Raw genomic sequence first — 224451 nt, 5'->3', positions numbered from 1 at the left:
TGCTGATCAACGTCGGCACGCTGTACCCGACGCGGCTGGCCGCGATGCGGCTGGCGGTCGACGCGGCGAACGCCGCCGGCACGCCGTGGACGCTGGACCCGGTGGCCGTCGGCGTGCTCGACTACCGCACCGACGCCTGCCGCGAACTGATCGCCAAGCGGCCGACCGCCATTCGCGGCAACGCCTCGGAGATCCTGGCGCTGGCCGGCTTCGGCGGCGCCGGGCGCGGGGTGGACAGCACCATCGGCTCGCAGAACGCCGTCACCGCCGCCAAGCAACTGGCGCGCGACACCGGCGCCATCGTCGCCGTCACCGGTGAGACCGACTACATCACCGACGGCGACACCACCTGGGCCACGCCGTGGGGCCACCCGATGCTGACCCGCGTGGTCGGCACCGGCTGCGCGCTGTCGGCGCTGGTGGCCGCCTTCACCGCCCACGCACCCAACCGCCTGCACGCGGTAGCCGCCGCCTGCGCGGTGATGGGCATCTGCGGCGAGCGCGCCGAGGCGGCCAGCGACGGCCCCGGCTCGTTCGCCTTCGCCCTGCTCGACGCGCTGTACCTGCTCGACCCCAACAAGCTGCGGGAGCTGGACCTGTGAAGCCCCAATTCGACCTTTCGCTGTACCTGGTGCTGGACCCGGACCTGTGCGGCGGCGCGCAGGGCATGATCGACACCGCCCGCGCCGCGGCCGCCAACGGCGCGACCATGGTGCAGCTGCGCGCGCCCAACTGGAAGAAGCGCCAGTGGCTGGAGACCGCCACCGTATTGAAAGCGGTGCTGGCACCGCTGGGCGTACCGCTGATCATCAACGACCAGATCGACGTGGCGCTGGCGATGCAGGCCGACGGCGTGCACATCGGCCAGGCCGACCTGCCGCCGGATGCCGCGCGCCGCCTGCTCGGAGCCGGCAGGATCATCGGCCTGTCGGCGTCCAACGCCGCGCAACTGGCCGACGCGCCGCTCGGGCTGATCGACTACCTGGGCGTCGGCCCGGTCCATCCCACCGGCACCAAGGCCGACGCCTCGCCGGTGATCGGCCTCGACCTGTTCGGCGACCTGATGGCCGCCAAGCCGCTGCCGGTGGTCGCCATCGGCGGCATCAAGGCCGGCAACGCCGCCCCGGTGATCGCGGCGGGCGCCGACGGCGTCGCCGTGGTCTCGGCGATCTGCGGCCAGCCGGACATCCCCACCGCCACCCGCGCGCTGCGCCGGGAAATCGACGGAGCCCGCGCATGATCCCCCACGCCCTGACCATCGCCGGCTCGGACTCGGGCGGCGGCGCCGGCATCCAGGCCGACCTCAAGACCTTCTCCGCGCTGGGCGCCTACGGCATGAGCGTGCTGACCGCGCTCACCGCGCAGAACACCCGGGGCGTGACGGCGGTGCACCCGGTGCCGCCCGAATTCGTCGCGGCGCAGCTCGACGCGGTGTTCGCCGACATCCGCGTGGACGCGGTCAAGCTGGGCATGCTGGCCAACGCCGACATCGCGCTGGCGGTGGCCGACGGTCTGGCGCGGCATCGCCCGCAGCACGTGGTGCTCGATACCGTGATGATCGCCAAGGGCGGGCACCCGCTGCTGGCGCCCGAAGCGGTGGCGGCGATCCGCGACGCGCTGTTGCCGCAGGCGTCGCTGATCACCCCCAACCTGCCCGAAGCCGCCGCGCTGCTCGGCTGCGACGTGGCCACCGACGAAACCGCCATGCGCGAACAGGGCCGCGCGCTGCTGGAGGCCGGCGCCAAGGCCGTGCTGATGAAGGGCGGTCACCTGGGCGGCGACGAAAGCCCGGACTGGCTGATCACCCCGCAAGGCGAAACCCGCTTCGCCGGCCTGCGTCTGCCCACCCGCAACACCCACGGCACCGGCTGCACGCTGTCCGCCGCGCTGGCCGCCCTGCGCCCGCGCCACGACGACTGGCCAGCGACGGTCGCCGCCGCACGCGACTACCTGCTGGCCGCCCTGGCCGCCGCCGACCAGCTACAGATCGGCCACGGCATCGGCCCGGTGCATCACTTCCACGCGTGGTGGTGAGAGGTTAACCCCGCTAAACCCCAAATCTTGAAACACAGAGGGCACAGAGAACACGGAGTTTCACAGAGAAAACCGAAAAACAGAGGGAAAGAAGAAAGGCGCTGCGCGCATCTTCTGCGTAGATGAAGCCACCATGAATGACGCTGGTTTGCTTCTCTCTGTTTGTTTGGTTTCCTCCGTGGCGCTCTGTGTTCTCTGTGCCCTCTGTGTTTCAAGATTTGGGGTTTAGCGGGTTTTACTCCTCTCGCCGCGAGCGCCTGACCAGACTGGCCGCCATCGCGGCCAGCAGGCCGACGCCGGCCAGCAGCAGGCCCCACAGCGCCCAGCGGCGCCAGTCGCCGCCGGCCGCCACGGCGGTGGCCGAGGCCGTTTGCCGCGCGGCGTCGGCGGGGGCGAGGTCCGCCTTGGCGCTGCCCATCGCCGCCAGCCTGGCATCGTCGTAGCCGGGCACCAAGGTCGTCAGCGGCAATGCCGCCGATTGCGCGTTGGCCTTGCCCAGCGCCAGGCGGTACGGCGGGGTGCCGCGCGCCAGGAACACCAGTTCCATCGCCGGCAGCGCCACCCGCACCGCGGGCGCCTGCGCGCCCAGGCCCGCGCCGCGCTGGTCCGGCGCCAGCTTGAGTTCGTTCACCTTCTGCCCCGGCAGCACGATCTCTTCCAGCCGGATTTCCTCCTTGCCCGCCGGTACCCGCGTCAGCACACCGGCCATCAGCCACTGCCACGGCGCGTGATCGTTCAGGCGGCCCGACACCGTCACCGGCGCCACCGTGTTGGGCTGGTCCAGCGACACCCGCATCGCGGTCAGCGGCAACGCCAGCGGCAGGCGGTACAGGTACTCGCCATCCTTGCCGACGCGGCCGGACAGCGGCCCGGACCAGCTCAGCGTGGCGCCGCCGCCCTGGCTGCGGGTGCCGTCGAGCCGCGCGGTGCGTAGCTCGGGCGCCTGCTGCGGCGACAGCCATTGCAGCCGCAGATAGCGTGCCGGCGCGTCGGGCAGCTCGACCTCGGGCTGGTCGATATGCTCGCCGTTGAAGCTGAAGCGCGCGATCTGCCCGCTGCCCAGCGGGCGCCAGTCGTTCAGGTCGTCGCTGGTGTCGATGGCGAAGCGCTGGAAGCCTTCGTCCGCCTCGCCCCAGCTCAGGGTCAGCCGGCGCGGCCGGTCCTTGCCCGCGCCCAGGTCGAGCAGCCAGCCGCGCAACACCGGCTCGCCGCTGCCCGCCGGCGCGGCCGGCACTTCGACGATGGTGCCTTCGCTGTTGCGCAGGACCCGCAGCGCGCCACTGGTGGTGGTTTCGCCCGCGGGGCCGCGCAGCGGGAACAGCTTGGCGCCGATCTCCTGCTGGCTGCGGGTGGCGGGCGCGGTGGCTTCGCGCAGCGCGTAGGGCACGGCCTGGCCCTGGGCGTCGAACACCCGCAGGTCGCGCAGGTCGGCATGGCGCGCGGCCAGGCGGGCGTCGAACGGCAGTGTCAGCCGGTACCACGGCCCCTGGCCGGACAACGCGAGCGGCGCGCGCACGGCGTAGTCGTCGGGCCCGTCGGCGGCCGGCGCGGCGGCGGCCCACAGCACGGTGCCCAGGCACAACAGGCGGACAACAACGGATCGACCCAGCGACATCATGGTTGCTCCGGTTCGGGCACGGCCGGCGCACGGCGCGGCGGCAGCGGCGAGAAATAGCCGACGATCAGCAGCAGCACGCCGACGCCGATGAACGACACGATGCGCTCCAGCCCGCCGCGGTTGCCCAGCTCGACGAAGAACAGCTTGACCACCACCACGCCGATCAACGCGGCGCCGACCATCCACAGCTCGCGATCGACGCGGCGATGGCCGAACACCATCAGCGCCAGCGCGCACAGCGTCCAGACGATGGACCAGCCGGCCTGCACCTGCATCGAGCCCAGCAGGGCGACCTGCTCGAACGGCACGCCGCTCCAGTGATGCACGGTGCGGCACACCGCCTGGGTCAGCAACAGCAGCACCGACGCGCCGGCCACCGCCAGCAACGCGCGCCGCCACACCGGCCGGGGCGCCGCCTGCGACGCCAGCGCGTAGTCGGCCCAGCGATAGGTGGCGGCCAGCGCGATCAGCGCGCCCAGCTCCAGCGGGTTGAGCAGCGGCAGGTAGGGCAACGGCGCGGCCGCGCCGTCGCTGAACAGGTTGGCCAGCCAGAACCATAACAGCGTCAGCGCCGCCACCGGCAGGGCGGCCTCGATGCGGTAGGTGGCCGGATACGCGGCCACCGGCCACGGCAGGCGGCGGGTGCCGGCCATCAGCGCCAGGAAGGCGCTCGGCACCAGCATCCAGCCCAGCCAGCGCCAGGCGTTGTCGTGCTCGGCCAGCAGTGCGAGCAGCATGCGCAGCTCCTGCGCCGCCACCCACAGCAGCAGCCAGCAGCCGACCAGATGGCCGACGCGCACCAGCCGCGCGGGCAGCAGGTCGTCCAGCCGGCGCAACGCGGTCCAATGCGCCAGCGCCAGCGCCGGCCAGGCCAGCCAGCCCCAGTCGGCCAACGGCAGGTAGTCGCCCGCCTCCAGGCCGAGCAGCAATACCGGCAGGCCGAGCACCGGCAGGGCCACGCAGACCAGCGCCAGCGCATGCCAGCGTTCGCGCCGCGCCAGCCATTGCCACGCCAGCACGCTGAACGCGGCCACCGCCAGCAGCAGGTGATCGCGCAGCGCCGGCTCGACGAAGCGCACGACCTCGCCCAGCGCGGTCAGCGCCCACCAGCCCACACCCCAGTACAGCAGCACGGTGGCCAGCGGTTGCAGCGTGGCCGCACCCAGCGGCGCGGCCTCTTCGCGCACCGCCGCGCGATGCAGGCGCCAGGCACCGACCAGCGCCGCCAGCGACAGCACCGCCGGGGTCCAGAAGCCGGCATGCGCCAGCGGGGCGAGCGCGGGGTCGGCCGGGCCGAACAACGCCGGGCCCAGCAGCAGGAAGCTCAAGCCGCCCACCCCCTGCAACACCAGCCCGAACACGAAGCCGACGCGCTGGCGCAGCCCCAGGCACAGCCAGGCGATCAACAGGCCGCTGCCGCCCCATACCGCGCTGGCAACGCGCCACGGCAGCACGAACAGCACGGCGAGATTGATCAGCACCAATCCGGCCAGCAGCACCACGCTCAGGCCGGTCAGCAGCGCCTTGTCGGCGCGCACCTTGTCGTCGCGCGCGGCGCAGACCATGCCGCCGATCAGCGCCAGCCCGACCAGCGACGCGGTCAGCAGATCGCGCCAGCCGTCGCCCAGCCCGGCGCCGCTGCCCAGGCCGGCGCCGTCCAGGTTGAGCAGGAACAGCGCGCCGCCCAGCAACTGCACCGCGAAGGCGCAGCCGAGGAAGGTGCGCGAGCCCAGCCGCAGGCCGGCGAACACCGTCGCCAGCCCGGCCAGCGCCCAGGCGATGGCGGTGCCGGTCACGCCCAGGCACAGCGCGGCGATCAGGTAGACGAAACCCAGCCCCAGCCCGGCCAGCCACGGCTGCACGCCGGGCTCCCAGTCGGCCAGCGCGTCGCGCTGGCGTCGCGCCTGCCACCAGCCGAACAGCAGTGCGACGCCCAGCATCAATGCCCCCAGCGGCGCCCCGTCCAGCACGGTATCGGTGCCGCTGCGCAGGTCGCCGAGGAAGGCCAGCATCGCGCCCAGTTGCAACAGCAGGGCGAAGCCGCGCGCCACCGGGCGGCGTTGTCGCAGGCCCAGCCAGTAGATGCCGGCGCCTTCCACCGCCCAGGCGGCCGAGGTCCAGCGCGCGTCCAGGCCCAGCGGGATCGCCAGGCTGGCGAACACCACGCCCAGCGCCAGGCAGGCTTCCATCAGCAGCAGCACGCGGCGGCCGCTGAGCAGTCGCGCCAGTCCCAGGTAGATCAGCCCCAGCGCCAGCGCGCTGAAGGCGGCGCCGAATTCCAGGTGGCGGATCACCGCGTATTGCAGGCCGAAGCCGATCAGCGGGGTGCCGAACAGCACCGTGCCGTCCAGGTAGTCGCCCTGGCGCAGCGACCAGTGCAGCAGCGCCTGGCGGTCGCCCTCGGCGGGCGCGTCGCCGGCCTCGCGCAGCTTGCGCCGGGCGAACAGCAGGCCGATGGCCAGGTACATCAGGAAGAACAGGATCAGGAACGGCTCGGTGCTGGCGAACAGTTCCGGGCGGTAGCCGCGAAGGCCCCAGGCGAAGCCGATGCCGAAGGTGCCAACGAAGCCGATCAGGTTGAGCACGCGCCACGCCTTGAACCAGGCGATGGCGAAGATGCCGGCGTTGAGCAGCGCAAAGTAGCTGAACAACGCCACGTGGTTGCCGCCGCCGGTGGACGCCAGGATCGGCGTGGCGAAGCCGCCCAGCGCGGCGGCGGCGGCCATGCCGCGCGCGTCCTGCAATACCGCGAGCACGGCGGCGAACACCGACACCAGCACCAGCAGCACGAAGCCGGCGCTGGCCGGGATCAGGATCGCGCCATCGTTCAGTTCGGGATAGAGCTTGATGCCGGCGAACACCGTGAGATACAGCACCGCGACGCCGGTGCCTTGCAGGATCAGCGCGTAGCCGGCGCGGCGCCCGCGCAGCCACCAGCCCAGGCCCAGCAGCGCCAGCGCGGCTGCGGCGGTGCCCAGGTACGGCGCCTGCGGCGGCATCACCATGCCTTCGGTGGCGTAGCGCAGCAGGAAGGCCAGACCGAGGAACAACAGCACCACGCCGATGCGCAGCACGGTGTTGCCGCCCAGCAGCCAGTCGCGCGCGGCGTTGTAGGCGCGCTCGAAGATGTCCGGTTGCGCGGGAACGCGCGGCACGACCGGCGCGGCGGGTTTGGCGGCGGGTGCAGAAATGGATGGCTTGGCTTCGGCCGGTGCGGATTCGGCGGCGGAGACTTCGCTGGCCGCGGCGTCGATCTCGATCGGCTCGACGGCCAATGGCGTGGTGGCTTCGGCCTCGACCGACGGGGCGATCTCCAGCAACGCCGGTTCGGACGTCTCGGGCTGCGCAACTTCGGCGGGCGCCGACCCGGGCAGGTCCAGCGCCGCCTGGAGCGCTTCGTTGGAGAGCGCGGCGGCTGGCGTGGGCGCGACCTGGCGTTCGGCCGGCGCGGGTTCGGCGACCTCAGCCGCCGCGTCGGCCAGCGGAACCGGCTCCGCGAGCGTCTCGTCAGCCGCCGCCGGGGCCGGGGCGCCGCTGGCATGGCGCTCTAGCGTCAGCACCCGCTGGTGCATCACCCCGGTGCCGTGATCGAAGCGCTTGATGAACGCCTCCAGATCGCGCTGGAGCCGGCGCTGCGCCTCCTGCACCCGTCCGGCGATGATCGCCAGCGCGATGCCGAGGCCGACCACCGCGCCCATGGCGCTGTCGCCGATCGCTGAGCCGAACAACGCGCCGAGCAATAGCCCGCCAATGACCAGTATCCATTCCATCGCACCGCCCCCCTGCCCTGTTCTTGCTGACCGGCGCCGCGCGCCCGTCGCCACGCTTCGCCGTGGTCTTGCGGCTTACCCAAATACCTGTTTGGTTTCGCGTAAGCAATTGATGTCGACGCAGTGTATAGGCAGTGGGGGAAAGGGGGCAAACCGCGGTGGGGGAGGTGTCGGGTGGAAACCCAAACCCTAAATCTTGAAACACAGAGGGCACAGAGAACACGGAGTCCCACGGAGAAAAGCAGAAGAAAGAGCGAAGCGGAATCGGCATGGGGCGCGGCGACAAATATCCAGATGGCGGGCGAGCACCATGCCTTGCTCGTCCTTTCGCCTTTCTCTGTGAATCTCCGTGTTCTCTGTGCTCTCTGTGTTTCAAGATTTAGGGTTACCAATGCAGGCGTTACCCACAGCAGCCGAGCGATATTTGCATATCGCCATAAGATTTTTGGCTTTATAACGGTTAGCGCTAATATCCGACGTTCCGCCAGGCTTCTACAATCGCGCGATCGTCAGGGAAGTCGTCTGCCTTCGCGCGCACGAACAGGCGCTTACAGCAGGCTCCCCCCGCCATCGGCCATACTGCGGACCAATAAAAGCAATATCCACAAGAGCGCGTCGTGATTCGTTTCCAGAATATCCACAAGTCGTACCTGGTCGCCGGCAAGGATGTGCCGGCGCTGGCGGGCATCGACTTCGAGATCGCCGCCGGCGAGGTGTTCGGCATCATCGGCCATTCCGGCGCCGGCAAATCCACGCTGGTGCGCCTGATCAACCTGCTGGAGCGCCCCACCCAGGGCCAGGTGCTGATCGACGGCCGCGACATCACCGCGCTGCCCGATGCCGGCCTGCGCGACCTGCGCCGCGGCATCGGCATGATCTTCCAGCACTTCAACCTGCTGTCGTCCAAGACCGTGGCCGAGAACGTGGCGTTTCCGCTGAAGCTGGCGGGCCTGCGCGACGCGCCCGCGATCAAGGCGCGGGTGGCGGCGCTGCTGGCCCGCGTCGGCCTCACCGAGCACGCCGACAAGTATCCGGCGCAGCTGTCGGGCGGGCAGAAGCAGCGGGTGGGCATCGCCCGCGCGCTGGCGACCGAGCCTTCCATCCTGCTGTGCGACGAGGCCACCAGCGCGCTCGACCCGCAGACCACCCGCTCGGTGCTGCGGCTCTTGGCCGAGATCAACCGCGAGCTGGGGCTGACCATCGTCATCATCACCCACGAGATGGACGTGGTGCGCACCGTGTGCGACCGCGTGGCGGTGCTGGACGCCGGGCGCGTGGTGGAGCTGGGCCCGGTGGCCGAGGTGTTCCTGCATCCGCAGCACCCGACCACCCGCCGCTTCGTGCTGGAGGCCGAGCACGTGGACGAGGGCGAGCAGGTGGACGACTACGCCCACGTGCCCGGCCGCGTGGTGCGGCTGACCTTCAAGGGCGATGCCACCTACGCGCCGGTGCTGGGCGACGTGGCGCGTAACACCGGCATCGATTTCAGCATCCTGGCCGGCCGCATCGACCGCATCAAGGAGAGCCCCTACGGGCAGCTCACGGTGGCATTCACCGGCGACGGCGTGGATGCCGCGCTGCAACAACTGGCCGCGCGCCGGATCACGGTGGAGGTGCTGCGCCCATGAACCAACTGTTCGTCAACATCGATTGGGCGGAAATCTGGACCGCCACGCTGGATACGCTGGCCATGCTGGGCGGCTCGCTGCTGTTCACCGTGCTGCTGGGCCTGCCGCTGGGCGTGCTGCTGTTCCTCACCGCGCGCCGCCAGATGCTGGAGCAGCCGCTGCTGTTCGGCGTGCTGTCGTTCGTCGCCAACGTGGTGCGCTCGATCCCGTTCGTGATCCTGATCATCCTGATGATCCCGGTCACGGTGCTGATCACCGGCACCTCGCTGGGCGTGGCCGGCGCCATTCCCACCCTGGTGGTCGGCGCCACGCCGTTCTTCGCCCGGCTGGTGGAGACCGCGCTGCGCGAAGTGGATCGCGGCATCGTCGAGGCCACCCAGGCGATGGGTGCCAGCACCCGCCAGATCGTGCTGCACGCGCTGTTGCCCGAGGCGCTGCCCGGCATCGTCGCCGCCGTCACCGTCACCGCGATCACGCTGGTGTCGTATACCGCCATGAGCGGCGTCATCGGCGGCGGCGGCCTGGGCGACCTGGCGATCCGCTACGGCTACCAGCGTTACCAGACTGACGTGATGATCGTGACCGTGGTGCTGCTGGTGGTGCTGGTGCAGGGTTTGCAGATGCTGGGCGACCGGCTGGTGGTGCACTTTTCGCGGAAATGACGCATGGCCCGACTCGCCTTCCGATGTAGTTCCGCCAGCGCCACGGCGCTGGCCTGAAGTATCCATTCGCGCCGCCGGGCCAACCCCGAACGGCCGCATCCTCCCCTCCCAAAAGGAACATCCAATGAAGAAACTGCTCGCACTCGTCGCCGCGTTCGCGGCCCTGTCGGCCCACGCCGCCGACAAGCTGACCGTGGCCGCCACCGCCGTGCCGCACGCCGAAATCCTGGAATTCGTGAAGCCGCAGCTCGCCAAGCAGGGCGTCGAGTTGGACGTGAAGGTGTTCACCGACTACGTGCAGCCGAACGTGCAGGTGGCCGAGAAGCGCCTGGACGCCAACTTCTTCCAGCACAAGCCCTACCTCGATGAATTCAACAAGGGCAAGGGCACCAACCTGGTGGTGGTCACCGGCGTGCACGTCGAGCCGTTCGGCGCCTACTCGACCAAGATCAAGAAGCTGGCCGACCTGCCGAAGGGCGCCACCGTGGCGATCCCGAACGACCCCACCAACGGTGGCCGCGCGCTGCTGCTGCTGGACAAGGCCGGCGTGATCAAGCTGAAGGACAACAAGAACATCCTGGCCACGGTGAAGGACATCGCCGGCAACCCCAAGCAGCTGAAGATCAAGGAACTGGAAGCCGCCACCCTGCCGCGCGTGCTGAACCAGGTGGACCTGGCGCTGATCAACACCAACTACGCGCTGGAAGCCAAGCTGAACCCGTCCAAGGACGCGCTGGCCATCGAAGGCAAGCAGTCGCCCTACGTGAACATCCTGGTGGCCCGCCCGGACAACAAGAACAGCCCGGCCATGAAGAAGCTGGCCGCCGCGCTGCACAGCCCGGAAGTGAAGCAGTTCCTGGAACAGAAGTACCAGGGCGCGGTGGTGCCGGCGTTCTGATCGCCTGATCGCATCGACGCCCCGCAACAGGCCGCCTCGCGCGGCCTGTTTTCGTTCCGGGCGCGGCATTTTCACGCGCGACGCGGGCCGGGGCGTGCCGACAATGACGGATCGACCGAGCGGAGCCACCCATGTCCTGTCGCCCCCTGTTCATCCTGGCCGCGCTTGCGGCATCCGGCCTGAGCTGCGCCGCGCCGCCCGCGCCCGCCGAGGCATTGCCCGGCCGCTGGCTGAGCGAAACCTGCGCCGCCGTGCCGCCCCGCGCCGCGCCCGACGGCCCGGCCTGGGCACGCAACGAACTGCGCTTCACCGCCCCCGACCGCCTCGACGCCAGCGTGCATCACTACCGCGACGCCGCCTGCACCCAGCCACAGGGCGATCCGCTGCCGGCGGCGGCGCTGCGTTACCTCCAGCGCAGCAATGTGATCTTCCACGTGCAGGGCGATATCGGCGGCCAACCGCTCGACCGTCAGCTGGCCTATCGCATCGACGGCGACCGGCTGTGCCTGTCGGGCGCGGTGGCGCTCAAGGGCTACGCGCTGGGCATCCTGCAATCGGGCGCCACCGAGGTGGAGACGGACAGCTGCCTGCGGCGCCAGCCGGACTGACACTCGCGGCAACGGCCGGGCTTTGGCATAGTGCGTCCTTTGCCCCTGGGTCGCCCGCCATGCCCGTCCTGCTGCTCGCCGTGGTCGCCATCGCACTGGTCGTGTCCGGCATCTCGCCCACCGACCGCCTGACCTGGCTGATGGAAGTGCTGCCGGTGCTGATCGCGGCGCCGCTGCTGATCGCCACCCGCCGCAGTTTTCCGCTCACCTCGCTGCTGTACCTGCTGATCGCCGCGCACGCGCTGATCCTGATCTACGGCGGCGCCTACACCTACGCCCACGTACCGCTCGGTTTCTGGATGGAGGACTGGTTCGGGCTGAGCCGCAATCCCTACGACAAGATCGGCCACTTCGCCCAGGGCTTCGTGCCGGCGCTGGTGGCGCGCGAGATCCTGCTGCGCGGGCGCTACCTCAACCCGCGCCACCGCCTGATGGCGGGCTTTCTCTCCGGCTGCGTGGCGATGGCGGTGTCGGCGGTGTACGAGCTGATCGAATGGGGCGCGGCGGTGATCATGGGCCAGGGCGCGGACGAATTCCTCGGCACCCAGGGCTACGAGTGGGACACCCAGTCCGACATGGGCTTCGCCCTGCTGGGCGCGCTGGTGGCGCTGACACTGCTGTCGCGCTGGCACGACCGGCAGATGGCGCGGCTGGCGGTGAAGCCGGTGTAATGGGCGAAGGCCGGGCACATTGAGAACCCCCACACCTTGAACCACAGAGAACAGTGAGAACACGGAGTTACACAGAGAACCCCAAAGCAGTTTCGGGTGTTTCGGGGTACGGTTTTCTCAGTGACCCCTCTGTGTTCTCTGTGTCCTCTGTGGTTCAAGACGTGGGGTTTCGGCTCCCAGCCTACGGCCGATCCAGCGCGTGTTCGACCAGGGTTTCCAGCGACAGGTGTTCCAGGATGGCTTCGTGGGTGGCCGCCAGCAGGATCGGCGGGGCCTTGCCTTCCAGCAGCGCTTCGATCCAGCGTCCGGCGCAGACACACCAGTGATCGCCCGGCCTGAGGCCGGGAAAGCCCCAGTCGGGGCGCGGGGTGCTGAGGTCGTTGCCGCGCTCGGCGGAGAACGCCAGGAACTCCTCGGTCATCTGCGCGCAGACCGTGTGCTGCCCCGCGTCGCCCTGGCATTCGGCGCAGAAGCCGGTGCGCTCGTAGCCGGTGAGCGGGTCGAAATTGCACGGGAACAGCGGCAGGCCCAGCACGCTCAACTGCACGATTTCATCCATGACGCTCTCCTTCCCGTGACGGCGTTCACAGTATGGACAGACATCCCGGCGCTTGCTGGCCGGCAATGGCGCCGAGCGCATCGACCGGGGTCGGCAGGCGGTTTCCCCGCAGGCTCAGAAGCCGCCTTCCAGGCGCATGCCGTCGTAGCCGACCTCGACGCCGGGTGGCAGGCGTTCGCTCAGGGCGTGGTATTCCAGTTCGTGCGTCATGTGGATCAGCACGGTGCGGCGCGCGCCGATGCGCCGCGCCATCGCCAGCGACTGTTCCACGCTCAGGTGCGTGGGGTGCTCGCGCTCGCGCAGGCAGTCCAGCAGCAGCACGTCCAGCTGCTCCAGCAGGGCGAAGCTGGATTCGGGTATCTCGGACACGTCGGTCAGGTACGCCACCTTGCCGACGCGGAATCCCAGCACCGGCCACTTGCCATGCAGCAGCGGGATCGGCTGCACCCGCACCCCGCCGGCGAGGAAGGACTCGTGCTCCACCTCGTGCAGCGTCAGCACCGGCTTGTCCCAGTATTCGTTGGGACTGAGCAGGGTGTAGGTGAAGCGGCTCTTGATGTGTTCCAGCGTGAGCTGGTTGCCGTACACCGGCAGCGCGCCCTTTTGCAGCCAGCACCAGGCGCGCAGGTCGTCGATGCCATGGATATGGTCGGCGTGCGGATGGGTGTACAGCACCGCGTCCAGCCGCAGCAACTGCTCGCGCAATGCCTGCTGGCGCAGGTCGGGCCCGGTGTCGATCAGCAGGTTGACGTTGCCCACGCCGAACACCGCCGAAGTCCGGGTGCGGGTGTTGCGCGGGTCGCGTGAGGTGCAGGTGGGGCAGGTGCAGCCCAGCGCCGGGGTGCCGCCGCTGGAACCGACACCCAGCAGCGTGACGGTCACCCGTTCCGGCGCGGGCGGGCGGCTCATGGCACGGCCCGCCGGAACAGCTTGAAGAAGTTGTCGGTGGTAGTGGCCGCCACTTCGGCCACCGGCACGCCCTTGAGGTCGGCGATGTGCTCGGCCACGTGCTTCACCCACGCCGGCTGGTTGGTCTTGCCGCGGAACGGCACCGGCGCCAGATACGGCGAGTCGGTTTCGATCAGCATGCGCTCCAGCGGCACGCGCCGCGCCACTTCCTTCAGTTCCTCGGCCTTCTTGAAGGTGACGATGCCGGAGAACGAGATATAGAACCCCAGTTCCATCGCCGCCTGCGCCACCTCCCAGCTTTCGGTGAAGCAGTGCATCACCCCGCCGACCTCGGCCGCGCCCTCTTCCTGGAGGATGCGGATGGTGTCCTCGCTGGCGGCGCGGGTGTGGATGATCAGCGGCAGGCCGGTCTGGCGCGCCGCGCGGATATGCACGCGGAAGCGCTCGCGCTGCCAGCCCAGGTCGCCCTGCAAGCGGTAGTAGTCGAGCCCCGTCTCGCCGATGGCGACCACCCTGGGGCGCTGCGCCAGCTCGACCAGGCCGGCGACGGTGGGTTCCTCCACATCCTCGTAGTCGGGGTGGACGCCCACCGAGGCGAAGAGATTGTCGTGCGCCTCGGCCAGCGCCATCACGCTCGGCCACTCGGGCAGGTTCACCGACACACACAGCGCATGCGTCACCCGATTCTCGGCCATCGCGGCCAGCAGCTCGTCGATACGCTCGGCGAGTTCGGGGAAATTGATGTGGCAGTGGGAGTCTACGAACATGGCGTGAGGCGGTGAGGGGGGAGAAAGAGATAGAGCGGGAAGGGAGAAGGGGGAAGAGGGAAGGGTAAAGTCCAAAGCGTCGTGGCTGTGGCTGTTGCTTTTACCCTTCTCCCTTCCCTCTTCCCCCTTCCCGGTGCGCAAAGCGCACCTCACATCGTATGCGTGGTCCGGCTGCTTTGCAGATAGCCGCCCAGCAGGGCTTCGATCTTGTTGCGGGCCTGGGCGCCGGCTTCGTTGCTGGAGAAGCGCACGCCGATGCCCTGCTGGTGGTTGTTGTGCGCGCCCTGCGGCGTCACCCAGACCACATGGCCGGAGACGGCGATCTTGGCCGGGTCGTCCAGCAGCGACAGCAGCATGAATACCTCGTCGCCCAGCCGGTACGGCTTGGAGGTGGGAATGAAGATGCCGCCGCCGGTCACGAACGGCATGTAGGAGGCGTACAGCGCCGCCTTTTCCTTGATGTTGAGCGAAAGAACGCCCGGCCGGCTGGCCTGCTTCGGTGCTTCCATCTAGCGCCCCTTGCGGAATGCCGCCACGTAGTCGTTGAGGAGGGTTTCGTACACCAGCCGCAGGTTCAGCGGGTGATGCGCCAAACGCTGGGCCTCCAGCAGGCGCTCGGCGTACTTCAGCAGTTGCGGCGCCCGCACGGACAACCGGGTCAGGTCGTCCTTGCAGTCGGGATAGTACCGGACAACGCCGGCCAACCCCATGCTGACCAGATCGTAGACCCATTTCTGGAGCCAGGCGATGACCAGCGCGGCGTCCAGCTTGGATTTCTCCAGCTCGCCCGCCACCGCCAGCACGTCCAACGCGCCAGGATTGGCCAGGTGCTCCAGCAGCGCGCGGCGGGTGCCCAGCCAGTCGGCGCCGGCATCCTCCAGCGCCGCCAGCGGCGCGCCGCCGCTGTGGTGCAGGTGCAGTTCGGGATCGACCACGCCGTGCTGCGCCAGCCAGGCGGCCGCGGCGCGATGCTCGGGCATCGGCAGCGGAAAGATGCGGCAGCGGCTGCGGATGGTGGGCAACAGGCGCCGCCAGTGGTGCGCCACCAGGATGAACTGGGCGCCGGCCGGCGGCTCCTCCAGCGTCTTGAGCAGCGCGTTGGCGGCAGCCAGGTTCAGGCTTTCGGCCGGATAGACCACGGTGACGCGCGCGCCGCCGCGATGCGAGGTCAGGTTGACGAAGTCGTTCAGCTCGCGCACGTCGTCCACGCCGATGGTGGGAAAACGCCGCTTGGCCTTGGTGCCCTCCTCTTCCTCGTCGGCGTCGTCGCCGGGCGCCAGCACGCGGTAGTCAGGATGGTTGCCGGCGGCGAACCAGCGACAGCTCTCGCAGACGCCGCACGGCTCGCTGGTCTTGCCCGGCGCCTCGCACAGGAACCAGGCGGCCAGCCGTTCGGCGAAGCGGCGCTTGCCGATGCCGGCCTCGCCGGTGAGCAGCAACGCGTGCGGCATGCGCGCGGTGCCGGCGAGCAGCGCATCCCAGGTGGTCTGCTGCCAGGGGTAGAGCGTCAGGCCGTTCATGCCGCCAGCCCCAGCCAGTCGGGCAATTGCCGCGCCAGCGCCGCCTGGATCTGTTCCGGCGTGCCGCGGCCGTCGATCACGCGGATGCGTTGCGGTGCGCTGGCGGCGCGCGCCAGGTAGGCGTCGCGCACCCGCGCGTGGAAATCGGCGGCCTCGCGCTCGAAGCGATCCAGCTCGCGCCCTTGCGCCAGACGCGCGGCGGAGACTTCCGGCGGCACGTCGAACAGCAGGGTGAGATCGGGCTCGACGCGCGCGGCGCCGCTGCCCTGCACCCAGTCCTCCAGCGCCGCCACCTTGGCCGGCGCCAGCCCGCGCCCGCCGCCCTGGTAGGCGAAGCTGGCGTCGGTGAAGCGGTCGCACAGCACCCAGTCGCCGCGCGCCAGCGCCGGCTCGATCACGGCGGCCAGATGCTCGCGCCGCGCGGCGAACATCAGCAGCGCTTCGGTCTCCAGGTGCATCGGCTCGGCCAGCAGCCACTCGCGCAGCCGCTCGCCCAGCGGCGTGCCGCCCGGCTCGCGGGTCTGCACCAGCCGCACGCCGCGCGCGGTCAGCCATTGCGCCAGCCACGCCAGCTGGGTGCTCTTGCCGGCGCCGTCGACGCCTTCGACGCTGATGAAGCGGCCGCGGGCTTGGGTCATGGGAATGACTTCACGCCAGCCGGCCACGGATGCTGGCGGCGATGCCCGCGCCGTCCAGCCCGCATTCGACCAGCAGTTGCTTCTGTTCGCCGTGCTCCACGTAGCTGTCGGGCAGGCCGAGCTGCAACACCGGTTTGGCGATGCCGGCGGCGGCCAGCGCCTCCAGCACGGCGCTGCCGGCACCGCCCATGATGGCGTTCTCCTCGACCGTGACCAGCAGGTCGTGGCCGGCGGCCAGTTGTGCGATCAGCGCGGTGTCCAGCGGCTTGACGAAGCGCATGTTGGCGACGGTGGCATCCAGCGCCTCGCCGGCCTGCAACGCGGCCTCCAGCAGGGTGCCGAAGGCCAGGATCGCCACCTTGGCGCCCTGGCGGCGAATCTCGCCGCGCCCCCACGGCACGCCGGTCATCTCGGCCTCGACCGCCACGCCGGGGCCGGTGCCGCGCGGGTAGCGCACCGCGGCCGGGCCGGGGTGCTGATAAGCGCTGTACAGCATCTGGCGGCATTCGTTCTCGTCGGCCGGCGCCAGCACCGCCATATTGGGCACGCAGCGCAGGTACGACAGGTCGAACGAGCCGGCGTGGGTGGGGCCGTCGGCGCCGACCAGCCCGGCGCGGTCGATGGCGAAGGTGACGTCCAGGTTCTGCAATGCCACGTCGTGGATCAACTGGTCGTAGCCGCGTTGCAGGAAGGTGGAGTAGATCGCCACCACCGGCTTGAGCCCTTCGCAGGCCAGACCGCCGGCGAAGGTGACGGCGTGCTGCTCGGCGATGCCGACGTCGAAATAGCGCTCGGGGAATTCCTGCTCGAAGCGCACCAGCCCCGAGCCCTCGCGCATAGCGGGGGTGATGCCGACCAGCTTGTCGTCCAGCCGCGCCATGTCGCACAGCCAGTCGCCGAACACCTGGGTGTAGTTGATCTTGCCGCCGCCCTTGCCGCCGGCCATGCCGTTCTCCGGCGTGAACGGGGTGACGGCGTGGTACTTCACCGGGTCGTCCACCGCCAGCTTGTAGCCCTGGCCCTTCTTGGTCACCACGTGCAGGAACTGCGGCCCGCGCAGCTGCTTGATGTTGTTCAGCGTGGTGAGCAGGGTGTCGAGGTCGTGGCCGTCGATGGGGCCGATGTAGTTGAAGCCCAGCTCCTCGAACAGCGTGGCCGGCGAGAAGAAGCCCTTGACGTGCTCCTCGCCCTTTTTCGCCAGCTCGCGCAGCGGCGGCACCGCGCCGAGCACCTTGCCCGAGGCATTGCGGAAGCCGTTGTAGAACTTGCCCGACAGCAGCCGCGCCAGGTAGTTGTTGAAGGCGCCGACGTTGGGCGAGATCGACATCTCGTTGTCGTTGAGGATCACCAGCAGGTCCACGTCGCGGTGGCCGGCGTTGAACAGCGCCTCCACCGCCTGGCCGGCGGTCATGGCGCCGTCGCCGATCACGGCGATGGCGCGGCGCTCCTCGCCCTTGAGCTTGGCCGCCTCGGCGAAGCCCAGCGCGGCGCCGATCGAGGTGCTGGAGTGGCCGACGCCGAAGGTGTCGTACTCGCTTTCCTCGCGCTTGGGGAACCCGGCCAGCCCGCCCTGCTTGCGCATGGTGTGCATCAGCTGGCGGCGGCCGGTGAGGATTTTGTGCGGATAGCTCTGGTGGCCCACATCCCACACCAGCCGGTCGTGCGGGGTGTCGAACACGTAGTGCAGCGCCACGGTGAGTTCCACCGCGCCCAGGTTGGACGCGAAGTGGCCGCCGGTGCTGCTGATCGAGTCGAGCAGGAAGGCGCGCAGTTCGGCGGTCAGTTGCGGCAGCGCACGGCGCTCCAGGCGGCGCAGGTCCGCGGGACAGGTGATGGTGTCGAGAAGCGACGTCATGGTGGATGGGCCCGTGCTTGGCGCGGTGAGTGTCTCGGTCCGGGGGCGGCTGCGCCGCCCCGCGGCATCAATGGTTGCGGGCGACGATGTAGTCGGCCAGTTCGACCAGCCGCCTGGCGCGCTCGCCGAACGGCGCCAGCGCCTCGCGTGCCTCGGCCTGCAATTCGGCGGCCTTCTGCCTGGCGCCGGCCAGGCCCAGCAACGCGACGTAGGTGGGCTTGTTGTTGGCGGCGTCCTTGCCGGCGGTCTTGCCCAGCGTGGCGGTGTCGGCTTCCTCGTCGAGGATGTCGTCCACCACCTGGAACGCCAGGCCCATGCACTTGGCGAAGCGGTCGACCCGTTCCAGCTCGGCGTCCGGCAGCGCCCGGCCGCAGTGCGCGCCCAGCAGCACCGCGGCGCGGATCAGCGCGCCGGTCTTGAGGATGTGCATCATCTCCAGCGCCGGCAGCGACAGGGTATGGCCGACGCTGTAGAGGTCGATGCCCTGGCCGCCGCACATGCCGTTGCTGCCGGCGGCGCGGGCCAGGATGCCCACCATCTTCATCTGCACCGCCGGATCGTCGGCCAGCACATGCTGCGACAGCACCTCGAAGGCGGCGGTCTGCAAGGCGTCGCCCGCCAGCAGCGCGGTGGCCTCGTCGTATTGCACGTGCACCGTCGGCTTGCCCCGGCGCAGCACGTCGTTGTCCATCGGCGGCATGTCGTCGTGCACCAGCGAATAGGCGTGGATCAGCTCGACCGCGGCGCCGGCGAAGGCCAGCCGGCGCGGCTCGGCCCCGGTCAGTTCGCCGGCGGCGAAGGCCAGCAACGGCCGCACCCGCTTGCCGCCATCGAGCACGGCGTAGCGCATGGCGTCGTGCAGCCGGGCCGGCAGGTGATTGGCCGGCGGCAGCACGGCGGACAGGGTTTCCTCGGTACGCGCCTGGACGTCGCGCATCCAGGCCTGGAAGTCGCTCATTGGGCCTCCGGGGTGAACGGCTTGAGTTCGCCGGCTTCCAGAATCTTGAGCTGCTGCTCGGCGTCGGCCAGCTTGGCCTCGCAGTAGCGCAGCAGTTCCTGGCCTCGGCGATAGGCGTTGAGGGAGGCTTCCAAAGGCAGGTTGCCCGATTCGAGTTCGCCGATCAGCGTTTCGAGTTCGGCAAAGCCGGCCTCGAAGGACTCGGGCTGTTTGGCTGCTTTCGACATGACGGGGGGACGACGGGAGGGCTGGTGAATCGGGGGAAAATAACGGAAAGCCCGGCGCGGCGTCAAACCGCGCCGGCGGCCCGGCGCGCCGCCCACCGGGCGCGATGCGCGATCTGCCCGCGACGGCTTGCCGGGCAACACCGTGCACCCGGCGCGCCGTCGCGAACGGGCGCTCAGAATTCCTGCAAGGTCGGGTAGAAGCTGGAGTAGTCGTTGTCCCAGCGGAAGTTGGTGAACGACACGGTGCACGAAACATCCAGCCCTTCGACGAAATGCCAGCAACCCACCGGCAGGAACAGGATTTCGCCGGGGTTGAGCGTGCATTCCAGCACCTGGGCGTCGCGCATCGCCGGAAAGCGTGTGTAGTCCACCTCGCGCCCGTCCACGTGGGTAAAGCAGTGCGAATGGTTGTAGACGCTGGCGATCTCGCACGACGGCATCAGCAGCAGGCGCTTGCGGCCGATCACCTGTGCCATGAAGTTGTTGGTCAGGTCGTGGTGGAATGGCGTGATGGTGCCCGCCGGCCCCAGCCACAGGAAGCCCTGCGCGCCGCGGCTGCCGTCCAGGTAGGCCGGCACCTGCACGATGTCGTCCCATAGCTCGGTCAACGCGCGGCGGTTGAGCGAATCGTTGGTGGCGGTCATGTAGAAGTCGTTGGTACGCCCGGCATCGCGCACCAGATCGACGAACTCGCCGAACTTCATCACCCGCTTGTGGGCGATCTTGTTCAGTTCGTAGTACGGATCGCCATTGCGGCCGAACTGCACCTCGACTTCGCGCGCCGCCCAGTAGCTGCGGAAGTAGTCCAGGTTCCATTTCCGCATCGCCGGCCAGTCGTCCATCATCCCGGTGATGATCACCGGGCGCGCCGCGCTGTAGTAATGCTCGAAGAACTCTTCGGTGGACAGGCGCTCGCGGCGCGGCACTTCGCTGCCACGCTGACGGTTCAGCTTGCGCTGGCAGGCCAGCACCCAGTCGCGCTTGGCCAGCCGGTTCTTCAACCGCTGCGCGCCGGCCAGATACGGGCTCGACAGCGCGCGCTCCACCTCCTGGCGCGCATCGGCCGTGGAAAAGCCGTTGTCGACCAGCACGCCGAACAGCTGGTGCGGATCGTTGCCGAGCAACAGGTTCTCGGCCAGCCAGCGCCGCCAGTCGTCGGTCATGGTCTGCGAGGCGATCGCCTCCGCCACGGATTGGTTCATTTCGCTCCTCCAGGGGTTGTCTTATCGGCGCCGTCAGCGACGCTCTGGTATTGCGCGATTCTGCGCGCCCACCTCGGCCGCAACAAGACCGGCAGGCGGCCCTGGCCGGCGAGTCGGCGGATCACCGGCCTGCCGTTCATCCTCCCATCCAGAGGCATGGCCCCACCCGACGGCAGCGCCCAACCCGGCTCACAATGGCTTGCGGGTGCGCGCCGCGCCCGCCGTTGGTCGGGCGTTCCGACAGCGCGGCGCCAAGGGCCGGATCGCGGCCCCGTTGGGCAAGCAGCATGAATACCAATGGCTTTCTCCTGCTCGCGACCGCGACTAGGATGAGGCAAGGACTTTCGAGGATCACGGCATGAGCAATCTGGTAGGCGCGGTCTGCAACGGCCCGGCGGCCGATGCGCTACGCAAGGCGGTCGAGCGCCTGGGCGCCGACGGCTACAGCGAAGCCAGCTGGCTGGCGATGAGCGGTGGCGAGATCAGCGGCGCGCGCGAACCGTTCCGTATCGCCGCCCTGGCGACGCGCTGGGCGGAGCTGGAGGCCCAGTGCGTGATCCTGCGCCTGGATTGGCAAGCCAGCCGCGACAACGGCGATGCGCCGCCGGATCAGCAGATCGCCGTGCAGTTCCGGGGCGCCATCGCCAATATCGGTCCGGTGATCGACCACCTGCTGGTGCAGGGGCTGTCCCCCAGCGACCGCCGGCCGGCTTCGGTGTTCGCCGCGTTGCTGCGCTGGCACCTCACCCTGCAACCCGACCTGCTGCGCGCGGTGCACGCGGCGGTGCACGAGCTGAAGGGCGTGTTCAGCTGCGCGGTGATGTCGCGCGCCCACCCGCAACAGGTGATCTGTGCCACCCAGCACGCGCAGATGCTGCTGGCCACCACCCCGCACGGCACGCTGTTCGCCGATCAGGTGACACCGTTGCAGGCACTGGCCGCCGAATTCGTGCGGCTGGAGCACGGCGACGTGGCCCGCCTGACGCCCGACCGCATCGAGGTCATCGATATCCGCGCCATCCAGGCCCATCGCGCGCCCGAGCAGATCCGCCCCGACGCGCTGGTGCCCGATTTCTTCCAGCACTACATGGAGAAGGAGATCCGCGAGCAGCCGATCATCCTGGCCGACACCCTGGGCCGCCACGGCCTGACACCCGACCTGGCCGCCATGCTGGGCGAAGAGGCCGCGCGCCTGCTGCCGTCGGTGGAATCGGTGGTGCTGATCGGCGTGGGCAGCAGCGGCCACGCCGCGCTTACCGCGCGCTACTGGATCGAGGCGCTTACCGGCCTGCCCACCGCGGTGGAGACCGCCAGCGAATATCGCTTCCGCGAAGCGGCGATGCCGCGCCGGGCGCTGGTGGTCGGCATCTCGCAATCGGGCGAGACGCTCGACACCCTGGCCGCCATCGCCCAGGCGCAGAAGCTGGGCGCCCAGTACACGCTGGCGATCAGCAACGTGGCCGACAGCTCGCTGATGCGCACCACCCACTTCCAGTACTGCACCGAGGCCGGCCCCGAGATCGGCGTCACCTCGACCAAGAGCTTCACCACGCAGTTGCTGGCGCTCTATCAACTGGCGCTGGGCCTGTCGCGCGCGCTGGGCTTCCTCACCAACGCCGAGGCCGCCACCATCGAGGGCGAACTGGCGCAATTGCCCGAGTCGGTGAACGACGTGCTGCGGCTGGAGCCGCAATTCGCCCAGTGGGCGCACCGGCTGATCGATCACCCGCTGCTGCTGTGCACCGCGCGCCATATGCTCTATCCGATCGCGATGGAGGCCGCGCACAAGTTCCAGGAGGTCGCCTACCTGCACGCCGAAGGTTATCCCGGCGGCGAACTCAAGCACGGCCCGCTGGCGCTGGTGGACCGCGACCTGCCGGTGATCGCCTGCATGCCGTGGAACCGCCACGCCGAGAAGCTGCTGACCAACCTCCAGGAAGTGCGGGCGCGGCGCGGCGAACTGTTCGTGTTGTCCGACGCCGCGCTGGCGGCCGGCGAGCGCTTCAACGCCATCCGCATGCCGGCTGGCCTGCGCGGCCTGAACCCGGTGCTGTACGCGGTGGCGATGCAGATGCTGGCCTACCGCGCCGCGCTCAACCTCGGCACCGAGATCGACGCGCCGCGCAACCTGACCAAGACGGCGATCAACGAATAACCACGCCCGGGAGATCAGGCCGGCCCCACCGACCCGGCACAGCGGCCCCGCCGCACACGGCATCGAGACAACACTTAGCACGACCCCGCCCGCCGTTTTTTTTTCAGCCACGTTCAGAGCGGCTGACAAAACCCAGCGCAGCGGTCCTGGCAAGAAGCGCGAAACGCCGACAGTACGTGTAGCGCGGCAAGTGAAGCCCGGCGCCCCCGCGCAACACCGCCAGCAGGCCCTTGCCGGCCACATTAAGCCCCTCGCCCACGCCTCAGGGCGAGTCCATCGACCGGGTCATCCTGCCCCGGTCTTTTTTTGCCCGATGCCCGCGTCCTTGTCACGCCACGGTAACGGCGCCTTCATATCATCGCCGGCTTATATACCACCCTGCCCGGAAGTCAGCATGAGGATTGCCGCCCAACTCAAGCTGGTCAGCGTACTGACCGTGCTCGCCCTGCTGGTCCTGGGCGGCTGGGTGGGGTGGACCATCCACCGGGTGGCGGTGGATTTCGGCGACAACCGCGCCACCCAGCAGGCGCTGGCCGCGCTGTCAGACATGCGCAGCCAGATGCTGGTGCTGTCGCGGCTGGACCCGCTGGCCCCGGACGCCCGCCAGCGCGTCGCCGCCGCCGGGCGCCTGGTCGGCGAACGCGCCGCCACCGCGCGCGGCGAACTGGGCGGCGCCTTCGCCCCGCTGGATGCCGCGCTCGACACCCACTGGCGCAATTACCTGAAGCAGCTGGACAGCGCGGTGACGATCTCCGCCGACAGCCCCGCCGACGCGCTCAACATCCCGGAACAGATCTACCGCAACGACCTGGTGCCCACCCTGGCCGCGCTGGACCGGGTGGCCGGCGCAGCGCAGCAGGCATCGCGCGGGGCCGCCGCCGCCATCGACGCCCGCATCGCCGGCTTGGCCGCCACCACCCTGCTGCCGCTGACACTGGCGGCGCTGCTGATCGTCGCCAGCCAGTGGCAACTGGCGCGCAAGCTGCGCGCCCGCCTGGGCGCGATGGGCCAGGCCGCCACCCGCCTCACCGCCGGCGATCTCACCGGACGGATGCACGAGCACCCGGACGAGATCGGCGCGCTGGCGCAGGCGCTGAACCGCTTCCTGGATCGGCTGTGCGCCACCCTGGCCCAGGCGCAGGAGGCCGCGCGCACCGCCCGCGAGGACGCCGGCCACGTCGCCGGGCTGGCCGACGACACCCACCACGAAGCCTCCCGCCAGACCGGACATCTCCAGGACATCGCCGCCAGCGGCGCGGCATTGCGCGAATCGGTGAGCGCCATCGGCGAACGCGCCGCCAGCGCCGCCGACGTCGCGGCCGAAACCCTGGGCGCGGTGGATCAGGCGCGCGCCGCTGGCGACGGCACCCTGGCGCGGCTGGCCGCGTTGGCCAGCGAATTCGACGACACCGCGCAGGCCATGCACCAGCTGGACGACGCCATCGGCCGCACCGTCGAAGTGGCCGGAGTGATCGCGGGCATCGCCAAGCAGACCAACCTGCTGGCACTGAACGCCGCCATCGAAGCCTCGCGCGCCGGCGAATCCGGGCGCGGCTTCGCCGTGGTCGCCGACGAAGTGCGCCGGCTGTCGCTGTCCACCGCCGAAGCCACCGCCGACATCCACCAGATCATGGACACCGTGCGCGAGCGCTCGCGCCGCACCCTCGCCGCCATGCGCGACGCCGGGCGCCATGTCGGCGAATGCCACGGCGACGGCCATACCGTGACCGCAGCGCTGGCCCGCATCGGCGACGCCGCCGGCCAGGTGAGCCGGATGATGGACGCCATCGCCGGCGCGGTGGAGGAACAGGGCCGCGCCAGCGAAGCGATGAGCGAGCGGCTGGTCGGCATCGGCGACGGCGCGCAGCACAGCATGCGCCGCACCGAAGCCATGCGCGAGGAGATGGCCGGCCTCACCGTGGTGGCCAACCGGCTGGACGAGCAACTGGCCGGCCTGCGCTTCAGCGCCTGACCGGGCGTCGCCGACCAACGTCACAAGCCATTGTTTTATCGGGAAATCGACTAGAAAAAGCAGGCCACCTGGCATCCCTACAACGCTTTAAGCCACTGTCCTACAGCGATGACCCGCGCGCTTGGCAACAATGGGCCCATTGCTTCAGGAGATCCCGTCATGTTGCCCCTGGACCTGCCCGACTTCACCCTGATCCCGCCCGCCAAGCCCGGCCTGCCGCCGCGTTGCGTCATCGTGCCGATGTGGCCGGACGACGACGACGCCCAACTGCCCCCGCCCCCGCCGACGCTGCACTGAGCCCATGAACGCGCGACCGTTGGGCCTGCTGCTGCTCGGCACCGCCTGGCTGGCATTGGCCGCCTGCGGCAGTGGCGGTGATGGCGACAGCGGGCCGACGCCCCCGCCGACCTCGACCCCCACGCCCGCCCCCACGCCGCCAGCCGCCAGCGTCGCGGTGCCGGTCGAAGTGCCGCCGTTGCTCGCCGCCGCGCCATTCGACGTCGCCCGCCAAGTGACGGTGCCGCCCGGCTTCGGACTGCGCGTGGTCGCCCGCATCGACGGCGCCCGCTTCATGGCCGAAGCGCCCAACGGCGACCTGCTGGTGTCGCAGCCCGACAGCGGCCGCATCTGGCGGGTGACGCCCGACGGCGCGACCAACGTCTACGCCACCGGCCTGCATCGCGGTCACGACCTGGTGTTCCACGAAGTGGGCAACACGCAATACCTGTACATCGGCGAGACCGACCGCATCAGCCGCACCGAATACGTCGATGGCGACGCCACCTCCCGCGCGCGCGGCGCCATCATCACCAACCTGCCCGACGCCTCGCTGCCCGAACTGAACGGCGCCTACGGCCACGCGCTGAAGAACATCGCCTTCGCCGGCAGCACGCTGTTCGTCTCCATCGCCTCCGCCAGCAACGCCGACCCCGCCGACATCCTGGCCACGCCCAAGCGCGGCGCCATCTACGCCTTCGACGAAAACGGCGGTGGCATGCGCCTGTATGCCCAGGGCCTGCGCAACGCCGAGGGCCTGGCGATCCACCCGGTGACCGGCGAGCTGTGGGCCGCGGTCAACCACCGCGACAACGTGCGCTATCCGCTGAAGGACGGCCGTTTTCCGTACAAGGCCCTCGATCCCGCCTACTACAACGACAACCCGCCGGAACCATTCACCCGCGTGCGCGACGGCGGCAACTACGGCTGGCCCTATTGCAACCCCACCGCCGACGCCGGCCCGGACAACCTGCCGTACTACCTGGACGTGGAGAACAACGAAGACCAGCAGGTGCTGGACTGCGGCGGCCTCGACCGCGTCAGCAAAGCCCTGCCCGCGCATTCCGCGCCGCTGGGGATGAGCTTCTGGACCGGCGGCAACGTGCCCGACACCTGGCGCAACGGCGCGGTGATCGGCCTGCACGGCTGCTGGAACTGCACCGTACCGCGCGGCTACAAGGTGGTCTACCTGCCGCCGCGCGCCGACAACGGCTTCGGCGATCCGCAGGACCTGGTGACCGGCTTCCTGGCCGATCCCGCCGACATCGCCAGCCGCTGGGGCCGCCCGGTGGACGTCATCCCCAACCGGGCGGGGAATCTCTACATTTCCGACGACCATGCGGGGGCGGTTTATGAGTTGTATCGGAAGTGAGGTGGGGGCGCGGCGGGGGCTCCTTGGGGTTTTGCCTGCGGCGGCTGGCTGACTGATGCCCTGCGCGGTGAAGCCGGGGGTTTCAATGTCAACTTCAACTGCAACACCTGAAACGCCTAGCGCCTGCGGCGCGGTTGATTGACGCCCTTCGCGACCGGGCGGGCCGGTTCATTTCTTTTGCTTCTCCAAAAGAAACGAACCAAAGAAAAGGAGCCCCGCGTCTGCGCCCCTCCGGGGTTCCCTGCGTCGGTCGCGAGCCTAAGGTCTCGCTCCACTCCTCGGCGCCACGTAACGGGAGGAACCCCCGTTGGGTGCGACGGGAAGTGGGAAAAAGCAAACACCCGCTTGTACTTTTGGGTCGGCAAAAGGCTCGTGCGCGTCTGCTGGCCGTCGCACGCGTAACCCCTCGCCTTCAAGGCGAGGGGCCGGGGGAGTGGATGGTCTGCCCGGGGCCCCTCAGCAGCGCCGAGCAGAGGACAAGCGGGGCGGGAATTCGGCGAGGACTGTCTGAGGGCGCGCAGCGACCGAGTTCCGCAGCCGCCGCCCCGATTGTCCGGCGCGAGGGAATCCCGGCAACGCCGGGACGCGTATGCGGGGCGGCCTTTTCTTTGGTTCGTTTCTTTTGGCCGCGCAAAAGAAATGAACCCGCCCGCACGGCGGTAGAGGGCGTCAAACATCCGCGCCGCAGGCGCTAGGCGGTTAAAAGCAGTTGCAGTTGCAGTTGCAACCACAACCACATCCCCCTCACTCGAACCGCATCGACAAATCCACCGCCACCACATCCTTCGTCAACTTCCCCACCGAAATCCGATCCACCCCGGTTTCGGCAATCGCCCGCAACGTCACAAAATCCACCCCGCCCGACGCCTCCAGCAGCGCCCGCCCCGCGGTGCGTGCCACGGCAGCGCGCAGGTCGTCGAGGCTGAAGTTGTCGAGCAGCACCGACGGCGCGCCGGCGGCCAGGGCCTGGTCCAGTTCGTCCAGCGATTCCACCTCCACCTGCAACGTGACGTGCGACGGCGCCAGCGCGCGGGCGGCGGCCAGGGTGGCGGCGATGCCGCCGCCGGCCAGCAGGTGGTTCTCCTTGATCAGGATGCCGTCCCACAACCCGATGCGCTGGTTGGCGCCGCCGCCCACCGTCACCGCGTACTTCTGCGCACGGCGCAGGCCGGGCAGGGTTTTGCGGGTATCGTGGACCACCGCGCGGGTGCCGGCCACGGCGTCGGCATAGCGACGGGTGCAGGTGGCCACCGCGGACAGCAATTGCAGAAAGTTGAGCGCGCTGCGCTCCGCCGTCAGCAGGCTGCGCGCCGGGCCGTCGATCTCGCACAACAGCGCGCCAGCCACCACCCGTTCGCCCTCGGCGACGCGCCAGCTCACGCGGCAGGCCGGGTCCACCTGGCGGAACACCTCGTCGAACCAGGGCTGCCCGCAGATCACCGCCTCCTCACGCGCGATCACCGTGGCGCGGCCGGCCTGGCCGGCGGGCACCAGTTGCGCAGTCCAATCCATCTCGCCCACATCCTCCGCCAGCGCGGCGGCGACATTGGCGGCGATCTGGTAGGCGTGCGGCAAGGTGGACATGGCGTGGACTCCTCGGAAAAGGCAGCAGTTTAAGGGGTGGGAAGGGGGAAGCGGGAAGGGCAACGGCGTAACTTCCAAATCTTGAAACACAGAGAGCACAGAGAACACGGAGATTCACAGAGAAAACCACCAACAGTGAGTGGCGAATTGGCATTCCCCATCGTGCTCGATCAAGTAAGAAAACGAGCAAGGCCGCCTTTCGCCTTCTCCGGTTTTCTCCGTGCTCTCTGTGCTCTCTGTGTTTCAAGATTTGGGGTTTGGGGTTTGGGGTTTGGGGTTTGGGGTGGTTTTACGCTGTTGCCCTTCCCCTTCCCGAACAAACCTTCAAGGCAGCCGTAGCGGGGCGATGGCGTCGGCCAGGGTCTGGCGGATGCGGGCCAGGGCTTCGGGGGTGTCGCCTTCGGCGCGCAGGGTCAGCACCGGGGTGGTGTTGGAGGCGCGGATCAGGCCGAAGCCGTCCGGATACTCGATGCGCAGGCCGTCGATGACCAGCACCTCGGCGCCCGGGAAGGCGGCCTGGGCGGCGATGCGCGCCACCAGCGCGGCACCGGGTTCGTCGATGGGGATCTGGATTTCGGGCGTGGCCGCGCCGCGCGGCAGCGCCGCCAGCGCGCGGTCCAGGTCGAGGCCGGCGCCCAGCAGCGCCAGCAGGCGCGCGCCGGCGTACAGCGCGTCGTCCACCCGCCAGCCGCGGAAGGCGAAATGGCCGGACAGCTCGCCCGCGAGCAAGGCGCCGCTGGCCGCCAGTTCGCGCTTCATGTGCACGTGGCCGGTGGGAATGGTGCGGGTGCGGCCACCGGCGAGGGCGACGGCGCGCGCCACCACCCGGCTGGATTTGACGTCTTGCAGGATCAGGCCGGGTTCATGCGCCAGCGCGGCCTGGGCGAACAGCGCCAGCAGGCAGTCGCCGGGCACCACGGCGCCCTGACGGGTGACCACGCCGAGACGGTCGCCGTCGCCGTCGAACGCCAGCCCGACCTCGGCGTTGCTGGCCGCCACCCTGGCGCGCAGGTCGGCGAGGTTGGCTTCGTCCTGCGGATCGGGATGGTGATGTGGGAAGCGGCCGTCCACGTCGCAGTACAACGCCTCGACCCGGTGTCCCAGCGCGCGGTACAGCACCGGGACCACCGCGCCGGGTACGCCGTTGCCGCAATCGACCACCACCCGCAGCGGGCGTGGCTGCGGCACGTCGGCGGCGACGGCGGCGAGGTATTCGGGAGCGATGTCGTGCGCGGCCAGCGCGCCGGCGCCGTGCGCCAGGTCGTCGCGTTCGATGCGGTCGGCCAACGCCTGCAATGCGGTGCCGCCGACCGCCTCGCCGCCGATCATGATCTTGATGCCGTTGTAGTCGGGTGGGTTGTGGCTGCCGGTGACCACCGCGCCGCAACCTTGCGCGTGGCGGTTGGCGCCGAAGTACAGCAGCGGGGTGGCGGCCAAGCCCAGGTCGAGCACGTCGATGCCGCTGGCCAGCAGGCCGTCGCACAACGCCGCGGTCAGCGCGGGACTGCTGAGGCGACCGTCGCGCGCGATGGCGAAGCGATGGTGGCCGGCTGCGCGCGCCAGGGTGCCGGCGGCGTGGCCGATCCAGCGCGCCGCGTCGGGCGTCAGGCGATCGACGGTGGACCGGACGTCGTAGGCCTTGAACAGCGCGCGGTCGATGCGGGGCATGTCAGAGCCTGTTCAAAATCTTTTCACGACAGCGTTCGGGGCAGTGCCGGTGTGCGGCAAGGCGCAGGACGCGCGGCGGTATGAATACCGTGAGCGGCGTGCAACGCAGCAGCGCGCCGGCAATGCCCCGAACCCGAAGGGCCGGGCCGCGCTAGGCCGGGCCGGAAAAAGGTCATCCACTGCGTTGTGCTCCTTGGTAATAACTCGTTATTGCCGGCGTCGCACGCCTGGTGCCTGACCTTTTTCCGGCTCGGCGCTGCCGCGAAAAGATCTTGAACAGGCTCTCAGGCCCGCTCAGTGGCGCAGCGGGGCGTGATGCATGAAGAAGCGCACCAGCACGTTGGGCAGCCAGTCCAGCTTCCCCGGCGGCGGACCGGAGACAAAGCCGACGTGGCCGCCCTCCTTGGGCCGCAGCAGGGTGACGCTGGGCGAGACGTCGTCCTCGCCGGGCAGGCTGGCGGCCGGCACGAACGGGTCGTTCAGCGCGTGCACCATCAGGGTGGGCACGGCGATGTTCTTCAGGTGCGGCTTGCTGCTGGCCTCGCGCCAGTAGTGATCGACGCTGTGAAAGCCGTGCAGCGGCGCGGTGACCAGGTCGTCGAACTCGCGCAGGGTCATGGCACGGCCGACCTTGGCGCGGTCGATGAACGGGTTGTTGGTGAGCTTGAGCTTTTCCAGGGTCTTGCGCCGCAGAGTGCGCAGGAACTCGCGGGTGTACAAGTGGCGGTTGACGCCGGTGTCGAGCGCGGCGCCGGAAGCGGCGAGGTCCACCGGGGCGCAGACGGCGGCGGCGGCGGAGATCACCAGCGCGGCGCGACTGCCGCTTTCGCCCAGCCACTTGAGCAGTGCGTTGCCGCCCAGCGAGACGCCCACGGCGTAGATCGGCACGTCGGGGAAGCGCTGGCGCAGCCGGGTCAGCACCCAGTCGATCTCCTTGGAGTCGCCGGCGTGGTAAGCGCGCGGCAGGCGGTTGATCACGTTGCCGCAGGTGCGGAAGTGCGGCACCACGCCGCGCCAGCCGCGCGGGTAGGCGTACTGGAACAGCGCGCGCGCGTAGTGGCTGCCCGAGCCGCCCTCCAGGCCGTGGAACAGCACCACGATGGGCGTGCCGGCGCGGCCGTCCACCCAGTCGACCACGATGGTGTCCAGATCCGGCGTGACCCAGCCTTCGCGGCGGTAACGCAGCGCGCGGCGCCACATGAACAGCGCGGGATAGATGGTCTGGGCATGACCGCCCGGCAACCAGGCGGGGGCCCGGTACGGCGGCAGGTCGAGTCGGTGTTCGCGGTGCATCGCGCGATGGTAAGGCAGCGGCACGGAATACGCACGCAGGCGATTCCCGCATCCGGCGGGCGTTGGGGGCGGGAATCCCGCATCTTGCCGCGGCCGGGCGCGGACGCCATAGTGACGGGCCGCCCGCCCTGCTCCGCGCGGCTTCCCGGAACCCGTCCCGCCCATGTCCCGCCCCACCGTCTCCGCGCTCTACCGTTATCCGCTCAAATCCGCCCACGGCCACCCGCTGGCCGCGGCCCTGCTCGGCCGCGCCGGCCTGCCGGACGATCGCGCCTGGATGATCGCCAACGCCGACGGCCGCTTCGTCACTGGCCGCGAGCTGCCGCAACTGGTGCGGATCCAGGCCACGGTGGACGACACCGCGCTGACCCTGGCCGCGCCCGGCCTGCCGACACTGACCGTGCCGCGCGCGACGTTCACCGCGTCGCATCCGGCCCACGTGTGGGGCAGCGACTTCCCGGCGTGGCACGGCAGCGCCGAGGCCGATGCGTGGATCTCCGAATTCACCGGGCAACCGCTGCGCCTGCTGTATACCGGCGAGACGCAACGGCGGGTGAAACGCCATCCCGACGAGCCGCTGGGCTTCGCCGACGGCTATCCACTGCTGCTGATCGGTGACGCCTCGCTGGCGCAGTTGTCCGAATGGGCGGGACAGCCGCTGGAGATGGCGCGCTTCCGCCCGAACCTGACCATCGCCGGCGCCGACGCCTTCGCCGAGGACGGCTGGCAGCGTCTGCGCGTCGGCGGCGCAGTGATCCGCCTGACCAAGCCCTGCGTGCGCTGCGCCTTCACCACCGTCGACCCCGACACCGGCGACAAGCACGCCCGCCAGGAGCCGCTGCGCACGCTGGCGCGCCATCGCAAGCATCCCGACGGGGTGATCTTCGGCATGAACGCCATTGTGGAAACGGCGGGGCCGGTGGCGGTGGGGGATGCGGTGGAAGTGCTGGAATAGGGCAATTTTCTTCCCGCTCCGGTGGCTGCGGATCTTTCCGGACCTCTTCGCTACCGGCCTGCCACTCAAGCGCCAGCGGATGGCCATGCCGCTGTCCTCCCTCCCCCACCCCACGTTATGATCGCAACGATTCAACAAGGGGGAATGTCATGGCTCTGGTGATCTTCCTGGCGCTGGTCGCCGTGGTCGCGGTCTACCTGATCTCGCTGTACAACAACCTGGTGTCGCTCAAGCATGGAGTGGCGCGGGCGTGGTCCAACATCGACGTGCTGATGAAGCAGCGCCACGACGAGCTGCCCAAGCTGATCGAGGCCTGCAAGCAGTACATGCGCTTCGAGAGCGATACGCTGGAGCGGGTGATGCAGGCGCGCTCGCAGGTGGCGTCGGCGCGCGAAAGCCGCAACATCCCGGCGCTGGGCACGGCCGAGACGGCGTTGCGCGCGGGGCTGGGCCAGTTGTTCGCCACGGTGGAGGCGTATCCGGAGCTATCCACCAACGAGCACTTCCAGCATCTGATCTCGCGCATCACCGAGTTGGAGGACAGCATCGCCGACCGCCGCGAGACCTACAACGACACCGTCAACCTGAACAACGTGCGCATCGAGCAGTTCCCCGACGTGGTGGTGGCGCGCGCCTTCGGCTTCGGCGCGGCGCGGCCGCTGCACTTCAAGGAAGCCGAGAAGAGCGACGTGGATGTGAAGCAACTGTTCTCCTGAGTCGCGCCGCTTGGATTATTTCTTCACCCCGTTCAGTTCCTGGCTGCTGGGGCTGCGCCGCAACTGGTTCGACTGGTTGCCGGTGGCGGCCATCGCCGGGTTGCTCGGCCATGCCTGGCTCGGCCGCACGGTCGATGGCTGGCAGTGGAGCCTGGGCCTGGCCACCGCCTTCGCGCTGCTGGGCTGGTATTGCAATCTGCGCCAGCAGCAGGCGGTGCAGAACACGCCGCTCAGCCGGGTCGGCAGCACCAGCCAGGGCTACGCGCGGCTGCGGGGGCAGGCGCGGCCGCTGGACGGCGAGCCGCTGGTGTCGCCGTTCGGCACCCGCTGCGTGTGGTACCACTGCGTCGAGGCGGAAGTGGACCGCTCGCCGCAGGGCAGCCGCACCCGCGTGCTGCTCGACGTGGTCAGCGAGCACAGCTTCCTGCTCGACGACGGCAGCGGCGCCTGCCTGATCGATCCCACTGACGCCGCCATGCGCGTCGGCGAGCCCAGCGTCACCTGGTACCAGGATCTGCGCCGCACCGAGTGGTGGATCTTCCCCGGCCAGGAGGTCGAGGCGCTGGGCGAGTTCGCCACCCTGCGCGCCGACCGTTCCGCGCCGATGCAGCGGGCGCGCGTCTCCGACAAGCTGGCCACCTGGAAACAGGACCGCGCCACGCTGCTGCGCCAGTTCGACCGCGACGGCAACGGCGAGATCGACCCGGAGGAATGGGAACAGGCGCGGGCCGCCGCCGAGCGCGAGGTGCTGCGCGATACCATCGCCACCGCCAACCGCGACAGCGCCGACGTGCTGCGCAAGCCGCGCCAGCGGCGCCCCTACCTGATCTCCACCGAAGACCTGGACGACTACGCCCGCCGGCGCCGCTGGTATGCGCGCGGCTATCTGCTGGCGGTGCTGCTGTTGCTGCACGCCATGTGGTGGATCGATCGTCGACCGGCGCTGGTGACCGACCACCTCGAACCGCCGGTGCTGTTGCAGCACACCGACGATTTGCAGCAGGCCGACGATTGATCCGGGAGGGCACCGCCCTCCCCCGCGCTCAACGCGGATAACTGTCCAGCAACCCCGCTTCCGTCGCCACCAACGGCGCATGCCCGTGATCCATGCCGGGGAACACCTGTTCGGCCACCGGCACGCCCTTGGCGCCGATCAGCGCGGCGAACACCGCGGTGTCGGACAGATACGGCTCGCCCTCGTCCACCCCCATGCTGAAAAAGGCGCGCTGCACCCCGGCGAAGTCGGCGGCCAGCGCCAATTGCGCGCGCGTCACCAGCGAGTTGTCGTCGTACCACAGCGACGGGCTGTTGATCAGGTAGCGCCCGAAGGTGTTGCCGCCCGCCACCAGCGCATAGCTGGCGAACAGGCCGCTCATCGACGTGCCGTGCAGCCCGCGCGCGGCGGCATCGCTCAGGTAGCGCGTTTCGATGCGCGGGATCAGCTCGTCGCGCAGGAAGGCCAGGAACGCCGGGCCGCCACCGGAAATGCGCAATTCCGGATCGTCGTTGCCCAGGTAGGCTTCCTCCAACGGCCAGTAGGTGGGGCTGAAATCGCGCGAGCGGCGCGCCTCGCAGGCGAAGTCGCTGTCGGGGCAGGCAATGCCGACCACGATCAGCGGCACGACGCGGCCGGCGTCGCGCAACGCCTGGTACTGGGCAGTGACCAATGCCCCGATCAGCGACCAATCCAGCACGTACAGCACCGGGTACGCGGTATCCGGCTGGAAGCCCGGCGGCAGGCTGACATGGATGCGATAGGCGGCGCTGAGCGTGTCGCCCTTGAACGCCAGCGGCCGCACCCGCTGCGAGGTCATGGTGAAGGCGTAGTCGGCAAGGTAGTCGCACGGCCCGACATCGCGCCATACCTCGCGGCCGGCGGCCGGCTGCGGGTCGTGGCCCTGGGTCCACCAGTTGGCGAGGTAATTGCGACCGTGACGGCTGACCACCGCATTGCCCGCATAGGCGCGATCCGCGCGCCACACATCGCCGCACGCCAGCGGCGGCTGCGCCGGATCGAGCACCAGCCACGGCTGCCCACTGCCCAGCCCGCCCACGTGCGACGCCGGATCCTGCCCCTGCGTCCACCACTGCGCCCGGTAATCGACCCCGGCCACCGTCACCGTATCCCCCGCCCGATAGACCTGATCGCCCCGCCAATCCGGCGCGGCCTGCGCCACCCCGCCAGCCAGCAAGCCCAACGCCAACCACCAGATGCTTCGAATCATGACGACTCCTCGTTGTTATGAGCGCGAATGCGCACGCGAATCATGCGATACGCATAACCGCCCCTCGCGCCAAGCCGGATCGAAGGCAGCGGAACGCGGACTTGCGGTGGTGGGCAGCGTGGAAAACCAAATCTGTAGACACGGAGCACAGCGAGAACACAGAGCACACAGAGGAAAAACGGATCAGAAGTCAGCAACCCAAAGCCCCCGCCGCCAAAAGCACACCAAGCCCCCAACATCCGAGCAAAGCGAAGGACTCACCCCCACAAACCAAGCACCACAGCCCCCAACATCCGAGCAAAGCGAAGGACTCACCCCCACAAACCAAGCACCAAAGCCCCCAACATCCGAGCAAAGCGAAGGACTCACCACTACAAACCAAGCACAACAGCCCCCTAGCATCCGAGCGAAGCGAAGGACCCACCACCGCAAACAGAAAAATCAACGAGCGCCAGCGAGGCTCCCTCGCGGCGGCGAGGGCGGGGGGAGTGGAATCAAGCAAGGGAGAGCCGACCCGACTCGCATCCCACCGCCCTGCCGCGTCCGGCTCCGCCGGACGCTTGCCGCCCTCCGTCCCCCCACCGCCGTAAACCCAAACCCGGCTCTCCGCAACCGCGGACAACTTTGCCCCGCCCCGCCATCGCATGATGCAGGGCGACGGGCCCCGGCCCCCTTCCGATCGACCCGAGACGAGGTTCGTATGCGACGACTTACCCTTTCCCTGCTGTTGGGCGCGCTCGGCGCGCTGTCCCCGCTGACCCAGGCCGCCCCCGGCGCGGTGCAATGGCAGATCGATACCGGCGCGCCGGTGCGCGCGGCGCCGGTACTGGCCGGCGATCTGCTGATCGTCGGCAACTTCGCCGGCAAGCTGGAGGCGCTGGAATGGCCCAGCCGCAAACCGCGCTGGCAACTGATGCTGCAAGGCGCGCTCAGCAGCCAGCCGACGCTGGCCGGCGACAAGCTCTACGTGCAGACCAACCGCAACGTCTACGCGCTGTCGGCCAAGGACGGCCGCATCCTGTGGCAGCGCGACCTGGGCGACCAGGGCGACTGGCGCGGCTTCCGCCTGTGGGACACCTTCCAGGGCAGCCCGCTGCTGCACGGCAACCAGTTGCTGGTGGGCTTCGGCGACCATCTGTATTCGCTGTCGCCCGCCGACGGCAAGACGCGCTGGCGGCACGAGACGCGCTACCGGCTGATGGCCACGCCCACCGTGGCGGGCGATCGCGTCCTGATCGCCGACGGCGACGGCGAACTGGCCGCGCTGGCGCTGGCCACCGGCAAGCCGCTGTGGCGCCAGCAACCGAGCCGCGACACCGTGCAATCGCGCATCGCGGTATGGCAGGGCCTGGGCATCTACGGCAGCCGCGACGCGGCGGTGCATGCGTTCTCGCTGGCCGACGGCAAGGAGGCCTGGCGCGCCAGCCATGGCACCTCATGGGTGGTCGGCTCGGCGCTGGTGCGCGACAACGTGGCCTACATCGGCTCGTCCGACGGCATGTTCTTCCAGGCGCTGGACGCGGCCAGCGGGCGCGAGCTGTGGCGGGTGGATACCGGCCAGAACGCCTTCACCGCGCCGGTCTTCGCCAACGGTCAGTTGCTGCTGACCACCGGCGACGCCTACCAGCTCGACCGCCCGGGACGGGTGACCGCCGTGGGGCTGGACGGCAAGCGACGCTGGCAGGCCGAGCTGCCCGCCGGCCTGTTCGGCCAGCCCGCCGTGGTCGGCGACACCCTGGTGGTCGGCGCCGAGAACGGCCGGCTGTACGGCGTGTCGCTGCGCTGAAGGTGGAGGCCCCATAGAATATCTGGCGACGCAGATAGGTTTTGAGAGGAGGGGCCTCGATTGAACAGCAAACCGATCAAGCATTACGGGGATTTTGTTGCGGCACTGCTGGATGCGGGATTTTCAATGGGCGGCGGCAACGATGAAGGAATCCACGCTGTCGTCACGTGGAACTGGAACGAGCAGCCGCCCTATGAAACACCCGTGCGCTGGCACACGGGCGACCCCGAAACCGATCCGTGGGAATGGCGTATCCGTGTTCTCGACGAGCGCACGGATATTGCCTACGCCAAACTGTTTTTCAAGAAAAGCGGCTACATCACCCGGGAATGGGCCCCCTACTTCCTTGCCGTTCGCCGGGCCAATACGACGTTCGACGAAGACTATGCAAACGGCACCATCAGTCACCATGCCAAAAGAATCCATCAGGCGGTGATCGAACACGATGCACTGCCGCTGCATGCCATCAAGCAGCTGGCCGGTTTCGGAAAAGAGGAAAAGTCGATATTCGAGCGGGCCTTGAATGAATTGCAGATGAAAATGTATCTGACCATGTGCGGCCGCCAGCAGAAGGTCTCCAGGGCCGGGGAGGAGTTCGGATGGTCGTCAACGGTGTTCTGCACCACTGAGCGCTTTTGGGGCGAAGCGGTATTTGCCGAGGCTTCGAATTACGACAAGCAGGAGGCCATTCAGAAGATAACGGAGCGTGTCCGGATGCTGAATGCGAATGCGGATCCGAAAAAGCTCTCAAGATTCATCAAGGGCTGATTGCAAAAAGGCCGAGAAAACACAGAGAAAACCGGAAGAGAATTCGATTTCCCTTCTTTTGGGTTTCTCCGTGTTCTCTGTGCCCTCCCCGCTCTCCGTGTCCCCGGATTTGTCTTTGCCGCTGCCCCCGAAAGGGCCGCGTTCCTGCAATCAACCGCTCACGGATTCACGATCGGTTTCATCTGGATGGCGAACGGCCAGCCCTGCACTTCGTCGGTGCCGATCTGCCAGTCGAAGGCGCCACGGATGGTCGGGTAGGCGGCCTTGATCTGGTTCCAGGTCGATACCGCCTGGTCGATGCGCATGTAGTTGGTGGCGTCGTTGATGCCGAAGCCCACCACCACGTGGCTCGCCCCCAGCAGCGCCACCCACTCGCCCACGTTGTTCACCACGTAGCTCGGCTCGGCCAGGTTGGGACCGTCGTAATACTGCGGCGCGCAGTAGTCGATGGCGTTGGCGATCACCATGTCGCGGCAGAAGGTCTTGTCGCGGGCGTTCCACGGCGCGGGCGGCGCACTGATGATGAAGTTGGGATAGCGCCGCTTCAGCTCCTGGCTGATCCAGATCATCTCGGCGGTGTCGGGCTGCTGGTCGGCCTCGAAGGTGTTCCAGTCCATGCCGTCGAAGCCGCCCAGCTGGTCGTAGATCGCCGCGATGCTGTTGACGAAGTTCTGCGACTTCTCGCGGGTGGGGAAGCTCATGCCGTTGCCGGCGCCGCCCACCGACAGGATGATGCGCCGCCCCTGCACCGTGCGGGCATACGCGATGTCCGCCTTCAGGTTGGTCGCCGCGCCACGGCCGTCGCCCGGGGTGTTCCACACCACCGCGCCGGTGGTGCCCGGCGAGCCGCCGACCGGGGTGGCGGCGAACAGGTAGATCAGGTTGTAGTTGGGATGCACGTCGCGGATGCGGATCTGCGAGCCCGGCCAGTACGGCCAGTAGCCGCCGAGAATCCTGGCCGGCAAACCGGTGCCGGGCGTGGGCGTCGGCGTCGGCGTCGGTTGCGGGGTCGGCGTGGGTGTGGGCGTGGGGCCGCCGCTGCATCCGACCGGCTCCCAGTAATAGGTGCTGATGGTGGGGATGGTGGCGTCGCTGCCGTTGGTGCCCACCGCCTTCACCCGGTAGTACGCGCCGTTGTATTGCACCACCGTGCCCAGCGGGTAATTCACCCCGCTCTGCCACACCACGTAGCTGCACGAGCCGGACGGCGTCGGCGTGGGGGTCGGCTGCGGCGTGGGCACCGGTGTCGGCGTACCGCTGCAGGTGGTCGGCGTCCAGTAATAGGTGCTGATGGTGGGAATGGTGGCGTCGCTGCCGTTGGCGCCCACCGCCTTCACCTGGTAGTACGCGCCGTTGTATTGCACCACCGTGCCCAGCGGGTAGTTCACCCCGCTCTGCCATACCACGTAGCTGCAGGTGCCAGCGGGTGTCGGGGTCGGCTGCGGCACCGGCGTGGCGGTCGGGCGCGGCGTCGGCGTGGGCGTCGGTACGGGAGTGGGCACCGGCGTCGGAGTCGGCGTGGCGCCGCTGGACGGGCCCAGGTCGCGCCACAGGGTGTTGGTCACCGCCGGCGTCCAGCCCGCGCCGACATAGGCGGTGTGGGTGATCAGGGCCTGGTAGTCGTGGCCCTGGTAGCTGACGTAACTGCCGGCGACGTAGGTGTTGCCTTCGGCCCAGGCGGGGTACGCCGCGCTGGCGTAGGCGGCGCTCACCGCCAGGATCGCGGCACCCAGCGCGTGGATACGGTTTGTGCGCATGTCTCATCCATCCTTTGATCGAGTCGTTATCGCCGGGCGGTACGTCGGATCACTCTCCGCACCCGGCGTGGCACGGCGGAACGCGCCACGCTGCACAGGCTACGGCGCCTTCGTCCACGACCCCATGTCTGGATGCCACGAAGCAATTTGTCCGAATCACGCAAATCAGCCAACATCCGGCATCGCCGGGGTTGCGACCACGACGAACGGCCGGTTTCAGCCGTCGATCGTCACCTTGTCGCCCGCCTCGCGGCGCCCGTGCACGGCTCGGCCGCCGTCTGGCACATCCGCTTGTCCGATCCGCGCATCGCCGGCCCCTCGGGGACCCCGGTTCAGGCAGTGCCAGGCGTACGTGACAGTCCGGTGCACCCGTCCACCCTGGCTGACAAGCCGCCCCGCTGCGAAAGCGCTGTCCGCCACCGCTGGCGCCGGCGGTTTTCCGGGGCACGGCGCAGGCCGCCGCTGCGCGCCGCCCGGCGGCGGCACCGGGCCATGACCCCAGAAAAAACAGGGTTTTGCGTGCCCGCGGGCGCGATGCGACGCGGCTTCGACAGCCGCCGGTTATCGCGTAACGAGCACCATCCATCCGCCGTGCCACGGCAAACCGTGGCCCGGCCGGAACCTACTGATGCTGACAACTAGCCGGAATGGTATCCTGCGCACTTCCTGACAATATCTTTGCAATTTCATGGATTTCGCGCAGCTGCTCGCCTCCTTCGCCTCCGCCTTCACCCAGGAACGCAGGCTGGTCACGCTACACCTGGGGGACGGCGACGCCTGGAGCCAGCAACTGCTGCCGCAAGCCGTGTCCGGCGAAGAGGCGCTGTCGCAGCCCTATCGCTACGTGGTGGAGTGCGTGGCCAGCGATGCCGGCCTGGAACTGAAGCGGCTGCTCGGCCTGCCGGCGCAGCTGGGCATCCTCACCGCCGACGGTGGCGAGGTGACGCGCTGTGGCGTGGTCACCCGCGCGCAGGCACTGCCGTCCGACGGCGGCTTCGCCCGCTACGGCCTCACCATCGAGCCGCCGCTGGCGCTGCTGCGCCACCACCGCAGCAGCCGGGTGTGGCAGGACCTGACGGCGCCGGAGATCGTCAAGGCCATCGTCGAGGAACAACAGGCGGCCAACCCGGTGTTCGCCGCCGCGTTTGCCCTGCGGCTGGACCTGTCCCGCGACTACCCGGCGCGTTCCTACTGCCTGCAATACCGCGAGACCAGCCTGGCCTTCGTGCAACGGCTGCTGGCCGAGGAAGGCATCGCCTACCGTTTCGAGCACGAGCCGGGCGACACGCCGCGGGTGACGCTGGTGGCGTTCGACGATCCGTACTCGCTGCCGCAGGCGACGCACGGCCGCGTGCGTTTCCATCGCGCCGACGCCACCGAGGCCGAGGACAGCGTCACCGACTGGACCAGCGCGCGCCGCGTTGGGCCGGAGGCCGTGGCGCTCGCCAGCTTCGACTACAAGCCGGTGGTCACCCGCCACACGCAGCAGCAATCCGCCACCGACCAGGGCAATGGCGGCGGCCAGGCCGAAGCGGGCCTGGAGGACTACGACGCGCAGACGCTGTACTACGCCGCCGATCCCGAGCAGCTCGACCGCTACACCCTGCTGCGCCAGCAGGCGCACGACCTGGCCAAAAAGGCGTTCCAGGGCGGCGGCACGGTGCGCGGGCTGAAGGTCGGCGAGTGGTTCCAGCTGGCCGATCATCCGCTGCACGACAGCGACGCGCCCGAGCAGCGCGAGTTCGTCGCCAGCCGGCTGCGCTTCGCCGCGCGCAACAACCTGCCCGGCGACCTGTTGCAGGCGCTGGGCATCAAGGAAGCCGAGCGCCCGTTCGACGTCGAGTTCGAGGCACAGCGGCGCGGGATCGCGTTGGTGCCGGACTACGCCAGCCAGCAGCGCCCCACCGCACCGGGCGCGCAGACCGCCACCGTGGTCGGCCCGCGCAACGGCGACGCCGCGGCGGACGAGGTGCACACCGACCAGCACGGCCGGATCAAGGTGCAGTTCCACTGGCAACGCGCGCAGGAGCATCCCGAGTTCGGCGCCAACCTGGACGACAAGTCGTCGTGCTGGCTGCGCGTCGCCCATCCCAGCGCCGGTGCCGGCTGGGGCCACCAGTTCATCCCGCGCGTCGGCCAGGAGGTGCTGGTCGATTTCATCGAGGGCGACATCGACCGACCGCTGGTGGTCGGCGTGCTCTACAACGGCAGCCATCCGCCGCCCGACTTCTCCGGCGCCGGCACGCTGCCCGCCAACAAGACGCTGTCGGGCATTAAGACCAAGGAACACCAGGGCGGCCAGTACGGCGAACTGCTGTTCGACGACACCCAGAACGAGGTGCGCACCAAGCTCAGTTCGGAGCACGGCAAGACCCAGCTCAACCAGGGCTACCTGGCGCACCCGCGCGCCAACGGCAAGGCCGAGCCGCGCGGCGAAGGCTTCGAGTTGCGCAGCGACCGCGCCGGGGCGATCCGCGCCGCGCAGGGCCTGTTGCTCAGCACCGAGGCCAAGCCCGGCGCCAGCGGCGCCCAGCTCGACCGCGAGCAGGCGCTGGCGCAGTTGCAGGCGGCGCAACAACTGGCGCAGACGCTGGGCGACACCGCCAGCGGCCAGTTGGCCGACACCGTCGAGACCGGGCCGGACGGCATCGCCGAGGACAACGCCAGACAGGGCAAGCGCCAGCGCGGCAACCTGGCGCACCTCAACGGCGCGCTGGAAGCCTGGACCGCCGGCAGCAACGCCGACCGCGACGGCAAGGGCGGCGAGCAGCCCGGCCGCCAGCCGATCCTGGTCGCCAGCGCACCGGCCGGCATCGGCCTGACCACGCCCAACGAGCTGGTGCTGTCCAGCGGCGGCAACCTGGATACCGTCAGCCAGCGCGACACCCAGCAGACCACTGCGCGACGCTGGATCCACAACGCCGGCAGCAAGATCAGCCTGTTCGTGCAGGGCGTGGCGGACAAGGTCAACCTCAAGCTGATCGCCGCCAAGGGCCACGCCAGGCTGCATGCGCTGTCGGGCGACGTGGAGATCGTCGGCGACAAAAACCTGCGCATCTACGCCAACAAGGAAAAGCTGGAAGCGGTGGCCAAGCAGGAACTGCTGCTGACCTGCGGCGGCGCCTATATCCGCCTCGCCGGCGGCAACATCGAGATCCACGCCCCCGGTGCGGAAAGCTTCAAGGCCGCCAGCTTCAGCTTCACCGGCCCCACCTCGCTGAGCAAGGTGGCGCCGCCCGCGCCGCCGCCCAAGGAGCGCTACCACGAGCAGTTCGTGGTCACCGACAAGCACACCGGGCTGCCGCTGGTGCACACCCCGTACCGCGTCGAGACGGCAGACGGCCAGGTGTTCCACGGTGTGACCGACGGCGAAGGCAGGACCACCCGCATCCATACCCCCGACGCGCGACAACTGAAGCTCTACCTGGACTGACCCGATGGCCTATCAACGTTCCGACATGATCGGCGGCGGCGGCGCCGTCGCCACCGCCGACCCGTCCAGCCAGCCGATCAAGGATGGCGCCACCAACCCGCGCCCGGATTCGGTGGTCGCCACCCAGGCCGAGCAGGTGCTGCTGTTCCTGCGCCCCGAGACCGGCGAAGTCATCGGCGTGCCGCCGCAGGATTCGGCCGAGCTGCGGTTGCACTACCACCGCTGGAGCGAGCTGATCCGCGATTACCACAACGCCAACGCGCTGTTGTTCGATTGCGAGAACCGCCTGCAGATCCTGTCGGCGGCCAAGGCCAACAAGGAAACGATCCCGCCCGGCATCGAGGAAGAAGCGCAGAAGTGGTGGGACGTGGCGGTGAAGTGGCGCGACGAGACCAACGAGAAGCTGCGCGAAGAGATGAAGCCGCTGGCCAGCACGGCCGGCAGCGGCAAGAAGCTGGTCGAGCTGATCCCGCTGATGAGCAAGGAGGGCGACAAGCCCTACGCCACCACCACCAAGAACGAAGGCCCGAAGATCGACGGCACCAAGGCCAAGCAATCGTGGGGCTTCGCCAGCGGCGCGGGGTTGAAGGACCACTACAAGTACCCGAAGGACCTGCCGGAAAAACTGGTGTACGTGCGCTCGGACCGCCTCAAGGAAGGCTGGCCCAAGTTCAAGGACGCCGAGACGGTGAAGTGGGCCGACGTCTACAAGAAGGACGCCAACGGCAAGCGCAAGCTGGACGAGACCAAGCTCAAGCAATACGTGCGCGAGCAGGGCAAGAAGATCCAGCTCAGGAGCTCGGACTTCGTCAAGCTGGACTTCCAGAAAAGCGACAGCATCCTGGGCGACTGGGGCCGCAAGTGGAACGCCGACCACACGGTGAAGCACACCGCCAGCACCACCGTCGGCGGGGTGCAGGTGGCCGACATCGACCTGACCGCGCAGGCGGCGCTGATGCGCTACATGTACGGCGGCAGCGTCAGCGGCACCTTCGATCCGTTCAAGGCCGGCGTGGCGTTCAAGGCCGAGGGCAAGGCGGAGATCGCGCTGGCCGAGGCCAAGGCGTCGGCCGACCTGTACCTGCCGGCGCGCGACGGCATCCTGATGTGCCTGTACGACCTGCGCGGCACCGAATTCCCGCTCGGCGCGATCCGCCTGCAGGTGTCGGCCGCGCTGTCGGGCGTGGTCGGCGCCAGCGTCGCCGCCGAGGTGTCGCTGTCGGTGGAGATGAAGGACAAGGAACTGCCCAAGGTGAAGGGCAAGCCGGGCAGGCGCAGGAACGGGCGCGCCAAGAAGATGGACGTGGGCAGCGCCGCGTCGACCGACGTCGGCGGCGTCACCGCCGAGCTGAACGCCTTCGCCGGCGCCAAGGCCGACATCGAGCTGAAGGGCGCGCTGCAATGGCGCAACCCCGAGACCCAGGACAAGGATTTCAAGGACCTGGCCAGCGTGGCGCCCAGCGTCGGCGGCATGGCCGGCATCGGCGCCTCGGCCAAGTTCGTCGCGCAGTACGAAGACGGCCTGTTCCGCATCCAGGCCCATGCCAGCCTGTGCGTCGGCCTGGGCGCGGAAGGGACGATCTCGCTGGAAGTGAACCCGTTGCAGGTCGGCTCGTTCGTGCTGTGGTTCAACTACCAGCTCTACCACGCCAACTATTCCAACGTGAAGATCATCGGCGAGACGGCGTTCGATGCCATGCGCGACATGAGCTTCCTCGCCATCCAGGCCGGCAAGGAGATCGGCGACTACATTGGGCAAGTACAAGAAGACTTGAGTACGCAAATTGCGCAAATCAGTGCGGCCCTTGCCAGGGCACAGGCGCGTCAGCGCCTGGCCGAACGCATCCTCGCCACCCCGTTCGCGCTGAAGTATTCGTCGCCGGAAACGCGCGGCATGCTGATCTACCAGTTGTCGCGCCACGGTGCGGCCGACGCGGCGGTCACCGGCGGCGGCGTGGGCGACAGCTACCTCGCCACCCAGCGCCGCGCCATCCTGCACGTGCTGCGTCAGGCGCAGACCAAGGCCGGCATCGACAACATCATCCAGCACATCGACCGGCAAGGCGCCAAGGGCGACTTCGACCGCAAGCTGGCCAGCCTGAAGGATTTCTTCAAGCTGGAGATGGTGGGCAACGTCGACGTGCCCTTCATCGAAAGCCATTACGACGACCAGTTCCGCGAGCACTACGAAAGCCTGCCGGGCAAGGGCCTGGGCGACGGCAAGCTGGCGCAGGCGGGCGGCGACTTCGGCGGCTGGTACGACCACGTCTACGCCAGCCTGAAGGACGAGCCCACGCGCGGACTGCCGATGGTGCCCAACGACAGCGTGCAGTATGCGATGCAGCGCCAGTGGCAGGACGACCACCCGCTGTACGCGGCGCGCGGCGGCGACGCGTATTACGTGTAGCGCGCGGCGGAGCTTGTTCCGTCGAGATGAAAACGGGGCCGCTGGCCCCGTTTCGCTATCGCTTCACGCCCGGCAGCGGCCGGTCGCTGTTGACCACGCAGCGCAGGCCGTAGGAGATCATTACCCCCGGGACCAGCTTCGTGGCATCGTCGAAATCCGGCCTGCGCAGCAGCGGATCGCGTGCCCGGCGATATGCGCTGATCCCGGAAAACCCGGTGTCTTCGCTCACCGGCCAGGCACGCACCACCTTCTTGTCGCCGCTGGCCGGCCCCTTGGGATCGACCTTGGGCGAATGGGCGTAGTAGTCGGCCGCGTACCAGTCCAGCGTCCATTCCTGGCCATCGTGCGCCATGTCGTACAGGCCCAGCGGCGTCGGCGGGAACAACCCCACCGGATAGGGCCGGGAATCCATCACGAATCTGCTTTCGTCCTCGACCAGCGGGCTGAGCAGCTTCATATGCTCGCTCGACCCCGGCACGTTGCGGCCATGGTCGATGTCCCCATTGTCGGTGGGAAAGACGAAGCGTTGACCACGGCTGCGCGCGGCGTACTCCCACTGCGCCTCGGTCGGCAGGTCGAACGGCAGCCCGGTCTGCTGGCCCAGCCACTGGCAGTAGTCGCGCGCGCGTTGCCAGACGGCGCCGGCCGGCAGCAGCGGATGGCGATGGTTGCGCTCGAACTCGCTGTCGGCGGTGCGCGGGGTGCGGCTGGCGTCGGTATAGGTATCGAACTCGGCGTAGGTGGTCTTGTAGCGGCTGATGTAGAAGCCGGTGAGCTGCACCGTGTGCACCGGGCGGCTGTCGGCCTTGGCGATGTAGGGGCCCCAGTCGCCCATCTCGAAGCTACCGCCCTCGACGAACACCAGGTCGGCCACCGCCTTGCGCTTCAGCGCTGCCAGCCGTTGCGGCAGCGGCCCCTCGGCCACCGCCTTCAGGCTGGCGGCCAGCTCCGGCGATTGCGCCAGCTTGGGCAGCGCCGCCAGCGCCTCGCCCTTGACCAGCGGGCTGGTGGACGGCGTGGGCGGCGGGGTCACGGGGGTGACCGCCGCCACGGCGGCCAGCGGCAGGCAGGTGCTCAGGCCCAGGATCAGCAAGTTTTTTTTCATCGGCGCGGTCCATCCTCGGTCGGGTGCCCGAGTCTACCATCGGCCCCTGCCGCACCGGCTCACAGCCGGGCCACCGTCCCGGCTGCGGTGCCCGAAGGCGGCGGAGCCTCATTCAAAAATTCAGAACATCACCGACACATCTCTTCGATTTCTTTAGACACAGCCTGCGGTTACGATAAGAACAAGTTTCAATAACAGGAGATCACCATGCGTACCCTTGCCCTTCCCGTCGTCCAACGCAGCCGCGAGATCGAGCGCGTGGTCAATGGCATGCCCACCAGCGATGGCGCGGGCGTCAAGCTCACCCGCGTGCTGACGCACGACCTGCAACGCCGGCTCGATCCGTTCCTGATGCTGGATGCGTTCAAGAGCGACCAGGCGGACGACTATATCGCCGGCTTCCCGGATCACCCGCACCGCGGCTTCGAGACCGTGACCTACATGCTGGCCGGCCGCATGCGCCACCGCGACAACGCCGGCAACGAGGGCCTGTTGCAGAACGGCGGCGTGCAATGGATGACCACCGGGCGCGGCATCGTGCACAGTGAGCTGCCGGAGCAGGAGGACGGCCTGATGGAAGGCTTCCAGCTGTGGGTGAACCTGCCGGGCCGCAACAAGATGACCGAGCCGGGCTATCGCGACATCCCGGCCGAACAGATTCCCGAGTTCGCACTCGACGGCGGCGGCGCGCTGAAGCTGATCGCCGGTCAGCTGGGCGATGCCGAAGGCGCCGTCACCCGGCCGGACACCGAGCCGCTGTACCTCGACCTGGCGATTCCCGCCGGTGGCGAGTACCGCGTGGCGATCCCGGCGGGGCACAACGCCTTCGTCTACGTCTACCGCGGCGCGCTCACCGTCGGCGAGCTCGACCGTCCGCTGCGGGTGCAGCAGATGGGCGTGCTCGGCAACGAGGGCGACGGCGTGTGGCTGAAGAGCGACGTCGACACCCGGTTGATCCTGGTATCCGGCAAGCCGCTGAACGAACCGATCGCGCAATGGGGCCCGTTCGTGATGAACACCCGCGAAGAAGTGCAACAGGCGGTCTATGACTTCAATGCCGGGCTGTTTTGATTTGCCGGCTTTTTAGCCCCACACCTTGAACCACGGAGAACGGTGAGAGCACAGAGGTACACAGAGAAAACCGGCAGGCTGGTCGGGTTTTCTCTGTGAAACTCCGTGTTCTCTCTGCCCTCTGTGGTTCAAGGTTTAGGGTTTCACAACCCCAGCCCCCAAGGACTCCTTCATGACTGCCAGCCCCTTTCTCCGTATCAACGGCCGCGACGAGATTGTCGGGGCGAATCTGCCGGTGCGGCGCAGCCTGCCGCACCGCGAGCGCCGGGCCATCGGGCCGTTCGTGTTCTTCGACCACATGGGCCCGGCGCGGCTGGGGCCGGGCGAAGGGGTGGATGTGCCGCCGCACCCGCACATCGGGCTGGCGACGGTGACGTTTTTGTTCGACGGCGAGCTGATGCATCGCGACAGCCTGGGCTCCGAACTCACCATCACGCCGGGCGACATCAACCTGATGACCGCCGGCCACGGCATCGTCCACAGCGAGCGCAGCCCGGCGCAACGCGACGGCGAGCGCGGCATCCACGGCTTGCAGACCTGGCTGGCGTTGCCGGTGCCGGTGGAGGACGGCGTCTCCGACTTCCGCCACTATCCGGCCGCCACGCTGCCGGTGGTGCAGCGTGACGGCGCGACGGTGCGGGTGCTGATCGGCGAGCTGTACGGCCAGGTTTCGCCGGTGGCGGTCGCCAGCCCCACGCTCTACGCCGTGGTCGATCTGCCCGCCGGCGCCACGTTGACGCTGCCGGCCGACTACGCCGAGCGCGGCGTCTACCCGGTGGATGGATCGCTGACGCTGGACGGCGAGCCCTTCGCCGCCCGCGAACTGGCGGTGTTGCCCGAGGGCGCGGTGGTCACCGCGCGCGCCGACGCGCCGGTGCGCTTCGCCCTGTTCGGCGGCGCGCCGCTGGATGGTCCGCGCGCCATGTGGTGGAACTTCGTCGCCAGCGAACGCGCGCTGATCGAGCGCGCCGCCGAGGACTGGGAAGCCGGACGGCGCTTCGGGGACGTGCCCAACGAAACCGAACGGCTGCCGTTGCCGGCGACGCGGTTGCGGCAGGGGTAGATAGGTTGAAACCCCAAATCTTGAACCACAGAGAACACAGAGAACACAGAGGGGTCACAGAGAAAACCAGGCCGGGCGAAAGCCGCCGAGTCAAAGCTTCGTTGTTGGCCTTCTCTGTGTATCTCCGTGCTCTCTGTGTTCTCTGTGGTTCAAGATTTGGGGTTCCCCAAACCATCGCAGGTAAAATGGCGCGATTCCTTTGTCCGGCAGCGCCATGCACACCTTTCTCTGGCACGACTACGAAACCTTCGGCGTGGTACCGCGCCGCGACCGTCCCGCCCAGTTCGCTGCGATCCGCACCGATCACGAACTGAACGAAATCGGCCAGCCGCTGGAGCTGTTCTGCCAGCCGACGCCCGACTGGCTGCCCGATCCGCAATCGTGCCTGATCACCGGCATCACGCCGCAGGCGGCGTTGGCGCGTGGCGTTCCGGAATACCAGTTCGCGCAGCAACTGCTGGCCGAGTTCTCGCAACCGGGCACCGTCGGGGTGGGCTACAACTCGATCCGCTTCGACGACGAGGTCACGCGCTTCCTGTTCTGGCGCAATCTGCTCGACCCCTATGCCCGCGAGTGGCAGAACGACTGCGGTCGCTGGGATCTGCTCGACACGGTGCGCACGGCGTTCGCGCTGCGCCCGGAAGGCATCGAGTGGCCGTTGAACGACGAAGGCAAGCACAGCTTCCGCCTGGAACACCTGAGCGCGGCCAACGGGCTGGCGCACGAGGCCGCGCACGACGCGGTGTCGGACGTGCGTGCCACCATCGCGCTGGCGCGACTGATCCGCACGCGCCAGCCGCGCCTGTTCGATTTCTGCCTGAGCCTGCGCAGGAAGGAAAAGGTGCAGGCCGAGATCGGCACCACGCCGCGCCCGCTGCTGCACGTGTCGGGCATGTTCGGGGTGGAACGCGGCTGCATTGCGCTGGTGTGGCCGCTGGGCTGGCATCCGCAGAACAAGAACGAACTGATCGTGTGGGATCTGGCCGCCGACCCGGCCGAACTGTTCGACCTGGATGCCGCCACCATCCGCCAGCGCATGTTCACCCGCGGCGCCGAACTGCCGGAGGGCGTGACGCGGCTGCCGGTGAAGACCATCCACATCAACAAGTCGCCGATCGTGATCGGCAACCTGAAGACGCTGCCGCCGGAGCGCGCCGCGCACTGGGGCATCGATGTCGAGACCGCCCTGCGCCACGCCGCGGCGTTGCAGGCCGGGCCGGATCTGGCCGGGCTGTGGCGCGAGGTGTACCAGCGCGAACCGTTCGGGCCGTGCGACGTGGACGAAGACCTGTACGGCGGTTTTCTCTCCAACAACGACCGGCGCACGCTGGCAAGGCTGGCCACGCTGGACGGCCCGGCCCTGGCGCGCGAGCGCCCCAGCTTCGACGATGGCCGGCTGGAGGAGCTGACCTTCCGCTACCGCGCGCGCAACTTCCCGGCGTCGCTGTCGGAGGAGGAAGGCGAGCGCTGGGCGCAGCTGCGCGCGGCGCGCCTGTTCGAGGGCCGCGACGGCTATCTGTCGCTGGAGGCGTACTGCGAGCGCATCGACGAACTGGCCGAGACCGCCGACGCGCGCGCCGAGGCGATCCTGGCCGAGCTGTACGAGTATGCCGACATGGTGACGCCCGACTACGGTTGACCGCCGATCTGGCCGCGTCGCCCATGAAAAAGCCGCCCCAAAGGGCGGCTTTTCGCTGGCTGAGGATCGCTCAGCCCAGCTTTTCCCACAAGGTGGCCAGCAACTGGTCGTCGGCGTCCTCGGTGTATTCCCAGAAGAACGCCCCCGCCAGGCCCTCGGCCTTGACGAAGTCGGCCTTCAGGCCGATGGACTGCACATCCTCGTAGCTGACGAACTGGTCGCCATCCACCAGCAGCCACGGCGCCTTGGCGTCGTCGTCCCAATGGCGCACCGCGCGGCCGTCGCCGGCGCGCAGCAGTGCGGCGATCTCGCTGTAGCTGTAGCCGCCATTGCTCTTGGGCGTGCCCGGTGCGCCCAGGCCGGCCGCGCCGACGCCCTTGAGGCTGCGGCCGTAGAAGGCGCAGCCCAGCACCAGCTTGTCGCGCGGCAGGCCGTTGTCGACGAACAGCTTCACCGACTTGGCACAGCTGTCGCCTTCCGGGTCGACCGGGGTGTTGTAGAGGTTGGTGTGATGGCCAGCGCGGGTGGCCCAGCCGTTGTAGAAGTCGTAGGTCATCAGGTTGACGAAGTCGCACAGGCGCGCCACTTCGGGCATCTCGACGCCGTCGAGGTAGTACTGGCCGGCGCCGGCGGCGATGGTCAGCAGGTAGCGCGCGCTGCCCTGGCGGCCTTCGGCGTCGGACAGCGCGTCCAGACGCTGGCGCAGTTCGGCCAGCATCAGGGTGAAGTTGCGCTTGTCCTCGGGGCGGGCCTTGATGCCGGCCATGTCGTTGGACGGGTATTCCCAATCCAGGTCGATGCCGTCGAGCCGGTATTCCTGCATGAAGGCGATGGCGGCCTTGGCGAAGCGCTCGCGGCTGCCGGCGTCCAGCGCGGCGTCGGAGAAACCGTCGGCGGCCCAGCCGCCGATCGAGATCAACAACTTGAGCTCGGGGTTGATCTCGCGCATGCGGTACAGGCGCGCGGCCTGCGGCGTCGGGTCGACCGGCAGATCATCGTCGCCCTTGAACCAGGCCACTTTTCCATCGCCGACGATGTTGGCAAAGGCGATGCAGAGATGGGTCAGCCGCTTGGCGTCGCGTTCGAGCGGCAGGTGCTCCCACTCTTTCCAGCCGGCAAAGTACGCGAGCAGGATCGGTTTGGACATCACAACTCCTTGTGGAAATACGGCGCGGCGGTCACAGCGCGGCGACGACGACCATCTCGACCCGGTAGCGCGGGTCGGCGAGGCGGGCCTCGACGGTGGCGCGCGCGGGGGTATGCCCCGGCACCACCCAGGTGGACCAGGCGTCGTTCATCGCGTCGTAATCGGACATATCGGCCAGGTAGATGGTGGCGGAGAGGATCTTCTGCTTTTCAGAGCCCACTTCGTTGAGCAGGCGCTCGATGGCAGCCAGGACCTCCTCGGTTTGCCCGCGGGCGTCCTTGTCGAGCGTTTCGGCGATCTGGCCGGCGAGATAGACCGTGTTGTTGTGCACGACGATCTCGGCCAGGCGGGGACCGATGTGATAACGCTGAATACTGGTGGACATGGCTTTGCTCCTCGGGTGGGCTCATCATAAGGCGAAGCCTGTAAGCTTGGCTTGGCCCAGATTGTGGCGAACCGCCGGTTTTCGGCCGGATGCGCCGCTGCCGTCATGATCGGCCGGGGGCGGGGAATGCGCAAACCGGCGACACACGGGTCGCGACAGCCGCGCCGCCACGCGGCGGGGCCGGGACAGGTGGCCCGCCATCGGCACGACCGCCCCGCCCTGCGACGTCGGCATGCCATTGCCGCCGCGCGCCGGCCGGCAACGAAAAAGCCGGGCATCAGCCCGGCTTTTCGATCGCCACGAAAGCGCTCAGTGCACGGCGGCCACCGAACGCAGGCGCAGCGAGAACTCCTGCAAGGCCTTGATGCCGCTGGCCTCGGCCCGCGCGCACCAATCCTGGAGATGCTTCACCAGCTCGGCGCGGGACAGCGACGAGCGCTCCCACAGCCGGGTGAGTTCCTGGCGCATCTGGTACACCTGCTCCAGGGTCTTGCTCTGCGCCAGCAACTGGTCGAGGTGCGGCTTTTCGCTGACCGGGGTGTCCTTGGCGTCCTGCTTGAGCCACAGCTTCATCTGGCGCGCCAGGTTGAATTCGGCATGCGGCAGCCGGGCGGAGCTACGCAGCTTGTCCAGCTCCTCGGACACGGTCAGCTTGAGCGAACGGGCGTAGTGCGCGGCCACGGCGTAGCGGTTGGCGATGATGGCGGCCAGCGCGTGTTCGTCGATCTCGGGCCGGACTTCGGCCGTCTTCATCTTGGGCGCCACGCGGCGCACCTTGGCCATGCGCAGGATTTCCATCGTGCGGATGTAGCCCCAGCCGATGTCGAACTCGAACCACTTGTACGAGAACTTGGCCGAGGTGCCGAAGGTGTGGTGGTTGTTGTGCAGTTCTTCGCCGCCGACGATGATGCCCCACGGCACCAGGTTGGTGGAGGCGTCCTCGCACTCGAAGTTGCGATAGCCCCAGTAGTGGCCGATGCCGTTGATCACGCCGGCGGCCCAGAACGGGATCCAGACCATCTGGATCGCCCAGATCCAGATGCCGTTGGCGCCGAACAGGCACAGGTTGATGATCATCATCAGCGTCGGGCCCATGGCGCTGTGCTTGCTGTAGACGTTGCGCTCCAGCCAGTCGTCGGGCGTGCCATGGCCGAACTTCTCCATGGTCTCGGCATTCCTGGATTCGGCACGGTACAGCTCGGCGCCCTCCCACATCACTTTCTTGATGCCCAGGATCTGCGGGCTGTGCGGGTCTTCCGCGGTTTCGCAACGCGCGTGGTGCTTGCGGTGGATGGCGGCCCACTGCTTGGTGACCATGCCGGTGGTCAGCCACAGCCAGAAACGGAAGAAGTGACTGGGAATCGGGCCCAGGTCGATTGCACGGTGCGCCTGGTGGCGGTGCAGGTAGATGGTGACGGACGCGATGGTGATGTGCGTCAACACCAGGGTGACGACGATGTAGCCCCACCACGGCAGGTCGATGGCGCCATTGAGCCAATTCATGCTTCGGATTCTCCGTAAATGCAAACTATTCGCGCGTCGCAAACTACCCAGGCATCGCACGCAGGGAGTTGATATTAATCAATATTTGCTTAACGCGCTCGGCGGGATGGATCGATGGTGATAATCCCAAGTTCCCGACGCTTGTCGGATGCGTGGCATGGCAAGCACTTTTCATCGCCGGAACAAGCCCCTACGCCGTGTGGGGCCATGCGGGAAGGCGTCTGCGGCACGCCCTGGAGCGGCCGGCGGGGCCCAGGAAGTGGCGACGCCGCCAGGAAGCTGGCGTTGGCCGCGTTCAGCCGGGTTGATCCGGGCCCAGACCCTGCAGGTTGCCGTCGCCCGCGACGCGCTCGTTGGGGCGGAAGTGCACCACGTCCAGCCGGTTGAACGGGATATTGATGCGATGCTCGCGGAATGCGAGCCACAGGCGTTCGTTGATCTGCGACTTCAGCGCCAGGGTGCCGTTCTCCGGATCCTTGACCCAGAAGCCCACCGACAGGTCGACGGCGCTGGCGCCGAAGTTCTCCAGGTAGGCACGCGGCGGCGGGTCCTGCACGATGCGCTCGATGTCGCGCGTGGCATCCACCAGCAGCTTCATCACCAGTTGCAGATCCGACTCGTAGGCCACCGAGATCGGCAGCTTGATCCACACGCTGCGATCGTTGTACGACTGGTTGACCACGGTGGAGGTGATCAGGGTTTCGTTCGGCACCAGCGATTCGGTACCGTCCGCCCCCTTGAGCACGACGTAGCGCGAAGTCAGGCCGGTAATGACGCCCTGGCGGGCGTCGATCTGGATCAGGTCGCCCAGCTTGACCGAGCGGTCGAGCAGGATGATGAAGCCCGATACGTAGTTGGACGCGATCTTCTGCAGGCCGAAACCCAGGCCCACGCCCAGCGCGCCGCCGAACACCGACAGCACGGTGGGGTCGATGCCCACCAGCGGCAGCGCCACGATCACCGCCAGCGTCACCAGGAAGGTGCGGGTGAGCTTGGCCAGCACCACGCGCAGGTTCATGTCCATCAGGCTGGCGCCCATCAGCCGCTGCTCGATCAGCCGCGACAGCCACATCGCCACCAGCAGTGTCAGCGCCACCGAGAACAGACCGTTGATCACGCCCAGCAGGCTGATGTTGATCTTGCCGATCTTGAAGCTGACGCTGTTGAGCGCCTCGACGATCTCGGGCAGCAGCCCGACCACGTGCAGCGCATACAGCGTCCAGATGATGCCGGCGATGTATTTCTCGCTGCGGATCAGCCATTGCGCATTGTTGAAGGTGCTGCGCAGCACGTAGACCAGCACGCGGATGTTCACCATCGCGGTGAACAGCACCACCGCGATGGCCAGCAGCTTGTGCGGCAGCGGATAGAACGGCGCCAGGATCAGCCCGCCCATCAGCAATCCCACCAGCGCCAGCAGCGGGAACACCACCCGCGCCAGCCCTTCGCTGCCCCATTTCCAGCGGCTGTGCCCGCTGTGCAGGCGCGGCTTGAGGTAATGGCTGCCGACCAGGGCTAGGCCGACCGCGATCACCAGCAAGCCGATCTGCCACAGCAGGTCGGGCCGGATCACGCCGTGTTCGCTCAGGTCGGAGAACAGCTCGACCAGCAGGTTTTCGCGTGGCGTCATCCCAGTGCGCGGATCTTCTGGAGGGTCTGGGTGGTGGAAGTCTGGTGCAGGAACGGAATGGAATGCACCTGCCCGCCCCAGCCCAGCACCTCGGCGCTGCCGACGATGCGCTCGATCGACCAGTCGCCGCCCTTGACCAGCACGTCCGGCCGGCACGCCAGGATCAGCGCGTGCGGGGTGTCGTCGTCGAACCAGGTCACCAGATCGACGCAGCCCAACGCCGCCATCACCGCCGCACGGTTTTCCATCGCGTTGATCGGGCGATCGTCACCCTTGCCCTGCCGCCGCACCGACGCATCGGTGTTGAGCGCCACCACCAGGCTGGCGCCCAGCGCCCGCGCCTGGCCCAGGTAGGTGACGTGGCCGCGGTGCAGGATGTCGAAGCAGCCGTTGGTGAACACCAGCGGGCGCGGCAGTTCAGCCACGCGCTGCGCCAGTTGCTCGGGCGGGCAGATCTTGCTTTCGAAGTCGGGCAATGGGTAGTTCATGGCGAGCCTGTCCATGATCCTTTCACGACAGCGTTCGGGGCAGTGCCGGCGTGCGGCAAGGCGCAGGACGCGCGGCGGTATGGATACCGTGAGCGGCGTGCAACGCAGCAGCGCGCCGGCAATGCCCCGAACCCGAAGGGCCGGGCCGCGCTAGGCCGGGCCGGAAAAAGGTCATCCACTGCGTTGTGCTCCTGGGTAATAACTCGTTATTGCCGGCGTCGCACGCCTGGTGCCTGACCTTTTTCCGGCCCGGCGCTGCCGCGAAAGGATCATGGACAGACTCCTAGACCATCAGTTGCTTGCGATAGCGGTTCAGGTCGCCGGTGGTTTCCAGCGCCACGTCGAACAGGCTGGACAGATTACGCAGGATACCGCCGACCACGCGCGCTTCCCACTCCTTGCCGAACTGGATCTGCTCGTCCAGCCAGCGCTCCAGCCATTCCGGATCCGGCAGGCGGCTCTGCACCGTATCGTTGGGATACAGATCCTTGTTCACGTGCAGGTTGGTCGGATGCAGCGGCTTGCCGGAGCGCGCGCTCGACGCCATCAGGAAGCCGATCTTGGCGAACGCCTGCTTGGCCTCGACGCCGCAGCGCTCGATGGCACGCTTCATGTACTTGAGATACGCGCCGCCGTGACGGGCCTCGTCGGTGGAAAGCGTCTTGTAGATCTGCTTGATCACCGGCTCGGTGTGCCACTCGGAAGCGCGGCGGTACCATTGGGTCAGCCGTACTTCGCCGCAAAAATGCAGCATCAGCGTCTCCAGCGGCGGGGCCGGGTCGAACTCGAAGCGCACGGCGTGCAGCTCCTCCTCGGTGGGACACAGCTCGGGACGGAAGCGACGCAGGTATTCCATCAGCACCAGCGAGTGCTTCTGTTCCTCGTAGAACCAGATCGACATGAAGGCCGAAAAATCCGAGTCGTCACGATTGTCGCGCAGGAACATCTCGGTGGCCGGCAACGCGGACCATTCGGTGATCGCGTTCATCTTGATCGTCATCGCCTGGTCGTCCGTCAGCAAGGCGGCGTCGAATTGGTCCCAGGGAATATCGTCGGCCATGTTCCAGCGCGCTTTTTCCAGGTCGGCGAACAATTGGGGATACAACATCGGCAGGCTCCTGCTTAGGGCAGTTATAAGATGGAATCGGGCAGATGAAAACGGTGAGCGTTTCGGCCCGGCGGTATTAGACCGCCTGCATTCCCCTGCGGCAAGCTGAATTCCGCACATGTCATGGAGATTTCATCATGGAGTTCCAGCTCTTTATCGTTGGTGACGAGATCCTGGAAGGACGGCGTCAGGACAAACACTTCGCCGCCATGTTGGCGCGGCTCGCCGACCGGGGCCATCGCCTGTCCGCCGCACACTACCTGCCCGACGACCGCGACGTGCTGACCGAGGCATTTCAACGCACGCTGGCCGATGAAGCACACGTGATCTCCTGCGGCGGCATCGGCGCCACGCCGGATGATCATACCCGTCAGGCACTGGCATCGGCCGCCAGCGTGGCGCTCGAATTGAACGACGAAGCCGCCGGTCTGATCGTCGCGCGGCATGGCGAGGCCGCGCACCCGCATCGCATCCGCATGGCCGAGTTCCCGCTGGGCGCGCACCTGATCCCCAATCCGGTGAACCAGGTGGCCGGATGCAGCTTCCGCCACCACCACCTGCTGCCCGGGTTTCCGGAAATGGCGTGGCCCATGCTGGAGTGGGTGCTCGACACCCACTATCAACCAGGCCAACGCGAGGTCCATCGTTCGATCCTGGTGCCCGACGCGCGCGAAGGCGACCTGATCGATGAGATGGAGCGCCTGGTGATGCGCTTTCCCGAGGTGCGCTTCTCCTGCCTGCCGTCGTTCGGCAACGAGCGCCACCCCGGCCCGCACCTCGAGTTCACACTCAGCGGCAGCCAACCCGACGCCGACGCGGCCTGCGATTACCTGTGCCGGGCACTGCTGGGGCGCGACTATCGCCCGCAACTCTAAGCGCGGCGGCTGGGCCGGACAAAACAAAAGCCCGCGAGTGGAACACATCGCGGGCCGGTTGCGGGCCGTGGGCGGCCCGGGTGGTCAATGACGCATCTGCTGGGCTTCGCGCCGGTTGATCACCCATTCGCCGCGCGCGGTCAATTCAAAGCCGCTGTCGCCACGCTGCGCCAGGCCATTGGCCTGCAACATGCAGTAGTGCATGTAGGATTCGGCGTCCGCCGGCTGATGCTTGCCGTGATGGATATTGCCCAGCGCGCGGAACAGCTCAGGCATGTGGTTCAGCATTTCATAGCGCATCTTCGTGCCCTCCTGGTTGGCAGCAACCCCTTTCGTGAAAATCAGGTTACACCCCGATACACGATGCCGATGTAGGACATTCGGAAGTGCTGGCGCCGGACAACGCCGCGTCCTGCGGCGCGGCCCGCCAGGCGGCGTCAGCGCTTGCGACAGTCGCGCGCCACCACGCCGTGGTCGTTGCGCAAGGTACTGGCCTCGGACGTGCCCTCCCAGGTGAGTTCGGGGTTACGCCACTCGAAACCGTCAGCGCGGGCTCGCTGTTGCAATGGGAACACCCGGTGCGGCGTGTAGAGGTAGATGGTCCGACCATCGATATTGGCGCGCACATGGAACTGCACGTCGTCGGCACAGATGTATTGCCCGGTCAGCCGCAGCGGATGCGGGTTGGTGGGCGCGGCAACGGCGGCGCCGGCAAGCAGCAGGAACAACAGCGGATGGCGCACGGTGTGCTCCCGGAAGGCGAGTTCGATCCTTATAGCATCGCCGCTGCCGGCACTGCGGCGGCGGGAATTTTTGGGATGCGCTCGACCTGCCCGCCAGGGGCGATCATCACTATCCGGCGTGCCATTTGCGCGCAGCGGCGAACAGGTGTGAGCGCGTGCCCCCGCTCATGCCCGGTCGAGAACGCGGCGCCAGGCCACGAGGTGCTCTGCTGTTTTTCCGGCACGGATAGACGATTGTTGGGCCGGCGGCCATGAAATGGAAAAAGGGTTGCAAGCAAATGCTTGCAACCCTTTTTACTGGTGGGCCCGCTGGGGCTCGAACCCAGGACCAAAGGATTATGAGTCCTCTGCTCTGACCGACTGAGCTACAGGCCCGGAAAAACGGGCCATTCTACTGTTCGTTGCTCACACTTTCCAGGAAGCTCTTCAGCCGCTCGGAGCGCGTCGGGTGGCGCAGCTTGCGCAGCGCCTTGGCTTCGATCTGGCGAATCCGCTCGCGGGTGACGTCGAACTGCTTGCCGACCTCTTCCAGCGTGTGGTCGGTGTTCATGTCGATCCCGAAGCGCATGCGCAACACCTTGGCCTCGCGCGGGGTGAGCGTGTCGAGGATTTCCTTGGTGGCTTCGCGCAGACCGGCGTACACGGCGGCGTCGGACGGCGCCATGTTGTTCTGGTCTTCGATGAAGTCGCCCAGATGGGAATCGTCGTCGTCGCCGATCGGCGTCTCCATCGAGATCGGCTCCTTGGCGATCTTGAGGATCTTGCGGATCTTCTCTTCCGGCATTTCCATCTTGTCGGCCAGCTCTTCGGGCGTCGGCTCGATGCCGGTTTCCTGAAGGATCTGCCGCTGGATGCGGTTCATCTTGTTGATGGTCTCGATCATGTGCACCGGAATACGGATGGTGCGCGCCTGGTCGGCGATCGAGCGGGTGATGGCCTGCCGGATCCACCAGGTGGCGTAGGTCGAGAACTTGTAGCCGCGACGATATTCGAACTTGTCCACCGCCTTCATCAGGCCGATGTTGCCTTCCTGGATCAGGTCGAGGAATTGCAGGCCGCGGTTGGTGTACTTCTTGGCGATCGAGATCACCAGACGCAGGTTGGCCTCGATCATCTCGCGCTTGGCGCGGCGGGCCTTGGCCTCGCCAGTGCTCATCTGGCGATTGATTTCCTTCAGCTCGCGGATCGGCAGACGCGCGTGGTCCTGCAACTCGGCCAGCTTGCCCTGCTTTTCCATGATGGCGTGCTGGTAGCGCTCCAGGACGCCGGAATAACGATGACCGCCGGCGATCTCCTCGACCACCCAGTGGGTGTCGGTCTCCCGCCCCGGGAAGGTCTTGATGAAGTGGTCGCGCGGCATCTGCACCTTTTGCAGGCACAGATCCATGATCTCGCGCTCGTGGCCGCGGATCTCGTCGACCATGGTGCGCAACTGGTCACAGAGGGCCTCGACCTGGCGGGCGGAGAAGCGGATGAACTGAAACTGCTCGGCGATCGCCTGCTGCGCGGCGAGGTAGCTCTTGCCGTGCACGCCTTCCTTGGCCAGCGCCTTCATCATCAGGTCGAACTGGGCGCGAACGATATCGAAGTGCTCGCGCGCCTGGGTCTTGAGCAGCTCCAGGTTGGCGCTGGCGATGGCCTCGGAGTCTTCCTCCTCGCCTTCTTCCTCCTCGCCGTCGAGATCTTCCTCTTCCGGCAGTTCGGGCGCGGCGGCGGGCTCTTCCTCGACCGCATTCGGGTCGATCACACCGTCGATCACGTCATCGATGCGGATCTCGTCATTGAGGCCGCGATCGACCAGCTCGAGGATGGTCTCGATGGTGGTCGGGCAGGCGGAAATCGCCTGGATCATGTGCTTGAGGCCTTCCTCGATCCGCTTGGCGATTTCGATTTCGCCTTCGCGGGTGAGGAGTTCCACCGTGCCCATTTCGCGCATGTACATGCGAACCGGGTCGGTGGTGCGACCGAATTCCGAATCGACCGAGGACAACGCGGCCTCGGCTTCCTCCGCTGCGTCGTCGTCGGTGACGGCGGGCGTGGCGTCGGACATCAGCAGTTCTTCCGCGTCCGGCGCCTCGTCGTACACCTGGATGCCCATGTTCGAGATCATGCTGATCACGCCCTCGATCTGCTCGGCATCGAGCATGTCGTCGGGGAGGTGGTCGTTGATCTCGGCGTAGGTCAGATAGCCCCGCTCCTTGCCGAGCACGATCAGCGATTTGAACTTGGCCTTGCGGGCATCCGCGTCCAGTTTTTCGCTGTTGTCGCGTTTCGGCTCCTTGAAGTCGGTGCGTTCTGCCTCTTCTCTGTCGAATTCGTGATCTGCCGCCATGTGTCGTGGGACTCAGAAAGATTCGGAAAAACCGAGGATTATATCAGATCGGTACGACCGATAGCGGCCGATTAAATTCCGATCACCGGTGAAATCGTTGCCGCTGCGCCTCGCGGACCAGGTTTTCGTACTCGCTTTTCTCTGCTTCGGTGAGGCCGCCGTTCCCTGCCCGGTACTCCAGTTCCGCCTTGCGATCCAGTGTAGCCGGTCGTTCCAGCGCCTGCCCGACCGCGGCCAGCGTCTCGGCGAACTCGACCTGACGCTCGTCGCGCTCCATTCGTCCGAAAATCTGCGTGGCCTGCGAAGACAGCCGCAACAAGCGTTCGAACTCGTTCTCGCCCCGCCATAGCTCCACCAGTTGCATGCCGCTTTCGAACTGTCCGTAGTTGCGCGCGGCATCCAGCACCGCACGCAGCAAACGGGTGGATTCCTGAGCCGGCCAACCGGTCCACACGGGTTCGCCGCCGCGCGCCAGCTCCGGGTCGGCCAGCACCAGCTGGGTCAGCCGCTCGACGGGGTCCTGCCGCACCTTGGGCGGCGTCATCGGTTGCCGTTGCGCCGGCCGGTCGCGCCATTTGCCGTCGCGACCCCGCTCCCGATTGTTCCGCCAATCCTCATTGCGGCCCGACTGCGCCCGGTCGCGCACATGTTGCTCGCCACCGAACTTTTGCCCGTCTTGTCCTGACAAGATGGGTTCCAGTTCGCTCAATTCCAAGCGGCATAATTCCGCCAGCCTTTTCTTCAACATGACCGCGTAGGCCGGCGCCTTGACCCGCGCCAGCAACGGCTTGGCCAGATGCACCAACCGGGCCCGCCCTTCGTCGCTTTCCAGCTCCACCTGGGCGGACAACTCGCGCAGCAGGAACTGCGCCAACGGCGTGGCCTCCTGGCGCACGCATTGTTCGAAACGCTCGCGCCCATACGCCTGCACGTAGGAATCGGGATCATGCTCTTCGGGCAAGAACAGGAAGGTCAGCTTCTTGCCGTCCGCCAGCAGGTCCAGGCTGTTTTCCAGCGCGCGCCATGCGGCCTTGCGGCCCGCGCGGTCGCCGTCGAAGCAGAACACCACGTCGTCGGCCAGCTTGAGCAACTTGCGCAGGTGCTCAGGCGTGCAGGCGGTGCCCAGCGTGGCGACCGCGTACTCGACGCCGTGCTGCGACAACATCACCACGTCCATATAGCCTTCGACCACCAGCACGCGCCCCACTTCGCGGATTGCGGCGCGCGCCTGGGTCAGGCCGTAGAGTTCGCGGCCTTTCTCGAACACCGGCGTCTCGGGCGAATTCAGATATTTGGGCTCGCCCTGCCCCATGACCCGACCGCCGAAGCCGATCACCGCGCCACGCTGGTTCAGGATGGGGAACATCACCCGGTCGCGGAAACGGTCGTAGCGGCGCTTGGTGTCTTCCTTGTCCACCACCAGTCCGGCCTCGGCCAGCAGCTTGTTCCAGTCGTAATCGGGAAACACCCGCTTCAGCGCCTGCCAGTCCTCGCCGCCCGGTGCGTAGCCCAGGCCGAAGCGCGCGGCGGTCCGCCCTTCCAGGCCGCGCCCCTTGAGATAGGCGATGGCCTGTGGCGCACTCTTCAGTTGCTGGCGATAGAAGTCGCTCGCCTGCTTGAGCGCATCCAGCACGCCCGGTTCGGCACGGGGCGCCTCCGGGGCGCCGCCGACCTCTTCCGGCACCTGCAACCCCACCGACTCGGCCAGCTTGCGAATAGCCTCGGGGTAGGACAGCCCTTCGTACTCCATGACGAAACCGACGGCCGAACCATGCGCGCCGCAGCCGAAGCAGTGATAGAACTGCTTGGTCGGGCTGACGGTGAACGAGGGCGATTTTTCCTTGTGGAACGGACAACAGGCAGCGTAGTTCTGTCCGGCCTTCTTCAGCGGCAGATAGCGTTCCACCACGTCGACGATATCGACGCGGTTGAGCAGATCCTGGATGAAGGAGTCGGGAATGCGCGCCATGAATCAGGGCGCCGTGGCCACGAAGCCGGTCTTGATGCCGTCGCGGAAGCCGCAGCGCCGATAGAAATCGATCACGCCGGGCTCGCGCGCGCTGGTGGACAGCATCACCTTGTAACAGTTGGCCGCCCAGGCGGTCGACAATGCAGCGTCGAGCACGGCGCGGGCATGGCCCTGCCGACGCCACTGCGGCAGCGTCACCACGTTTTCGATCAAGCCGTAGGGCCGCGCCCCGCGGGTCAGGTTGGGCACGATCAACAGGGTGCAGGTCGCGACCGGCCGACCCTGTTCCTCCGCCAGCCACACCGAAGCGCCGGGCTGGGCCAGCAGTTGCGCCCAGACACGCTCGGCGTGCGCCGCGTCCAGCACGGGGTCATCCGGATTGAGCGCGGCGAAGAGTTCGAGCGCGGCCGGCAGATCGCCCGCCGTGGCGAGCCGGGCCCGCATCAGCCCATCCGTGATTTGACGAGCTTGTTCACCTCGCCCATGTCGGCGCGGCCGGCAAGGCGGGCCTTGAGGTCGGCCATGATCTTGCCCATCGCGGCGGGCGCGGTGCCGTGGGCTGCGATGACCTCGGCCACGGCGGCGTCGATTTCGGCCTGCGACAGGCGCTGCGGCATGTAGGCGATCAGCACTTCGACTTCGGCCTTTTCCTTGTCGGCCAGATCCTGGCGCTGGGCCGCCTCGTACTGCTCGATGCTGTCCTTGCGCTGCTTGAGCATCTTGTCGATGACCACGACGATGCCGGCGTCGTCCAGCTCGATGCGCTCGTCGACCTCGCGCTGCTTGATGGCGGCCATCAGCAGGCGGATCGCCCCCAGGCGGTCCGTCTCCCTGGCCTTCATCGCGCTCTTCATGTCTTCCTGGATACGGGCTTTAAGACTCATCGATGCTCCTTGGGCTGAACACTCGGACACGCGCCACGCGGAATCGACGCGAGGATGGCGTCGATGGCGGGGTGACCTGGATTGGGAGAAGACAATGCCGCGCGTCTGGCACGGCAGAAAGGCCGAAAGGCCGCTCGGAGGCGGCCTTTTGCTCGGACTCGATCAGCGAGTCTTAGTACAGCTTCGGCGGCAGTTGTTGGCTGCGCAGACGCTTGTAGTGACGCTTCACGGCCGCAGCCAGCTTGCGCTTACGCTCAGCGGTGGGCTTTTCGTAGAACTCGCGCGAGCGCAGTTCGGTCAGCAGACCCGTCTTTTCCACCGCGCGCTTGAAGCGGCGCATTGCTACTTCAAACGGCTCGTTTTCTTTAACGCGTACAGAAGGCATCGAGCGAAATCCTGTTAAGTCTAGGGTTAGACACTTGAGAAAGGCGTGGAGTGTACGCCGACTGGCAAGCCGGTGTCAAAACCTTCTCTTTGCCGGCAAGCACTTAGAGCCGGTCTGGCGACCCTTCGTCACGTCTACCAAGCGATGCCGGACCGTGGGCGGCGAGGCGCGGGGTGTTGCTGGCGACGGCGAGCGGTTAGCATGTCGCTTTTTTGCATCATTGGAAGCGCGCCATGCTGGTCCTGGGGATCGAATCGTCGTGCGACGAAACCGGCGTCGCACTCTACCACAGCGAACGCGGCCTGCTGGCCCATCGCCTGCACTCGCAGATCGCCATGCACACCGAATACGGCGGCGTGGTGCCCGAGCTGGCGTCGCGCGACCACATCCGCCGCGTGCTGCCGCTGACCGAATCCTGCCTGGCGGAGGCCGGCGCCACGCTGGACGAACTCGACGCCATCGCCTTCACCCAGGGCCCCGGCCTGGCCGGCGCGCTGCTGGTTGGCGCTTCGGTCGCCAACGCGCTGGGCTTCGCGCTGCAGAAGCCGGTGATCGGCGTTCATCACCTGGAAGGCCATCTGTTGTCCCCGCTACTGGCCGAGCCACGTCCGGCGTTCCCCTTCGTCGCGCTACTGGTGTCCGGCGGCCACACGCAATTGATGGCGGTACGCGGCATCGGCGAGTACGAACTGCTGGGCGAAACCGTCGACGACGCGGCCGGCGAAGCTTTCGATAAATCCGCCAAGCTGCTCGGCCTGGGCTACCCCGGCGGCCCGGCGCTGTCCAAGCTGGCTGACCAGGGCGACGCCAAGCGTTTCAAGCTGCCGCGGCCAATGCTGCATTCGGGCGACCTGGATTTCAGTTTTTCCGGCCTGAAGACCGCGGTGCTCAACCTGGTGCAGCAGCAATCGCCGCTGGACGACACCACCCGTGCCGATATCTGCGCGGCCTTCCAGGAAGCCATCGTCGAAGTGCTGACCAAGAAATGTCTGGCGGCCCTGAAGCAGACCGGCATGCAGCGACTGGTGATCGCGGGCGGCGTGGGCGCCAATCGGCAATTGCGCGCCGGGCTGGACGACGCGGCCGCGCGGCGCCGCTACCAGGTGTTCTATCCCCCGCTGGCGCTGTGCACCGACAACGGCGCGATGATCGCCTACGCCGGGGCGATGCGGTTGAAGCATGCCCGGCACGACTACAGCTACGGCGCCAAACCACGCTGGCCGCTGGACAGCCTGCCTGTCGCCTGAGACCAACAAAAACGCCGGCATCAAGCCGGCGTTTTCCATGGAGCGACTGCGCTCAGGCAACGGTGAACGACTGGTCGATCAAGCCGCCCAGCACCAGGCGCAAGGTTTCGCCACGATGGATCGGGCCCACGCCCTCGGGCGTGCCGGTGTAGATCAGGTCGCCCTCGGTCAGGCCGAAGCGTTCGGAAATCCAGGCGATCAACGCCGGCACGTCGAACGCCATCAGGCGTGCTTCCGCGTATTGCCGTGTCTCACCGTCGATCTCCAGGCGGTAGGTGACTTCGCCGGGAAACGGAATCGCCGCCGCCGGCACGAAGCCAGTCAACGCGGCCGAACCAGCGTAGCCCTTGGCCAGCGTCCACGGCTGGCCGTTCTTCTTGGCCTGGGCCTGTACGTCCCGCGCGGTGAGGTCCAAACCCAGCGCATAGCCGGCGATGTACGACATCGCGGCGGCGCGGTCGACGTTGCGCCCGCTGCGACCAATGGCGACCACCAGCTCGGCCTCGTGATGGATCTCGCTGGACCAATCGGGCAGCGGGATCGCCTCGCCCTCGGCCAGCAGCGCCGACGTCGGCTTCAGGAACACCACCGGCTCGGGGCCGATGGTCGAGCCCATTTCATTGGCGTGCGCCAGGTAGTTGCGCGCTACGCAGAAAATGTTCGCCACCCGCAGTTCGCGCGGGCCGATCTGGATCGTCGCCATTCGTTTCTCCCTCAGGCCAGCCAGCGCGCGATGCTGAACAGCAGGATCACCGCCACCCACAACAGCACCGAGCGCCAGATCAGGCCGACGGCGCTGGCCAGGTAATCGGCACTGACATAATCGCCCACCCCGATCTCGGGGCGGAACTTGACGGTATGGTCCTGGTGCAGCGCCTCGCCCAGGCGGATGCCGATGGCGCCCGCGCCGGCGGCCAGCAGGATACCGTGCGCGTAGTTGCCCCAGGCGCGCGCTTGCGAGCGCCAGCAGTACACCGCGTCCTCGAAGTCGCCCATGATGGCGAAGCTGGCCGCTGTCAGGCGCACCGGCAGGTAGTCCAGCCATTCCTGCACCGTCATCGCCCAGCGACCGAACGGATCGGCCTCGGCGTAGGTGCCCCACTTCTGCGACAACAGGCTGGCGCCGCGATACAGCACCGCGCCCACCGGGCCGGCGCACCAGGCCAGCGCCACGAACCAGAACACCGTGCCGAACACATAGCGATAGGAGTCGATCAACCCCTGCTCGACCGACACGCGCGACACCTCGTCGGCGTTCATCTCGGAGGCATGCTGGCCGGTCCATTCGGCCAGCAGTTGTTGCGCAGTGGGCAGGTCATCCACCTGCAAGGCCTTGGAGATACCCGAAAAGGCGTGGCTGAACTGGCGGAAACCCATGGTGAGGTACAGCACCAGCACGGTCCAGGCAAAGCCCAGCAGCGGGCTGAACCAGCGCAGCAGGAAATAGACGCCGGCGGCCACCGCCAGCAGCGGCACCATCGCCACCACCCAGCCGTAGACACCGTTGCGGTATTCGCCAGCATTGAGCGCGCGCTTGAGGCGATTGGCCAGGCGGGTAAAGGCCAGATAGGCCGGATTGCGATTGCTGATGGGGCGCAACTGCTCCAGCGCAAGCGCGAGGATCAGGGATAGAATGGTCATCTTGATTTGTTCCTGACAGCAGGGCCGGCTTCATTCTGTCGGCCGCAAGCCTACCACAGGCCACGCATGCACCGAAGCCGCACAATCGGCCTCTTGAAAATCGCGGGGCCCGCCCCCAGTGCTGCTTACTCGGCTTCAACCACAAAAATCCCACCTGCGTTCGAACAACACGGAGATCGACATGGAACACAAACTGCCCGAATTGCCCTACGCCCAGGACGCGCTGGCGCCGCACATGTCCGCGGAAACGCTGTCCTTCCACTATGGCAAGCATCACCAGACCTATGTGACCAATCTGAACAACCTGATCAAGGGCACCGAGTACGAAGCCCTGTCCCTGGAAGAGATCGTGAAGAAGGCCCCGGCCGGCGGCGTGTTCAACAATGCGGCCCAGATCTGGAACCACACCTTCTTCTGGTACGGCTTCGCCCCCAATCCCGCCGGCGAGGATCGCGCACCGAGCGGCGCCCTGGCCGACGCCATCAATGCCAAGTGGGGCAGCTTCGACAAGTTCAAGGAAGCCTTCAACGCCTCCGCCGCCGGCAACTTCGGTTCGGGCTGGACCTGGCTGGTGAAGAAGGCCGACGGCTCCGTGGACATCGTCAACACCTCCAATGCCGCCACCCCGCTGACCACCGCCGATACCGCGCTGCTGACCTGTGACGTGTGGGAACACGCCTACTACATCGACTATCGCAACAGCCGCCCGAACTACCTCGGCGGCTTCTGGAAGCTGGTCGACTGGAACGCCGTCGCCCAACGCTTCGCTGCCTGAGCGCCGAATGGCGCTTCCGCTCATCGGAGCCCAACGGCCCGGTGAGTGGATAAAACAAGGGAGAGCCTTTGCTCTCCCTTTTTTTTGGCTGACATTGGTCACGCCGATGCTGCGGCACAGCAAAACCCCGCCGCCACCGATGATTTCCAGACGTAGCAGTATGGCGCCGTGCATCATGCGCGCCGCACCGTGTTGCGCAACCCGGCCGCCCGCATCGTTGCGGGATCGATGCTTCGCTCACGCACAGATTCGTCCCCAAGCGAGGCCAGGCTTCGCATCCATCCATCATCCCCGACTGCCAGGCGACATCCGCCCGCCGTCACGCAGGCATTGCCGGGCACATTGAGCGGGGCAGGATACAGTCCGTCGGCTTACATCTCCCGGCCATCCCATGGACGGAACCGAAGCGACTTACACGGACCCCAACGCGTCGTCCCGACCCCAGCTGGCCTGGTTGTTGTCATCGGCGTCAAAGCCGCGACAATATTAGGTTTGCCGCATACGGCACGCTTGCTCCACGTTCAAAACGCGTATTACGATGGTGGCCGGAGGAAGGGAAGCCCGTGGGCGCATCGCCGGCCGCGGAGTCGCAACATCGCACCCAGAGATAATTACAAATGAAACACCAACGCTTACTCGCTCGCGGCTTCACGCTGCTCGAGCTGCTGGTCGTTATCCTGATCATCGCCATGTTGGCCGGTTATGTCGGACCTCGCCTGTTCGGCAAGGTGGGCGAAGCCCGCGCCAAGACCGCCGCCGGCCAGATGAAGGCCCTGGCCGACGCGCTGGACCAGTACCGTCTGGATACCGGCAGCTACCCCACCACCGAGCAGGGGCTGAAGTCCTTGATGGAGAAGCCGGCCGATTCCACCAAGTGGAACGGCCCCTACCTCGCCAAGGCACTCCCCAACGACCCGTGGGATCGTCCCTATGTCTACCGCCGTCCCGGCGAAAACGGCCGTGAATACGACCTGCTGACCTTTGGTGCCGACGGCAAGCAAGGCGGCACGGGCGAAGACGCGGACGTCGCGCACTGACCCGTATCACCCCGCAGTCCTACCGGGTGATACCCCATGCGCTATAAGGTCAAAGCGTTGCAGGCCGGGCGCCTGACTGAGCTGGAGCTGGATGCGTCCAACGAGGCGGATCTGCGCGAACGGCTCAGCAGTCGCGGCCTGCAGGCCGTTTCCATCCAGGCGGAACGTCGCTTCACTCTGAAGAAGAAGAGCGACTTCGCCTTGTCCCTGTTCACCCAGGAACTGATCGCCCTGCTCGAAGCCGGCCTGACGCTGGTCGAGGCCGTCGAAACGCTGCGCGACAAGAGCGGCCAGGACGGCAGCCGGGTGGTGCTCACCCGCATGATCGAAGGCCTGTACCAGGGCCTGCCGTTGTCACGCGTGTTGTCCAGCATGGCCGAACATTTTCCACCGCTGTACATCGCCACTGTCGGCTCGGCCGAGAAGACCGGTCACCTGGCCGACGCGCTCAAGCGCTACCACCATTACGAATCGCGCCTGGCCATGGTGCGCAAGAAGGTGGTGTCGGCACTGGTGTACCCGATGGTCATCATCACCATCGGCGGCAGCATCATGTTGTTCCTGCTGTTCTATGTGATTCCCAAGTTCAGCCAGATCTACGCCAGCATGAAGACCCTGCCCTTCGCCGCACAGGTGATGCTGTGGTGGGGCGAGCTGGTCCACAGCAACGGCAAGCTGATCTTCGCCGCCATCATCGGCAGCATCGCGGCGATCATCGCGCTGCTGCGCACACAGACCGTGCAGACCATGTTGCAGGAGCTGTTCTGGCGCATTCCGCGGCTGGAGGAATACCGCCGGCTGTTCGCGCTTACCCGTTTCTATCGCACCGTGGGCCTGCTGCTGGCCGGCGGCCTGTCGGTGGTCGGCGCGATGGAACTGGCCGCGCAGTTGCTGCCGCAATCGATGCGCCTGGCGCTGACCCGCGCCATCGTCGACATCAAGTCGGGTCAATCGGTATCCGGCACGCTGCCCAAGTACGGCCTGACCACGCCGGTGTCGGAGCGGCTGCTGCGTGTCGGCGAGCAGAGCGGCGAACTGGCCACCATGACCGAGCGCGCCGCGCAGTTCTGCGACGAGGAACTGGAGCGCGCCATCGAGATGTTCACCAAACTGTTCGAGCCGATCCTGATGCTGGTGATCGGCGTGCTGATCGGGACCATCGTGTTCCTGCTGTACATGCCCATCTTCGAACTCGCCGGAAACATGCAATGATGCAGCGCCCCGCCCCGACGCACTGGAGAGACGCGCCATGAGCGAATTGACGCTGGATCTGATCCACCACCTGCGCCAGACGCCGGGCGAAGCCGGCATGCCGTTCCTGGTCCAACAGGCGCTCGGGCTGGACGACGCCGGCTACCGCGACGAAGTCGGGGAATTCCTCGGCATGCCCGCGCTGACGCTGGACGACCTGTCCGCGCTGTTCCCGCGCTACGACCTGGTGCCCTACGCCGAATCGGTCGGCCGCCAGTGCCTGGTGGTCGAGGATACCGACGGCACCCTGCTGCTGGTGCTGGCTGACCCGTTCGATCCGGTGACCCGCAACTGGGTACAGCAACGCCTGACCACGCCGTTCCGCTCGGTGTTCGCGCATTTCGACGACGTGCGCACCTACCTCGAAGGCTTCGAGACCTCGCACCGCGCGATGGACCAGATCGCCATGGGCGAAGGCGGTAGCGGCACCGACGAGCACGTCACCGAGATCTCGCTGGCGACCATCGCCCAGGACACCAACCCCATCGTCAAGCTGGTGAACTCCACGCTGTACGACGCGCTGCGCTCCAAGGCGTCGGACATCCACATGGAAAGCACCGCCAGCGGTCTGGCGATCAAATACCGCATCGACGGCGTGCTGCTGCACATCGGTGGCGCCAACGGCGTCGAGACCGCCGAGCAGGTGCTGTCGCGGATCAAAGTGCTGGCCGAGCTCGACATCTCCGAGCACCGCGTGCCGCAGGATGGTCGCTTCAAGGTGCTGATGAACCAGCGCGACATCGACTTCCGCGTGTCGATCATGCCGTCGATCTGGGGCGAGGACGCGGTGCTGCGGGTGCTGGACAAGCAAGGCGGCGGCGATTCGTTCAAGCAGTTGCGGCTGGACGTGCTCGGCCACGACGACGCCACCATGGCCGCGATCCGCAATCTGGCGCACGAGCCGTATGGCCTGCTGCTGGTCACCGGCCCCACCGGCTCGGGCAAATCGACCACGCTGTACGCCACCCTTTCCGAGATCAACACCGGCGAGGAAAAGATCATCACCATCGAGGACCCGGTGGAATACCAGCTGGGCGGGGTGTTGCAGATCCCGGTCAACGACAAGAAGGGCCTCACCTTCGCGCGCGGTCTGCGCTCCATCCTGCGCCACGACCCGGACAAGATCCTGGTCGGTGAAATCCGCGACGGCGAAACCGCCAACATCGCGGTCCAGGCCGCGCTGACCGGCCACTTGGTGCTGACCTCGGTGCACGCCAACAACGTGTTCTCGGTGCTCGACCGCTTCATGCACATGGGCGTGGAGCCCAACAGCTTCGTCGATGCGCTGATCGGCGTGGTCGCGCAGCGGCTGATCCGCAAGATCTGCCCGCACTGCATCACCGACGACCTGCCCGACGACGAAACGCTGCGCGTGTCCGGGGTGACGCGCGAACAGGTCGCCACCTGGAAATTCCGCAAGGGCCGCGGCTGCCAGGCCTGCCGCGATACCGGCTACCTCGGCCGCCGCGCCATCGCCGAAGTGCTGCGCCTGAACGACGAACTGAAGCAGGCCATCGCTGGCCGCGCGCCCGCGGTGGAAATCAAACAACTGGCGGCGCGGCACGGCTTCATCTCCATGCGCCGCGTCGCGCTCAACGCCGTATCGCGCGGCGAAACCACCTTGCAGGAAGTGAACCGTGTCACCTTTGTGGATTGAGCACAGCGCCTGGCTGATGCGGCACGACGTGCTGCTCGCCAGCCAGGGGCGGCCGGGCGGCGGTGCCCTGCGCCGCCAGCGCGGCGCCATCGACAACAACGCCGATACCGCCGTGATGCGCCTGCAACAATTGCTGGCCGACGCGCCGCGCGGCCCGCTCAAGCTCGACAGCCTGCAAGTGGTGCTCGGCAGCGCCTGGGTGCGCTATGCCGTGGTGCCGTGGCAGGACGGTCTGTACAAGGACAGCGACTGGCAGCAGTACGCCGGGCTGATATTCGCCCGGCAGTTCGCCACCTCCGCGGAAAGCTGGCGCATCAGCGTGGCCCCCGCCGCCTACGGCAAGCCGCGCCTGGCCGCCGCCGTCGATCAGGGCTTCTACCAGACGCTGGCCGAGCTGGCCCGTTCGCAGAAACTGCGCCTGTCCGGCCTGATGCCGCTGCTCACCAGCGCGATCAACCGCCACCACGGCAAGCTCAAGGGCAAGGAGTTCGGCTTCCTGATGCTGGAAGCCGAGCACGCCACCTGTTTGTTCCGCAGCGCCGGCGGCTGGGGCGGCATCGTCACCCTGCCCAATCCGATGCGCGACGAAGCCGACCAGTACGCGCTGGGCGCGCTGGTGCGCGACGCCGCGATGCTGGCCGGGCAGGAACTGCCGGAGCAGCTCTACATCGCCTCGTCCGAGGTCTCCATGCTGTCGGGCGAGGTCGCCGACTTCGACGTGCAATGGCTGGGCGGCGTGCACAACCGCTTCGCCCACCGCAGCGAGTGGGCGGACACGGAGGTGCGGCGATGAAGGCCCTGCAACTCGATTTTCAGAAGAAGCCGCGCAGCACGCCGTGGCTGGGCCTGGCGCTCACGCTGCTGGGCGTGCTCGCCCTGGTGTGGGTGATGACCGAACAGGACGCCGCCAAGCTGCGTGCCGACGAGTTGTCCACCCGCGAGGACCAGTACACGCTGCGCAAACGCAAGCTGGAAGAAGCCCAGGCCGCCGAACAGAAGAAGGAGCCCGCCAACGAGAAGGTGGCGGCCATCCTGCGCGCGCAGCAGGCGCGCATGCTGCCGGCGCTGTCAGTGCTGGAACAGACCTGGGACCCCGACATCGCCTACACCCGCATCGATGTCAGTGTCACCGACCGCAATATCAAGATGGAACTGGAAGGCCGCACCCTCGACGCCGCGCTGTCGCTGGTCGATGCGCTGTCGGCGCGGCCCGCCATCGAGAAGGTCACGCTGGCGCGGCAGGGCGTCAAGCTGGCGGATCAGTATCGCCCGGTCCAGGCGGCGATTGAGATCCACTGGCGGGAGGCCAAACCGTGAACGCCAACCAACTGAAATGGCACGCGCGGCAATGGTCGCGCTACGCCGGCCTGCTGGGCGTGGTCGGCATCGCGTTGCTGCTGGGCGCGCTGATGATCTATCGCCAGGACGTGGTGCCCTTCGAGCGCGACCTCGCCGACCGCGAACAGACCCTGGAACGCAACCTGCGCGCGCTGCGCCAGCAACCGGTGGCGGCCACCGCCTCCGCCGTCGAGGACCAATCGCTCAATGCACCGGACAGCTTCACCGAATTCCTGCGGCAGTCGGCGCAACTGGCCGGCAAGAACCGGGTGTCGGTGCTGCAATCGGAATACCGCGTGGTGACCGAGGCCGAAGGCCATCTGGTGCGCTACGGCGTGCAGTTCCCGGCCAACGGCCGCTACGCCGACCTGCGCGGCTTCATCGCCGACCTGGAGAAGATGCCCGGCGTGCGCGTCGAGGCGATGTCGCTGTCGCGCCTGCAGATCGGCGATGAACTGCTGTCGATCCAGCTGCAACTGAGCTACCTGACGGAGGTGCAATGATGTTGTCCCGCCCCGTCATGCTGGTGCTGGCCGTGGCTGTCGGTCTGGTCGGCTACACCTGGTACCAGGAACGGCAGGAAGCGCCCGCCGAGGCGCCGGCGCGTCCGGCAGCCCGCACGCCGGCCAAGGCGCCGACCGCGTCCGACGCCTCGGCCGCCAGCGAGCCCGCCGCCGCCAATGCCAGCCAGGCCAAGTCGGCCAACCTTTTTCCCGCCCAGACCTGGGCACCGCCGCCCCCGCCGCCGCCCACACCGGGGCCGCCGACACCGACCCCGGTGCCGGTGGCACCGCCGCTGCCGTTCTCGGTGATCGGCAGTTGGCACGAGCGCGGCAACGACCAGATCGTGGTCGAGGCCAGTGGCCAACAATTCGTGCTGTGCCGGCGTTGCGATTCGCTCGGCCGCATCCAGCAGGGCGAAACCCTGCTCGGCGTCTATCGCGTGGACGATATTTCCCGCGACGCCATTCTCTTTACCTATCTGCCATTGAACCAGCAGCAGTCGCTGCCGGTAGGAGGAACGCCGTGAAGCGCGCGTTGATCGTATCCCTCGTCATCGCCGGGTTGTTGGCCGGCTGCGCCGCGGATCAGGCCCGCCAACAAGGCCAGGATCTGATGCAGCAGGGCGACCTGCAGCAGGGCTTGAGCTATCTGAAGGAGCAACTTGCCCTCTATCCCGAGGATGTCAAGCTGCGTGCGGCATATGAGAAAGGGCTACTCAAGCTAATGCAACAGCTGCAAACCGAAGCGGAAGCCTCCACGCTACGTGGTGACTACACCACCGCCGTGGCGCGCTACCAGCAGATGCTGTCGTGGGAGCCGAACAACTACCGTGCCCGCGAGGCGCTGGCCCAGCTGGATGGCGCGGTCAAGCGCGACTCGATGCTGCGCTTCGCCAAGGAAAACAAGGACATCCGGCCCGACGAGACGCTGCAGGTGGTCAAGCAGATCCTGGTCGACGATCCGCGCAACGTGCAGGCGCAGCGCATCAAGGAAGACATCGAATCGCGCAACGCCCGCGAGGCCAACCTCAAGCCCGCACTGGCGCAGGCGCTGAAGAGCCCGATCTCGCTGCAGTTCCGCGACCAGCCGCTGATGAGCGTGTTCGACATCATCGCCCGCATCGGCAAGGTGAACTTCATCTTCGACCGCGACGTGCCGCCCAACCTGCGCACCACCATCTTCGCGCGCGACACCACGGTGGAGGACGTGATCAACCTGCTGCTGGCCACCAACCAGCTCGACAAGAAGATCCTCAACGACAACACCATCATGATCTACCCGAAGCGGCCCGATAAGGATCGCGACTACAAGGATCTGGTGATGCGCACCTTCTACCTGAACAACGCTGACCCCAAGCAGGTGCTGGCGATGCTCAAGCAGATGGTGAAGACGCGCGACGTCTACATCGACGAACGCCTGAACATGATCATCATGCGCGACACGCCCGAGGCGATCTCCGTGGCCGAGCGCCTGATCTCGGCGCAGGATCTGCCGCAATCCGAAGTGATCTTCGATGTGGAAGTACTGGAAGTCGGCAATAGCGATCTACTCGATTTAGGCATCCGCTATCCGGATAGTATTAGTGGCACCTTTGTCACCAGTAGAGATGGGAAGGCCCCCGCTGACCTCACCATTGATGAGTTAGCGAATCTCAACAGCGGCAACGTATTGGTCAAGCTGGGGAACATTTCGTTGACTGCCAATTTAAATCGCACCCGTGGTGACAGCACAATTCTGGCTAATCCCAAGATTCGAGTGAAGAATCGCGACAAAGCGAAGGTTGTGATTGGAGACAGGGTACCGGTCGTGACAACAACTACCTCTAATGGTGTCACGAGTGAAACGGTGAATTATCAAGACGTTGGTCTCACACTCAATGTCGAGCCACAACTGACCAACGATGGAGACATCGGAGTCAAAGTTCAGTTGGAAGTCTCGAACATCGTCAGCGAAATCCGCACCACGACCGGGTTGATTGCCTACCGAATCGGAACCCGCCGTGCCGAAACCAACATGTCAGCTCGCGACGGCGAAACACAGGTACTGGCAGGCTTACTGCAACGAACCAATCAGATTACCAAAAACTCAATCCCGGGTTTAGGCGAGTTGCCAATCCTAGATCGCATTTTTGGTAGCCGTAAGGACGACAACAGCCGGACCGAGTTAGTGCTGATGATCACCCCGCGCATCGTGCGCAACCTGCCGGTGCCCAGCCAGTACGTGACACAGTTCGAGAGCGGCACCGAAGCATCGATCTCCACCGATCCGCTGCGCCTGCGCAATGCCTCGACCGTCAACGTCACCGGCGGTGGCGCTGCCGGACAACCGCTGCCGATGCCGGCCCCGGCGCCCGCGCCGCAGCCCCAGCCGCAACCTCAGGCCCAGCCGGTGCCGCAGCCGGTGCCGCAGGAACAACCGGTCACCCAGCCGCGCGGCGCGGGCATGGGGCGGCGCTAAGGCGTAGCGATGAAACGGTGGCGCGGCTTTACCCTGATCGAGCTGATGGTCACGCTGACCATCCTGGCCGTGCTCGCCTCGGTGGCGCTGCCGCTGTCGCAGGTGGCGGCCACGCGCACCCGCGAGGATGAACTACGGCGGGCGCTGTGGCAGATCCGCAGCGCCATCGACGCCTACAAGCAGGCGGCGGACGAAGGTCGGATCCAGAAATCGCTCGACGAGACCGGCTTTCCGCCGACGCTGGCCTCGCTCACCGAAGGGGTGAAGGATATCAAGGACCCCACCGGGCGTAACATCTACTTCCTGCGTCGCATGCCGCGCGATCCGTTCTGCGACTGCCCCAGCAAGAACAACGAGCAGACCTGGGGTCTGCGCAGCTACGCCAGCCCGCCGGATTCTCCCGCCGAAGGGCGCGACGTCTACGACGTCTATACCCTGTCCAATGGCGTGGGGCTGAACGGCGTTCCTTACCGGGATTGGTAATCCGATGAAACACCTCGCCCGCCGGGGCTTCACCCTGATCGAACTGCTGGTGGTGCTCGCCATCATGGCCAGCCTGCTGACCCTGGTGGTACCGCGCTACTTCCAGCAGACCGACAAGGCTTCCGAGACCGTGCTCAAGCACAACCTGGTAGCGATGCGCGACGCCATCGACAAGTTCTACGCCGACACCGGCCGCTACCCGGCCACGCTGGACGAAATGGTCGAGCGCAAGTACCTGCGCGAGGTGCCGGTCGACCCGGTCAGCGGCAAGCGCGACGGCTGGACCGTGGTCAACCCCGAGGGCGGTACCGGGGTCTACGACGTGAAGAGCAGTTCTCCCGGCAACGGCACCGATGGCAAAGCGTACACCGAGTATTGACGCCGCCTTGCGCGCCCGGCGCGGCCAGCGGGGCTTCGCCTACGCCTGGGTGCTGATGATGGTGCTGGTCATGGGCATCTATCTGGCCGAGTTGGGCGACGTATGGCAGACCCGCATCCGCCGCGCGCGCGAAGAGCAGTTGCTGCAGGTGGGCGATGAAATCCGCCGCGCCATCAAGGCGTATACCGAACAGGACGCCGGCCAGGGCGGCGGCGGCCAGTATCCCAAGACCCTGGACGATCTGGTCCAGGACCCGCGCGTTCCGTTCGCGCGCCGTTTCCTGCGCAAGGCTTACAAAGATCCGATCACCGGCGAGGACTGGTCCTACATCGGCGCCCCCGGTGGGGGCTTCATGGGTGTGTACAGCAAGTCCAACGACAAGCCGCTGAAGCAATGGGGCTTCACCGCCCAATATGCATCCTTCACCGACAAGCCCAGCTACCAGGAGTGGAAGTTCGCCCACTGGCCGGGCGGCGGCAGTCGCACCCGATAGTTATCGCCCCTGGTGCGTTCATTCCGTTGGCATCGGTGCATTCCATCACGACAAGTGCATAGCACCAAGGCATTTTTCTTACTGCCGTTCGTCGTGTAATGCCTACATGACGGTCCGCAATCCATACCAATCCCGCCTAATCCTTTGAATTCAAAAGATATATTTTCTCGATGCTGATTTTTCACCATCAGCATTTAATGATATTTCTGACAAAATTTATAAGAAATTGCAACGAAAAGCCGGTACTCTGTGCGCACCTTTACTTATCACCATGAGGAAACGCATGAAGGCTACGACGATTGCATTCGCCGCCGCCGCCCTGCTGGGCGCCGCTTCCGCCAACGCTGCCGTGTACCAACACAGCGCGAACATCCAGAGCAACGGTGCCTGGGCATCCACGCTGCTGGGCAGCAGCGCCAACCAGTTCAGCCTGTCCGCCCCCGGGCAGTATGAATTCAGCTTCGAACTGACGCCGAACCAAGGCAGCGCCTCGCTGGCTTCGTTGCAGGCCGTGCTGCGCAAGGTGGCAGGCCCCGGCCCGTTCATCGAGCAGCTGACCAGCAGCAACGTGGGCGACAACAGCTTCGCCGGCTCGTTCACCTTCAACAACGAAGGCCCGGGCCTGTTCGACTTCTACCTGGCATTCACCAACTACGCGCCGTGGAGCGGCACGCTGAACTACAGCGTCTCGCCGGTGCCGGAACCCGCCACGCTGGCGCTGTTCGGCCTGGGCGCGGCCGGTGTGGCCTGGCGCCGTCGCAAGCAACGCGGCGGCTGATCCTCGCCCGCAGGCAATAAAAAACGGCCCAAACGGGCCGTTTTTTTTATGGGAGCTCCGCCGAGATCAGCGCTAGATCTGCCCCAGAAACCAGCTGACGATATAGAAGTGGTCCTCGAACAGGCTGGCTTCCATGCGATTGAACTCGAACAACGGCACCCACTGCGCCCGATCGGCATCATCGCTGCCGCGCACCTTGGGCAGTCCTTCGCCGGTGGGCGCCAGTTCGATCAGGAACGCATGGGTGATGGTGCGGCCGCGCAGCGAGCGCTGCGGGTGATCGAACACCCGGCTGGCGCGGATCGACCCCGCCAGCACCGGCGCCGGCACCTTCAACCGGGTTTCCTCCTTCAACTCGCGGATGACCGCATCGCGGATCGGCTCGTCCTGCCCAACGAAACCGCCCGGCAACGCCCACAGCCCCTTGCCCGGCATGCCGCGCCGCCGCACCAGCAGGATGTGACCGGAGTGGATCACCACGGCGTCGACCGTGACGAAGGTCGGCGGATAGGGCGCCCCCGCCCAGGACAAGCGGAATGCCCGCAGGAAGCGTTGTTCCGCCAGCAATTGTCCGAACACCTCGCGCTCGCGGAAGTGCAGCAACCAGTCGTAGACCGCCGCCGGCAGGTCGCCACGGCAGGCCGTCAGGCGCGAGGCATCCTCGTCGAACAGCGCGTCGCGGATGCGCCCGGCGTCGATGGCGCTCAGTTCCTCCACCTGTTCCCTTTGCCATTGGGGAAACAGGTCGAGATAGTGGCCGGCGCGACTGCGCCCATTGCCCGGCGGCGAGCCGACCACCCCGACGCGGAATTCCGCCGCCCGGTGCCCCAGGCTGGCGGTATCGACCGCGATCACCTTGTCCACCAGGTTCTGCACCTCGGTGACCCATTGCTGGTCGTTGTACATGCGGTCGGAACAGCCGACCACGAACACGCGGCTCTGCCACTCGGCCGGCAACGCGGCGCGCAGCATCGCCTCGCGCTCGGGCAGCGTGAACGGGTTGCGCGGGCTGACCGCCTGTCGCGCCGAACCGCAGACCACGATCACCCGGCCGGCCAGCGCCAGCGCCTCCTCGATGACCTTGAGATGCCCCAGATGTACCGGCTGGAAGCGTCCGATGAACACGAGATAGTCGTATTTCACGTCGCAAACTGCTCCAAGTCGTCCCACGGTGCGACACGGCGGCGACATCGCCGCCGTGATCGGGCGAGCGCTTACTGGTAGTAGCGCTGCGAGAATTCGAGCATGCGTTCGATCGGCGCACGGGCAGCGTCCATCTGCGCCGGACTGAGGTAGTCGATCACCGTGCCCTGCCCCGCCTGCGCCCGCTTCACCGCCTCGATGGTGTTCATCTTCATGTACGGGCACTGATTGCACTGGCAACCGGCGTAGATCGGCGCCTGCTCGATGTTCAGGTCGGGACGCGCCTTGCGCATGTTGTAGAGGATGCCATCCTCGGTGGCGACGAAGATGACGACATCCGGCTCGCGGTCGAACTCCTTCACCCACTTGAGCATGCCCGAGGTCGAGCCGACGTAATCCGCCAGTTGCAACACCGGTAACGGGCTCTCCGGGTGGGCGATCAGGTAACGTGCGCCGGGCACCGCGGCGAACGCCTCGTCCAGCGCCGCCTGGTTGAACTTGTCGTGCACCTCGCAAACCGCCGACCACAGCGGCATGTCGTAGCCGTACTGGAAGTTGAGGTAGGCGCCCATGTTGCGGTCGGGCGAGAAGATCACCTGCTTACCGTCGGCGTAGAGCTGGGCGATGATGTCGTCCACGTTGCGGCTGGTGACGATCCAGTCCGACAGCGCCTTGTGCTCGGCCGAGCTGTTGATGTAGCTGACATGCACGTGATCGGGGTACGACTCGCGCCAGCGTTGCAGGGCGCCGACGTCGGTCTGCGTCACCAGCGAACAGGTCGAGCCGGCATCGGGCAGGATCACTGTCGCATTGGGGTTGAGGATCTTGGCGGTCTCGGCCATGAAGCGCACGCCGGCGAACACGATGATGTCGGCCTCGGCGTCGCGGGCGAACAGGGAAAGCTCCAGGCTGTCCCCCACCTTGTCGGCCATCTGCTGGATTTCGGGCTGGGTATAGTAATGCGCGAGCGTGACAACGCGAGACATGGCAATCCTCCATGCGGTGCTCACGGGCTCACCCCGTGAGGGTCGGGTCGGAACGGCTGAGGGCGACCGATAGATCCCGACAACGTCGCGCGCACTGCGCAAGCCACCGTCTACCGGTGGCGCTTCGCACTGTCTGCCAGGATCGCGGCGCAGATTTTGGTCTGCGGCCCTAAGTGTTTGTCCGGACAGGATTTCCCGATCGCGCTTCCCGCGACCGCCCGCCGGTGGGCAACATCATACGCCGCTTGGCCGCGATTTTCCTGCGCTTCGGGTGTTGACAAGGGATGGGCGGCTCACCATAATGCGCCTCTCTGTTGCAGTACACGGCAGCGCGGGAATAGCTCAGTTGGTAGAGCGCAACCTTGCCAAGGTTGAGGTCGCGAGTTCGAGCCTCGTTTCCCGCTCCATGCTTCATTGCCCATGCCACAGATACGCGGGAATAGCTCAGTTGGTAGAGCGCAACCTTGCCAAGGTTGAGGTCGCGAGTTCGAGCCTCGTTTCCCGCTCCAGTTTCCAAAAAGGGAAAGTGATTCACTTTCCCTTTTTTCCAGCTTCGGCGGGGTAGCAAAGTGGTTATGCAGCGGATTGCAAATCCGTCTACGCCGGTTCGATTCCGACCCCCGCCTCCAGATGAAAAGCCCTGATCCTTCAGGGCTTTTTGCTTTTCTGCGCCTCGTTTCGCTCATCCCCTTCCATCCGCGCGTGCCCGCAGCCCGGCACCGCAGCATCCCTCCTTGCCCATGACTGCCGCCTGCCACCGGCAGTGAACGCCTTCCCCCACCTCCGCCAACGTGCCGCTGGGTATCTTGCCTCCACACGAAGCGGCGCCAGACGGCAAACGGCCATGCCCTGATCGCGACACGGCGGGTCGCCCCCGACGGCCGACGCCCGCGGCACCGCTTCGTGCCCTCCCCGCCCCTTGCGGCAACTGCCATCAGCCCATATCACCGATGATGAATCCACCATCTTCCGACCCGCTCCGCCTGGATCGGGCTGGCGACGTCACGCCCAATGCCCCACCCGCCATCCAACTGTGGGCCGCCGTGCTGGCCCAGGCGATCGACGACCTGGCGCTCCACCTATCCAACGATCACGCCGTGCCACCGCGCGAACAACGCGCGGGACGCGACGCCCTGGCGTTGCTGTTCAGTCGTCGGCGCCAGGCACAGTTGGCGGGCCTGTGCGATGTGCTCGACCTGCAATTGGAAGCGGTGCGCCACGCGCTGGCCCGGCAATGGGGCACCAGCGTGACTCAATTGCAGCAGCGTGCCGAGCAATTGCCCGAATAATCCCGGAATTCGCCGAAACCTCTCGCCTTCGCCTCATTGCATTTCATTTCCCACTGAATTCCTTCCACACAATTGGCCTACCCCTGTTGATCGATCATGACTGCATCATCGGCCCGCCCATTGCGGGCCGATCCGTCAATTCATCCAAAGGGGAAACCATGATCAAAGCGATGGATATCAAATTGCGCGCCTGGGCCATCTGGTCGTCGATTCGCGAAGATGGCGGCAGCGGCTATGCGCAATTCGGTTATCGCGAACGCACCGGCGGTGGTTGCCGCGGCTTTGCCCCGGGGGACGCCGATGGCGTGATCGTGGTCGGCGACAGCGACGGCCGCGACCATGTGGTGGATTACGAGGAAATCCGCACCGTCGATGCGCAGATCCACGGGCGGCTTTCGCTCTCGGCGCGGCAGGCGTTCAAGGCCTGGTACCTGGGCCGCGGCACGGCCAGGCAACGGGCGGCGCTGATGGGCTGCTCGGAACGCACGGCCTTTCGCCGGCTGGAGCGCGCCCAGCAGGAATTGGCCGCTTTGCTCGATGTTTCATCGGCCCCCATTCAATACGTCAATTCCAATGAGGGAATTCAGTACTGCACCCAAAAGGCGGTTTATTCCTGATTTCGATATTGACGCCTTTGGCAGTGAATTGTTATAGTTCAGCTATCGTGAACAAAGTTGCGTTTCGGACAAAACCCCTGAGATTCCTCGGGGGTTTTTGCTTTTCAGGATGATTGAATTGCGATGAAGCAATTCAGTAGCCACCACCCTATTCGCTCAATCCGGATTCATCGACCGCCATTCACGTTTTTGCATTCCCACCGGCCCCGCCTTGCGCGGGGCTTTGTCTTTTCAGGAGGTCCCATGCCTGCCCGCAATGCTTCGCCGCCGTACGCCTCCCTGCCGTGCCGCAGCGGCGCCGCGCGTTTCCCCGCCCGATTCGACCCGTTTGGTGACCGATCATGCATACGCTGACCGCCATCCGCCAGGCGCTGGTCACGTTGCTGAGCGGGCATACCGCCGCCGGCAGCCGGGTCTGGGGCAGCCAGACGCGCAGCATCGGCGACGCCGAACTGCCGGCGTTGCAAGTGCTGCTCACCGGACGCAAGACCCGGATGCGCGCGGACGTGCCCGACTACGTGCAGCGCGGCGACTTCGTCGTGGTTGTCCAGGTGGCGGCCGGCGATACGGCCGACGATCAGGCCGAATCCCTGCTGGACGAGGTGGAACGCCTGCTGACCCGTAGTCCCACGCTCGACGGCCTGCTGGCACACCCGCTGCGCACCACGCGGCTGCAAGTGGTGGTCGAGGGCAACCGCCTGCGCTACCTGCAAGGCTACCGCGCCATCTGGCACGAAGAGCCGTTTGCCGAGCTGGAGGTCACCGAGCCGCACACCGCCCCGCGCTTCGCCGACTTCACCCATCTGCACGCCGATCTGGATGCCCCGCCGTTCGCCAGCGCCGCCGAACATGCCCGCTGGTTGAACGGCGACTACAGCGGCGAACGGCCGGACGCGCAGATCGATTTCCATCCACCAGGACCTACCCCATGACCACCCGCATCAAGCCCCGGTCGCCGGCGCTGCTCGTCTTTCTTCCCGACGGCAGCGGCGCGCTGCCGCCCGATGGACTGGACGTCCATCTCGACACGTATTGGCACCGCCGTCTCGCCGACGGCGATGTGATCGCCGTGGTGAACAAACCGCGCGCCAATGCCAAGACCAGCCCCGCCCGCCGCGGGGCTTAATTTTTCTCCCAGGAGTCGCTCAATGCCCGAAAACATCAGTTTCAACGCCATCCCGGTGGACATCCGCACCCCCGGCCAGTACATCGAGATCGACCACACCAAGGCGGTGCGCGGTCTGCCGTCGCAGGATCGTCGCCTGCTGCTGCTGGGCCAGCGCCTGGCCACCGGCAGCGTGCCGGCCGGCGTGCCCACCCAGATCAACAACCCGGACCAGGCCGCCGCCTACTTCGGCCGCGGCTCGATGCTGCACCGCATGGTGCTGGCCGCCAAGGCCGCCAACAGCACCACCGCCATGTGGGCCATCGCCGTCGATGACCTGGAAGCGGGCGTCGCGGCGAGCGGCACGCTGACCCTGACCGGCTCGGCCAGCGCCGCCGGCATCCTGGCGCTGTATGTCGCCGGCCAGCGCGTGCAGGTGGGCGTCGCCCAGGGCGATGCCGCCGCCGCCATCGCCACCAAGGTGGTCAACGCGGTCACCGCCGCCGTCAATCTGCCGGTGACCGCCGCGGCCACCGCCGGCGTGGTGACCTTCACCGCGCGTCACAAGGGCCTGACCGGCAACGGTATCGACCTGCGCCTGAACTACTACAGCGACGACACCACGCCGCTCGGCCTCACCGCGACGACCGTCGCGATGGCCAGCGGCGCCGGCAATCCGGACATCGCGTCGGCCGTGGCCGCCATCGGCGACGATCAGTACTACAGCATCGTGGCGCCGTACACCGACAGTGCCACGCTGGGCGCGCTGGAATCCATGCTCGACGCCAAGTGGGGCCCGATGCAGCAACGCACCGGCCACGTGTTCGCCGGTATGGTCGCCACTCATGCCGCACTGACCACCTTCGGCACCGCGCGCAACAGCCCGCACGTCTCGGTGCTGGGCATCCACGACACGCCAACGCCGGCGTGGGAATTCGCCGCGTCGTGGGCAGGTGTCTGCGAGTACTACGGCGCCATCGATCCGGCGCGCCCGTTCCAGACGCTGCCGGTGCCCGGCCTGATGGCCCCGCCGCTGAAGAGCCGCTTCACCCGTACCGAACGCGACCTGCTGCTGCGCTCCGGCATCAGCACCGTGATCTATGGCAGCGACGGCGCGGCGCTGATCGAACGCGTGATCACCACCTACCAGAAGAACCCGTTCGGCGTGGCCGACATCAGCCTGCTCGACCTGGAAACCAAGTGGACGGTGGACTACATCCGCTACGCCGTGCGCGCCCGCATCGCGCTGCGCTTCCCGCGTCACAAGCTGGCCAACGACGGCAGCAACTACGCGCCCGGCCAGGCCATCGTCACGCCGGGCATTCTGCGCGCCGAACTGCTGACCCTGTTCCGCGAGCTGGAAGCCGCCGGCCTGGTTGAGAACTTCGACCAATTCAAGAACGACCTGCTGGTGGTGCGCAGCAACAGCGATCCCAACCGCGTCAACGCGGTGATCCCGCCGGACGTGGTCAACCAGTTCCGCGTGTTCGCCGCCGCGGTGCAGTACCTGCTCTGACCCCCAACCGGGCGGCGCCACGCCGCCTTTTCCGGCCCGCGTGACAGCGGGCCGTTTTCTTTTCAGCTCACGGAGAAATACCCATGGCAGGCAATACCCAGTTCGCAGGCCGCGTGTTCGTCAACATCGACGGCGTGCGCCTGCGCAGCAAATCCGGCGCCAAGCTCAACATCGGCGGCGTCGAACGCACCCCGGTCGAAACCGATCTCGGCACCGTCGGCTACACCGAGAAGACCAAGACCCCCACCGTCGAATGCACCATCATCCTCGCCCGCGATACCGACCTGGTGGCGCTCGGCGCGCTGGCCGACGTCACCCTGGTGTTCGAGACCGACATCGGCGTCAGCTACGTGCTCAAGGACGCCTTCGTCACCGAACCGCCGGAATTCACCGGCGGCGAAGGCGAAGTCAGCCTGAAGTTCGCCGGCACCCGCTGCGACAAGGTGTAAGGCATGAGCGCGCTTCAGTTCCCCATCGTGATCGCGCTGAGCAAGCCGCTGCGCTTCGGCGAGGAAGACATCGCCGAGCTGCAGCTGCGCGAACCGTGCGCGGGCGACTTCCGCGTGTTGAGCAACCCGCAGGCGGTGCTGGCGTGCTCGCTCGACCTGGCCGCCGAACTGGCGGGATTGCCCCCGTCGGCGCTGGATCGGCTGAACACCGCCGACACCGAGGCCGTGGTCCGGGCGGTGAACCCTTTTTTGTTCTGGTTCCGCTGAACTGGCAGGACATGGCCGGCGACCTGGTGGTCGCCGGCGGCATCGCGCCCTCGGAGGTCTGGGCGATGCGCTGGAGCGAATTCCGCTTCTGGCATCACCAGGTGCTTCGGTTGAAGGGCGTGGTGTCGGAGCCTGACTGAGCGCGCCTTCGCGGCCCGACAGGCCGCGAAGGCGCCATCGGCGACTTGGCCGGCCGGCACGGCCAAACCGCATCAAGGAAAAACACATGGCAAGTCTGAAAAGTATCGGCGCCAGCCAGTTTGCCGCAGGTGGCCAAGCGCTGGTCGACGACTACAGCGATGCGATCAAGCAATCCATCCGCCTTGAATCCGAACTCGTTACCCTGGGCAATATCGCCGGCATCGAGGGGCCAAAGCTTCCGGCTACGGTAGGTCAGTGGAAACAGGAGCTGATCGGGCTGAGCCGTCAAACCCAACAGACGCAGGGAGACCTGCAGCAAGGCTTCGGCGCCCTGATCGAAAAGGGCCTGGCACCTGACCTGGCGTTCAAGATCCTGCGCGAAGCCGGCCACGCAGCCACCGCCACCGGCGGTGACGTCAAGGAGATCGGCAAGACCCTCATCGGCTTTCACGACCAGCTCGCCGTGTCGGCCGATCAGGCCGGCCGGGCGCTCGATGCCCTGGCAGTGGCCAGCAATGCCGGACGGATCAAATTCCCCCAATTGCAAGCGCAGATGCCGGGCCTCGCCTCGGCGGCGAAGGCTTCCGGACTGAATCTGCAAGGTACCGGTGGCGTGGCTTCACTGGCGGCCGGCATGCAGATCGCCGGCAAGGACGGCACTGCCCCCGATCAGGCTGCCGCCAACCTCAAGGGCTTCCTGGCCGCGTTCCAGGACGAAGGCATGGCGGCCCGTTTCAAGAAGCTCGGCATCCGCAACTACGACGAAGAAAAACGCAAGGCTGCGGCCAGTGCCGATCCGCTGCTGTATATGGCCGAACTGGTACAAAAGGCCACTGGCGGCGACGACGCCAAGGTACGCAAGCTGTTCACGGATCGCGAGGCCCAGGGCTTCGCCAAGGCACTGATCGGTGACCTGGGCGGCTATCGCCAGATCCGCGATCAGGCTGCGAACGCGAACGGCCAGATCCGGCAAATGGAGAATGCCCGGCTCAATACCACGCAAGGACAACTGCACCAGATGCAGATCCGTACCGACGCGGATCTGCAGGAATCGACCATCACCCAGACCGGGCATTGGGCCGCCCGGACCGCTGCGGGCGCGATGAACGAATACGACGTGGACAGTACCCACCTGCGCCTCATCCAGACCTTGTTCGGTGGGGCATTGTGGGGAACCGACCGACTGCTGTCTCGCAACAAGGGCGGCGGTAATGGCAACGCGGCGATTGGCGATTCAGCGGCCGGCGATCCGACGCCTGTCTTCGTCGTCAACTGGCCAGCGGGAGGCGGCATCGCTTCAGGGGTGGGCAATCTCGCCCAGCTGGTTCCCCTGCTGGCCCGTGCCGGCCCAGCCTTGGCGGTGGGCGGTGCGGGTCTGGGCGGCTTCGCCTACGGCAGCATGCTCAACAAATTGATGAACTGGCAGATGCAGCTGTTCACCGGTGAAAAGGACGCCACGGTGGGCGGCAAGATCTACGACTGGACGCACGGCGTCGGTCCCGGCCCGATGGAGACCATCGACCGGCGCCTGCATCCGGCGCAGCTCTCGCCCACCGATATCCGCACCATCCAAGCACTGCCGCCCGGAGCCCTCTCCCCGGCCAAGGTCGGCGGCACCATCGAGGTCAAGGTTTCCATGCCCTCCTATCTGACCGGCCAGACCAGCGTCACGCAGCCGACCGGCACCGGCGTGAAGCTCGAGGCCACGGCCAATACCGGCCGCTACTACTACGGAGGATCGTGATGAGCTGGCGAGACCAACTGGAAAAAGCCTCGTTCCGCGGCGTGCCGTTCCATGTCAGCCGCAGTGGCGGCGAGGTCGGCCGGCGCGTGCAGTTGACCGAGTATCCGCTGCGCGATCGGCCCTACGCCGAGGATCTGGGTCGCAAGGCGCGGACCTTCACCTTGGATGCCTTCGTGCTCGGGCCCGACTACCGCGCGGTGCGCGACCGCCTGCTGGCGGCGTTGGAACAACCGGGCGTGGGTGAGCTGGTATTGCCGTCGCGCGGTCACCAGCAGGTGGTGGCGCAGCGCTGCTCGCTGGAGGAAACCGCCGAGCAGGGCGGCATGGCGCGGCTCAGCCTGGAGTTTGCCGAAGCCGGCGCCAACGAGCTGCCGAACAGCCAGATCGATACCGAAGCCCAGTTGCTCCAGGCCGGCGATCGCTTGATCGCGGCATGCGGACAGGATTTCGCCGCGCAATGGAAGGTCGGCGCGCAGTGGCTGGAGGGCGATCTGCTCACCGCGCTGGAAGCGGGCGCGGGTAATTTCCTGGAAGCGCTGGCGGCCGTCCAGCAGACCTTCGACTGGATCGAGCGCCAGCTGGGCACGGTGGAGCGTATCGCGCAGCAGGTCGACGAGGTGCTGAATTCGCTGGAAAAGCTGTTGGGCACGCCCGCCGCGCTCTATCAGCGGCTGGTCGGTTCGCTGGAGCGGATCGGTATTCGCCTGCAACGCTTCGGGCAGGACTTCGACAGTATCGTCACCGGGCGTCGTCCCAACGGCGGCACCCAGGCGCTGGATTCGATGAAGCCCCTGCTGTTCGAGTCCCCGGCCCGCCAGGCGATGCTGCCGAGCACGCCGGTCAACGTTGCCAACCTGCGCAACCGGCTGGCGCTGGACCAGGCCACCCGCACCATCGCGATGGCGCAGGCGGCCATGGCACTGCCCCGGGCGCCGGTGCTGGCCTCGGCCGACCTGATCGCCATGCGCGACACGGTGTTCGACGCCATCGACGCCCTGGCCGACCAGGCCTCGGATCTCACCTACCCCGCGCTGTTGGCGCTCAAGGCCGCCACCGTCAGGGCCGTCGCCGAGCGCCTGCCGGCCACCGCGCAATTGCGCGAGGTCTGGCAGAGCGTGCGCGAACCGGCGCTGGTGGTGGCGTGGCGCCAGAACGGCAACCTCGATGCCGAGCTGGACCTGGTGGTGCGCAACGACATCCGCCATCCCGGCTTCGTGCCGGACGGGCGGACTCTCAACCTGCTGAAGACCTGACCATGGCGAATCTCCAACTCAAGGTAGGCGGCCGGATCTACGGCGGCTGGACCGAGATCTCGCTGCAACGCGGCCTGGAGCAACTGGCCGGCAGCTTCACCCTGCAACTGACCGAACGCTGGCCGGACCAGGACACCGCGCGCCCGGTCAAGCCGGGCGAGGCCTGCGTGGTCACCATCGACGACCAGCCGGTGATCACCGGCTTCATCGACCAGGTGTCGGTACGCTTCGATGCGCAGGCGCGCAGCCTGAGCGTCAGCGGCCGCGACGCCACGGCCGACCTGGTGGATTGCAGCGCCAGCCACGGCTCCGGCCAGTGGAAGCGCGCCAGCCTGGCCCGGATCGCCCGCGACCTGTGCCATGACTTCAAGCTGCCGGTGGTGATCGATCCGGCCGTGCAGAAGCAGGCCGACGACCCGTTCAAGAGCTGGAACATCGAGGAAGGCGAGACCGTGTTCGACTGCCTGGAACGGATGGCGCGCCTGCGGATGCTACTGCTGACCACGCGCGGCGACGGCGCCCTGTACATCACCCGCCCCGGTACCGAAGAGGCGCAGGCCGCATTGGTGGAAGGCGACAACCTGCTCGGTGGCGAAGCCAGCTTCAGCTGGGCGCAACGCTTCAGCCTCTACCGCGTCAAGGCGCAAAGCCGCGGTCGCCATGCCGAACAGGGCAGCAGCAGCGACGCAGTGGTAACCCGGCACCGGCCGCTGATCGTGCTGGCCGAGGACCAGGCCGAAGGCCCCACGGTGCAGCAGCGCGCCAACTGGGAAAAGACCATCCGCGCCGCCCGCGCCAACCGGGCGACGGTGGACGTGGTGGGCTGGCGGCAGGGCGACGGCTTGCCGCTGTGGCAGCCCAACCTGCGGGTGAACCTGAAATCCGGCCTGCTGCGCGCGGACGGCGACGTGCTGATCTCCGAGGTGAGCTACACGCTTGGCGCCGGCGGCGAGCGCTGCGCGCTGACGCTGGTCGATCCGCGTACCTTCGACCGACTGGAGGGCAAATCCACCACGCCACTGAAACGTGGCAAGAGCGCCACAGCCAAGCCGTCCTCGACGGCGGGCCAGGGCACCACGCAAAGCAACGACTGGGGGCAGAACTGATGATCGAACGACTTGCCCGTCGCGTGCGCCTGATGGTGGCGCGCGCGGTGCTCAATCTGGTGAACGACGCGGCCGGGCTGCAACGGTTGCAGGTATCGGCGCTGGCCGACGAAACCCGCGACGACGTGGAGCGCGCACAGAACTACGGCCTGACCAGCGTGCCGCTGCCCGGCGCCACGGCGATCCTGGTCGCCGTCGCCGGTAGCCGCGACCACCTGGTCGCCACCGCGGTGGACGACGAACGCCATCGCCCGAGCGGTCTCGCTCCGGGCGAAGTGTGCATCTACACCCACGAGGGCGATCGCATCCACCTGAAAAACGGCCGGCTGATCGAGATCTCCACCCAGACGCTGCGCGTCAATGCCGGCGCGCTGGTCGAACTGAACACGCCTCTGGTCAAGCTGAATGCCCCGCTGGTCACCACCAGCGGCCAGCTCAAGACCGCCGGCGACATCACCGACAACGCCGGCGGCAACAGCCGCACCGTGGCCGGGATGCGCCAGGTGTTCGGCGATCACGTCCACCCCGAAACCAATACCAGTGGCGGCACCACCGGCAAACCCACGCAGGGGATGTGATGGACCTCAAGACCTTTTTCTTCGGCGACGAACAACGCTGCGACTGGCAAACGGCCGCGCTCGGCCTGGCCGAGGGCGACGAGCTCGATACCGCCGTGCTGCTCAGCCTGTTCACCGACCGCCGCGCCGCGCCCAACGACGATGTCGAGGGCGACCCGCGCGGCTGGTGGGGCGACGCCATCGCGGTCGGCGACGAGCGCGCGGTGCCGCTGGGCTCGCGCCTGTGGCTGCTGGCGCGAGAAAAGCAGACCGCCTCCGCGTTGCGGCGGGCCGAAGCCTACGGGCGCGAAGCGCTGCAATGGCTGATCGACGACGGGCACGCCCGCTCGGTCAGCGTGGCGGCCAGCGCGCCCCGCCTGGGCCTGTTGCGCCTGGACATCGCCATCGATTCCCAACCCTATCGCTTCGAGCTGACACCATGAGCCTGAATCGTCCCACCCTGCCCGAACTGGTCGAAGCGCAGCTGACCGAGTTCGAGGCCCGCCTGCCGGGCGCCGACGCGCGCCTGCGCCATTCCAACCTCAACGTGCTCGGCCGGGTCCAGGCCGGCGGCCTGCACCAGATGTACGGCTACCTGTCGTGGCTCTCGCTGCAGTTGTTTCCCGACACCTGCGACGCCGAGTTCCTCGACCGCTGGGCCTCGATCTGGCTGGTGGAGGGCCGCAAGCCCGCCGCGCTGGCGCAAGGCACCATCCGCCTGAGCGGCACCAGCGACACCGTCATCCCGCAAGGCAGCGCCCTGACCCGCGCCGACAACCGCGAATACCTGACGCTGGCGGACGCGGTGGTCGGCGCCGGCGGCAACGTCGAAGTCGCCGTCGCCGCGCGCGAAGCCGGCGCCGCGGCCAACGCCGACGCGGGCATCGCGCTGACTCTGACCACCCCGATCGCCGGCCTGAACGGCAGCGCCGTCGTGCTCGCCCCCGGCCTGACCCAGGGCAGCGACGTGGAGCCGGATTCCGCGCTCCGTCAGCGGCTGATCGCCCGCATCCAGCGGCCGCCGCAAGGTGGCGCGGCGTCGGATTACGTCGCCTGGGCGCTGGAGGTACCGGGTGTGACCCGCGCCTGGACGGTGGACAGGCCATTCGGCCTCGGCAGCATCGGCGTAGTGTTCGTGCGTGACGGCGACACCGACCCGATCCCGGACGCCAACGAGGTCGCGGCGGTCCAGGCGCACATCGACAACCTGCGCCCGGTCACCGCCGAATTCGTGGCCCAGGCGCCGACGCCCAAGCCGGTGGCCTACACCATCCGACTGGTGCCCGGCACCCCGGCGGTGCGCGAAGCGGTGATCGCCTCGCTCAAGGACCTGCACGCCCGCGAAGCCGCGCCCGGCGCCACGCTGCTGCGCAGCCACATCACCGAGGCGATCAGCCTGGCTTCCGGAGAAACCGACCACACCCTGGTCAGCCCCGCCGCCGATGTAACGACCGAGCGACTGGAGATGGCGATATTCGGAGGCGTGACATGGCAATGACCGCCGAAGACTACCGCCAGCAACTGTCCGCCCTGCTGCCGGCGGGCCTGGCGTGGCCACGCGACCCGGACAGCACCTTGCAGCGCGTGCTGGGCACTTTCGGCACCGGCTTGGCCGGCGTCGATAGCCGGGCGAACGAACTGCTGCGCGAGACCTATCCGCCGACCAGCTACGAGTTGCTGGCCGACTGGGAGCGTATCGCCGGCCTGCCCGACGAGTGCTCGCTGCTGGGCAGCCAGACCTTGCAGGAGCGCCGCAACGCCGTCGCCGCCAAGCTGGCCGCCAGCGGCGGGCAATCGTGCGCCTACTTCATCGGCGTAGCGGCGCGTTATGGCCACCCCGACGCCACCATCACCGAATACCGCGCGCGGCGTTATGGCAGGTCGCGGCTGGGGCAGCGCTATGGCGGCTGGCGCTGGCAATTCGTCTGGCAATTGAAGCTGCCGGTGATGCCGGTCGTTCCACGCGAATGCGGTGACCCGTTCGGCGAGCCGTTCCAGACCTGGGGCGATGTCCAGCTGGAATGCATGATCAACAAACTCAAACCCGCGCATACGCGGGTTTTGTTTTCCTATGGGAGCTAATCGATGGACTATCCGCATTCCGTGCCCGACGTGGGCTTGCTCGACGGCAAATTCACCGACGGCGATCCGCTGACCGGGCTATTGCCGAGTTTGGACCCGGCATCCTGGGCGAATGCTGTGACGGATGAGTTGTTGGGGGTGATTAAGGCGGCCGGGCTATCTCCAGACGAATTGGATACCTCCCAGTTCCTCAAGGCGCTTCGTGGCACGGGCGTTTTTCAAACAAAACCACAGTTCTCCAATGATACTGCCATTGCCACGACTGAATTTGTACGACGCCAAGGAATTCAGTCTTCAAACATAATTATTGCCACAGCAGGAATGGTATTGAATGCGAGCGCATTTGGTGCAACCGTTCTACACGCCAGTCCTTCCCCCTCAACCATTACGCTTCCACCCTATTCCGACGGCGTTCCCGGCGCCAGAATAGAAATCGTCAATTTCGGCGGAGGCATCCTAACAATCCAAGCCCAGTCCCCCTCCGCCATCGTATGCAATGGCGGAGCTGGAATTTCCCCCATGAAATTGGGAACGGGCGATACACTAACCGTGGAAGTCGGCAATGGGCCATCATGGCTGGGGGTTGGCGGCACTGCGCAACTCGCATACTCCGCATCATTCTCTGCATCGATAGCGCCAATTGGCTGGCAGAAACTCCCCGGTGGATTTCTCATTCAATGGGGCTCCCAGACATTGCCAGCAGCATCGACACCAATCACTTTCCCTCTTGCATTTCAAAGCAACCCAACAGCTTTGACAGTTCAGCCAGCAGGCATCAATCAAACAACCACCTATTTATCCGTCACGCCAACGGGGTTTAACGCGGTGGCTTATACAGCCACAAATGGCGCGCCAGTCTCCACCACGATCAACTGGATTGCAATTGGGAGGTCTATTTAATGTATGCAACCTGGAAGGCCAGTGACAAACGTTGGGCATTTTCATTGAATTCAAGTGAAGGAGCCCAATTTATCGACGATGACGTGTATGCTGAATTATTTGCCGCCCAGTCAGAGGGAAGGATTATCTCCGTCGGGGCCAACGGCATGCCAATCACCATTGCCCCACCGGAGGTTCCTCTCTGCGTTCAACGCAATAATGCGTTAACTCAACTGAGCAGTTGGGAGATCAGTGAGCGTGCGGCCGGCATTGAACACGCCCGCCACCACTGGCTCACCACTCCCGAGGCTCTGCAGGACATCCGCGATGCTTTACTCGCCGGGGTGGTCCCTGGTGGCATTTGGGTCGACGCGGAGCGCAACCGTGTACCCATGGCACTGACCGAATTACAGGCGCTGTGGACGGCCTGCGTCGAGCGCGGCGCGGCAATCTATCAGCGCCGGCTGGAGTTGGAGGCACAAATTTCCCAGCTGGACCGCGAGCAACTGGAGCAGTTCTCACCCAGTTGGTAATGCAAATCATCGCTGAAATTGGAATGCAGAAATGCATTGCCAACGATCGATTCATGCCCGCCTTGAGCGGGCTTTGTTTTTTGGAGCACTTATGGACTATCCCCACTCCATCTCCGGGGTGAATCTGCTCAATGGCAAATTCACCGACGGCAACCCTCAAACCGGCCAACTCCCAAGTCGTGACACCGCCGCTTGGTCCAATGCGGTGACCGACGAATTGCTGAGCGTGATCCAGGCGGCAGGCATGACGCCTACCGAAGGACTGAATAGTCAATTGCTGGAGGCATTGCGTGCGGTCGGCGTATTTACCACCCGTCCCCCCGCTGACAATACCACCGCCGCAGCAACCACAGCGTTCGTGCAATCCGCCATCGCCGCAGCAACCGGCAGGCTGATCGGCGTGCAGGTTTTCTCCAATCCCGGGACGTCGACCTACACCCCCACACTCGGCACTACATCCGTGATCGTCGAAGTCGTCGGTGGCGGTGGTGGGTCGGGTGGTTTAGCGGCCACCGGCGCGGCGCAGAATGCCATCGCGGGATGTGGCGGTAATGGCTCCTATGCCAAATCACGATTGACCAGTGGCTTCTCGGGTGTGTCTGTAACGGTTGGCGCAGGTGGTATGGGCGGCTCAGTTGGCACCGGCAGCGGTGGCTCTGGCGGCACCAGTTCGTTCGGCGCGCTGGTCAGTTGCCCAGGCGGGGGCGGTTCCATTGCGGGGGGGGCCGTATCTGGTCCGACCAACGGCTCAGGCGGAGCAGGCGCTGGCGCGCCATCCGGCGCCAACATCCTTGGAGTGCCAGGAGTGCAAGGTTGCTGGCCGGTCATTCCTGCAATCGGCGCAGGCGCCATGGCGATCCAGCCGCAAACACTACTCGGCGGCTATGGCACTGGCGCGGCCCAGAATTACAGCGGCACGAATTCCGCAGCACGCGCCGGCAACTTCGGCGGGCAAGGACAGGTGATTGTCTGGGAATACGCCTAAACGTATCCAATCGGTCGGAAGCAATTATCGGCTGACCAACAGCGAGTACGCCCGTAGATCCAACCGATCTTCGGGCGCCCTTCCCCCTTGGATAAGCGGGGACGCAGGCCCGCTCAGTCCTTTCATCCGCCGAACAAGACTTACACGCCTACGCCCCCCTTCTCTCAACCTTGCCGCACACCTCGGCGAGTCCGCACCATATCGCCAATCCGAACGCCTCAGCCGCTTGGGAAAGCTCGGAAAACGCCCCTCCCCCCAACCGACAACCCGGCAAACTTGATCCAACTCAACCCTCCCTCGGCATCGACAGCCTTTACTTGGCGGTCCGACGCGGATGTGCCCCCCGTAGCGTCAATCATGGCGGCGCTTACCCATATCCGCAGATCCCCCTGGCCAGGCAAGGAACTGGCCAAAGGACTTGCCATGAACCCGATGCTTAAAGCCGTGAGCGGCCTGATTCTGCTGTTCCCGTTACCGACCGCCCTGCAGGCGCACCTACGCCGTTTCCATAACACCTTGGGCGCGCCGCGGCGGGTTGTGCCGTTCGATACCCATAGCACCCTGGCTGCACCTCACAGCCAGGACCACGAACCGGTCTCGATGCATACCCGTGGCCGGCTCGATGTGAAGCTGCCGTTGCACTTCAAGCGCCTGGCCGCCGACGAGCTGTGCTTCGGCGATTGCGCGCCGTTCCAGCCCGCGCCGGCCTGGCCGCGCCATCCGGGTACGCAATCGGTGAGAACGGGCGATGTGAAGCTGGACGACGGCAGCCATACCCATGGCGACCTGTTCGTCCACGGCGACCTGCACATCGGCCATCACGCACGTATCAATGGCGGCATCACGGTGGACGGCGACGTCAAGGTCGGGGCCGGGACGCACATCAGTGGCGGCATCATCGCGCGCGGCACTTTGTTCATCGGCCCCGGCGCGCGCGTCAGTGGGCCGTTGCTGTCCCATCGGCAGGTGGTGCTGTCGCCCCGGTCTGTGATCGGGCTATGGCATCAACCGGCATCGGTCACCGCGCCCAAGGTCCTGCTGGACAGCGGTTGCCGGGTTTTCGGCTGCGTGGCAGCCAGCGAGCATGGCTGGGCCGGGAGCAACGTCGGATCGCTCCAGTGATCCTGGCGGGGCCTTGCCTGGGTGGGGCGGACAAGTGCCCCGCGCCGGAAAATCCGGGTAGAATCCCCGACCCTGCCCCGATGGTGAAATTGGTAGACACAAGGGACTTAAAATCCCTCGCCGCAAGGTGTGCCGGTTCGACCCCGGCTCGGGGCACCATCATGCAAAACGCGGCCATCGGCCGCGTTTTTCGTTTGCAACGCCCGGCTCAGGCCATCAACACCAACGCCACCACCTTGCGCTCTTCGGCCGTCAGGATATTGAAGGTGCGGCACAGCGCGCCGGTATCCATCGCGTCGAGCCCGACGTGCGCCGCGGCCAGGTCGCGCGACAGCCGGGGATGAGGAAAGCGGATGCGCTCGCCGGTGCCCAGCAGCACCAGTTCCGGCGCCAGCGCGAGCAGCGAGGCGAAGTCGTCTTCCTGCAGGTCTTCGAAGCGGACCGGGCGCCATTCGCGCACTTCGGTGGGGGTGACGATCAGGCTGCCGTCGAAACGCTCTTCGTTCACCATGACGTAGCCTTCGCCGTAGCCGGTGAACTGGTTGAGATGGGTGGCGGTGGTGCGATGCAGCTTCATGCGTAAGCCCTTGGTGGAAGCCGCGATTCTACCCCAACTGTTGCGCCGCACCTTCGCGCGCGCTGTATACCACCCCAGGGGTCTTGTTTCGCTAGAATGTGAGGTTTACTCCTCAGCCCGCGTGGCCCGCCATGACCCATCAGATCCACAAGTCGAACAAGCTCCTGAACGTCTGTTATGAAATCCGCGGACCGGTGCCGGAGCGAGCGCGGCAGATGGAGGAGGACGGCCAGCGCATCATCAAGCTGAACATCGGCAACCTGGCCAACTTCGGCTTCGATGCGCCGGACGAGGTGGTGCAGGACGTGATCCGCAACCTGCCGAATGCGGCCGGCTATGTCGACTCCAAGGGCTTGTTCCCCGCGCGCAAGGCGATCATGCATTACACGCAGGAGAAGAATGTCGCCGACGTGACGGTGGACGATATCTACATCGGCAACGGTGCGTCCGAGCTGATCGTGATGTCGATGCAGGGCCTGCTCAACAATGGCGACGAGGTACTGGTGCCCGCGCCGGACTATCCGCTGTGGACCGCAGCGGTGAGCCTGGCCGGCGGTACGCCGCGCCACTACCTGTGCGACGAGGCCAACGGCTGGCTGCCGGCGCTGGACGACATGCGCGCCAAGATCACTTCGCGCACCAAGGCCATTGTCGTCATCAACCCCAACAACCCCACCGGCGCGCTGTACCCGGACGATGTGCTCAAGGAAATCGTCGAGATGGCGCGGCAGCACAACCTGATCATCTACGCCGACGAAATCTACGACAAGGTGCTGTACGACGGCGCCACGCACACCTCGCTGGCCTCGTTGGCCGACGACGTGCTGTTCGTCACCTTCAACGGGCTTTCCAAGAACTACCGTGCCTGTGGCTACCGCGCCGGCTGGATGGTGGTGTCGGGCAACAAGAAATCGGCCACCGACTACATCGACGGGCTGAATATCCTGTCCACCATGCGCCTGTGCGCCAATGTGCCGGGGCAGTATGCGATCCAGACCGCGCTGGGCGGCTACCAGAGCATCAACGATCTGGTGGCGCCGAACGGCCGGCTGACCAAGCAGCGCGATCTGGCCTGGGAACGGCTGACCGCGATCCCGGGCGTCAGCTGCGTCAAGCCCAAGGCGGCGCTCTACATGTTCCCGCGGCTGGATCCGAAGGTATACCCGCTGGAAGACGACCAGCAGTTGATGCTGGAGCTGCTGCAGGAAGAGAAGGTGCTGCTGGTGCAGGGCACCGGCTTCAACTGGATCGCGCCGGACCACTTCCGCGTGGTGTTCCTGCCCCACCTGGACGACCTGAACGAAGCGCTGGGCCGGCTGGATCGCTTCCTGGCCGGTTACCGAAAACGCCACGGTACCGCATAATGCGCGTTGTCCCGTATTGCCCGGTGGCCGCGGCGTGGTTCCACGATCCGGCCGCCGTCCGCGCGATGCGGGCGAATCATCGATTCCACTTCGGACGGGGCGCTTGATGCGATCCCGCCCTGCGCTCGACTAAAGGACTTTCAATGAAACCGATTCACGTGGGTCTGTGCGGTGTCGGCACCGTCGGTGGCGGCACTGCGACCGTTCTGAAACGCAATTGCGAGGAAATCGCACGGCGCGCCGGTCGGCCCATCGTGATTCGTGCCGCGGCCAACCGCGAGCTGGACCGCGCCCGCGAGCTGGTCGGCGAAGGCGTGGAGCTGTTCGACGATGCACTGCAGGTGGCGCGCCACCCCGACATCGATATCGTGGTGGAGCTGATCGGAGGCACCACCATCGCCAAGGAAGTGGTGCTGACCGCGATCGAGCAGGGCAAGCACGTGGTCACGGCCAACAAGAAGCTGATCGCGGAATACGGCAACGAGATCTTCGCCCGTGCCCAGGAAAAGGGTGTGATGGTGGCATTCGAGGCGGCGGTGGCGGGCGGTATCCCCATCATCAAGGCACTGCGCGAAGGGCTGACCGCCAACAAGATCGAGTGGGTGGCTGGCATCATCAACGGCACCAGCAACTTCATCCTGACCGAGATGCGCGACAAGGGCGCCGCCTTTGCCGATGTGCTGGCGGAAGCACAGCGCCTGGGCTACGCCGAGGCCGATCCCACCTTCGACATCGAAGGTCATGACGCCGCGCACAAGCTCACCATCATGAGCGCCATCGCCTTCGGCATCCCGGTGCAGTTCGACAAGGCCTACCTGGAAGGCATCAGCAAGCTGCAGGCCATTGATATCAAGTACGCCCAGGAACTCGGCTACCGCATCAAGCTGCTGGGTGTGACGCGCCGCCGCCCCAACGGTATCGAGCTGCGCGTGGCGCCGACACTGATCCCAGCGCGCCGCCTGATCGCCAACGTGGACGGCGTGATGAACGCGGTGCTGGTGAAGGGCGATGCCGTGGGCGCCACGCTGTACTACGGCGCCGGTGCTGGCGCCGAGCCGACCGCCTCCGCGGTGATTGCGGACCTGGTCGACGTGACCCGCCTGGCCACCGCCGACCCCGAGAACCGCGTGCCGCACCTGGCCTTCCAGCCCAGCGCAATGGCCGACCTGCCGATCCTGCCGATCGACGAGGTCGAGACCTGCTACTACCTGCGCCTGAACGCGACCGACAAGCCGGGCGTGCTGGCCGACGTGACCCGCATCCTGGCCGATGCGGGGATCTCGGTCGACGCCCTGCTGCAACGCCCGGTCTCCGAGACCGAGGGCGACGGCGAACGCGCGGACATCATCGTGCTGACCCACCTGGCGGTGGAAAAGCACATCAACGCCGCGCTGGCGAAGATCGAAGCACTGGACAGCATCACCGGCAAGGTGGTGAAGCTGCGCCTGGAACACCTGAACGGCTGACGACCGAGGCGGGCCCGGCCGGGCCCGCCCTGCTCCGCCGCATCCTTATCCCTGTGCGCCGCGACGGCGCGATGCTTGAACTGGCGACCCGCCCATGAACTACATCTCGACCCGCGGCGGCATGGCCCCGCAACGTTTCTCCGACATCCTGCTGGGCGGATTGGCGCCCGATGGCGGCCTGGCCATTGCCGAGCGCTATCCGCGCTTCACGCTCGACGAGCTGAAAGCGCTCTCCAAGCTGAACTATCGCGAACTGGCATTCGCCGTGATCAGCCGCTTCGTGGACGACATCCCGGCCGATCAGCTCAAGGCGCTAATCGACAAGACCTACACCGCCCAGGTGTACTGCCACGGCCGCGATCCGGCTCAGGCCGATCAGATCACCCCGGTGGTCAAGCTGGACGAGGCGCTGTTCATCCAGGAACTGTCCAACGGCCCGACGCTGGCGTTCAAGGACATGGCGATGCAGTTGCTGGGCAATCTGTTCGAACACGTGCTGACGCAACGCGGCCAGGAGATCAACATCGTCGGCGCCACCTCCGGCGACACCGGCTCGGCGGCCGAATACGCCATGCGCGGCAAGCACGGCGTGCGGGTGTTCATGCTGTCGCCGTTCGGCAAGATGAGCCCGTTCCAGCGCGCACAGATGTTCAGCCTGCAGGACGAGAACATCCACAACATCGCGGTCAAGTCGATGTTCGATGCCTGCCAGGACATGGTGAAGGCTGTGAACAACGATGCCGCCTTCAAGGCACGCTACAAGGTTGGCGCGGTCAATTCGATCAACTGGGGGCGCGTGGTCGCCCAGGCCGTCTATTACTTCAAGGGCTACTTCGCGGTGGCCGGCGAAGTGGGCGAGCCGGTGGATTTCTGCGTGCCGTCCGGCAACTTCGGCAACGTCTGCGCCGGCCATATCGCCCGCCAGATGGGCCTGCCGATCCGCCGCCTGATCGTCGCCACCAACGAGAACGACGTACTCGACGAGTTCTTCAAGACCGGCGGCTACCATCCGCGCGGCCTGGACCGCACCTACGAAACCTCCAGCCCGTCGATGGACATCACCAAGGCGTCGAACCTGGAGCGCTTCGTCTTCGACCTGCTGGGCCGCGATGCCGCCAAGCTGGCCGAGTTGTGGCGCGGCGTGGACAAGAACCAGGGCTTCGACCTGGATCCGGCCACGTTCGCCCGCATGCGCGACGAATACGGCTTCCGCTCGGAAAAGAGCAGCCACGCCGACCGCATCGCCAACATCCGCGAAGTGTTCGAACGCTATGGTTTGCAGATCGATCCGCACACCGCCGACGGCTACAAGGCCGCCAAGGCGCATCGCGAACCGGGCGTGCCGATGGTGATCCTGGAAACCGCCTTGCCCGCCAAGTTCGAAGACACCATGCGCGAGGCACTGAACCAGGCGCCACAGCGCCCGGCGGATCTGCAAGGTCTGGAAGCCCAACCTCAACGTTTCGACGTGCTGGAAGCCGACGCCGAAGCCTTGAAGCGCTACGTGGCGGAACGCGTGCCGGTTTAACGGTCGCTCGCCCAAAAAAAGCCGGCAAGTCGCCGGCTTTTTTTGTTGTAGCTGGGAAGAGCCCGGCCTACTTGGCGGCCACCGCGGCCGACGCCGCCTTGGGCGCGGGCGCAGCCGGCGGCGGAGCGAACTGCGGCGCGACGCCGATCAGCTTGTCGATGGTGACAAAGGTGTAGCCCTGTTCCTTCAGGTTACCGATCAAGCGATCCACGGCCTCGACCGTATGATCGCGCGGGCCACCGCCATCATGCATCAGCACGATCGCTTCGGGATGGACATACTGGGTCACCATACCCTCGATCTGGGCATCGCCGTTCATGGAACGCGCCGACAACCAGTCGCGGGTATCGACCGACCACGAGATCACCTTGATACCCTTGTCGCGCAGCAGCTCGACCTGGCTGTCGGTGATTTCGCCGTAGGGCGGGCGGTACAGCGTCGGGGTGAACCCCAGCACCCGCTGGAAGACAGCCTGGGTCTTGGCGACCTGATCTTCCCAGAAAACGGTGTTGCTCAGCTTGCCGGCATAGGGATGGTCATACGAGTGGTTGCCCAGCACGTGCCCATCCGCCAGCACCTTGCGCGCCAGATCCGGGTATTTCTCGACCCACATGCCAAGCTGGAAGAAAGTGGCATGCACGCCATGCTTCTTCAGCACCTTGAGCAAGGGAGGGGTGTTGATCGGGTTGGGGCCGTCATCGAAGGTGAACGCGACGACCTTGCTCTCCCCGGGGCCTTCGATCCAGTACACCTCCGGGTAAGCCTTGGCCTGGCGCTCCATCTGCTCCAAGGAAACCTGTTCCCAACCCTCCAGGAACGGAGTCCGGATTTTCGGCTCCTTGGCATAGGCCAAGGAGGCCAGGAGGACCAATCCAATTGCACCAAACCGACGAATCCAGGGACTAGCCATCACACTTCTCCTCGTTGGGATTATCCGTGCCATTCTATCCGTGCATCAAAAGGAAAACTCCTCCCGGCCTGCCCTTTTGCCATTCGCCTCACGCATGTCATCCATGCGCGGCGGACATGAAAAAGCCCACCAGATGGTGGGCTTTTGAAGAGCCTGAAGTCGCTTAGCGCAGACGCTTGAACGCCAGACCTTCTGCGTCGAACAGCATGCAATCGACTTCCGGGAACACCACGCGGATGGCGTCGCCGTACTTCAGGTCGGTCGCATGGCCCGGCAGCTTCATCGACATGATCTCATTGACGCCCGGGATCTCGATATAGGCCAGCACGTGGTCGCCCAGATGCTCGATCAGGTCGACGCGGGCAGGGATCGAGTTCTGATCCGCTTCCGAAGCCAGCAGGATGTGCTCCGGGCGGATACCCAGCGTCACGCGGTCGTTGGCCTTGGCACGGCTGGCGTCCACGGCGGCCTTGATCGCGATGCCCTTCGGCAGGCGGACGGTGGCGCCCTTGGTATCGCCGCTGACCAGCGAGGCATCCAGCAGGTTCATCTTGGGCGAGCCCAGGAAGCCGGCCACGAACAGGTTGGACGGGTTCTCGTACAGTTCCAGCGGGCTGCCCAGCTGTTGAATCACGCCAGCATTGAACACCACGATACGGTCGGCCAGGGTCATGGCTTCCACCTGATCGTGGGTCACGTAGATCATGGTGGTCTTCAGTTCCTGGTGCAGCTTGGACAGCTCGACGCGCATCTGCAGACGCAACGCGGCATCCAGGTTGGACAGCGGCTCGTCGAACAGGAACACCTTCGGTTCACGCACGATGGCGCGACCGATGGCGACACGCTGGCGCTGGCCGCCGGACAGGGCCTTGGGCTTGCGATCCAGCAAATGGGTGATCTGCAGAATCTCCGCAGCACGCTTCACGCGCTGGTCGATTTCCGTCTTGGACACACCGGACAGCTTCAGCGCGAAGCCCATGTTCTCCGCCACGGTCATGTGCGGATACAGCGCGTAGCTTTGGAACACCATGGCGATGCCGCGCTTGGAAGCGTGCACGTCATTGGCGACCGTTTCCCCGATCAGCAGTTCGCCTTCGGTGATGTCTTCCAGACCGGCGATCATCCGCAGCATGGTGGACTTGCCGCAGCCGGACGGGCCGACGAATACGACGAACTCACCGTCCTGGATGTCCAGGCTCACGCCCTTGATGACGGTGACGTCCTTGGTGTAGTTCTTCTTGATGTTCTTGAGCTTAACCGAAGCCATTTATCGATTTCCTTGATATGAATTCTGTTGTCTGTCGCGCGCCGGATTACTTCACGGCGCCATCGAGGCCACTGATGAAGTAGCGCTGGGTAAGGGCGAAGAAGATCAGCACGGGGACGACCGAGAGCACGATGCCGGCCATGACCATGCTGGTCGACACGGCGAAGGGGCCCGTCAGGTCGTTGAACATACCCACCGACAACGGAAGCATGGCCTTGTCCTGAATCACGATACCGGTCCAGATAAACTCGTTCCACGCATTCACCAACGTAAAGATCGCGAGGGCTGCGATGGAAGGCGCCGAAACCGGCACCATCACGCGCCACAGGATTTGCAGTTCCTTGGCACCATCGACGCGGGCGGCATCGATCAGATCCTGAGGGATCTGCTCGAAGGCCTGCTTCATCAGGAAGATGCCGAACGCGCCAGCGACGGTCGGCAGGTACACGCCGGAATAGGTGTTCAGGCCAGTCAGCTTGAAGCCCAGCAGCGCGGTGGACCAGTCACCCAGATGCTTCAGCGTCACGAAGTTCGGGATGATCGCGACTTCGGACGGCAGCATCATGGTGGCAATGATGCCAACGAAGATCAGGCCACGGCCGGGAAAGCGCAGACGTGCCAGGGGGTAGCCCGCCAGCACCGATATCAGCACGGTGCCGATGATGGTGCACAACGAGATCCAGGCCGAGTTCTTCAGGTATGTCATGAACTGGATTTCGTTGAACACCCGGACGAACCACGCCCAGCCCGGATCGGTCGGCAGGAACGAACGCGGGAACAACCAGATGTTGGACGGATCCTCGGACAGCGCAACGGACAGCGCCCAGAGGAAGGGGAAAGTCGTGAAGATGGCGAAGGCGATCAGACCGAGATACTGACCGGTCAGCTCCAACGCTTTAGTAGCTTTTTTACTCATGGCTGCGTACCCGAAGCGGATTATTTCTTTTCACCGAAGAAGCGGAACTGCAATACAGCGAGCAGCACGCAGAAGAAGGTGACCACCAGACCTGCAGCCGCGGCGCGGCCGAAGTTGAAGTTGGTGAACGCCTGGGCATACACGTAGTACAGCGCCGTATAGGTATCGGCCTGACCGCGTGTCAGCACCACCACTTCCTGGAACGCCTTCAAGGCGGCAATCGTGGAAAGCAGGGTACACAGCAGGATGGTCGGCTTGACCATCGGGACGGTGATCTTCCAGAAGCGTTGCCAAGCGTTGGCACCATCCAGAATCGCCGCCTCTTCCACTTCCGTGGGAATCGATTGCAGACCAGCAAGGTACAACACCATGTAGTAGCCGATACCCTTCCAGAAGGTGAAGATCATGACCATGTAGATGGCGATCTTCGGTTCGCCCAGCCAGTTGACCTGTTCGTCGATCAGGCCAAGCGATTGCAGGAACCAGGTCAGGATACCGTCGTACTTGTATACGTTGAGCCACACCACACCAGCGATGGAAATCGCGGTGATGACGGGGATATAGTATGCGGCACGGAAAAAGGTCATCGCGGGCAGCTTGTTGTTCACAAGCTTGGCGACCAGCAGCGCGGACACCTGGATGACAGGAACGACCAGCAGGAAGAGCAGCGAATTCTTCAGCGCACTATGGAAAAGTTCTTCGCCATACAGATATTTGAAGTGGGCGAAGTTATTCCACGTGGCAGTCGCCTCGGCAATGCTGTAATCGTTGAATGCCAGGTAGGCGTTATACCCAACTGGCCAGAAAGTAAATAGACCCATCAGAATCAAGGCTGGCGCCAGAAACAAATAGGCTATTGCGGTGTAACTGCTGGAGTTTTTCACGGCGCAACTCGACTGGATTTTATTCTTTTGCTAGAGAACAAACGGAACCGCCGTCGCCGACGGTTCCGTTCATCTTTACTACGTTACCCAATTACAACCGGGTAATTACTTCGCCAGCTTCTCGTTCCAAGCAGCAGCGGCTTCGTCCAGAGCGGCCTTCACCGGCTTGCGGCCTTCGATGGCGTTCTGGATTTCGTCTTGCAGCTTCTTGTTCATGGAAGCGCCATCCGGCAGCACGCCCGGCGGGATCGTCAGGGTGCGGGCGTTGTCCATCGACTTGGCGGCAACGGCACGAGCGCGCTCAACCACGTCGGCGCTCTTGGCACCGGCTTGGAAGTACGGGTCGAGGTTGGCCTTCTTGGTGGACGGGAAGGTGCTTTCAGTGGCCTTCGAGAACGCAACTTGCTGTTCGTCCGAGGTCAGGAACAGGCCCAGCTTGGCAGCGTCGGCCGGGCTCTTGGTGCCCTTCGGAACAACGAAGTCCATCAGCCAAGCGCCGAATGCACGTTGACCGGCATCGGTCGGGAACGCAGCAACTTCGGTCTTGTCGTAGATGGCCTTGGCGTCGGTTTCGGTACGCTTCAGCGCTTGCGGAGCGGTCGTCATCATGGCGATGCGGCCGGAGTTGTACGCGGCGATTTCTTGTTCAAAGGCCATCTTGAAGACGTCCTTCGGGAACACTCCGGCCTTGTACAGGTCAGCAAACTTCTGCACGAAGGCAACGTGCTTCGGCGAGTTGAACACGGCCTTGCCGTTTTGAACCATCGGCAGACCAGCGTAGTAGAACCAGCCTTCGAAGTTGTCCAGCTTCGGAGCGAAGGCGGCAACACCGGCCTTGGCCTTCACTTGCTTGGCAATGGCAACCAGCTCGTCGAAGTTCTTCGGAGCGGCCTTCACGCCAGCCTTGGCGAAGATGTCCTTGTTGTAGGCAATGATCGAAACGGAGTTGTACCACGGGAAGGCGTACATCTTGCCGTTGACGGTCACGTCCTTCAGGGCACCGACGGAGTACACGTTCTTGGCGGCGCCAACGTATTCGTCCAGAGCGACGATGTTGCCTTGAGCGGCAAATTCGTGAACCCAGGGCACGTTGAAGTTCACCAGAGCGGGCGGGCTGCCGGCAGCGATGGAGGCAATCAGCTTCGGCTGGATTTGGTCCCAGTTCATGTCGACCCACTTGGCCTTCAGGCCGGGGTTGGCAGCGTTGAACTTGGCAACAGCACCTTCGAAGTAGTTGTTGAACTTCGGAGCCAGGTTCATCGTCCAGAACTCGAGTTCGGTATCGGCGTGAGCTTGCAGAGCAGCAAAACCGAACACTGCCGCGCCAACGGTCAACATCTTCTTAAGCTTCATCTTGTCTTCCTCTTGGAGTTATCGACAAAAACGCTCGGAATCGCTTCCTCGCGATACACCACATCTGACTCGGTTACCAACCTACCAAATCATGCGGATTTCTTATTTTGCAGCGGGAGTCTACCAGAAAACCCCCGCCGCAAAGTTTGACTCTGCGCAGAGAGTCAATAAGGTTTTTTACTTGCCCGAGAACTTGGAATTCCAGAACGCCACAGCCTCATCCAGCGCCTTCTTGACGGGCTTCTGGCCGGTGATGGCGGCTTCCAGTTCGTCGTTCATTTTCTTGTTCATCGCGGCTTCGTCAGGCAGGCCCGAGATGGTCAGCGTGCGCGAAGTCTTGATCGCAGCCGCGGCGACGCCGGTGGCTTGTTCGATCGGATCCTTCGAGCTTGCGCCGGCCTTGAAGTAAGCATCGTCGAGCGCCTTGTTGGTCGACGGGAAGGTGGCGGACGCCTTGGCGAACGCCAGCTGATTCTCGTCGTTGGTCAGGTACTGCCCGAGCTTGACCGCTGCATCTACGTTTTTGTAACCCTTGGGTACAGACCACAGGAACAGGAAACCGCCAAACGGTGTCTTGCCCTTGGCTTCCGGGAAGCCGGCCACACCGGTCTGGGCGTACACCTTGGGGGAGTCGGTCTGGGTACGCTTCAGCGCGTGGGCGCCTTCGCCGAACATGGCAATCTTCTGGCTGCCGAAAGCGGCGATCTGGTCTTCGAACTGCATCTTGAAGACATCCTTCGGGAACACGCCGTCGGCATAGGCCTTCTTGAAGTCCTCGACCATCTTCACGTGGGCCGGGCTGTTGAACACAGCCTTGCCGTTCTGCACCACCGGCAGGCCTTCATAGAGGAACCAGCCGGCGAAGCCGTCGTTCAGCTTGGGCGCGAAGCCAGCGACGCCGGTCTTTTCCTTGACCAGGCGGGCGGTCTTCAGCAGATCGGCAAAGGTCTGGGGCGCTTCCTTCACACCGGCCTTGGCCAGCAGGGCCTTGTTGTAGAACAGGACAGCGGTCACCTGGTACCACGGCAGGCCGTAGATCTCGCCGTTGTAGGTCACGTCCTCCAGCGCGCCGCTGGTGTAGACGTTCTTGAAGCTGGCCACTTGCTTGGTGATGGGCACCAGCATCTTCTGCTGGGCGAATTGGTCCATCCAGGGCTTGGGCAGGTTCACCAGACCCGGCACGTTGCCGCTGGCAACAGCGGCGACGACCTTGGGCTGGAATGCATCCCAGGGCACATCGACCCAGACGGCCTGGATGCCGGTCTGGGACTTGTTGAACTTGGCGGTGATGTCCTTCATGGTGCTGTCGAACTTGGGCGACAGGCTGTTGGACCAGTACTCGACCTTGACCGGATCAGCAGCAAGGACGTTGACGGCAGACATAGCGAATACGGCTGCTGCCACGGCGAGGGTAGGCTTCAATTTCATCTTCGACTCCGAATCTTCGTTATTTGTAGGGACGTTCGCCGTGCGGTGAAGCCGGCGCATCCTTTGGCTTAAAAAGCGCGAACTAACCTTAATCATTCGCCGATTGCCGTGTCAAATTGGACGAAGTCTTGCCAAACCCGCGTGATACACCCGCGAATTCCCGTTACGCTCCCGCCGCAATCCAGGCGCAAATCCCACCTGCTTTGCGCACCCTTGGCCAAGCGTTGCCGCCCCTTCTTCCCGACCGCCAGCCCCGGTGAAGCTCAAGGTTCCACCGGCCGTCCGGGGAAATCCGACGCTGACGCAGGTTACAACAATTCAGCAGTAGGGGTGAACATCACTTGCTTGGGCTGCGGGATTGCCGCATGACGGTGCGCTGCATGCGGTCGGAGGCACCATTCGGGCGCATGACGGATGTTTGTAGCCGATACGCAATTGGCAGTGGGTGCCGACTACAAATCGATGAGATCGACCCGAAGCAAATCCTTTTTTCAACAAGGATTTATTTGTGAAGCTCCACGACGAAATCGTAGTAATCGCTACGAAACCATGAGTGGGTCAACTCCACGGCCAGCCCATTTTCGAGAAAACCGACCCGCACCAGATGCAGCATCGCCTCCCCCGCAGGGATATCGGCCAGCGCAGCAAGCTCCGGTGTGGCGTTCACGGCACCGATATTCTGTATCGCCCGTACAACAGTCAGCTTGGCGTTGCGCATGTAATCGTAGAGCGAGTCGCCGATGGCTTCCGGCTCGGGCACCAGGTGATACGGCAGGGCGGTCTCTTCGATCGCCATGACCGTGTCGTTGGCCATGCGCACCCGTTGCAGACGTGTCACCCGGCTGTTGGGTGCGAGGTTGAGCTTGAGCAGCTCCTCGCCCGAGGCAGTGGCCACCTCGCGCTTCAGCCAGCGCGACCCCGGCGTGAAGCCGCGCATCTTCAGCATTTCCGACAGATTGGTCAGCCGCTCCAGCGGCTGTTCCAGCTTGGGGGTGATGTAGGTGCCGGAGCCCTGGCGGCGCAGGATCATCCCCTGTTCGAACAACAAGTCCAGCGCCTTGCGCGCAGTCACGCGCGACACCCCCAGCAGATCGCAGAAGGTACGCTCGGAAGGCAGCGGCTCGTCGGCCTTCCAGAAGCCCGCATTGATGGCGGCCGCCAGCTTGTGGCCCAGCTGCAGGTAAAGCGGCGTCGCGCTGTCCGGGTCAGGTTTCAGCACAAGCAGTTTCTGCTGAGCCAGCATGGCTACACTCCGAGCGTGGGGTGGATCAGGGGGTGAGGGCGCGATGCGCCAGGATCAGGGCGCCGGCGCAGGAATCCTTCTGCGGCAGCTTGGTGGTGTCGAGGAACGAGGCGGGAATGTACGGACGCAGGGCCTGCGACAGACCGCCGCCGCAGATGGCGAGCGGCAGCGACGGCTCGGTGCGGCGCAGCGCCTGGCCGATGATTTCCACTTCACGACCGGCATCGAGCAGGAACTGCCGCGCCAGCGGATCGGTTTCACCGAATTCCACCACGATGGGCGACAGCGAGGCGCACTCGCCCTGGCGCATGGTGGCCATCCATTCGAAGACGGTTTCCCGGGTGTTGCCGGTAACCGACGTCAGCTTGCGGGTGAAATCGGTTTCAGGCACACGTCCGTCGACCACGCGCTGTACCAGGTTGATTGCCTTCAGGCCCAGGTAGGCGCCTGAGCCCTCGTCCGAGGTCGGAAAGCCCCAGCCGCCCACTTCCAGGCGCTGGCCGTCGGCGAGCCAGGCTTCGCCGATCGAGCCCGTACCGATGGCGATGATGCCGCCGTGTGCGCCGTCGTGCGCGCCGAGCAGCGTGGAGAAACCATCGGTCTCCACCACGATGGTGGCGAAGCCGGGGTTCTTGTTCTCGAATTCCTGGGCCCACGCCTTGACCGTGACCCCCGAGAGGCCGAAGCCGGCGATGCACGCGCCGAAATCGGGCTTGTCGATGCCCAGCTTCTCGAAGCCGGCACGGATGGTCAGCGTGATGTTGGTCCAGGCCTTGTCGATGCCCTGCCCCAGCGCCGAGGGGCCGCCTTCGGCACGTACCAGTTCCTTGCCATCCAGCCCCGCGATGCAAATGCGCGTCCCGGTACCGCCACCATCCACGCCGATCAGATATTGGATCTTGCTCATGCCAGACTTCCTTTGTTCATAGCAGGGTGGCTCCTCATCGCGATGAGACCACTCGAATTGGATTTTCATACCACTTGCCGACGGCGGATGCAGCGAAGGCGTTGCATGGCGCGGCGTTCCTCGTTGTCGAATCCATTGCTGGATCAGACCAGGATGCCAATCTAGTGAGCAGCGCATACCCGTGTCAATGCGATAGCTCAACAAAAAAAGCCCCGTATGGATAACGGGGCCCAATCGAAAGGAGTGCAGCATACGCCACACAGAACAATTATTAATTAATAATATTCTGCGTATCAAGCCTTTCCGACCGTGGGCGGAAAGAAGCAATACAGTCCGAGCAACACCAGCCAAACCACCCACGCCGCCCAGAGGGTATGCGAAGGGAAATGCGCACCGCGCATGGTCTGGAACCAGCCCATCGCCCACCCCACGCCCAGACCCAGCCACAGGGCCAGGCGCGCCCGCCGCGGGCTGCTGTCCCGCAGACCGAAATAGAACGCCATCAAGGCGAAACCGCCCGATGCGTGCCCCGCCGGAAAGCAGCGTCCGGGGGATATCCCTGGCGGCAACACCTCGAACAGCGCCAGGTGCGGCGCATAGCCGCCGTAGTCGACTACATCCCAGGGGCAGTGGTGAATGCTGTGCGCCTTGAGCAAGCTGACCGCGGTGCTCGACAGCAACATGCCCAGGAAGATCCAGCCGGCGCGACGCCGATGTCCGCGCAACCGCGTATCCACGAAGGACATCAGCCACAGCCCGAGCATGACCACGCCGACCAGGATGCACAGCATCTTGGTGCCGCTGTGCAGGCCGTTGGCGAGCAGCGGGGCATTCTGCAGCGGAAAGTGCCGGGTCACCGGGTCGAAGTAATGGCCGACGATCAGGTCATCCAGGCCGGTGCCCGGGTAGCCCAGCCACAACCACAGGCCGATCAGCAGCGGCAACCCCAGGTGCAGCAGCCAGAATCGAGCGCTACGCGATGCGTTGAGGCGCCAGCCTTGTCCTGCCCAGCCCACGGCACGGGCGATCAGGTACGGCATGGGGCGAACAGGTCGAGCTGGCGGTTATAGGCCTTGGTCTGCACATCGAGCAGGCCGAGCACCGAGTGGAACAGGTTGTCCTGGGAATAGGCCTGTCCGCTGCGGGCGACCAGGCAGGATCGGTTCACGCCGAAGTCACGCTGGTAGCCGTCGGAGAACCACATCACTGCCGGCACGTGCTTCTGGCCGTCGGGCGCGAACAGGTACGGCGTACCGTGCAGGTACAGATTGTTTTCCCCCAGCGATTCGCCGTGGTCGGACAAATAGATCATCGCCCCGTCCACCCGATCCGCCTTGCTGCGCAGCAGGTCGATCAGGCTGGACAGCACGTAGTCGGTGTAGCGCAGCGAGTTGTCGAAGCTATTGACGATCTGCTCCCGCGAACAGCGGTCGAGCTGGCTGGTGCGGCACTCGGGCCGGAATGCCTTGAACGCATCGGGCGAACGGCTGTAATACGCCGGGCCGTGACTGCCCATCATGTGCAGCACCAGCACCGTATCGCGGTCCAGCGCGTCGAGGCGCGCACCCAGCCCTGCCAGCAGCACCTCATCCAGGCATTCGCCGGCCTTGGGGCAGGCGCTGGGGATCTTGCTGTCGCGCACGTCTTCATTCGGTACCCGCGCGCAGACGCCCTTGCAGCCGGATTGGTTGTCGCGCCATTGCACCGCCAGCCCCGCCTGTTGCAGCACATCAAGCAGGTTGCCGCGCCCTTCGGCCTTTTCCCGATCGAAATTGGATCGCCCCAGATCGGAGAACATGCACGGCAGCGACACCGCAGTCTCGGTCCCGCACGACCAGACGTTGCCGAAATTGATCAATCCCTGCTGCTTGGCCAGGAGCGGGTTGGTATTGCGGCCGTAGCCATTGAGCGAAAAATGGTCGGCACGCGCCGTCTCGCCCACCACGATCACCGTCAGCGACTTGCGCGGCCGCTTGGCCCAGGCGGCGCCCAGCTTGGCGTCGGTACCGATGGGGGTAAAGGTGCGTTCCGAGCGGAGCCGCTGTTTCAGGTAGCTGTTGGTCGCCTGGATGTAGTTGGTCGGCGTCAGCAGGAAGCGCAGGTCACGATGGTTGCGCGCGACCGAGGCAAAGGTCTGGTAGTAGCTCAGGGCGATGCACAGGATCGCCAGCAGCGACACGGCAACCACCATCAGCTTGACCAGCGCCTCGCGCCCCGTGCTGCGCCAGCGGATCGGCGTACGCCACAACAACCAGCTCGGCAGCACGCCGAGCAGCAGCAGATAGGCGAACAGTTTCATCGTCAGCAGATCGCGCACCTCGGCCGGATCGGTCTCCACCGCGTTGCGCACCATGCCCGCATCGATCATCACGCCGTACTGGTTCATGAAATAGGCGACGAGCGACGTGGCCAGCAGCAGGAAGGTGAGGAACGGCCGCAGCACATAAGGCCAGGCCAGCAGCGTCAGGATCAGGTTCAACAGCGCCAGCAGCAGCGCGAAGGCGGCGACGAAACTCAGCCAGTTCGCCGAGGTAAGCGGCTGCACCGCCAACAGGCGGGACCAGAACGGCCCATTGCAGAACAGCAGCAGAAAGCCGATGGCCACCAGCGTGATCCATTCGGGGCGCAACGAAGGCAGACGGAACCACTTGGGGGGTAGCGACAGCATGACAGGCGGACACGGTTGGGAAACGAAGCTCGCACCGTATCGCCCCGCGCGTGAGGAAATCCGCGGGCGCGCGTGAGGTTTTTGTGAGCACCGGTGGTATTCATAGTGCTCAGCACTCACTCTTGCAGGGATGGCCCTCCGTTCGTGTCGAACACCACCCGGATCTCGGTGCCGACACCCGGCTCGCTGCTCGCCTCGCAGCGCCAACCGCAACGCTCGATCAACTGCCGCACGATGGACAGCCCCAGCCCCATGCCGTCGGGCAGGTTGCTGAGCCGGTAGTGCCGCTCGAACACCTGCGTCAATTGATCGGTCGGTATGCCCACGCCGGTATCGCGTACCGCCACCCAGCCAGGGCCGGCCTCGACGCGGATCTCGCCGGTGCCGGCGTAGCGCACCGCGTTGCTCAGCAGATTGTCCAGGACCAGCGACAGCACCGCCTGGTCGGCGCGCACCGCCGCGTCGGCATGCACCAGGTTGAGCAGCGGAATGCCTTGGCTGGCGCACGCCTCGCGATACTGCTCGAACAGCGATTCCACCAGCGGCCACAGCGCCACCGTCTCCACCGCCAGCGGCGTGGTGCCGCGCGCCAGGAACAGCAGGCCGCGCAAGCGGCGCTCCAGTTCGTCGACCGCCAGCACGATGCGCTGCGCCCGCTCGCGCGCGCCGTCCTGCTCGGCCAGCAGCTCGGCGCTGGTGCGGATGCGGGTCAGCGGCGTACGCAACTCGTGGCTGACATTGGCGGTGAACTCCCGTTCACGCTCGATCAGCGTGGTATTGCGCGCGCGGTAGTCGTCGAGCGCCAGCGCCAGCCGCGCGACCTCTTCATCCTGCTCCGCCTCGGTGAACGGCGCCGGGTCGTCCTCGGCCACCCGCTGCGCCAGCCGCCGCAGTTGCCCCAACTGGGCGTCGGCCAGCCACTGGCCCAGCCACAACGCCATCGCCGACAACACCAGCACGCCGATGACCAGCGCGATCAGCAACCGCTCCAGCCGCTCTTCGTGCAACCGGGTGTCGTACATCAGGTAGTAGCGCTCACCCGCGTCGTCGCGCACGCCGACGTGATACTCGATCCCCTGGATGAACCACTCATGGTTGCCCAGCGCCAGCCGCTCCATGCCCTCGGGCAGACCCGGGGGGCGGTGCCCGGCGGGGGCGTGGAACAACGACAGGTGCGGCGGCAGCATGGTTTCGCGGCCGTGGCTGCCGGTCACGCCGTCGAGCGCGGTGTTGACCACCTCGTCGATCAGTTCCTCTTCCTGTTCCTCGCTGCTCAGGAACAACGCCACCGCCTGCGCCACCACCGCCAGGATGGTCAGCAAGGTAAAGGTCCAGGCCAGGCGCCAGCGCAGGCTGCCACGGGCCGGAGTCGTCGCGGAGGTCGTCATCGTGTGCCGGGCTCCTGTTCCAGCGCCACCAGCTTGTAGCCGCGTCCATGCACGGTCAGCAGCGGGCAGCGCCCGTCCGGCAGGGTCAGCGCGCGCCGCAACTGGGCGATCTGGGTGCGCAGCGCGTCGCTGCTTCCCTGCTCATGCCCCCATACCTCGGCTTCGAGTTCGGCGCGCGAGAACAGCCGGCCCGGATGCGCCATCAGCGCCACCAGCAGGCGCAAGCCCTTGGGCGGCAACGCCAGTTCTCGCCCCTGCCAGCGGATCTCGCCACCGGCTTCGTCGTATTCCAGCGCGCCGACGCGCAGCGTCTGATCCACCACCCTGCCCTGCGCCCGCTTCACCAGCGCCTGCAAGCGCAACTCCACCTCCTTGAGGGCGAACGGCTTGACCAGGTAATCGTCGGCACCGGCATCGAAGCCGGCCACCTTGTCGTCCAGGGTGTCGCGGGCGGTGAGCATCAGGATGGGCACGGGGGAATGCGCGTCGCGGCGCAGCCGCTGCGCCAGGGTCAGGCCATCCAGGCCGGGCAGGCCCAGGTCGAGCACCACAGCGTCGAAGGCGTGCGCAGTGGCCAGATGCAGGCCGACCAGGCCATTGGGGGCCGCGTCCACCTCGTGTCCGCGCGCCGCCAGGTAGTCATAGAGATTCGCCGCGATTTCCGCGTCGTCTTCGACGATCAGGATCCGCATACTGCCTCATCAGTCGTGTTGGCAAGCGAGCCGCCCGGCCCGTCGGCACGGCTTCCGCCGCGCGCAGCGGACATGATGCAGTGCTCAGACCTTCGTCACCAGATCCTTGGTGGTGAAGAAGGCGTCGGAGAAGAATTCGTCCTGCGGCAGCTTGCGCGCGACGAAGTGCTTGTAGGCCGCCTCGACCATCACCGGCGCGCCGCAGGCGTAGACCTGATAACCGGCCAGGCTGCCGAAGTCCTCCAGCACTGCCTCGTGCAGGAAGCCGGTACGGCCCTGCCACTGGTCTTCCGGGCGCGGCTCGGACAACACGGGGATGAAGGTGAAGTTGGGGTGCTCCTGCTGCCAGGCGCCGGGCAGTTCGGGCATGTACAGGTCGGCCAGCGTGCGCGCGCCCCAGTACAGCACCATCTCGCGCTGGATGCCCTTCTGGAAGGCGTACTGCAACATGCCCTTGATCGGCGCAAAGCCGGTGCCGGTGGCGATGAACAGGATCGGCTTGTCGCTGTCCTCGCGCAGGAAGAACGACCCCAGCGGCCCGGTGAAGCGGAAGATCTCCTTCTCCTTCATCTCGTTCCACACGTAGTCGGAGAACTCGCCGTTGGGCACATGGCGGATGTGCAACTGGATGTGGTCGTCCTCATACGGCGCGTTGGCGATGGAGAAACTGCGCTTCTTGCCGCCCTTGGTGTGGATGTCGATGTACTGCCCGGCCAGGAACTGCAGCCGCTCGGTGGTCGGCAGCTTCAGCTTGAGCACCGCCACATCGTGCGACACCTTGTCGATCTTCTCGACGCGGCACGGCAGCGTCTTGATGCGGATGTCCTTGGTGGCCGAGATCTCCTTGCACTCGATGGTCACGTCGCCCACCGGCCTGGCACAGCAGAACAGCGCCAGCCCGCGCTCCATCTCGGTGTGGGACAACGCCGACTCGGCATGGTCGGCGTGCTCCACCTCGCCCGCCAGCACCTGCCCCTTGCAGGCGCCGCAGGCGCCGTTCTTGCAGCCGTAGGGCATGTTGAAACCGGCGCGCAGGGCGGCGGCGAGAAGGGTTTCGTCGTCTTCGACGCTGATTTGCTGGCCCGAAGGCTGGATGGTAAGTTGCTTGGTCATTCGCGCAAGACTGGTTCGATGCAGAAAGTATCCGGATTCCAATGGCCGCGGCGCCTGTTGATCGTCGGCTGCGGTGATGTGCTGAGCCGCGCCCTGCCCTGGCTGTCGCGGCGTTTTCGCGTCCTGGGCACCGCGCGCTCGCCGGAGAGTGCGGCGCGGCTGCGGGCCCTGGGCGTCGTGCCGGTCTGCGCCGACCTCGATCACCCGACGACGCTGCGGCGGCTGGGTGGCCTGGCGGATCTGGTGATCCACGGCGCGCCGCCGCCCGCTTCGGGGCAGCGCGACCCGCGCAGTCGTCGCCTGGTGGCGGCGCTGGCGCATCGCGCGAAGCGCCCGAGTTTAGCACAGCGCCCCAGGCTGGCCGTCTACCTCGGGACCAGCGGGATCTATGGCGATTGCGCCGGCGCCTGGGTCGCCGAGACCCGCCCGCCCCAGCCCGCCAGCGACCGCGCCCGGCGCCGCCTCGACGCCGAGCGCACCCTGCGCGCCTGGGCGCGGCGCCAGCGCGTCGGACTGGCGCTGCTGCGGGTGCCGGGCATCTACGCCGCCGAGCGCCTGCCGCTGGCGCGCGTCGAGCGCGGCGACGTCTGCATCGAGCGCGACGACGACAGCTACAGCAACCACATCCACGCCGACGATCTGGCGCGCGCCGTCTGCGCCGCGCTGTTCCGCGGCCAGCCGCTGCGCAGCTATCACATCAACGACGACCTGCCGCTGAAGATGGGCGACTGGTTCGACCTCGTCGCCGACGCGCACGCGCTGCCGCGTCCGCCGCGCGTCGGCCGCGCCGAGGCCCGCACGCGCCTGACGCCGGCCATGGTGTCCTACCTGGACGAATCGCGCCGCCTCGACAATCGTCGCGCCAAGCGGGAACTGCGCCTGCGGCTGGCCTACCCCAGCGCTTTGTCACTACTTGCCCAGCACGCGAAATCCACCGGGTAAAAAACGCAGCAGCTCCTAGACTGTGAGAACCAACGCGTTCTGGCCCCACAAAGACCGGAGCGCGTGTCTTTTGGGCCGCCTCGCCATGTGGCATGGCAGCGGCCCCGGTCCCACAAGGAGGTGCCCTCAATGTCCACGCCATCCCAAGCGGCCGTTGTCCGCGATTTCGCCAAGCCGCTCGATGTCACCCAGGTCGATATTCCCGATCCCGGCCCCGGCCAGGTGCTGATCCGGAACATCGCCTGTGGTGTCTGCCATACCGACCTGCATGCCGCGCACGGCGACTGGCCGGTGAAGCCCTCCCCTCCGTTCATTCCCGGCCACGAAGCGGTCGGCGAAGTGGTCAAGGTCGGGCCCGGCGTCACCCGGCTCAAGGTCGGCGACCGTGTCGGCGTACCGTGGCTGCACGACGCCTGCGGCCACTGCACCTACTGCACCACCGGCTGGGAGACACTATGCGTCGAACAGCACAACACCGGCTACTCGGTGAACGGCGGTTTCTCGCAGTACAGCCTGGCGGCGGCCGACTACGTCGGCATCATTCCGCCGGGGCTCGATCCGTTCGACGCCGCGCCCATCCTTTGCGCCGGCGTGACCACCTACAAGGGATTGAAGGAAACCGACGCGCGTCCCGGCCAGTGGGTGGCGATCTCGGGCGTCGGTGGTCTGGGCCACGTCGCGGTGCAGTACGCCAAGGCCATGGGCTTCAACGTGATCGCGGTCGATCGCGGCGACGACAAGCTGGCCCTCGCCCGCGAACTGGGCGCCGATCGCGCCTACGACTACACCAAGGGCGATGTCGCCGCCGAAGTACAGCGCGATGTGGGCGGGGTACACGGGGTGCTGGTCACCGCCGTGTCGCCGGCCGCCTTCGACCAGGGCATCGCGCTGCTGCGCCGCGGTGGCACCATGTCGCTGGTCGGCCTGCCGCCGGGTGATTTCAAGACCCCGATCTTCGACGTGGTGCTCAGTCGCAAGACCATCCGCGGCTCCATCGTCGGCACCCGCCAGGACTTGCAGGAGGCGCTGGACTTCGCCGCGGCCGGCAAGGTCAAGGCGCACTACACCCGCGCCAAATTGGCGGATATCAACGATGTTTTCGCCAAGATGGAAAAGGGTGAACTGCTCGGCCGGGTGGTGCTGGAATTCTGACGCGCCCCGTCGGCAAGACAAAGGCCGCTCTCGGGCGGCCTTTTTTTTTTGCGCGTCGCAGCGAGGTCAGCCGGTCAACGCCTTGCGCTCGCGTTCGAGCTGCGCCATCAGCCGCTGCACACCGGCCTCGGCCGAACGGGTCAGGTTGAGGAAGCGGCAACCCAGGTGAAAGCGCTCCTCGCCGCTGCGCGACAGCATGGCGCGTTGCGAGCAGACTTCGATGTCCACCTGGACGGTGCCGGCGGCGCCCAGTTCGATCACCGCATCCTCCAGCCGCGTGCCGCGCTCCAGCTGGCGGGCGGCGACCGGCGACGCCCACAGGCCGACGCCGCCCAGCGACAGGTCGTGCAATTCCAGGCTCAGCCTGTGGCCGTCGCGGGTGGTGATGTGGCAGATGAAGGGATTGGCCAGCGGCGTTTCGATGCGGAAATACTCGCGCCGCTGCAACTTGACCAGATCCTCGGGAAACGCCGACAGGAAGGCGGGCCGGCCGTCGATGCGCGCCTCGCGGGGGCGGCCGATCACGAACTGCACCTTCACCCCGTCCGGCGCGGCCACGCACACGTTGCGATCGGACGACAACAGCGCGCGATTCAGCGCATCCTGGCCGGCCCAGTCGAAGCAGAACTTCCGCCCCGGCACGTCCACCATCAGAATCCGCGTCAACAACAGCTGCTTGCCGTGGGCGAAGTGCACGGTCAGGAAATCGGCACGGTTTTGCAGTTGCCGCAGTACGGCGCCGACTTCCAGCGGATTGGACAAGCGATAACGACCGATTTCCTCTTCGTCGGAGATCTGGTGCAACGCGTTGAATTCAGGCTCGGTCATGGCAACGGTTGGAAACGTCATTCCTCGATCAACAGCGCAAGATCGTGGGCGAAGACCTCGGGGCCGGCGCCGTAGTTCTCCAGCACGCGCAGCCTTCCCTTGCGGTCGATCAGATAGGTGCCGGCAGTATGATCCACCGTATAGCCGTCAGCCACATTCTGACGTTGGTAAATCACCTTATATCGTTCGGTCGCCGCACTGACTTGCTGCGGTGTGCCGGTCAGCCCGACGAACCGCTTGTCGAAGGCCGGCACGTATTGCGCCAATAACTGGGGCGTGTCGCGCTCCGGGTCCACCGATACGAACAGCACCTGTACTTCCCCCGCTTTATCGCCCAGCTTCTTCATCGCTGCCGACAATTCGGCCATGGTGGTGGGACAGACGTCCGGGCAATGGGTGTAGCCGAAGAACAGCGCCACCACCTTACCCCGGTAGTCGGAGAGCAATCGCGCCTTGCCGGTGTGATCGACCAGCTGGAAGTCGCCGCCGAACGAGGCGCCGGTCAGGTCGCTGCCCTGAAAGGCCGGGCGGGAACATGCGGCCAGCAGCGCCAGCACCATCAGGCAGAACAGACGACGGATCATGAAGACAGCCTTGGCATGACAAAGGTAAGTTGTCTGGCAGTGTGACGCGCCGGCCCGGTGGGGGCAAGCCGCGCCGCCCATCCTGTGACATTGCCCGCCAGCGGGCGGACGGATCAGCGCAAGCCGGGCGCAATCGCCGAGCGCGATACGAAGTCAGGGGCGCAAGGTTAGCACGGCCTCGGCGGCCAGACTGTCGCGTTCCGCCGCCGATGAATGGGGGATTTCGGCCAGCAGCGGTGCGCACAGGCTGTGCCGCAGGGTGGCCAGATTGTCGGCGTAACGCGCCATCTGCGGATCGATGCGGTTGGCCAGCCATCCGGCCAACGGCAGGCCGGAGTGGTGGATGGCCTCGGCGCTCAGGCGCGCATGGTTCAGGCACCCCAGCCGCATGCCGACCACCAGCAGCACTGGCGCCCCCAGCCGCAGCGCCAGATCGGCCATGGTGCTGTCCTCGCCCAGCGGGGCATACCAGCCTCCGGCGCCCTCCACCAGCACCACGTCAGCCATCTCGCCCAGCTGCCGCGCACACGCGGCGAGGTGTTCCAGATCGATCCCTACGCCCGCTTCGCGCGCCGCCAGGTGTGGCGAGATCGCCGGCTGAAAGCGATAGGGATTGGTCAACGCCAGCGGGGCGGCGACGTTGCCGGCCGCGGCATGGGCGGCGACATCGCCGTTCCACAGCCCCCCGTCGCGCCACTCGCAGCCCGACGCCACCGGCTTCATCGCCACCGCGCGCAGCCCGAGCGCGGCGAAGGCGCGCAACAACTGGCAGGTGGCGACGGTCTTGCCGATGTCGGTATCGGTGCCGGTGATGAAGTAGAGCCTGCTCACGCGTCAGGTGCCGGGACGGCGGCGGAATTCGATGACCTGGCTGCCGTCGGGCAGGCGCGCGTTGGCGCGGTTCTCGGGCTTCCAGGCGTGGCCGTAGACCACTTCGTAGGTACACGGCAGTTCGCCGGCGTGGCGGAAGCGCTCGTACTGTTCGACCACCTTGCGCCAGGCGCGCTTGCCCATCATCCCCTCGGGCCGCCCCTCGGTGACGTTGTGCGCGCCGATGGCCTTCAGGTCGCGCATCACGCTGCGCGCGTCGGGATAGGTCATGGTGATCAGTTCCATGTCCATCACCGGCGTGGTCAGCCCGGCGCGCCCCAGCGCGTCGCCGACGTCGTGCATGTCGATAAAGCGATTGACATGGCTGTGGCGGTCCACGCCCTCGAACGCCGCGCGCAATTCCTTCAGGGTGTCCGGGCCGAGGGTGGAGAACATCAGCAGCCCGCCCGGCCGCAGCACGCGGTGGCACTCGGCGAGCGCGGCATCCGGCGTGTTGCACCATTGCAGGGTGAGGTTGGACCACACCAGATCGACCGATTCGTCGGCCAGCGGCAATCGCTCGATGTCGCCGCAGACGTGGAACGGCTTGTGCCGCTCGAACAGGTTGAGCCATTTGCGCACGCCGCGGCCGGAACCCTTGTCGCGCGACAGCGCCAGCATCGCCGGCGCCAGGTCCAGCTCGACCAGCTGGGCCTCGGGATAGCGGGCGCGCAGCATCGGGCTGGCGTAGCCGGTGCCGCTGCCGGCGTCGAGGATGCGGCCGGGCACCAGCTTGATGTAGTCGAGCCGCTCGGCCATGCGGTCGGCCACTTCGCGTTGCAGCACGGCCGCCGCGTCGTAGGAGCCGGCGGCGCGGTCGAACGCCAGTTTTACGGCGTGCTTGTCGGTGTAGAACGATTCGGACATGGAACTTGCGAGATGGATCAGGCGGCGACGCCCCGCAGCTTGTGGCGGGCGAACTCCACCAGCGCCGGCAGGATGGACAGGAACACGATGCCCAGGATGATGGCGGTCAGGTTCTTCTGGATGAAGCTCACGCCGCCGAGGAAGTAACCGGCATAGGTCAGCGTGCCGACCCAGACGGCCGCGCCGATCAGGTTGTACGAAACGAAGCTGCGGTAGCTCATCTCGGCCATGCCGGCGACGAACGGCGCGAAGGTGCGCACGATGGGCACGAAGCGCGCCAGGACGATGGTCTTGCCGCCGTGCTTCTCGTAGAAGGCGTGGGTCTTTTCCAGGTAATCGCGGCGGAAGATCTTGGAATCGGGATTGGCGAACAGCTTGTGGCCGAAGTAGCGGCCGATGGTGTAGTTCAGCGCATCGCCCGCCACCGCGGCAACGAACAGCAACAACGTCAGCAGGTGGACGTTGAGCAGGCCGCCACCGGCCAGCATGCCGGCAACGAACAACAGCGAATCACCCGGCAGGATCGGCGTCACCACCAGGCCGGTTTCGCAGAAGATCACCAGGAACAGCACGGCGTAGGTAAGCGCGCCGTATTGCTCGACGAAGACACGCAGGTAGGTGTCCAGGTGCAGGAACAGATCGATGAGGTTGAATTCCATGATGGGCCGGGGCTGAAGTGCGGATCGAAGGGATGTAGCGTAACGCGGTTGCGTGACACCTCGTGACAAACAAAGACCGGCGGACCAGCCGCCGGTTCTCTGCACAGGACGATTGGCCGCGTCGGTCAGACGACGGCTTCTTCCTTGACCGTCACCGGCTTGATCATGTTCTCGCGGGTGACGCCGAACATCAGCAGCAGCGGCGAGGCGACCAGCACCGACGAATAGATGCCGAACACGATGCCGATGGTCAGCGCCATGGCGAAGCCGTGCAGCGCCGGGCCGCCCATGACCAGCATCGACAGCACCATCGCCTCGGTCGAGCCGTGGGTGATGATGGTCCGGCTCATGGTCGCGGTGATGGCGTTGTCGATGATCGACGGCACGCTCCTGCCACGCATGTTGGGCTTGCGGAAGTTCTCGCGGATCCGGTCGAACACCACCACCGATTCGTTGACCGAATAACCCAGCACCGCCAGCACCCCCGCCAGCACCGTCAGCGAGAACTCCCACTGGAAGAAGGCGAAGCAGCCCAGGATGATGACCACGTCGTGCATGTTGGCGATCACCGCCGACACCGCGAAGCGCCATTCGAAGCGGATCGCCAGGTAGGCGATGATGCCCAGGCACACCAGGATCAGCGCGGTCAGGCCGTGGGTGACCAGTTCCTCACCCACCGACGGGCCGATGAACTCCACCTTGCGCAGCTCGACGTCGGCACGCTGCTGCTTGAGCACGCTCATCACTTCGTTCGACAACTGCGCGCTGGTCTTGGTCTTGATGTTGGGCAGGCGAACCATCACGTCGCGCGTGGTGCCCAGCGCCTGGACCTGCGACTCGCCGTACTTCAACTGCTCGACCGCCACCCGAACCTGGCCGAGATCGGCCGGCTGCTGGTAACGCAGTTCGATCACCGTGCCGCCGGTGAACTCCACACCGAAGTTCAGGCCCTTGTAGCCCAGGAAGAACACCGCGACGATGAAGGTGATCAGGGAGATCGCCGTCGTGAGCCGGCCATAGCTCATGAACGGGATGTCATGTTTGATGCGGAAGAATTCCATCTTCAGGCGCCCCTTATGCTTGCTTTTCTTGATGCGGCACCCACACCTGGCCGATCGAGACGCTGCTCAGACGACGGCGGTAACCGTAGATCAGGTTGACGATGCCGCGCGAGACGAACACCGCGCTGTACATCGAGGTCAGGATGCCCAGGCAGTGCACCACGGCAAAGCCGCGCACCGCGCCCGAGCCGAAGATGAACAGCGCGATGCCGGCGATCAGGGTGGTGATGTTGGAATCCAGGATGGTGGCCCAGGCGTGACCGTAGCCGTTCTGGATCGCCGCCTGCGGCGACATGCCGTTGCGCAGCTCCTCGCGGATCCGCTCGTTCACCAGCACGTTGGAGTCGATCGCCATGCCCAGCGCCAGCGCGATGGCCGCGATGCCGGGCAACGTCAGCGTGATGCCGATGGCCGACAGCAGCGCCACCAGGAACAGCAGGTTGGCGCCGAGCGCCAGCGTGGAGACCACGCCGAACAGGCGGTAGTACAGCATCATGAAGATGGCGATGGCGATGAAGCCGTACATGGTCGAGTGGAAGCCCTTCTGGATGTTCTCCTTGCCCAGCGACGGGCCGATGGTGCGTTCCTCGACGATGTTCATCGGCGCGGCCAGCGAACCGGCGCGCACCAGCAGCGCGATGTCGTTGGCTTCCTGCACCGTCATGCCGCCACCTTCGATCACGAAGCTGCCGCCCAACTGGGCGTTGATACGCGGTGCGGTGATGACCTGGCCCTTGCCCTTCTCGACCAGCACGATGGCCATGCCCTTGCCGATGTTCTCAGCGGTCAGCGTGCGGAAGATCGAGGCGCCGGCGGAATCCAGGCCCATGCTGATCACGGGGTTGTTGTTCTGGTCGTAGGAGGGCTCGGCCTTGGTGATGTTGTCACCGGTCAGCTCGACCTCTTTCTTCAGCAGGATCGACTGGGTCATGCCGGCGCGCACCCCGGCCATCGGCACCAGCTCGTAGCCGGCGGGCACGTCGCCCGACAGCGCGGCCTGCAACCGCGCCTGGTCGTCGTCCACCATGCGGACTTCCAGCGTGGCGGTACGGCCGAGGATGTCCTTGGCCTTGGCGGTATCCTGCACGCCGGGCAGTTGCACCACGATGCGGCCTTCGCCCTGCTGCTGGATGATCGGCTCGGCCACGCCCAGCTCGTTCACCCGGTTGTGCAGGGTGGTGATGTTCTGCGCCACCGCGTCGTTCTTCAGCTTGGTCTGCATCGCCGGGGTGAAGCTCACCACCACGCGGTAGTCGCCGTCGCGGGACACTTCCTGGATGCTCAGGTCGGGCAGCACGCGGCGGATGGCACCGGCCGTCGCGCTCACCGTGGCGGCATCGCGCAGTTGCACGGTGACGCTGTCGCGGTCGCGCGCGACACGGCCGTAGCGGATCTTGCGATCCTTCAGTTCGCGGCGGATGTCGCCCGCCACCTTTTCCAGCTGCTTGTCGACGGCAGCCTTCATGTCCACTTCCAGCAGGAAATGCACGCCGCCGCGCAGGTCCAGGCCCAGGAACATCGGCTTGCCGCCGATCGCGGCCAGCCAGGACGGGGTCTGCGGCAACAGGTTCAGCGCGACGATGTAGTTCTCGCCCAGCGCGGTCTGGATCAGATCCTTGGCCTTGATCTGCGCATCCGTATCCTTGAAGCGCACCTTGAGCGACGTGGCGTCGGGGAATACGCCATCGGTCGGGATATTGGCCGCGGCCAGGGTGTCGAGCGCGGTCTTGCGGGTGGCTGCGTCCACCTTGGTGGTGGACTTGGCGGCGGAGATCTGCACGGCCGGGCTTTCGCCGTACAGGTTGGGCAGTGCATAGAGCAGGGCTGCGATCAGCGTGACGGCGATCAGCAGGTATTTCCACATCGGGTAGCGGTTCATGGTGGCGATCCATGAAACAAAGGCGGCAGGGCCGCCTTCGTTTCTTTACTTGTTGTTCTTGATGGTGCCCTTTTCCAGGCGCTGAGCGACAGCGGAGCGCTGTACGACGATCTCGGTGCCCTCGGCCACTTCCAGGGTCAGGTAGTGGTCGCCGGCCTTGGAAATCTTGCCGAGCACACCACCGCTGGTGACGACCTCGTCACCCTTCTGCAAGGCATTCAGCATTGCGGCCTGTTCCTTGGCGCGCTTCTGCTGCGGGCGGATCAGCAGGAACCAGAACAGCACGAAGATCGCGATCATCGGCAGGAAAGAGACGAGGCTTTCCACGGCGGAGGGCGCTGCGGCCGGAGCGGCGGCGTAAGCGGGGGCGATGAACATGGACATTACCTTCTAATAATCATCTGTCGAGACAAAGCGGGACATTCTAGCCCGCACGGGGGGTGAAATCCACCCGCCAGCCAGCGACCGGCGCGGCAGCCGAAGGTTCCTGACGCCGCACGCCACCGGCATGAAACATCGCCTCGCGCCGACCATGCCGCCGGTAGCGGACGGGCGGCACAGGCCGGAATTCCTCAGGCGCGGCCAACAAAATCCTGCGCAGCGGTTCCGGCTGTCGCACCCTCACCAGAAAGGTTCGGCCGGCCAGACTCAATCGACGCCGCGCGCACGATCGGCGTGGAAGCGCGCCACGTGACCGGCGAAGTCGTCGGCCTCGATGGCGGCGCGCATCTCGCGCATCACCACCTGGTAGTAGTGGAGGTTGTGGATGGTGTTGAGCTGCGAGCTGAGGATCTCGCCGCTGCGGAACAGGTGATGCAGGTAGGCGCGGCTGAAATGCGCGCAGGTATAGCAGTCGCACGATTCGTCCAGCGGGCGGGTATCGGCGCGGTAGCGCGCGTTCTTGATGCGCACGTCGCCATAGCGGGTGAACAGCATGCCGTTGCGCGCGTTGCGGGTGGGCATCACGCAATCGAACATGTCGATGCCCTGCGATACGCCGAACACCAGGTCCTCCGGCGTGCCCACGCCCATCAGGTAGCGCGGCTTGTCCACCGGCAGACGCGGCGCGGTGTGCGCCAGGATGCGGGCGAAGTCCTCCTTGGGCTCGCCCACCGACAAGCCGCCGATGGCCATGCCGTGGAAGCCGATGTCGTTCAGCCCGGCCAGCGATTCGTCGCGCAGCGTCTCGTGCATGCCGCCCTGGACGATGCCGAACAGCGCGTTCGGATTCTGCCGCCGCGCGAATTCGTCCTTGGAGCGCCGGGCCCAGCGCAGGCTGAGGCGCATCGACTCGGCGGCCTGGCGCGCATCGGCGGGATACGGCGTGCACTCGTCGAAGATCATCACGATGTCGGAGTTGAGCACGGTCTGGATGCGCATCGACTCCTCGGGCGTGAGGAACAGCTTGTCGCCGTTGACCGGGCTCTGGAACTTGACGCCTTCCTCGGAGATCTTGCGCAGATCGCCCAGGCTGAACACCTGGAAGCCGCCCGAATCGGTGAGGATGGGCTTGTCCCAGCCCATGAAGCGATGCAGGCCGCCGAACTGGCCGATCACGTCCAGCCCGGGGCGCAGCCATAAATGAAAGGTATTGCCGAGGACGATCTGGGCGCCGATGTCGTGCAGGTCGCGCGGCGTCATCGCCTTGACCGTGCCATAGGTGCCGACCGGCATGAACACGGGGGTTTCCACCACGCCGTGATTGAGTTGCAAGGTGCCGCGCCGTGCGCCGCCCGAGGTCTTGCGCAGACTGAACTGCAAACCGCTTTCGATCATTACTGACTCCATGTCGCCACCGGATACACATTCCGGCGCCATTCACACAGGCCAGGCCGCCGCTGGCGCGCCTGGCACTTGCCGCATGCTACGCGGACTTTACATTGGAAACCCCTTTCAGAACCGAGACCCGCAATGCGCGCCCTGCCCTTCGTCTGCTGCCTGTCCGCCAGCCTTCTCCTCAGCGCCTGCGGCGGCGGGGGCGGCGATTCGGGCGAAGCGCCGCCGCCCAGCCCGGCCCCGACCACACCCGGCGCGCCGGCACCGACCCCCGGCCCGACGCCGGCGCCCACTCCGGCCCCGGTCCCGGATGCGCTCGCCGACGCCCTGCTGGCCCAGCACAACGCGGTGCGGCGCAACGAGAACGCCGGCCTGCCCGACCTGAAGTGGTCCGCTTCGCTGGCCGACTTCGCCCAGGCGTGGGCCGAGCATCTGGCACGGGACAACAGCTGCGGCCTGACCCACCGCAGCGGCGACGAACGCAAGCTCAACGGCAGCACCACCGGCGAGAACCTGTTCACCGGCTGGGTTTCGGTGGCTTATGACGGGTATCGCTGGAATGCGGCGGACGTGGTGGGATCGTGGGCGGCAGAGAAGGCCGACTACGACCTCGCCAGCAACAGCTGCGCCACCGGCAAGGCTTGCGGACACTACACCCAAATCATCTGGAAGACCACCACCGAGGTCGGCTGCGGCCGCGCGCGCTGCGGCCAGGGCGAGGTATGGGTTTGCAACTACCTGCCGGCCGGCAATGTCGTCGGCAGCAAACCCTACTAGGAGCAGTTGCACAACGGTCCTGACAAGGAGCGCGGGACGCGGACAGCACAAGGACGCCAAGTGAAGCCCGTCGTCCCCGAGCTACGCCGCCAGGAGAGCTTTGTAGCCGCTCTAGGCAGGGTCGTCCGCGCGCTCCAGCAGCATGGCATCGCCATAACTGAAGAAGTGATACTCGCGGGCCACCGCTTCGGCGTAGGCCGCGCGCATCGTCTCCAGCCCGCTGAAGGCCGCCACCAGCATCAGCAGCGTGGATTTGGGCAGGTGGAAATTGGTGATCAGGCGATCCACCACGCGGAAGCGGTATCCCGGGGTGATGAAGATATCGGTGTCGCCCTCCGGCTCGCCCAGCACCTCGTGCTGCGACGCCGCTTCCAGCGCGCGCAGGCTGGTGGTGCCGACCGCGATCACCCGGCCGCCGTTTGCCTTGGCCGCGCGGATGGCCGCGATGGTCGCCTCGGGGATGCTGTAGCGCTCGTGATGCATCACGTGCTGGGCGATATCGTCCACCCGCACCGGCTGGAAAGTGCCGGCGCCGACGTGCAACGTCAGAAAGTGCGTCTGCACACCCATGCCGCGCACCTGTTCCAGCAAGGCATCGGTGAAATGCAGGCCGGCGGTCGGCGCCGCCACCGCGCCGGGATCGCGCGCATAGACGGTCTGGTAGCGCTTGGCGTCCTCGTCGTCCGGCGTATGAGTGATATAAGGCGGCAGCGGCAATCGCCCGGCTTCGTCCAGCCATTCGAGCACGCTGCGTTCGCCCGCGAAGCGCAGCAGGAACAGATCGCCGCGCCGCTCGACCATCTCGGCCTCGAAGCCGTCGAACAACAAGCGCGTGCCCGGCTTGGGCGCCTTGGAAGCCCGCACGTGCGCCAGCGCGTGGTGGGTGTCGAGCACCCGTTCCACCAGTGCCTCGATGGCGCCGCCGCTGGCCTTGTGGCCGAAGAGTCGCGCCTTGATCACCTTGGTGTCGTTGAACACCAGCACGTCGCCGGCGCGCAGCAGGTTCGGCAGTTCGCGGAACCAGCCGTGGGCAATGCCGGCGGCGCCGACCTGCATCAGCCGGCTGGCGCCGCGTTCGGCGGGCGGGAACTGCGCGATCAGATGTTCGGGCAGGAAATAGTCGAAATCGCTGAGTTGCATCGAATCTGGTAGGGGACAACCCCAAAATCGCCGTAGGAAAACTACAGGATTATACCTGGATCACCACTTCCGAGCCCGCACACCTGCTGGCATCTGATCGATTTCAAACAAGTGTTTTAGCGGAAAAATGCCGTGAATTTCGTCGAATTTGCTGGACAAGCGATTTTCGGCTCGGCAAACTCCGCCCCATCTCAGGGGTAAGAACAGAACGGGGTTGCAGATGCCAAAGGTCCGAAAGGTACTCGTGCTGCATGGACCGAATCTCAACCTCCTCGGCGTGCGCGAACCGCAGCACTATGGAGCCGAGACACTCTCCACGATCAACGCCCGCCTGGTCGATCTCGGCCGACAACGGGGCGTCACGGTCGAAGTCTTCCAGTCCAACCGCGAATACGAGCTGATCGAGCGCGTCCATGCGACGCTCGCGGACGACACCGACTTCATCGTCATCAATCCGGCCGCCTTCACCCACACCAGCGTCGCCCTGCGCGACGCGATCTCCGGGGTGAAGAAGCCGTTCGTGGAAGTGCATCTCTCCAACGTGCATGCGCGCGAAGCGTTCCGCCATCGCTCGTTCTTCTCCGATCTTGCCGTGGGAGTGGTCTGCGGGCTGGGCGCCAAGGGTTATGAATACGCCCTGGCCTATGCCCTCGACTACTCCGTTCCTGAAGCGCCGCAACAGGCGTGATCGCACAACGATATCAAGGAAGGGTTGCCGCATGGATTTGCGCAAACTGAAGAAACTGATCGACCTCGTCGAGGAATCCGGCATCGCCGAACTCGAAGTCACCGAGGGCGAGGAAAAGGTGCGCATCACCCGCGTCACCCAGCATGCCCAGCCGATCTATGCCCAGGCGCCGATGCAGGTCCAGGTGCCGAACACGCCCGCCGCCGCCGCACCGGCCGCCGCCGCCGAAGCAGCGCCCGCCGCCAGCGGCCTGCCGGAAGGCTTCGTGGTCAAGTCGCCGATGGTCGGCACCTTCTACCGTGCCGCCAGCCCCGGCGCGAAGAACTTCGTCGAAGTGGGCCAGTCGGTGAATGTCGGCGACACGCTGTGCATCATCGAGGCGATGAAGCTGCTGAACGAAATCGAAGCCGAGCAGTCCGGGACCATCAAGGCCGTCCTGGTCGAGAACGGCCAGCCCGTGGAATACGGCGAACCGCTGTTCGTGATCGGGTAAGGATTCTGTGAGGTGTGAGGAACGGGGCGCGGCCTGCATTGCCCGTCCGTTCCACAGCCTTCACTCCCCACGGAGTTAAAGAACATGTTTGAAAAGATCCTGATCGCCAACCGGGGCGAGATCGCGCTGCGTATCCTGCGCGCCTGCCGGGAAATGGGCATCAAGACCGTCGTGGTCCATTCCGAGATCGATCGCGAGGCCAAGTACGTCAAGCTGGCCGACGAATCGGTCTGCATCGGCCCCAATCCCTCCCCGCAAAGCTACCTGAACATGGCGGCGCTGATCTCCGCCGCCGAAGTCACCAACGCCAATGCCATCCATCCCGGCTACGGCTTCCTCTCCGAAAATGCCGACTTCGCCCAACGGGTGGAGGAATCCGGCTTCACCTTCATCGGCCCCACTCCCGAATCGATCCGCCTGATGGGCGACAAGGTCAGCGCCAAGGATGCGATGAAGAAGGCCGGCGTGCCGTGCGTGCCCGGCTCGGACGGCGCGCTGCCGGACGATCCCAAGGAAATCCTCGCCACCGGCAAGCGCGTCGGCTACCCGGTCATCATCAAGGCCGCCGGCGGCGGCGGCGGACGCGGCATGCGCGTGGTGCACAACGAGGAAGAACTGCTGCGCTCGGTGGAAATGACCAAGGCCGAGGCCCAGACCGCGTTCGGCAACCCCGTGGTCTACATGGAGAAATTCCTCCAGACCCCGCGCCACGTCGAGATCCAGGTACTGGCCGACACCCACGGCAACGCCATCTATCTGGGCGAGCGCGACTGCTCGATGCAGCGCCGCCACCAGAAGGTGATCGAAGAGGCCCCGGCCCCCGGCATCACCGAGGCCCAGCGCAAGAAGATCGGCGAAGCGTGCGCCCAGGCGTGCCGCCAGATCGGTTATCGCGGCGCCGGCACTTTCGAATTCCTGTACGAGAACGGCGAGTTCTACTTCATCGAGATGAACACCCGCGTCCAGGTCGAGCACCCGGTGACCGAGCTGATCACCGGCGTGGACATCGTCCAGGAGCAGATCCGCGTCGCCGCCGGCCTGCCGCTGGCCTACGCGCAGAAGGACATCAAGCTGCGCGGCCACGCCATCGAGTGCCGGATCAACGCCGAAGACCCGCTCAAGTTCGTGCCGAGCCCCGGCCGCATCACCACCTACCACACGCCCGGCGGCCCCGGCGTGCGCGTCGATTCGCATGTCTACCAGGGCTATTTCGTCCCGCCCAACTACGACAGCATGATCGGCAAGATCATCACCTACGGCTTCACCCGCGACCAGGCCATCGCCCGCATGCGCATCGCGCTGTCGGAAATGGTGGTGCAAGGCATCCACACCAACATCCCGCTGCACCAGCAACTGCTGCTCGACGCCGAATTCATCAAGGGCGGCACCAGCATCCATTACCTGGAGCACAAGATGCCGGATATCCGCGCGGCGCTGGAAAGCCAGCATTGACTGTCGCCCCACCCGTCCCGGCCCACTGCGAGCGCTGCTTGCAACGGCCGGGCCCGGGTGGCCGATCGCCGGCCCAGGCCGGACAGGAAACGGGGTTGCCACCCCGTTTTTTTCATGAACCGCCACCGCGAGACCACCATGCCCTGGACCGAACTTCGCATCACCACTGATTCCAAGCACGCCGAGGCGCTGTCGGACGCGCTGTTCGACCTGGGCGCGCTGTCGGTGTCCATCGAGGACGCCGCGGCCGGCACCGCAGAGGAAAAACCCATCTTCGGCGAGCCGGGCGAGCCGGTGGACCAGATGTGGGACCGCAGCGTGGTGGTGGCGCACCTGGGCGACGACATGGATCCGGCGCTGACCGTGACCGCCGCCGCCAACGCGGCCGGCATCGCGGTGCCTGTCTTCGAGACCGTCACCGTCGAGGAACAGGACTGGGTGCGGCTGACGCAATCGCAGTTCGAGCCGATCCCGATCTCCGAGCGACTGTGGATCACCCCCACCTGGCACGACGCACCCGATCCGCAGGCGATCAATATCGCGCTCGACCCGGGCCTGGCGTTCGGCACCGGCAGCCATCCGACCACGCGGTTGTGCCTGCAATGGCTGGATCGCAACATCCAGCCCGGCGAGACCGTGCTCGACTACGGCTGCGGCTCGGGCATCCTGGCGATCGCCGCGCGCAAGGTCGGCGCCGGCGCCACCCACGGCGTCGATATCGACCCGCAGGCCATGATCGCCAGCCGGCAGAACGCCGAGCAGAACGGCGTGGAAATCGCGTTCTTCCTGCCCGACGCCGCGCCGCAAGGCGAATACGACGTGGTGGTCGCCAACATCCTGACCAATCCGCTGAAGGCGCTGGCGCCGATGCTGGCGTCGCGGGTGCGCGCCGGCGGCCGGATCGCGTTGTCCGGCATCCTGGCGGAGCAGGCCGACGAAGTACGCGCCCTCTACGGCGCCTGGTTCGACTTCGCACCCGCCGCCACCGAGGACGGGTGGGTCTGCCTGTCCGGGCGCAAGCGCGCCTGATCCGGCACGCGGCGCCGACGCCGGTCGCGCCGCGCGTGCATTGCGCTTCCCATCCGGGCAGCTACAATCGAGCCCCATGAACCACGTCACGCGTTGCCCCAACTGCCGTACCGCCTTCAAGGTCAGCGAGGACCAGCTCGCCGCCCATGGCGGCAAGGTCCGTTGCGGCAAGTGCGCCTTCGTGTTCAATGCCCGCGCCTGCATCGAGACTCCGGTGCTGGAGCAGGTGCCGCCGCCGCCCGCCGCGCCGCAACCGCCGGCACCCCTCGCCATCGAGCCGCCACCGCCCGCCCCGGCACCAGTCGCCGTACCGACGGTCGCACCCGAAGCGCCGACGCCCGCCCCCGCCAGCGACGGCGGTGGCGAATTCAGCCCCACCCCGCCGGACGCCAGCGTCGCCGACATGGTGATCGCGGCGCGCAAGGCACGCCAGGCCGCCCGGGCGATGGCGCAAGGCACCACCACGCCGGCGCCGCCAACCGCCGCCGAAGCCGAGGCGCCACAACCAGCGCCCGAACCGCCGGCGGAAGCGGCCCCGGAGCCCATTCCCGCGCCGAAGCCCAGGTCGGTGGCGCAGAAGCAGGCCGACAAGCGCGACCAGGAAGCGCTCAAGACCGCGCTGAACGAAACACCGCTCACTCTCAACTCGGTCTATCGGCCGATCCGCACCGCCGAGGACGAGGCCCTGCTGGCGCCACCGCCGCCGCCTTCGCGCTGGCGCCTGCTGTGGCCACCGCTCACCCTGCTGCTGTTGCTGGCGTTGCTGGCCCAGACGGGCCTGCGTTATCGCAACACGCTGGCTACCGATTTTCCCTGGCTGCGCGCGCCGTTGGTCCAGGCGTGCGACTACGTCGGCTGCAGCATGCCGCTGCCGCGCAATGCCACGCTGCTGCGCTCCGACTATTCCGAACTGACCTACGTGCCCGATCACGGCAACCTGATCCAGCTTTCCGCGTCGGTGCGCAACCTCGCACCCTACACCCAGGCGCTGCCGACGCTGGAGCTGACGCTGACCGACGACGCCGAACAGGTGGTCGCCAAAAAGCGTTTCACCCCGGCGCAGTACCTGGCGCCCGACGACAAGCAACGCACCGAGTTGCCGCCGAACGACGAGTTGCGCGCCTTCCTGCAACTGGATATCGGCGAGCTGTCGTCCACCGGCTATTCGCTGTACTGGTTCTATCCCTGAGCGCCTGCCCGCGATCTTTTTCGCGACGACAACCCCCGCCCGTTTCCCCTGCCACCCGCCGCTTGTAATCGTTTGGGGGGATACCGATACTGAACAATTCCGTTCAGGAGGAGGAGATCCCCATGGCAACCGTCATGCTCAATGGCACCCCGATCAGTGTCGGCGGGCGCTTTCCGCGCACAGGCGACACGGCATCGAGCTTCATGCTGGTCGATGTCCAGTTGCAGGATGTCCCGCTGTCCAAGTTCTGGGGGCGTCGCAAGGTGATCGCCGTGGTGCCCAGCGTCGACGCCGCCATCGGCCTCACCATCGCCCGCAGCCTGGAAAGCCTGGCGCCCAGCTGGGAAAACACCGTGGTGCTGCTGGTCTCGGTCGACACCCCATACGCAATGCAGCGCCTGCTGCACCAGGAGGACTTCCGCAACTTCCAGTTGCTGTCCACCCTGCGCGGGCGCGACTTCCACAAGGACTACGGCGTGATGATCACCGACATCCCGCTGTCCGGCCTGATGGCCACCGCCTTGATCGCGCTGGATGTCGACGACACCGTGCGCTACGCCGAACTGGTGCAGGACATCAACAGCGAGCCCAACTACGAGGCGATGATCCAGGCGCTGATCCCGCCGCCGCCCGAGCCGTTGCTCGAACCGGGCATCACCCCGGTCGCCTGATCCACACAGCCCCGCTCCGGCGGGGCTCTGTTTTTGGCCGTTGCCCTTGCAATCACGCCTTCTTTCCCCCACTTTCAGACGGCATACAACCACCACTAGGAGCATACCGATGTCCCAAGTCACCCTCGGCGGCAATCCCATCACCGTCAACGGCCAATTCCCCGCCGCCGGCGACCAGGCCAAGCCGTTCAGCCTGGTCGGCAAGGATCTGGCCGACGTCTCGCTGGCCCAGTTCGCAGGCAAGCGCAAAGTGCTGAACATCTTCCCGAGCGTGGATACCGCCGTGTGCGCCGCGTCAGTCCGCCGCTTCAACGAAGCCGCCAACCAGCTCGACAACACCGCGGTGCTGTGCATCTCGGCCGACCTGCCGTTCGCGCAGAGCCGCTTCTGCGGTGCAGAGGGCCTGGACAACGTGGTGATGCTGTCCACCATGCGCGGCCGCGAGTTCCTGGACGCCTACGGCGTGGCCATCGCCAGCGGCCCGCTGGCCGGCGTCGCCGCACGTGCCGTGGTGGTGCTCGACGCCGCCGACCGCGTGGTCCACGCCGAACTGGTGCCGGAAATCAAGGAAGAACCGGACTACGCCGCCGCGCTGAAGGCGCTGGGCTGACAGTCTGCTGCGTCACACCGGAAGGGCCACGCGGCGCTTCCGGTCAACCGAGTGAACCGCCCAACCGTTGGAGCGTGCACGAATCCGCTACAATATCGGCCGATTCGTCCCGATCGACTCTGAACAACTGCCATGAAACGTAGCCTGCTGCTTGCCCTGGTCGCACTGGTTTCCCTGCCGGCACTCGCCGGCCCGCGCCTGACCGTGCGCTTCGCCAACCCCGCCTGGAACGGCGTCGCGGTACCGCCGGGCCAGCAATGCGCGCAGCTGGGCGGCCAGGGTTCGACCCCGGCGCTCAACGTGTTCGACCTGCCGCAAGGCACCGGCGGACTGCTGATCGAATTCAACGAGCGCGGCGGCGGCAGCATGGGCCGCCTGCTCTACACCGTGAACAAGGGCGTCGCCAGCGCGCAGGTGCCCAGCGTCCAGGCTCAAGGCAAGTTGCCGGCCGGCTTCTCGCTGGTGTCCGGCCCGGACGGCGGTAACGGCAATTACCTGCCGCCGTGCGCGCAGGGCAAGGCCTACTTCCTGGTGATCAAGGCGCTGGATGCCCCCAATGCCGGCGCCGCCGTACTGGGCGAAGGCCGCCTGGAACTCGGCAAGCTCTGATTCCCGCGTGGATCACCCCTGGCAACCGCCGGCCTGGCCGGCGGTTTTGTTTTCCGGCCACCCCGCGTTCGCGCCACTGGGCCCCTGGCTGGCGCGCCTGGGCGGCTTTCCCACCCTGGCGGACTGGGGCCGCCTGCCCACCGTCTTCACCCGCAGCGGCCAGCCGCTGACCTGTGTCGATCCCGCCAGCCTCAGCCGCTACTACGAAGCGGAAATCCACGAGCTTGGTCGCATCGCCACCCGCAGCCTCAACTGGCACGACTGCTTCAACGCGCTGGTCTGGCACGCCTATCCCCACGCCAAGGCAGCACTCAACGCATTGCACTATCGGCTGCTGCCCACCGGCGGCAACGGCACGCGAGGGCCGGTGCGCGACGCGGCCACGCTGTTCGACGAATGCGGGCTGATCCTGCCGTACTGCGACGAAGCGCTGCACCGCGCGCTGTGCGATCACGACTGGCCCACGCTGTTCCAGGCACGACGCGATGCCTGGGGGCGGCAGGTGGAGGCGCTGGTGTTCGGCCATGCCACCTACGAGAACCTGCTGGCGCCGTTCGTGGGACTGACCGGCAAGTGCTGGCCGGTGGCGGTTCCGTCGGCGTTCTTCGATTGGCCGCTGGCGGAGCGCCTGGCCTGGCTGGATCGCCACCTGGCCGACGCCATCGACGCCGGCGAGCTGCGCACACCGCGCCAGCTGCCGCCGCTGCCTTATCTGGGCGTGCCGGGCTGGTGGCCGGCACAGGACGACGCCTTCTACGCCGACACCGGCTACTTCCGCCCGCGTCGCGGCACGCGCTGACCGCGCCTCACCCGTTGTGGCGCGGGTCCAGCGCGTTGCGCAGCGCCTCGCCGATGAACACCAGCAGCATCAGCAGCGTCACCAGGGTGAAGAAGGTGAACAGCGAGATCCACCACGCATCCAGATTGGCCTTGCCCTGCGCCAGCAGCTCGCCCAGCGACGGCGTCGAGGGCGGCACGCCCAGGCCGAGGAAGTCGAACGCCGTCAGTGCCAGGATGGCGGCGGTCTTACGGAACGGCAGGAAGGCGATCACCGCGGTCATCGAGTTGGGCAACAGGTGGCGGCGGATGATCTGCCAGTCGGTCAGACCCATCGCCCGCGCGGCGGTCACGTATTCCAGGTTGCGGTTACGCAGGAACTCGGCGCGCACGTAGTCGGACAACCCGATCCAGCCGAACACCGACAGCACCAGGAACAGGATCCAGATACTGGCCTGGAACATCGACACCACGATCAGCAGCAGGTACAGCTCGGGCATCGCGCCCCATACCTCGATCACCCGCTGCATGAACAGGTCCACCTTGCCGGCGAAATAACCCTGGATCGCGCCGAACAGGATGCCCAGCAGTGTGCCGACCACCGTCAGCGCCAGGCCGAACAACACCGACACCCGGAAGCCGTACAGCAGCCGCGCCAGCACGTCGCGGCCCTTTTCGTCGGTACCCAGCCAGTTCTCGGCCGAGGGCGGCGCGGGGTTGGGCTGGCCGGCGAAGTAGTTCAGGGTGTTGGGGCCGTAATGGTTGAAGGTGAACAGCGCCCAGTTGCTGCCCTGGCTCAGCTTCTGCCGCAGATAGGGGTCGAGGTAGTCGGCGGGGGTGTTGAAGTCGCCGCCGAAGGTGGTTTCCGGGTAGTCGTGGAACATCGGGTAGTACAGCTTCCCCTGGTAGTGCACCAGCAGCGGCTTGTCGTTCGACACCAGCTCGGCGCCCAGGCTGACGATGAACATCGTCACGAACAGCAGTAGGCTCCAGTAGCCCAGCCGGTTCGACTTGAAGCGGCGCCACGCCCGGCGCCACGGCCCCACGCGTACCGTGTTCATCGGCTGCTCCCCTCGAAGCGCAGTCGCGGGTCGACCAGCACATAGCACAGGTCGGATACCAGCTTGGTCAGCAGGCCGATCAGCGAGAACAGGTAGAGCGAGCCCAGCACCACCGGGTAGTCGCGCCGCACCACCGATTCGAACGACAACAGCCCCAGCCCGTCGAGCGAGAACAGGGTTTCGATCAGCAGGCTGCCGGTGAAGAAGGCGCCGACGAAGGCGGCCGGAAAGCCGGTGACGATAGGGATCATCGCGTTGCGGAACACGTGCCGGTACAGGATCTGCCGCTCGGTCAGCCCCTTGGCGCGCGCGGTCAGCACGTACTGCTTGCGGATCTCCTCCAGCAGGCTGTTCTTGGTCAGCAGCGTCACCGAGGCGAAGCCGCCCAGCACCATCGACACCACCGGCAGCACCATGTGCCACAGGTAGTCGGTCACCTTGCCCAGCAGGCTGAGCGACGCCCAATCGTCCGACACCAGACCGCGCAGCGGGAACAACTGCCAGAAGCTGCCGCCGCCGAACAGCACCAGCAGCAGCACGCCCAGCACGAAGCCCGGAATGGCGTAGGCCGCCAGCAGCAACAGGGTCGAGGTGAAGTCGAAGCGGCTGCCGTGCCGCATCGCCTTGGCCACCCCCAACGGAATCGACACCAGGTAGGTCAGCAAAAAGGTCCACATCCCCAGCGAGATCGACACCGGCAGTTTTTCCACCATCAGCGACCACACGCTCTGGTGGTGGTAGTAGCTCTCGCCCAGGTCGAAGCTCGCATAGCGCTTGAGCATCTCCCAGAAACGCACCGGCGCCGGCTTGTCGAAGCCGAACTGCGCCTTGATCTGCGCCAGTTGCTCCTGGTCCAGCCCCTTCTGCCCCTGGTACAGCCCGCTGCCGCCGCCGCCGCCGGCCGCCTCGCCGCCGGCATTACGCCCCTTCATCTCGAACATCAACTGTTCCACCGGCCCGCCAGGCACGAACTGCACCACGACGAAAGCCATCAGCAGCACGCCGAGCAGCGTCGGCACCATCAGCAGCAGGCGTTTGAACAGGTAATGCAGCATCGGGTGTTCCTATCGGCGGCGGGGTGTCGGGGGCTGTCTACAAGTGTCAGGGCTTGAACCACCAGCTCGACACCATCCACGGCTCGGCCGAGTAGTAGCGCGGCAGGTGGCGCGGGTAGTCCAGCCGCTGGCTGTACGCCACGCGGTGCTCGGCGCTGTACCAGTGCGGGATCACGTAGTCGGCCTGGCGCAGCACCCGGTCCAGCGCACGTACGGCGATCACGCGCTGGGCGCGGTTCTCGCTGGCGACCACGGCGTCGATCAGCTTGTCCACCGCGGGATCGCGCACGCCCATGAAGTTGCCGGTGCCCTTGGTGTCCGCCGACTTGCGCGAGAAATAATCGTACAGCTCGTTGCCGGGGCTCTGGCTGTCGGGAAAGCGCAGCGTGGTCATGTCGAAATCGAACTCGTCCATGCGGCGCTGGTACAGCGCGTAATCGACGGTGCGCGGCGAGCCGCGGATGCCCAGCTTTTCCAGGTTGCGCGACAGTGCCAGGAACACCCGCAGCATCGGCCCGCTGTCATCCATGAACTCGAACTCGAACGGCTTGCCCGCCGCATTGCGCAGCGCACCGTCGCGATAGGTCCAGCCGGCCTGCCGCAGCAGCTCGCGCGCTTCGAGCAGGTTGGCGCGCAACGAATGCGGCGGCCTGGTGTCGGACGGCAGGCGGGCCGGGCCGAACACCTCGGGGGACAACTGCTTGCGCAGCGGCTCCAGCAGCTTGAGTTCGTCCGGGCCCGGCAGGCCGGTCGCCGTCAGCTCGCTGTTGGCCCAGTAGCTGTCCAGCCGCGTGTACTGGCCGTAAAAGTACTGCCGGTTCAGCCACTCGAAATCCAGCGCCAGCCCCAGCGCGCGCCGTACCCGCGGATCGGCGAACTGCGGGCGGCGGCTGTTGAGGATGAAGCCCTGCATGCCGGCGGTGTTGTGATGGCGGAAGGTGGATTTCACCAGCTCGCCCGAGCGGAACTTGGGCCCCAGGTACTGGCGTACCCAGTTCTTGGCGCTGTTCTCGACGATGAAGTCGAACTCGCCAGCCTTGAACGCCTCCAGCCGCGCCACCTCGTCCTTGTAGTAGCGGTAGGTGATGCGGTCGAAGTTGAACATGCCGCGGCGCGTCGGCAGATCCTTGCCCCAGTAGTTCGGGTTGCGGCGATAGGTGAGCTGGCGACCGTTCTGGTAGGCCTCGATCAGGTAGGGGCCGCTGGCGATGGGCGGTTGCAGCGCGATCCGGTCGATGGCCAGGCCACCGCCCCACTTGCGCGAGAACACCGGCAGGCTGCCGATGATCAGCGGCAGCTCGGGGTTGCGCCGGCCGAACTCGAAGCGGATGCGCCGCAGATCCAGCACCTGCACCCGCTTCACGTCCGACAGCATGGCGCGGAACTGCGGCGACGCCTTGGTGCTGACCAGCGTGTCGAAGCTGTACTTCACGTCGGCGGCGCGCACTGGATCGCCATTGGAGAACCGCGCCGCCGGGTTCACGCGGAACGTCACCGACAGCTCGTCCGGCGCGACCGCCACATCGTCCGCCAGCAGGCCGTAGCCGGACGCCGGCTCGTCCTCGCTGCTGGCGAGCAGGCTCTCGAACATCAGCAACGTCAGCCCCGCGGCCGAGGTGCCCTTGATGATGAACGGGTTGAAGCTGTCGAAACTGGTGCGCCGGTCGGGGTTGGGCAGTTGCAGGCTGCCGCCCTTGGGGGCATCTGGATTGACGTACTCGAAATGGGTGAAACCCGCCGGATACTTCGGCGTATAGCCCAGGGCGATGGCGTGCCCGGCGAAGGCGACGGGCAGCAGCAGGCACGACAGCAGAATGAGAAGTAGGCGCGGCATGTGCGGATCATAGAGGAGCCGGCCGACGACGGCATGGTCGGCGCAACCCGCGTGGTAGAATCACCGACAGTTTTTGCCCGCGCACCTCGATGGCCTACCTCGCACTCGACACCTCCACCGAATATCTGTCGCTCGCCGTGACCACGCCCGGCGGCATCGTCGCGCGCCATTGGCACGTCGGCCAGCGCCACGCCGAGCGCACCCTGCCGGAGCTGGAAGCGCTGCTGGCCGATACCGGCATCGCCCGCGCCGCGTTGCAGGGCATCGCCTACGGCATGGGGCCGGGCTCGTTCACGGGATTGCGCATCGGCTGCGGCATCGCCCAGGGCCTGGCCTTCGGCCTGGGGCTGAAGGTGGTGGGCGTTTCCACGCTGGCGGCGCTGGCCGCCGGCTGCGACGCGCCCCGCGTGTATGCCTGCCTGGACGCGCGGATGAACCAGGTCTACGCGGCCGCCTTCGAGCGCAGCGGCAACAGCTGGCGCGAAGCCGGCCCGGCCGTGGTCTGCGATCCGCAGGACGCCCCGCAGCCCGACGGTGACAGCTGGGTCGGCGTCGGCAGCGGCTTCGCCGCCCATGGCGACGCGCTCGCCGCCCGCCTGGGCGGCTGCCTGAGCGAAACGCTGCCCGAACGCTTCCCGCAAGCCGGCGACCTGCTGCGGCTGGCGCTGCCGCTATTCGAGCGCGGCGAAGCCCTGCCGCCCGAGGACGCGCCGCTGGTATACCTGCGCGACAAAGTGGCGCTCAAGACCAGCGAACGGCTCAAGCCATGACCCTGCGCCCGCTGGCCCCGGCCGACCTGCCCGCGCTGCTGGCGCTGGACGCCGCCACCAACTCCCACCCCTGGCATCCGGACAACTGGTGCGACTCGCTGGCCAGCCACTACTGCCTGGGCCTGTGGGATGGCGACGCGCTGCTGGGCTTCGCCGTCGCCAGCCGCGTGCTGGACGAGGCCGAACTGCTCGCCATCGCCATCGCCCCGACCCGCCAGCGCCAGGGCCTGGGCCGCTTCCTGCTCGAAGCGGTGCAGCGGCAGTTGGCCCAGGCCGGCGCCGCGACGCTGTTCCTCGAAGTGCGTGCCGGCAACCGGCCGGCTCAGGCGCTGTACGACGCGCTGGGCGGCACCGAGACCGGCATCCGCGCCCGCTACTACCCGCTGCCCGGTGGCGGACGCGAGGATGCGCACCTGTACGCCTTCACCCTGGCCGCCCAGCCATGAGCCGGCGCGACCTGGTCCTGGAAGAACTCGGCCTGACCCCGCTCTGGGTGCGGCCCGAACTGCTCGCCGGCCCCGACGAACCGACCGCCGCCGAGCCGGTGGCGAACGCCCCACCGGCCGAGCAGGCATCCCCGGTCTCGCCTCCCGTCGAAGCGCCCGCGCCGCGCCGCGAGCCGCCACGGATCGTGGTGCCGCACGCGCCGGCCGAGCGTGCCGCCGCCGCACGCCCCGTGGTCGCGGCGCCGCCTCCGGCACGCGGTAATGGCGGCCCCAATGTGCGCGCCACACTGGCCCCGTTGGCCGACGCGGATTCGACCCGGGCCCGCGAGATCGCTGCGCTGGATTGGCAATCGTTGCAGGCCGCCGTCACCGGCTGTACCGCCTGCGGGCTGTGCAAGACCCGCACCCAGGCGGTGTTCGGCGTGGGCAACCCGCAGGCCGAGCTGCTGGTGGTCGGCGAAGCGCCGGGCGCCGAAGAGGATCGCCAGGGCGAGCCCTTCGTCGGCGCCGCCGGCAAGCTGCTCGACAACATGCTGGCCGCCATCGGCGAAAAACGCGGCGAGCGCGTCTTCATCGCCAACGTGCTCAAGTGCCGCCCCCCGGGCAACCGCAACCCGCAGCCCGACGAAGTGCTGCAATGCGCCCCCTACCTGGCGCGCCAGATCGAATTGATCCGCCCCCGCCTGATCTTCGCCGTCGGCCGCTTCGCCATCCAGACGCTGTTGCAGACCGACGCCCCGGTCGGCGCCCTGCGCGGCAAACTGCACCAGGTGAACGACATCCCGGTGGTGGTCGGCTACCACCCGGCCTACCTGCTGCGCAATCTGCCGGACAAGGCGCGCGCCTGGCGCGATCTGCTGCTGGTGCAGCAGCGCCTGCGCGAGCTGGCCGCCACCGAACGCTGACACGCCGCCGCTGCCCGTTTCCAACTTGCCGCCTGTCGGTACACAAGGTATCAAGAGAAGGTCCACGCCGCCGGCTGCCCTCGCCATGTCGCTCCGTACCCGTCTCTATCCACTGCTGCGCCTGCTGATCCTGCTGCTGGCGGTGGTACTGGGTGTGGCCTGCTTCGCCGCCGCCGCCTGGCTGGAGCGCGCGGCCACCCAGACCCAGCGCGCCCGCGCGCAACAGGACGCGCAGCGCGTCACCACCCTGCTGAACAACTGGCTCGACACCCGCCGCCAGGCGTTGCGCGGCATGGCGGCGCTGTTCATCGGCTCCGACAACGTCGACGCCCACGAATTCGCCAAGGCCGCCGACGCGCTGCAAAGCAGCCTGGAGGATGGCGGCCATCTGCCGCTGGCCTACGCCGAGGAAGACAGCCGGGGCCGGTTGCGGGTGGTCTACACCGCCGACCTGAACACCCTGCCGCCCGGCACCGACATCACCACCCTCGCCCCGCTGGCCGACACCCTGCGCTACGCCACCGAGGAGAACCGCAGCACCCATCTGGGCCCGCTGTTCCGCTCGCGGCTGGGCGACTGGCGCGCCTACCACGTGTATCCGATCGCCCATCACGGCAAGCGCGGCCTGGTGTTCACCCCGATCGACTTCGTCACCATGATCGACACGCTGCCCAACAACGGCATGATGCTGCGGCTGGCGGTGGCCAGGGAGAACGGCAAGCCGCACTTCGTCACCGGCGGCGAGCGGCCCTACCCCGGCAGCCTGATGACCATCCCGGTGCAGCAGCAGCGCGTCGGCGCCACCTGGTCCTGGTACTGGGACGTGCTGCCCGGCTACCTGGGCGACCAGTGGTATGTGCAATCGCTGGCCAACCTGATCCGCTACGGCGGGCTCGCGGGCCTGTTGGCGCTGTGCCTCAGCACGCTGGTGCTGCTGGAGCTGTACGCCCGCAGCCAGCGCCGCGAGAGCGAGCTGGCGCTGGCCCATGCCAAGCTGGAGGAAAGCGAGCTGCACTACCGCACACTGGTCGATCAGATGCCCGGCACCGTGTTCCGCTGCCGCCTGGACAGCGACTGGACCATGCTCTACCTCAGCCCCGGCATCGTCCAGCTCACCGGCCTGCAACCGGACGAGATCGTGCTCAACCGGCGTTACAGCTACAACGCGCTGGTCCACCCGGACGACCGCGAATGGCTGGGGCAGCAGGTCAAGCACGCGTTGATCGACGAAACCCCGTACGAAATCGAATACCGCTTGCAGACGCCGGACGGCAAAGTGCGCTGGGTCTACGAACGCGGTCGCTCCACCCGCATCGGCGGCGAAATGGTGATCGACGGCGTACTGCTCGACATCAGCGAGCGCAAGGCGGCCGAGGCGGAACGCGAAAACGCCATGCGCACGCTGCGCGCCATCATCGACAACACCCCCAACGTGGCGATCCAGGGCTACGACCCCGAAGGGCGGGTGCTGTTCTGGAACCACGCCAGCGAAAAGCTGTTCGGCTGGCGCGAGGAGGAAGCCGTGGGCCATTACGCCCACGAGGTCATGTTCGCCGACGTGGTGGACCACCACAATTTCGTCGGCGTGCTGCATCACCTGGCGGCCACCGGCGAGACCACGGAGCCAACCGAATGGCCGGTGCGCCGCCGCGACGGCACCCAGGCGTGGACGCTCTCCACCCAGTTCGCCATCGATCTGGAAAACGGCAAGACCGGCTTCGTCTGCATGGACGTGGACATCACGGTGCGCAAGCAATACGAAGACGAATTGCGCAACGCCCGCGACCAGCTGGAGGAATCGGTCGCCGAGCGCACCCGCGAGCTGCGCGAGGCCAACGAGGAACTGAAGCAGGCGATGCACCAGTTGGTGCAATCCGAGAAACTGGCCAGCCTGGGCAACCTGGTGGCCGGCATCGCCCACGAACTGAACACCCCGCTGGGTAACACCGTCACCGTGTCGTCGACGCTGCGGCAGAAGGTGGCCGAATTCGACACCCTGCTCACCGAAAACCGGCTCAAGCGCTCGGAACTGGGCGCCTTCGTCGCCACCTGCGCCGAGGCCGCGCTGCTGATCGAAAAAAGCGCGCAGCGCGCCAGCGAGCTGATCAGCAACTTCAAACAGGTGGCGGTGGACACCGCCAGCACCCGCCGCCGCGAGTTCGACCTGAAGCAGACGGTGGAGGAAGTGCTGTCCACCCTGCGTCCGCAGTTCAAGCACACGCCGCACCGGGTCGAGACCGACCTGCCGGCCAACATCCAGTTGCAGAGCTACCCCGGCCCGCTGGAACAGATCATCACCAACCTGGTGACCAACTCGCTGACCCACGCCTTCCCGAACGGGCGCACCGGCACCATCCGCATCGGCACCGCCAACGTGAACGACAACCAGGTGCAGCTGGTCTACCAGGACGATGGCGTCGGCATCCCCGAATCCTTGCAGCGGCGGGTGTTCGACCCCTTCTTCACCACTCGCCTGGGCCAGGGCGGCAGCGGCCTGGGCCTGTACATCGTCTACAACCTGGTGCACAGCGTGCTGGGCGGCCGCCTAGAACTTTCGCCCGGCGAAGGCACCGGAGTACGCTTCATTCTGACCTTGCCTCGCATCGCGCCCCTGCCGCAGGAAAACCCGACGCATGAATGACAACAACCAGAACGACGAGCTGATCCTGCTCGAAGACGAAGCGGCCAACCCGCGACGCCCGGCGTCGCGCTGGCCGCTGCTGGTGATCGACGACGACGACGAAGTACACGCCGCCACCCGCTTCGCGCTGGCCGACCAGACACTGCTGGGGCGCCACCTGGAGCTGGTGCACGCGCGCTCCGCCGCCGAGGCGCGCGCCATCCTGGCCGCCCGCCGCGATTTCGCGGTGATCCTGCTCGACGTGGTGATGGAAACCGACGACGCCGGGCTGGCGCTGGTGGGCCATATCCGCGAAACGCTGGGGATGTGGGAATGCCGCATCATCCTGCGCACCGGCCAGCCGGGCTACGCGCCGGAGCTGACCGTCTTCAACAACTACGACATCAACGACTATCGCACCAAAGCCGAGCTGACCCGCACCCGGCTGATCACCGCCATCACCGCCGCGCTGCGCTCGTTCGACCAGATCCGCACCATCGCCGAGAACCGCCGCGGGCTGGAACTGATCGTCAAGGCGGTGGCCGACCTGATGGAACAGCACGCGCTGACCCAGTTCGCCGAAGGCGTGCTCACCCAGATGACCGCGCTGCTCAAGCTGCCGCTGGACGGCATCGTCTGCGCCCAGCGCGGCTCGCCGTTCGACGACGATCGCGACCGGCTGTACATCGTCGGCGCCGCCGGCAAACTGGCACCGCTGATCGCCGCGCCGCTGGACGACCTGGGCGACAGCGTGGTGCGCACCGCCATCGAGGAAACCATCACCCAGAGCACCCACCAGTTCGGACTGGACCACACCACGCTCTACCTGCGCGGCGCGGAACAGGAAGGCGCCGTCTACCTCGACACCGGCGGCCCGCTGTCCGAGGCCGACCGCCAGTTGGTGGCGGTGTTCGCCGCCAACATCTCGGCCTGCTTCAGCAACCTCAACTACATGGAGAAGCTGAACTTCGCCGCCTACCACGACGCGCTGACGCACCTTTCCAACCGCAGCAACTTCATCGTGCAGCTGGAGCACGCGCTACGCGACGGCCAGCAAGGCCAGGTGGTGGCGCTGATCGACATCGACCATTTCGCCGACATCAACGACGGCCTGGGCCACGACGTGGGCAACGAGCTGCTGGTAGCCGTGGCGACGCGGCTGGAAGGTGCGCTATACGGCGATTGCCGGCTGGCGCGCATCGGTGCCGACGTGTTCGGCGTGCTCGGCCCGCACGAGCGGCTGCGCCCCGAAGCGCTCACGGCGCTGTTCGCCATGCCGTTCGAGGTCGGCGAACACCTGCTGCCGGTCAACGTGAAGCTCGGCTACTGCCGGCTGGAGGACGGCGGCGGCTCGGGCTTCAACCTGCTCAAGCGCGCCAACATCGCCCTCAACGGCGCCAAGAAGCACCTGTCGGCGGATTTCGACTACTTCAGCTGCGACATGGAGGAACACACCCGCTGGCGGCTCGACCTGATCCGCCAGCTCAAGCACGACTTCCATGCCGAGCGGCTGGCGGTGTGGTATCAGCCGCAGGTCGCGATCCACAGCGGCGAGGTGGTCGGCGTCGAAGCGCTGCTGCGCTGGCCCAGCGAGGCCGGCTTCGTCCAGCCGCCCTCGGTGTTCGTGCCGCTGGCCGAGTATTCCGGGCTGATCGTGGAGATCGGCGAATGGGTGCTGAGCGAAGCCTGCAAGGCGTATCACGTGCTGTCGCCGTTGCAGGAAAGCCCGTTGCGGATCGCGGTGAACGTCAGCATGCCGCAGTTCCGCACCGGCAACCTGACCGAGCGCGTCGCCAGCCGGCTGGGCAGCAGCCGCGTGCCGCCGTCGGCGCTGGAGCTGGAGATCACCGAGAGCATCGCCATGGACGAGCCCAAGACGGTGATCGCCGCGCTGGAAAGCCTGCGGGCGCTGGGCATCAGCGTGGCCATCGACGACTTCGGCACCGGCTACTCGTCGCTGGCGCAGTTACGGGCCTTGCCGATCGACCGGCTGAAGATCGACCGCGCCTTCGTCGACGAGATCCGCGACGGCAAGGGCGGCCTGTTCGCCGAGACCATCGTCACCCTGGGCAAGAAACTGGGCCTGCGCCTGATCGCCGAGGGCGTGGAAACCCCCGAGCAGGCGGGCTTCCTGCGCGCGCTGGGCTGCGGCGAGGCGCAGGGCTTCTTCTATGCCAGGCCGATGCCGCTGGAAGAGTTGCGCGACTGGCTGGCGGCACGCCAGGCGCGACAGTGAGCGCGGCCACCGACGACCTCGCACCCTGGTTTCGCGCCCAACGAAAAAGCCGGTCCATCGACCGGCTTTTTCCATGGCAAGGTGCCGCGCGTCACTCGTCGTCGCCGTCGCCCGGCTCGCACAGCAGGTTCTCGCGCACCACCTCGCGGGTCAGGTGCGGCGCGAACAACTGGATGAAATCGAAGGCGTAGCCGCGCAGGTACGCATCCTTGCGCACGCCGATGTGGGTGGTCGATTTCTCGAACAGGTGGCCGGCCTCGACCGCGGTCAGGCCGAGGTCATGCTCCGGCTCGAACGCCATGCTGGCGATCAGGCCGATGCCCAGCCCCAGCCGCACGTAGGTCTTGATCACGTCGGTGTCGATGGCGGTGAGCACCACGTTGGGCACCAGTCCGGCGTTCTCGAATGCCTGGTTGATCCGGCTGCGCCCGGTGAAGGCGAAGTCGTAGGTGATCAGCGGGTAGCCGCAGACATCCTCCAGCGTGATCGGCCGGCCCAGCGACGCCAGCGGATGGCCGCTCGGCACCACCACATCGCGGTTCCAGTCGTAGCAGTCGAGCATCGCCAGCTCGGGATAGTGGTCGATGCCCTCGGTGGCGATCGCCAGATCCGCCTCGCCCTCGACCACCATCTCGCTGATCTGGGTCGGGCTGCCCTGCTTGATCGACAGCCGCACCTTGGGATAGCGCTCCAGGAACGCCTTCACCGTCGGCGGCAACGCGTAGCGCGCCTGGGTGTGCGTGGTGGCGATGGTGAGGCTGCCGCCCTCGACGTTGACGAATTCCTCGCCGATGCGCTTGAGGTTGCGCGCCTGCATCAGGATGCGCTCGGAAATCCGCAGGATCTCCCGCCCCGGCGCGGTGACATCCACCACGCGCTTGCCGTTGCGGATGAAGATCTGCACGCCCAGTTCATCCTCCAGCAGGCGGATCTGCTTGGAGATGCCGGGCTGCGAGGTGTGCAGTTTTTCCGCCGCCTCGGAAACATTGAGCCCTTGCTTGGCGACTTCGACCAGATAGCGCAGCTGTTGCAGTTTCATGGATACCGTCCGTTGGTATAACCGACTCTTCTAAAATCCTAACACAACAGTATAAGGGCTTATAAATCACGTTGCTATGATCAGGCCTCGCACCTCGGCCGCCTCGCAGTTCCCGCACCCTGCGCGGCCTCCATCGGGCTTCCGGCCCGCGCGAGACGGCCACCGCGCCATTCAACAACAATACCGTCGCACACCACCTGGGCACACATGGAAATCGGGTTCATCGTAGCCGGCCTCGCCGTCGGCTTTATCGTGGGCATGACCGGCGTCGGCGGGGGTTCGCTGATGACGCCGATCCTGCTGTTCTTCGGCATCAATCCCGCCACCGCCGTCGGCACCGACCTGCTCTACGCCTCGATCACCAAGGCCGGCGGTGTGCTGGTGCACCACAAGCACCGCAACATCGACTGGCGCATCACCCGCTGGCTGGCGCTGGGCAGCGTGCCCGCCGCGCTGGCCACGGTGTGGGCGCTGCACGTGATGCGCGCCGAGACCGAAGCCATCAACGCCGTCATCAAGCACGCGCTGGGCGTCGCCTTGATGCTGACCTCGGTCGCCATCATCTTCAAGCAGCGGCTGCTACAGTTCGCGCAGCGGCATGTCGGCGTATCGGCCAGCCTGCACGGCGGCCTGCAACGGCGCTGGGCCACCATCGGCAATGGCGCGCTGCTGGGCGTGATCGTGACGCTGTCGTCGATCGGTGCCGGCGCCATCGGCACCATCGCGCTGTTCCTGCTGTTTCCGCTGCTGCCCACCGCGCGGCTGGTCGGCACCGAGATCGCGCACGCGGTGCCGTTGACGCTGGTCGCCGGACTGGGCCACGCCGGGCTGGGCAATCTGGATTGGGGCCTGCTGAGCAACCTGCTGGTAGGCTCGCTGCCCGGCATCTACTTCGGCAGCCAACTGACCGGTCGCCTGCCGGACCATATACTGCGCCCGGTGCTTGCCGGCATGCTGGTGCTGGTCGGCAGCAAGCTGGTTTTTTAAAGGCTGACCAAACCCTCCTGGCCGCGTCGTGCGGAGGCGCCGAGCTGAACTTGCCGTACTACACGTACTGTCTGCGTTTCGCGCTGCCTGCCAGGACCGCTTCGCTGGGTTTTGTTAGTCGCTCTCCGGGCGTGGCCACGCCCGCGTCGCTTCTGGAGTCGTACATGGATCTCGAACGAAAGCTCGCCGACACGCTGGCGATCCTGCAACGCATCGCCACCGAGTACAGCCCGGCGGTGTTCGCCAACTCGTATGGCGCCGAGGACATGGTCCTCACCGACCTGATCGCCCGCCACGGCCTGGACATCGGCCTGTTCAGCCTGGATACCGGCCGCCTGCCCGCCGAGACCTACGACCTGATGGGCAAGGTGCGCACCACCTATCCCGACGCCCAGGTGGTCACTTTCTTCCCCAGCGCCACCAGCGTCGAGCGCTACGTCAACCAGCACGGCATCAACGCCTTCTACGAATCGGTGGACCTGCGCAAGGAATGCTGCCGCATCCGCAAGCTGGAGCCGCTGTCCCGCGCGCTGGCCGGCAAGAAGGCGTGGGTGACCGGCCTGCGCCGCGAGCAGTCGCCCACCCGCACCGACATGACGGTGCAGGAATGGGACGCCGGCAACGGCCTGGAGAAATTCAACCCGCTGCTGGAATGGACCGAAAAGGAAGTGTGGGCCTACATCAAGGCCAACGGCGTGCCGTACAACGCGCTGCACGACCAGTTCTATCCCTCGATCGGCTGCGCGCCCTGTACCCGCTCGGTGGCGATGGGCGAGGACGTGCGCGCCGGCCGCTGGTGGTGGGAGAACCCGGACCTCAAGGAATGCGGCCTGCATAGCGCCAGCGCCTCGGCCGTCTCGCCGCTGCGCCGCCCCTGAGCCGCTACGCCCCAAAAAAACCCCACTTCGCAGTGGGGTTTTTTGCTTTCGCGGGACGCGGCAAAACACCATTGCCGGCGGTGCTTAAGTCACATCGCCCCATCGCGGCGGGAACATCGGCCAACGGCTATAGTCGTTGAACGATTCTCAGGATATTTCCCGGACTTCCCCCCGCGAGGCTTCCCATGAAAGCGCTACGCCTGTTCCTCGTCGCCGTGCTGGCCATGCTGGCCCTGGCGCATCCAGCCTGGGCCGACGATGCCAAACCCTTCAAGCCCGACGAGCTGGAACAACTCGTCGCTCCCATCGCCCTCTATCCCGATTCACTGCTGGCCCAGGTGATGATGGCGTCCACCTACCCGCTGGAAATCGTCGAGGCGGAACGATGGGTGAAGAACAACCCCAACCTCAAGGACAAGGCGCTGGACGACGCGCTGCAATCGCAGAGCTGGGACGCCAGCGTGAAGTCGCTCGCCGCCTTCCCGCAGGTGTTGCAGATGATGAACGACAAGCTGGACTGGACCCAGCGCCTGGGCGACGCCGTGCTGGCGCAACAGGCCGACGTGATGAGCGCCGTGCAGCGCCTGCGCACCAAGGCGCAGGCCGAGGGCAACCTGAAGTCGTCCAAGGAACAGACGGTGACCGTGGTGCAGGCCACGGCGCAGCAACCGCAGGTGATCACCATCGAACCGGCCCAGCCGCAGGTGGTGTACGTGCCGACCTACAACCCGACCGTGGTCTACGGCCCCTGGCCCTATCCCGCCTATCAGCCTTTCTACTGGTATCCGCCGGGCTACACCGCCGCCGCCAGCTTCTTCTCCTTCACCGCCGGCGTCGCGGTCGGCGCGGCGCTGTGGGGTAATTTCGACTGGCACCACGACGACATCAACATCAACGTCAACCGGTACAACGACTTCAACCGCAATGTGAACCGCAACTTCAACAACGTGAACAACAACGTGCGCAACAACAACTGGCAGCACGATCCGGGGCACCGCGGCGGCGTGCAGTACCGCGACAACGCCACCCAGCAGCGTTTCGCCCACGGCGGCCGCGGCAATGCCAATACCGCGCAGAACCGCGACGCCTTCCGTGGCCGCGCCGATGCCCAGCGCCAGAACCTGGGCAACGTGGATCGCGGCACCCTGCAACAACGCGACGGCAACCAGGCACGCCAGGCCGGCAATCTCGACCGCGGTCAGAACCGCCAATCCGGCAACCTCGATCGCGGCCAGGGTCGCGACGCGCAGCAACAACGCGCCAACACCAATCGCCCCGCCCAGCAGCACACCGGCAACCTGGACCGGCAGAACCCCAATCGCGGCGCCACGCCGCAACGGCAGGCCCAGCCCCGCGAAAACGCCTTCCAGGGGGTCGATCGCGGCGGTAGCGCCAGCCGGGCGGCCGCCTCGCGCGGCGCGAGCAGCCGCGCCAACATCCAGCGGCCCGCCGGCGGTGGCGGCGGCTTCCATCGACGTTAACGGTTCACGGAGCCCCACGACATGTTCAACTCCATTTCCCGTTCCGGCCCGGCACGCAAGCGTCTGCCCTGGCACTTCCTGTCGCTGCCGATGGCCCTGGTCTGGCTGATGCTGGTGATCTCCGCCCACGCCGCCAATCCCAAGCACTACGCCACGCCCGACGAGGCGGTGGCGGCCTTGGTCGATGCCGCGCGCAACGGCCAGCGCGACAAGCTGCTGGATGTGTTCGGCGACGATGCCAAAGCGCTGTTCGATTCCGGCGACGCCGTGGCCGACCGCGAGGCCGGCCGTCGTTTCCTGGCCGCCTACGACGCCAAGCACGTGCTGCGCCCGGTCAATCCCGGCACCCGCGTGCTGGAAATCGGCCCGGACGACTGGCCGTTCCCCATCCCGCTCAGGAACGCCCTGGGCAAGTGGTACTTCGACGCGGCCGCCGGCAAAGAGGAACTGCTCGACCGGCGCATCGGCGGCAACGAGCTGTCGGCGATCCAGGTGGCGCTGGCCTACGTGGACGCGCAACGCGAGTACCACGAACGCAATCCGCAGCACGCCAAGGTGGCCCCCTACGCCGACCGCATCGTCAGCAGCCAGGGCAAGCGCGACGGCCTGTACTGGCCGGAGGACGACAACTACTGGCAGGGCAAGGACGACGGTGGCCCCAGCCCGCTGGGCATCCTCGCCGCCGAAGCCGCCGACGAGGGCTACAACCATTCCCGCCCCGGCGCGCCGTACCACGGCTACTACTACCGCATCCTCACCGGCCAGGGCGCCGCCGCGCCCGGTGGCGCGCGCGACTACCGCACCGCGGACGGCATGACCGGCGGCTTCGCGCTGCTCGCCTGGCCGGCCAGCTACGGCGTCTCCGGCGTGACCAGCTTCCTGGTCAACCAGGATGGCGTGGTCTACCAGCGCGACCTCGGCCCCAAGACCCCGGACGTCGCGCACCGGATCACCCTGTTCAACCCGGACCAGGGCTGGCAGAAAGTGGATGCTTCGGCGTCGGCAAGGTAGGCTTGGCGCCTGTCCGCGGTTCCAGTGAACCGCGGACGGGTCCGCCGCAGTGGCCCCGCCACCGCCTACCGCATTCCAGGACCGCCGCCCCCGTGGCGGCGGTTCGCAGCCCAGCCGACCCCACATGCCCCAGACCGCCCCGTTCTCCCCGCTCGAAGCACGCATCCTCGGCGTGCTGGTCGAAAAGAAACTCACCGTTCCCGACACCTACCCGCTCACGCTCAACGCGCTCACCGCCGGCTGCAACCAGAAGACCAGCCGCGATCCGGTGATGAACGCCACCGAGGCCGAGGTCCTGGCCGCACTGGAAACACTGCGCGCCCGCACGCTGATCGTCGAATCCTCCGGCAGCCGCGCCAGCCGCTACGCACACAACATGGAAAAGGGCCTGCAACTGCCCAGCCAGTCGGTGGCCCTGCTGGTCACGCTGATGCTGCGCGGCCCGCAGACCGTGGCCGAACTGCGCGCCAACAGCGAGCGGCTGCACCGCTTCCTCGACAGCTCGGCGGTCGAAGGCTTCCTCGACGAACTCGCCAGCCGGCCGGACGATCCCTACGTGGTGCAGTTGCCCAAGGCGCCGGGCAGCCGCGAAAGCCGCTGGGCCCACCTGCTGTGCGGCGAGCCCGAGCTGCCGGTGGCCGCGCCGGCCGCCGCCCGCGCCGACGGCGGCGAACTCGCCACCCTGCGCGAAGACGTCGCCCGATTGCAGGACGAAGTGACCGAACTGCGCGCCGCGCTGGCCAGGGTCTATACGGAACTCGGCCTGCAATGAGCGACCTCGCCGCGCATCCGTACTCCGCACTCACGCCCGACTGCGTGCTCGACGCGGTGGAAAGCGTCGGGCTCGCCGTCAGCGGCAGCCAGTTCCCGCTCAACAGCTACGAAAACCGCGTCTACCAGGTGGGGCTGGACGATGCCGCGCCGGTGATCGCCAAGTTCTACCGCCCCGGGCGCTGGAGCGACGCGCAGATCCTGGAGGAACACACCTTCGCCGCCGAGCTGGCCGAACGCGAGATCCCGCTGGTTGCGCCGCTGTCCATCGACGGTGTCACCCTGTTCCGTCATGCCGGATTCCGCTTCGCGCTGTTCCCGCGCCGGGGCGGCCGCGCACCCGAGCTGGACGACCGCGACACGCTGGAATGGCTGGGGCGCTTTCTCGGGCGCATCCATGCCGTCGGCGCCATCGCCCCGTTCGCCCACCGCCCGGCGCTGACGCCCGATACCTTCGGCCACGTCCCGCGCGCTTACCTGCTGGAACACGGTTTCATCCCGCCAGAGCTGCTGCCCGCCTACGAAAGCGTCTCGGCCCAGGCCCTGCAGGGCGTGGCGCACTGCTACGCCCGCGCCGGCAATGTCGCCACGCTGCGGCTGCACGGCGACGTGCATCCCGGCAACGTGCTGTGGACGCCGGACGGCCCGCACTTCGTCGACCTGGACGACGCCCGCAGCGGCCCCGCCGTGCAGGACCTGTGGATGCTGCTGTCGGGCGAGCGCGAGGACCGGGTGCGGCAACTGGCCGACATCCTGGCCGGCTACGAGGACTTCTGCGAATTCGACGCCCGCGAGCTGCACCTGGTGGAAGCGCTGCGCACGCTGCGGCTGATCCACTACGCCGGCTGGCTGGCCCAGCGCTGGGACGACCCGGCGTTCCCCCACGCCTTCCCCTGGTTCAACACCCAGCGCTACTGGCAGGAACACATCCTGGCATTGCGCGAACAGGTGGCGGCGATGGACGAACCTCCACTGTGGCCGACACCGTGATGGGCCGCTTCGACCTGTTCGACCTGCTGTTGCTGGTGCTGCTGCCCGTGGCCGCCATCATCGCACTGCGCGCCGGCCTGCCGCTGTTCGGCATCGCCTATGCCCTGTTCAGCGCCATCGCCCTGCTGCTCTACTGGCACGACAAGCGCCGTGCCGTGCGGGGCGGGCGGCGGGTGCCGGAAGCCACCTTGCAGACGGTGGCGCTGCTCGGCGGCTGGCCCGGCGCCTGGATCGCGCAGCAGCTGTTGCGCCACAAAAGCCGCAAGGCCGCGTTCCGCGCGGTGTTCGTCGCCTGCGCCCTGCTCAACGTCGCCGGCATCGCCTGGCTGAGCGGGCAGTTGGGGGGACACTGACGCCGTGCGCATCCTGCTGGTGGAAGACGACGACATGATCGCGCGCGGCGTGCAGCACGGGCTGCGGCCGCTGGGCTTCACCGTCGACCGCGTGGCCGACGGCCTGGCGGCCGAACTGGCGCTGGCGCAGCGCCAGCACGACGCGCTGCTGCTCGACCTGGGCCTGCCGCGCAAGGATGGCCTGGCGGTGCTGGAGAAACTGCGCGCCGGCGGTTCCGAACTGCCGGTGCTGGTGCTGACCGCGCGCGACACCGTGGCCGACCGCGTGGCCGGGCTGGATGCCGGCGCCGACGACTACCTGGTCAAGCCGTTCGACCTGGACGAGCTGGCCGCGCGCATCCGCGCTGTGGCGCGCCGTCGCGGCGGGCGCGCCGACCCCACGCTGGCGCACGGTGCGCTGGCGCTCAACCCGGCCACCCGCGAAGTGCGGCTGCGCGGGCAGGCCGTCAACCTGTCGGCGCGCGAATACGACCTGCTGTTCGCCCTGCTGTCGCACCCCGGCCAGCCGCAATCGCGTGCGCAACTGGAGGAACGGTTGTATGGCTGGGGCGAGGAAGTGGAAAGCAACGCCGTCGAGGTGCACATCCACGGCCTGCGCCGCAAGCTGGGTGCCGCCTGGATCCGCAACCTGCGCGGCGTCGGCTATTTCGTGCCCCAGGAACCGCCGGAGTCACCATGATCTCGCTGCGCCGCCAACTGCTGGTCACCGTGCTCGCGGTCAGCGTCGTCGCCACCGCGCTGTCCGGCACCCTGGCGTTCGTGCGCGCGCGCGACGAGGCCAACGCGCTGTTCGACTACCAGCTGCGGCAACTGGCGCTGGCGCTGAGCGACCGCCCGTTCGGCGCCGAAGTGCCGCGCCTGGGCGGCGTGGCCGGCTTCGACTTCGTGATCCAGGTGTGGGACCGCTTCGGCGTGCGTCGCTATTACTCGCATCCGCACCGGGTGCTGCCGGATCGCGCACAACTGGGCTTCGCCACCGTGCCGACCAGCGAAGGCAACTGGCGGGTGTTCTCGCTGGCGCGACCCGACCAGGTGATCCAGGTGGCGCAGCCGCTGCGGGTGCGCCAGCGGCTGGCGCTGGCCGCCGCGTGGCGCACCGTCGCGCCCGTGCTGTGGGTGCTGCCATTGCTGCTGCTGGCCGCATGGTGGGTGATCGGGCGCGGCCTGCGGCCGCTCGACCGTCTGGCCAGCGAAGTCGGCCAGCGCAACCCCGAGGCGCTGGCGCCGATCCCGCTGTCGCACACCCCGGAGGAAGCCCAGCCGCTGGTGGCCGCGCTCAACGCCCTGCTCGACCGGCTGGCCGCCGCGCTCGACCGCCAGCGCGCCTTCACCGCCGACGCCGCCCACGAACTGCGTACGCCGCTGACCGCGCTCAAACTGCAATTGCAATGGCTGGAACACGCCGACAGCGATGCCGAACGCCGGACCGCGCTGACCGAGCTGGCCGCCGGCCACGCACGGGTGATGCATGTGCTGGAACAACTGCTGACCCTGGCGCGCAGCGAAGGCGCGCCCATCGCCCATCAGCCGGTCGATCTGGCGCGGCTGGCCCGCGACGTGCTGGCCACCCAGGCACCGCTGGCCGAGGCCCGCGCCATCGATCTGGGCCTGGACGCCGCGCCCGATGGCGCCACCGTCACCGGCGACGCCACCGCGCTGCGCTCGCTGGTGGGCAACCTGGTCGCCAACGCCCTGCGCCACGCGCCCCGACAAGGCCGGGTGGATGTGCGGGTGACGGCGGAGCGCGATGGCGTACTGCTGGAAGTGGCCGACAACGGCCCCGGCATCGCCGAAGCGGAGCGCGAGCGCGTGTTCGACCGCTTCTATCGCGCGGCCGACGCCGGCGAAGGCGGCAGCGGCCTGGGGCTGGCCATCGTCCAGGCCGTGGCCCAGCGCCATGGCGCCACCATCGTGCTCGATGGCGCCGACCTGGGCGGGCTGTCGGTCCGGGTGCGCTTTCCCCTGCCCGCATCGGGAGACTGAAATGGCCGTCCGTATCGTCCGCCTCGGCAGCCCGCGCCTTCCCGGCGAAGGGCTGCGCATCGGCACCGTGCGCCGCCCCCCGCGCGGCGTGCCCAAGCGCGAATTCGCCTCGGGCAACTGGTACGACGTGTGGTTTCCCAACCTCGCGCCCAGCCCCGAGACGGTCAAGCTGGCCCAGGCAGCGACAACGCCCGCGCAATGGGCCGAATTCGTGCGCAAGTACCGCGCCGAGATGGCCCAGCCGGAACACGCGCACGCCATCGCCCTGCTGGCGGCGCTGTCGCAGCACAGCGATTTCTCGGTCGGCTGCTATTGCGAGGACGAAGCACACTGCCATCGCAGCGTGTTGCGGGAATTGCTGGCGGAGCAAGGTGCGGCGTTCGCGCCCGATGCCTGACGCGGCTACAACTTGGTCCGCCCCAGCCGCTTGGCATTCGCAGTCACCCGCCGATGCACCGGCGCCATGCCACGCGCCAGCAGGCGATGGTAGTTGACGGACGGCAGGCGCGGCACCGCCAGCGTGCCGCCGGCCAGCGGCCAGGCACGCAGCCAGGCCAGCCACCACTGCTGCTGGACGCGCCACAGTTCCAGCCCCATTGCCCAGCCGGCGCGGCTGAAGGCATCCACTTTTTCGGTCCCCATGCGGGTGAACTCGCGCTGGTCGCGCACGCTGGGCGCGTGTCCGGCCCGCGCCATGCGGGTCAGCCGATGCGTCATCACCTGCGGCGTCGCCCACCAGATTTCCCACAACGTGAGCTGGTTGGTCCAGAACGCCAGAAAAGGATTGGAAGACGAGGCCATGAACATAACTCCTGGTTATGGGTTCGCCCCCAGTCTGGCAGCCGGATGGTGCAGTGCAATGTGGAAAACTACGGTTTTTGTTGGATGGGTAGGGAACCCCAAGTCTTGAACCACAGAGGACACAGAGAACACGGAGAGAACCAAGAAGAGGCTGAGAAAGGCAAATCCTTTCCAGTTGTTCGATGCTCTTCGCCTTTCTCCTTGTTTTTCCTTCGTGTTCTCTGTGTCCTCTGTGGTTCAAGACTTGGGGTTTCACCCCCCCTTCCAACCACACCCAATCACATCTGCCGGAACTGCCCCGCGAAGCTGCGCGATAACGGCAGGGTTTCAGGTCGTTGGTGCAGGTGCACCTGGTAGCGGCCCAGCAGGTCGCGCTGGATGCGCGCCACCGCCGGCAGGCTGACGATCAGGCCGCGGTGGATCTGCGCGAAGCGGTTGGCGTCCAGTTGCGTCAGCAGTTCCTTGAGCGGGGTGCGGATCAGGTGGCGTTCGCTGGCGGTGACCACGTCGGTGTACTTCTGGTTGGCCTCGAAGTAGATCACTTCGTCGACGTGCACCAGCCGCGTGGTGTCGCCCAGGCCGACGGTCAGCCAGGTCAGCGCGGGGGCGGCGCGGCCGGCCAGTTGCGCCAGCACGGCGGCCAGGTCCACTTCGGGCCGGGCCTCGCGTTGCAGGCGGGCCACGCATTGCGCCAGCCGCGCGTCGCTCACCGGCTTGAGCAGGTAATCGACCGCGGCGCTGTCGAAGGCGGCCAGCGCGTATTCGTCGAAGGCGGTGACGAAGATCACCCGGGTCTGGCCGGCGACCTGCGCCACTTGCAGGCCGGTCAGGCCGGGCATGCGGATGTCGAGGAAGGCGAAGTCGATGGTGCGGGCGCCGAGTGCGGCCATCGCTTCCAGGCCGTTGGCGGCGACGGCGACGACTTCCAGCGCCGGCCACAATTCGGCCAGCCGCGAAACCAGGTGTTCGGCCAGCAGCGGTTCGTCGTCGGCGATCAGGGCGGTCGGCATGATGTCTCCGGGATCAGGCTTCTCGATAGGGCAGGCGCAGTTCGGCGTGCACGCCGTGCGGGGCGTTGGGGTACAGGGCCAGGCGGCCGGCGTCGCCGTAGAGCGTGGCCAGGCGCTGGCGCACATTGGCCAGGCCCACGCCGCCCGCGCCGCTGTCGCCGAACGCCGGCTGGCCGTCGCGCAGGCCGGGGCCGGTATCGCGCACGTCGAGGTGAAGCAGGCCGTCGGCGTCCAGCCGCCCTTCGATCACGATCTCGCCGCCGTGCAGCGCGGGCTCGATGCCGTGCTCCAGCGCGTTCTCGACCAGCGGCTGCAACAACAGCGGCGGCAGCACCGCGCGGCGCAGCGCGTCGGGCACGTCGATGCGGTAGCGCAATCGGGCCTGGAGCCGGATCGCGGCGATGGCCAGCAGTTCGCCGATCAGCTCCAGCTCGTCGCCCAGCGTGGTGCTCGGCCGGCGGGTGCGGCCCAGGCTGGCGCGCAGGTAGCCATTGAGGTGGTCAAGCATGGTGCGCGCCAGCGGCGGATCGCGCTCGATCAGGCCGTGCACCGTCGCCAGCGTGTTGAACAGGAAGTGCGGTTCGATCTGCGCCTGCAACAACGCGAGCTGCGCGGCGGTCTCGGCCTGTCGCGCCTCGGCGGCGCGGCGCTGCTCGGCGGCGAGCTGGGCGCGGTATTCCAGGTTGTGGAAGTACTGCGAGATGACGATGGTGGCGGCCATCGCGATCAGCAGGCAGGTGACGACGAGACGCCAGTGCGTCACCGGGTCGAGCAGCGACTGTGTCACGTCATAGGCGCCGGCCAGCGCCGCCAGCTTCAGCCCCAGCAACAGGCCGAACGGCAGGGCCAGCGCGTGGCGCGCCCAGTACCACGGCACCAGCCGCTGCGCCACGGCGTAGGCGGTGTAGATCACGATGCCCACGCAGTTGGCGATGAGAAAGGTGGGCCACAGCCCGGACGAGATGCCGGCGGCCAGCAACAGCAGCGCGATGCCCTGGTTGACGATGAGCAGCAGCAGCAGGCTGCGCCAGCGGGTGTCGGCCGGCTCGCACGCCGGCGCCGGCAGGCGGCGGGAAAACGCCGACCACCAGGGCCGTGGCGGTGCTTCGCTGTCGTCGTGTTGCGGGTTCATCTCGATCCGGTTCCGAAAACGCTAGAAATAGTGCGCCACCAGCGCCTGCCAGCGCTGCCGCAGCGGCAGGCCACCGTGGTTGCTCAGCGCGTCGCCCGCGCTGTACTGCCATTGCAGCGCCAGGTCGGCCTGCTCGCCGCGCCAGCGCGCCTCCAGCCAGGTGGCGTTGCTGGCATCCACCAGGTCGTGGCGCACGAAGCCGGAGAAATCCAGCCGTTGCACCAGCGCATCCTGCCAGCGCGCGTAGAGCATGGCCGATTCGCGGGTGGTCAGCGCCTGGCGTTGGCCGGCGAGCGCGCGGTAGCGCCAGTAGGCGTCGGGGCGACCATTCTGCAACGCTTTCCACTGCGCCGCATCGGCGGCGGCGTTGTCGCGCTGGTATTCCAGCGTCAGCGACAACTTGCTGGGCGCGGTCCAGGTCACGCCGGTGACGAAGGCGGCGCGGAAGGCGCGGTCGTCCTCGCCGGCGGCGCGCCCGGCCAGCGACGGCGCCCGCCCGCCGGCCCATTCCAGGTAGGCGACGGTGGCGTCGCCCAGCAGTGCGCTCCAGTTGAGGCCGGCTTGCAGATCCTCGCCGGCTTCGCGGTACAGCAGCAGTTGCGGGTTGAAGGCATCGGAGAACGCATGGCCGAGCACCAGCAGGCCGCGATCGCGCGGGTTGCTGGCGCCCAGGTCCAGGCTGAACGGGTCGTCGCTCGGTGCGTTGTCCAGCTTGGGCGCGTAGATCGCGGTCAGCGAGCCGCCGCGCCACAGCCATTGGCCGCGCCCCATCACCACGCCCAGGCGGTTTTCGCGCAGGCTGGACGGCTCGACCGAACTGACCGAGCGCAGCGCGCCCACCTTGAAGAAATCGGTGGGGTTGAAGCCGGTGCCGGCGCCGTAGCGGGTGTTGATGCGCCCCAGGTCGAGCAGCCATTCCGGCGCCGGCTGCCAGCCCAGATATGCCTCTTTCAGCGTGTTGACGCTGCGTTGTTCGTCCAGCCCGCCGAGCCAGCGCATGTCCAGCCGGTCCGCCAGCACCAGCCGCCAGCCCAGTGCCAGCGCGCGATCGAGCCGGGCATCCAGCGACAGCCGCGCATCGCCCGACGGATCGTCGCCGCTGCGCGCCTGGCTGTCGCCCAGTGCCAGTTCGGCGAACGCGGCCCAGTCGCGCTGCGCGGTGGCCACGGTCGGCGCGTCGTCGGCCAGTTGCAACGCGGCATCGTCGTCCTGCGGCGCGGCGACGGCCAGCGGCGCCAACGCGGCCAGCAGCCAGAGCGGATGGCGCGTCATTGCGGGCGGAACCTCGGCAGGTAGTCGCGTTGCAGCCAGGCTTCGGGCACGTCGCGCCAAGCGTAGTCGGAGAAGCGCATCACCGTGACCCAGTTCGGGTCCAGCCCGTCGATGATCACGGTCTCGGTTGGCCGCGCCACGCCCAGTTGCGACTGGTAGCGCCGGTAGTAGGCGGTCTTGAGCAGGCTGCCGCTCTCGGCGTAGAAGCGCGATTTCACCGGGCGGTTGTTGGCGGTGTCGATCCACATCTCGATGCGATGGTAGGTAACATCCGGCGCGCGCGCCTTGAGGTCCAGCTTCCAGGCGTGGCGCGGCTGGCGGTCGCCATCGGTGATGTCCTCCTCGCCCGCCAGCGTGGCGTTGTAGTCGCCGGCCAGGTTGACGGTGACCACGTCGCCGTTGGCGGCCTGTCCCAGCAGGCGCTGTTGTGGCGAGATGCGCACCGTGCCCTTGCTGGCCGGATCGTAGAACCACAGGTCGTTGCCGTTCTTCAGCATCAGCTTGTCGGCATCGCGCGCCGGCGCCAGGAAGCGCAACAGGCTGCGGAACTGGCCGCTGTCCGGCGCCGCGCGGGAATACACCGCCAGCGTGGTGCTGTCGGTCTGCTTGCCGTTGCGGTATTCCAGCAGCGTGGTGGTCAGCCCGAACGGCTTGTCCGGATTACGCACCGCGTCGCTGGCCGCCAGGATGGTCTGCGCATCCGGCGCGGCGAAGGCGCTGGTGGCGATGCACAGCAGCAGGCCGGCAAGCGTGCTGCGCACGGGGAAGGGGCGCGCGGGGAAGAGGGAAGGGAGAAGGGGGAAGGGTGAAAACCAACCCCGGATGCCGCTGTGTTCATGTCGTTGCATTGCCTTGCCCTCGAAAGAAATAAACATCACGTCTCGCATGCCCCCTCCCTTTCCCCTCTTCCTCATTTCTTTGTGAAACTCCGTGTTCTCTGTGTTCTCTGTGTTTCAAGATTTGGGGTTTCAAGGTCTTGCCCTTCCCACCGCGCGCCAGCGCGGCGCGCGGCGCGCTTCACACATGCCGCAGGGCGTCGACGATCTCCAGTCGCGCTGCGCGGCGGGCCGGCCACCAGGCGGAGATGCCTGCCACCAGGGTCAGGCCCAGCAGCGTCGACAGGATCATGGTGTATTCGCCCCACACCCGCACCGTCAGCGGTACCGGCTCGACGTTGCCCGGCGGCATCCAGCTCAGGCCGGCGTGGTTGATGGCCCAGGCGGCGGCCAGGGCCGCCAGCACGCCGGCGATGCTGCCGGCCAGGCCCAGCAGCAGGCCCTCGATCACGAACAGGCGGCGGATGCCGGCGCGGCGCAGGCCGATGGCGCGCAGGGTGCCGATCTCCACGGTGCGCTCGACCACCGCCATGCTCATGGTGTTGCTGACCGTGAACAGCACGATCACCCCGATCAGCAGCGCGATGAAGCCGAAGATGGCGCCGAACATGCCGACGATCTGGCCGTAGGACGGATTGAGGGTGGCGTAGTCGAGCACGGTCAGCGGCTGGCCGGGGAAGTGCTGCGCCAGCAACTGCTCCAGGCGGGCGCGGGCGGCGGGAATCTGGCTGGTGTGCGCCAGTTGCAGCACCACGGCGGTGGCCTTGGGCGTGTCGCCGCCGTACACCAGCTTCTGCGCGGCGGCGAAATGCAGCTGCACGATCATGTCGTCCAGCTCCTTGACGCCTTGCGGCACGGCGGCGACCACGTTCAGGCGGGCCACGTTGGGCGCGCCGTGGGCGTTGGCGGCCAGCAGTTCGATGGTGGTCGCCTGGCGCGGCGCGCGTTGTGCCTGCGCCTCGCCGGCCAGGGCGGCGATGTCGCCCGGCAGGTCGGCGCCGCTGGCCTGTTCCACGTGCGGGGTCGGGCAATGGCGCACCGCCAGCGGCCCGCACAGTTGCAGCACCCGCGCCACGCCGGTGCCGATCACCGCCGCGTCCGGCGCGGTGCCGGTCAGGCGCATCGGCTTGAACACGATGGGGAAGCCGTAGTCGTTCCATTGCCGCATGCGGTTCTGGTCGGCCACCACCACGCCGCCGCCGATCACGGTGCGCGAGACGCCGGCGGCGTAGTTGCCGGCGATGCCGCCCAGGCTGAGCGTGGGTGTGGCCACCTTGAGCATCGGTTTCAGCACCGGGTCGTGTTCCACCAGATCGACGATGCGCCGGTAGTCGGCGATGCCGTAGGCGGCGGGATTGCCGTTGCCGAACAGGAAGTAGTCGCGGTGCTGGATCTGCAGGTGCCCGGCGTGCTGCACGAAGCCGGTCTGCAAACCCAGGTTGATGTTGCGGGCGTAGCCGCCGAACAACAGGATCGCCATCGCGCCCACCATCATGGCGAACAGGGTGGTGGCGGAACGGCGGCGGTTGCGCAGCAGGTTGCGCGCGGCAAGCGGAAGCAGGTTCATGCCATCACCCCGTCGCGGCGCTCGATGGCGGTGATCGCGCCATCGCGGATGTGCACGGCGTCGTCGGCCTCGGCCAGCACGGCCGGGTCGTGCGACGAGAACACGAAGGTGGCCTGCTGCTCGCGCTGGATGCGCCGCATCAGTGCGATGATCGCCTCGCCGGTGTGGCTGTCGAGGTTGGCGGTCGGCTCGTCGGCCAGCACCAGCGTCGGGCGGGCGGCCAGGGCCCGCGCAATGGCGACGCGCTGGCGCTGCCCCCCCGAAAGCTGGTTGGGCAGGTTGCCGGCCTTGTCGGCCAGGCCCACGGCGTCCAGCAGCTCGCGCACCCGCTCGCGGCGCGCAGCGGCGGGCACCCGCGCCAGCAGCAGCGGATACTCGACGTTCTCGAACGCGGTCAGCACCGGCAGCAGGTTGAAGTTCTGGAAGATGAAGCCGATGCGGCGGGCGCGGAAATCCGACAGCGCGTCGTCGTCCAGCGCGTCCAGATCCTGGCCGTCGATCAGCACTCTGCCGCTGTCGGGCCGGTCGATGCCGCCGATCAGGTTGAGCAGGGTGGTCTTGCCGCTGCCGGACGGGCCGGACAGCACGGTAAAGCGTTGGGCGCGGATCTCGAAGCCGATGTCGGTCAGGGCGGGCACATCCACCTGCCCCAGCCGATACTGCTTGCCGACGCCGTCCAGGACGACTGCTTGCATGGCGGTTTCTCTCTTTGGGAATACCTCGCCAATCTATGACGCGGCCCCACCGGCCACCAGGCGTTGCGACAAAGTGCAACAGAGACGGACGAAGCGTCACCGTATCGGACGAAACGCATGCTGCCATCCCGCATGGGCGACAGGTAGAATTCAGGCTTCCCCTCAACCCACCCAGGAATCACTGTCATGCCCGTGAATCTGCCAGAACTCGATCCCAGCCAACTGCACCCGGTCGCCGGCGTGGAGCTTGGCATCGCCTCCGCCGGTGTGAAGACACCGGGCCGACGCGATGTGCTGGTGATGCGACTGGCCGAAGGCAGCCGGGTGGCGGGTGTGTTCACGCTGAACAAGTTCTGCGCGGCGCCGGTGCGGCTGTGCCGCGAACATCTGGCCGCGCGCAGCGACATCCGCGCGCTGGTGGTCAACACCGGCAACGCCAACGCCGGCACCGGGCTGGACGGCCTGGCGCGCGCGCAACGCATCTGCGACGCGCTGGCCGGCCAGTTCGGCATCCAGCCGCAACAGGTGCTGCCGTTCTCCACCGGGGTGATCCTGGAGCCGCTGCCGGCCGACAAGATCGTCGGCGCGCTGCCGGACGCGGCCGCCGATCTGGCGCCCACCCACTGGGCCGAGGCCGCCCGCGCCATCATGACCACCGACGTCGCCCCCAAGGCCGCCAGCCGCCAGGTGCAGATCGGCGGCAAGACCGTGACCATCACCGGCATCAGCAAGGGCGCCGGGATGATCCATCCCAATATGGCGACCATGCTGGGCTACGTGGCGACCGACGCGGCGGTGTCGCAGGCGGTGCTGCAAAAGCTGGCGAAGTGGACCGCCGACCGCTCGTTCAACTCGATCACCGTCGACGGCGACACCAGCACCAACGACAGCTACATCCTGATCGCCACCGGCGCGGCCGGTAACGCCGAGATCGCCGACGAAACCGGCGCCGACTTCATCGCCTTCCGCGACGCCTTGCTGGCGGTGGCGCAGACGCTGGCGCAGGCCATCATCCGCGACGGCGAGGGCGCGACCAAGTTCATGACGGTGAAGGTGGAAGGCGGCAAGAGCTGGGACGAGTGCAAGGCCGTGGGCTACGCCATCGCCAGGAGCCCGCTGATCAAGACCGCGTTCTTCGCCAGCGACCCCAACCTGGGCCGTATCCTGTGCGCCATCGGCTATTCGGCGGTGGACGACCTCGACGTGGACCGGCTCGAAGTGTGGCTGGGCGACGTGCTGGTCGCCGAAAAAGGCGGCCGCGCCGCCAGCTACACCGAGGAACAGGGCCAGCGCGTGATGCAGCAGGCCGAGATCACCGTCACGGTGAAGCTCAACCGCGGCAGCGAGACGGCGACGGTCTGGACCTGCGACTTCAGCTACGACTACGTGAAGATCAACGCGGACTACCGCAGCTGATCCGGCGATGAGCTGGCCGATGGGCGAGTCCCTGCGCGTTGCCGCACTGTTCGCGCTGACCGCCCTGGCGGAAATCGTCGGCTGCTACCTGCCGTGGCTGGTGCTCAAGCGCGGCGCCACGCCGTGGCTACTGCTGCCGGCCGCGGCCTCGCTGGCGCTGTTCGCCTGGCTGCTCACGCTGCACCCCACCGCCGCCGGGCGGGTCTACGCCGCCTATGGCGGGGTCTACATCGGCATGGCGCTGCTCTGGCTGTGGCTGGTGGACGGCATCCGCCCGACCGGCTGGGATCTCGCCGGCGGCGCGGTGGCGCTGACGGGCATGGCCATCATCATGTTCGCGCCGCGCGGCTGAGCACGCCCAAAACCGCAAACCGGATCAACGTCCCCCGGCTACCTTGGCGCCGAGGAGAACGAACGTGAAACCCGCCACCCGCGCCCGCTACGCCACCCGGATCGGCCAGGTACTCGACTACCTGTACGATCATCTGGACCAGGAACCCGATCTGTACCGGCTCGCCGATATCGCCTGCCTGTCGCCCTATCACTTCCACCGCATCTATCGCGCGCTGATGGGCGAATCGGTGGCGCAGACGGTACGACGCGCACGCATCCACCTGGCGTCCGGCGAGCTGACGCGCAGCAATCGCCCGCTGCCGGACGTGGCGCAACGCGCCGGCTATGGCTCGCTGGCGGCATTCAGCCGCGCGTTCCAGCAGCAGTTCGGCACGTCGCCGGGACGCTTTCGCAATCATCGTCTCCTCGCCCTCAACCCTCAGGAGTCGAACATGTATCCCGTCACCATCCGCGAATGCCCCGCTTTTCATATCGTCGCCCTCGCCCACCAGGGCAACTACATGAAAATCGGCGAAGCCTTCGACAAGCTGATGCTCAAGTGCCGGAGCGAAGGCTGGCTCGACGAAAGCACCCGCTGGCTGGGCTTCTATTACGATGATCCGGCGACCACGCCGGAGAACGAACTGCGCTCGCACGCCGCGGCCAGCGTCAGCCACACGATCATGGTGGAACCACCGTTCGAGGCGATGACCATTCCGGCAGCGCGTTGCGCGGTGCTGCGCCACACCGGCCCCTACTCCACCCTGCACGACGCCTACCACTGGCTGTTCGGGCACTGGCTGCCGCAGAGCGGCGAGCAACCCGCGATCAGTCCGTTCGAGGATTACCTGAACGATCCGGGCTCGACACCGCAGCAGCAACTGCTGACGGACATCTACCTGCCACTGGTCCCGCTCGCCCGGTAGACGCGCCGCGGAAAAAGCAAAAGGCGCGTTTGCACGCGCCTTTTGCCCTTCAAGAATCGATCTTCAGGCGTTCATCGCTACCGGAATGGTTCCGCGATTTCGAGGGCGAGATTCCTCGAATCATCGTGATCCAGTCTGGCAGGGGTTTTGAAGGCCCGGAACAAGTTCATCAACGCATCGTTGACCGTACTCGCTAAGCCTTCCAGGAAGTCGAATCGCATTGCGATCTCCTACAAGGTTTCACTATCTACGTCGCAGATTTTGCTGACAGGTGTCGCTGCCTGGCGGCGTGCGACCGTTGCCGGAGTGTCGTCTCCGACCGCGCGGCGGCCCGTAAGGACTCGCCGGCCTGTTAACACAACCGAACGTCCGCCACGACCGGATTGTCGAGGCGGCCCAGGCAATCTAGCACTGGCTCAGCAGCAAGGTCAAACCGCCGCGGGCGGGCAGTCCATCGAAAAAACAGCTACTTAGAGGATCGGATGCAGGCAGGAACCTGCTTTTTGAAAGCGCTGGCAGAACAAGACGGCCAGCAGCGAGAGGGATACCGGACAGCGCCGGGCAGGCGCCCGGACGCGGCAAATCGTGGAGGAACCGCTATTACTTGGAGAAGGCGCAGAACACGTCGCGCAGCATGGCGATCACCTCGAGGGTGCGGGTGTCGCCCACGCGGTAATAGACGCGATTGGCGTCCTTGCGGGTACGCAGTACGCCCTTTTCGCGCATCAACGCCAGATGTTGAGAGATATTGGATTGGGTGGTGCCGACCTGCTCCACGATGTCCTGGACGCTGACCTCGTGTTCCCCCAAAACGCATAGGATCTTCAATCGCAGCGGATGGGACATCGCTTTCATGGCGCGTGACGCCTGCTGGATGTGCTCATCGCTCATCAGTTCATCGGGGGGAAGCATCATCCTCTGCACTTTTTTATCCACCTTGTCTTGCGCAAGGCGCCGTTCTTTGAATTGGGACAAGGCAACGCCTAGTCCTTGCGGTAGAATACTACCCATCTTTGGAACCCCACCGCAACGGTGCGCTTCACAGCATTCCAGCGGTTTCCACGAAGGCCTCCCCACCCCATGACCCATGCTGCGACCCCCTCCCAGATCAAACCCGTATTGCTGTTGATTCTCGATGGCTTCGGCTACCGCGAGGAAACCGAGGACAACGCGATCGCCGCGGCCCACAAGCCGAACATCGACCGCATCCTCGCCCAACACCCGTGGACGACCATCAACGCCAGTGAACATTACGTGGGCCTGCCGGACGGCCAGTTCGGCAACTCGGAGGTCGGTCACCTGAACATCGGCGCCGGCCGCGTGCTGTTGCAGGATATCAGCCGCATCGACGTCGACGTGGCCGAGGGCCGGATCGGCGAGAACCCCGAGCTGAAGGCCAGCATCGAGCTGGCCAAGTCCAGCGGCAAGACGCTGCATGTGCTGGGCCTGATCTCGGATGGCGGCGTGCACAGCCACGATTCGCACATCGCGGCCCTGGTGCAGGACGCCGCCCGTGCCGGCGTGCAAAGCATTCATGTCCATGCCTTCCTCGACGGCCGCGACACGCCGCCGCGCAGCGCCAAGCAATATCTGGAAAAGCTGGATGCCGTCTGTCGCGCCGCGGGCAATGCCCGCATCGTCGGCATCGTCGGCCGCTATTGGGCGATGGACCGCGACAAGCGCTGGGAGCGCGTCGAGCCCGCCTACAACCTGGTGGTCGACGGCAAGGGCCTGCATCACGCCGACGACGTGATCGCCGGCCTGGAAGCCGCCTATGCCCGCGACGAGAACGACGAATTCGTCGGCGCCACCAGCATCGGCGCCCCGGCCCGCATGGAGGACGGCGACGTCGCGGTGTTCATGAACTTCCGCGCCGACCGCGCCCGCCAGATCGCCACCGCGCTGAACGACCCGGCGTTCGACGGCTTCGCCCGCCAGCGCGTGGTCAAGCTGGCCCGCTTCGTCACCGCCACCCGCTACGCCGCCGACTATCCCTACCCGGTCGCCTACGACAAGGCCAAGGTGAGCAACAGCTTCGGCGAATACATCGGCAGCCTGGGCATCAAGCAGCTGCGCATCGCCGAAACCGAGAAGTATCCGCACGTGACCTACTTCTTCTCCGGCGGCGAGGAAAAGGAATTCCCCGGCGAGGATCGCATCCTGGTGCCTTCGCCCAAGGTGGCCACCTATGACCTGCAACCGGAAATGAGTGCGCGCGAGGTCACCGACAAGATCGTCGCCGCCATCGAATCCGGCCAGTACGGCGCCATCATCTGCAACTACGCCAATGGCGACATGGTCGGCCACACCGGTGTGTTCGATGCCGCGGTGAAGGCGATCGAGGCGCTGGACGAATGCGTCGGTCGCTGCGTCGCCGCCATGACCAAGGCCGGTGGCGAAGTGCTGATCACCGCCGACCACGGCAACGCCGAACTGATGTACGACCACGCGGTCAGCCAGCCGCATACCCAGCACACCACCGACGTGGTGCCTTTCGTCTACGTCGGCCGCCCGGCCCAGCTCGCCGCGCGCGGCGAAGGCTCGCTCAAGGACATCGCGCCCACCCTGCTGGCGATGATGGGCCTGCCGCAGCCGGAAGAAATGACCGGCCATTCGCTCGTCCGTTTCAGCTGACGTTGCGCGCCGCGCTCTGCCTCTGCCTGATGTGGATCTCCGGGGCGGCCTTGGCCGCCCCGGAGGTGTCTCGCGCCGACAGCAAGGCGCGGCAGAACGAATTGCGCGACCTGCGCGGCAAGCTGGGCGACCTGAAGAAGGAAATCGCCGAAAGTGAATCGGATCGCCGCGAGGCCGCCGACGCGCTGAAGGAATCCGAGGTCGCCATCTCCGACGCGAACCGCGTGCTGGCCTCGCTGGCCGAGGAACGCCAGCTGACCGAGACCGAACTGGATCGCCTCAGCGCCGACATCTCCGCCGCCCGCGCCAATATCTCCGCCAGCCAGAACCGCATCGGCGAGCTGCTGCGCCTGCGCTACAAGACACGCAACCTCGAAGCCTGGCGGCTGATCCTGGATGCCCAGGACCCGACCACCGCCAGCCGCGACCTCACCTACTACCGCTACCTCGCCACCGCGCAGCAGCAGCTCGTCGCCTCGCTGGAGCGGCAACTGCGCGAACTCAGCCGGCTGGCCGAGGAAATCCGCGTCCGCAACGACCAGCTCAAGCAGATCGCCCAGGCCAAGGTGCGGCAGAAGGCCGCGCTGGAAAGCGAACAGGCCGAAAAGCAGGAATTGGTGAACAAGCTCACCCGCGAGCTCACCGCCCAGCGCACCCAACTACAGAAGCTGACCGCGGACGAAAAGCGCCTGAGCACGCTGGTGGCTCGGCTGGACGCCATCATCCGCCAACAGGAAGCGCGTCGGGCCAAGGAAGCGGCGCGCCGCCGCGCCGAGGCCGCCAAGCGCGAACAGGCCGAGCGCGCCGCGCAGGCCAGGCGCGATGGCAAGACCGACACCAAGCCGGCCACCGAGCCGGTGCGCCAGGTCAACCGCGACGAGCCGGACAGCAGCTTCAACGGCCAGCAGTTCGCCGCGCTGAAAGGCCGCCTGCGCCTGCCGCTGCGCGGCGAGGTGATCGGCCGCTTCGGCAGCCCGCGCGCCGAAGGCACGCTGTGGAAGGGCGTGTTCATCCGCGCCGCCTCCGGCCAGCCGGTCAAGGCCGTCGCCGGGGGCGAGGTGGTGTTCGCGGACTGGCTGCGCGGCTTCGGCAACCTGATCATCGTCGACCACGGCGGCGGCTATCTCAGCCTGTACGCCGCCAACGAAAGCCTGCTCAAGCAGGTGGGCGATGCGGTACGTTCGGGCGACACCATCGCCACCAGCGGCAACAGCGGTGGCATGGCGGATTCGGGCGTATACTTCGAGATCAGAAAAAACGGCCAGCCCCTTGACCCTCTCGGCTGGACCGGCTGACGAGACAGAACACGGAGCTTCAATCCCCGATGAGCAGCCAGTACCCCGCTTATTCCCCGAAGAAATCCGGGAAATTCCAGAAGTTCGCCCTGCTCGCGGCCGGTGCCGGCCTGGGCGTGGCGATCAGCCTGTCGTTCAACGTGCTGGCCGACAAGGATTCGGCGGGCACCCCGCTGCCGATCGAAGAGCTGCGCGCCTTCTCCGCCGTATTCGGCCTGATCAAGCAGAACTACGTCGAACCGGTGGACGACAAGAAGCTGATCTCCGAAGCGATCAAAGGCATGGTCGCGGGGCTGGACCCGCACTCGTCCTACCTGGACGAGGATGCCTTCAAGGATCTCCAGGAAAACACCCAGGGCGAATTCGGCGGCCTGGGCCTGGAAGTGAACATGGAAGACGGCCTGGTGCGCGTGGTCTCGCCGATCGAGGACACCCCCGCCTTCCGCGCCGGCGTGAAGGCCGGCGATTACATCGTCAAGATCGACGACACCCAGGTGCAGGGGCTGTCGCTGTCCGAAGCGGTGAACAAGATGCGCGGCAAGCCCGGCTCCAACGTGCGGCTCACCCTGCTGCGCAAGGGCGAGGGCAAGCCGATCGTGCTGACGCTCAAGCGCGCCATCATCAAGGTGCAGAGCGTGAAGTCCAAGCTGGCCGAGCCCGGCTACGGCTACATCCGCATCACCCAGTTCCAGGAACGCACCACCGAGAACCTCGCCAGCGCGTTGCAGGCGCTGTACAAGGAAAACAAGACGCCGCTCAAGGGCCTGGTGCTGGACCTGCGCAACGACCCGGGCGGCCTGCTGAACGGCGCCGTGGGCGTGTCCGCCGCCTTCCTGCCCAAGGATGCGCTGGTGGTCTACACCGATGGCCGTACCTCGGACGCCAAGATCCGCCTGACCGCCACCCGCGACAATTACCAGCGCGGCGGTCGCGACGACTTCTTCAAGAACGTGCCGGCAGAGGTCAAGACCGTGCCGCTGGTGGTGCTGGTGAACGGCGGTTCGGCCTCGGCTTCCGAGATCGTCGCCGGCGCGTTGCAGGACCACAAGCGCGCGCTGATCGTGGGCACGCAGACCTTCGGCAAGGGCTCGGTGCAGACCATCCTGCCGATCGACGCCAAGTCGGCGCTCAAGCTGACCACGGCGCGCTACTACACCCCGAACGGGCGCTCGATCCAGGCCAAGGGCATCACCCCGGACATCGTGGTCGAGGAAGCCACCGTCAACGGCAAGGAAGGCACCAGCGCCTTCCTGCTGCGCGAAGCGGATCTGCAACACCACCTGGATAACCCGAACGGTGGCGACAAGGCGGATACCCCCGCACCGACCCCCAAGCCCGCCGTACGCAGCGAGCCGCCGGCGGTCAACGCCTCGGGTGTCGAGGAAGGCAACCTCAACCCGCGCGAGCTGGCATCCAAGAGCGACTACCAGTTCCAGCAGGCGCTGTCGGTGCTGAAGGTGCAACAGCTGCTGATGCAGCAGAAGGACCCCAAGCCCACCCCGGTGCCCAAGGCGCCGGCCAAGGCCAAGTAAACGAAACCCCCGCAGCGATGCGGGGGTTTTGCTTTGGGTGCCCCGTGGCGATGCCGCGGGCGCTTCCGGGCTCGAACGCCGTCTCACCTCCGCGGCGGCTCGTTCGGGCTTTTTGTCTTTCGGCCCGGACCCTGGCGGGGCTAAGCTGAAGGCTGGAGGTCCGCCATGCCCGTCGTCCGCGTCCATCTGCACGAAACCCGCATCCGCCTCGCGCCCGACACCGATGCGCAGGCGGCCGCCGCGCTGCTGGCGGCACAAGCCGAAGTCACGGTGCACCTCCGGCGCGACCGCCACGGCTTGATCGTGCGCTACTCGCTGGCGCTGCATTCGCACCAGGAACTGGAAGCACTGCTGCAAGCCCACGGCCACGCGCTCGCCGACGGTCCGCTGGCCCGGCTGGCCCGCGCCATCCGCCGCTACGCCGAACAGGTGGCACGCGACAACAACGTGATCCCGGAGCACCAGCTCAAGGCCCGCGATGTCTATGCCCGGGTGTGGGAACATCATCCGCACGGCGACCACGACGACACCCCCGAGGAACTGCGGCGCTACCTGTGACAGGCGCTGTGCTGGCGCAAGGGACAGCCGCGCCGGCCAGCTATAATCGGCCCGTTGCCCCCCTCTCGCCCAGCCATGACCGCCTGCACCAATCCCCACGCCCTGCCCGACCTCGACGACACCCAACTGCTGCGCTACAGCCGCCACATCCTGCTCGACGAGATCGGCGTGGAGGGCCAGGCCCGCATCGCCGCGGCGCGGGTGCTGGTGATCGGCGCCGGCGGCCTGGGCTGCCCGGCGGCGCTGTATCTGGCCGCGGCCGGGGTCGGCACGCTGACGCTGGTGGACGACGACCGCGTCGACCTCACCAACCTGCAACGCCAGATCGCCCACGCCACAGCCGCCGTCGGCGACTACAAGGTGGCGTCGGCCGCGCGCACGCTGGCGACGCTCAATCCGGAAGTCGAGGTGGTACAGATCGCCGAGCGCATCGCAGGCGAGCGCCTGCAAGCGCTGGTCGAAGCCGCCGACGTGGTGCTCGATTGCTCGGACAACTTCGCCACGCGCCACGCGATCAACCGCGCCTGCGTCGCCGCCGCCAGGCCGCTGGTGTCCGGCGCGGCGGTGCGCTTCGACGGCCAGCTCACCACCTTCGACCTGCGCGACCCGGCCCAGCCCTGCTACCACTGCCTGTTCGGCGAGGACGGCGACGCCACCGACGGGCCCTGCGCCACGTTCGGCGTGTTCGCGCCACTCACCGGCCTGATCGGCACCGCCCAGGCGGCAGAGGCGCTCAAGCTGATCGTCGGCCTGGGCGAACCCTTGACCGGACGGCTGCAACTGCTCGACGCCCGCAGCATGCAATGGCGCGAAATGCGTTATCGCAAGGATCCGTCCTGCCCGGTTTGCGGCACCGCGCATCGGGCGGATTAGGGCGAATCGGCCTTCAAACGCGGGTGGGAAGGGCGAAGGCCGGGATGCAGGGCAAGGCGTGCCGAGTGAAGTGGGGGTGATCCCTACGAACGAGGCGCAACGCAGCCATGCGCCCGGCCTTCGTCCTAGGGGTAATCCCCAATAGGCCGTCACCCCGCGCTGCGTGCACAGTCGCCCCATGAACTCCGCTGACCGTTCCTCCCTCGTTCGCCACCAAGCGTTTTGGTACCGCTCCTATCTCTAGAGGGCGGACACAGGAACGTTAGCTTCAACCAGTGCCGCCGATCCAGGCGGCACTGTCATGTAGGGTACTCAGCCCGCATCTCCCCGGATCGGTGGTCAAAAAAAAAGGACCCCGATCATGCAAGCATCCACTGCCACCATCCTCTGCGCCGAACGCGTCTCCGGCCCGCTGTCGCTGGGCCAGCTCGTCGGCGGCCTGCGCCAGCGCCTGCACTTCCAGCCGCGTCACAGCCAGTTCCTGCTGCTGGACAGCGCCAGCGAAGCCAGTTCGCTGGCCGCTGCGGCCGATCACCTGGCCGTCGGCATCGATCCCGAGCGCGTGGCACTGATCGTGCCTACCCGCGTGCCGGAGCTGGCGCAACTGCGCGACGCCCTGGCCACCCTGCCCAGCGACGACGACGCGCCCACCCTCGGCACCGCCGCCGTGCTGGCCGCGCTCAGCCCCACCCTGGTCTCGCCGCACGCGGCACGCGCCGGCCAGGTGGCCGCGGCCAACGCCGTGGTACGCCAGATCAACGACCGCGCCGGTGGCGCGCTGTTGCGCGAAGCACAGCCGATGCTCAGCCTGCGCAGCCCGTTCGCCGCGCCCAAGGTGCCGCTGGACGTGCCGTTCTGCGCCGACGCCGCCACGCTGGCCGCCGCCATCGACGCGCTGCCCGAAGGCACGATGCTGGGCCTGCCCGCGCGGGAGACCGAAGGGCACCCGCTGTTCCAGTTGCTGGATGTGTTCGAGCACGACCTGCCGTTCCTGGACGATCTCAAATCCAAGTTCCGCCGCGGCGGCCTGTCCGAGCGCGTGGTCAAGGCGCATCTGGCCGATTGCGCCGAGCGCTTCCTGGCGCCGGTGCGCGAACGTCGCGCCGAACTGGCCGCCGACCGCGCGCTGCTCGATCGCGTGCTGGATGCCGGCACCGCCCAGGCTCGCCGGGCGGCACGTCATGCGCTGGCGCAGGTGAACGGCGTGCTGGCCGCCTGACCCTGCTCCGGCCAGAACCCTCCAAGCCCTGGCTCAGGAGTCGATGCGCGCCAGCGCCGGCAGCGCCGCATGGGTGTTCGCCACCGTGGCGGCGGCCACCTCGTCCACGCCCAGCCCGCGCAGTTCCGCCAGCACCGCCGCGATGCGCGGCAATTCGGCCGGCTCGTTGCGCTGCTGCGGCGGCCCGGCCAGCCAGGCGGGGGCGATGTCGGGGGAATCGGTCTCCAGCACGATGGCCTCCAGCGGCAATTCGGCCGCCAGCCGGCGGATACGCTGCGAGCCGCTATAGGTCATCGCGCCGCCGAAACCCAGCTTGAACCCCAGCTTGAGGAATTCGTCCGCCTGCTGCCGGCTGCCGTTGAACGCATGGGCGATGCCGCCGCGCACCCGCCACTTGCGCAGGTACTTGAGCACCTGGTCCTGGCTGCGGCGGATATGCACGATCACCGGCAGGTCGTGCTCGCGCGCCAGCTTCAGCTGCGCCTCGAATAGCGCCACCTGCCGCGCGGCATCCAGCCCCGGCACGAAGAAATCCAGCCCGATCTCGCCGACCGCCACCGGCGCGTGGCGCGACAGCGCGTCGTCCAGTTGCGCCAGGTGCTGGTCGCGGTGCTCGGCCAGGTAGATGGGATGCAATCCCAGCGCCACCGCGCAGCCGTAGCGTTCACGCATGGCCAGCGTCAGGTCGAAGGTGGCGGCGGTGATCGCCGGCACCACCAGTTGCATCACACCGGCGGCTCGTGCACGCTGCGACACCTGATCGCGATCGGCGTCGAATTCGCTGGCATCGAGATGACAATGACTATCGATCAGCATCTTGGGAACTCTTTTCTCGGGCTGCTCTCAGTGCTATGCCGCGCCGATCGCGCGGCCTATACCAATACGAGTCGCCGCCTCGGCGACCTACACAATGGGATCAAGCATGACGGAACTATGGGTATGGGGTCTATTCGCCGCGGTGGTGATCGCCCTGCTGGTGTTCGACCTCGGCGTCCTGCACAAGGACGACCACGAAATCGGCGTGAAGGAAAGCCTGAAGCTGTCGGCGTTCTACATCACGGCCGGCCTCGCCTTCGGCGGCTTCGTCTGGTGGCACAAGGGCGCCGCCGCGGGCATGGATTACTACACCGGCTTCCTGGTCGAGAAATCGCTGTCGATGGACAACGTGTTCATCATCTCGCTGATCTTCACCAGTCTGGCGATCCCGCGCCAGTACCAGCACCGCGTGCTGTTCTGGGGCATCCTGGGCGCCATCGTGATGCGGGCGGTCATGATCGGCCTGGGCGCGGCGCTGGTACACGAATTCAGCTGGATCCTGCTGATTTTCGGCGCCTTCCTGATCTTCACCGGCGTGAAGATGTTGCTGGCCAAGGATGAAGATCCGGACATCGAACAGAACCGGGTGTTCCGCTACCTGAAGGGCCACCTCAAGATGACGCCGCAGATGCACGGCCACGACTTCTTCGTCGAAGGCACCAAGGTGGGCCTGGCCGCCGGTCGCTACGCCACGCCGCTGTTCCTGGCGCTGCTGATGGTGGAGGCCGCCGACCTGATCTTCGCGGTGGACAGCATTCCGGCGATCTTCGCCATCACCCAGGATCCGTTCATCGTCTACACCTCGAACATCTTCGCCATCCTGGGCCTGCGGGCGCTGTACTTCGCGCTGGCGGCGATGGTGCATCGCTTCCATTACCTGAAGTACGCGCTGGCCATCGTGCTGGTGTTCATCGGCGCCAAGATCGGCCTGGTCTACCTGAACATCAAGATTCCGTCGCCGGTATCGCTGGCGGTCACCTTCGGCCTGCTGCTGGCCGGCGTGCTGTACTCGCTGCACAAGACGCGCAACGAACCGTTGCCCGAATAGGCGACTTCGTCCGCATCGTCAGGCAACGCCCCCGGCCGGGGGCGTTGTTCATGGTGCGGCGCGCGACGCCGTGGCGCCCTCGCGCCGCCGCTTGATCCACCACGAATGGAAACCGGCGCTGAGGATCAGCACCGCCGCCACGCTGCCGACCAGCGCTTCGTGCACATGCCAGCGCGCCGCCGCCAGCATCACCAGCGCCAGCGCGCCGATGGCCCAGAACGCGCCGTGCTCCAGGTACTTGAACGACGCCAGCGTGCCGCGATACACCAGCAGCAGCGTGAACGAGCGCACGAACATCGCGCCGATGCCCAGGCCGATGGCGATCAGGAAGATATTGCGCGTCAGCGCGAACGCCCCCAGCACGCCATCGAAGGAGAACGAGGCGTCGAGCACCTCCAGATAGATGAAGCCACTCCAGCCGGTCCTGGCCGCGGCCTGGTCGTCGCCCATCAGGCTGCCCAGGCTGGAGACGATCACGTGCACGATCACCCCCCACAGCCCGGCGATCAGGAAGCGATAGCCCTGCTCGCCCGGCAACGCATGCGCCATGCCGAGCAGCGCCAGGATCGACAGCACGATGCCGGCCATCTGCAACCGCCCCAGCCGCGCCAGCAGGCGCTCCACCGGCTTGAACCAGTGGGTGTGCTTCTCGTGGTCGATGAAGAAGTCGAGGAACACCATCAGCAGGAAGGCGCCGCCGAACGCCATCACCTCGATGTGCGCCGATTGCAGCAACTGCGCGTAGCGGCCCGGTTGCATGATCGCCATCGACAACACGTCGCTCGCCGGCCAGGCGTCGCTGCCCAGCCACTGGTACAGCGCCACCGGCCCCGGCAGCGGCGCCATGCCGGCGATGGTGCCGACGATCACCAGCGGGAACAGCATGCGCATGCCGAACACCGCCACCAGCATGCCCCACAGCAGAAAGCGCTGGCGCCAGCGCTCGTCCCAATCCTTGAGGATCGAGGCGTTGACCACCGCGTTGTCGAACGACAGGCTGGTTTCCAGCAGCGCCAGGTTGAATGCCACCAGCAAACCGGCCCAGCCACCGATCAGCCACGCCGCCGCCAACCCCAGCACCGCGACGATGGCCGACGCCCGGAAATAGCGCCACATCAGCCGCCCTCCACGCATCGCGTCGTCGCGTTCCACCGCCTGCATCCCGTCATCGGTTCCTCCGTCCCGCGGGCCGCGCCCGCGCCGTGCCATGACTGCCTTGGGCAGGATAAGACGAAAACCCCGGCGCCACCCGGTTCATTTGGAGCGGCGGACAAAACCCAGCGCAGCGCTCCTGGCACGAAGCGCGCAACGCAGACAGTGCAAGTGGTACGGCAGGTTCAGCCCGGCGCCGCGTGCGACGCAGCCTGGAGGGCTTTGTCGGCCGCGCTTGTCCGCGGGCCCGGCACACCCCGTCCGGCATCGCGGCCACCCGGCCCGCAAGCCGCGCCCCGACTGGCTTGCCGAAGATCAAGCAGGCCGGCTCCCGACGCTTGGGCGCGCTGGGCAAAGCGCCTATACTCCCCCTGTTTCCGACGGGCGAAATCCGCCCACTTTCACCCGGAGTATTCATGAGCAACCCCTACCTCGACATCGTCGCCGACCACGACAAGATCCTGCAAAGCAAGGATGCGCCGTTGTTCTCCAGCCTGGACGGCCTCAACCTGCCCGCCCGCGCCCCGGTGGCCGACGACGCGCCCGTGGTCATGATCTTCGCACCGCACCCGGACGACGAATGCATCATCGGCGCGCTGCCGCTGCGCCTGGCGCGCGAAGCGGGCTATCGCGTGGTCAACGTGGCGGTGACCCAGGGCTCCAACCTGAAGCGCCAGCCGGAACGCTGGGTCGAACTGAAGAACGCCTGCGACTACCTGGGCTGGGATCTGCGCGAGACCATCCCCGGCGGCCTGATGAGCGTCGGCCTCAAGACCCGCAACGACGATCCGACCGCCTGGGCCGAGAAGGTCAACGCCGTCGCCAAGCTGATCGAGGAATACCAACCCGCCGTCTGCGTGTTCCCGCACGACAACGACTACCACTCGGCGCACATCGGCACCCACTTCCTGGTGGTCGATGCGCTCAAGCAGGTCAACCATCGCTGCACCGTGGCGCTGAGCGAGTTCTGGCGCCAGATGGATGCGCCCAACGCGCTGATCGCCACCACTGTCACCGACACCGCCGACCTGATCGCCGCGCTGGCCTGCCACGTGGGCGAAGTGGAACGCAACCCGTACCACCTGCGCCTGACCGGCTGGATGGCCGACAACGTGCGTCGCGGCGCCGAAGTGTGTGGCGGCCAGGGTGTCGCCGCGCCGGAATTCAGCTTCGGCACCATCTACAAGGTGGCCCAGTTCGACGGCCGCGCCATCGCCGACAACGACCGCAAGTACACCATCGCCGAGCAGGACGACATCAAGGCCGTGCTGGCCTGACATTCGATCCACACCGGCTCGACGGAAACACGGCTGCTTCGGCAGCCGTTTTTCTTTGGCGCCGCCCGGCGCCGAGTACGGAATGCTCTTAAGGAAGGCTTAAGTCTGTGCCGCTTATGCTGGACCCCATCCATTCCCCGTGGAGGTCCACATGGTCCAATCGACGACCCGTTCCGGCCTGGCTTTCAGCCAGAAGCTGCTGGCTCTGACCCTGGCCGCCGTGCTCGGCGGCGCGGTGGCGGTGATGGGCGACCGCTTCCTGCCCCGTGCCGACGCTTCGGTGGAACCCGCTGCCGCCCTGGCGCCCGCCGTGGCCGCGCCCCCCGCACCGGCCGCGCCGCCGATCGCCGGCGCCCGCGCCGGCCTGCCGCAGTTCGGCGACATCGTGGCGCGCTACGGCCCGGCCGTGGTCAACATCAGCGTCACCGGCATGACCAAGACCGCCGCCGGCGGCGGCTTGCCCGACCTGGACGACGACGATCCGCTGTCGCAGTTCTTCCGCCATTTCGGCCCGCGCCTGCAACGGCCGACGCCGATCCGCGGCCTGGGCTCCGGCTTCATCGTCAGCGCCGACGGCCTGATCCTGACCAATGCGCACGTGGTGGCCGACGCCGACGAAGTCACGGTCAAGCTCACCGACAAGCGCGAGTTCAAGGCCAAGGTGCTGGGCCTGGACAAGGTCAGCGACATCGCCGTGCTGCGCATCCAGGCCAAGGATCTGCCCACCGTGAAGCTCGGCAACCCCGACAGCACCCGCGTCGGCGACTGGGTGCTGGCCATCGGCTCGCCGTTCGGCTTCGAGAACTCGGTCACCGCCGGCATCGTCTCGGCCAAGTCGCGCTCGCTGCCCGACGACGGCTATGTGCCCTTCATCCAGACCGACGCCGCGGTCAATCCGGGCAATTCCGGCGGCCCGCTGTTCAACATGAACGGCGAAGTGGTCGGCATCAATTCGCAGATCTACTCGCGCAGCGGCGGCTTCCAGGGCCTGTCGTTCGCCATTCCCATCGACGTGGCGCGCAACGTGCAGGCGCAGATCGTCAGCAAGGGCAAGGTCACGCGTGGCCAGCTCGGTGTGGCGATCCAGGACGTGAACCAGTCGCTGGCGCAGTCGTTCGGCCTGAAATCGCCGCACGGCGCGCTGGTGTCCGGCGTGGACGACCAGGGCGCGGGCGCCAAGGCCGGCCTCAAGCCCGGCGACATCATCCTCAAGTTCAACGAGCGCCAGATCGACGGCTCCGCCGACCTGCCGCCGCTGGTGGCCAACACCGCCCCCGGCAGCAGCGCCACGCTGCGCATCTGGCGCAACGGCAAGGAACAGGATCTGAATGTGCGCGTCGGCGAGATGAAGACCGACCAGGTGGCCAGCAATGCCGCGCCGACCGCCGCCGGCAAGCTCGGCCTGTCGCTGCGGCCGCTGTCGCCGCAGGAGCGCAACAGCAGCGGCCTGAACGGCGGGCTGGTGGTGCAGGACGCGACCGGCCCCGCCGCGCGCGCCGGTATCGAGCCGGGCGACGTGGTGCTGGCGGTGAACGGCGCCACGGTCAAGGACATGTCGCAGCTGCGCCAGTTGATCGGCAAGGCCGGCGAACACATTGCCTTGCTGGTGCAACGCGGCGAAGCGCAAATCTTCATCCCGCTCGACCTCGGTTAGTTGCTTCACCCGGGCAGCCCCGGTCGGCGGGTTGCCCGGTACGCAGTGCCGACACTCCTTCATCCCCCTCGACCCTTGAATCGACGCAAGGCATCGTGGTTGTGGCCCCTCCCCGGGGCCACTTTTTTTGCCCGCAAAAAAGCCCGCGTCGCCGCGGGCCTTCTCGCCGGAGCGCCGGCCACCGGATCGCCGGCCGCCGGATCACATGGCGTCCAGCACCTCGATGCCCAGCAGGCCCAGGCCGGTCCTGAGGGTGTTGGCCGCTGCGGCGCACAGCGCCAGCCTGCTGGCGCGCACCTCGCCCTCGGCCTTGAGCACCGGGCACGCCTCATAGAAGCGGCTGAAGCGCGTGGCCAACTGGTACAGGTAGCCGCAGAGGAAGTGCGGGCAGGTTTCGCCCGACACCTGCGCCAGCAGGTCGGGGAACTGCGCCAGTTGCAGCGCCAGCGCGTGCTCGGCCGGCTCGACCGGCAACAGCCGCGCGTGACGGTCGAACTCGCCCGCGGCGCGGAAGATGCTGGCCATCCGCGTGTAGGCATACTGCAGGTACGGCGCGGTGTTGCCCTCGAAGGACAACATGGTGTTCCAGTCGAAGATGTAATCGCTGGTGCGGTGCTTGGACAGATCGGCGTATTTCACCGCGCCGATGCCCACCGCGCGCGCGATGGTGCGGCGCTGGGCCTCGGGCAGGTCGGGGTTCTTTTCGCTGACCAGATCGAAGGCGCGGCGCTCGGCCTCGTCCAGCAGTTCCACCAGCTTGACCGTGCCGCCGGAACGGGTTTTGAACGGCTTGCCGTCCTCGCCCATCATGGTGCCGAACGCCACGTGCTCGGTGGCGACGCTGTCGTCGATATAGCCGGCCTTGCGCCCCAGCACGAACACCTGCTGGAAGTGCAGGCCCTGGCGCGCATCGACCACGTACAGCAGACGGTTGGCGTGCAACGTGCCGAAGCGATGGCGCAGCGCGGCCAGGTCGGAGGTGGAATACAAATAGCCGCCGTCCTGCTTCTGCACGATGTAGGCCTGCGCCTCGCCTTCCTTGCTCCTGAATTCCTCCAGGTACACCACCTGGGCGCCCTGGTCCTCGGTGACCAGGCCCTTGGCCTTCAGGTCGGCCACCACGCGCGGCAGGTCGTCGTTGTAGGCCGATTCGCCCATCACGTCGTCGCGGGTGAGCTGCACGTTCAGTCGGTCGTACACCGCTTCGCAATGCGCCAGCGACACCTCCAGGAAGCGTTGCCACAACGCGCGCACCCGCACGTCGCCGCCCTGCAGCTTGACCACGTAGTCGCGCGCCAGATCGGCGAAGGCCGCGTCCTCATCGAAGCGCTGCTTGGCGGCGCGATAGAAGCCTTCCAGGTCGTCCAGCGCCAGCTCGTCGTTGCCGGCCTGCTCGGTCTCCACCAGGAAGGCGGTCAGCATGCCGAACTGGGTGCCCCAGTCGCCGACGTGGTTCTGGCGGATCACCTGATCGCCGCGGAAGGTAAGCACCCGCGCCAGCGCATCGCCGATGATGGTGGAGCGCAGATGCCCCACGTGCATCTCCTTGGCCAGGTTGGGCGACGAGTAGTCGATCACCACCTTGGCCGGCTGGCGCGCGCCGCAGCCCAGGCGCACGTCGGCCTGTTGCCGCGCCACGGTGTCGGCCAGGAAGCCGCTGGACAGCGTGATGTTGATGAAGCCGGGGCCGGCGATCTCCACCTTGTCGGCGATGCCGTCCAGTTGCAGCGCCGCCACCACCTTGGCCGCCAGTTCGCGCGGGTTGGTCTTGAGCGCCTTGGCCGCCCCCATCACCCCGTTGGCCTGGTAGTCGCCGAACTCCGGCTTGGACGAGGGTTGCACGACGGGCGGCGCGTCCGGCGCGCCAGCGGCGGCCAGCGCCTCGGCGACGCGCGCGGAAAGCAGTTCGTGGACAGTCATCGATAAATCTCGGAAAAGCTGGGGAAAGGCCGCCATTCTACCGGATCGGGCAGGCGGGCCACGAGGGGAGGTGCTCGGCCGGGATGGCTGAACCCCAAATCTTGAAACACAGAGGGCACAGAGAACACGGAGGGTCACGGAGCAAGACCAAGCCGGGGGCCGCTGCGGATCACACTTGAAAGTCGATTCCGGTTTTCTCTGTGATCCTCTGTGTTCTTCGTGTTCTCTGTGTTTCAAGATTTGGGGTTTGAGAAATTCAGGATTTGAAGATTTGGGGTTTGTTTGTCCCACCCCAACAAGCCCCCGACCGCCCGCGAGGGTACAATCCCGGCTTTGGCCCCCGCCTCATCCTTCCTGGCCGCATGTCCGCTCCATCCCCCGCCCTGCATCTTCTCGAACACGTCTTCGGCTACCGCGCCTTCCGCGGCGAACAGGCGGCCATCGTCGACCACGTGGCGGCCGGCGGCGACGCGCTGGTACTGATGCCGACCGGCGGCGGCAAGTCGCTGTGCTACCAGGTGCCGGCCTTGCTGCGCGAAGGTTGCGGGGTGGTGGTGTCGCCGCTGATCGCGCTGATGCAGGATCAGGTGGACGCGCTCAAGGAACTGGGCGTGGCCGCCGCCTTCCTCAATTCCACGCTGGACGCCGACGAGGCGCGCGAAGTGGAGCGCGCCTTCGTCGCCGGCGAACTCAAGCTGCTGTACGTGGCGCCGGAGCGGCTGGTGACGCCGCGCTTCCAGAGCCTGCTGCACCGCGCGCGGATCGGCCTGTTCGCCATCGACGAGGCGCACTGCGTCTCGGCCTGGGGCCACGACTTCCGCCCGGAATACCTGGCGCTGTCGGTGCTGGCCGACGAGTTCCCCGGCGTGCCGCGCATCGCGCTCACCGCCACCGCCGACCATGCCACACGCCAGGAGATGATCCTGCGGCTGCGCCTGGAAGCGGCGCGCCAGTTCGTCTCCAGCTTCGACCGCCCCAACCTGCGCTACACCATCGTCGAGAAGAAGAGCGCGCGCGAGCAGTTGCTCACCTTCATCCGCCGCGAGCACGAGGGCGACTCGGGCATCGTCTACTGTCTGTCGCGCAAAAAGGTGGAGGACACCGCCGCCTGGCTGCGCGAAAAAGAGATCAAGGCCCTGCCCTACCACGCCGGCATGGATGCGCAGACCCGCGCCAGGAACCAGCAGACCTTCATCCGCGACGAAGGCGTGGTGATGGTGGCGACCATCGCCTTCGGCATGGGCATCGACAAGCCGGACGTGCGCTTCGTCGCCCACCTGGACCTGCCCAAGAGCATCGAGAACTACTACCAGGAAACCGGCCGCGCCGGCCGCGACGGCCAGCCCGCCGACGCCTGGATGGCCTATGGCCTGAACGACGTGATGCTGCTGACCGAGATGATCGAAGGCGGCGCCAGCGCCGAGGAGCAGAAACGCGTCGAGCGCAGCAAGCTGTCGGCGATGCTGGGCCTGTGCGAGGCCACCGGCTGCCGCCGCGTGGCGATCCTGGGCTACTTCGGCGAGGAAACCCGCCCCTGCGGCAACTGTGACAACTGCCTGAACCCGCCCAAGCTGATCGAGCGCAGCGAAGCCGCGCAGAAGGCGCTGTCGTGCGTGTTCCGCACCGGCAACCGCTTCGGCGTCGGCCATCTGGTGGACGTGTTGCAGGGCAAGCTGTCGCCCAAGGTGAAGGAGTTCTGCCACGACCGCGTCTCCACCTTCGGCATCGGCAAGGACATCGACGAGCCGACCTGGCGCGCGGTATACCGGCAATTGCTGGCGCGCGGCGCGCTGCGGTTGAACGCCGAAGGACACGGCGGGCTGGAGATGACCGACAGCGCCCGCGCCTTCCTGCGCGGCGAAGAGCCGCTCTACCTGCGCGCGCGCACCGAGAAATTCCACTATCGCGGCGAGCGCGACAGCGGCTTCGACAATCCGGCCGACAGCGCGCTGTGGCAGGCGCTGCGCAAGCGCCGCAAGGAACTCGCCGACGAGCAGAACGTTCCGGCCTACGTGATCTTCGGCGACGCCACGCTCAAGGAAATGGTGCGCCAACGCCCGGGCGACCACTACGAGCTGTCACGCATCTCCGGCGTGGGCGACCGCAAGCTGGAGAAATACGGCGACGACTTCCTGGCGGTGATCTCGCAGCATCTGTAGCGGCGGGGCGGGAGACTGTTTGCGGGGTTGAAACCCCAAATCTTGGACCACAGAGAACACAGAGGACACGGAGTTTCACAGAGGAAGGCAAAACAAGGAGAGAACACTTCATCCCCATGAAGGTTTTCTCCGTGATGCTCTGTGTTCTTCGTGTTCTCTGTGGTCCAAGATTTGGGGTTCCAGCCCCGCTAAACGAAGAACCCCGCCAGAAACACCGTCAGCGACAGCACGCCTGTCCAGCCAATCACTTTGTTGGCGACGAACAGGCGGCGCCAGAAGGCGCTTTCGATGCGGCGCCAGTTGCCGCTGCGGCTGATGTCGCCCAGCGTGGTGACGAAGCCCATGGCGATGTCGTCGCCGTGCACCCAGCTTTCGCGCTTGGGCAGCAGGTCGCCATAGTTGCGCGAGATATAGTCGAACAGCAGCCGCGCCAGCAGCGTGTAGCACACCAGGCAGACCACCGCCGCCGCCACCAACAGCGGCACCACGTTATCCACGTACCAATTGGGCATTGTCGTTCTCCGTCGCTCTGTGACGGCAGCATAAATCAAACCGGCCCCGCCCATTGTTCCGCGATTGTGCATGGCCGATATGCCTGGGGCGCATGGGGGTGGTTGAAACCCCAAGTCTTGAAACACAGAGAACACTGAGAACACAGAGCATCACGGAGAAAACCTTCATGGGTGATGAAGCGTTTTCTCTGTCTTGCCTTTCTCTGTGTAACTCCGTGTCCTCTGTGTTCTCTGTGGTCCAAGATTTGGGGTTTGTCTGCCAGCTACGAAGGATCGCGCAGCAACCCCAGCGCCGATTCGCGCGACAGCCGGCGTCGTTCCCACAGCGTCACGCCGCCGGCGAGCACCAGGCCGGCCAGCAGGCTGGCCAGCGGCAGCCAGGCGTTGAAGGAAACCGGCAGTTCCAGTACCTGCCGCCCCACCGCCCAGCCGGTGACGCTGGCGGCCAGGCCGGCGACCAGCCCGGCGGTGGCGCCGATCAGCGCGCCTTCCCACCACTGGATGGCGGCGATCTGCCGGCTGTGCGCGCCCAGCGCGCGCAGCACCGCCGCTTCGCGCCGTCGCTCGGGGGCAGAGGTTTCCAGCGCGGCCAGCAGCACCACCACGCCAGCGGCCAGGCAGAACACGAACACCAGCCGCAGCACGCTGGCCGACAGGCCCAGCACCCGCCGCACCTCGCCCAGCACCTCGCCGACATCGATGAAGGTCACGTTGGGAAAGGCACGCGACCACTGCGCCACCTCGGCGCGACGCTCGGGCGGCAGATGGAAGCTGGTGATCAGGCTGGTCGGCGCGTCGGCGAACATCGCGGGCGTGCCGACCACGAAGAAGTTCACCCGGAACGAATCCCACTCGACGGTGCGCAGGTTGACCACCTTGCCGGCGACCCGGGTGCCGGCCACGTCGAAGGTCAGTGTGTCGCCCAGGCGGATGCCCAGCGTTTCCGCCAGCCCGGCCTCGACCGACCAGCCCTCGCCCGCCAGCGGCTTGCCGGCGGTGAGCCGGTTGTCCTCGCGCAGCATCTCGCCCCACGACAGGTTGAACTCGCGCTCGGCCAGTCGCCGCGCGCGCTCGTCGTCGTAGCCGCGCGGCTGCACCGGCTGGCCGTTCCGCTCCACCCAGCGCCCACGGATCATCGGTTGCAGCACCGCGTCCTTCACCTGCCCCGCCGTCAGCGCATCCTGGAAGGCGCGCGCCTGATCCGGCTGGATATTGAAGGCGAAGACGTTGGGCGCGTCCGCCGGCAGGCGCCGCTCCCACGCCGACAGCAGATCGCGCTCGACCGCGGTCAGCAGCCACAGCCCCAGCAGCCCGACCGCCAGCGCGCCCAGTTGCGCCGCCGACAGCCAGATGCGCCGCGCCAGTTGCCGCAATGCGATGCGCGCGGCGAAGCCGTTGGCGAAGCGCGACACCAGCCACAGCAGCAGCCAGCCCACCAGCCCGGACACCGCCACCGCGCCGACGATGCCGCCCGCCACGTACAGCGCCAGCCGCGCGTCGCCCGCCACCCACAGGAACACGGCGGCCGCCGCACCCAGGGTGACCAGCAGGCTGAGCCACAGCCGCGCCGGCGCGGTCAGCTCGCGCCGCAGCACCCGCGCCGGCGGGGTGCGCGCCAGCTGCATCAGCGTCGGCCCGGCCACGCCCGCCAGCAGCACCAGCCCGAGCGCGCACGCGGCCAGCCACGGCCACGGCGTGGGCAAGGGCAGCGCGTCGGGCAGGTTGTCGCGGACCAGCAGCGCCAGCGCTTCCTGGGTGAGCCAGCCTATGGCTCCGCCCAACGCCGCCGCCAGACCGAAGATCAGCGCCAGTTCGGCCAGCAGCAGGCCACGGATGCGCGCGCGGGTGGCGCCCAGGGTGACGAACAGCGCCACCGCGTCGGCCTGCTTGGCGCTGTAGCGCCGCGCCGCCAGCAGCACCGCCGTGCCGGCCAGGGTGGCGGCCAGCAGCGTGACCAGCCGCAGGAAGGTCTCGGCGCGTTCCAGCGCGCGGCGCACCTGCGGCTGCGATTCGCGCACGTCCTCCAGCCGCTGGCCGCGCGTCAATTGCTGGTCCACCTCGGCGCGCCACTGCGCCACCGCCGGCGCCTCGCCGGCCACCAGCAGGCGATAGCGGATGCGGCTGCCGAAGCCGATCAGGCCGGATTGCGGCAACTGCTCGGCGTTCATGATCAGGCGCGGCTGCAAGCCGGCGAAATCGACGGCGATGTCGGGCTCGCGCACGATCAGCGCGCCCACCTTCATCTCCAGCCGGCCGACGCGCACTGCGTCGCCCACCTTGAGCCGCAGCCGGTTGGCGAGGCGATCGTCCACCCACACCACGTCCGGCGCCGGTGCCGCGTCGACCGTGTAGTCGCCGCGACCGGCGTTCAGCGTCAGTGTGCCGCGCAGCGGGTACGGTCCGGCGATGGCCTTGAGCGTGGACAGCGCGGCGTCGCCGTTGGCCGACACCATCGACGGGAAGGTCTGGGTCTGGCTGGTGGTCAGGCCGCGCGCCTCGGCGGCTTGGCGCAGCGCCGCCGGCAGCGGCTGGTCGGCGGAGACCACGGCGTCGGCGGCCAGCAGGTTGTTGGCTTCGGAGTTGAGCAGGCCGCTGACGCGCCCGGCGAACAGCCCGACCGCGGTCAGCGCGGCGATGGTCACCGTCAGCGCGGCGATCAGGGTGCGGTGCTCGCCGGCGCGCAGGCCGCGCAGGAACTGCCGCCATGCCAGCACCAGGGTGGCGGTCTTCATGCATTCACCTGCTCGATCACGCGGCCCGCCGCCAACCGCAACCGCGCGCCGCAGCGCGCCGCCAGCCGCTCGTCGTGGGTGACCAGCACCAGCGTGGTGCCGCTGGCCGCGTTCAGCTCGAACAGCAGGTCGGCGACGCGCTCGCCGGTGTGGGTATCCAGGCTGCCGGTGGGCTCGTCGGCGAACAGCACCTGCGGCCCCGGGGCGAAGGCGCGCGCCAGCGCCACGCGCTGCTGCTCGCCGCCCGACAGCGTGCGCGGCGTGTGGTCGCGCCGCGCCGCCAGCCCCACCCGATCCAGCCATTGCCCGGCCACCTGCGCCGCGTCACGACGTCCGGCGAGTTCCAGCGGCAGCATCACGTTCTCCAGCGCGCTCAATTCCGGCAACAGCTGGAACGACTGGAACACGAAACCGGCCACGCGCCCGCGCAGCAAGGCGCGGCCATCTTCGTCGAGCGTGCCCAGCTCCTCGCCGGCCAGCCGCACCGTGCCGCGGCTGGGGGCGTCCAGGCCAGCCAGCAGCGACAACAGGGTAGACTTGCCGGAGCCGCTGGCGCCGACGATGGCCAGGCTGGCCCCCGCCGGCAGGCCGAACGAAACGTCGGCAAGGATGTCGAGTGCCTCGTTGGCGGCAACGACATGCTTGCCCAGGCCCTGCGCCTCGAGCATGAAGGAAGAACGATCGGCAATGGAATTCACTATGACTGGCCTTCGCGGGTGTTGGCGTTTCTGGATGGGGCTGTTGGCCCTGCTTATGGTTGCGGCGGTGCCCGCCGCGCGCGCGGCGGACCCGGTTCTGCTGGTGTTCGGCGACAGCCTGTCCGCCGGCTACGGCATCGAGGCCAAGGCGGCCTGGCCCAATCTGCTGGGCACGGAACTGGCCCGCCAGGGCAAGCACTACCGGGTGGTGAACGCCAGTGTCTCCGGCGAAACGACCGCCGGCGGGCGTACCCGGTTCCCCACCGCCTTGAAACAGCATAGCCCGAGTATCGTCATCCTCGAACTGGGCGCCAACGACGGCCTGCGCGGGCTGCCGGTGAACGCGGCGCGCGACAACCTGGCGGCGATGATCGCGGCGGCGCAGCGCGCCGGCGCCAAGGTGCACCTGGTGGGCATGCAGATGCCGCCCAACTACGGCCCCGACTACACCGCCGCGTTCGCGCAGATCTATCCCGCGCTGGCCCGGCAATACCGCACCGGCCTGACGCCGTTCCTGCTGGCGCCGGTGATCGAGCGGCCGACGATGTTCCAGAACGACCAGCTGCACCCCACCGCCGAGGCGCAGCCGCTGCTGGCGAAGATGATCGCCGCCGACCTGAAGCCGTTGCTCGCCAGGCCGTGACTCCGGGTAGCCGCTATAAACCGCGGCCCTCGGCGATCAGCTCCAACGAAAAACGGCGCATGACTGCGCCGTTTTTCGTTGGCCCTCTCGCCAATGTCACTTGGCCTTGTTCTTGGCTTCCGGCAGCACTTCCACGTATTTCACCACGCGCTCGACGCCGCCGACAAAGCTGGCGGCGCGCGCCGCACGCTCGGTCAGGTCGGGGGTGGCCAGGCCCATCAGGTAGACCACCTTGCGCTCGGTGGTGATCAGGAAATGGATCGAGGTCACGTCGCCCGCCTCGGTCAGGATGGCGGTCTTCACCCGCGCGGTGAGCTGGGTGTCGTTGAGCCGGTCGGTGCTGGACGACGGCGGCGCGACCACCGTCTCGTTGTACACCGCGCGCACGCCGGGCCAGGTGGCGGCGATCTGCGCCACGTTCTGCCGCGCCGCGTCGTCCGGCAGTTCGCCGGTGAGCAGCACGTGGGCGTTGAACACATTGACGTTGACGTGGGCGCGCTCGCGATAGGTGTCGATCACTTTGGCGGAGATATTGGCCCCCAGGTCCACGTCGCCCTTGATGGTCTGCGCATTGCGCGGATCGGAGCCGACCAGCGCGCCGACCGCGGCGCCGGCCACGAACACCATCGGCACGCACGCCGACAACCCCACCACGCCCGCCAACGCCAGGGCAACCAGCTTCCGTTTCATTTATTCGCCTCCCAACAACAAGTAATCCACCGCATCGCACAGGGCATGGATGATGGTGATGTGCACTTCCTGGATGCGCGCCGTCCGGTTGGAGGGCACGCACAGATGGATATCGTCGCCCGCCAGCAGTTCCCCGATCTGGCCGCCGTCGCGCCCGGTCAGCGCCACCACGCCCATCTGCCGGTCGTGCGCGGCGTGGATGGCGGCGATCACGTTGGCCGCGTTGCCCGACGGCGAGATCGCCAGCAGCAAGTCGCCGGCGCGGCCCAGCGCATGCACCTGCTTGGAGAACACCAGGTCGAAGTCGTAGTCGTTGCCGATGGCGGTCAGCGACGAGCAATCGGTGGACAGCGCCAGCGCGGCCAGGCCCGGCCGCTCGCGCTCGAAGCGCCCCACCATCTCCGAGGCGAAGTGCTGCGAATCGGCCGCCGAGCCGCCGTTGCCGCAAGCCAGCAGCTTGCCGTCCATGATCAGCGACTGCATCATTTTTTCCGCCGCCGCGGCGATGGCGGGCGACAGCAGCTCCATCGCGGCCTCCTTGGCGGCAATGCTGTCGAAGAAGTGCTGACGCACCCGTTCGGTCAATTCCATTCCAACGATCCTTGTGAAAAGGCTTGATGAGCGGCGACGCGACTCAGCCCGCGTCGAAACACGCTTTCAACCATTGCAGCCGCTCGCCGTCGATGCACACGGCATCGAAGCGGCAGGGCGGCAGCGGGGAGACGGTTTGCAGGTAGTGCCGGGCGGCGTTGACCACGCGGGCCTGCTTGGCGGCGGTGATGCTGGCGGCGGCACCGCCGAAGCGGCTTTGCGCCCTGGCGCGCACCTCGACGAACACCAGCGTGTCGCCATCGCGCGCGATCAGGTCGATCTCGCCCTGGCGGCAGCGCCAGTTGCGCGCCACGATCTTCAGGCCATGACGCGCCAGGTAGTCGGCGGCCTGCGCTTCGGCCGCCGCGCCACGTCCGCTCACTGCGGCAGCGGCTCCACCGGCGGCGCCTCGGGCACCGCGTCGGCACGGGCGGCGGTCAGGGTGCGCGGCACCAGCGTGCGCTGAACCACGCCGTCGGCACCGATGGTCAGGCGCCCGGTCAGGCCGTCGTCGATACGCACCGCGGCGGGCTGGGTATCGCGCAGCACGATCGCCAGCCGCCACGCGTCCACGCCCAGCGCGAACAGACGCTCCAGGTCGTTGGATTTGCCGCGGGCGCGCTTGTAGAAGTCGTAGGTCGGGTTGTCCGGATCGGCCAGCCACGGGATATCGAGGAAGCGGATGCCGGCCAGATCCACCAGCGTCGTCGCGCCCAGGCCGCCCGGATCGATCTGGCTGGTGGCGAACACCGGCAGCATGTTGCCCAGGAACGGGCGGATGCGCCGCGCGGCGCGGGTGTCGGTGGCGAGGAAGATGCCGTCGGCGCCGCTGGCGTCCAGCTGGGCGCGCAGGCCCGCGTAGTCGGTGCCTTCCACCGTCAGCGTGCTCGGCGCGGCGTTGCGGTCGGCGCGCCAGCCGTCGATGAAGCCCTGCCCCATGCGCCGCGCCAGCACGCCGTCGCCCAGGATCACCACCGGGCGGTTCACGCCCTGCTCGGCGACGAAGCGCGCGGCCTGCTGCGCCTCGGCTTCGACCGACAGGCTGAAGCTGTAGAGATGGGGGCGGCGCAGCGTCTCCTCGGAAAAGCTGTTCAGCGCGATCACCGGGAAGTCGAACTGTGCGTTGTCGGCCACATAGGCCACCGCCGTCTTGGTCAGCGGACCGATCACCGCCACCGCGCCTTCGGCCTGGGCACGCTGGAACGCGGCCAGGATGTCCTGCTCGTTGTCCGAGGTATCGATGGTGCGCAGCGGCGGCGTGCCCGGCGCGGCCAGGGTGCGTTCGGCCGACATCGCGCCGGCGCGGATGGTCTCGGCGGCGGCGCGCCACGCCTTGGACTGGGTCGGCAGCAGCAGCGCGATGAAGGCCGGGCCGCGCTGCGGCGCGGGGGTCGGCGTCGCGCCGGCTTCGGGCAGCGGTGCGGACTGCGCGGGCGCTTCGTCCTGCAACGGTCGCAGTTCCACCACCGGGGTGGGCATCGGCGTCGGCACCGGCTGGAGGATCGGCGGCGTGCTCGCCTGCGGGGCGGGCGACGAGGCGCAACCGCTGGCCGCCACCAGGACCGCGCCGTATAGTGCGAACGCCATCAGGCGCCGACAGCGCCGCGCGAGGAGACCGAGAGCGTGCATAACGAGCCCTTCCAAATCACAAGGCCTGCATTATATGTGGTGGCCACTCCCATCGGGAACCTGCGGGATTTCTCGGCCCGCGCGCGCGAGGTGCTGGCCCAGGCCGACGTGATCGCCGCCGAGGACACCCGCGTCACCGGGCAGTTGCTCAAGCACTTCGGCATCGGCACCCCGATGGTCAGCCTGCGCGAGCACAACGAACGCGCCATGGCCGACAAGCTGATCGCCCGTCTGGCCGCCGGCGAGGCCGTCGCCCAGGTATCGGACGCCGGCACGCCCGCGATCTCCGACCCCGGCGCGCAACTGGTGGCCGCGGTGCACGCCGCCGGCTACCCGGTGGTGCCGGTGCCCGGCGCCAGCGCGCTGACCACCGCGCTGTCCGCCGCCGGTTTCACCTGCCCGCACACCCTGTTCTACGGATTTTTGCCGCCCAAGCGCAAACAGCGCCAGGACGCCCTCGCCCCGCTGGCCGCGCTGCCCTACGTGGTGGTGTTCTACGAAGCGCCGCACCGCATCCTGGAAACGCTGGCCGATCTGGTCGAGGCGTTCGGTGGCGATCGCACCGTCGTGCTGGCGCGCGAACTGACCAAGACCTTCGAAACCATCCGCCGCGCCCCGCTGGCCGAGCTGACCGCCTTCGCCGAAGGCGACGCCAACCAGCAGCGCGGCGAATTCGTGCTGCTGATCGACGCCGCGCCGGCCGCGACCGCCGACAGCGGCGAAGCCGGCGAACACGACCGCGTGCTGGCGCCGCTGGTAGCCGAGCTGCCGGTGAAGCAGGCCGTCGCCCTCGCCCAGTCCATCACCGGCGCCCCGCGCAACACCCTCTACGCCCGGGCGCTGATCCTCAAGCAAGGCGAAGACCAGGGCGAGGACGAATCGAGCTAACGGGATGAAGGCCGGCCGGCTTGCCAGCCGTCGGGCGCTTCGGCCATAATTGCGCCCTTCCCTGCCCGGGTGGCGAAATCGGTAGACGCAGGGGATTCAAAATCCCCCGCCGCAAGGCGTGTCGGTTCGAGTCCGACCCCGGGCACCATCAAGAAAAACGCGGCTTCCAGCCGCGTTTTTTGCTTTCTGGCGGAGTATCCCGCAAATTCCACCCCGTTCCGCAAAACGTCCTCAGCACGGGGACTTGGCCAGCTTGCCGGGGCGGTTTCGGATGTAGCGCCCGATCATCTGTGGCGTGGTATGAGCAAGCAAGCGTTGTGCCGCAGCTTCGCCTTTTGGTCATCGGCCTCGGTGCCTGCCCTGGCCCGCAACGTCAATGAAATGGCAACAACCCCCATATGGTGATTCTGGTAGGGCTTGTGGGTAGTCGGGATGGTGGGCAGTCTGGCAATATGGTTGAATGATATTGGGGATGACTTTAAGTATTCGTCTGTCAATCGTTGTCCAAAAACCATTGTTTAGGTATGAAAATGATTTGGATTCCATTGGTACTTGGCTTAACAGCGCTGATGTTAAGCGTTGTCGGTTTTATATTTGGTTTGATGGCTGCGCCAACGATTAACGAAAAGCTGGGCTTGGTATGCATTTTCTTTCCCGTAATCGTCCCGATTGTTTGCCTCCTGAATTATCGGAAAACGAAATATGCCAGCAACTTCTTTTTAGGGGGCTTGGTTTCCTTTTTGCTGACTGGCATTTCAGCAGCCATCGTCTTATAGCTCGTAAATCTACGGAATCGGAATGGATGCGACGGAAGAAAAGGCGCTGTCGGACATAGAGCAATATGGGCTCCACATCCTGCATGTACTGGAGGAGGAAGATCTGCCTCCATTTACTTACTCGATTGGGATCGAGCAAACGATAGGACATGCTGAATTGATTGTGATTGGGCTCCAGCCGGAGCTGGCTCAATTTATGGTCAATGAATGCTACGCAAAGCTGCAATCGGGCGAGTTGATCGAGCCAGGCGATTCGGTCAGCGGTCTGCTGGAAGGCTTCGATTGCAAGATCGTGGAATTCCCTAAAGACGCGTACAAGGCGTATTTGGGCTGGGCTTTGTGGCTGTACAAAGGCGCCAACTTCCGCGCGTATCAAATCGTGTACCCGAACACATCCGGCGTATGGCCTTGGGAGAACGAGGCTGATGATTGGTTCAAGCGCTGGCAGCCAATACCAGGAGCTGCGCCGTGTGACCAAGTGCGTTAGCCATCTGCCTGGATAGGTGGTGTAGCGCCAGCGACTTGATTACCACAGCAACCTCCCGGTGTCTTCTAAACGTTCTGGCGCCAGCGTTCGTAATACATACAAACAAGCTTCCTGGATCGGCAAACGAACCCGGCAACGGGCGGCGGCAAACACGCCGCCCGCCCGCTCAGGCGCCGGCGGTCACCGCCAGGCTGCCGGCTTGGGCGCTGCGCGCCTGCCACGCCTTGAACCAGCGCCGCGCCGGCTGTTCCACCCAGAAATGCGCCAGCGACGCCACCACCAGCACGCAGCCGCTGAACAACAGCAGGTACGGCAACGCGCCCAGGTGCGGGATGTCGATCTCGTTGCCGTACAGCACGTTCTGGATGGGGATGTGCACCAGGTAGACGGCGTAGGAGATGCGGCCGAGGTACTGTAGCGGCGCGATCGACAACAGCCGGCTGAGCAGGCCGCGCTGCTGGGCCAGGCTCAGCATCAGGGCGAAGATCAGGATCACCGCGACGAAATCCAGCGGCGCGTTGCGCACCGGCCCCATCAGGATCGGCGTCAGGGCCAGCAACGGCAGCAGTTCGAACAGGTTCCAGCCCACGGCGTGGCCGGCCACGCGATCCAGCCGGCCGCTGACGCGGTAGGCGAACCAGCCGAGCAGGAAGCCGGCCATGCCGCGCACCATGCCGGCCGCCAGCCAACCCCAGTACAAGGTGTGATGGACGTCCAGGTGGTGGCTCAGGTTGTAGATCACCAGGTAGCACGCCAGCGCACCCAGCAGCAATTGCACGCTGCGTACCCGTTGCGGGATCACGAAGAACACGATCAGGTTGACCCACACTTCGATGCTGATGCTCCACGCGGGGAAGTTCCAGGTCAGCCCTTGCGGGTTGAAGCCCACGTTGTGCAGCAACAGCAATTGCTGGATCAGCGTGAACAGCGTGCCGTCGGCGTAGCTGGGCCATTGCCCGTAGCGCAGCAGGTAGCTGGCGGCGAACAGCGCCAGGCCCAGCAGGTGCAGCGGATAAAGCCGCGCCAGGCGTTGCAGCACGAACAATCCGCCTTCGGGCCGTGCGGGCCGATCGAGACAGCTGTGCGCCATCACGAAGCCCGACAGCATCATGAAGAACTCGACCCCGAGGTAGCCGGGCCAGCTGTAGGTGGTATGGAAATAGATGATGGCGATGGCCACCACGCCGCGCAGACCCTCGAGCGCGGTGAAATAACGGCTTTGCATGGGACTCCTCTCGATGGCATTGTCATTTTTGTGTCCGGATTGTAACAACGTCCCCCGCCCGCGGCATCCGGCCCCGGGCGCCGCGTGAGAGCGATCACCCGCCGGCCCCGGCGCTGCCAGGACCTACCGCGCCGTGCGGCCGTCCCTTCGAGCGACGGCGCATTGCCAATCTTCTTCATGGGGTGATAACGATTTGTTGGCGGCGAATGCGCACAATCGTGCCCGGCACTCGCATCGAAGCCGGCAGGCACGACGGCTCATTCCCTTCGACGCCACCATGTCCACGCTGGCCGAAGGTATGCATCTGGGGGCGGGCAACAAAAAACGCGGCCTCTGCCGCGTTCCGCTTGCCGTGCCGCACGGGCGCTCAGGATTTCTTGCGCACCTGTTCCACCGGCCCATGCAACGGAACGGCGTCGGGCGACAGGCGCATGGCGCCGGCAGCGGGCGCCGGGGCGGGCTGTGGATGGCTTTCGGAACGCAGCGCGGCCAGGGCGGCGGCGCGCACCGGCGGCGAGGCCGCGGCGTAGGCGTCGAGCACATCATGTTGCTCGGGACTGAGCTGGCCGGGATGCCGCTCGCCCAGCACCACGAAATGAATGTCCACGCCGAATCGGGCCACGGTAGCGAGGAACGCGGCATCGGGCACGCGCTCCCCGGTTTCGTAGTTGGTCTGGGTCCGCCGGACCACGCCCGCCCTGGCGGCGAAGTCCTCCTGGCTCAAACCCAGGCGCAGACGCTCGATCTTGAGGCGCTCGCCGATTGTATTCATTCGTTCTCGAAAACATTGACATGAGCACTTTTGTGCTCAAAAATGCGAGGATTCATCGATCGTCGGCGATCATAGCATCCGTGTGGCCCGCGCCCGGCAGGGACGGCACGCCTGCGATCCGGCCAAGTGAAAACCATAGGTTTTACCCTAGCGCATGAATAAGCGCCATCGCCGGCAATTTGAAGCCGCTGACAAACCAGCGAAGCAGTTCCGGCAAGGGGTACGAAACGCCCTGAGCGGCGGCAAGCCGACCACTCACCCACAGCACAACGCGTACGGCCAGGGAGGCCCGGCGCCCCGCATAACGCAGCCAGCAGGATGTTGCCAACCGCGCTTGTTCAGCCGGCTGGCCCACGGCAGGGCATGGCTGCGACCAGCCACACGGGCAACGCCCCGTTTCCTCACAGGATTGCTCCCATGATGCTCGAACTGCGCCACATCGCGGATATCGATCCCGATGCGCCGATTCCCTTCGCCGATCTGGTGTCGCCCGGCATCCTAGTGCTGAGTTCCATCGCCGATTCTCAAAGCCTGCTGGTCAGCGCGCTGGCCTTGGAGGAAGGCTCCGAACAGCAGATGCGCTTCGTACTGCGCAACACGCTGGCGCTGCTGCGCACCGCCGAAGAAACCCTGGAGACCGCACTGGACGTCGCCAGCCGCCACGCCCGGACCGGCGCACCGATGCAAGACTGATCCTGCCGGCGCGACTGGTCATGTGGCCCGCCACGCCGCTACAGTGGCGATCCGTTTTCCAGTCGGAGCCGCCATGCAGGTCCGCCCCCTTGTTCCCGCCGATGTGCGGATTCTGATCCCCGCTTTCCTCGACGCCTTCAACGGTCCGCCCTGGCACGACCAGTGGACCGAAGCATCGGCGCAGCGCTACCTGGGCGGCTTTGCCGCCAATCCCGCCGCCCGGCTGTTCGGCATCTTCGACCACGACATCCCGTGCGGTGGGCTGATCGGGCAGATACGTCACTGGTGGACCGGCTCCGAATGTTTCATCGACGAGCTGTTCATCGCACCGGCTCATCAGGGACGCGGGCTGGGGCGGGCGCTGGTGGACGGTGCGGAACACCTGTTGGCGGCCGAAGGCATCGCGGCGCTGACCCTGCTGACCGAGCGCGACAGTGCCGCCGAACGCTTTTACCTGGGCCGGGGTTTCGAACACCGGGAGCGCCTGGGCTTCATGTCCCGAATGTGCGATTTACAAGGCCGGTAGGTAAGCTTTACCCGCCTGCCATGCGGCACCGGCGCAAAGCTCTGCCTCATGGCCTGGCACGCTCCTTGCACCATGGACGCTGCGTATTTGCCAAGGAGAACGTCATGAAGCATCTCGTCACTTCGCTCGTCGCCGCGTCCGCCCTGCTGGCCGGCACCACCGCGCTGGCCAACGACGCCAATACCTACCGCTCGGAACAGGGCTCGGCCACGCCGCAGGCGGTGGACCCGGGCACCGATCTGCAAGTGGATCGCAGCTTCGGCAACTGGGGTCCGTGGGACGCCGACCGCGACCGCAACGCGGCCAGCCCGCGCGGCGACGATACGCTGGACAGCGATATCAATCGCTGAGCGGCGATGTGGTTCAACGACCGGGGCGGCCTGACGGCCGCCCCGGTCGTTTGCAGGCGCATCGGGTACGCCACGGCCGGCGCGACGAGGCCGGCCAACCCGTGGAGGCGGCCCTTACTCGGGCCATTTGCGAGGGTCGGCTGGCCGGCAAATGCTGGTTGAGTCCCTCCCGGATCGGGAGTCCAGCAGGAGCCAGCCATGCCCGCCGTGGAGATCTGCGTCATCCAGCCGTTCCCCGTCGCGTTCTTCCAGCGCTTCGGTCGCGACCATCCCCTGGGTAACAGCCTGGGCGCGGCGCAAAGTGCCTGGCAGGCCATCAGCACCTACGTGGAAGACCATAAACTGCTCGGCCCGGACACCAGCTTCATCGGTTTGTATCGCAACAATCACTTCGAAGTGGCACCGCCGGATTGTTGCTACGAAGCCTGCGTGGTGGAACCGCTGGCGCTGCCCCCCGCCCCGGGGCTGACACTGGGCAATATCTGCGGCGGCCGCTACGCCGTCATACGCCACCACGGTGCCTACGAAACCATGGGCGACACCTGGAAGGCGCTGTACCTGGAGTGGCTGCCACGCAGCGGCGAGCGGTTGCGCCGGATGCCGTCCTTCGAATGGTGCCGCGTCTTTCCTCCCGCCCAGCCGTCGCCGGATGCCTGGCTCACCGAGTTGTGGCTGCCGCTGGAACGGCAGGTGTGACATTGAAGCTGGGGCGCCACCCGCGCCATCGGCCTCATTGATCCGCGGGCGCCACCCAGGCGCCAGCACCAATCGACCCAGGGCCCAGGCACGTGCCCTGCTGGCAGCACAGGCCCCGCCTGGCGGCCCGGTGGGGAGGGCCATTCCAGCGGATGGTTGTAGGCGGCATGCCCCAGGGCAATGCTGGCAAGGTTTGCGCCCTGGCATGGCAACACGGCTCAAGCCCGCTCCGGCGAGGCAGGCCGCCAAGTCATCCCTCACTCCCTTCGTTGTCCGACCGCCAGCCGCCTCATGCCCATCAAGTTCACGCTCAATCAGAAACTCTGGCTCGGAGCGTTGCTGATCGTCGGCGCGGCGGGCATCCCCACGGGTCAGTTGGTGTGGCAGAACATCCGGGAGTCGCGGATCGAACAGCGCAACCTGGACAACCTGACGGCTTACCGCCTGGGGCTGCAGACCACCAACGTGATCTCCAACGAGCGCGGCATCTCGATGGCGCTGATCAGCGCCAGTGGCGCCGACAGTATTGCCGCGCGCCGGCTGTTGACCGCGGAGCGGGTCCGCAGCGATCAGTTGCTGACCCAGTTCGATATCACGCTGCATCGCTTTCGTTTCGCGATGCCGGTCGATCATAAGGCCCGGCTGGCGCAGGTGCGGCGCTCGCTGGCGCTGTCGCGGGCCAGGGTGGATCGGCTGGCCCTCCTGCCGCGCGCCACGCGCGGCAGCGATGAATCCGAAGCCGCGCTGCAAGGAATGATCAACGCCATCGAGTCGCTGCGCCCCGTGGTGGACGCCATCGGCGGGCAGACCATCAACCAGGACATGCGCATGGCGCGGGTGGTGTTGAGCGCGCGCACCATCGAGGATCTGCGGGACTACGCCGGCCGTGGGGCCATCCTGCTGGCGGCCCCCATGCTGGAGCGGCAACCGCTGGACGCCTCCCGCCGCACGCGGCTGGAACAGTTGCTGGGACGCATCGACCAGTTGCATACCCTGCTCGACAGCCAGCTCGCCACCTACCTGCATGTGCCGCGCATCCGCAAGGCCAAGGCCGAGGTCAACCTGCGCTACTTCAACGAGGCCTACGCCAAGCTGCTGGAAACCGAACTGCTGTGCCGGCAGGCGTCGGCGGCGAAGCAGGCGGCGCCCGACCAACTGCTGCGCGACCTGCATCCCAAGGTGCAATCGCTGGAAACCCTGCGCGAAGCCATCGTCGGCACCGCCAGCGAAGGCATCGCCAGACAACGCGACAGCGCGTGGCGGAAGGCGTTGCAGACCATGGTGCTGGGCGGCGCGATGGCGCTGGTGCTGCTATGGCAGCTGCTGCTCATCCGCCGTTCGCTGATCTCACCCCTGCTGCGCGCCCGCCGCGACATCATCGAACTGGCCCGCGACAACACCCAATGCAGCGACGAACGCCGGCCCAGCGGCCCGGAGATGCGCGCCCTGTTCGAGGCCATCGATACGCTGCGCCGCCACCAGCGGCGGCGGCACGCGCTGGAGACCGAACGCGAGATCCTGACCGCGCAGTTGCGGCAGCAGGCGGAAACCGACGGGCTGACCGGCCTGATCAACCGGCGCGGCCTGGAGATCCAGAGCGAGCAATTGCTGGCCCGCGCCGCGCTGCTGGGCCGCCCGGCGGGGCTGATCCTGTTCGACATCGACTATTTCAAGCAGGTCAACGATCGCTACGGCCACCTGGTGGGCGACCAGGTGCTGCGCGCAGTGGCGTATTGCGTGCGCACGCTGTGCCGCACCAACGACGTCGTCGGGCGCTTCGGTGGCGAGGAATTCATGATCGTGGTGGAGGGGCTGGATCTCTCCACCCTGCACCACGTGGCCGAGAAGGTGCGCAACGCCATCGCCCAGCAGCCGGTCATGGTGGACGACCAGCTCACGCTGCACGTCACGGCCAGCTTCGGGGTGGCGCTCAGCGATCCGCAGCCGGGACCGGATTGGCCGGCATTGATCGAACGCGCCGACATCGCGCTGTACCGCGCCAAACACCTGGGTCGCAACCGGGTGGAGGACGAGCCCTCGCCGGACCACGGCGAATCGCCTTCCCCGAGCGAAGGATCGCCATCCGCCTCGCCGCGGCCCCCGGCATGACACGCCGCGCAGCCGGCGGCGACTGACGCCGTTCAGCGCCGGCCGAGCTTCCGTTCCAGCCAGAAGATGCCGGAGATGGTCTTGCCGTCGGTGATGTGGCCGTCGAGCACACCGGCGACCAGTTCATCCAGCGACACCGCCACGGTCTCGACGAATTCGCCCTCGTCCAGCTGCGCCTCGCCCTCGGTCAGGCCGCGCGCCAGGAAGAAGTGGATTTCCTCGTCGGAATAGCTGATCAGCGGATGCAGCACGCCCAGGTATTCCCATTCGCGCGCGCTGTAGCCGGTTTCCTCCAGCAGTTCGCGCTGGCCGCAGGCGAGCGGCGTCTCGCCCGGATCGAGCTTGCCGGCCGGGAACTCCAGGAACACCCGATGCAGCGGATAACGGAACTGCCGTTCCATCAGCAGGCGGCCGTCGTCCAGCACCGGCATCACCATCACGGCGCCGGGATGGACCACGTATTCGCGGGTGGCGCTGCCGCCGTCGGGCAGGCGCACGCTGTCGCGGTTGATGTGCAGCAGCGCGCCGTCGAATACGCGCTCGCCGTCGATTCGGGTTTCGATCAGATGGTCGTCTTGGGACATGGAATGAGGGGCGGAAGGAAAAAGGGGGCGGCCGGATGCCGCCCCCGACTGCCGAAGATTACAGCCGGACCGGTGATACGTTCCAGATATCCTCGGCGTACTCGCGGATGGTGCGGTCGGCGCTGAACTTGCCCATGCCGGCGATGTTGAGGATGGTGCGGCGCGTCCATTCGTCCTGCTTGCGGTACAGCGCGTCCACCTTGTCCTGGGTATCGACGTAGCTGCGGTAGTCGGCCAGCAGCTGGTAGTGGTCGCCCCAGTTCACCAGCACGTCGAACACCAGGCGGAAACGCTCCGGGTCCTCCGGGCTGAAATAGCCGGACGCCAGCATGTTCAGCACTTCGTGCAGCTCCAGATCCTGCTCGTAGAAGGCGCGCGGGTTGTAGCCGTCGCGGCGCAGCGCCTCGACCTGCTCGGTGGTGTTGCCGAAGATGAAGATGTTGTCTTCGCCCACCTGCTCGCGGATCTCGACGTTGGCGCCGTCGAGGGTGCCGATGGTCAGCGCGCCGTTGAGCGCGAACTTCATGTTGCCGGTGCCCGATGCCTCGGTGCCGGCGGTGGAGATCTGCTCCGACAGATCGGCGGCCGGGATGATGATCTCGGCCAGCGACACGCCGTAGTTGGGGATGAACACCACCTTCAGCTTGTCGCCCACACGCGGGTCGTTGTTGATCTTCACGCCGATGTCGTTGATCAGCTTGATGATCAGCTTGGCCATGCGATAGGCGCTGGCGGCCTTGCCGGCGAAGATCACCACGCGCGGCACCCAATCCTTCTCCGGGTGCTTGAGGATGCGGTTGTAGCGGGTGATCACGTGCAGCACGTTGAGCAACTGGCGCTTGTACTCGTGGATGCGCTTCACCTGCACGTCGAACAGCGCGTGCGGGTCGATCACGCCGCCCAGGCGCCGTGCCACGAATTGCGCCAGGCGCTGCTTGTTGTCGAACTTGGCCTCGGCCACCGCCTTGACGAAGGCCGGGTAATCCATGTGCTGCTTCAGTTCGGCCAGTTCGTCCAGGTTGCTGCGCCAGGTCTTGCCGATGTAGTGGTCGATCACCGACGACAACGCGGGGTTGGCCTGCGCCAGCCAGCGGCGCGGGGTGATGCCGTTGGTCTTGTTGTTGAAACGCTCGGGATAGAGCTTGGCGAAGTCGGCGAAGATCGATTGCACCATCAGGTCGGAGTGCAGCGCGGACACGCCGTTGATCTTGTGGCTGGCGACCACCGCCAGGTAGGCCATGCGCACGCGGCGCTCGCCGTGCTCGTCCACCAGCGACACGCGGCGGATCAGGTCGGCGTCGTTGCCGAACTTGGCGCGCACCTCGTCGAGGAATTCGTCGTTGATGTCGAAGATCAGCTTGAGATGGCGCGGCAGCACGCGGCCCATCATGTCCACCGGCCAGGTTTCCAGCGCCTCGCTCATCAGCGTGTGGTTGGTGTAGCTGAACACCCGCTTGGCGATGCCCCAGGCGCGATCCCACTCGACGCCGTAGTCGTCGATCAACATGCGCAGCAGCTCGGGGATCGCCAGCACCGGGTGGGTGTCGTTGAGGTGGATCGCCACTTTGTCCGGCAGGCTGTCCACGTTGTCGTAGGTGCGCATGTGCCGGTGCATGATGTCCTGCAGGCTGGCCGAGACGAAGAAGTACTCCTGGCGCAGCCGCAGTTCCTTGCCCGAGTAGGTGGAGTCGTCCGGGTACAGCACGCGCGACACGTTCTCGGACAGGTTCTTTTCCTCGACCGCGGCGAAGTAGTCGCCCTGGTTGAACTTGGTCAGGTTGATCTCGTTGGACGAGCGCGCCGACCACAGCCGCAGCGTGTTGGTGGCCAGGGTGTCGTAGCCCGGCACGATGTGGTCGTGCGCCATGGCGAACACGTCCTGGGTCTCCACCCAGCGCACCTTGCGCCCTTCGTCCTGCAACCGGCCACCGAAGCGCACCAGGTACTGCACCTCGGAGCGCGGGAATTCCCACGGGTAGCCGTTGGCCAGCCAGTAGTCCGGCGCCTCGATCTGATTGCCCTCGATGATGCGCTGCTTGAACATGCCGTAGTCGTAGCGGATGCCGTAGCCGTAGCCCGGCAGGCCCAGCGTGGCCATCGCGTCGAGGAAGCACGCGGCCAGCCGGCCCAGGCCGCCGTTGCCCAGCGCGGCGTCGGGCTCGATGGCGTCGATCTCGTCGTAGTCGATGCCCAGCGCATCGAGCGCGGTGCGGGTTTCGTCGTACAGCCCGAGCGCCAGCAGGGCGTTGGTCAGCGCCCGCCCCATCAGGAACTCCATCGACAGGTAGTAGACGCGCTTGCTTTCCTGCGAGTACTGGGCGCGGGTGGTGCGCATCCAGCGCTCCACCAGCCGGTCGCGCACCGCCAGCATGGTGGCGAACAGCCAGTCGCGCGGCTGCGCGGTGATCGGGTCCTTGCCGACAGCGAACACCAGCTTGTTGGCGATGGAGCGCTTGAGCGATGCCACATCGGTACTGGGGGAGTCGTGCACGAATTCGACGGTCATTGTGGAAGCTCCGCTTGTGTTATCTGAAACCGTTCCGGGGGCGCCTCGCGGGCGCCGCAGCCGGTACTGTCGGCGTGCCGACGGTTTTTATGCAACCAGGCGCTGGTACAGCGCCACGTAGGCCGCCGCCGAGGCGCCCCAACCGAAATCCTGCCGCATCGCGTTGCGCCGCACGTTCTTCCAGTCGCGCGGGCGGTTCCACAGCGCGTAGGCGCGGCGAATGCCCGCTTCCAGGCCGGCGACGCTGAATTCGTCGAACACGATGCCGGTGGCGCTGTCGTCGGCCAGGTTCTCCAGGCTGCTGTCCACCACGGTGTCGCCCAACCCGCCGACGCGCCGCACCAGCGGCAGCGCGCCGTACTTCAACCCGTAGAGCTGGGTCAGCCCGCACGGTTCGTAGCGGCTGGGCACCATGATGAGGTCGGCGCCCGCCATGATGCGATGCGAATGCGTTTCATCGTAGCCGATGGTGACGGCCACCCGCCCCGGATACGCCGCGACGTTGGAACGGAACGCCGCCTCCAGGTGCGGATCGCCGCTACCCAGCAGCACGAATTGGCCGCCGCCGGCGATCAGGCGCGGCAACGCTTCGAGCACCAGGTGCAGCCCTTTCTGCTCGGTCAGACGGCTGACCACGCCGAACAGCGGGGCGTCCTCCTGCACGTCCAGCCCATTGTCGCGTTGCAGTGCGGCGCGGTTCTTCGCTTTGCCGGCGGGCTTGTCGGCGCTGTAGGCGGCGTCGATCAACGGGTCGGCGGCCGGATTCCACACCGCCTCGTCCACGCCGTTGAGGATGCCGCTCAAGCTGGGGCCGCGGTCGCGCAGCAGGCCGTCCAGCCCGCAACCCTGGTCGGGCGTGGTGATCTCGCGGGCGTAGCTGGGCGACACGGTGGTGACGTGGTCGGCGTAGAACAGGCCGGCCTTCATGAACGAGACGTTGCCGTGGAACTCGACGCCGTTGACGTCGAAGAAATGCGCCGGCAAGCCCAGCTCGCCGAAGGTCCAGCCACCGAACACGCCCTGGTACGCCAGGTTGTGCACGGTGAACACGCTGCGCGCCGGGCGGCCGCGCGCGGCCAGGTAGGCCGGCGTCAGCCCGGCGTGCCAGTCGTGCGCGTGGACCACCTCGGGACGCCAGAAGCCATCCAGGCCGCTGGCCAGCTCGGCGCCGATCCATGCCAGCAGCGCGAAGCGGCGGTGGTTGTCGCCATAGTGCTCGTCGTAGGGATTGCCCGGGCGATCGAACAGGCCGGGCGCATCGATCACGTACAACCCGACCTCGCTGCCCGGCAGGTGCGCGAACCACAGGTGGACACGGCCGAACGGAGTATCGACGTCGGCGACGTCGCCTTCGCCCTCCAGCGCGGCATTGATGGCGGGGAAGCCCGGCACCAGCACCCGGACATCGACGCCCAGGCGGCTGAGCTGGGGCGGCAGGGCGCCGGTGACATCGGCCAGCCCGCCGGTCTTGAGCAGCGGATAGAGTTCGGAGCAGACGTGCAACACGCGCATGGGAAGCATCCTGACGAGAAGACTTGCGCGCAGTGTGGCCAATGCGCTTGTCAGCCGTATGAAATGCGGCGGGCATGGCCCGCCGTGGGGAAAACGATGCCCCGCCGTTGCAGGCGGGGCGACCAGCCTTGCTACTTTTGCAGCCGCGCCAGCATGTCGCGGGTCACCAGCACCACGCCGCCTTCGCTGCGGTAGAAGCGGCGGCTGTCCTCCTCGGCGTTTTCGCCGATCACCGTGCCCTCGGGGATTTCGCAGGCGCGGTCGATCACGCAGCGGCGCAGCCGGCAGTTACGGCCGATGGTCACCTGCGGCAGGATCACCGAGGAATCGATGGTACAGAACGAATGCACCCGCACCTGCGAGAACAGCACCGAGTTGATCACCAGCGAGCCGGAGACGATGCTGCCGCCCGACACCAGCGAGTTCAGCGTCATGCCGTGGCTGCCGTTGTGGTCCTGCACGAACTTGGCCGGCGGCAGTTGTTCCTGGTAGGTGCGGATCGGCCAGTCCTGGTCGTAGACGTCCAGTTCCGGCGTGACCGACGCCAGGTCGAGGTTGGCGGCCCAGTAGGCGTCCACCGTGCCGACGTCGCGCCAGTAGTCGTGGCCGTTGGGATCGGATTTCACGCACGAGAGCGAGAACGGGTGCGCCAGCGCGCCGCCTTCCTGCACCACCTTGGGGATGATGTTCTTGCCGAAGTCGTGGTCGGAGGCATCGTTGGCCAGGTCTTCGTCGAGATGGCGGTAGAGATAGTCGGCGTTGAACACGTAGACGCCCATCGACGCCAGCGCGCTCTCCGGCTTGCCCGGCATCGCGGGCGGATCGGCCGGCTTTTCCAGGAAGTCGGTGATGCGGCGTTCCTCGTCGATGTGCATCACGCCGAAGGCGGTGGCCTCCATGCGCGGCACCTCGATGCACGCCACCGTGCACTGCGCACCGGACATCACGTGGTCCACCAGCATCCGTGCGTAATCCATCTTGTAGATGTGGTCGCCGGCCAGGATCACCACGTATTCCGGGCGATAGCTGCGGATGATGTCCATGTTCTGGTACACCGCGTCGGCGGTGCCGCGATACCAGTGTTCCTCGTCCACCCGCTGCTGCGCCGGCAGCAGGTCGACGAACTCGTTCATCTCGTTGCGCAGGAACGACCAGCCCTTTTGCAGGTGGCGCAGCAGCGAGTGCGACTTGTACTGGGTGACCACGCCGATGCGGCGGATGCCCGAGTTCAGGCAGTTGGACAGCGCGAAATCGATGATGCGGAACTTGCCGCCGAAATACACCGCCGGCTTGGCGCGATGATCGGTCAGCGCCTTGAGCCGCGAACCGCGCCCCCCGGCCAACACCAGTGCCACCGCCTTGTTCGGCAGTTGCCGCGCCAGGGTGGCCTTGTCGATCAGTTGAGATTCTTCCATGCGACCTTCTCCCATTTCAGCCCATTGCACCGGGCTCTAGATTTGGGTCCGGCGGTACGTTGCCGCCGGACCATGCGATGGTGTCGTGACGGCGGGGTTCAGGTCACGACGGTAGGTTCGGTCAGCCCGGTGTGCCCGGCGATGTCGGCCAGTTCGCGCGAGATCGCGATCAGGTCGAGCAACGCCTGCTGGGTCGGCACGCCGTGCTGCGCGGAATCCGGCTGATACCGCTCAAGATAGACCCGCAGGGTGGCCCCTTCGGTGCCGGTACCCGATAGCCGGTACACCACGCGCGAACCGCCGTCGAACACCACGCGCACGCCCTGCTTCGTCGAGACCGAGCCGTCGATCGGGTCGGTGTAGGCGAAGTCGTCGGCGCTGACCACGCGCAGGCCGTGCAGCGTCTGGCCGGGCAGTGTGGCGAGCTTGCCGCGCAACGCGGCCATCAGCGCGTCGGCGCGCTCGGTGGCGATGCCCTCGAAATCGTGGCGGCTGTAGAAGTGCCGGCCGAAGCGCGCCCAGTGTTCCTCGACGATGCGGTTGACGGTCTTGCCGGTGGCGGCCAGCAGGTTGAGCCAGCACAGCACCGCCCACAGGCCGTCTTTCTCGCGCACATGGTCGGAGCCGGTGCCGTAGCTTTCCTCGCCGCACAGCGTGACCTTGCCGGCGTCGAGCAGGTTGCCGAAGAATTTCCAGCCGGTGGGCGTCTCGTAGGCGGCGATGCCCAGTTGCTTCGCCACCGCGTCCACCGCGCACGAGGTCGGCATCGAGCGCGCCACGCCCTTCAGCCCGCCGGCGTAGGCCGGCACCAGGGTGGCGTTGGCGGCGAGGATGGCCAGGCTGTCCGACGGCGACACCACGAGGTTGCGGCCGACGATCATGTTGCGGTCGGCGTCGCCATCGCTGGCACCGCCGAAGTCGGGCGCGTCGGCGGCCGACATGCGATCGATCAGCTCGGTGGCGTAGGCCGGATTGGGGTCGGGGTGGCCGCCGCCGAAGTCGGGCAGCGGGGTGCCGTTGATGACGGTGCCGCGCGGTGCGCCCAGCGTCTGCTCCAGCAGGCGGATGGCGTAGGGGCCGGAGATCGCGTGCATCGCGTCGAAGCAGGCGGTGTGGCCGGCGGCGAACCAGGCGCGGATCGCGGCGAAGTCGAACAGCGATGCCATCAACTCGGCGTAGTCGGACACCGGGTCGATCACCGCCACCTGCATTCCGGCCAGGGTGCTGTCGCCGATGACGTCGATGTCCACATCCGGCGCATCGATGATGCGGTATTCGCTGATCTGCAGGCTGCGGGCGTAGATGGCCTCGGTCACCTTCTCCGGCGCGGGGCCGCCGTTGTCGATGTTGTACTTGATGCCGAAGTCGCCGTCCGGGCCGCCCGGGTTGTGCGACGCCGACAACACGATGCCACCGCTGGTGCCGTACTTGCGGATCACCGCGCTGACCGCCGGGGTGGACAGCAGCCCGCCCTGCCCCACCAGCACGCGCGCCGCGCCGTTGGCGGCCGCCATTTTCAGGATGATCTGCACCGCCTCGCGGTTGTGGTAACGGCCATCGCCGCCCAGCACCAGTGTCTTGCCGGCGATGCCGCCCAGCGCATCGAAGATGCTCTGCACGAAGTTTTCCAGGTAATGCGGCTGCTGGAAGACGCTTACCTTCTTGCGCAAGCCGGACGTGCCCGGCTTCTGCCCCTCGAACGGCCGCGTGGCCACGGTCTTGATGGTCATGGTTGTTCCTCGGAATAAAACGGGCTGGCGAAGAGGCCCGGCTCGCAGGCGTCCTCGATCAAAACGGTGAGACTGCGCGCAGCGACCCGGCATTCGCCCTGATGCAGCGCAGAATCCCTGTCCTCGGTGCTGGCCAGGCGCACCCGCCAGCACCCCGGCGGCAGGCGGAACGGCACCTGGTTGGCGGAGGCATTGATCAGCACCAGGAAGAAGCCGGCCAGCTTCACGCCCAGCGCGCGACCGGCGTTGTCCTCCCAGTCGTGGGGGCGCAGCGGCTCGCCGGACGGGTTGAACCACGCCACGTCGGGAAAGCCGCCGTCCACCGCCTCGCCCTGCCACCATTCGCCGGCGATCAGCGCCGGGCACAGCCGGCGCAGGCGGATCAGCTCGCCGATGAACTCGGTGTGCAGGCCCTCACCGGTGCCCCAGTCGAGCCAGGTGGTGTCGTTGTCCTGGCAGTAGGCGTTGTTGTTGCCGCCCTGGCTCTGCCCCAGTTCGTCGCCGGCCAGCAGCATCGGCGTGCCGTGCGACAGCAGCAGCGTCGCCAGCAGCGCCTTCTGCGCGCGGTGGCGCACCAGGGCGATGCCCTCGTCGGCGGTCGGCCCCTCGACGCCGCAGTTCCAGCTCTGGTTCTGGTTGTGGCCATCGCGGTTGTGCTCGCCGTTGGCGAGGTTGTGCTTGCGGTTGTAGCTGGTGAGGTCGGTCAGGGTGAAGCCGTCGTGCGAGGTGACGAAGTTGATGCTGGCCCACGGCTTGCGCGCGTCGTGCTGGAACAGGTCGCTGGACGCCGCCAGCCGCTGGGCGAACTGCCCGCGCGTGACGCCGTCGTGCAGCCAGAAGCGGCGCATGGTGTCGCGGTACTGGTCGTTCCATTCGGCCCAACCGGGCGGAAAGCGCCCCAGCTGGTAGCCGAAGGGGCCGATGTCCCACGGCTCGGCGATCAGCTTGAGCCGGCTCAGCAGCGGATCCTGGGCGATGGCCGACAACAGCGCGGCGCTGTCGGAAAAGCGCGGGGTGCGGCCGAGGATGGGGGCGAGGTCGAAGCGGAAGCCGTCGACGCGGCAGGTGGCGGCCCAGTAGCGCAAGCTATCCATCACCAGCTGGATCACCCGCGGATGACCGAGATTGAGCACGTTGCCGCAGCCGGTCCAGTTTTCGTACTCGCCCTGGCTGTCGAGCACGTAGTAGCTCTTGTTGTCGGCGCCGCGCAGCGACAGCGTGGGGCCGATGGCGTCCAGCTCGGCGGAATGGTTGTACACCACGTCGAGGATCACCTCGATGCCGGCCGCGTGCAGCGCCTTGACCGCGTCGCGGAACTCCGACAGCGGCGTGCCGCCCTGGCCGGACCAGTAGCGCGCCTCGGGGGCGAAGAACGACAGCGTGTTGTAGCCCCAGTAGTTGGACAGCCCGGCGCGTTGCAGGCGCGGCTCGTCGGCGTGCGCGTGGATCGGCAGCAACTGCACCGCGGTGATGCCCAGCCGCTTGAGGTGGCCGATCAGCGCGGGATGCGCCAGCCCGGCGTAGCTGCCACGCAGTTCGGGCGGCAGCGCCGGATGGCGCATGGTCAGGCCCTTGACGTGCGCCTCGTAGATCACCGTCTCGGCCCACGGGGTGTCAGGCGGCGCGTCGTCGCCCCAGTCGTAGGCTTCATCCACCACGCGGGCCTTGGGCGCCAGCGCGCCGTTGTCCACCGGATCGGGCTGGCCGGGGTTGCCGATGTCGTGGCCGTTGAAGTCGGGGTGGTCGAGGTAGTTGCCCAGCACCTCGCGGGCGTAGGGGTCGAGCAGCAGCTTGGCCGGGTTGTGGCGATGGCCGTCGCGCGGCGCCCACGGGCCGTGCACGCGGTAGCCGTAGACCGCGCCGGCGCCCAGGCCCGGCACCATGCCGTGCCACACGCCGTGGGTATTGACCGGCAGGTCGTGGCGGGCGGTTTCGATGCGCCCGGTGTCGTCGTACAGGCACAACTCCACCCGCTCGGCGTGACCGGCGAACAGGGCGAAGTTGACCCCCTCCTCCACCACGGTGGCGCCAAGCGGATAGGAGTGTCCGGGTTTCATGTCAGCCTCGGCGCAGATAGAGCGTGGCCAGCGGCGGCAAGGTCAGCACCAGCGATTGGGCCTGCTGGTGCGCGGGCACCGCCTCGGTTTCCGCCGCGACGTTGCCGAGGTTGCTGCCGGCGTAGTAGCCGGAATCGGTATTCAGCAGTTCCAGATAGCGCCCCGGCAGCGGCACGCCGACGCGATAGCCGTCGCGCGGCACCGGGGTGAAGTTGCAGACCACCACCACCGGCTCGCTGTCGTCATCCGGGTAACGCACGAAGGCGTACACCGAATTGGCGGCGTCGTCGGCGATCAGCCACTGGAAGCCACGCGCGTCGAAATCGAGCGCATGGAGCGCGCGGTTGCCGCGGTAGACGCGGTTGAGGTCGCGCACCAGCGACTGCACGCCGACGTGCCACGGCCCGCCGCCTTCCTGGCCCAGCAGGTGCCAATCCAGGCTGTCGTCGTGGTTCCACTCGCGGCCCTGGGCGAATTCGCCGCCCATGAACAGCAGCTTCTTGCCGGGGTGCGCCCACATGAAGGCGTAGTAGGCGCGCAGGTTGGCGAACTGTTGCCAGGCGTCGCCGGGCATGCGCGACAGCAGCGAGCCCTTGCCGTGCACCACTTCGTCGTGCGACAGCGGCAGCACGAAGTTCTCGCTGAAGGCGTACATCATGCCGAAGGTCATCTGGTGATGATGGTGCTGGCGGTACACCGGATCCTTGGCCAGGTAGTTCAACGTGTCGTGCATCCAGCCCATGTTCCACTTGAAGTGGAAGCCCAGCCCGCCCATGTCGGGCGGCCGGCTGACCGCGGGGAAGGCGGTCGATTCCTCGGCGATGGTGGTGGCCTCGGGCCGCTCCACGCCGACGGTCTGGTTCATGCGGCGCAGGAAATCGATGGCTTCGAGGTTCTCGCGCCCACCGAACTCGTTGGGCACCCATTCGCCTTCCTGGCGCGAATAGTCGCGGTAGAGCATCGACGCCACCGCATCCACCCGCAGGCCGTCGATGCCGTAGCGCTCGATCCAGTACAGCGCGTTGCCGATCAGGAAGTTGCGCACCTCGTTGCGGCCGAAGTTGTAGATCAGGGTGTTCCAGTCCTGGTGGAAGCCCTCACGCGGGTCGGCGTGCTCGAACAGGTGCGAGCCGTCGAAATACGCCAGGCCGAACGGATCGCTGGGGAAGTGCCCCGGCACCCAGTCCAGCAACACGCCCAGGCCGGCGGCGTGGGCGCGCTCGATGAAGTAGCGGAAATCCTCCGGCGAGCCGAAGCGGCTGGTCGGGGCGTACAGGCCCAGTGGCTGGTAGCCCCAAGAGCCGTCGAATGGATGCTCGCTGACCGGCAACAGCTCCAGGTGGGTGAAACCCAGGTCCACCGCGTAGGGCACCAGGGTGTCGGCCAGCTCGCGGTAACTGAGCCAGCGATTGCCGTCCTCCGGCACGCGTCGCCAGGAGCCGAGGTGCACTTCGTAGATGGAGATCGGCGCATCCAGCGCGTTGGCGCGGCGGCGCTCGTCGGATGGCGCCACCCAATCGGGCAGGCCGTTGATGCGCGAGGCGGTGCCGGGTCGCATCTCGGCGGCGAAGGCGTAGGGGTCGGCTTTCTGGAAGATGGCGCCGTGGCGGTCGGCGATCTCGAACTTGTAGTGCAGGCCGGGCGGCAGGTTGGGGATGAAGATCTCCCACACCCCGCATTCGCGGCGCAACCTCATCACGTTGCGCCGGCCGTCCCACTGGTTGAAGTCGCCCACCACCGATACCCGGCGCGCATTCGGCGCCCAGACTGCGAACGCGGTGCCGCCGATGCCTTCCAGCTCGCGCCAGTGGGCGCCCAGGCGCTCGAACGGCCGCAGGTGGGTGCCTTCGGACAACAGCCACACGTCCTGGTCGCCGAGCACCGGCGGGAAGCGGTACGGGTCTTCCAGCTCGACCTCGTTGCCATCCCAGGTGACGGCCAGGCGATAGGCGAAGCGCTGCTTGCGGCGCGGCACCACACCCTCGAAGAAGCCGCGCGGATCGGTGCAGTCCAGCTCGACCACGCGCCGGCCGGTCCTGGCGTCGACCACCGCCACCGCCGACGCCCCCGGCTGCACGGTGGCCACCGTCAGTTTTCCGTCCACCTCGTGCATGCCGAGCACGGAGAACGGGTCGGAATGATTGGCGCGCATTAGCGCATCGACGGTGGCTGCGGGAAGGTAATAAGGCATGTCGAAATCCGGGGAACTTGGTATGGAATCGGCTGACGACCCGACATTGTTTTATAGACTTGGATGCAAATGGATATTTGCTGCATTACAACATCAGTGCCACATTATCTCGTCGTGGCTTAAGCGACAACCGCAATCAAAGCGAGGTCAGCTTAAGCGTCAATTCAAGGAGGACGTTGGTGAAAAAGACGCAATGGTGGCGCGGCGGGGTCATCTATCAGATCTACCCGCGCAGCTTCATGGACAGCAATGGTGACGGTGTCGGCGACCTGCCCGGAATTACCGAGAAGGTGGGCTACCTGAAATCGCTGAACATCGATGCGATCTGGATTTCACCGTTCTTCAAATCGCCGATGAAGGATTTCGGCTACGACGTGGCCGACTATTGCGACGTCGATCCGTTGTTCGGCACGCTGGCCGATTTCGACGCGCTACTGGCCGAAGTGCACCGCCACGGCCTGAAGCTGATCATCGACCAGGTGCTGTCGCACAGTTCCGACCTGCATCCATGGTTCGTCGAATCGCGCTCCAGCCGCGACAACCCCAAGGCCGACTGGTACGTCTGGGCCGACCCCAATCCCGATGGCACCCCGCCGAACAACTGGCTGTCGGTGTTCGGCGGCAGCGCCTGGCAATGGGACAGTCGGCGCCGCCAGTACTACATGCACAACTTCCTGGCCAGCCAGCCCGATCTGAACTTTCACAACCCCGAGGTGCAGCAGGCGCTGCTCGATGCGGTGGAGTTCTGGCTCAAACGCGGCGTGGACGGCTTCCGCTTCGATGCCTGCAACTACCACTTCCACGACCGGAAGCTGCGCAGCAACCCGCCGGCCGAGCACGCGGATCACACCAATGTCTCCGACGTGAACCCCTACGGCATGCAGCGCCACCGCTACGACAAATCGCGCCCGCAGAACCTGGTGTTCCTGCAACGGCTGCGCGAACTGCTCGACCGCTACGGCGCCTGCAGCATGGGCGAAATCGGCGACGACGATTCGCTGGGGCGCCTGGCCGAATACACCGGCGGCGACGACAAGCTGAACCAGGCGTACAGCTTCACCCTGCTGACCGAGGAATTCTCCGCCGGCTTCATCCAGGCGCAGGTGGCGCACATGGAGCGCGCGTTCCGCCGCTACCAGAAGCCGGGCTGGGTCTGCTGGTCGATCGGCAACCATGACGTTCCCCGGGTGCTGACGCGCTGGGGCAAGGACACGCAGGACCCCGCCTGCCCCAAGCTGCTGACAGCCCTGGCCACCACGCTGCGCGGCTCCGCCTGTCTGTACCAGGGCGACGAGCTGGGACTGCCCGAGGCCGACATCCCCTACGAACTGCTGCAAGACCCCTACGGCAAGGCGTTCTGGCCCGACTTCAAGGGGCGCGACGGGTGCCGCACCCCAATGCCGTGGCACAAGGACGCGACGGCGGGCGGCTTCACCAACGGCCAGCCCTGGCTGCCGGTGCCCGCGGCGCACCTGGCCCGCGCCGCGGACACCCAGGAGGCGCCGCCCGACTCCATCCTCAACTTCGTGCGGCACTTCCTGGCGTGGCGCCAGCAACAGCTGACGCTGCGCCAGGGCGAGATCGAGTTCATCCGCGCGCCCGAGCCGCTGCTGATCTTCGTCCGCACCCTGGGCAAGCAACGCGTCGGCGCGGTGTTCAACCTGAGCGGCGCGCCGCAGCGCTGGTCGCTGCCCAAGGTGCTGCGCGGCGCCACGCCGCTCGAAGGTCACGGGCTGTCGGGCGCGACCATCGACGACAAGGGCTTGCAACTGGCGCCGTGGGGCGGCGGCTTCTGGACGGTCCAGGGGTAAGCGCTCCCCTACTGGATGTGCGCCCTGCCGCGGGCGCACATCCTTACACAGTGGGCGAGAAGTCGAGTAAAATACTCAGCCTTTCCCCGCCCCTCCCCTGTGCGCCATGCTCGACCGCTTGCGTGAAAACATCAGTGTGGTCTTCGACCGCGACCCCGCCGCCCGCACCGTATGGGAAGTGGTCACCTGTTACCCCGGTTTTCACGCGCTCAGCCTGCATCTGGTCTCCAACGGCCTGTGGCGGCGCGACTGCAAGTGGCTGGCGCGCTTCGTCTCGCACCTGGGCCGCTTCTTCACCGGCATCGAGATCCACCCCGGCGCCACCATCGGCCGCCGCGTGTTCATCGACCACGGCATGGGCATCGTCATCGGCGAGACCGCCGAGATCGGCGACGACTGCACGCTGTATCACGGCGTCACGCTGGGCGGCACCTCGTGGAACCACGGCAAGCGCCATCCGACGCTGGAAGCGGGCGTGATCATCGGCGCCGGCGCCAAGGTGCTCGGCCCCATCGTCATCGGCAAGGGCGCCAAGATCGGTTCCAACGCCGTGGTGGTCAAGCCGGTGCCCGCCGGGGCCACCGCCGTCGGCATCCCGGCGCGGGTGATCGAGGCCGACGAGCAACAGATCGCGCGCGAGGAAAAGGCCGAGGCGCTGGGGTTCTCCGCCTACGGCATCTCGGGCGACATGAACGACCCGGTGGTCAAGGCCATCCACGGCATGCTCGATCATTCGGTCACCACCGACCACAAGATCGACGCCATCCTCAAGAAGCTGGAACAACTGGGCATCGACTGCGCCGAGGAGCGCGCGACGGCCGACCGCTTCGACCCCAACTACCTGAACAAGATCGTCGACTGAGCGTCGCGGCGGGCTGCCGGGCCCGCGATCCGTCGGTGGAAAACCCGACCGAACCAGTCAGGTTTTTAGTTGACTAAAACACTAGGTTATTTTACGATTCGTCCCGAACCGAGCCACCCGAGAACTACGCGATGCGCCTCACCACCAAGGGCCGTTTTGCCGTCACCGCCATGCTGGACCTCGCCCTGCGCGAAGCCAGCGGCCCCGTGACGCTGGCCGGGATCAGCGAGCGCCAGCACATCTCGCTGTCCTACCTCGAACAGTTGTTCGGCAAGCTGCGCCGACGCGAACTGGTGGACAGCGTGCGCGGCCCCGGTGGCGGTTACTGCCTGGCCCGTCCGGCCGCCGACATCACCGTCGCCGCCATCATCTGCGCGGTGGATGAACCGCTGGACGCCACCCAGTGCGGCGGCAAGGAAAACTGTCTGGACGACCGTCGCTGCATGACGCACGACCTGTGGGCCAGCCTGAACCGCACCATCTACGACTACCTGTCGGGCATCACGCTGGCGCAACTGCTGGCCGAGCAACAGGAAAAGCAGCGCCGCAAGGCGGAATGCGCGGGCGTGCTGCACGACCAGCGCCACAAGAACACCGAACGCAGCGGCGCGACCACCACGTTGTAGTCGCAGCCACGCAAGGCATAGGGAACGGCCCCACGGGCCGGGACGCAAAATTGGAGCCATCCGCCACATGAAGACCCCGATCTACCTCGATTACTCCGCCACCACGCCGGTCGACCCGCGCGTGGCGCAGCAGATGATCCCCTGGCTGACCGAGCATTTCGGCAACCCGGCGAGCCGCTCGCACGCCTTCGGCTGGGAAGCCGAGGCCGCGGTCGAGGAAGCGCGCGAACAGGTTGCGGCACTGCTCAACTGCGACGCCAAGGAAATCGTCTGGACCTCCGGCGCCACCGAGTCGGACAACCTGGCGCTGAAGGGCGCCGCGCACTTCTACCAGGACAAGGGCCGTCACCTGATCACGGTGAAGACCGAGCACAAGGCCGTGCTGGACACCATGCGCGAGCTGGAGCGCGAAGGCTTCGAGGTCACCTATCTGAATGTCCGCGAAGACGGCCTGCTCGACCTGGCCGAACTGGAAGCCGCCATCCGCCCGGATACCATCCTGGTGTCGGTGATGTGGGTGAACAATGAAATCGGCGTGGTGCAGGACATCGAGGCCATCGGCGAGCTGTGCCGTGCCAAGGGCATCATCTTCCATGTGGACGCCGCCCAGGCCACCGGCAAGATCGCCATCGACCTGTCCAAGGTGAAGGTCGATCTGCTGGCGCTGTCGGCGCACAAGACCTACGGCCCCAAGGGCATCGGCGCGCTGTACATCCGCCGCAAGCCGCGCGTGCGCCTGGAGGCGCAGATGCATGGCGGCGGCCACGAACGCGGCTTCCGCTCCGGCACGCTGGCCACCCACCAGATCGTCGGCATGGGCGAGGCCTACCGCATCGCCCGCGAGGACATGGGCACCGAGCTGGAGCGCGTGCGCATGCTGCGCGACCGGCTGTGGGCGGGCCTGTCGGACATCGAGGAAGTGCACCTGAACGGCGACCTGGAGCGCCGCGTGCCGCACAACCTCAACGTCAGCTTCAACTTCGTCGAGGGCGAAAGCCTGATCATGGCGCTGAAGGATCTGGCGGTGTCGAGCGGCTCCGCCTGTACCTCCGCCTCGCTGGAGCCCTCCTACGTGCTGCGCGCGCTGGGCCGTTCGGACGAACTGGCGCACTCGTCGATCCGCTTCACCATCGGCCGCTTCACCACGGTCGAGGACATCGATTTCACCATCAAGCTGATCCACGAAAAGATCGGCAAGCTGCGCGAACTGTCGCCGCTGTGGGAGATGTACAAGGACGGCATCGACCTGAACACCATCGAGTGGGCAGCGCACTGATTTACTGAATGTGAAGAGGGAAGGGAGAAGGGGGAAGGGTAAAACCGCCACCTTGTCGCCTCCCGCAATAGAAACAAGTTTTGGCGGCGAGAACTGAAGAGCCGGCGGAAGATACCCTTCTCCCTTCCCTCTTCTCCCTTCCCGCTCCACAAGGAGCACACACATGGCATACAGCGAAAAGGTCCTGGACCACTACGAGCATCCCCGCAACGTCGGTTCCTTCGAGAAGGGCGACGAGACGATCGGCACCGGCATGGTCGGCGCGCCGGCCTGTGGCGACGTGATGAAACTGCAGATCAAGGTCGGCGCCGATGGCGTGATCCAGGACGCCAAGTTCAAGACCTACGGCTGTGGCTCGGCCATCGCCTCGTCGTCGCTGATCACCGAATGGGTGAAGGGCAAGACGCTGGACGAAGCGCTGTCGATCAAGAACACCCAGATCGCCGAGGAACTGGCGCTGCCGCCGGTGAAGATCCACTGCTCGATCCTCGCCGAGGACGCCATCAAGGCGGCGGTCGAGGACTATCGCAAGAAGCACGGTTGATCGTTTTCGCGGGGCCCGCCCCGCACCCGACAAGGAACCCGCCCATGGCACTCACCCTTTCCGAGCGCGCCGCCAACCACGTCGCCGGTTTCCTCGCCCGTCGCGGCAAGGGCCTGGGCGTGCGGCTGGCGGTCAAGACAGCCGGTTGCTCCGGCATGGCGTACAAGCTGGAGTTCGTCGACGTGGCCAGCGACGACGACCTGGTGTTCGAAAGCCACGGCGTGCGCATCTACACCGACGCCAAGTCGCTGCCCTACCTGGACGGCACCGAACTGGACTACGCCAAGGAAGGGTTGAACGAAGGCTTCCGCTTCAACAACCCCAACGTCAAGAACGAGTGCGGCTGCGGCGAAAGCTTCCACGTCTGACGACGTGACGCCGGAACGGTCCACCGTTCCGGCGCGCCCCGCGGGTGTCCGGGCGACCAGCCCCCTTTCCAGCCACGCCGACCCATGACCTTCGACTTCGCCGCCTCCCATTTCGACCTGTTCGAACAACCCGCCCGTTTCGCCATCGATGCGCGCGCCCTGGATGCGCGCTACCGCGCCCTGCAAGCCCAGTACCATCCCGACCGCTATGCCAGCGCCGGCGACGCCGAAAAGCGCCTCGCGCTACAGATCGCCACCCGGGTGAACGAGGCGTACCAGATCCTCAAATCCCCGCTGGCGCGCGGCCGCTACCTGCTGACGCTGGCCGGCGTGGACACCCAGGAGGAAACCAACACGGCGATGCCGATGGATTTCCTGATGGGGCAGATGGAATGGCGCGAGCAGATCGCCGAAGCCCGCGCCAGCGGCAACGTCGAGCGCCTGGAAGCGCTGAACACCGAACTGCGCGGCGAGATCGGCGATCTGGAAGCCGAACTGGGCGACCTGCTGGACGCGGACAGACTGGCCGAGGCCGCCGTCGCCGTGCGCAAGCTGCGCTTCCTGGAAAAACTGGACCAGGAAATCGGCGACGCCATCGAGGCGGCGCTGTTTTGATCCGAACCGGCGCGCGCCGTCGCGGCCCGCGTCATAAAACACACAATCCCCAATGGCCCTACTGCAAATCTCCGAACCTGGCCTGAGCGCCGCCCCGCACCAGCACCGGCTGGCGGTCGGCATCGACCTGGGCACCACCAATTCGCTGGTCGCCACCGTGCGCAGCGGCAGCGCGGCCTGTCTGCCCGACGAGGCCGGGCGCGCCCTGCTGCCCTCTGTGGTCCATTACGCGGCGGACGGCGCGGTGACCGTGGGCTATCCCGCGCAGGCGCGGCAGAACCAGGATCCGGCCAATACCGTGGTCTCGGTCAAGCGCTTCATGGGGCGCGGCCTGCACGACGTGGCCGACGCCGCCACGCCGTATCGCTTCGTCGACGAGCCTGGGATGCTCAAGCTGGTGACCGCCGCCGGGGTGAAGAGCCCGGTCGCCGTCTCGGCGGACATCCTGCGCACGCTGAAAACCCGCGCCGAACAAAGCCTGGGGGGCGAGCTGGTCGGCGCCGTCATCACCGTGCCGGCCTACTTCGACGACGCCCAGCGCCAGGCCACCAAAGACGCCGCCGCGCTGGCCGGCCTGAACGTGCTGCGACTGCTGAACGAACCGACCGCCGCCGCCATCGCCTACGGCCTGGATAACGCCGCCGAGGGCGTCTACGTGGTATACGACCTGGGCGGCGGCACCTTCGACGTGTCGGTGCTGGAGCTGTCGCGCGGCGTGTTCGAAGTGCGCGCCACCAGCGGCGACTCGCGCCTGGGCGGCGACGATTTCGACCACCGCCTTTATTGCTGGATGCTGGAGCAGGCCGACCTGCGCAACCTGGGCGCCCGCGACACGCGCCTGCTGCTGACCCGCGCCCGCGAAGCCAAGGAAACGCTGAGCGAGCACGACGTCACCCAGATCACCGCCAAGCTGTCGGACGGCACCGTGATCGACCTGGAACTCACCGCCGAGACCTTCCAGCAGATCACCGCGCACCTGGTGCAGAAGACCATCGTGCCGCTGCGCCGCGCGCTGCGCGACGCGCGCCTGACGCCAGAGCAGGTCAAGGGCGTGGTGATGGTGGGCGGCGCCACCCGCATGCCGCACGTGCGCCGCGCCGTGGCCGAGCTGTTCGGCCGGCCGCCGCTGACCAACCTGGACCCGGACAAGGTGGTGGCACTGGGCGCCGCGATGCAAGCCGACGTGCTGGCCGGCAACAAGGGCGACGACGACTGGCTGCTGCTGGACGTGATCCCGCTGTCGCTCGGCCTGGAGACCATGGGCGGGCTGGTGGAGAAGATCATTCCCCGCAACAGCACCATCCCCACCGCGCGCGCGCAGGAATTCACCACCTTCAAGGACGGCCAGAGCGCGATGGCGATCCACGTGCTGCAAGGCGAGCGCGAGCTGGTCAGCGATTGCCGCAGCCTGGCGCGCTTCGAACTGCGCGGCATCCCGCCGATGGTGGCAGGCGCGGCGCGCATCCGCGTCACCTTCCAGGTGGACGCCGACGGCCTGCTGTCGGTGTCGGCCACCGAACAGAGCACCGGCGTGGCCGCCAGCGTCGCCGTCAAGCCGAGCTACGGACTGTCCGACGACGAGATCGCCCGCATGCTCAGCGAATCGATGACCCATGCCGGCGACGACCTGCTGGCCCGCAAGCTGGCCGAAGCGCGGGTGGAGGCCGAATCACTGGTGGACGCCACCTCGGCCGCGCTCGACAGTGACGGCGATCTGCTCGACCATGCGGAGCGCGCCGCCGTCGATGCCCAGGTGGCCGCCGTGCGCACCGCCATGGCCGGCGACGACGCGGACCGCATCCGCCAGCAGGCCGAGGCGCTGAACCAGGCCACCCAGGTATTCGCCGCCCGCCGCATGGACCGTGCCGTCAGCCGCGGCCTGACCGGCCACAAGATCGAAGAGCTTTGAACCCGCGACGGCCCGGCTCCGGGCCCGAACGGCGACCGTCATCCAGGAACAGAACGCCATGACCAAAATCACCGTGCTGCCGCATCCCGACCTGTGCCCCGAAGGCAAGGAACTGGACGTCGAGCCGGGCACCTCGATCTGCAACGCCCTGCTGTACAACGACATCTTCATCGAGCACGCCTGTGAGCAGTCGTGTGCCTGCACCACCTGCCACGTGATCGTGCGCAAGGGCTTCGACAGCCTGGAGCCGGCCGAGGAGGAAGAAGAAGATCTGCTGGACAAGGCATGGGGCCTGACCTCGGTGTCGCGCCTGTCGTGCCAGGCCGTGGTCGCCGACGACGAACTGGTGGTCGAGATCCCGAAGTACACCATCAACCACGCCCGGGAGAACCACTGATGGCCGCCTCCGACAGCCAGCAGCGCGTGGTCGCCGCGCTCGATGCCGCCGGCGTCGCCGCCGAGATCGTCGAGTTCGACGCCTCCACCCGCACCAGCGCCGACGCGGCCGCCGCCATCGGCTGCACCGTGGCGCAGATCGCCAAGTCGGTGATCCTGCGCGCCAAGCAGAGCGAGCGTCACGTCCTGGTGGTGGCCAGCGGCGCCAACCGCGTCTGCGAAAAGACCGTGGCGCAACTGGTGGGCGAAAAGATCGGCCGCGCCGACGCCGACTTCGTGCGCGCCAAGACCGGCTACGTCATCGGCGGTGTGTCGCCGGTGGCGCACGCCGAAGATCCCATCGTGTTCGTGGATGAAGACCTGCTGCAATACGACGCCATCTGGGCCGCCGCCGGCACGCCCAACAGCGTCTTCCGCCTGACCCCCGCCCAATTGCTGACGCTGACCGCCGGCCAGGTCACCCGCGTCAAGGAGGAACCCCAGCCATGAAATGGACCGACAGCCGAGAGATCGCCATCGAACTGGCCGAAGCCCACCCCGACGTGGACCCGACCCGCATCAATTTCGTCGACCTGCGCAACTGGGTGCTGGCGCTGCCGGGCTTCGACGACGATCCCAAGCACAGCGGGGAGAAGATCCTCGAAGCGATCCAGATGTGCTGGATCGACGAGGCCGAATAGGCTTGCCCGCGCGCACCGGCCCGGCGACGCCGCCGACTTGCTCACCGCAGCATTTTGAGCAGCCAGCAAAACCCAGCGCAGCGGTTCTGGCCAGGAATGCGAAACGCGGGCAGTACAAGATTTATGCCAAATGAATGCGACGCGGCCGAAGGTTTTGCCAGCCGCATTTACACCGACGAGCGGGACAGGCGGCCCGTGCAGGACGGAACCCGCCAGTGAGCTGGCCCCGCGCCGTTTCGCCCGCCCTGCCCTCCTGGCCGGCTCGGAAAGCGCCGGATTGACCCGAATCCACCATCTGTTGCATAACGCATGAACCGCTTCCGTAGACCGCGCGATGCAATCCGCCCAACCACCCGAACAATCCGATGACCCGGCCGTCGTCACCGCCGGCCGCCTGGTCCGCGCCATCCGCGCCGGGCTGGCCGCCGCGCTGGTCACCGTCCACGACCGGGGAGCCGGCGACTTCGTCCAGCGCATGAGCCAGTTGGTCGAACAGGTTCAGGCCGCCTGCGACCGCAGCCCCGATGTCGCCATCGCCATGATCCTGCTGTGCCAGGAAGAACCCTACGCCGTGCGCCACGCCGTCGACGTGGCCCTGGTGGTGGAGCTGGCGTTGCGCCGCGTCGGCCACGGCGCCAGCGTGCGCCGCTCGGTGGTCGCCGCCGCGCTGACCATGAACCTGGGCATGACCGAATTGCAGGATCAGCTGACGCACCAGGATTTCCCGCCCACGCCGGACCAGCGCCAGCAGATCCAGTTGCACCCGCAGCACGGCCGCGACCTGCTGCGCGCCATGGGCGTCGCCGACACCCTCTGGCTGGATTGCGTATTGCAGCACCACGAAATTCCCGACGGCAGCGGCTATCCCAATCACCTGAGCGGCGAGCAGATCCTGTTTGAAGCCCGGCTGATCGGGCTGGCCGACCGCTACTGCGCGTTGCTCACCCAGAGCGCCTGGCGCAACGCGCTGCGCCCGGACAGCGCCTTGCAGCAGACGCTGGCCCAGGGCGACATCGACAGCAAGCTGGGCCGCCTGCTGACCCAGACGCTGGGCGTCTACCCGCCCGGTGCCGTGGTGCAACTGCTGCGCGGCGAGATCGCCGTGGTCAAGCGCCCCGGCCTGATCGAGAGCGCGCCGCTGGTGATGTCGTTGTTCGATTCGCACGGACGCATCCTGGTCAACCGCACCGAGCGTGATACCCGACACGAGGAAAACACCGTCACCGGCGTGCTCGATTCGCAAAAGGTGGCGCGCTACTTCCGCCTGACCGAAGTGTGGGCCGACGAGGCTTCCGGCGCGCAGTTGCGACACTGAGATCGCCCCCCAATGAAAACAGCCCCGCAACGCGGGGCTGTTTTCGTTCCGGCAGGCCGGCCCGGGCCGGCGCATCATGCTCAGCGCGCTTTGGCGCCGCCCTTCCAGTGCGGGTGCGCGGCCTGGAATTCGGCCACGGTCACCACGCCATTCTTGTCGGTATCGAGCGCGTCGAAGCGGGCTTCCGCGTGCTTGACGAAGTCGGCGCGGGTCATATCGCCGCGCGGCATCATCATCCCGGCATGGCGGAAGTTGCCACGCTGACCATGGTGACCACGCTCGTCGGCACTCAGCACGCCGTTCTTGTCGCTATCCAGCCGCTGGAAGCGCGCCTTGGCCGCCTCCAGGTACTGGGCTTCGGTCACGTCGCCGCGCATTTGCCGAAAGTGCTCGGCGCGCGTCTTCCACGCAGCCTGGCGTTCCGCCTGGGTGACCACGCCATCCTTGTTGGCATCCATCGCATCGAAGCGGGCCTCGGCACCCTTGACGAAATCCGCGCGGCTGATATCGCGCGGTGCGCCATCCTTGCCGCCCCAGCCGTCGGCCGCCATCACGGCGCCAGCTGCCAATGCCATCGCCACCACACCGATCGTCCAACGTTTCATGTTTCGCTCCTTCGTAGCAGAATCCGGCTCGCGGCCGGCACCCTGGCAATAACGCCAGGCTGTCCCCAGGGTTGACACCCGTTACAACACCGCGACAAATCACCACTGCCAAGGAACCCCATGAAGTTCAGCGAACAGCTCGCCACCCTGCCCACCGTCGACCACCTGAGCGCTCTGGAGCTGCTCGACGGCGACACCGTGGTGGCACGCATCGAGAACAAGCCCGGCCAGGCCGGCAGCCTGCGCGTCTACCACGCGCTGTACCAGGAATTCGGCGCGCTCGACGCCATCGCCGCCGACCGTGGCCTGCGCCTCTATGCCGAGCACACCGACGACGCCGAAGCCCATCCGGGCAAACATCCCAACATCGATCGCCTGTTCGAACTGCGTGCAGCAGGCAAGGCGCTGGCTGTACGCCTGGTCGCCGCCTGAACGAGCCCGCCGGCGGTTGGCGACTTCGCCCGCTTGACGTAGAATCCCGGGCTTCGCCGGTGTAGCTCAGTTGGTAGAGCACCTGACTTGTAATCAGGGGGTCGCGAGTTCGATTCCTGCCGCCGGCACCAATTCTCACGTCAAATCAATGGATTACGAAATTCGTATCGATTGATTTACGCCACAATGACCCCCTGATTCATCATCAGGGGGTCATTTTATTTGCGCCATTTCCCTTAAGTTTCTCCAATCCACATTCCCTGCAGACGCTTGTCGGCCACCGTCGCACCGATGGTGAACACGCCTCTTCAGCGCTGCTCGCCACCCGGGACCAGTCGCGATACCCGTTTGCCATCACCTCGCAGTCCACGTCGTGGCGTGCGCTCGCCCCGCCCTTGACCTCCTCCCGACTAACCGAGCGGTCGAAGTTGGAGATTTCCGGCTTCAAGGTGGGCGAGTCGGAACTCGCTCGGGGTCAGGTCACCCAGCGAACTGTGCGGCCTGGATTCGTTGTAATCCACTTGCCAGTGCTCGGTCTTCTCACGCGCATCATCCAGCGACAGGAGCCAATGCGCGTTCAGACACTACGCCCCGTAGACTGGACATCCTCCCATGCTCAAGTCATAGAGCCGGAATGCCTACTTGAGTCGGGGCAGTCCACGTCTTTGTGGCCGCGTTTTTTTTGCGTTGGGGCCAGCATGGCAAGGTGCTGGCCCCGCAGCAAAATTGCTCCTGCAACGTAGAGCTGTCCCGCAATCAGGCCTCACAGAGGGCAGTCTTCCCTATCCGACTACCAGCGGGTCTTGACCCCCACCTGCGCCGATCCGCGCACATAGTCCTGCCCGCCGACCTCCGCGCCCAGCGTGAGCCAGACGCTCACATCCTTCGCCACCTCGCCGCGCGCGCCCAGCCTCAGCTCGCCACGGTTCGCCGGCAACGCCTCGGTGACCACGTCGCCATCGAACACCATGCGGTGCGAGCCCGGCCCGTGCCACCAGTTCAGTTCGGCAAACGGCTGCAAGGGCGTGACCCCGTCCGCCAGCGTGGCGGCGGTCTGTTCCCAGCGCAGCCCCACCCGCGTGGTCACCGTCCGGTCGGAGATCTCCCGCACCACGGTACCGGTCTGCTCGGTGTGGTCCGACGCGCGATAGTCGGACCAGATCACCTGCGCCTGGGGCACCACCAGGTAGCGGGCGCCCGCCGTACCTTCGAAGGACCAGGCGTAGCCGCCTTCCAGCGACGTGCTCAGCTCGCGGGAGCGGTAGTGCTCGGTGGGCAGGCCGTCGCCGTCCACCCGGTTCTGGTAGCTGCCGAACATCACCCAGCTATCCACATAGGGCCCCGTGCGGGCGTCCTCCTGGCCGAACCAGGTGCCGTACACGCCGCCGCTGTAGCCCTGCACGCTGCTGCGCGCGGTGCTGTAGCCGCCTTCCGACTTGCCTTCGCTGCGGCCGAACGCGCCCATCACCCCCAGGCGCACGCTGCCCTGACCGCCGTCCGACACCCGCAGCAGATCGCTCCCGAGGTGGATCAGGGTGTCCTGGCTGCGATGGCGCAGGTTGCCCGCCCCGTCGGCGCGCGAGGCGGCCCCGACGATGCGGCCCCAGCTGCTGGCTTCGCCCAGGATCCGGCCATCGGGAGCGACGACCTGGCTGGCCTGCCCCTG

The 224451-nt window shown here is 66.9% G+C and carries 213 protein-coding genes, 7 tRNA genes and 2 pseudogenes (1 of these 222 only partly in view); 128 read left to right on the top strand and 94 right to left on the bottom strand.

Annotation, left to right across the window (positions count from 1 at the left end):
* The 3 genes in view from thiM to thiD are tightly spaced (each overlapping or abutting the next) and all read left to right on the top strand, a layout consistent with a single transcriptional unit that may run on beyond the window.
* On the top strand, window positions 1–602 hold the 3' portion of the coding sequence (thiM, locus tag C556_RS0104750) for a hydroxyethylthiazole kinase (RefSeq protein WP_018747085.1). Its footprint begins 202 nt before the window's first position; 602 of the gene's 804 nt are visible here — the last part of the coding sequence; its start codon lies off the left edge, out of view; the stop codon is at window positions 600–602.
* On the top strand, window positions 599–1240 hold the full coding sequence (gene thiE / locus C556_RS0104745; protein ID WP_018747084.1) for a thiamine phosphate synthase: 642 nt from the start codon (window positions 599–601) through the stop codon (window positions 1238–1240). Before thiM ends, thiE begins: the two co-directional genes overlap by 4 nt.
* Window positions 1237–2034 (top strand): bifunctional hydroxymethylpyrimidine kinase/phosphomethylpyrimidine kinase, encoded by a 798-nt coding sequence (gene thiD, locus C556_RS0104740; RefSeq protein WP_018747083.1) that lies wholly within the window; start codon window positions 1237–1239, stop codon window positions 2032–2034. Before thiE ends, thiD begins: the two co-directional genes overlap by 4 nt.
* A gap of 235 nt (window positions 2035–2269) precedes the next feature.
* On the opposite strand, the gene C556_RS0104735 is transcribed toward thiD, so the two are convergent.
* Window positions 2270–3652 (bottom strand): DUF3999 domain-containing protein, encoded by a 1383-nt coding sequence (locus C556_RS0104735; RefSeq protein ID WP_211214668.1) that lies wholly within the window; start codon window positions 3650–3652, stop codon window positions 2270–2272.
* The gene (locus tag C556_RS0104730; protein ID WP_026262812.1) at window positions 3649–7422 is read right to left on the bottom strand and encodes a DUF2339 domain-containing protein; all 3774 of its coding nucleotides are present in this window, start codon (window positions 7420–7422) and stop codon (window positions 3649–3651) included. The genes C556_RS0104735 and C556_RS0104730 overlap by 4 nt, the downstream gene beginning before the upstream one ends.
* A gap of 617 nt (window positions 7423–8039) precedes the next feature.
* On the opposite strand from C556_RS0104730, the pseudogene C556_RS24245 reads away from it, so the two are divergent.
* The 6 genes and pseudogenes from C556_RS24245 to C556_RS0104705 form a co-directional block, all read left to right on the top strand.
* Window positions 8040–8771, top strand: a pseudogene (locus tag C556_RS24245) (methionine ABC transporter ATP-binding protein); the annotation flags it as partial.
* Window positions 8763–9050 (top strand): NIL domain-containing protein, encoded by a 288-nt coding sequence (locus C556_RS24330; protein ID WP_434533733.1) that lies wholly within the window; start codon window positions 8763–8765, stop codon window positions 9048–9050. The pseudogene C556_RS24245 and the gene C556_RS24330, both read left to right, overlap by 9 nt.
* Window positions 9047–9712, top strand: coding sequence for a methionine ABC transporter permease (locus C556_RS0104720; protein WP_018747079.1), 666 nt, complete (start codon window positions 9047–9049; stop codon window positions 9710–9712). Before C556_RS24330 ends, C556_RS0104720 begins: the two co-directional genes overlap by 4 nt.
* Window positions 9713–9836: 124 nt before the next feature.
* The gene (locus tag C556_RS0104715) at window positions 9837–10610 is read left to right on the top strand and encodes a MetQ/NlpA family ABC transporter substrate-binding protein (protein WP_018747078.1); all 774 of its coding nucleotides are present in this window, start codon (window positions 9837–9839) and stop codon (window positions 10608–10610) included.
* Window positions 10611–10741: 131 nt separating this feature from the next.
* Entirely contained in the window at window positions 10742–11218 is a 477-nt protein-coding gene (locus tag C556_RS0104710) for a hypothetical protein (protein WP_018747077.1), read from the top strand.
* A 59-nt stretch (window positions 11219–11277) separates the two neighbouring features.
* A complete protein-coding gene (locus tag C556_RS0104705; protein WP_018747076.1) occupies window positions 11278–11889 on the top strand; it encodes a DUF2238 domain-containing protein in 612 nt (203 codons plus the stop codon).
* A gap of 181 nt (window positions 11890–12070) precedes the next feature.
* Here C556_RS0104705 and C556_RS0104700 read toward each other — a convergent pair whose 3' ends face one another.
* The 10 genes from C556_RS0104700 to C556_RS0104655 form a co-directional block, all read right to left on the bottom strand.
* The gene (locus tag C556_RS0104700; RefSeq protein WP_018747075.1) at window positions 12071–12448 is read right to left on the bottom strand and encodes a DUF2237 family protein; all 378 of its coding nucleotides are present in this window, start codon (window positions 12446–12448) and stop codon (window positions 12071–12073) included.
* 114 nt (window positions 12449–12562) lie between these two features.
* The gene (locus C556_RS0104695; protein WP_018747074.1) at window positions 12563–13357 is read right to left on the bottom strand and encodes an MBL fold metallo-hydrolase; all 795 of its coding nucleotides are present in this window, start codon (window positions 13355–13357) and stop codon (window positions 12563–12565) included.
* The gene (locus C556_RS0104690) at window positions 13354–14124 is read right to left on the bottom strand and encodes a TatD family hydrolase (protein ID WP_018747073.1); all 771 of its coding nucleotides are present in this window, start codon (window positions 14122–14124) and stop codon (window positions 13354–13356) included. Before C556_RS0104690 ends, C556_RS0104695 begins: the two co-directional genes overlap by 4 nt.
* 149 nt (window positions 14125–14273) lie before the next feature.
* Window positions 14274–14633, bottom strand: a complete 360-nt coding sequence (locus C556_RS0104685; RefSeq protein ID WP_018747072.1) for a PilZ domain-containing protein — start codon at window positions 14631–14633, stop codon at window positions 14274–14276.
* Entirely contained in the window at window positions 14634–15644 is a 1011-nt protein-coding gene (gene holB / locus C556_RS0104680; protein WP_018747071.1) for a DNA polymerase III subunit delta', read from the bottom strand.
* Complete coding sequence (gene tmk / locus C556_RS0104675) at window positions 15641–16282, bottom strand: dTMP kinase (RefSeq protein WP_018747070.1); 642 nt, start codon at window positions 16280–16282, stop codon at window positions 15641–15643. The genes holB and tmk overlap by 4 nt, the downstream gene beginning before the upstream one ends.
* Before the next feature lie 10 nt (window positions 16283–16292).
* Entirely contained in the window at window positions 16293–18137 is a 1845-nt protein-coding gene (dxs, locus tag C556_RS0104670) for a 1-deoxy-D-xylulose-5-phosphate synthase (protein ID WP_018747069.1), read from the bottom strand.
* Window positions 18138–18204: 67 nt separating this feature from the next.
* Window positions 18205–19095, bottom strand: coding sequence for a polyprenyl synthetase family protein (locus tag C556_RS0104665; RefSeq protein ID WP_018747068.1), 891 nt, complete (start codon window positions 19093–19095; stop codon window positions 18205–18207).
* Entirely contained in the window at window positions 19092–19322 is a 231-nt protein-coding gene (locus C556_RS0104660) for an exodeoxyribonuclease VII small subunit (RefSeq protein WP_018747067.1), read from the bottom strand. Before C556_RS0104660 ends, C556_RS0104665 begins: the two co-directional genes overlap by 4 nt.
* 173 nt (window positions 19323–19495) lie before the next feature.
* Window positions 19496–20524, bottom strand: coding sequence for a cupin-like domain-containing protein (locus tag C556_RS0104655; RefSeq protein WP_018747066.1), 1029 nt, complete (start codon window positions 20522–20524; stop codon window positions 19496–19498).
* A 358-nt stretch (window positions 20525–20882) separates the two neighbouring features.
* Here C556_RS0104655 and glmS point away from each other — a divergent pair, with 358 nt between their 5' ends.
* The 4 genes from glmS (at window position 20883) to C556_RS0104635 (ending at window position 26299) form a co-directional block, all read left to right on the top strand.
* Entirely contained in the window at window positions 20883–22679 is a 1797-nt protein-coding gene (gene glmS / locus C556_RS19330; protein ID WP_018747065.1) for a glutamine--fructose-6-phosphate transaminase (isomerizing), read from the top strand.
* A gap of 394 nt (window positions 22680–23073) precedes the next feature.
* Window positions 23074–24651, top strand: a complete 1578-nt coding sequence (locus C556_RS0104645; RefSeq protein ID WP_018747064.1) for a methyl-accepting chemotaxis protein — start codon at window positions 23074–23076, stop codon at window positions 24649–24651.
* Window positions 24652–24810: 159 nt separating this feature from the next.
* Window positions 24811–24948 carry a hypothetical protein gene (locus C556_RS22775; RefSeq protein ID WP_018747063.1) on the top strand — a complete coding sequence of 46 codons (138 nt, stop codon included), beginning with the start codon at window positions 24811–24813 and terminating at the stop codon, window positions 24946–24948.
* 4 nt (window positions 24949–24952) lie between these two features.
* Entirely contained in the window at window positions 24953–26299 is a 1347-nt protein-coding gene (locus C556_RS0104635; RefSeq protein ID WP_018747062.1) for a PQQ-dependent sugar dehydrogenase, read from the top strand.
* 744 nt (window positions 26300–27043) lie between these two features.
* On the opposite strand, the gene nadC is transcribed toward C556_RS0104635, so the two are convergent.
* The 3 genes from nadC to C556_RS0104620 form a co-directional block, all read right to left on the bottom strand.
* A complete protein-coding gene (gene nadC / locus C556_RS0104630; protein WP_018747061.1) occupies window positions 27044–27883 on the bottom strand; it encodes a carboxylating nicotinate-nucleotide diphosphorylase in 840 nt (279 codons plus the stop codon).
* 324 nt (window positions 27884–28207) lie between these two features.
* Complete coding sequence (locus tag C556_RS0104625; RefSeq protein WP_018747060.1) at window positions 28208–29551, bottom strand: phosphomannomutase/phosphoglucomutase; 1344 nt, start codon at window positions 29549–29551, stop codon at window positions 28208–28210.
* Window positions 29552–29845: 294 nt separating this feature from the next.
* Window positions 29846–30844: a YheT family hydrolase gene (locus C556_RS0104620; RefSeq protein WP_026262809.1), complete on the bottom strand. Its 999-nt coding sequence runs from the start codon at window positions 30842–30844 to the stop codon at window positions 29846–29848.
* A gap of 163 nt (window positions 30845–31007) precedes the next feature.
* Here C556_RS0104620 and C556_RS0104615 point away from each other — a divergent pair, with 163 nt between their 5' ends.
* The 3 genes from C556_RS0104615 to C556_RS19325 all read left to right on the top strand — a co-directional run bounded on the left by C556_RS0104615 (window position 31008) and on the right by C556_RS19325 (window position 33530).
* Window positions 31008–31799, top strand: a complete 792-nt coding sequence (locus tag C556_RS0104615) for an MOSC domain-containing protein (protein WP_018747058.1) — start codon at window positions 31008–31010, stop codon at window positions 31797–31799.
* A gap of 149 nt (window positions 31800–31948) precedes the next feature.
* Window positions 31949–32515 carry a LemA family protein gene (locus tag C556_RS0104610; RefSeq protein ID WP_018747057.1) on the top strand — a complete coding sequence of 189 codons (567 nt, stop codon included), beginning with the start codon at window positions 31949–31951 and terminating at the stop codon, window positions 32513–32515.
* Window positions 32516–32525: 10 nt separating this feature from the next.
* On the top strand, window positions 32526–33530 hold the full coding sequence (locus tag C556_RS19325; protein WP_018747056.1) for an EF-hand domain-containing protein: 1005 nt from the start codon (window positions 32526–32528) through the stop codon (window positions 33528–33530).
* Between the two features lie 28 nt (window positions 33531–33558).
* Here the strand turns inward: C556_RS19325 and C556_RS0104600 are convergent, their stop codons facing one another.
* Complete coding sequence (locus C556_RS0104600) at window positions 33559–34740, bottom strand: carbohydrate-binding protein (protein ID WP_018747055.1); 1182 nt, start codon at window positions 34738–34740, stop codon at window positions 33559–33561.
* 700 nt (window positions 34741–35440) lie between these two features.
* Between C556_RS0104600 and C556_RS23400 the strand changes: the two genes are divergently transcribed.
* On the top strand, window positions 35441–36526 hold the full coding sequence (locus C556_RS23400) for an outer membrane protein assembly factor BamB family protein (protein ID WP_169338592.1): 1086 nt from the start codon (window positions 35441–35443) through the stop codon (window positions 36524–36526).
* Window positions 36527–36586: 60 nt separating this feature from the next.
* On the top strand, window positions 36587–37294 hold the full coding sequence (locus C556_RS0104590; protein ID WP_026262808.1) for an AlkZ-related protein: 708 nt from the start codon (window positions 36587–36589) through the stop codon (window positions 37292–37294).
* 158 nt (window positions 37295–37452) lie between these two features.
* On the opposite strand, the gene C556_RS24040 is transcribed toward C556_RS0104590, so the two are convergent.
* Window positions 37453–39051, bottom strand: a complete 1599-nt coding sequence (locus C556_RS24040) for a carbohydrate-binding protein (RefSeq protein ID WP_018747052.1) — start codon at window positions 39049–39051, stop codon at window positions 37453–37455.
* 688 nt (window positions 39052–39739) lie between these two features.
* On the opposite strand from C556_RS24040, the gene C556_RS0104580 reads away from it, so the two are divergent.
* Together C556_RS0104580 and C556_RS0104575 are read left to right on the top strand one after the other, a co-directional pair.
* The gene (locus C556_RS0104580; RefSeq protein ID WP_018747051.1) at window positions 39740–42484 is read left to right on the top strand and encodes a type VI secretion system Vgr family protein; all 2745 of its coding nucleotides are present in this window, start codon (window positions 39740–39742) and stop codon (window positions 42482–42484) included.
* Window positions 42485–42488: 4 nt separating this feature from the next.
* On the top strand, window positions 42489–44891 hold the full coding sequence (locus tag C556_RS0104575; RefSeq protein ID WP_018747050.1) for a hypothetical protein: 2403 nt from the start codon (window positions 42489–42491) through the stop codon (window positions 44889–44891).
* Between the two features lie 55 nt (window positions 44892–44946).
* Here the strand turns inward: C556_RS0104575 and C556_RS19315 are convergent, their stop codons facing one another.
* Window positions 44947–45996: a formylglycine-generating enzyme family protein gene (locus tag C556_RS19315; protein WP_018747049.1), complete on the bottom strand. Its 1050-nt coding sequence runs from the start codon at window positions 45994–45996 to the stop codon at window positions 44947–44949.
* Window positions 45997–46203: 207 nt separating this feature from the next.
* On the opposite strand from C556_RS19315, the gene C556_RS0104565 reads away from it, so the two are divergent.
* The 3 genes from C556_RS0104565 (at window position 46204) to sbcB (ending at window position 49769) form a co-directional block, all read left to right on the top strand.
* Complete coding sequence (locus C556_RS0104565; protein WP_018747048.1) at window positions 46204–47067, top strand: pirin family protein; 864 nt, start codon at window positions 46204–46206, stop codon at window positions 47065–47067.
* Between the two features lie 172 nt (window positions 47068–47239).
* Entirely contained in the window at window positions 47240–48130 is an 891-nt protein-coding gene (locus C556_RS0104560) for a pirin family protein (protein WP_018747047.1), read from the top strand.
* A gap of 214 nt (window positions 48131–48344) precedes the next feature.
* Complete coding sequence (sbcB, locus tag C556_RS0104555) at window positions 48345–49769, top strand: exodeoxyribonuclease I (protein WP_051083211.1); 1425 nt, start codon at window positions 48345–48347, stop codon at window positions 49767–49769.
* A 70-nt stretch (window positions 49770–49839) separates the two neighbouring features.
* Here the strand turns inward: sbcB and C556_RS0104550 are convergent, their stop codons facing one another.
* The 6 genes from C556_RS0104550 to C556_RS0104525 form a co-directional block, all read right to left on the bottom strand.
* Window positions 49840–50916, bottom strand: a complete 1077-nt coding sequence (locus C556_RS0104550) for a glycoside hydrolase family 18 protein (RefSeq protein ID WP_018747045.1) — start codon at window positions 50914–50916, stop codon at window positions 49840–49842.
* Window positions 50917–50947: 31 nt separating this feature from the next.
* A complete protein-coding gene (locus tag C556_RS0104545) occupies window positions 50948–51301 on the bottom strand; it encodes a RidA family protein (RefSeq protein ID WP_018747044.1) in 354 nt (117 codons plus the stop codon).
* Window positions 51302–51610: 309 nt separating this feature from the next.
* Window positions 51611–52804, bottom strand: coding sequence for a DesA family fatty acid desaturase (locus tag C556_RS0104540; RefSeq protein WP_018747043.1), 1194 nt, complete (start codon window positions 52802–52804; stop codon window positions 51611–51613).
* Window positions 52805–53099: 295 nt separating this feature from the next.
* On the bottom strand, window positions 53100–54434 hold the full coding sequence (locus C556_RS19310) for a mechanosensitive ion channel family protein (RefSeq protein ID WP_018747042.1): 1335 nt from the start codon (window positions 54432–54434) through the stop codon (window positions 53100–53102).
* Window positions 54431–54922: a D-glycero-beta-D-manno-heptose 1-phosphate adenylyltransferase gene (gene rfaE2 / locus C556_RS0104530; protein WP_018747041.1), complete on the bottom strand. Its 492-nt coding sequence runs from the start codon at window positions 54920–54922 to the stop codon at window positions 54431–54433. Before rfaE2 ends, C556_RS19310 begins: the two co-directional genes overlap by 4 nt.
* A 283-nt stretch (window positions 54923–55205) precedes the next feature.
* Window positions 55206–56030: a ferritin family protein gene (locus tag C556_RS0104525; RefSeq protein WP_018747040.1), complete on the bottom strand. Its 825-nt coding sequence runs from the start codon at window positions 56028–56030 to the stop codon at window positions 55206–55208.
* A gap of 137 nt (window positions 56031–56167) precedes the next feature.
* Between C556_RS0104525 and C556_RS0104520 the strand changes: the two genes are divergently transcribed.
* A complete protein-coding gene (locus tag C556_RS0104520) occupies window positions 56168–56905 on the top strand; it encodes a competence/damage-inducible protein A (protein ID WP_018747039.1) in 738 nt (245 codons plus the stop codon).
* Between the two features lie 84 nt (window positions 56906–56989).
* On the opposite strand, the gene C556_RS0104515 is transcribed toward C556_RS0104520, so the two are convergent.
* The 8 genes from C556_RS0104515 to rpsU form a co-directional block, all read right to left on the bottom strand.
* Window positions 56990–57205, bottom strand: coding sequence for a hypothetical protein (locus tag C556_RS0104515; RefSeq protein WP_018747038.1), 216 nt, complete (start codon window positions 57203–57205; stop codon window positions 56990–56992).
* Between the two features lie 137 nt (window positions 57206–57342).
* Window positions 57343–57648 (bottom strand): hypothetical protein, encoded by a 306-nt coding sequence (locus tag C556_RS0104510; RefSeq protein ID WP_018747037.1) that lies wholly within the window; start codon window positions 57646–57648, stop codon window positions 57343–57345.
* Between the two features lie 298 nt (window positions 57649–57946).
* Window positions 57947–58023: transfer RNA gene (locus tag C556_RS0104505), tRNA-Ile, on the bottom strand.
* Window positions 58024–58039: 16 nt separating this feature from the next.
* A complete protein-coding gene (gene rpoD, locus C556_RS0104500; protein WP_018747036.1) occupies window positions 58040–59980 on the bottom strand; it encodes an RNA polymerase sigma factor RpoD in 1941 nt (646 codons plus the stop codon).
* Window positions 59981–60062: 82 nt separating this feature from the next.
* Window positions 60063–61949 (bottom strand): DNA primase, encoded by a 1887-nt coding sequence (gene dnaG / locus C556_RS0104495; protein WP_018747035.1) that lies wholly within the window; start codon window positions 61947–61949, stop codon window positions 60063–60065.
* A gap of 3 nt (window positions 61950–61952) precedes the next feature.
* The gene (locus C556_RS0104490; protein WP_018747034.1) at window positions 61953–62393 is read right to left on the bottom strand and encodes a GNAT family N-acetyltransferase; all 441 of its coding nucleotides are present in this window, start codon (window positions 62391–62393) and stop codon (window positions 61953–61955) included.
* Window positions 62393–62833, bottom strand: coding sequence for a GatB/YqeY domain-containing protein (locus C556_RS0104485; protein ID WP_026262805.1), 441 nt, complete (start codon window positions 62831–62833; stop codon window positions 62393–62395). Before C556_RS0104485 ends, C556_RS0104490 begins: the two co-directional genes overlap by 1 nt.
* 172 nt (window positions 62834–63005) lie before the next feature.
* Window positions 63006–63218, bottom strand: coding sequence for a 30S ribosomal protein S21 (gene rpsU, locus C556_RS0104480; RefSeq protein WP_026262804.1), 213 nt, complete (start codon window positions 63216–63218; stop codon window positions 63006–63008).
* Window positions 63219–63451: 233 nt separating this feature from the next.
* On the opposite strand from rpsU, the gene tsaD reads away from it, so the two are divergent.
* Complete coding sequence (gene tsaD / locus C556_RS0104475; protein ID WP_018747031.1) at window positions 63452–64465, top strand: tRNA (adenosine(37)-N6)-threonylcarbamoyltransferase complex transferase subunit TsaD; 1014 nt, start codon at window positions 63452–63454, stop codon at window positions 64463–64465.
* Window positions 64466–64517: 52 nt separating this feature from the next.
* On the opposite strand, the gene C556_RS0104470 is transcribed toward tsaD, so the two are convergent.
* Together C556_RS0104470 and C556_RS0104465 are read right to left on the bottom strand one after the other, a co-directional pair.
* A complete protein-coding gene (locus C556_RS0104470; RefSeq protein ID WP_018747030.1) occupies window positions 64518–65168 on the bottom strand; it encodes a fumarylacetoacetate hydrolase family protein in 651 nt (216 codons plus the stop codon).
* A gap of 11 nt (window positions 65169–65179) precedes the next feature.
* Window positions 65180–66106: a CobD/CbiB family protein gene (locus tag C556_RS0104465; RefSeq protein ID WP_018747029.1), complete on the bottom strand. Its 927-nt coding sequence runs from the start codon at window positions 66104–66106 to the stop codon at window positions 65180–65182.
* 181 nt (window positions 66107–66287) lie between these two features.
* Here C556_RS0104465 and C556_RS0104460 point away from each other — a divergent pair, with 181 nt between their 5' ends.
* The 13 genes from C556_RS0104460 to C556_RS23580 all read left to right on the top strand — a co-directional run bounded on the left by C556_RS0104460 (window position 66288) and on the right by C556_RS23580 (window position 77258).
* Complete coding sequence (locus C556_RS0104460) at window positions 66288–66881, top strand: superoxide dismutase (RefSeq protein WP_018747028.1); 594 nt, start codon at window positions 66288–66290, stop codon at window positions 66879–66881.
* A gap of 617 nt (window positions 66882–67498) precedes the next feature.
* Window positions 67499–67918 carry a type II secretion system major pseudopilin GspG gene (gspG, locus tag C556_RS0104455; RefSeq protein WP_018747027.1) on the top strand — a complete coding sequence of 140 codons (420 nt, stop codon included), beginning with the start codon at window positions 67499–67501 and terminating at the stop codon, window positions 67916–67918.
* A 36-nt stretch (window positions 67919–67954) separates the two neighbouring features.
* On the top strand, window positions 67955–69130 hold the full coding sequence (locus C556_RS0104450) for a type II secretion system F family protein (RefSeq protein ID WP_018747026.1): 1176 nt from the start codon (window positions 67955–67957) through the stop codon (window positions 69128–69130).
* 37 nt (window positions 69131–69167) lie between these two features.
* Window positions 69168–70826: a GspE/PulE family protein gene (locus C556_RS0104445; protein WP_018747025.1), complete on the top strand. Its 1659-nt coding sequence runs from the start codon at window positions 69168–69170 to the stop codon at window positions 70824–70826.
* On the top strand, window positions 70807–71619 hold the full coding sequence (locus C556_RS0104440; RefSeq protein WP_157235831.1) for a hypothetical protein: 813 nt from the start codon (window positions 70807–70809) through the stop codon (window positions 71617–71619). Before C556_RS0104445 ends, C556_RS0104440 begins: the two co-directional genes overlap by 20 nt.
* The gene (locus tag C556_RS0104435; RefSeq protein WP_018747023.1) at window positions 71616–72143 is read left to right on the top strand and encodes a hypothetical protein; all 528 of its coding nucleotides are present in this window, start codon (window positions 71616–71618) and stop codon (window positions 72141–72143) included. Before C556_RS0104440 ends, C556_RS0104435 begins: the two co-directional genes overlap by 4 nt.
* Complete coding sequence (locus C556_RS0104430) at window positions 72140–72667, top strand: hypothetical protein (protein ID WP_018747022.1); 528 nt, start codon at window positions 72140–72142, stop codon at window positions 72665–72667. The genes C556_RS0104435 and C556_RS0104430 overlap by 4 nt, the downstream gene beginning before the upstream one ends.
* Window positions 72664–73194, top strand: a complete 531-nt coding sequence (locus C556_RS0104425; RefSeq protein ID WP_018747021.1) for a hypothetical protein — start codon at window positions 72664–72666, stop codon at window positions 73192–73194. Before C556_RS0104430 ends, C556_RS0104425 begins: the two co-directional genes overlap by 4 nt.
* On the top strand, window positions 73191–75125 hold the full coding sequence (locus tag C556_RS0104420; protein WP_018747020.1) for a secretin GspD/PilQ domain-containing protein: 1935 nt from the start codon (window positions 73191–73193) through the stop codon (window positions 75123–75125). The genes C556_RS0104425 and C556_RS0104420 overlap by 4 nt, the downstream gene beginning before the upstream one ends.
* Before the next feature lie 9 nt (window positions 75126–75134).
* Window positions 75135–75608 carry a type II secretion system protein gene (locus tag C556_RS0104415; protein WP_018747019.1) on the top strand — a complete coding sequence of 158 codons (474 nt, stop codon included), beginning with the start codon at window positions 75135–75137 and terminating at the stop codon, window positions 75606–75608.
* Window positions 75609–75612: 4 nt separating this feature from the next.
* Window positions 75613–75987, top strand: coding sequence for a type II secretion system protein (locus tag C556_RS0104410; RefSeq protein WP_018747018.1), 375 nt, complete (start codon window positions 75613–75615; stop codon window positions 75985–75987).
* A complete protein-coding gene (locus tag C556_RS0104405) occupies window positions 75962–76480 on the top strand; it encodes a type II secretion system protein (RefSeq protein WP_040430364.1) in 519 nt (172 codons plus the stop codon). Before C556_RS0104410 ends, C556_RS0104405 begins: the two co-directional genes overlap by 26 nt.
* A gap of 283 nt (window positions 76481–76763) precedes the next feature.
* Window positions 76764–77258 carry a PEP-CTERM sorting domain-containing protein gene (locus tag C556_RS23580; RefSeq protein ID WP_018747016.1) on the top strand — a complete coding sequence of 165 codons (495 nt, stop codon included), beginning with the start codon at window positions 76764–76766 and terminating at the stop codon, window positions 77256–77258.
* Between the two features lie 72 nt (window positions 77259–77330).
* On the opposite strand, the gene C556_RS0104395 is transcribed toward C556_RS23580, so the two are convergent.
* Both C556_RS0104395 and nadA read right to left on the bottom strand, forming a co-directional pair.
* Window positions 77331–78401, bottom strand: coding sequence for a bifunctional nicotinamide-nucleotide adenylyltransferase/Nudix hydroxylase (locus C556_RS0104395; RefSeq protein ID WP_018747015.1), 1071 nt, complete (start codon window positions 78399–78401; stop codon window positions 77331–77333).
* Between the two features lie 71 nt (window positions 78402–78472).
* Window positions 78473–79387: a quinolinate synthase NadA gene (gene nadA / locus C556_RS0104390; RefSeq protein WP_018747014.1), complete on the bottom strand. Its 915-nt coding sequence runs from the start codon at window positions 79385–79387 to the stop codon at window positions 78473–78475.
* 331 nt (window positions 79388–79718) lie between these two features.
* Between nadA and C556_RS0104385 the strand changes: the two genes are divergently transcribed.
* The 23 genes from C556_RS0104385 (at window position 79719) to C556_RS0104275 (ending at window position 95191) form a co-directional block, all read left to right on the top strand.
* A tRNA-Gly gene (locus tag C556_RS0104385) sits at window positions 79719–79794 on the top strand.
* Between the two features lie 26 nt (window positions 79795–79820).
* Window positions 79821–79896, top strand: a tRNA-Gly gene (locus tag C556_RS0104380).
* 46 nt (window positions 79897–79942) lie between these two features.
* Window positions 79943–80016, top strand: a tRNA-Cys gene (locus C556_RS0104375).
* Window positions 80017–80337: 321 nt separating this feature from the next.
* Entirely contained in the window at window positions 80338–80676 is a 339-nt protein-coding gene (locus tag C556_RS0104370) for a hypothetical protein (protein ID WP_157235828.1), read from the top strand.
* 158 nt (window positions 80677–80834) lie between these two features.
* A complete protein-coding gene (locus C556_RS0104365; RefSeq protein ID WP_169338591.1) occupies window positions 80835–81293 on the top strand; it encodes an RNA polymerase sigma factor in 459 nt (152 codons plus the stop codon).
* A 341-nt stretch (window positions 81294–81634) separates the two neighbouring features.
* Window positions 81635–82225: a hypothetical protein gene (locus tag C556_RS0104360; protein WP_018747011.1), complete on the top strand. Its 591-nt coding sequence runs from the start codon at window positions 81635–81637 to the stop codon at window positions 82223–82225.
* Complete coding sequence (locus C556_RS0104355) at window positions 82222–82419, top strand: DUF2635 domain-containing protein (protein WP_018747010.1); 198 nt, start codon at window positions 82222–82224, stop codon at window positions 82417–82419. The genes C556_RS0104360 and C556_RS0104355 overlap by 4 nt, the downstream gene beginning before the upstream one ends.
* 22 nt (window positions 82420–82441) lie before the next feature.
* On the top strand, window positions 82442–83914 hold the full coding sequence (locus tag C556_RS0104350) for a phage tail sheath subtilisin-like domain-containing protein (protein WP_018747009.1): 1473 nt from the start codon (window positions 82442–82444) through the stop codon (window positions 83912–83914).
* Between the two features lie 83 nt (window positions 83915–83997).
* Window positions 83998–84363, top strand: a complete 366-nt coding sequence (locus C556_RS0104345; protein WP_018747008.1) for a phage tail tube protein — start codon at window positions 83998–84000, stop codon at window positions 84361–84363.
* 3 nt (window positions 84364–84366) lie between these two features.
* Window positions 84367–84630: a phage tail assembly protein gene (locus C556_RS0104340; protein ID WP_018747007.1), complete on the top strand. Its 264-nt coding sequence runs from the start codon at window positions 84367–84369 to the stop codon at window positions 84628–84630.
* Between the two features lie 11 nt (window positions 84631–84641).
* On the top strand, window positions 84642–84770 hold the full coding sequence (locus tag C556_RS24035) for a hypothetical protein (protein ID WP_018747006.1): 129 nt from the start codon (window positions 84642–84644) through the stop codon (window positions 84768–84770).
* An 86-nt stretch (window positions 84771–84856) separates the two neighbouring features.
* Complete coding sequence (locus C556_RS0104330) at window positions 84857–86515, top strand: phage tail tape measure protein (protein ID WP_018747005.1); 1659 nt, start codon at window positions 84857–84859, stop codon at window positions 86513–86515.
* The gene (locus tag C556_RS21455) at window positions 86515–87768 is read left to right on the top strand and encodes a DNA circularization protein (protein WP_018747004.1); all 1254 of its coding nucleotides are present in this window, start codon (window positions 86515–86517) and stop codon (window positions 87766–87768) included. Before C556_RS0104330 ends, C556_RS21455 begins: the two co-directional genes overlap by 1 nt.
* A gap of 2 nt (window positions 87769–87770) precedes the next feature.
* A complete protein-coding gene (locus C556_RS19300) occupies window positions 87771–88874 on the top strand; it encodes a phage baseplate assembly protein (protein ID WP_018747003.1) in 1104 nt (367 codons plus the stop codon).
* Entirely contained in the window at window positions 88874–89452 is a 579-nt protein-coding gene (locus C556_RS0104315; RefSeq protein WP_018747002.1) for a phage baseplate assembly protein V, read from the top strand. The genes C556_RS19300 and C556_RS0104315 overlap by 1 nt, the downstream gene beginning before the upstream one ends.
* Window positions 89452–89874 (top strand): phage GP46 family protein, encoded by a 423-nt coding sequence (locus tag C556_RS19295; protein WP_018747001.1) that lies wholly within the window; start codon window positions 89452–89454, stop codon window positions 89872–89874. Before C556_RS0104315 ends, C556_RS19295 begins: the two co-directional genes overlap by 1 nt.
* Window positions 89871–90929, top strand: a complete 1059-nt coding sequence (locus C556_RS0104305) for a baseplate J/gp47 family protein (protein ID WP_018747000.1) — start codon at window positions 89871–89873, stop codon at window positions 90927–90929. Before C556_RS19295 ends, C556_RS0104305 begins: the two co-directional genes overlap by 4 nt.
* A complete protein-coding gene (locus tag C556_RS0104300; protein ID WP_026262800.1) occupies window positions 90920–91513 on the top strand; it encodes a YmfQ family protein in 594 nt (197 codons plus the stop codon). Before C556_RS0104305 ends, C556_RS0104300 begins: the two co-directional genes overlap by 10 nt.
* A gap of 3 nt (window positions 91514–91516) precedes the next feature.
* Window positions 91517–92413, top strand: a complete 897-nt coding sequence (locus C556_RS22755; protein WP_157235821.1) for a gp53-like domain-containing protein — start codon at window positions 91517–91519, stop codon at window positions 92411–92413.
* Window positions 92413–92925 (top strand): DUF4376 domain-containing protein, encoded by a 513-nt coding sequence (locus C556_RS0104290; protein WP_245559214.1) that lies wholly within the window; start codon window positions 92413–92415, stop codon window positions 92923–92925. The genes C556_RS22755 and C556_RS0104290 overlap by 1 nt, the downstream gene beginning before the upstream one ends.
* Window positions 92926–93016: 91 nt before the next feature.
* Window positions 93017–93910, top strand: coding sequence for a glycine-rich domain-containing protein (locus C556_RS22750; protein ID WP_157235818.1), 894 nt, complete (start codon window positions 93017–93019; stop codon window positions 93908–93910).
* Between the two features lie 423 nt (window positions 93911–94333).
* Window positions 94334–95032: a bactofilin family protein gene (locus C556_RS0104280; RefSeq protein WP_157235815.1), complete on the top strand. Its 699-nt coding sequence runs from the start codon at window positions 94334–94336 to the stop codon at window positions 95030–95032.
* 74 nt (window positions 95033–95106) lie between these two features.
* A tRNA-Leu gene (locus C556_RS0104275) sits at window positions 95107–95191 on the top strand.
* A gap of 49 nt (window positions 95192–95240) precedes the next feature.
* Here C556_RS0104275 and C556_RS0104270 read toward each other — a convergent pair.
* Window positions 95241–95609, bottom strand: a complete 369-nt coding sequence (locus tag C556_RS0104270) for an Mth938-like domain-containing protein (RefSeq protein WP_018746996.1) — start codon at window positions 95607–95609, stop codon at window positions 95241–95243.
* Between the two features lie 131 nt (window positions 95610–95740).
* Between C556_RS0104270 and C556_RS0104265 the strand changes: the two genes are divergently transcribed.
* The 3 genes from C556_RS0104265 to thrC all read left to right on the top strand — a co-directional run bounded on the left by C556_RS0104265 (window position 95741) and on the right by thrC (window position 99967).
* Entirely contained in the window at window positions 95741–96973 is a 1233-nt protein-coding gene (locus tag C556_RS0104265) for a pyridoxal phosphate-dependent aminotransferase (RefSeq protein ID WP_018746995.1), read from the top strand.
* A 143-nt stretch (window positions 96974–97116) separates the two neighbouring features.
* Window positions 97117–98439, top strand: coding sequence for a homoserine dehydrogenase (locus C556_RS0104260; RefSeq protein ID WP_018746994.1), 1323 nt, complete (start codon window positions 97117–97119; stop codon window positions 98437–98439).
* Window positions 98440–98533: 94 nt separating this feature from the next.
* Window positions 98534–99967 carry a threonine synthase gene (thrC, locus tag C556_RS0104255; protein ID WP_018746993.1) on the top strand — a complete coding sequence of 478 codons (1434 nt, stop codon included), beginning with the start codon at window positions 98534–98536 and terminating at the stop codon, window positions 99965–99967.
* Between the two features lie 67 nt (window positions 99968–100034).
* Here thrC and C556_RS19280 read toward each other — a convergent pair whose 3' ends face one another.
* From C556_RS19280 to C556_RS0104190, 13 genes are all read right to left on the bottom strand, one after another.
* Complete coding sequence (locus C556_RS19280; protein ID WP_157235812.1) at window positions 100035–100877, bottom strand: polysaccharide deacetylase family protein; 843 nt, start codon at window positions 100875–100877, stop codon at window positions 100035–100037.
* 163 nt (window positions 100878–101040) lie between these two features.
* Window positions 101041–102144: an ABC transporter ATP-binding protein gene (locus tag C556_RS0104245; protein WP_018746991.1), complete on the bottom strand. Its 1104-nt coding sequence runs from the start codon at window positions 102142–102144 to the stop codon at window positions 101041–101043.
* Window positions 102145–102190: 46 nt separating this feature from the next.
* Entirely contained in the window at window positions 102191–103060 is an 870-nt protein-coding gene (locus C556_RS0104240; RefSeq protein ID WP_026262799.1) for a carbohydrate ABC transporter permease, read from the bottom strand.
* Window positions 103061–103080: 20 nt separating this feature from the next.
* Complete coding sequence (locus C556_RS0104235; RefSeq protein WP_026262798.1) at window positions 103081–103944, bottom strand: carbohydrate ABC transporter permease; 864 nt, start codon at window positions 103942–103944, stop codon at window positions 103081–103083.
* A 105-nt stretch (window positions 103945–104049) separates the two neighbouring features.
* Window positions 104050–105297, bottom strand: a complete 1248-nt coding sequence (locus C556_RS0104230) for an ABC transporter substrate-binding protein (protein ID WP_018746988.1) — start codon at window positions 105295–105297, stop codon at window positions 104050–104052.
* A 177-nt stretch (window positions 105298–105474) separates the two neighbouring features.
* Window positions 105475–106680, bottom strand: coding sequence for an ABC transporter substrate-binding protein (locus C556_RS0104225; RefSeq protein ID WP_018746987.1), 1206 nt, complete (start codon window positions 106678–106680; stop codon window positions 105475–105477).
* Between the two features lie 547 nt (window positions 106681–107227).
* Window positions 107228–107968, bottom strand: a complete 741-nt coding sequence (locus C556_RS0104220) for a GntR family transcriptional regulator (protein ID WP_018746986.1) — start codon at window positions 107966–107968, stop codon at window positions 107228–107230.
* A gap of 25 nt (window positions 107969–107993) precedes the next feature.
* Complete coding sequence (locus C556_RS0104215; RefSeq protein ID WP_018746985.1) at window positions 107994–108875, bottom strand: glucosamine kinase nucleotide-binding domain-containing protein; 882 nt, start codon at window positions 108873–108875, stop codon at window positions 107994–107996.
* Between the two features lie 293 nt (window positions 108876–109168).
* Entirely contained in the window at window positions 109169–109915 is a 747-nt protein-coding gene (locus C556_RS19275) for a phosphatase PAP2 family protein (RefSeq protein ID WP_018746984.1), read from the bottom strand.
* Window positions 109903–111543, bottom strand: a complete 1641-nt coding sequence (locus C556_RS0104205) for a phosphoethanolamine transferase (RefSeq protein ID WP_018746983.1) — start codon at window positions 111541–111543, stop codon at window positions 109903–109905. The genes C556_RS19275 and C556_RS0104205 overlap by 13 nt, the downstream gene beginning before the upstream one ends.
* Window positions 111544–111659: 116 nt before the next feature.
* On the bottom strand, window positions 111660–112931 hold the full coding sequence (locus tag C556_RS0104200; protein ID WP_018746982.1) for a sensor histidine kinase: 1272 nt from the start codon (window positions 112929–112931) through the stop codon (window positions 111660–111662).
* Window positions 112928–113623 carry a response regulator transcription factor gene (locus C556_RS0104195; RefSeq protein ID WP_018746981.1) on the bottom strand — a complete coding sequence of 232 codons (696 nt, stop codon included), beginning with the start codon at window positions 113621–113623 and terminating at the stop codon, window positions 112928–112930. The genes C556_RS0104200 and C556_RS0104195 overlap by 4 nt, the downstream gene beginning before the upstream one ends.
* Window positions 113624–113707: 84 nt before the next feature.
* On the bottom strand, window positions 113708–114736 hold the full coding sequence (locus C556_RS0104190; RefSeq protein WP_018746980.1) for a CDP-6-deoxy-delta-3,4-glucoseen reductase: 1029 nt from the start codon (window positions 114734–114736) through the stop codon (window positions 113708–113710).
* Between the two features lie 18 nt (window positions 114737–114754).
* On the opposite strand from C556_RS0104190, the gene C556_RS0104185 reads away from it, so the two are divergent.
* Complete coding sequence (locus C556_RS0104185; RefSeq protein ID WP_018746979.1) at window positions 114755–115678, top strand: NAD-dependent epimerase/dehydratase family protein; 924 nt, start codon at window positions 114755–114757, stop codon at window positions 115676–115678.
* A 129-nt stretch (window positions 115679–115807) separates the two neighbouring features.
* Window positions 115808–116830 carry an alcohol dehydrogenase AdhP gene (adhP, locus tag C556_RS0104180; RefSeq protein ID WP_018746978.1) on the top strand — a complete coding sequence of 341 codons (1023 nt, stop codon included), beginning with the start codon at window positions 115808–115810 and terminating at the stop codon, window positions 116828–116830.
* A gap of 66 nt (window positions 116831–116896) precedes the next feature.
* Here the strand turns inward: adhP and C556_RS19270 are convergent, their stop codons facing one another.
* The 9 genes from C556_RS19270 to tgt all read right to left on the bottom strand — a co-directional run bounded on the left by C556_RS19270 (window position 116897) and on the right by tgt (window position 125354).
* The gene (locus C556_RS19270; RefSeq protein WP_018746977.1) at window positions 116897–117658 is read right to left on the bottom strand and encodes a flagellar brake protein; all 762 of its coding nucleotides are present in this window, start codon (window positions 117656–117658) and stop codon (window positions 116897–116899) included.
* A 17-nt stretch (window positions 117659–117675) separates the two neighbouring features.
* On the bottom strand, window positions 117676–118242 hold the full coding sequence (locus C556_RS0104170) for an SCO family protein (protein WP_018746976.1): 567 nt from the start codon (window positions 118240–118242) through the stop codon (window positions 117676–117678).
* A gap of 153 nt (window positions 118243–118395) precedes the next feature.
* Window positions 118396–119073 (bottom strand): dethiobiotin synthase, encoded by a 678-nt coding sequence (gene bioD, locus C556_RS0104165; protein ID WP_018746975.1) that lies wholly within the window; start codon window positions 119071–119073, stop codon window positions 118396–118398.
* 3 nt (window positions 119074–119076) lie between these two features.
* Window positions 119077–119979, bottom strand: a complete 903-nt coding sequence (bioC, locus tag C556_RS0104160; RefSeq protein ID WP_018746974.1) for a malonyl-ACP O-methyltransferase BioC — start codon at window positions 119977–119979, stop codon at window positions 119077–119079.
* A gap of 17 nt (window positions 119980–119996) precedes the next feature.
* Window positions 119997–120638, bottom strand: coding sequence for a DedA family protein (locus C556_RS0104155; RefSeq protein ID WP_018746973.1), 642 nt, complete (start codon window positions 120636–120638; stop codon window positions 119997–119999).
* A 125-nt stretch (window positions 120639–120763) separates the two neighbouring features.
* Entirely contained in the window at window positions 120764–121699 is a 936-nt protein-coding gene (gene secF / locus C556_RS0104150; protein ID WP_018746972.1) for a protein translocase subunit SecF, read from the bottom strand.
* A 13-nt stretch (window positions 121700–121712) separates the two neighbouring features.
* The gene (gene secD / locus C556_RS0104145) at window positions 121713–123578 is read right to left on the bottom strand and encodes a protein translocase subunit SecD (protein ID WP_018746971.1); all 1866 of its coding nucleotides are present in this window, start codon (window positions 123576–123578) and stop codon (window positions 121713–121715) included.
* A 45-nt stretch (window positions 123579–123623) separates the two neighbouring features.
* Window positions 123624–123956: a preprotein translocase subunit YajC gene (gene yajC / locus C556_RS0104140; RefSeq protein WP_018746970.1), complete on the bottom strand. Its 333-nt coding sequence runs from the start codon at window positions 123954–123956 to the stop codon at window positions 123624–123626.
* 270 nt (window positions 123957–124226) lie between these two features.
* Window positions 124227–125354, bottom strand: a complete 1128-nt coding sequence (gene tgt / locus C556_RS0104135) for a tRNA guanosine(34) transglycosylase Tgt (RefSeq protein ID WP_018746969.1) — start codon at window positions 125352–125354, stop codon at window positions 124227–124229.
* Window positions 125355–125489: 135 nt separating this feature from the next.
* Here tgt and C556_RS19265 point away from each other — a divergent pair, with 135 nt between their 5' ends.
* Window positions 125490–126131: a CAP domain-containing protein gene (locus C556_RS19265; protein WP_018746968.1), complete on the top strand. Its 642-nt coding sequence runs from the start codon at window positions 125490–125492 to the stop codon at window positions 126129–126131.
* A gap of 111 nt (window positions 126132–126242) precedes the next feature.
* Here C556_RS19265 and queA read toward each other — a convergent pair whose 3' ends face one another.
* Window positions 126243–127271: a tRNA preQ1(34) S-adenosylmethionine ribosyltransferase-isomerase QueA gene (gene queA / locus C556_RS0104125; RefSeq protein ID WP_018746967.1), complete on the bottom strand. Its 1029-nt coding sequence runs from the start codon at window positions 127269–127271 to the stop codon at window positions 126243–126245.
* A gap of 220 nt (window positions 127272–127491) precedes the next feature.
* Here queA and aroQ point away from each other — a divergent pair, with 220 nt between their 5' ends.
* From aroQ to C556_RS0104080, 9 genes are all read left to right on the top strand, one after another.
* Window positions 127492–127959, top strand: a complete 468-nt coding sequence (gene aroQ / locus C556_RS0104120; RefSeq protein ID WP_040430425.1) for a type II 3-dehydroquinate dehydratase — start codon at window positions 127492–127494, stop codon at window positions 127957–127959.
* Window positions 127960–127990: 31 nt separating this feature from the next.
* Window positions 127991–128452: an acetyl-CoA carboxylase biotin carboxyl carrier protein gene (accB, locus tag C556_RS0104115; protein ID WP_018746965.1), complete on the top strand. Its 462-nt coding sequence runs from the start codon at window positions 127991–127993 to the stop codon at window positions 128450–128452.
* A gap of 84 nt (window positions 128453–128536) precedes the next feature.
* Complete coding sequence (gene accC, locus C556_RS0104110) at window positions 128537–129904, top strand: acetyl-CoA carboxylase biotin carboxylase subunit (RefSeq protein WP_018746964.1); 1368 nt, start codon at window positions 128537–128539, stop codon at window positions 129902–129904.
* 138 nt (window positions 129905–130042) lie between these two features.
* Window positions 130043–130933, top strand: a complete 891-nt coding sequence (gene prmA / locus C556_RS0104105) for a 50S ribosomal protein L11 methyltransferase (protein ID WP_026262792.1) — start codon at window positions 130043–130045, stop codon at window positions 130931–130933.
* A 76-nt stretch (window positions 130934–131009) separates the two neighbouring features.
* Entirely contained in the window at window positions 131010–132122 is a 1113-nt protein-coding gene (locus C556_RS21450; protein WP_018746962.1) for a DUF3426 domain-containing protein, read from the top strand.
* Between the two features lie 122 nt (window positions 132123–132244).
* On the top strand, window positions 132245–132793 hold the full coding sequence (tpx, locus tag C556_RS0104095; RefSeq protein WP_018746961.1) for a thiol peroxidase: 549 nt from the start codon (window positions 132245–132247) through the stop codon (window positions 132791–132793).
* Window positions 132794–132902: 109 nt separating this feature from the next.
* Entirely contained in the window at window positions 132903–133403 is a 501-nt protein-coding gene (gene tpx / locus C556_RS0104090) for a thiol peroxidase (protein ID WP_018746960.1), read from the top strand.
* 132 nt (window positions 133404–133535) lie between these two features.
* A complete protein-coding gene (locus tag C556_RS0104085; RefSeq protein ID WP_018746959.1) occupies window positions 133536–134012 on the top strand; it encodes a hypothetical protein in 477 nt (158 codons plus the stop codon).
* A gap of 7 nt (window positions 134013–134019) precedes the next feature.
* Window positions 134020–134811, top strand: coding sequence for a DUF3025 domain-containing protein (locus C556_RS0104080; protein ID WP_018746958.1), 792 nt, complete (start codon window positions 134020–134022; stop codon window positions 134809–134811).
* A gap of 7 nt (window positions 134812–134818) precedes the next feature.
* Here C556_RS0104080 and C556_RS0104075 read toward each other — a convergent pair whose 3' ends face one another.
* The 3 genes from C556_RS0104075 to C556_RS0104065 are packed head-to-tail and all read right to left on the bottom strand — an operon-like array spanning window position 134819 to window position 138739.
* On the bottom strand, window positions 134819–135850 hold the full coding sequence (locus C556_RS0104075) for an ABC transporter permease (protein WP_018746957.1): 1032 nt from the start codon (window positions 135848–135850) through the stop codon (window positions 134819–134821).
* Entirely contained in the window at window positions 135847–136905 is a 1059-nt protein-coding gene (locus C556_RS0104070) for a microcin C ABC transporter permease YejB (protein WP_018746956.1), read from the bottom strand. Before C556_RS0104070 ends, C556_RS0104075 begins: the two co-directional genes overlap by 4 nt.
* A 46-nt stretch (window positions 136906–136951) precedes the next feature.
* The gene (locus tag C556_RS0104065) at window positions 136952–138739 is read right to left on the bottom strand and encodes an extracellular solute-binding protein (RefSeq protein ID WP_018746955.1); all 1788 of its coding nucleotides are present in this window, start codon (window positions 138737–138739) and stop codon (window positions 136952–136954) included.
* Between the two features lie 89 nt (window positions 138740–138828).
* Here C556_RS0104065 and tsaB point away from each other — a divergent pair, with 89 nt between their 5' ends.
* The 5 genes from tsaB (at window position 138829) to C556_RS0104040 (ending at window position 145716) form a co-directional block, all read left to right on the top strand.
* Window positions 138829–139509 (top strand): tRNA (adenosine(37)-N6)-threonylcarbamoyltransferase complex dimerization subunit type 1 TsaB, encoded by a 681-nt coding sequence (gene tsaB / locus C556_RS0104060; RefSeq protein ID WP_018746954.1) that lies wholly within the window; start codon window positions 138829–138831, stop codon window positions 139507–139509.
* Window positions 139506–139955 (top strand): ribosomal protein S18-alanine N-acetyltransferase, encoded by a 450-nt coding sequence (rimI, locus tag C556_RS0104055; protein WP_018746953.1) that lies wholly within the window; start codon window positions 139506–139508, stop codon window positions 139953–139955. The genes tsaB and rimI overlap by 4 nt, the downstream gene beginning before the upstream one ends.
* On the top strand, window positions 139952–140860 hold the full coding sequence (locus tag C556_RS24030) for a uracil-DNA glycosylase (protein ID WP_018746952.1): 909 nt from the start codon (window positions 139952–139954) through the stop codon (window positions 140858–140860). The genes rimI and C556_RS24030 overlap by 4 nt, the downstream gene beginning before the upstream one ends.
* An 85-nt stretch (window positions 140861–140945) precedes the next feature.
* On the top strand, window positions 140946–143501 hold the full coding sequence (locus C556_RS21445) for a PAS domain-containing sensor histidine kinase (RefSeq protein ID WP_018746951.1): 2556 nt from the start codon (window positions 140946–140948) through the stop codon (window positions 143499–143501).
* Window positions 143494–145716, top strand: coding sequence for a putative bifunctional diguanylate cyclase/phosphodiesterase (locus C556_RS0104040; RefSeq protein WP_018746950.1), 2223 nt, complete (start codon window positions 143494–143496; stop codon window positions 145714–145716). The genes C556_RS21445 and C556_RS0104040 overlap by 8 nt, the downstream gene beginning before the upstream one ends.
* A gap of 91 nt (window positions 145717–145807) precedes the next feature.
* On the opposite strand, the gene cysB is transcribed toward C556_RS0104040, so the two are convergent.
* A complete protein-coding gene (gene cysB / locus C556_RS19250) occupies window positions 145808–146755 on the bottom strand; it encodes an HTH-type transcriptional regulator CysB (RefSeq protein WP_018746949.1) in 948 nt (315 codons plus the stop codon).
* Between the two features lie 207 nt (window positions 146756–146962).
* On the opposite strand from cysB, the gene C556_RS0104030 reads away from it, so the two are divergent.
* The 10 genes from C556_RS0104030 to C556_RS0103985 all read left to right on the top strand — a co-directional run bounded on the left by C556_RS0104030 (window position 146963) and on the right by C556_RS0103985 (window position 155606).
* Window positions 146963–147742, top strand: a complete 780-nt coding sequence (locus tag C556_RS0104030; protein ID WP_018746948.1) for a sulfite exporter TauE/SafE family protein — start codon at window positions 146963–146965, stop codon at window positions 147740–147742.
* Window positions 147743–147906: 164 nt separating this feature from the next.
* Window positions 147907–148620 carry a phosphoadenylyl-sulfate reductase gene (locus tag C556_RS0104025; RefSeq protein WP_018746947.1) on the top strand — a complete coding sequence of 238 codons (714 nt, stop codon included), beginning with the start codon at window positions 147907–147909 and terminating at the stop codon, window positions 148618–148620.
* A gap of 185 nt (window positions 148621–148805) precedes the next feature.
* Window positions 148806–150101, top strand: coding sequence for a DUF3300 domain-containing protein (locus C556_RS19245; RefSeq protein ID WP_018746946.1), 1296 nt, complete (start codon window positions 148806–148808; stop codon window positions 150099–150101).
* A 21-nt stretch (window positions 150102–150122) separates the two neighbouring features.
* Complete coding sequence (locus tag C556_RS0104015; RefSeq protein WP_018746945.1) at window positions 150123–151112, top strand: DUF2950 domain-containing protein; 990 nt, start codon at window positions 150123–150125, stop codon at window positions 151110–151112.
* Window positions 151113–151236: 124 nt separating this feature from the next.
* On the top strand, window positions 151237–151884 hold the full coding sequence (locus C556_RS0104010; protein WP_018746944.1) for a YceH family protein: 648 nt from the start codon (window positions 151237–151239) through the stop codon (window positions 151882–151884).
* Window positions 151881–152873, top strand: coding sequence for a serine/threonine protein kinase (locus tag C556_RS0104005; protein ID WP_018746943.1), 993 nt, complete (start codon window positions 151881–151883; stop codon window positions 152871–152873). The genes C556_RS0104010 and C556_RS0104005 overlap by 4 nt, the downstream gene beginning before the upstream one ends.
* Window positions 152858–153226 (top strand): DUF1294 domain-containing protein, encoded by a 369-nt coding sequence (locus C556_RS19240; RefSeq protein WP_018746942.1) that lies wholly within the window; start codon window positions 152858–152860, stop codon window positions 153224–153226. The genes C556_RS0104005 and C556_RS19240 overlap by 16 nt, the downstream gene beginning before the upstream one ends.
* Window positions 153227–153230: 4 nt before the next feature.
* On the top strand, window positions 153231–153905 hold the full coding sequence (locus C556_RS0103995; RefSeq protein WP_018746941.1) for a response regulator transcription factor: 675 nt from the start codon (window positions 153231–153233) through the stop codon (window positions 153903–153905).
* Window positions 153902–155209: a sensor histidine kinase gene (locus C556_RS0103990; RefSeq protein WP_018746940.1), complete on the top strand. Its 1308-nt coding sequence runs from the start codon at window positions 153902–153904 to the stop codon at window positions 155207–155209. Before C556_RS0103995 ends, C556_RS0103990 begins: the two co-directional genes overlap by 4 nt.
* A 1-nt stretch (window position 155210) precedes the next feature.
* Window positions 155211–155606, top strand: coding sequence for a DUF488 domain-containing protein (locus tag C556_RS0103985; RefSeq protein WP_018746939.1), 396 nt, complete (start codon window positions 155211–155213; stop codon window positions 155604–155606).
* Window positions 155607–155611: 5 nt separating this feature from the next.
* Here the strand turns inward: C556_RS0103985 and C556_RS0103980 are convergent, their stop codons facing one another.
* The 7 genes from C556_RS0103980 to C556_RS0103950 all read right to left on the bottom strand — a co-directional run bounded on the left by C556_RS0103980 (window position 155612) and on the right by C556_RS0103950 (window position 162522).
* Complete coding sequence (locus tag C556_RS0103980; protein ID WP_083930375.1) at window positions 155612–156010, bottom strand: polyhydroxyalkanoate granule-associated phasin; 399 nt, start codon at window positions 156008–156010, stop codon at window positions 155612–155614.
* Window positions 156011–156288: 278 nt separating this feature from the next.
* Window positions 156289–157020, bottom strand: a complete 732-nt coding sequence (locus tag C556_RS0103975; protein WP_018746937.1) for a LytR/AlgR family response regulator transcription factor — start codon at window positions 157018–157020, stop codon at window positions 156289–156291.
* A 13-nt stretch (window positions 157021–157033) separates the two neighbouring features.
* Window positions 157034–158152, bottom strand: coding sequence for a sensor histidine kinase (locus C556_RS23575; RefSeq protein ID WP_018746936.1), 1119 nt, complete (start codon window positions 158150–158152; stop codon window positions 157034–157036).
* Window positions 158153–158173: 21 nt separating this feature from the next.
* Window positions 158174–159424, bottom strand: a complete 1251-nt coding sequence (locus C556_RS0103965; RefSeq protein ID WP_018746935.1) for a hypothetical protein — start codon at window positions 159422–159424, stop codon at window positions 158174–158176.
* Window positions 159421–160185 (bottom strand): outer membrane lipoprotein-sorting protein, encoded by a 765-nt coding sequence (locus tag C556_RS0103960; protein WP_018746934.1) that lies wholly within the window; start codon window positions 160183–160185, stop codon window positions 159421–159423. Before C556_RS0103960 ends, C556_RS0103965 begins: the two co-directional genes overlap by 4 nt.
* 256 nt (window positions 160186–160441) lie before the next feature.
* Window positions 160442–161827 (bottom strand): ABC transporter permease, encoded by a 1386-nt coding sequence (locus tag C556_RS0103955; RefSeq protein ID WP_018746933.1) that lies wholly within the window; start codon window positions 161825–161827, stop codon window positions 160442–160444.
* On the bottom strand, window positions 161824–162522 hold the full coding sequence (locus C556_RS0103950) for an ABC transporter ATP-binding protein (protein ID WP_018746932.1): 699 nt from the start codon (window positions 162520–162522) through the stop codon (window positions 161824–161826). Before C556_RS0103950 ends, C556_RS0103955 begins: the two co-directional genes overlap by 4 nt.
* Window positions 162523–162708: 186 nt before the next feature.
* Between C556_RS0103950 and argJ the strand changes: the two genes are divergently transcribed.
* The 3 genes from argJ to C556_RS0103935 all read left to right on the top strand — a co-directional run bounded on the left by argJ (window position 162709) and on the right by C556_RS0103935 (window position 165197).
* Window positions 162709–163938 (top strand): bifunctional glutamate N-acetyltransferase/amino-acid acetyltransferase ArgJ, encoded by a 1230-nt coding sequence (gene argJ / locus C556_RS0103945; RefSeq protein ID WP_018746931.1) that lies wholly within the window; start codon window positions 162709–162711, stop codon window positions 163936–163938.
* A gap of 19 nt (window positions 163939–163957) precedes the next feature.
* Window positions 163958–164290: a YnfA family protein gene (locus C556_RS0103940; RefSeq protein ID WP_018746930.1), complete on the top strand. Its 333-nt coding sequence runs from the start codon at window positions 163958–163960 to the stop codon at window positions 164288–164290.
* A 64-nt stretch (window positions 164291–164354) separates the two neighbouring features.
* Window positions 164355–165197: an AraC family transcriptional regulator gene (locus C556_RS0103935; RefSeq protein ID WP_018746929.1), complete on the top strand. Its 843-nt coding sequence runs from the start codon at window positions 164355–164357 to the stop codon at window positions 165195–165197.
* 600 nt (window positions 165198–165797) lie between these two features.
* Here the strand turns inward: C556_RS0103935 and C556_RS0103925 are convergent.
* Window positions 165798–166172, bottom strand: coding sequence for an ArsR/SmtB family transcription factor (locus C556_RS0103925; protein WP_245559213.1), 375 nt, complete (start codon window positions 166170–166172; stop codon window positions 165798–165800).
* 105 nt (window positions 166173–166277) lie between these two features.
* Between C556_RS0103925 and gpmI the strand changes: the two genes are divergently transcribed.
* The 6 genes from gpmI (at window position 166278) to C556_RS0103895 (ending at window position 173308) form a co-directional block, all read left to right on the top strand.
* Entirely contained in the window at window positions 166278–167831 is a 1554-nt protein-coding gene (gene gpmI / locus C556_RS0103920) for a 2,3-bisphosphoglycerate-independent phosphoglycerate mutase (protein ID WP_040430355.1), read from the top strand.
* Between the two features lie 65 nt (window positions 167832–167896).
* The gene (locus tag C556_RS19230) at window positions 167897–169126 is read left to right on the top strand and encodes a murein hydrolase activator EnvC family protein (protein ID WP_157235809.1); all 1230 of its coding nucleotides are present in this window, start codon (window positions 167897–167899) and stop codon (window positions 169124–169126) included.
* 29 nt (window positions 169127–169155) lie between these two features.
* The gene (locus C556_RS0103910) at window positions 169156–170658 is read left to right on the top strand and encodes a S41 family peptidase (protein ID WP_018746924.1); all 1503 of its coding nucleotides are present in this window, start codon (window positions 169156–169158) and stop codon (window positions 170656–170658) included.
* A gap of 165 nt (window positions 170659–170823) precedes the next feature.
* Entirely contained in the window at window positions 170824–171216 is a 393-nt protein-coding gene (locus C556_RS19225; protein ID WP_018746923.1) for a hypothetical protein, read from the top strand.
* 75 nt (window positions 171217–171291) lie between these two features.
* Window positions 171292–172089: a HesA/MoeB/ThiF family protein gene (locus C556_RS0103900; protein WP_018746922.1), complete on the top strand. Its 798-nt coding sequence runs from the start codon at window positions 171292–171294 to the stop codon at window positions 172087–172089.
* Window positions 172090–172450: 361 nt separating this feature from the next.
* Complete coding sequence (locus tag C556_RS0103895) at window positions 172451–173308, top strand: hypothetical protein (protein ID WP_018746921.1); 858 nt, start codon at window positions 172451–172453, stop codon at window positions 173306–173308.
* 33 nt (window positions 173309–173341) lie between these two features.
* Here C556_RS0103895 and C556_RS0103890 read toward each other — a convergent pair whose 3' ends face one another.
* The gene (locus C556_RS0103890; RefSeq protein ID WP_018746920.1) at window positions 173342–174124 is read right to left on the bottom strand and encodes a TatD family hydrolase; all 783 of its coding nucleotides are present in this window, start codon (window positions 174122–174124) and stop codon (window positions 173342–173344) included.
* 106 nt (window positions 174125–174230) lie between these two features.
* Here C556_RS0103890 and C556_RS0103885 point away from each other — a divergent pair, with 106 nt between their 5' ends.
* Window positions 174231–175172 carry a TerC family protein gene (locus C556_RS0103885; RefSeq protein ID WP_245559212.1) on the top strand — a complete coding sequence of 314 codons (942 nt, stop codon included), beginning with the start codon at window positions 174231–174233 and terminating at the stop codon, window positions 175170–175172.
* A 48-nt stretch (window positions 175173–175220) separates the two neighbouring features.
* Here C556_RS0103885 and C556_RS0103880 read toward each other — a convergent pair whose 3' ends face one another.
* A complete protein-coding gene (locus C556_RS0103880; protein WP_018746918.1) occupies window positions 175221–176333 on the bottom strand; it encodes a DUF475 domain-containing protein in 1113 nt (370 codons plus the stop codon).
* Window positions 176334–176740: 407 nt separating this feature from the next.
* On the opposite strand from C556_RS0103880, the gene C556_RS19220 reads away from it, so the two are divergent.
* Window positions 176741–177601, top strand: a complete 861-nt coding sequence (locus tag C556_RS19220) for a PIG-L deacetylase family protein (protein ID WP_018746917.1) — start codon at window positions 176741–176743, stop codon at window positions 177599–177601.
* A 151-nt stretch (window positions 177602–177752) separates the two neighbouring features.
* Window positions 177753–179255, top strand: a complete 1503-nt coding sequence (locus tag C556_RS0103870) for a DegQ family serine endoprotease (protein WP_018746916.1) — start codon at window positions 177753–177755, stop codon at window positions 179253–179255.
* A 201-nt stretch (window positions 179256–179456) separates the two neighbouring features.
* On the opposite strand, the gene argS is transcribed toward C556_RS0103870, so the two are convergent.
* The gene (gene argS, locus C556_RS0103865) at window positions 179457–181175 is read right to left on the bottom strand and encodes an arginine--tRNA ligase (protein WP_018746915.1); all 1719 of its coding nucleotides are present in this window, start codon (window positions 181173–181175) and stop codon (window positions 179457–179459) included.
* 362 nt (window positions 181176–181537) lie between these two features.
* On the opposite strand from argS, the gene recQ reads away from it, so the two are divergent.
* Window positions 181538–183334, top strand: coding sequence for a DNA helicase RecQ (recQ, locus tag C556_RS0103860; RefSeq protein ID WP_018746914.1), 1797 nt, complete (start codon window positions 181538–181540; stop codon window positions 183332–183334).
* A 188-nt stretch (window positions 183335–183522) separates the two neighbouring features.
* On the opposite strand, the gene C556_RS0103855 is transcribed toward recQ, so the two are convergent.
* From C556_RS0103855 to C556_RS0103845, 3 genes are all read right to left on the bottom strand, one after another.
* Entirely contained in the window at window positions 183523–183846 is a 324-nt protein-coding gene (locus C556_RS0103855) for a hypothetical protein (RefSeq protein ID WP_018746913.1), read from the bottom strand.
* Window positions 183847–184109: 263 nt separating this feature from the next.
* The gene (locus tag C556_RS19215; RefSeq protein WP_018746912.1) at window positions 184110–186578 is read right to left on the bottom strand and encodes an ABC transporter permease; all 2469 of its coding nucleotides are present in this window, start codon (window positions 186576–186578) and stop codon (window positions 184110–184112) included.
* Window positions 186575–187246 carry an ABC transporter ATP-binding protein gene (locus tag C556_RS0103845; protein WP_018746911.1) on the bottom strand — a complete coding sequence of 224 codons (672 nt, stop codon included), beginning with the start codon at window positions 187244–187246 and terminating at the stop codon, window positions 186575–186577. Before C556_RS0103845 ends, C556_RS19215 begins: the two co-directional genes overlap by 4 nt.
* Window positions 187247–187310: 64 nt before the next feature.
* Between C556_RS0103845 and C556_RS0103840 the strand changes: the two genes are divergently transcribed.
* Window positions 187311–187919, top strand: a complete 609-nt coding sequence (locus C556_RS0103840) for an arylesterase (RefSeq protein WP_245559211.1) — start codon at window positions 187311–187313, stop codon at window positions 187917–187919.
* A 96-nt stretch (window positions 187920–188015) separates the two neighbouring features.
* On the opposite strand, the gene C556_RS0103835 is transcribed toward C556_RS0103840, so the two are convergent.
* From C556_RS0103835 to C556_RS0103820, 4 genes are read right to left on the bottom strand one after another with little or no spacing between them, the layout of a single operon-like run.
* Complete coding sequence (locus tag C556_RS0103835; RefSeq protein WP_018746909.1) at window positions 188016–188609, bottom strand: BON domain-containing protein; 594 nt, start codon at window positions 188607–188609, stop codon at window positions 188016–188018.
* Complete coding sequence (locus tag C556_RS0103830; RefSeq protein WP_018746908.1) at window positions 188610–189200, bottom strand: phosphoheptose isomerase; 591 nt, start codon at window positions 189198–189200, stop codon at window positions 188610–188612.
* Window positions 189201–189243: 43 nt separating this feature from the next.
* Window positions 189244–189582, bottom strand: coding sequence for a YraN family protein (locus C556_RS0103825; RefSeq protein WP_018746907.1), 339 nt, complete (start codon window positions 189580–189582; stop codon window positions 189244–189246).
* Entirely contained in the window at window positions 189579–190787 is a 1209-nt protein-coding gene (locus C556_RS0103820) for a penicillin-binding protein activator (RefSeq protein WP_018746906.1), read from the bottom strand. The genes C556_RS0103825 and C556_RS0103820 overlap by 4 nt, the downstream gene beginning before the upstream one ends.
* A gap of 78 nt (window positions 190788–190865) precedes the next feature.
* Here C556_RS0103820 and rsmI point away from each other — a divergent pair, with 78 nt between their 5' ends.
* The 4 genes from rsmI (at window position 190866) to C556_RS0103800 (ending at window position 192980) form a co-directional block, all read left to right on the top strand.
* Entirely contained in the window at window positions 190866–191717 is an 852-nt protein-coding gene (rsmI, locus tag C556_RS0103815) for a 16S rRNA (cytidine(1402)-2'-O)-methyltransferase (RefSeq protein WP_018746905.1), read from the top strand.
* A 63-nt stretch (window positions 191718–191780) separates the two neighbouring features.
* A tRNA-Leu gene (locus C556_RS0103810) sits at window positions 191781–191865 on the top strand.
* Window positions 191866–192241: 376 nt separating this feature from the next.
* Complete coding sequence (locus tag C556_RS22745) at window positions 192242–192493, top strand: hypothetical protein (RefSeq protein ID WP_157235799.1); 252 nt, start codon at window positions 192242–192244, stop codon at window positions 192491–192493.
* A gap of 22 nt (window positions 192494–192515) precedes the next feature.
* Window positions 192516–192980 (top strand): DUF4262 domain-containing protein, encoded by a 465-nt coding sequence (locus tag C556_RS0103800; protein ID WP_018746903.1) that lies wholly within the window; start codon window positions 192516–192518, stop codon window positions 192978–192980.
* 166 nt (window positions 192981–193146) lie between these two features.
* Here the strand turns inward: C556_RS0103800 and C556_RS0103795 are convergent, their stop codons facing one another.
* Both C556_RS0103795 and C556_RS19210 read right to left on the bottom strand, forming a co-directional pair.
* On the bottom strand, window positions 193147–194205 hold the full coding sequence (locus C556_RS0103795) for an acyltransferase family protein (RefSeq protein ID WP_018746902.1): 1059 nt from the start codon (window positions 194203–194205) through the stop codon (window positions 193147–193149).
* A 367-nt stretch (window positions 194206–194572) separates the two neighbouring features.
* On the bottom strand, window positions 194573–194977 hold the full coding sequence (locus tag C556_RS19210) for a helix-turn-helix domain-containing protein (RefSeq protein ID WP_018746901.1): 405 nt from the start codon (window positions 194975–194977) through the stop codon (window positions 194573–194575).
* Between the two features lie 417 nt (window positions 194978–195394).
* Between C556_RS19210 and C556_RS0103785 the strand changes: the two genes are divergently transcribed.
* The 5 genes from C556_RS0103785 (at window position 195395) to C556_RS0103765 (ending at window position 199351) form a co-directional block, all read left to right on the top strand.
* A complete protein-coding gene (locus tag C556_RS0103785; protein ID WP_018746900.1) occupies window positions 195395–195670 on the top strand; it encodes a hypothetical protein in 276 nt (91 codons plus the stop codon).
* A 73-nt stretch (window positions 195671–195743) separates the two neighbouring features.
* Window positions 195744–196196, top strand: a complete 453-nt coding sequence (locus tag C556_RS21435) for a GNAT family N-acetyltransferase (protein ID WP_018746899.1) — start codon at window positions 195744–195746, stop codon at window positions 196194–196196.
* A 104-nt stretch (window positions 196197–196300) separates the two neighbouring features.
* Window positions 196301–196546, top strand: coding sequence for a hypothetical protein (locus C556_RS0103775; protein ID WP_018746898.1), 246 nt, complete (start codon window positions 196301–196303; stop codon window positions 196544–196546).
* Between the two features lie 198 nt (window positions 196547–196744).
* Window positions 196745–197242: an AraC family transcriptional regulator gene (locus C556_RS0103770; RefSeq protein ID WP_018746897.1), complete on the top strand. Its 498-nt coding sequence runs from the start codon at window positions 196745–196747 to the stop codon at window positions 197240–197242.
* A gap of 291 nt (window positions 197243–197533) precedes the next feature.
* Window positions 197534–199351, top strand: coding sequence for a GGDEF domain-containing protein (locus C556_RS0103765; RefSeq protein ID WP_018746896.1), 1818 nt, complete (start codon window positions 197534–197536; stop codon window positions 199349–199351).
* Window positions 199352–199383: 32 nt separating this feature from the next.
* On the opposite strand, the gene C556_RS0103760 is transcribed toward C556_RS0103765, so the two are convergent.
* The 7 genes and pseudogenes from C556_RS0103760 to glgB all read right to left on the bottom strand — a co-directional run.
* The gene (locus C556_RS0103760) at window positions 199384–199935 is read right to left on the bottom strand and encodes an NUDIX domain-containing protein (protein ID WP_018746895.1); all 552 of its coding nucleotides are present in this window, start codon (window positions 199933–199935) and stop codon (window positions 199384–199386) included.
* 58 nt (window positions 199936–199993) lie between these two features.
* Window positions 199994–202441, bottom strand: coding sequence for a glycogen/starch/alpha-glucan family phosphorylase (gene glgP / locus C556_RS0103755; protein WP_018746894.1), 2448 nt, complete (start codon window positions 202439–202441; stop codon window positions 199994–199996).
* Window positions 202442–202528: 87 nt separating this feature from the next.
* Window positions 202529–203953 (bottom strand): glycogen synthase GlgA, encoded by a 1425-nt coding sequence (gene glgA / locus C556_RS0103750; protein WP_018746893.1) that lies wholly within the window; start codon window positions 203951–203953, stop codon window positions 202529–202531.
* Between the two features lie 131 nt (window positions 203954–204084).
* The gene (glgC, locus tag C556_RS0103745; protein WP_018746892.1) at window positions 204085–205368 is read right to left on the bottom strand and encodes a glucose-1-phosphate adenylyltransferase; all 1284 of its coding nucleotides are present in this window, start codon (window positions 205366–205368) and stop codon (window positions 204085–204087) included.
* A 98-nt stretch (window positions 205369–205466) separates the two neighbouring features.
* The gene (locus C556_RS0103740) at window positions 205467–207098 is read right to left on the bottom strand and encodes an alpha-D-glucose phosphate-specific phosphoglucomutase (protein WP_018746891.1); all 1632 of its coding nucleotides are present in this window, start codon (window positions 207096–207098) and stop codon (window positions 205467–205469) included.
* Window positions 207095–209155 carry a glycogen debranching protein GlgX gene (gene glgX / locus C556_RS19200; RefSeq protein ID WP_018746890.1) on the bottom strand — a complete coding sequence of 687 codons (2061 nt, stop codon included), beginning with the start codon at window positions 209153–209155 and terminating at the stop codon, window positions 207095–207097. The genes C556_RS0103740 and glgX overlap by 4 nt, the downstream gene beginning before the upstream one ends.
* 1 nt (window position 209156) lies before the next feature.
* Window positions 209157–211322 (bottom strand): annotated as a pseudogene (glgB, locus tag C556_RS0103730) (1,4-alpha-glucan branching protein GlgB); the annotation flags it as partial.
* A gap of 203 nt (window positions 211323–211525) precedes the next feature.
* Here glgB and C556_RS0103725 point away from each other — a divergent pair.
* From C556_RS0103725 to C556_RS19195, 12 genes are all read left to right on the top strand, one after another.
* Window positions 211526–213157, top strand: coding sequence for an alpha-glucosidase (locus C556_RS0103725; protein WP_018746888.1), 1632 nt, complete (start codon window positions 211526–211528; stop codon window positions 213155–213157).
* 106 nt (window positions 213158–213263) lie between these two features.
* Window positions 213264–214019 (top strand): serine O-acetyltransferase, encoded by a 756-nt coding sequence (gene cysE, locus C556_RS0103720; RefSeq protein ID WP_018746887.1) that lies wholly within the window; start codon window positions 213264–213266, stop codon window positions 214017–214019.
* 131 nt (window positions 214020–214150) lie between these two features.
* A complete protein-coding gene (gene iscR, locus C556_RS0103715; protein ID WP_018746886.1) occupies window positions 214151–214645 on the top strand; it encodes a Fe-S cluster assembly transcriptional regulator IscR in 495 nt (164 codons plus the stop codon).
* Between the two features lie 67 nt (window positions 214646–214712).
* Window positions 214713–215921, top strand: a complete 1209-nt coding sequence (locus C556_RS0103710; protein ID WP_018746885.1) for an IscS subfamily cysteine desulfurase — start codon at window positions 214713–214715, stop codon at window positions 215919–215921.
* Between the two features lie 163 nt (window positions 215922–216084).
* A complete protein-coding gene (gene iscU, locus C556_RS0103705; protein ID WP_018746884.1) occupies window positions 216085–216465 on the top strand; it encodes a Fe-S cluster assembly scaffold IscU in 381 nt (126 codons plus the stop codon).
* Window positions 216466–216509: 44 nt separating this feature from the next.
* Window positions 216510–216833 (top strand): iron-sulfur cluster assembly protein IscA, encoded by a 324-nt coding sequence (gene iscA / locus C556_RS0103700; RefSeq protein WP_018746883.1) that lies wholly within the window; start codon window positions 216510–216512, stop codon window positions 216831–216833.
* Between the two features lie 84 nt (window positions 216834–216917).
* The gene (gene hscB / locus C556_RS0103695) at window positions 216918–217448 is read left to right on the top strand and encodes a Fe-S protein assembly co-chaperone HscB (protein WP_018746882.1); all 531 of its coding nucleotides are present in this window, start codon (window positions 216918–216920) and stop codon (window positions 217446–217448) included.
* Between the two features lie 52 nt (window positions 217449–217500).
* Entirely contained in the window at window positions 217501–219357 is a 1857-nt protein-coding gene (gene hscA / locus C556_RS0103690; RefSeq protein ID WP_018746881.1) for a Fe-S protein assembly chaperone HscA, read from the top strand.
* A gap of 58 nt (window positions 219358–219415) precedes the next feature.
* Window positions 219416–219754, top strand: a complete 339-nt coding sequence (fdx, locus tag C556_RS0103685; RefSeq protein WP_018746880.1) for an ISC system 2Fe-2S type ferredoxin — start codon at window positions 219416–219418, stop codon at window positions 219752–219754.
* Window positions 219754–220242, top strand: a complete 489-nt coding sequence (locus C556_RS0103680; RefSeq protein WP_018746879.1) for a YbaK/EbsC family protein — start codon at window positions 219754–219756, stop codon at window positions 220240–220242. Before fdx ends, C556_RS0103680 begins: the two co-directional genes overlap by 1 nt.
* Entirely contained in the window at window positions 220239–220433 is a 195-nt protein-coding gene (gene iscX, locus C556_RS0103675; protein WP_018746878.1) for a Fe-S cluster assembly protein IscX, read from the top strand. Before C556_RS0103680 ends, iscX begins: the two co-directional genes overlap by 4 nt.
* A gap of 334 nt (window positions 220434–220767) precedes the next feature.
* Entirely contained in the window at window positions 220768–221748 is a 981-nt protein-coding gene (locus C556_RS19195) for an HD-GYP domain-containing protein (RefSeq protein ID WP_018746877.1), read from the top strand.
* A gap of 80 nt (window positions 221749–221828) precedes the next feature.
* Here C556_RS19195 and C556_RS21430 read toward each other — a convergent pair whose 3' ends face one another.
* Complete coding sequence (locus C556_RS21430) at window positions 221829–222353, bottom strand: EF-hand domain-containing protein (RefSeq protein WP_018746876.1); 525 nt, start codon at window positions 222351–222353, stop codon at window positions 221829–221831.
* A 120-nt stretch (window positions 222354–222473) separates the two neighbouring features.
* Between C556_RS21430 and C556_RS0103660 the strand changes: the two genes are divergently transcribed.
* A complete protein-coding gene (locus C556_RS0103660) occupies window positions 222474–222785 on the top strand; it encodes a DUF2322 family protein (protein WP_018746875.1) in 312 nt (103 codons plus the stop codon).
* 55 nt (window positions 222786–222840) lie between these two features.
* Window positions 222841–222916, top strand: a tRNA-Thr gene (locus tag C556_RS0103655).
* Between the two features lie 279 nt (window positions 222917–223195).
* Here the strand turns inward: C556_RS0103655 and C556_RS22095 are convergent.
* Both C556_RS22095 and C556_RS0103650 read right to left on the bottom strand, forming a co-directional pair.
* Window positions 223196–223366, bottom strand: coding sequence for an integrase core domain-containing protein (locus tag C556_RS22095; RefSeq protein WP_083930347.1), 171 nt, complete (start codon window positions 223364–223366; stop codon window positions 223196–223198).
* Window positions 223367–223575: 209 nt separating this feature from the next.
* The coding region (locus tag C556_RS0103650) for an autotransporter outer membrane beta-barrel domain-containing protein (RefSeq protein WP_018746874.1) at window positions 223576–224451 on the bottom strand (876 nt) is incomplete at its 5' end.

Source organism: Chitiniphilus shinanonensis DSM 23277 (genome assembly GCF_000374805.1).
Taxonomy (GTDB): domain Bacteria; phylum Pseudomonadota; class Gammaproteobacteria; order Burkholderiales; family Chitinibacteraceae; genus Chitiniphilus; species Chitiniphilus shinanonensis.
This window is presented reverse-complemented; position numbering and strand designations above follow the sequence as displayed.

What these genes read in the sequence shown, in the direction of transcription:
- C556_RS0103820 (WP_018746906.1), bottom strand. Translation starts at nt 190,787, where the DNA reads ATGGCGTTCGCACTATACGGCGCGGTCCTGGTGGCGGCCAGCGGTTGC.
- C556_RS21445 (WP_018746951.1), top strand. Translation starts at nt 140,946, where the DNA reads ATGTCGCTCCGTACCCGTCTCTATCCACTGCTGCGCCTGCTGATCCTG.
- C556_RS0104655 (WP_018747066.1), bottom strand. Translation starts at nt 20,524, where the DNA reads ATGAACCAATCCGTGGCGGAGGCGATCGCCTCGCAGACCATGACCGAC.
- glmS (WP_018747065.1), top strand. Translation starts at nt 20,883, where the DNA reads ATGAGCAATCTGGTAGGCGCGGTCTGCAACGGCCCGGCGGCCGATGCG.
- secD (WP_018746971.1), bottom strand. Translation starts at nt 123,578, where the DNA reads ATGAACCGCTACCCGATGTGGAAATACCTGCTGATCGCCGTCACGCTG.
- C556_RS22750 (WP_157235818.1), top strand. Translation starts at nt 93,017, where the DNA reads ATGGACTATCCCCACTCCATCTCCGGGGTGAATCTGCTCAATGGCAAA.
- C556_RS0104070 (WP_018746956.1), bottom strand. Translation starts at nt 136,905, where the DNA reads ATGCTGCATTACCTGTTCAAACGCCTGCTGCTGATGGTGCCGACGCTG.
- C556_RS19300 (WP_018747003.1), top strand. Translation starts at nt 87,771, where the DNA reads ATGGCGAATCTCCAACTCAAGGTAGGCGGCCGGATCTACGGCGGCTGG.
- C556_RS0104635 (WP_018747062.1), top strand. Translation starts at nt 24,953, where the DNA reads ATGAACGCGCGACCGTTGGGCCTGCTGCTGCTCGGCACCGCCTGGCTG.
- C556_RS0104695 (WP_018747074.1), bottom strand. Translation starts at nt 13,357, where the DNA reads ATGAGCCGCCCGCCCGCGCCGGAACGGGTGACCGTCACGCTGCTGGGT.
- C556_RS0103950 (WP_018746932.1), bottom strand. Translation starts at nt 162,522, where the DNA reads ATGCAAGCAGTCGTCCTGGACGGCGTCGGCAAGCAGTATCGGCTGGGG.
- C556_RS0104040 (WP_018746950.1), top strand. Translation starts at nt 143,494, where the DNA reads ATGAATGACAACAACCAGAACGACGAGCTGATCCTGCTCGAAGACGAA.
- C556_RS0104720 (WP_018747079.1), top strand. Translation starts at nt 9,047, where the DNA reads ATGAACCAACTGTTCGTCAACATCGATTGGGCGGAAATCTGGACCGCC.
- fdx (WP_018746880.1), top strand. Translation starts at nt 219,416, where the DNA reads ATGACCAAAATCACCGTGCTGCCGCATCCCGACCTGTGCCCCGAAGGC.
- C556_RS0104730 (WP_026262812.1), bottom strand. Translation starts at nt 7,422, where the DNA reads ATGGAATGGATACTGGTCATTGGCGGGCTATTGCTCGGCGCGTTGTTC.
- cysB (WP_018746949.1), bottom strand. Translation starts at nt 146,755, where the DNA reads ATGAAACTGCAACAGCTGCGCTATCTGGTCGAAGTCGCCAAGCAAGGG.
- C556_RS19220 (WP_018746917.1), top strand. Translation starts at nt 176,741, where the DNA reads ATGAGCAACCCCTACCTCGACATCGTCGCCGACCACGACAAGATCCTG.
- thrC (WP_018746993.1), top strand. Translation starts at nt 98,534, where the DNA reads ATGAACTACATCTCGACCCGCGGCGGCATGGCCCCGCAACGTTTCTCC.
- argS (WP_018746915.1), bottom strand. Translation starts at nt 181,175, where the DNA reads ATGACTGTCCACGAACTGCTTTCCGCGCGCGTCGCCGAGGCGCTGGCC.
- rpoD (WP_018747036.1), bottom strand. Translation starts at nt 59,980, where the DNA reads ATGGCGGCAGATCACGAATTCGACAGAGAAGAGGCAGAACGCACCGAC.
- C556_RS0104330 (WP_018747005.1), top strand. Translation starts at nt 84,857, where the DNA reads ATGGCAAGTCTGAAAAGTATCGGCGCCAGCCAGTTTGCCGCAGGTGGC.
- C556_RS0103980 (WP_083930375.1), bottom strand. Translation starts at nt 156,010, where the DNA reads ATGGCCTCGTCTTCCAATCCTTTTCTGGCGTTCTGGACCAACCAGCTC.
- C556_RS0104610 (WP_018747057.1), top strand. Translation starts at nt 31,949, where the DNA reads ATGGCTCTGGTGATCTTCCTGGCGCTGGTCGCCGTGGTCGCGGTCTAC.
- tsaD (WP_018747031.1), top strand. Translation starts at nt 63,452, where the DNA reads ATGCTGGTCCTGGGGATCGAATCGTCGTGCGACGAAACCGGCGTCGCA.
- C556_RS0104240 (WP_026262799.1), bottom strand. Translation starts at nt 103,060, where the DNA reads ATGAGTAAAAAAGCTACTAAAGCGTTGGAGCTGACCGGTCAGTATCTC.
- C556_RS19270 (WP_018746977.1), bottom strand. Translation starts at nt 117,658, where the DNA reads ATGACCGAGCCTGAATTCAACGCGTTGCACCAGATCTCCGACGAAGAG.
- C556_RS0103770 (WP_018746897.1), top strand. Translation starts at nt 196,745, where the DNA reads ATGCCCGCCGTGGAGATCTGCGTCATCCAGCCGTTCCCCGTCGCGTTC.
- hscA (WP_018746881.1), top strand. Translation starts at nt 217,501, where the DNA reads ATGGCCCTACTGCAAATCTCCGAACCTGGCCTGAGCGCCGCCCCGCAC.
- C556_RS0104560 (WP_018747047.1), top strand. Translation starts at nt 47,240, where the DNA reads ATGACTGCCAGCCCCTTTCTCCGTATCAACGGCCGCGACGAGATTGTC.
- C556_RS24040 (WP_018747052.1), bottom strand. Translation starts at nt 39,051, where the DNA reads ATGCGCACAAACCGTATCCACGCGCTGGGTGCCGCGATCCTGGCGGTG.
- C556_RS0104735 (WP_211214668.1), bottom strand. Translation starts at nt 3,652, where the DNA reads ATGATGTCGCTGGGTCGATCCGTTGTTGTCCGCCTGTTGTGCCTGGGC.
- prmA (WP_026262792.1), top strand. Translation starts at nt 130,043, where the DNA reads ATGCCCTGGACCGAACTTCGCATCACCACTGATTCCAAGCACGCCGAG.
- rfaE2 (WP_018747041.1), bottom strand. Translation starts at nt 54,922, where the DNA reads ATGAACTACCCATTGCCCGACTTCGAAAGCAAGATCTGCCCGCCCGAG.
- C556_RS0104565 (WP_018747048.1), top strand. Translation starts at nt 46,204, where the DNA reads ATGCGTACCCTTGCCCTTCCCGTCGTCCAACGCAGCCGCGAGATCGAG.
- C556_RS0103710 (WP_018746885.1), top strand. Translation starts at nt 214,713, where the DNA reads ATGAAGACCCCGATCTACCTCGATTACTCCGCCACCACGCCGGTCGAC.
- C556_RS0103765 (WP_018746896.1), top strand. Translation starts at nt 197,534, where the DNA reads ATGCCCATCAAGTTCACGCTCAATCAGAAACTCTGGCTCGGAGCGTTG.
- C556_RS0104190 (WP_018746980.1), bottom strand. Translation starts at nt 114,736, where the DNA reads ATGACCAAGCAACTTACCATCCAGCCTTCGGGCCAGCAAATCAGCGTC.
- C556_RS0103890 (WP_018746920.1), bottom strand. Translation starts at nt 174,124, where the DNA reads ATGCTGATCGATAGTCATTGTCATCTCGATGCCAGCGAATTCGACGCC.
- C556_RS0104370 (WP_157235828.1), top strand. Translation starts at nt 80,338, where the DNA reads ATGATGAATCCACCATCTTCCGACCCGCTCCGCCTGGATCGGGCTGGC.
- C556_RS22755 (WP_157235821.1), top strand. Translation starts at nt 91,517, where the DNA reads ATGGACTATCCGCATTCCGTGCCCGACGTGGGCTTGCTCGACGGCAAA.
- C556_RS0104200 (WP_018746982.1), bottom strand. Translation starts at nt 112,931, where the DNA reads ATGACGACCTCCGCGACGACTCCGGCCCGTGGCAGCCTGCGCTGGCGC.
- glgA (WP_018746893.1), bottom strand. Translation starts at nt 203,953, where the DNA reads ATGCGCGTGTTGCACGTCTGCTCCGAACTCTATCCGCTGCTCAAGACC.
- C556_RS0104625 (WP_018747060.1), bottom strand. Translation starts at nt 29,551, where the DNA reads ATGCCCCGCATCGACCGCGCGCTGTTCAAGGCCTACGACGTCCGGTCC.
- C556_RS0103880 (WP_018746918.1), bottom strand. Translation starts at nt 176,333, where the DNA reads ATGCAGGCGGTGGAACGCGACGACGCGATGCGTGGAGGGCGGCTGATG.
- rimI (WP_018746953.1), top strand. Translation starts at nt 139,506, where the DNA reads ATGACCCTGCGCCCGCTGGCCCCGGCCGACCTGCCCGCGCTGCTGGCG.
- C556_RS24030 (WP_018746952.1), top strand. Translation starts at nt 139,952, where the DNA reads ATGAGCCGGCGCGACCTGGTCCTGGAAGAACTCGGCCTGACCCCGCTC.
- C556_RS19280 (WP_157235812.1), bottom strand. Translation starts at nt 100,877, where the DNA reads ATGGCTAGTCCCTGGATTCGTCGGTTTGGTGCAATTGGATTGGTCCTC.
- secF (WP_018746972.1), bottom strand. Translation starts at nt 121,699, where the DNA reads ATGGAATTCTTCCGCATCAAACATGACATCCCGTTCATGAGCTATGGC.
- C556_RS0104525 (WP_018747040.1), bottom strand. Translation starts at nt 56,030, where the DNA reads ATGTTGTATCCCCAATTGTTCGCCGACCTGGAAAAAGCGCGCTGGAAC.
- C556_RS0104350 (WP_018747009.1), top strand. Translation starts at nt 82,442, where the DNA reads ATGCCCGAAAACATCAGTTTCAACGCCATCCCGGTGGACATCCGCACC.
- iscA (WP_018746883.1), top strand. Translation starts at nt 216,510, where the DNA reads ATGGCACTCACCCTTTCCGAGCGCGCCGCCAACCACGTCGCCGGTTTC.
- C556_RS0103965 (WP_018746935.1), bottom strand. Translation starts at nt 159,424, where the DNA reads ATGACGCGCCATCCGCTCTGGCTGCTGGCCGCGTTGGCGCCGCTGGCC.
- C556_RS0104445 (WP_018747025.1), top strand. Translation starts at nt 69,168, where the DNA reads ATGAGCGAATTGACGCTGGATCTGATCCACCACCTGCGCCAGACGCCG.
- C556_RS0104470 (WP_018747030.1), bottom strand. Translation starts at nt 65,168, where the DNA reads ATGGCGACGATCCAGATCGGCCCGCGCGAACTGCGGGTGGCGAACATT.
- tpx (WP_018746961.1), top strand. Translation starts at nt 132,245, where the DNA reads ATGGCAACCGTCATGCTCAATGGCACCCCGATCAGTGTCGGCGGGCGC.
- C556_RS23580 (WP_018747016.1), top strand. Translation starts at nt 76,764, where the DNA reads ATGAAGGCTACGACGATTGCATTCGCCGCCGCCGCCCTGCTGGGCGCC.
- C556_RS19245 (WP_018746946.1), top strand. Translation starts at nt 148,806, where the DNA reads ATGAAAGCGCTACGCCTGTTCCTCGTCGCCGTGCTGGCCATGCTGGCC.
- C556_RS0104010 (WP_018746944.1), top strand. Translation starts at nt 151,237, where the DNA reads ATGCCCCAGACCGCCCCGTTCTCCCCGCTCGAAGCACGCATCCTCGGC.
- C556_RS0104085 (WP_018746959.1), top strand. Translation starts at nt 133,536, where the DNA reads ATGAAACGTAGCCTGCTGCTTGCCCTGGTCGCACTGGTTTCCCTGCCG.
- C556_RS0104660 (WP_018747067.1), bottom strand. Translation starts at nt 19,322, where the DNA reads ATGTCGAAAGCAGCCAAACAGCCCGAGTCCTTCGAGGCCGGCTTTGCC.
- C556_RS0103975 (WP_018746937.1), bottom strand. Translation starts at nt 157,020, where the DNA reads ATGCCGACCGCCCTGATCGCCGACGACGAACCGCTGCTGGCCGAACAC.
- C556_RS0104710 (WP_018747077.1), top strand. Translation starts at nt 10,742, where the DNA reads ATGTCCTGTCGCCCCCTGTTCATCCTGGCCGCGCTTGCGGCATCCGGC.
- argJ (WP_018746931.1), top strand. Translation starts at nt 162,709, where the DNA reads ATGCCCGTGAATCTGCCAGAACTCGATCCCAGCCAACTGCACCCGGTC.
- C556_RS0104600 (WP_018747055.1), bottom strand. Translation starts at nt 34,740, where the DNA reads ATGATTCGAAGCATCTGGTGGTTGGCGTTGGGCTTGCTGGCTGGCGGG.
- C556_RS19265 (WP_018746968.1), top strand. Translation starts at nt 125,490, where the DNA reads ATGCGCGCCCTGCCCTTCGTCTGCTGCCTGTCCGCCAGCCTTCTCCTC.
- iscR (WP_018746886.1), top strand. Translation starts at nt 214,151, where the DNA reads ATGCGCCTCACCACCAAGGGCCGTTTTGCCGTCACCGCCATGCTGGAC.
- C556_RS0104465 (WP_018747029.1), bottom strand. Translation starts at nt 66,106, where the DNA reads ATGACCATTCTATCCCTGATCCTCGCGCTTGCGCTGGAGCAGTTGCGC.
- nadC (WP_018747061.1), bottom strand. Translation starts at nt 27,883, where the DNA reads ATGTCCACCTTGCCGCACGCCTACCAGATCGCCGCCAATGTCGCCGCC.
- C556_RS0104305 (WP_018747000.1), top strand. Translation starts at nt 89,871, where the DNA reads ATGAGCCTGAATCGTCCCACCCTGCCCGAACTGGTCGAAGCGCAGCTG.
- rpsU (WP_026262804.1), bottom strand. Translation starts at nt 63,218, where the DNA reads ATGCCTTCTGTACGCGTTAAAGAAAACGAGCCGTTTGAAGTAGCAATG.
- C556_RS0104265 (WP_018746995.1), top strand. Translation starts at nt 95,741, where the DNA reads ATGACCCATCAGATCCACAAGTCGAACAAGCTCCTGAACGTCTGTTAT.
- C556_RS0103990 (WP_018746940.1), top strand. Translation starts at nt 153,902, where the DNA reads ATGATCTCGCTGCGCCGCCAACTGCTGGTCACCGTGCTCGCGGTCAGC.
- holB (WP_018747071.1), bottom strand. Translation starts at nt 15,644, where the DNA reads ATGAACGGCCTGACGCTCTACCCCTGGCAGCAGACCACCTGGGATGCG.
- C556_RS19210 (WP_018746901.1), bottom strand. Translation starts at nt 194,977, where the DNA reads ATGAATACAATCGGCGAGCGCCTCAAGATCGAGCGTCTGCGCCTGGGT.
- hscB (WP_018746882.1), top strand. Translation starts at nt 216,918, where the DNA reads ATGACCTTCGACTTCGCCGCCTCCCATTTCGACCTGTTCGAACAACCC.
- C556_RS0104220 (WP_018746986.1), bottom strand. Translation starts at nt 107,968, where the DNA reads ATGCTGGCTCAGCAGAAACTGCTTGTGCTGAAACCTGACCCGGACAGC.
- bioC (WP_018746974.1), bottom strand. Translation starts at nt 119,979, where the DNA reads ATGTCCGAATCGTTCTACACCGACAAGCACGCCGTAAAACTGGCGTTC.
- C556_RS0104015 (WP_018746945.1), top strand. Translation starts at nt 150,123, where the DNA reads ATGTTCAACTCCATTTCCCGTTCCGGCCCGGCACGCAAGCGTCTGCCC.
- tsaB (WP_018746954.1), top strand. Translation starts at nt 138,829, where the DNA reads ATGGCCTACCTCGCACTCGACACCTCCACCGAATATCTGTCGCTCGCC.
- C556_RS0104225 (WP_018746987.1), bottom strand. Translation starts at nt 106,680, where the DNA reads ATGTCTGCCGTCAACGTCCTTGCTGCTGATCCGGTCAAGGTCGAGTAC.
- C556_RS0103895 (WP_018746921.1), top strand. Translation starts at nt 172,451, where the DNA reads ATGCAAGCATCCACTGCCACCATCCTCTGCGCCGAACGCGTCTCCGGC.
- C556_RS0103660 (WP_018746875.1), top strand. Translation starts at nt 222,474, where the DNA reads ATGAAGTTCAGCGAACAGCTCGCCACCCTGCCCACCGTCGACCACCTG.
- C556_RS0104260 (WP_018746994.1), top strand. Translation starts at nt 97,117, where the DNA reads ATGAAACCGATTCACGTGGGTCTGTGCGGTGTCGGCACCGTCGGTGGC.
- C556_RS0104435 (WP_018747023.1), top strand. Translation starts at nt 71,616, where the DNA reads ATGAAGGCCCTGCAACTCGATTTTCAGAAGAAGCCGCGCAGCACGCCG.
- queA (WP_018746967.1), bottom strand. Translation starts at nt 127,271, where the DNA reads ATGCAACTCAGCGATTTCGACTATTTCCTGCCCGAACATCTGATCGCG.
- C556_RS0104685 (WP_018747072.1), bottom strand. Translation starts at nt 14,633, where the DNA reads ATGGAAGCACCGAAGCAGGCCAGCCGGCCGGGCGTTCTTTCGCTCAAC.
- C556_RS0104550 (WP_018747045.1), bottom strand. Translation starts at nt 50,916, where the DNA reads ATGTCCAAACCGATCCTGCTCGCGTACTTTGCCGGCTGGAAAGAGTGG.
- C556_RS19195 (WP_018746877.1), top strand. Translation starts at nt 220,768, where the DNA reads ATGCAATCCGCCCAACCACCCGAACAATCCGATGACCCGGCCGTCGTC.
- C556_RS0104280 (WP_157235815.1), top strand. Translation starts at nt 94,334, where the DNA reads ATGAACCCGATGCTTAAAGCCGTGAGCGGCCTGATTCTGCTGTTCCCG.
- C556_RS0103985 (WP_018746939.1), top strand. Translation starts at nt 155,211, where the DNA reads ATGGCCGTCCGTATCGTCCGCCTCGGCAGCCCGCGCCTTCCCGGCGAA.
- C556_RS0104425 (WP_018747021.1), top strand. Translation starts at nt 72,664, where the DNA reads ATGATGTTGTCCCGCCCCGTCATGCTGGTGCTGGCCGTGGCTGTCGGT.
- C556_RS0103800 (WP_018746903.1), top strand. Translation starts at nt 192,516, where the DNA reads ATGGATGCGACGGAAGAAAAGGCGCTGTCGGACATAGAGCAATATGGG.
- C556_RS0104355 (WP_018747010.1), top strand. Translation starts at nt 82,222, where the DNA reads ATGACCACCCGCATCAAGCCCCGGTCGCCGGCGCTGCTCGTCTTTCTT.
- C556_RS0103840 (WP_245559211.1), top strand. Translation starts at nt 187,311, where the DNA reads ATGGGGCTGTTGGCCCTGCTTATGGTTGCGGCGGTGCCCGCCGCGCGC.
- C556_RS0104025 (WP_018746947.1), top strand. Translation starts at nt 147,907, where the DNA reads ATGGATCTCGAACGAAAGCTCGCCGACACGCTGGCGATCCTGCAACGC.
- C556_RS0104545 (WP_018747044.1), bottom strand. Translation starts at nt 51,301, where the DNA reads ATGTCCACCAGTATTCAGCGTTATCACATCGGTCCCCGCCTGGCCGAG.
- C556_RS0103775 (WP_018746898.1), top strand. Translation starts at nt 196,301, where the DNA reads ATGAAGCATCTCGTCACTTCGCTCGTCGCCGCGTCCGCCCTGCTGGCC.
- C556_RS0104215 (WP_018746985.1), bottom strand. Translation starts at nt 108,875, where the DNA reads ATGAGCAAGATCCAATATCTGATCGGCGTGGATGGTGGCGGTACCGGG.
- C556_RS19225 (WP_018746923.1), top strand. Translation starts at nt 170,824, where the DNA reads ATGCCCGTCGTCCGCGTCCATCTGCACGAAACCCGCATCCGCCTCGCG.
- C556_RS21455 (WP_018747004.1), top strand. Translation starts at nt 86,515, where the DNA reads ATGAGCTGGCGAGACCAACTGGAAAAAGCCTCGTTCCGCGGCGTGCCG.
- glgC (WP_018746892.1), bottom strand. Translation starts at nt 205,368, where the DNA reads ATGGAAGAATCTCAACTGATCGACAAGGCCACCCTGGCGCGGCAACTG.
- C556_RS0104705 (WP_018747076.1), top strand. Translation starts at nt 11,278, where the DNA reads ATGCCCGTCCTGCTGCTCGCCGTGGTCGCCATCGCACTGGTCGTGTCC.
- C556_RS0104005 (WP_018746943.1), top strand. Translation starts at nt 151,881, where the DNA reads ATGAGCGACCTCGCCGCGCATCCGTACTCCGCACTCACGCCCGACTGC.
- gpmI (WP_040430355.1), top strand. Translation starts at nt 166,278, where the DNA reads ATGACCCATGCTGCGACCCCCTCCCAGATCAAACCCGTATTGCTGTTG.
- C556_RS0103845 (WP_018746911.1), bottom strand. Translation starts at nt 187,246, where the DNA reads ATGCTCGAGGCGCAGGGCCTGGGCAAGCATGTCGTTGCCGCCAACGAG.
- C556_RS0104300 (WP_026262800.1), top strand. Translation starts at nt 90,920, where the DNA reads ATGGCAATGACCGCCGAAGACTACCGCCAGCAACTGTCCGCCCTGCTG.
- iscX (WP_018746878.1), top strand. Translation starts at nt 220,239, where the DNA reads ATGAAATGGACCGACAGCCGAGAGATCGCCATCGAACTGGCCGAAGCC.
- C556_RS0104575 (WP_018747050.1), top strand. Translation starts at nt 42,489, where the DNA reads ATGGCCTATCAACGTTCCGACATGATCGGCGGCGGCGGCGCCGTCGCC.
- C556_RS0104245 (WP_018746991.1), bottom strand. Translation starts at nt 102,144, where the DNA reads ATGGCTTCGGTTAAGCTCAAGAACATCAAGAAGAACTACACCAAGGAC.
- C556_RS0103830 (WP_018746908.1), bottom strand. Translation starts at nt 189,200, where the DNA reads ATGGAATTGACCGAACGGGTGCGTCAGCACTTCTTCGACAGCATTGCC.
- C556_RS0104580 (WP_018747051.1), top strand. Translation starts at nt 39,740, where the DNA reads ATGGATTTCGCGCAGCTGCTCGCCTCCTTCGCCTCCGCCTTCACCCAG.
- C556_RS0104690 (WP_018747073.1), bottom strand. Translation starts at nt 14,124, where the DNA reads ATGTTCGTAGACTCCCACTGCCACATCAATTTCCCCGAACTCGCCGAG.
- cysE (WP_018746887.1), top strand. Translation starts at nt 213,264, where the DNA reads ATGCTCGACCGCTTGCGTGAAAACATCAGTGTGGTCTTCGACCGCGAC.
- C556_RS0103885 (WP_245559212.1), top strand. Translation starts at nt 174,231, where the DNA reads ATGACGGAACTATGGGTATGGGGTCTATTCGCCGCGGTGGTGATCGCC.
- C556_RS0104345 (WP_018747008.1), top strand. Translation starts at nt 83,998, where the DNA reads ATGGCAGGCAATACCCAGTTCGCAGGCCGCGTGTTCGTCAACATCGAC.
- C556_RS0104615 (WP_018747058.1), top strand. Translation starts at nt 31,008, where the DNA reads ATGTCCCGCCCCACCGTCTCCGCGCTCTACCGTTATCCGCTCAAATCC.
- C556_RS0103900 (WP_018746922.1), top strand. Translation starts at nt 171,292, where the DNA reads ATGACCGCCTGCACCAATCCCCACGCCCTGCCCGACCTCGACGACACC.
- dxs (WP_018747069.1), bottom strand. Translation starts at nt 18,137, where the DNA reads ATGACGTCGCTTCTCGACACCATCACCTGTCCCGCGGACCTGCGCCGC.
- C556_RS0104715 (WP_018747078.1), top strand. Translation starts at nt 9,837, where the DNA reads ATGAAGAAACTGCTCGCACTCGTCGCCGCGTTCGCGGCCCTGTCGGCC.
- C556_RS0104365 (WP_169338591.1), top strand. Translation starts at nt 80,835, where the DNA reads ATGATCAAAGCGATGGATATCAAATTGCGCGCCTGGGCCATCTGGTCG.
- C556_RS0103740 (WP_018746891.1), bottom strand. Translation starts at nt 207,098, where the DNA reads ATGACCATCAAGACCGTGGCCACGCGGCCGTTCGAGGGGCAGAAGCCG.
- C556_RS0104065 (WP_018746955.1), bottom strand. Translation starts at nt 138,739, where the DNA reads ATGCCGCGCCTACTTCTCATTCTGCTGTCGTGCCTGCTGCTGCCCGTC.
- C556_RS0104460 (WP_018747028.1), top strand. Translation starts at nt 66,288, where the DNA reads ATGGAACACAAACTGCCCGAATTGCCCTACGCCCAGGACGCGCTGGCG.
- C556_RS0104195 (WP_018746981.1), bottom strand. Translation starts at nt 113,623, where the DNA reads ATGCGGATCCTGATCGTCGAAGACGACGCGGAAATCGCGGCGAATCTC.
- C556_RS0103760 (WP_018746895.1), bottom strand. Translation starts at nt 199,935, where the DNA reads ATGTCCCAAGACGACCATCTGATCGAAACCCGAATCGACGGCGAGCGC.
- accC (WP_018746964.1), top strand. Translation starts at nt 128,537, where the DNA reads ATGTTTGAAAAGATCCTGATCGCCAACCGGGGCGAGATCGCGCTGCGT.
- C556_RS0104205 (WP_018746983.1), bottom strand. Translation starts at nt 111,543, where the DNA reads ATGCTGTCGCTACCCCCCAAGTGGTTCCGTCTGCCTTCGTTGCGCCCC.
- tpx (WP_018746960.1), top strand. Translation starts at nt 132,903, where the DNA reads ATGTCCCAAGTCACCCTCGGCGGCAATCCCATCACCGTCAACGGCCAA.
- C556_RS22745 (WP_157235799.1), top strand. Translation starts at nt 192,242, where the DNA reads ATGAAAATGATTTGGATTCCATTGGTACTTGGCTTAACAGCGCTGATG.
- C556_RS0104360 (WP_018747011.1), top strand. Translation starts at nt 81,635, where the DNA reads ATGCATACGCTGACCGCCATCCGCCAGGCGCTGGTCACGTTGCTGAGC.
- C556_RS0104270 (WP_018746996.1), bottom strand. Translation starts at nt 95,609, where the DNA reads ATGAAGCTGCATCGCACCACCGCCACCCATCTCAACCAGTTCACCGGC.
- C556_RS0104340 (WP_018747007.1), top strand. Translation starts at nt 84,367, where the DNA reads ATGAGCGCGCTTCAGTTCCCCATCGTGATCGCGCTGAGCAAGCCGCTG.
- C556_RS0104450 (WP_018747026.1), top strand. Translation starts at nt 67,955, where the DNA reads ATGCGCTATAAGGTCAAAGCGTTGCAGGCCGGGCGCCTGACTGAGCTG.
- sbcB (WP_051083211.1), top strand. Translation starts at nt 48,345, where the DNA reads ATGCACACCTTTCTCTGGCACGACTACGAAACCTTCGGCGTGGTACCG.
- C556_RS0104620 (WP_026262809.1), bottom strand. Translation starts at nt 30,844, where the DNA reads ATGCACCGCGAACACCGACTCGACCTGCCGCCGTACCGGGCCCCCGCC.
- C556_RS0104230 (WP_018746988.1), bottom strand. Translation starts at nt 105,297, where the DNA reads ATGAAGCTTAAGAAGATGTTGACCGTTGGCGCGGCAGTGTTCGGTTTT.
- C556_RS0103870 (WP_018746916.1), top strand. Translation starts at nt 177,753, where the DNA reads ATGGTCCAATCGACGACCCGTTCCGGCCTGGCTTTCAGCCAGAAGCTG.
- accB (WP_018746965.1), top strand. Translation starts at nt 127,991, where the DNA reads ATGGATTTGCGCAAACTGAAGAAACTGATCGACCTCGTCGAGGAATCC.
- C556_RS21430 (WP_018746876.1), bottom strand. Translation starts at nt 222,353, where the DNA reads ATGAAACGTTGGACGATCGGTGTGGTGGCGATGGCATTGGCAGCTGGC.
- C556_RS23400 (WP_169338592.1), top strand. Translation starts at nt 35,441, where the DNA reads ATGCGACGACTTACCCTTTCCCTGCTGTTGGGCGCGCTCGGCGCGCTG.
- dnaG (WP_018747035.1), bottom strand. Translation starts at nt 61,949, where the DNA reads ATGGCGCGCATTCCCGACTCCTTCATCCAGGATCTGCTCAACCGCGTC.
- C556_RS0104515 (WP_018747038.1), bottom strand. Translation starts at nt 57,205, where the DNA reads ATGCGCTATGAAATGCTGAACCACATGCCTGAGCTGTTCCGCGCGCTG.
- nadA (WP_018747014.1), bottom strand. Translation starts at nt 79,387, where the DNA reads ATGTCTCGCGTTGTCACGCTCGCGCATTACTATACCCAGCCCGAAATC.
- C556_RS0104315 (WP_018747002.1), top strand. Translation starts at nt 88,874, where the DNA reads ATGATCGAACGACTTGCCCGTCGCGTGCGCCTGATGGTGGCGCGCGCG.
- C556_RS0104485 (WP_026262805.1), bottom strand. Translation starts at nt 62,833, where the DNA reads ATGAGTCTTAAAGCCCGTATCCAGGAAGACATGAAGAGCGCGATGAAG.
- C556_RS0103795 (WP_018746902.1), bottom strand. Translation starts at nt 194,205, where the DNA reads ATGCAAAGCCGTTATTTCACCGCGCTCGAGGGTCTGCGCGGCGTGGTG.
- C556_RS0103940 (WP_018746930.1), top strand. Translation starts at nt 163,958, where the DNA reads ATGGGCGAGTCCCTGCGCGTTGCCGCACTGTTCGCGCTGACCGCCCTG.
- C556_RS19275 (WP_018746984.1), bottom strand. Translation starts at nt 109,915, where the DNA reads ATGCCGTACCTGATCGCCCGTGCCGTGGGCTGGGCAGGACAAGGCTGG.
- C556_RS0103910 (WP_018746924.1), top strand. Translation starts at nt 169,156, where the DNA reads ATGAGCAGCCAGTACCCCGCTTATTCCCCGAAGAAATCCGGGAAATTC.
- C556_RS0104645 (WP_018747064.1), top strand. Translation starts at nt 23,074, where the DNA reads ATGAGGATTGCCGCCCAACTCAAGCTGGTCAGCGTACTGACCGTGCTC.
- C556_RS0104075 (WP_018746957.1), bottom strand. Translation starts at nt 135,850, where the DNA reads ATGAACACGGTACGCGTGGGGCCGTGGCGCCGGGCGTGGCGCCGCTTC.
- C556_RS0104185 (WP_018746979.1), top strand. Translation starts at nt 114,755, where the DNA reads ATGCAGAAAGTATCCGGATTCCAATGGCCGCGGCGCCTGTTGATCGTC.
- recQ (WP_018746914.1), top strand. Translation starts at nt 181,538, where the DNA reads ATGTCCGCTCCATCCCCCGCCCTGCATCTTCTCGAACACGTCTTCGGC.
- C556_RS24035 (WP_018747006.1), top strand. Translation starts at nt 84,642, where the DNA reads ATGGCCGGCGACCTGGTGGTCGCCGGCGGCATCGCGCCCTCGGAGGTC.
- C556_RS23575 (WP_018746936.1), bottom strand. Translation starts at nt 158,152, where the DNA reads ATGAACCCGCAACACGACGACAGCGAAGCACCGCCACGGCCCTGGTGG.
- glgP (WP_018746894.1), bottom strand. Translation starts at nt 202,441, where the DNA reads ATGACCGTCGAATTCGTGCACGACTCCCCCAGTACCGATGTGGCATCG.
- C556_RS21450 (WP_018746962.1), top strand. Translation starts at nt 131,010, where the DNA reads ATGAACCACGTCACGCGTTGCCCCAACTGCCGTACCGCCTTCAAGGTC.
- tmk (WP_018747070.1), bottom strand. Translation starts at nt 16,282, where the DNA reads ATGACCCAAGCCCGCGGCCGCTTCATCAGCGTCGAAGGCGTCGACGGC.
- C556_RS19315 (WP_018747049.1), bottom strand. Translation starts at nt 45,996, where the DNA reads ATGAAAAAAAACTTGCTGATCCTGGGCCTGAGCACCTGCCTGCCGCTG.
- C556_RS0103955 (WP_018746933.1), bottom strand. Translation starts at nt 161,827, where the DNA reads ATGAACCTGCTTCCGCTTGCCGCGCGCAACCTGCTGCGCAACCGCCGC.
- C556_RS0104405 (WP_040430364.1), top strand. Translation starts at nt 75,962, where the DNA reads ATGGCAAAGCGTACACCGAGTATTGACGCCGCCTTGCGCGCCCGGCGC.
- aroQ (WP_040430425.1), top strand. Translation starts at nt 127,492, where the DNA reads ATGCCAAAGGTCCGAAAGGTACTCGTGCTGCATGGACCGAATCTCAAC.
- C556_RS19215 (WP_018746912.1), bottom strand. Translation starts at nt 186,578, where the DNA reads ATGAAGACCGCCACCCTGGTGCTGGCATGGCGGCAGTTCCTGCGCGGC.
- C556_RS0104665 (WP_018747068.1), bottom strand. Translation starts at nt 19,095, where the DNA reads ATGAGCGACTTCCAGGCCTGGATGCGCGACGTCCAGGCGCGTACCGAG.
- tgt (WP_018746969.1), bottom strand. Translation starts at nt 125,354, where the DNA reads ATGATCGAAAGCGGTTTGCAGTTCAGTCTGCGCAAGACCTCGGGCGGC.
- C556_RS19310 (WP_018747042.1), bottom strand. Translation starts at nt 54,434, where the DNA reads ATGACGCCACGCGAAAACCTGCTGGTCGAGCTGTTCTCCGACCTGAGC.
- C556_RS0104410 (WP_018747018.1), top strand. Translation starts at nt 75,613, where the DNA reads ATGAAACACCTCGCCCGCCGGGGCTTCACCCTGATCGAACTGCTGGTG.
- C556_RS0104700 (WP_018747075.1), bottom strand. Translation starts at nt 12,448, where the DNA reads ATGGATGAAATCGTGCAGTTGAGCGTGCTGGGCCTGCCGCTGTTCCCG.
- C556_RS0103680 (WP_018746879.1), top strand. Translation starts at nt 219,754, where the DNA reads ATGGCCGCCTCCGACAGCCAGCAGCGCGTGGTCGCCGCGCTCGATGCC.
- C556_RS0104540 (WP_018747043.1), bottom strand. Translation starts at nt 52,804, where the DNA reads ATGAATTGGCTCAATGGCGCCATCGACCTGCCGTGGTGGGGCTACATC.
- C556_RS0104155 (WP_018746973.1), bottom strand. Translation starts at nt 120,638, where the DNA reads ATGGAATTCAACCTCATCGATCTGTTCCTGCACCTGGACACCTACCTG.
- C556_RS0104520 (WP_018747039.1), top strand. Translation starts at nt 56,168, where the DNA reads ATGGAGTTCCAGCTCTTTATCGTTGGTGACGAGATCCTGGAAGGACGG.
- glgX (WP_018746890.1), bottom strand. Translation starts at nt 209,155, where the DNA reads ATGAAACCCGGACACTCCTATCCGCTTGGCGCCACCGTGGTGGAGGAG.
- C556_RS22775 (WP_018747063.1), top strand. Translation starts at nt 24,811, where the DNA reads ATGTTGCCCCTGGACCTGCCCGACTTCACCCTGATCCCGCCCGCCAAG.
- C556_RS0103835 (WP_018746909.1), bottom strand. Translation starts at nt 188,609, where the DNA reads ATGAAACGGAAGCTGGTTGCCCTGGCGTTGGCGGGCGTGGTGGGGTTG.
- thiD (WP_018747083.1), top strand. Translation starts at nt 1,237, where the DNA reads ATGATCCCCCACGCCCTGACCATCGCCGGCTCGGACTCGGGCGGCGGC.
- C556_RS19295 (WP_018747001.1), top strand. Translation starts at nt 89,452, where the DNA reads ATGGACCTCAAGACCTTTTTCTTCGGCGACGAACAACGCTGCGACTGG.
- adhP (WP_018746978.1), top strand. Translation starts at nt 115,808, where the DNA reads ATGTCCACGCCATCCCAAGCGGCCGTTGTCCGCGATTTCGCCAAGCCG.
- gspG (WP_018747027.1), top strand. Translation starts at nt 67,499, where the DNA reads ATGAAACACCAACGCTTACTCGCTCGCGGCTTCACGCTGCTCGAGCTG.
- C556_RS0104415 (WP_018747019.1), top strand. Translation starts at nt 75,135, where the DNA reads ATGAAACGGTGGCGCGGCTTTACCCTGATCGAGCTGATGGTCACGCTG.
- C556_RS0104030 (WP_018746948.1), top strand. Translation starts at nt 146,963, where the DNA reads ATGGAAATCGGGTTCATCGTAGCCGGCCTCGCCGTCGGCTTTATCGTG.
- C556_RS0103785 (WP_018746900.1), top strand. Translation starts at nt 195,395, where the DNA reads ATGATGCTCGAACTGCGCCACATCGCGGATATCGATCCCGATGCGCCG.
- C556_RS0104290 (WP_245559214.1), top strand. Translation starts at nt 92,413, where the DNA reads ATGTATGCAACCTGGAAGGCCAGTGACAAACGTTGGGCATTTTCATTG.
- yajC (WP_018746970.1), bottom strand. Translation starts at nt 123,956, where the DNA reads ATGTTCATCGCCCCCGCTTACGCCGCCGCTCCGGCCGCAGCGCCCTCC.
- C556_RS0104490 (WP_018747034.1), bottom strand. Translation starts at nt 62,393, where the DNA reads ATGCGGGCCCGGCTCGCCACGGCGGGCGATCTGCCGGCCGCGCTCGAA.
- C556_RS0103855 (WP_018746913.1), bottom strand. Translation starts at nt 183,846, where the DNA reads ATGCCCAATTGGTACGTGGATAACGTGGTGCCGCTGTTGGTGGCGGCG.
- iscU (WP_018746884.1), top strand. Translation starts at nt 216,085, where the DNA reads ATGGCATACAGCGAAAAGGTCCTGGACCACTACGAGCATCCCCGCAAC.
- C556_RS21435 (WP_018746899.1), top strand. Translation starts at nt 195,744, where the DNA reads ATGCAGGTCCGCCCCCTTGTTCCCGCCGATGTGCGGATTCTGATCCCC.
- C556_RS0104170 (WP_018746976.1), bottom strand. Translation starts at nt 118,242, where the DNA reads ATGATCCGTCGTCTGTTCTGCCTGATGGTGCTGGCGCTGCTGGCCGCA.